The organism is Mucilaginibacter roseus (genome assembly GCF_021215455.1).
Taxonomy (GTDB): domain Bacteria; phylum Bacteroidota; class Bacteroidia; order Sphingobacteriales; family Sphingobacteriaceae; genus Mucilaginibacter; species Mucilaginibacter roseus.
Genome location: NZ_JAJPWV010000002.1, coordinates 749,730 through 975,617, shown reverse-complemented (window position 1 = coordinate 975,617; position 225,888 = coordinate 749,730). Strand labels below are relative to the sequence as shown.

At 44.4% G+C, this 225,888-nt stretch carries 195 protein-coding genes, 2 tRNA genes and 2 riboswitches (1 of these 199 cut by a window edge); of the genes, 129 read left to right on the top strand and 68 right to left on the bottom strand.

Annotation, left to right across the window (positions count from 1 at the left end; genetic code table 11):
- The first annotated feature begins 331 nt into the window (after window positions 1–331).
- The 8 genes from rplM to LT679_RS09135 all read left to right on the top strand — a co-directional run bounded on the left by rplM (window position 332) and on the right by LT679_RS09135 (window position 7,431).
- Window positions 332–769, top strand: coding sequence for a 50S ribosomal protein L13 (gene rplM, locus LT679_RS09170; protein ID WP_194100815.1), 438 nt, complete (start codon window positions 332–334; stop codon window positions 767–769).
- A 27-nt stretch (window positions 770–796) separates the two neighbouring features.
- Window positions 797–1,183, top strand: a complete 387-nt coding sequence (rpsI, locus tag LT679_RS09165; protein WP_194100816.1) for a 30S ribosomal protein S9 — start codon at window positions 797–799, stop codon at window positions 1,181–1,183.
- Between the two features lie 21 nt (window positions 1,184–1,204).
- Window positions 1,205–2,056 carry a 30S ribosomal protein S2 gene (gene rpsB / locus LT679_RS09160; protein WP_232177154.1) on the top strand — a complete coding sequence of 284 codons (852 nt, stop codon included), beginning with the start codon at window positions 1,205–1,207 and terminating at the stop codon, window positions 2,054–2,056.
- Window positions 2,057–2,147: 91 nt separating this feature from the next.
- Complete coding sequence (gene tsf, locus LT679_RS09155) at window positions 2,148–2,999, top strand: translation elongation factor Ts (RefSeq protein ID WP_232177153.1); 852 nt, start codon at window positions 2,148–2,150, stop codon at window positions 2,997–2,999.
- Window positions 3,000–3,094: 95 nt separating this feature from the next.
- On the top strand, window positions 3,095–4,225 hold the full coding sequence (nagA, locus tag LT679_RS09150; RefSeq protein ID WP_232177152.1) for an N-acetylglucosamine-6-phosphate deacetylase: 1,131 nt from the start codon (window positions 3,095–3,097) through the stop codon (window positions 4,223–4,225).
- A gap of 31 nt (window positions 4,226–4,256) precedes the next feature.
- On the top strand, window positions 4,257–4,961 hold the full coding sequence (pyrH, locus tag LT679_RS09145) for a UMP kinase (protein WP_232177151.1): 705 nt from the start codon (window positions 4,257–4,259) through the stop codon (window positions 4,959–4,961).
- Between the two features lie 79 nt (window positions 4,962–5,040).
- On the top strand, window positions 5,041–5,604 hold the full coding sequence (gene frr / locus LT679_RS09140) for a ribosome recycling factor (protein WP_232177150.1): 564 nt from the start codon (window positions 5,041–5,043) through the stop codon (window positions 5,602–5,604).
- A 72-nt stretch (window positions 5,605–5,676) separates the two neighbouring features.
- On the top strand, window positions 5,677–7,431 hold the full coding sequence (locus tag LT679_RS09135; RefSeq protein WP_232177149.1) for an ABC transporter ATP-binding protein: 1,755 nt from the start codon (window positions 5,677–5,679) through the stop codon (window positions 7,429–7,431).
- 150 nt (window positions 7,432–7,581) lie between these two features.
- Here the strand turns inward: LT679_RS09135 and LT679_RS09130 are convergent, their stop codons facing one another.
- Entirely contained in the window at window positions 7,582–8,001 is a 420-nt protein-coding gene (locus LT679_RS09130; protein WP_232177148.1) for a nucleoside-diphosphate kinase, read from the bottom strand.
- 188 nt (window positions 8,002–8,189) lie between these two features.
- Between LT679_RS09130 and LT679_RS09125 the strand changes: the two genes are divergently transcribed.
- Genes LT679_RS09125 through LT679_RS09105 form a run of 5 tightly spaced genes read left to right on the top strand, consistent with a single transcriptional unit; the run spans window position 8,190 to window position 13,074 of the window.
- A complete protein-coding gene (locus LT679_RS09125; protein WP_232177147.1) occupies window positions 8,190–9,200 on the top strand; it encodes a DHH family phosphoesterase in 1,011 nt (336 codons plus the stop codon).
- A gap of 2 nt (window positions 9,201–9,202) precedes the next feature.
- Window positions 9,203–10,159: an FKBP-type peptidyl-prolyl cis-trans isomerase gene (locus LT679_RS09120; RefSeq protein WP_232177146.1), complete on the top strand. Its 957-nt coding sequence runs from the start codon at window positions 9,203–9,205 to the stop codon at window positions 10,157–10,159.
- 60 nt (window positions 10,160–10,219) lie between these two features.
- A complete protein-coding gene (locus tag LT679_RS09115; RefSeq protein WP_232177145.1) occupies window positions 10,220–11,209 on the top strand; it encodes an FKBP-type peptidyl-prolyl cis-trans isomerase in 990 nt (329 codons plus the stop codon).
- A gap of 47 nt (window positions 11,210–11,256) precedes the next feature.
- Complete coding sequence (locus LT679_RS09110; protein WP_232177144.1) at window positions 11,257–12,027, top strand: TatD family hydrolase; 771 nt, start codon at window positions 11,257–11,259, stop codon at window positions 12,025–12,027.
- Between the two features lie 27 nt (window positions 12,028–12,054).
- Window positions 12,055–13,074, top strand: coding sequence for an asparaginase (locus LT679_RS09105; protein ID WP_232177143.1), 1,020 nt, complete (start codon window positions 12,055–12,057; stop codon window positions 13,072–13,074).
- A 4-nt stretch (window positions 13,075–13,078) separates the two neighbouring features.
- Here LT679_RS09105 and LT679_RS09100 read toward each other — a convergent pair whose 3' ends face one another.
- Entirely contained in the window at window positions 13,079–13,804 is a 726-nt protein-coding gene (locus tag LT679_RS09100; protein ID WP_232177142.1) for a glycosyltransferase family 2 protein, read from the bottom strand.
- Between the two features lie 338 nt (window positions 13,805–14,142).
- On the opposite strand from LT679_RS09100, the gene LT679_RS09095 reads away from it, so the two are divergent.
- From LT679_RS09095 to LT679_RS09085, 3 genes are all read left to right on the top strand, one after another.
- On the top strand, window positions 14,143–14,856 hold the full coding sequence (locus LT679_RS09095; protein WP_232177141.1) for a pyridoxine 5'-phosphate synthase: 714 nt from the start codon (window positions 14,143–14,145) through the stop codon (window positions 14,854–14,856).
- Between the two features lie 153 nt (window positions 14,857–15,009).
- Complete coding sequence (gcvP, locus tag LT679_RS09090) at window positions 15,010–17,901, top strand: aminomethyl-transferring glycine dehydrogenase (RefSeq protein WP_232177140.1); 2,892 nt, start codon at window positions 15,010–15,012, stop codon at window positions 17,899–17,901.
- A gap of 333 nt (window positions 17,902–18,234) precedes the next feature.
- The gene (locus tag LT679_RS09085) at window positions 18,235–18,651 is read left to right on the top strand and encodes a response regulator (RefSeq protein WP_232177139.1); all 417 of its coding nucleotides are present in this window, start codon (window positions 18,235–18,237) and stop codon (window positions 18,649–18,651) included.
- On the opposite strand, the gene LT679_RS09080 is transcribed toward LT679_RS09085, so the two are convergent.
- Window positions 18,648–19,418 (bottom strand): MBL fold metallo-hydrolase, encoded by a 771-nt coding sequence (locus LT679_RS09080; protein WP_232177138.1) that lies wholly within the window; start codon window positions 19,416–19,418, stop codon window positions 18,648–18,650. The two genes, LT679_RS09085 and LT679_RS09080, sit on opposite strands and share 4 nt — an antisense overlap.
- 132 nt (window positions 19,419–19,550) lie before the next feature.
- Between LT679_RS09080 and recJ the strand changes: the two genes are divergently transcribed.
- Together recJ and ypfJ are read left to right on the top strand one after the other, a co-directional pair.
- Window positions 19,551–21,251: a single-stranded-DNA-specific exonuclease RecJ gene (recJ, locus tag LT679_RS09075; protein ID WP_232177137.1), complete on the top strand. Its 1,701-nt coding sequence runs from the start codon at window positions 19,551–19,553 to the stop codon at window positions 21,249–21,251.
- Window positions 21,252–21,442: 191 nt separating this feature from the next.
- The gene (ypfJ, locus tag LT679_RS09070) at window positions 21,443–22,294 is read left to right on the top strand and encodes a KPN_02809 family neutral zinc metallopeptidase (protein WP_232177136.1); all 852 of its coding nucleotides are present in this window, start codon (window positions 21,443–21,445) and stop codon (window positions 22,292–22,294) included.
- Here ypfJ and LT679_RS09065 read toward each other — a convergent pair.
- Both LT679_RS09065 and LT679_RS09060 read right to left on the bottom strand, forming a co-directional pair.
- Window positions 22,286–22,447 (bottom strand): hypothetical protein, encoded by a 162-nt coding sequence (locus tag LT679_RS09065; protein WP_232177135.1) that lies wholly within the window; start codon window positions 22,445–22,447, stop codon window positions 22,286–22,288. The genes ypfJ and LT679_RS09065 overlap by 9 nt on opposite strands.
- 5 nt (window positions 22,448–22,452) lie before the next feature.
- Window positions 22,453–24,048, bottom strand: coding sequence for an anti-phage dCTP deaminase (locus LT679_RS09060; protein WP_232177134.1), 1,596 nt, complete (start codon window positions 24,046–24,048; stop codon window positions 22,453–22,455).
- Between the two features lie 86 nt (window positions 24,049–24,134).
- On the opposite strand from LT679_RS09060, the gene LT679_RS09055 reads away from it, so the two are divergent.
- The gene (locus LT679_RS09055; protein WP_232177133.1) at window positions 24,135–24,962 is read left to right on the top strand and encodes an N-acetylmuramoyl-L-alanine amidase; all 828 of its coding nucleotides are present in this window, start codon (window positions 24,135–24,137) and stop codon (window positions 24,960–24,962) included.
- 1 nt (window position 24,963) lies between these two features.
- Here LT679_RS09055 and LT679_RS09050 read toward each other — a convergent pair whose 3' ends face one another.
- The 3 genes from LT679_RS09050 to LT679_RS09040 form a co-directional block, all read right to left on the bottom strand.
- The gene (locus tag LT679_RS09050) at window positions 24,964–25,176 is read right to left on the bottom strand and encodes a hypothetical protein (protein WP_232177132.1); all 213 of its coding nucleotides are present in this window, start codon (window positions 25,174–25,176) and stop codon (window positions 24,964–24,966) included.
- Between the two features lie 128 nt (window positions 25,177–25,304).
- The gene (locus LT679_RS09045) at window positions 25,305–25,598 is read right to left on the bottom strand and encodes a hypothetical protein (protein WP_232177131.1); all 294 of its coding nucleotides are present in this window, start codon (window positions 25,596–25,598) and stop codon (window positions 25,305–25,307) included.
- A gap of 144 nt (window positions 25,599–25,742) precedes the next feature.
- A complete protein-coding gene (locus LT679_RS09040) occupies window positions 25,743–27,398 on the bottom strand; it encodes a glutamine--tRNA ligase/YqeY domain fusion protein (protein ID WP_232177130.1) in 1,656 nt (551 codons plus the stop codon).
- Window positions 27,399–27,546: 148 nt separating this feature from the next.
- Here LT679_RS09040 and LT679_RS09035 point away from each other — a divergent pair, with 148 nt between their 5' ends.
- The 12 genes from LT679_RS09035 to LT679_RS08980 all read left to right on the top strand — a co-directional run bounded on the left by LT679_RS09035 (window position 27,547) and on the right by LT679_RS08980 (window position 34,813).
- Window positions 27,547–28,323 (top strand): enoyl-CoA hydratase/isomerase family protein, encoded by a 777-nt coding sequence (locus tag LT679_RS09035; RefSeq protein ID WP_232177129.1) that lies wholly within the window; start codon window positions 27,547–27,549, stop codon window positions 28,321–28,323.
- Window positions 28,324–28,446: 123 nt separating this feature from the next.
- Entirely contained in the window at window positions 28,447–29,901 is a 1,455-nt protein-coding gene (locus tag LT679_RS09030) for a sigma-54-dependent transcriptional regulator (protein ID WP_232177128.1), read from the top strand.
- A 2-nt stretch (window positions 29,902–29,903) separates the two neighbouring features.
- Window positions 29,904–30,104 (top strand): histidine kinase, encoded by a 201-nt coding sequence (locus LT679_RS09025; protein WP_232177127.1) that lies wholly within the window; start codon window positions 29,904–29,906, stop codon window positions 30,102–30,104.
- Between the two features lie 82 nt (window positions 30,105–30,186).
- Complete coding sequence (locus tag LT679_RS09020) at window positions 30,187–31,230, top strand: AI-2E family transporter (RefSeq protein ID WP_232177126.1); 1,044 nt, start codon at window positions 30,187–30,189, stop codon at window positions 31,228–31,230.
- A 145-nt stretch (window positions 31,231–31,375) separates the two neighbouring features.
- Window positions 31,376–31,642 carry a YtxH domain-containing protein gene (locus LT679_RS09015; protein WP_232177125.1) on the top strand — a complete coding sequence of 89 codons (267 nt, stop codon included), beginning with the start codon at window positions 31,376–31,378 and terminating at the stop codon, window positions 31,640–31,642.
- Window positions 31,643–31,695: 53 nt separating this feature from the next.
- Window positions 31,696–32,040, top strand: a complete 345-nt coding sequence (locus LT679_RS09010; protein WP_232177124.1) for a phage holin family protein — start codon at window positions 31,696–31,698, stop codon at window positions 32,038–32,040.
- 5 nt (window positions 32,041–32,045) lie between these two features.
- Entirely contained in the window at window positions 32,046–32,510 is a 465-nt protein-coding gene (locus LT679_RS09005; RefSeq protein WP_232177123.1) for a hypothetical protein, read from the top strand.
- A 72-nt stretch (window positions 32,511–32,582) separates the two neighbouring features.
- Complete coding sequence (trmB, locus tag LT679_RS09000; protein WP_232177122.1) at window positions 32,583–33,230, top strand: tRNA (guanosine(46)-N7)-methyltransferase TrmB; 648 nt, start codon at window positions 32,583–32,585, stop codon at window positions 33,228–33,230.
- Window positions 33,231–33,235: 5 nt separating this feature from the next.
- Entirely contained in the window at window positions 33,236–33,574 is a 339-nt protein-coding gene (locus tag LT679_RS08995) for an MGMT family protein (RefSeq protein WP_232177121.1), read from the top strand.
- A gap of 65 nt (window positions 33,575–33,639) precedes the next feature.
- On the top strand, window positions 33,640–33,873 hold the full coding sequence (locus LT679_RS08990) for a hypothetical protein (protein ID WP_232177120.1): 234 nt from the start codon (window positions 33,640–33,642) through the stop codon (window positions 33,871–33,873).
- 4 nt (window positions 33,874–33,877) lie between these two features.
- Complete coding sequence (locus tag LT679_RS08985) at window positions 33,878–34,153, top strand: hypothetical protein (protein WP_232177119.1); 276 nt, start codon at window positions 33,878–33,880, stop codon at window positions 34,151–34,153.
- Window positions 34,154–34,339: 186 nt separating this feature from the next.
- Window positions 34,340–34,813: a ribonuclease H-like YkuK family protein gene (locus tag LT679_RS08980; RefSeq protein ID WP_232177118.1), complete on the top strand. Its 474-nt coding sequence runs from the start codon at window positions 34,340–34,342 to the stop codon at window positions 34,811–34,813.
- A gap of 8 nt (window positions 34,814–34,821) precedes the next feature.
- Here LT679_RS08980 and LT679_RS08975 read toward each other — a convergent pair whose 3' ends face one another.
- Entirely contained in the window at window positions 34,822–37,209 is a 2,388-nt protein-coding gene (locus tag LT679_RS08975; RefSeq protein WP_232177117.1) for an ABC transporter permease, read from the bottom strand.
- A gap of 183 nt (window positions 37,210–37,392) precedes the next feature.
- On the opposite strand from LT679_RS08975, the gene LT679_RS08970 reads away from it, so the two are divergent.
- On the top strand, window positions 37,393–37,863 hold the full coding sequence (locus LT679_RS08970; protein WP_232177116.1) for an SRPBCC family protein: 471 nt from the start codon (window positions 37,393–37,395) through the stop codon (window positions 37,861–37,863).
- A 1-nt stretch (window position 37,864) separates the two neighbouring features.
- Here the strand turns inward: LT679_RS08970 and LT679_RS08965 are convergent, their stop codons facing one another.
- Together LT679_RS08965 and LT679_RS08960 are read right to left on the bottom strand one after the other, a co-directional pair.
- Window positions 37,865–39,094, bottom strand: a complete 1,230-nt coding sequence (locus LT679_RS08965) for an acyltransferase family protein (RefSeq protein ID WP_232177115.1) — start codon at window positions 39,092–39,094, stop codon at window positions 37,865–37,867.
- Window positions 39,095–39,200: 106 nt separating this feature from the next.
- Window positions 39,201–40,145: a TIGR01212 family radical SAM protein gene (locus tag LT679_RS08960; RefSeq protein WP_232177114.1), complete on the bottom strand. Its 945-nt coding sequence runs from the start codon at window positions 40,143–40,145 to the stop codon at window positions 39,201–39,203.
- A 118-nt stretch (window positions 40,146–40,263) separates the two neighbouring features.
- Between LT679_RS08960 and LT679_RS08955 the strand changes: the two genes are divergently transcribed.
- The 4 genes from LT679_RS08955 (at window position 40,264) to LT679_RS08940 (ending at window position 44,476) form a co-directional block, all read left to right on the top strand.
- Complete coding sequence (locus LT679_RS08955) at window positions 40,264–40,833, top strand: pentapeptide repeat-containing protein (protein WP_232177113.1); 570 nt, start codon at window positions 40,264–40,266, stop codon at window positions 40,831–40,833.
- Between the two features lie 71 nt (window positions 40,834–40,904).
- Window positions 40,905–41,609 carry a M23 family metallopeptidase gene (locus tag LT679_RS08950; RefSeq protein WP_232177112.1) on the top strand — a complete coding sequence of 235 codons (705 nt, stop codon included), beginning with the start codon at window positions 40,905–40,907 and terminating at the stop codon, window positions 41,607–41,609.
- Window positions 41,606–42,364 carry a DUF4846 domain-containing protein gene (locus LT679_RS08945; protein WP_232177111.1) on the top strand — a complete coding sequence of 253 codons (759 nt, stop codon included), beginning with the start codon at window positions 41,606–41,608 and terminating at the stop codon, window positions 42,362–42,364. Before LT679_RS08950 ends, LT679_RS08945 begins: the two co-directional genes overlap by 4 nt.
- Window positions 42,365–42,433: 69 nt before the next feature.
- On the top strand, window positions 42,434–44,476 hold the full coding sequence (locus LT679_RS08940; protein WP_232177110.1) for a M13 family metallopeptidase: 2,043 nt from the start codon (window positions 42,434–42,436) through the stop codon (window positions 44,474–44,476).
- 544 nt (window positions 44,477–45,020) lie between these two features.
- Here LT679_RS08940 and LT679_RS08935 read toward each other — a convergent pair.
- Complete coding sequence (locus tag LT679_RS08935; RefSeq protein ID WP_232177109.1) at window positions 45,021–46,748, bottom strand: glycoside hydrolase family 3 protein; 1,728 nt, start codon at window positions 46,746–46,748, stop codon at window positions 45,021–45,023.
- A gap of 121 nt (window positions 46,749–46,869) precedes the next feature.
- Between LT679_RS08935 and LT679_RS08930 the strand changes: the two genes are divergently transcribed.
- The 4 genes from LT679_RS08930 to LT679_RS08915 all read left to right on the top strand — a co-directional run bounded on the left by LT679_RS08930 (window position 46,870) and on the right by LT679_RS08915 (window position 50,681).
- Window positions 46,870–47,544 carry a porin family protein gene (locus LT679_RS08930; protein ID WP_232177108.1) on the top strand — a complete coding sequence of 225 codons (675 nt, stop codon included), beginning with the start codon at window positions 46,870–46,872 and terminating at the stop codon, window positions 47,542–47,544.
- A gap of 61 nt (window positions 47,545–47,605) precedes the next feature.
- Window positions 47,606–48,778, top strand: coding sequence for a glycosyltransferase family 2 protein (locus LT679_RS08925; RefSeq protein WP_232177107.1), 1,173 nt, complete (start codon window positions 47,606–47,608; stop codon window positions 48,776–48,778).
- On the top strand, window positions 48,778–49,431 hold the full coding sequence (locus tag LT679_RS08920; protein ID WP_232177106.1) for a glycosyltransferase: 654 nt from the start codon (window positions 48,778–48,780) through the stop codon (window positions 49,429–49,431). The genes LT679_RS08925 and LT679_RS08920 overlap by 1 nt, the downstream gene beginning before the upstream one ends.
- Before the next feature lie 11 nt (window positions 49,432–49,442).
- Entirely contained in the window at window positions 49,443–50,681 is a 1,239-nt protein-coding gene (locus LT679_RS08915) for a glycosyltransferase family 4 protein (RefSeq protein WP_232177105.1), read from the top strand.
- On the opposite strand, the gene LT679_RS08910 is transcribed toward LT679_RS08915, so the two are convergent.
- The 5 genes from LT679_RS08910 to LT679_RS08890 all read right to left on the bottom strand — a co-directional run bounded on the left by LT679_RS08910 (window position 50,668) and on the right by LT679_RS08890 (window position 57,095).
- Window positions 50,668–52,503 (bottom strand): ABC transporter ATP-binding protein, encoded by a 1,836-nt coding sequence (locus tag LT679_RS08910; RefSeq protein WP_232177104.1) that lies wholly within the window; start codon window positions 52,501–52,503, stop codon window positions 50,668–50,670. The two genes, LT679_RS08915 and LT679_RS08910, sit on opposite strands and share 14 nt — an antisense overlap.
- Window positions 52,504–52,575: 72 nt before the next feature.
- Window positions 52,576–53,637, bottom strand: coding sequence for a glycosyltransferase family 4 protein (locus LT679_RS08905; RefSeq protein ID WP_232177103.1), 1,062 nt, complete (start codon window positions 53,635–53,637; stop codon window positions 52,576–52,578).
- On the bottom strand, window positions 53,616–54,623 hold the full coding sequence (locus LT679_RS08900; RefSeq protein ID WP_232177102.1) for a glycosyltransferase family 9 protein: 1,008 nt from the start codon (window positions 54,621–54,623) through the stop codon (window positions 53,616–53,618). Before LT679_RS08900 ends, LT679_RS08905 begins: the two co-directional genes overlap by 22 nt.
- A 114-nt stretch (window positions 54,624–54,737) precedes the next feature.
- The gene (locus LT679_RS08895) at window positions 54,738–55,685 is read right to left on the bottom strand and encodes a hypothetical protein (RefSeq protein WP_232177101.1); all 948 of its coding nucleotides are present in this window, start codon (window positions 55,683–55,685) and stop codon (window positions 54,738–54,740) included.
- Between the two features lie 117 nt (window positions 55,686–55,802).
- Window positions 55,803–57,095, bottom strand: coding sequence for an aminopeptidase P N-terminal domain-containing protein (locus tag LT679_RS08890; protein ID WP_232177100.1), 1,293 nt, complete (start codon window positions 57,093–57,095; stop codon window positions 55,803–55,805).
- Window positions 57,096–57,245: 150 nt separating this feature from the next.
- Between LT679_RS08890 and LT679_RS08885 the strand changes: the two genes are divergently transcribed.
- The 6 genes from LT679_RS08885 (at window position 57,246) to LT679_RS08860 (ending at window position 64,232) form a co-directional block, all read left to right on the top strand.
- On the top strand, window positions 57,246–58,589 hold the full coding sequence (locus LT679_RS08885; protein ID WP_232177099.1) for an OmpA family protein: 1,344 nt from the start codon (window positions 57,246–57,248) through the stop codon (window positions 58,587–58,589).
- Window positions 58,590–58,669: 80 nt separating this feature from the next.
- Window positions 58,670–58,813: a DUF6728 family protein gene (locus tag LT679_RS08880; protein ID WP_232177098.1), complete on the top strand. Its 144-nt coding sequence runs from the start codon at window positions 58,670–58,672 to the stop codon at window positions 58,811–58,813.
- Window positions 58,810–59,190 carry a RidA family protein gene (locus LT679_RS08875; protein ID WP_232177097.1) on the top strand — a complete coding sequence of 127 codons (381 nt, stop codon included), beginning with the start codon at window positions 58,810–58,812 and terminating at the stop codon, window positions 59,188–59,190. The genes LT679_RS08880 and LT679_RS08875 overlap by 4 nt, the downstream gene beginning before the upstream one ends.
- Before the next feature lie 16 nt (window positions 59,191–59,206).
- Window positions 59,207–61,327 (top strand): ATP-dependent DNA helicase RecG, encoded by a 2,121-nt coding sequence (gene recG, locus LT679_RS08870; RefSeq protein WP_232177096.1) that lies wholly within the window; start codon window positions 59,207–59,209, stop codon window positions 61,325–61,327.
- A gap of 147 nt (window positions 61,328–61,474) precedes the next feature.
- Complete coding sequence (locus LT679_RS08865) at window positions 61,475–62,854, top strand: M20/M25/M40 family metallo-hydrolase (RefSeq protein ID WP_232177095.1); 1,380 nt, start codon at window positions 61,475–61,477, stop codon at window positions 62,852–62,854.
- Between the two features lie 88 nt (window positions 62,855–62,942).
- Window positions 62,943–64,232 carry an MFS transporter gene (locus LT679_RS08860; protein WP_232177094.1) on the top strand — a complete coding sequence of 430 codons (1,290 nt, stop codon included), beginning with the start codon at window positions 62,943–62,945 and terminating at the stop codon, window positions 64,230–64,232.
- Here LT679_RS08860 and LT679_RS08855 read toward each other — a convergent pair.
- From LT679_RS08855 to LT679_RS08845, 3 genes are read right to left on the bottom strand one after another with little or no spacing between them, the layout of a single operon-like run.
- Entirely contained in the window at window positions 64,225–65,028 is an 804-nt protein-coding gene (locus tag LT679_RS08855; RefSeq protein WP_232177093.1) for an ABC transporter permease, read from the bottom strand. The genes LT679_RS08860 and LT679_RS08855 overlap by 8 nt on opposite strands.
- Window positions 65,029–65,042: 14 nt before the next feature.
- Window positions 65,043–65,942 (bottom strand): ABC transporter ATP-binding protein, encoded by a 900-nt coding sequence (locus LT679_RS08850; protein WP_232177092.1) that lies wholly within the window; start codon window positions 65,940–65,942, stop codon window positions 65,043–65,045.
- Window positions 65,936–66,151 (bottom strand): hypothetical protein, encoded by a 216-nt coding sequence (locus LT679_RS08845; RefSeq protein WP_232177091.1) that lies wholly within the window; start codon window positions 66,149–66,151, stop codon window positions 65,936–65,938. The genes LT679_RS08850 and LT679_RS08845 overlap by 7 nt, the downstream gene beginning before the upstream one ends.
- A 243-nt stretch (window positions 66,152–66,394) precedes the next feature.
- Between LT679_RS08845 and LT679_RS08840 the strand changes: the two genes are divergently transcribed.
- Window positions 66,395–67,408: a sensor histidine kinase gene (locus LT679_RS08840; RefSeq protein WP_232177090.1), complete on the top strand. Its 1,014-nt coding sequence runs from the start codon at window positions 66,395–66,397 to the stop codon at window positions 67,406–67,408.
- A gap of 39 nt (window positions 67,409–67,447) precedes the next feature.
- Here LT679_RS08840 and LT679_RS08835 read toward each other — a convergent pair whose 3' ends face one another.
- The gene (locus LT679_RS08835) at window positions 67,448–67,726 is read right to left on the bottom strand and encodes a hypothetical protein (RefSeq protein WP_232177089.1); all 279 of its coding nucleotides are present in this window, start codon (window positions 67,724–67,726) and stop codon (window positions 67,448–67,450) included.
- A 157-nt stretch (window positions 67,727–67,883) separates the two neighbouring features.
- Between LT679_RS08835 and LT679_RS08830 the strand changes: the two genes are divergently transcribed.
- Window positions 67,884–68,621 carry a LytR/AlgR family response regulator transcription factor gene (locus LT679_RS08830; RefSeq protein ID WP_232177088.1) on the top strand — a complete coding sequence of 246 codons (738 nt, stop codon included), beginning with the start codon at window positions 67,884–67,886 and terminating at the stop codon, window positions 68,619–68,621.
- Between the two features lie 61 nt (window positions 68,622–68,682).
- Here the strand turns inward: LT679_RS08830 and LT679_RS08825 are convergent, their stop codons facing one another.
- Together LT679_RS08825 and LT679_RS08820 are read right to left on the bottom strand one after the other, a co-directional pair.
- Entirely contained in the window at window positions 68,683–69,414 is a 732-nt protein-coding gene (locus LT679_RS08825; protein WP_232177087.1) for a lysophospholipid acyltransferase family protein, read from the bottom strand.
- A gap of 192 nt (window positions 69,415–69,606) precedes the next feature.
- Window positions 69,607–70,032: an SRPBCC family protein gene (locus LT679_RS08820; protein ID WP_232177086.1), complete on the bottom strand. Its 426-nt coding sequence runs from the start codon at window positions 70,030–70,032 to the stop codon at window positions 69,607–69,609.
- Between the two features lie 267 nt (window positions 70,033–70,299).
- Here LT679_RS08820 and LT679_RS08815 point away from each other — a divergent pair, with 267 nt between their 5' ends.
- The 6 genes from LT679_RS08815 (at window position 70,300) to LT679_RS08790 (ending at window position 81,129) form a co-directional block, all read left to right on the top strand.
- Window positions 70,300–73,554: a SusC/RagA family TonB-linked outer membrane protein gene (locus LT679_RS08815; RefSeq protein WP_232177085.1), complete on the top strand. Its 3,255-nt coding sequence runs from the start codon at window positions 70,300–70,302 to the stop codon at window positions 73,552–73,554.
- 19 nt (window positions 73,555–73,573) lie between these two features.
- Window positions 73,574–75,439, top strand: coding sequence for a RagB/SusD family nutrient uptake outer membrane protein (locus tag LT679_RS08810; RefSeq protein WP_232177084.1), 1,866 nt, complete (start codon window positions 73,574–73,576; stop codon window positions 75,437–75,439).
- A gap of 19 nt (window positions 75,440–75,458) precedes the next feature.
- On the top strand, window positions 75,459–76,157 hold the full coding sequence (locus tag LT679_RS08805) for a DUF3823 domain-containing protein (RefSeq protein ID WP_232177083.1): 699 nt from the start codon (window positions 75,459–75,461) through the stop codon (window positions 76,155–76,157).
- Window positions 76,158–76,243: 86 nt separating this feature from the next.
- Window positions 76,244–78,085, top strand: coding sequence for a glycoside hydrolase family 2 protein (locus LT679_RS08800; RefSeq protein WP_232177082.1), 1,842 nt, complete (start codon window positions 76,244–76,246; stop codon window positions 78,083–78,085).
- Window positions 78,086–78,091: 6 nt separating this feature from the next.
- A complete protein-coding gene (locus tag LT679_RS08795; RefSeq protein ID WP_232177081.1) occupies window positions 78,092–79,108 on the top strand; it encodes a family 43 glycosylhydrolase in 1,017 nt (338 codons plus the stop codon).
- Window positions 79,109–79,119: 11 nt separating this feature from the next.
- The gene (locus LT679_RS08790; RefSeq protein ID WP_232177080.1) at window positions 79,120–81,129 is read left to right on the top strand and encodes a beta-L-arabinofuranosidase domain-containing protein; all 2,010 of its coding nucleotides are present in this window, start codon (window positions 79,120–79,122) and stop codon (window positions 81,127–81,129) included.
- Between the two features lie 47 nt (window positions 81,130–81,176).
- Here the strand turns inward: LT679_RS08790 and LT679_RS08785 are convergent, their stop codons facing one another.
- Entirely contained in the window at window positions 81,177–82,181 is a 1,005-nt protein-coding gene (locus LT679_RS08785; RefSeq protein ID WP_232177079.1) for a LacI family DNA-binding transcriptional regulator, read from the bottom strand.
- A gap of 204 nt (window positions 82,182–82,385) precedes the next feature.
- Between LT679_RS08785 and LT679_RS08780 the strand changes: the two genes are divergently transcribed.
- Both LT679_RS08780 and LT679_RS08775 read left to right on the top strand, forming a co-directional pair.
- A complete protein-coding gene (locus tag LT679_RS08780) occupies window positions 82,386–83,465 on the top strand; it encodes a formylglycine-generating enzyme family protein (RefSeq protein ID WP_232177078.1) in 1,080 nt (359 codons plus the stop codon).
- Between the two features lie 30 nt (window positions 83,466–83,495).
- The gene (locus LT679_RS08775) at window positions 83,496–85,184 is read left to right on the top strand and encodes an arylsulfatase (RefSeq protein ID WP_232177077.1); all 1,689 of its coding nucleotides are present in this window, start codon (window positions 83,496–83,498) and stop codon (window positions 85,182–85,184) included.
- Window positions 85,185–85,259: 75 nt separating this feature from the next.
- On the opposite strand, the gene can is transcribed toward LT679_RS08775, so the two are convergent.
- The 3 genes from can to LT679_RS08760 all read right to left on the bottom strand — a co-directional run bounded on the left by can (window position 85,260) and on the right by LT679_RS08760 (window position 88,197).
- The gene (gene can, locus LT679_RS08770) at window positions 85,260–85,931 is read right to left on the bottom strand and encodes a carbonate dehydratase (RefSeq protein ID WP_232177076.1); all 672 of its coding nucleotides are present in this window, start codon (window positions 85,929–85,931) and stop codon (window positions 85,260–85,262) included.
- Window positions 85,932–86,170: 239 nt separating this feature from the next.
- The gene (locus tag LT679_RS08765; protein ID WP_232177075.1) at window positions 86,171–87,778 is read right to left on the bottom strand and encodes a SulP family inorganic anion transporter; all 1,608 of its coding nucleotides are present in this window, start codon (window positions 87,776–87,778) and stop codon (window positions 86,171–86,173) included.
- Window positions 87,779–87,867: 89 nt separating this feature from the next.
- A complete protein-coding gene (locus LT679_RS08760; protein ID WP_232177074.1) occupies window positions 87,868–88,197 on the bottom strand; it encodes a hypothetical protein in 330 nt (109 codons plus the stop codon).
- Window positions 88,198–88,367: 170 nt separating this feature from the next.
- Here LT679_RS08760 and lpxK point away from each other — a divergent pair, with 170 nt between their 5' ends.
- From lpxK to LT679_RS08745, 3 genes are read left to right on the top strand one after another with little or no spacing between them, the layout of a single operon-like run.
- Complete coding sequence (gene lpxK, locus LT679_RS08755; RefSeq protein ID WP_232177073.1) at window positions 88,368–89,429, top strand: tetraacyldisaccharide 4'-kinase; 1,062 nt, start codon at window positions 88,368–88,370, stop codon at window positions 89,427–89,429.
- Window positions 89,392–90,207, top strand: coding sequence for a purine-nucleoside phosphorylase (locus LT679_RS08750; protein ID WP_232177072.1), 816 nt, complete (start codon window positions 89,392–89,394; stop codon window positions 90,205–90,207). Before lpxK ends, LT679_RS08750 begins: the two co-directional genes overlap by 38 nt.
- Complete coding sequence (locus LT679_RS08745; RefSeq protein WP_232177071.1) at window positions 90,207–92,315, top strand: putative porin; 2,109 nt, start codon at window positions 90,207–90,209, stop codon at window positions 92,313–92,315. The genes LT679_RS08750 and LT679_RS08745 overlap by 1 nt, the downstream gene beginning before the upstream one ends.
- Before the next feature lie 91 nt (window positions 92,316–92,406).
- Here the strand turns inward: LT679_RS08745 and LT679_RS08740 are convergent, their stop codons facing one another.
- Window positions 92,407–93,588, bottom strand: a complete 1,182-nt coding sequence (locus tag LT679_RS08740) for an asparagine synthetase B (protein ID WP_232177170.1) — start codon at window positions 93,586–93,588, stop codon at window positions 92,407–92,409.
- Between the two features lie 326 nt (window positions 93,589–93,914).
- Here LT679_RS08740 and LT679_RS08735 point away from each other — a divergent pair, with 326 nt between their 5' ends.
- From LT679_RS08735 to LT679_RS08725, 3 genes are all read left to right on the top strand, one after another.
- Window positions 93,915–94,376 (top strand): peptidylprolyl isomerase, encoded by a 462-nt coding sequence (locus LT679_RS08735; protein ID WP_232177070.1) that lies wholly within the window; start codon window positions 93,915–93,917, stop codon window positions 94,374–94,376.
- Between the two features lie 94 nt (window positions 94,377–94,470).
- A complete protein-coding gene (locus LT679_RS08730; protein ID WP_232177069.1) occupies window positions 94,471–94,968 on the top strand; it encodes a DUF5606 family protein in 498 nt (165 codons plus the stop codon).
- Between the two features lie 102 nt (window positions 94,969–95,070).
- On the top strand, window positions 95,071–98,181 hold the full coding sequence (locus tag LT679_RS08725; RefSeq protein WP_232177068.1) for a T9SS type B sorting domain-containing protein: 3,111 nt from the start codon (window positions 95,071–95,073) through the stop codon (window positions 98,179–98,181).
- On the opposite strand, the gene LT679_RS08720 is transcribed toward LT679_RS08725, so the two are convergent.
- The gene (locus LT679_RS08720; protein ID WP_232177067.1) at window positions 98,178–99,098 is read right to left on the bottom strand and encodes a cation diffusion facilitator family transporter; all 921 of its coding nucleotides are present in this window, start codon (window positions 99,096–99,098) and stop codon (window positions 98,178–98,180) included. The two genes, LT679_RS08725 and LT679_RS08720, sit on opposite strands and share 4 nt — an antisense overlap.
- A gap of 69 nt (window positions 99,099–99,167) precedes the next feature.
- Window positions 99,168–99,641 carry a 23S rRNA (pseudouridine(1915)-N(3))-methyltransferase RlmH gene (rlmH, locus tag LT679_RS08715; protein WP_232177066.1) on the bottom strand — a complete coding sequence of 158 codons (474 nt, stop codon included), beginning with the start codon at window positions 99,639–99,641 and terminating at the stop codon, window positions 99,168–99,170.
- Window positions 99,642–99,704: 63 nt separating this feature from the next.
- Between rlmH and LT679_RS08710 the strand changes: the two genes are divergently transcribed.
- Window positions 99,705–101,507, top strand: coding sequence for a MutS-related protein (locus tag LT679_RS08710; protein ID WP_232177065.1), 1,803 nt, complete (start codon window positions 99,705–99,707; stop codon window positions 101,505–101,507).
- A gap of 89 nt (window positions 101,508–101,596) precedes the next feature.
- Here LT679_RS08710 and LT679_RS08705 read toward each other — a convergent pair whose 3' ends face one another.
- Window positions 101,597–103,207 (bottom strand): SUMF1/EgtB/PvdO family nonheme iron enzyme, encoded by a 1,611-nt coding sequence (locus LT679_RS08705; protein ID WP_232177064.1) that lies wholly within the window; start codon window positions 103,205–103,207, stop codon window positions 101,597–101,599.
- 213 nt (window positions 103,208–103,420) lie between these two features.
- Between LT679_RS08705 and porV the strand changes: the two genes are divergently transcribed.
- Together porV and ispF are read left to right on the top strand one after the other, a co-directional pair.
- On the top strand, window positions 103,421–104,572 hold the full coding sequence (porV, locus tag LT679_RS08700) for a type IX secretion system outer membrane channel protein PorV (RefSeq protein ID WP_232177063.1): 1,152 nt from the start codon (window positions 103,421–103,423) through the stop codon (window positions 104,570–104,572).
- 3 nt (window positions 104,573–104,575) lie between these two features.
- Window positions 104,576–105,058, top strand: a complete 483-nt coding sequence (gene ispF / locus LT679_RS08695; protein ID WP_232177062.1) for a 2-C-methyl-D-erythritol 2,4-cyclodiphosphate synthase — start codon at window positions 104,576–104,578, stop codon at window positions 105,056–105,058.
- A 73-nt stretch (window positions 105,059–105,131) separates the two neighbouring features.
- On the opposite strand, the gene der is transcribed toward ispF, so the two are convergent.
- Together der and era are read right to left on the bottom strand one after the other, a co-directional pair.
- The gene (gene der / locus LT679_RS08690; RefSeq protein ID WP_232177061.1) at window positions 105,132–106,433 is read right to left on the bottom strand and encodes a ribosome biogenesis GTPase Der; all 1,302 of its coding nucleotides are present in this window, start codon (window positions 106,431–106,433) and stop codon (window positions 105,132–105,134) included.
- Window positions 106,434–106,583: 150 nt separating this feature from the next.
- Window positions 106,584–107,459 (bottom strand): GTPase Era, encoded by an 876-nt coding sequence (era, locus tag LT679_RS08685; protein WP_232177060.1) that lies wholly within the window; start codon window positions 107,457–107,459, stop codon window positions 106,584–106,586.
- 143 nt (window positions 107,460–107,602) lie between these two features.
- On the opposite strand from era, the gene LT679_RS08680 reads away from it, so the two are divergent.
- From LT679_RS08680 to LT679_RS08665, 4 genes are all read left to right on the top strand, one after another.
- Window positions 107,603–107,675 (top strand) — tRNA-Met (locus LT679_RS08680).
- 105 nt (window positions 107,676–107,780) lie between these two features.
- Window positions 107,781–107,853: transfer RNA gene (locus LT679_RS08675), tRNA-Met, on the top strand.
- Window positions 107,854–108,044: 191 nt separating this feature from the next.
- Complete coding sequence (locus LT679_RS08670; protein ID WP_232177059.1) at window positions 108,045–108,392, top strand: DUF1330 domain-containing protein; 348 nt, start codon at window positions 108,045–108,047, stop codon at window positions 108,390–108,392.
- A gap of 45 nt (window positions 108,393–108,437) precedes the next feature.
- Entirely contained in the window at window positions 108,438–108,983 is a 546-nt protein-coding gene (locus tag LT679_RS08665) for a Crp/Fnr family transcriptional regulator (protein ID WP_232177058.1), read from the top strand.
- Here the strand turns inward: LT679_RS08665 and LT679_RS08660 are convergent, their stop codons facing one another.
- Complete coding sequence (locus LT679_RS08660) at window positions 108,984–110,096, bottom strand: acyltransferase family protein (RefSeq protein WP_232177057.1); 1,113 nt, start codon at window positions 110,094–110,096, stop codon at window positions 108,984–108,986.
- Between the two features lie 181 nt (window positions 110,097–110,277).
- Here LT679_RS08660 and LT679_RS08655 point away from each other — a divergent pair, with 181 nt between their 5' ends.
- From LT679_RS08655 to LT679_RS08635, 5 genes are all read left to right on the top strand, one after another.
- Window positions 110,278–110,625 carry a hypothetical protein gene (locus LT679_RS08655; RefSeq protein WP_232177056.1) on the top strand — a complete coding sequence of 116 codons (348 nt, stop codon included), beginning with the start codon at window positions 110,278–110,280 and terminating at the stop codon, window positions 110,623–110,625.
- Between the two features lie 115 nt (window positions 110,626–110,740).
- On the top strand, window positions 110,741–115,093 hold the full coding sequence (locus tag LT679_RS08650; RefSeq protein WP_232177055.1) for a CusA/CzcA family heavy metal efflux RND transporter: 4,353 nt from the start codon (window positions 110,741–110,743) through the stop codon (window positions 115,091–115,093).
- A 13-nt stretch (window positions 115,094–115,106) separates the two neighbouring features.
- Complete coding sequence (locus LT679_RS08645; RefSeq protein ID WP_232177054.1) at window positions 115,107–116,249, top strand: efflux RND transporter periplasmic adaptor subunit; 1,143 nt, start codon at window positions 115,107–115,109, stop codon at window positions 116,247–116,249.
- A gap of 521 nt (window positions 116,250–116,770) precedes the next feature.
- Window positions 116,771–117,055, top strand: coding sequence for a hypothetical protein (locus LT679_RS08640; RefSeq protein WP_232177053.1), 285 nt, complete (start codon window positions 116,771–116,773; stop codon window positions 117,053–117,055).
- Window positions 117,056–117,121: 66 nt separating this feature from the next.
- Window positions 117,122–117,940, top strand: coding sequence for a hypothetical protein (locus LT679_RS08635; protein WP_232177052.1), 819 nt, complete (start codon window positions 117,122–117,124; stop codon window positions 117,938–117,940).
- 64 nt (window positions 117,941–118,004) lie between these two features.
- Here the strand turns inward: LT679_RS08635 and LT679_RS08630 are convergent, their stop codons facing one another.
- Window positions 118,005–119,525, bottom strand: a complete 1,521-nt coding sequence (locus LT679_RS08630) for a family 43 glycosylhydrolase (RefSeq protein WP_232177051.1) — start codon at window positions 119,523–119,525, stop codon at window positions 118,005–118,007.
- A 205-nt stretch (window positions 119,526–119,730) separates the two neighbouring features.
- Between LT679_RS08630 and uvrB the strand changes: the two genes are divergently transcribed.
- From uvrB to LT679_RS08610, 4 genes are all read left to right on the top strand, one after another.
- A complete protein-coding gene (gene uvrB / locus LT679_RS08625; protein WP_232177050.1) occupies window positions 119,731–121,764 on the top strand; it encodes an excinuclease ABC subunit UvrB in 2,034 nt (677 codons plus the stop codon).
- A gap of 167 nt (window positions 121,765–121,931) precedes the next feature.
- The gene (locus tag LT679_RS08620; RefSeq protein WP_232177049.1) at window positions 121,932–122,189 is read left to right on the top strand and encodes a DUF4834 family protein; all 258 of its coding nucleotides are present in this window, start codon (window positions 121,932–121,934) and stop codon (window positions 122,187–122,189) included.
- 3 nt (window positions 122,190–122,192) lie between these two features.
- Window positions 122,193–122,489 carry a hypothetical protein gene (locus LT679_RS08615; protein WP_232177048.1) on the top strand — a complete coding sequence of 99 codons (297 nt, stop codon included), beginning with the start codon at window positions 122,193–122,195 and terminating at the stop codon, window positions 122,487–122,489.
- Window positions 122,490–122,567: 78 nt separating this feature from the next.
- On the top strand, window positions 122,568–125,033 hold the full coding sequence (locus tag LT679_RS08610) for a YfhO family protein (RefSeq protein WP_232177047.1): 2,466 nt from the start codon (window positions 122,568–122,570) through the stop codon (window positions 125,031–125,033).
- 91 nt (window positions 125,034–125,124) lie between these two features.
- On the opposite strand, the gene LT679_RS08605 is transcribed toward LT679_RS08610, so the two are convergent.
- Together LT679_RS08605 and murQ are read right to left on the bottom strand one after the other, a co-directional pair.
- A complete protein-coding gene (locus LT679_RS08605; protein WP_232177046.1) occupies window positions 125,125–125,691 on the bottom strand; it encodes a hypothetical protein in 567 nt (188 codons plus the stop codon).
- Window positions 125,692–125,706: 15 nt separating this feature from the next.
- Window positions 125,707–126,519 (bottom strand): N-acetylmuramic acid 6-phosphate etherase, encoded by an 813-nt coding sequence (murQ, locus tag LT679_RS08600; RefSeq protein ID WP_232177045.1) that lies wholly within the window; start codon window positions 126,517–126,519, stop codon window positions 125,707–125,709.
- 108 nt (window positions 126,520–126,627) lie between these two features.
- Here murQ and LT679_RS08595 point away from each other — a divergent pair, with 108 nt between their 5' ends.
- The 5 genes from LT679_RS08595 to LT679_RS08575 all read left to right on the top strand — a co-directional run bounded on the left by LT679_RS08595 (window position 126,628) and on the right by LT679_RS08575 (window position 135,813).
- Window positions 126,628–128,232 carry a S41 family peptidase gene (locus tag LT679_RS08595; RefSeq protein ID WP_232177044.1) on the top strand — a complete coding sequence of 535 codons (1,605 nt, stop codon included), beginning with the start codon at window positions 126,628–126,630 and terminating at the stop codon, window positions 128,230–128,232.
- Window positions 128,233–128,272: 40 nt separating this feature from the next.
- Window positions 128,273–128,383: riboswitch (SAM riboswitch) on the top strand.
- 148 nt (window positions 128,384–128,531) lie between these two features.
- Complete coding sequence (gene metH, locus LT679_RS08590; protein ID WP_232177043.1) at window positions 128,532–132,206, top strand: methionine synthase; 3,675 nt, start codon at window positions 128,532–128,534, stop codon at window positions 132,204–132,206.
- Between the two features lie 96 nt (window positions 132,207–132,302).
- On the top strand, window positions 132,303–133,259 hold the full coding sequence (gene metF / locus LT679_RS08585) for a methylenetetrahydrofolate reductase [NAD(P)H] (RefSeq protein WP_232177042.1): 957 nt from the start codon (window positions 132,303–132,305) through the stop codon (window positions 133,257–133,259).
- A gap of 45 nt (window positions 133,260–133,304) precedes the next feature.
- The gene (locus tag LT679_RS08580) at window positions 133,305–134,570 is read left to right on the top strand and encodes an outer membrane beta-barrel protein (RefSeq protein ID WP_232177041.1); all 1,266 of its coding nucleotides are present in this window, start codon (window positions 133,305–133,307) and stop codon (window positions 134,568–134,570) included.
- 16 nt (window positions 134,571–134,586) lie between these two features.
- A complete protein-coding gene (locus LT679_RS08575) occupies window positions 134,587–135,813 on the top strand; it encodes a hypothetical protein (RefSeq protein WP_232177040.1) in 1,227 nt (408 codons plus the stop codon).
- Window positions 135,814–135,833: 20 nt separating this feature from the next.
- Here LT679_RS08575 and LT679_RS08570 read toward each other — a convergent pair whose 3' ends face one another.
- Window positions 135,834–136,439 carry an HAD family hydrolase gene (locus LT679_RS08570; protein WP_232177039.1) on the bottom strand — a complete coding sequence of 202 codons (606 nt, stop codon included), beginning with the start codon at window positions 136,437–136,439 and terminating at the stop codon, window positions 135,834–135,836.
- A gap of 124 nt (window positions 136,440–136,563) precedes the next feature.
- Here LT679_RS08570 and LT679_RS08565 point away from each other — a divergent pair, with 124 nt between their 5' ends.
- Window positions 136,564–138,186: an NADP-dependent glyceraldehyde-3-phosphate dehydrogenase gene (locus LT679_RS08565; protein WP_232177038.1), complete on the top strand. Its 1,623-nt coding sequence runs from the start codon at window positions 136,564–136,566 to the stop codon at window positions 138,184–138,186.
- 190 nt (window positions 138,187–138,376) lie between these two features.
- On the top strand, window positions 138,377–140,062 hold the full coding sequence (locus LT679_RS08560) for a sodium:solute symporter family transporter (protein WP_232177037.1): 1,686 nt from the start codon (window positions 138,377–138,379) through the stop codon (window positions 140,060–140,062).
- Window positions 140,063–140,117: 55 nt separating this feature from the next.
- Here the strand turns inward: LT679_RS08560 and LT679_RS08555 are convergent, their stop codons facing one another.
- From LT679_RS08555 to LT679_RS08540, 4 genes are all read right to left on the bottom strand, one after another.
- The gene (locus LT679_RS08555; protein ID WP_232177036.1) at window positions 140,118–141,815 is read right to left on the bottom strand and encodes a sodium:solute symporter; all 1,698 of its coding nucleotides are present in this window, start codon (window positions 141,813–141,815) and stop codon (window positions 140,118–140,120) included.
- Between the two features lie 111 nt (window positions 141,816–141,926).
- Window positions 141,927–142,133 carry a hypothetical protein gene (locus LT679_RS08550; protein ID WP_232177035.1) on the bottom strand — a complete coding sequence of 69 codons (207 nt, stop codon included), beginning with the start codon at window positions 142,131–142,133 and terminating at the stop codon, window positions 141,927–141,929.
- A 109-nt stretch (window positions 142,134–142,242) separates the two neighbouring features.
- Window positions 142,243–144,648: an ABC transporter permease gene (locus tag LT679_RS08545; protein ID WP_232177034.1), complete on the bottom strand. Its 2,406-nt coding sequence runs from the start codon at window positions 144,646–144,648 to the stop codon at window positions 142,243–142,245.
- Window positions 144,649–144,793: 145 nt separating this feature from the next.
- Window positions 144,794–147,283 carry a PIG-L family deacetylase gene (locus LT679_RS08540; protein WP_232177033.1) on the bottom strand — a complete coding sequence of 830 codons (2,490 nt, stop codon included), beginning with the start codon at window positions 147,281–147,283 and terminating at the stop codon, window positions 144,794–144,796.
- A gap of 191 nt (window positions 147,284–147,474) precedes the next feature.
- Between LT679_RS08540 and LT679_RS08535 the strand changes: the two genes are divergently transcribed.
- Genes LT679_RS08535 through LT679_RS08520 form a run of 4 tightly spaced genes read left to right on the top strand, consistent with a single transcriptional unit; the run spans window position 147,475 to window position 152,082 of the window.
- Entirely contained in the window at window positions 147,475–148,107 is a 633-nt protein-coding gene (locus LT679_RS08535; protein WP_232177032.1) for a TetR/AcrR family transcriptional regulator, read from the top strand.
- Entirely contained in the window at window positions 148,104–149,462 is a 1,359-nt protein-coding gene (locus tag LT679_RS08530) for a TolC family protein (protein WP_232177031.1), read from the top strand. Before LT679_RS08535 ends, LT679_RS08530 begins: the two co-directional genes overlap by 4 nt.
- A gap of 19 nt (window positions 149,463–149,481) precedes the next feature.
- Window positions 149,482–150,534, top strand: coding sequence for an HlyD family secretion protein (locus LT679_RS08525; RefSeq protein WP_232177030.1), 1,053 nt, complete (start codon window positions 149,482–149,484; stop codon window positions 150,532–150,534).
- Window positions 150,535–150,540: 6 nt separating this feature from the next.
- The gene (locus LT679_RS08520; RefSeq protein WP_232177029.1) at window positions 150,541–152,082 is read left to right on the top strand and encodes a DHA2 family efflux MFS transporter permease subunit; all 1,542 of its coding nucleotides are present in this window, start codon (window positions 150,541–150,543) and stop codon (window positions 152,080–152,082) included.
- Between the two features lie 262 nt (window positions 152,083–152,344).
- Here LT679_RS08520 and LT679_RS08515 read toward each other — a convergent pair whose 3' ends face one another.
- From LT679_RS08515 to LT679_RS08495, 5 genes are all read right to left on the bottom strand, one after another.
- Window positions 152,345–152,929 carry a carboxymuconolactone decarboxylase family protein gene (locus tag LT679_RS08515; protein ID WP_232177028.1) on the bottom strand — a complete coding sequence of 195 codons (585 nt, stop codon included), beginning with the start codon at window positions 152,927–152,929 and terminating at the stop codon, window positions 152,345–152,347.
- A gap of 81 nt (window positions 152,930–153,010) precedes the next feature.
- Window positions 153,011–153,556, bottom strand: coding sequence for a peroxiredoxin (locus tag LT679_RS08510; protein ID WP_232177027.1), 546 nt, complete (start codon window positions 153,554–153,556; stop codon window positions 153,011–153,013).
- A 116-nt stretch (window positions 153,557–153,672) separates the two neighbouring features.
- Window positions 153,673–154,527: a DUF2911 domain-containing protein gene (locus LT679_RS08505; protein WP_232177026.1), complete on the bottom strand. Its 855-nt coding sequence runs from the start codon at window positions 154,525–154,527 to the stop codon at window positions 153,673–153,675.
- Window positions 154,528–154,852: 325 nt separating this feature from the next.
- Window positions 154,853–155,356 (bottom strand): hypothetical protein, encoded by a 504-nt coding sequence (locus LT679_RS08500; protein ID WP_232177025.1) that lies wholly within the window; start codon window positions 155,354–155,356, stop codon window positions 154,853–154,855.
- On the bottom strand, window positions 155,353–155,934 hold the full coding sequence (locus LT679_RS08495) for an RNA polymerase sigma factor (protein ID WP_232177024.1): 582 nt from the start codon (window positions 155,932–155,934) through the stop codon (window positions 155,353–155,355). Before LT679_RS08495 ends, LT679_RS08500 begins: the two co-directional genes overlap by 4 nt.
- Before the next feature lie 285 nt (window positions 155,935–156,219).
- Here LT679_RS08495 and LT679_RS08490 point away from each other — a divergent pair, with 285 nt between their 5' ends.
- On the top strand, window positions 156,220–156,564 hold the full coding sequence (locus LT679_RS08490; RefSeq protein WP_232177023.1) for a DUF6249 domain-containing protein: 345 nt from the start codon (window positions 156,220–156,222) through the stop codon (window positions 156,562–156,564).
- A 120-nt stretch (window positions 156,565–156,684) separates the two neighbouring features.
- A complete protein-coding gene (locus LT679_RS08485) occupies window positions 156,685–157,368 on the top strand; it encodes a hypothetical protein (RefSeq protein ID WP_232177022.1) in 684 nt (227 codons plus the stop codon).
- Here LT679_RS08485 and LT679_RS08480 read toward each other — a convergent pair.
- Complete coding sequence (locus LT679_RS08480; RefSeq protein ID WP_232177021.1) at window positions 157,365–157,883, bottom strand: DinB family protein; 519 nt, start codon at window positions 157,881–157,883, stop codon at window positions 157,365–157,367. The genes LT679_RS08485 and LT679_RS08480 overlap by 4 nt on opposite strands.
- On the bottom strand, window positions 157,873–159,069 hold the full coding sequence (locus LT679_RS08475; RefSeq protein ID WP_232177020.1) for a sensor histidine kinase: 1,197 nt from the start codon (window positions 159,067–159,069) through the stop codon (window positions 157,873–157,875). The genes LT679_RS08480 and LT679_RS08475 overlap by 11 nt, the downstream gene beginning before the upstream one ends.
- A 131-nt stretch (window positions 159,070–159,200) precedes the next feature.
- On the opposite strand from LT679_RS08475, the gene gltX reads away from it, so the two are divergent.
- From gltX to LT679_RS08450, 5 genes are all read left to right on the top strand, one after another.
- Window positions 159,201–160,721, top strand: a complete 1,521-nt coding sequence (gltX, locus tag LT679_RS08470; protein WP_232177019.1) for a glutamate--tRNA ligase — start codon at window positions 159,201–159,203, stop codon at window positions 160,719–160,721.
- A 153-nt stretch (window positions 160,722–160,874) separates the two neighbouring features.
- Window positions 160,875–161,615: an LPS export ABC transporter ATP-binding protein gene (lptB, locus tag LT679_RS08465; protein ID WP_232177018.1), complete on the top strand. Its 741-nt coding sequence runs from the start codon at window positions 160,875–160,877 to the stop codon at window positions 161,613–161,615.
- A gap of 16 nt (window positions 161,616–161,631) precedes the next feature.
- Window positions 161,632–163,149: a GH3 auxin-responsive promoter family protein gene (locus LT679_RS08460; protein WP_232177017.1), complete on the top strand. Its 1,518-nt coding sequence runs from the start codon at window positions 161,632–161,634 to the stop codon at window positions 163,147–163,149.
- Between the two features lie 525 nt (window positions 163,150–163,674).
- Entirely contained in the window at window positions 163,675–164,529 is an 855-nt protein-coding gene (locus tag LT679_RS08455) for a UDP-2,3-diacylglucosamine diphosphatase (RefSeq protein WP_232177016.1), read from the top strand.
- Window positions 164,530–164,572: 43 nt separating this feature from the next.
- Window positions 164,573–165,559: a glycosyltransferase family protein gene (locus tag LT679_RS08450; protein ID WP_232177015.1), complete on the top strand. Its 987-nt coding sequence runs from the start codon at window positions 164,573–164,575 to the stop codon at window positions 165,557–165,559.
- Window position 165,560: 1 nt separating this feature from the next.
- On the opposite strand, the gene LT679_RS08445 is transcribed toward LT679_RS08450, so the two are convergent.
- The 4 genes from LT679_RS08445 to LT679_RS08430 all read right to left on the bottom strand — a co-directional run bounded on the left by LT679_RS08445 (window position 165,561) and on the right by LT679_RS08430 (window position 168,097).
- Complete coding sequence (locus tag LT679_RS08445) at window positions 165,561–165,938, bottom strand: response regulator (RefSeq protein ID WP_232177014.1); 378 nt, start codon at window positions 165,936–165,938, stop codon at window positions 165,561–165,563.
- Between the two features lie 79 nt (window positions 165,939–166,017).
- Window positions 166,018–166,734 carry an SGNH/GDSL hydrolase family protein gene (locus tag LT679_RS08440; protein ID WP_232177013.1) on the bottom strand — a complete coding sequence of 239 codons (717 nt, stop codon included), beginning with the start codon at window positions 166,732–166,734 and terminating at the stop codon, window positions 166,018–166,020.
- Window positions 166,731–167,453, bottom strand: a complete 723-nt coding sequence (gene lipB / locus LT679_RS08435; protein ID WP_232177012.1) for a lipoyl(octanoyl) transferase LipB — start codon at window positions 167,451–167,453, stop codon at window positions 166,731–166,733. Before lipB ends, LT679_RS08440 begins: the two co-directional genes overlap by 4 nt.
- On the bottom strand, window positions 167,450–168,097 hold the full coding sequence (locus tag LT679_RS08430; RefSeq protein ID WP_232177011.1) for a 4'-phosphopantetheinyl transferase family protein: 648 nt from the start codon (window positions 168,095–168,097) through the stop codon (window positions 167,450–167,452). Before LT679_RS08430 ends, lipB begins: the two co-directional genes overlap by 4 nt.
- A gap of 149 nt (window positions 168,098–168,246) precedes the next feature.
- Here LT679_RS08430 and LT679_RS08425 point away from each other — a divergent pair, with 149 nt between their 5' ends.
- The 4 genes from LT679_RS08425 to LT679_RS08410 all read left to right on the top strand — a co-directional run bounded on the left by LT679_RS08425 (window position 168,247) and on the right by LT679_RS08410 (window position 172,121).
- Window positions 168,247–168,399: a hypothetical protein gene (locus tag LT679_RS08425; protein ID WP_232177010.1), complete on the top strand. Its 153-nt coding sequence runs from the start codon at window positions 168,247–168,249 to the stop codon at window positions 168,397–168,399.
- 69 nt (window positions 168,400–168,468) lie between these two features.
- Entirely contained in the window at window positions 168,469–169,005 is a 537-nt protein-coding gene (gene dcd, locus LT679_RS08420) for a dCTP deaminase (RefSeq protein ID WP_232177009.1), read from the top strand.
- 93 nt (window positions 169,006–169,098) lie between these two features.
- Window positions 169,099–171,798, top strand: a complete 2,700-nt coding sequence (locus tag LT679_RS08415) for a carboxypeptidase-like regulatory domain-containing protein (RefSeq protein WP_232177008.1) — start codon at window positions 169,099–169,101, stop codon at window positions 171,796–171,798.
- 41 nt (window positions 171,799–171,839) lie between these two features.
- Window positions 171,840–172,121, top strand: a complete 282-nt coding sequence (locus LT679_RS08410) for an ATP-dependent Clp protease adaptor ClpS (RefSeq protein ID WP_232177169.1) — start codon at window positions 171,840–171,842, stop codon at window positions 172,119–172,121.
- A gap of 70 nt (window positions 172,122–172,191) precedes the next feature.
- On the opposite strand, the gene LT679_RS08405 is transcribed toward LT679_RS08410, so the two are convergent.
- From LT679_RS08405 to LT679_RS08395, 3 genes are all read right to left on the bottom strand, one after another.
- Entirely contained in the window at window positions 172,192–173,256 is a 1,065-nt protein-coding gene (locus LT679_RS08405) for a branched-chain amino acid aminotransferase (protein WP_232177007.1), read from the bottom strand.
- A 76-nt stretch (window positions 173,257–173,332) separates the two neighbouring features.
- A complete protein-coding gene (locus LT679_RS08400) occupies window positions 173,333–174,298 on the bottom strand; it encodes a tryptophan 2,3-dioxygenase family protein (RefSeq protein WP_232177006.1) in 966 nt (321 codons plus the stop codon).
- Between the two features lie 65 nt (window positions 174,299–174,363).
- Window positions 174,364–174,753 carry a putative quinol monooxygenase gene (locus LT679_RS08395; RefSeq protein ID WP_232177005.1) on the bottom strand — a complete coding sequence of 130 codons (390 nt, stop codon included), beginning with the start codon at window positions 174,751–174,753 and terminating at the stop codon, window positions 174,364–174,366.
- Window positions 174,754–174,885: 132 nt separating this feature from the next.
- Window positions 174,886–174,952: riboswitch (Fluoride riboswitch) on the top strand.
- Between the two features lie 31 nt (window positions 174,953–174,983).
- Between LT679_RS08395 and LT679_RS08390 the strand changes: the two genes are divergently transcribed.
- The gene (locus LT679_RS08390) at window positions 174,984–176,273 is read left to right on the top strand and encodes a voltage-gated chloride channel family protein (protein ID WP_232177004.1); all 1,290 of its coding nucleotides are present in this window, start codon (window positions 174,984–174,986) and stop codon (window positions 176,271–176,273) included.
- A 59-nt stretch (window positions 176,274–176,332) separates the two neighbouring features.
- Complete coding sequence (locus LT679_RS08385; protein ID WP_232177003.1) at window positions 176,333–176,836, top strand: universal stress protein; 504 nt, start codon at window positions 176,333–176,335, stop codon at window positions 176,834–176,836.
- Between the two features lie 76 nt (window positions 176,837–176,912).
- On the opposite strand, the gene LT679_RS08380 is transcribed toward LT679_RS08385, so the two are convergent.
- The 4 genes from LT679_RS08380 to LT679_RS08365 form a co-directional block, all read right to left on the bottom strand.
- Window positions 176,913–178,205: an HAD-IB family phosphatase gene (locus LT679_RS08380; protein ID WP_232177168.1), complete on the bottom strand. Its 1,293-nt coding sequence runs from the start codon at window positions 178,203–178,205 to the stop codon at window positions 176,913–176,915.
- A 158-nt stretch (window positions 178,206–178,363) separates the two neighbouring features.
- Window positions 178,364–179,050 (bottom strand): peptidase associated/transthyretin-like domain-containing protein, encoded by a 687-nt coding sequence (locus LT679_RS08375; RefSeq protein WP_232177002.1) that lies wholly within the window; start codon window positions 179,048–179,050, stop codon window positions 178,364–178,366.
- Window positions 179,051–179,115: 65 nt separating this feature from the next.
- Window positions 179,116–179,445: an STAS-like domain-containing protein gene (locus tag LT679_RS08370; protein ID WP_232177001.1), complete on the bottom strand. Its 330-nt coding sequence runs from the start codon at window positions 179,443–179,445 to the stop codon at window positions 179,116–179,118.
- Between the two features lie 121 nt (window positions 179,446–179,566).
- Complete coding sequence (locus LT679_RS08365; RefSeq protein ID WP_232177000.1) at window positions 179,567–180,409, bottom strand: ATP-binding protein; 843 nt, start codon at window positions 180,407–180,409, stop codon at window positions 179,567–179,569.
- Between the two features lie 151 nt (window positions 180,410–180,560).
- Between LT679_RS08365 and pruA the strand changes: the two genes are divergently transcribed.
- Window positions 180,561–182,189 carry an L-glutamate gamma-semialdehyde dehydrogenase gene (gene pruA / locus LT679_RS08360; RefSeq protein ID WP_232176999.1) on the top strand — a complete coding sequence of 543 codons (1,629 nt, stop codon included), beginning with the start codon at window positions 180,561–180,563 and terminating at the stop codon, window positions 182,187–182,189.
- A 74-nt stretch (window positions 182,190–182,263) separates the two neighbouring features.
- Here the strand turns inward: pruA and LT679_RS08355 are convergent, their stop codons facing one another.
- The 4 genes from LT679_RS08355 to LT679_RS08340 all read right to left on the bottom strand — a co-directional run bounded on the left by LT679_RS08355 (window position 182,264) and on the right by LT679_RS08340 (window position 192,161).
- The gene (locus LT679_RS08355) at window positions 182,264–183,589 is read right to left on the bottom strand and encodes a vanadium-dependent haloperoxidase (RefSeq protein WP_232176998.1); all 1,326 of its coding nucleotides are present in this window, start codon (window positions 183,587–183,589) and stop codon (window positions 182,264–182,266) included.
- A 16-nt stretch (window positions 183,590–183,605) separates the two neighbouring features.
- Window positions 183,606–187,184, bottom strand: coding sequence for a VCBS repeat-containing protein (locus LT679_RS08350; RefSeq protein ID WP_232176997.1), 3,579 nt, complete (start codon window positions 187,182–187,184; stop codon window positions 183,606–183,608).
- 142 nt (window positions 187,185–187,326) lie between these two features.
- Window positions 187,327–188,943 carry a RagB/SusD family nutrient uptake outer membrane protein gene (locus LT679_RS08345; protein ID WP_232176996.1) on the bottom strand — a complete coding sequence of 539 codons (1,617 nt, stop codon included), beginning with the start codon at window positions 188,941–188,943 and terminating at the stop codon, window positions 187,327–187,329.
- A 26-nt stretch (window positions 188,944–188,969) separates the two neighbouring features.
- Window positions 188,970–192,161, bottom strand: a complete 3,192-nt coding sequence (locus LT679_RS08340) for a SusC/RagA family TonB-linked outer membrane protein (RefSeq protein ID WP_232176995.1) — start codon at window positions 192,159–192,161, stop codon at window positions 188,970–188,972.
- A 328-nt stretch (window positions 192,162–192,489) separates the two neighbouring features.
- On the opposite strand from LT679_RS08340, the gene LT679_RS08335 reads away from it, so the two are divergent.
- The 7 genes from LT679_RS08335 to LT679_RS08305 all read left to right on the top strand — a co-directional run bounded on the left by LT679_RS08335 (window position 192,490) and on the right by LT679_RS08305 (window position 197,419).
- Window positions 192,490–193,290: a shikimate dehydrogenase family protein gene (locus LT679_RS08335; RefSeq protein ID WP_232176994.1), complete on the top strand. Its 801-nt coding sequence runs from the start codon at window positions 192,490–192,492 to the stop codon at window positions 193,288–193,290.
- Window positions 193,287–193,865: a gliding motility lipoprotein GldD gene (gldD, locus tag LT679_RS08330; protein ID WP_232176993.1), complete on the top strand. Its 579-nt coding sequence runs from the start codon at window positions 193,287–193,289 to the stop codon at window positions 193,863–193,865. Before LT679_RS08335 ends, gldD begins: the two co-directional genes overlap by 4 nt.
- Window positions 193,866–193,937: 72 nt before the next feature.
- Complete coding sequence (locus LT679_RS08325) at window positions 193,938–194,579, top strand: MBL fold metallo-hydrolase (protein WP_232176992.1); 642 nt, start codon at window positions 193,938–193,940, stop codon at window positions 194,577–194,579.
- A gap of 24 nt (window positions 194,580–194,603) precedes the next feature.
- Window positions 194,604–195,830 carry an ABC transporter permease gene (locus tag LT679_RS08320; protein ID WP_232176991.1) on the top strand — a complete coding sequence of 409 codons (1,227 nt, stop codon included), beginning with the start codon at window positions 194,604–194,606 and terminating at the stop codon, window positions 195,828–195,830.
- Between the two features lie 4 nt (window positions 195,831–195,834).
- Entirely contained in the window at window positions 195,835–196,212 is a 378-nt protein-coding gene (locus LT679_RS08315; protein ID WP_232176990.1) for a hypothetical protein, read from the top strand.
- Window positions 196,213–196,324: 112 nt separating this feature from the next.
- Window positions 196,325–196,696: a 30S ribosome-binding factor RbfA gene (gene rbfA, locus LT679_RS08310; protein ID WP_232176989.1), complete on the top strand. Its 372-nt coding sequence runs from the start codon at window positions 196,325–196,327 to the stop codon at window positions 196,694–196,696.
- A gap of 12 nt (window positions 196,697–196,708) precedes the next feature.
- Window positions 196,709–197,419 (top strand): peptidoglycan DD-metalloendopeptidase family protein, encoded by a 711-nt coding sequence (locus LT679_RS08305; protein ID WP_232176988.1) that lies wholly within the window; start codon window positions 196,709–196,711, stop codon window positions 197,417–197,419.
- Here LT679_RS08305 and LT679_RS08300 read toward each other — a convergent pair.
- Complete coding sequence (locus tag LT679_RS08300) at window positions 197,410–198,561, bottom strand: DUF1624 domain-containing protein (RefSeq protein ID WP_232176987.1); 1,152 nt, start codon at window positions 198,559–198,561, stop codon at window positions 197,410–197,412. The genes LT679_RS08305 and LT679_RS08300 overlap by 10 nt on opposite strands.
- Window positions 198,562–198,653: 92 nt before the next feature.
- On the opposite strand from LT679_RS08300, the gene LT679_RS08295 reads away from it, so the two are divergent.
- The 10 genes from LT679_RS08295 (at window position 198,654) to LT679_RS08250 (ending at window position 208,762) form a co-directional block, all read left to right on the top strand.
- Window positions 198,654–200,081, top strand: a complete 1,428-nt coding sequence (locus LT679_RS08295) for an L-serine ammonia-lyase (RefSeq protein WP_232176986.1) — start codon at window positions 198,654–198,656, stop codon at window positions 200,079–200,081.
- 29 nt (window positions 200,082–200,110) lie between these two features.
- Complete coding sequence (locus LT679_RS08290; protein WP_232176985.1) at window positions 200,111–201,097, top strand: DUF6427 family protein; 987 nt, start codon at window positions 200,111–200,113, stop codon at window positions 201,095–201,097.
- Between the two features lie 45 nt (window positions 201,098–201,142).
- Window positions 201,143–201,835: a phosphoribosylformylglycinamidine synthase subunit PurQ gene (purQ, locus tag LT679_RS08285; protein ID WP_232176984.1), complete on the top strand. Its 693-nt coding sequence runs from the start codon at window positions 201,143–201,145 to the stop codon at window positions 201,833–201,835.
- Entirely contained in the window at window positions 201,835–202,578 is a 744-nt protein-coding gene (locus LT679_RS08280; protein WP_232176983.1) for a type III pantothenate kinase, read from the top strand. Before purQ ends, LT679_RS08280 begins: the two co-directional genes overlap by 1 nt.
- Window positions 202,571–203,911, top strand: coding sequence for a porin family protein (locus LT679_RS08275; RefSeq protein ID WP_232176982.1), 1,341 nt, complete (start codon window positions 202,571–202,573; stop codon window positions 203,909–203,911). The genes LT679_RS08280 and LT679_RS08275 overlap by 8 nt, the downstream gene beginning before the upstream one ends.
- Before the next feature lies 1 nt (window position 203,912).
- Entirely contained in the window at window positions 203,913–204,491 is a 579-nt protein-coding gene (gene lptC, locus LT679_RS08270) for an LPS export ABC transporter periplasmic protein LptC (protein WP_232176981.1), read from the top strand.
- A gap of 103 nt (window positions 204,492–204,594) precedes the next feature.
- Window positions 204,595–206,697, top strand: a complete 2,103-nt coding sequence (locus LT679_RS08265; RefSeq protein WP_232176980.1) for a peptidylprolyl isomerase — start codon at window positions 204,595–204,597, stop codon at window positions 206,695–206,697.
- A gap of 66 nt (window positions 206,698–206,763) precedes the next feature.
- Entirely contained in the window at window positions 206,764–207,279 is a 516-nt protein-coding gene (locus LT679_RS08260) for a DUF2480 family protein (protein ID WP_232176979.1), read from the top strand.
- Between the two features lie 128 nt (window positions 207,280–207,407).
- A complete protein-coding gene (locus LT679_RS08255) occupies window positions 207,408–208,187 on the top strand; it encodes a DUF3108 domain-containing protein (protein ID WP_232176978.1) in 780 nt (259 codons plus the stop codon).
- A gap of 8 nt (window positions 208,188–208,195) precedes the next feature.
- Entirely contained in the window at window positions 208,196–208,762 is a 567-nt protein-coding gene (locus LT679_RS08250; RefSeq protein ID WP_232177167.1) for a DUF3109 family protein, read from the top strand.
- 34 nt (window positions 208,763–208,796) lie between these two features.
- Here LT679_RS08250 and LT679_RS08245 read toward each other — a convergent pair whose 3' ends face one another.
- Window positions 208,797–209,015, bottom strand: a complete 219-nt coding sequence (locus LT679_RS08245) for a PLD nuclease N-terminal domain-containing protein (RefSeq protein ID WP_232176977.1) — start codon at window positions 209,013–209,015, stop codon at window positions 208,797–208,799.
- Window positions 209,016–209,166: 151 nt separating this feature from the next.
- On the opposite strand from LT679_RS08245, the gene gmd reads away from it, so the two are divergent.
- Together gmd and LT679_RS08235 are read left to right on the top strand one after the other, a co-directional pair.
- Window positions 209,167–210,303 carry a GDP-mannose 4,6-dehydratase gene (gmd, locus tag LT679_RS08240; RefSeq protein WP_232176976.1) on the top strand — a complete coding sequence of 379 codons (1,137 nt, stop codon included), beginning with the start codon at window positions 209,167–209,169 and terminating at the stop codon, window positions 210,301–210,303.
- A 21-nt stretch (window positions 210,304–210,324) separates the two neighbouring features.
- Window positions 210,325–211,959 (top strand): gliding motility protein RemB, encoded by a 1,635-nt coding sequence (locus LT679_RS08235; protein WP_232176975.1) that lies wholly within the window; start codon window positions 210,325–210,327, stop codon window positions 211,957–211,959.
- Window positions 211,960–211,962: 3 nt separating this feature from the next.
- Here the strand turns inward: LT679_RS08235 and LT679_RS08230 are convergent, their stop codons facing one another.
- Both LT679_RS08230 and dxs read right to left on the bottom strand, forming a co-directional pair.
- The gene (locus LT679_RS08230; protein ID WP_232176974.1) at window positions 211,963–213,864 is read right to left on the bottom strand and encodes a glycoside hydrolase family 15 protein; all 1,902 of its coding nucleotides are present in this window, start codon (window positions 213,862–213,864) and stop codon (window positions 211,963–211,965) included.
- 39 nt (window positions 213,865–213,903) lie between these two features.
- Window positions 213,904–215,835, bottom strand: coding sequence for a 1-deoxy-D-xylulose-5-phosphate synthase (gene dxs / locus LT679_RS08225; RefSeq protein ID WP_232177166.1), 1,932 nt, complete (start codon window positions 215,833–215,835; stop codon window positions 213,904–213,906).
- 139 nt (window positions 215,836–215,974) lie between these two features.
- On the opposite strand from dxs, the gene LT679_RS08220 reads away from it, so the two are divergent.
- From LT679_RS08220 to rny, 7 genes are all read left to right on the top strand, one after another.
- The gene (locus LT679_RS08220; protein WP_232176973.1) at window positions 215,975–216,733 is read left to right on the top strand and encodes a segregation and condensation protein A; all 759 of its coding nucleotides are present in this window, start codon (window positions 215,975–215,977) and stop codon (window positions 216,731–216,733) included.
- A 93-nt stretch (window positions 216,734–216,826) separates the two neighbouring features.
- A complete protein-coding gene (glyA, locus tag LT679_RS08215) occupies window positions 216,827–218,113 on the top strand; it encodes a serine hydroxymethyltransferase (RefSeq protein ID WP_232176972.1) in 1,287 nt (428 codons plus the stop codon).
- Between the two features lie 8 nt (window positions 218,114–218,121).
- Entirely contained in the window at window positions 218,122–221,250 is a 3,129-nt protein-coding gene (locus LT679_RS08210) for a PAS domain S-box protein (RefSeq protein WP_232176971.1), read from the top strand.
- A 116-nt stretch (window positions 221,251–221,366) separates the two neighbouring features.
- On the top strand, window positions 221,367–223,766 hold the full coding sequence (gene pheT, locus LT679_RS08205) for a phenylalanine--tRNA ligase subunit beta (RefSeq protein ID WP_232176970.1): 2,400 nt from the start codon (window positions 221,367–221,369) through the stop codon (window positions 223,764–223,766).
- Window positions 223,767–223,864: 98 nt separating this feature from the next.
- Window positions 223,865–224,155, top strand: a complete 291-nt coding sequence (locus tag LT679_RS08200) for a hypothetical protein (protein WP_232176969.1) — start codon at window positions 223,865–223,867, stop codon at window positions 224,153–224,155.
- Between the two features lie 22 nt (window positions 224,156–224,177).
- The gene (locus LT679_RS08195; RefSeq protein ID WP_232176968.1) at window positions 224,178–224,468 is read left to right on the top strand and encodes a cell division protein ZapA; all 291 of its coding nucleotides are present in this window, start codon (window positions 224,178–224,180) and stop codon (window positions 224,466–224,468) included.
- 223 nt (window positions 224,469–224,691) lie between these two features.
- On the top strand, window positions 224,692–225,888 hold the 5' portion of the coding sequence (gene rny, locus LT679_RS08190; protein WP_232176967.1) for a ribonuclease Y. The gene runs 366 nt beyond the window's last position; the window shows 1,197 of its 1,563 coding nt (coding positions 1–1,197); the start codon lies at window positions 224,692–224,694; its stop codon lies off the right edge, out of view.

Here is a 225,888-nt window from a genome sequence, read left to right as displayed (position 1 = left end):
ATATAAGTTGTCTATTCAGAATAAAAACAGCCAATATTCGCTGCTATCTGAAACTGAATTAAGAAATGAGCACTTGCCGCCGAGCGCGATACTTATTTATATATGTTATATCCGACCGGATAAAACGCCTATTAATTAACAGAATGATTTGATGAATAAATAGGTGTGATTTTCATGTATATAATGTATTGAAAATCGCCCCGGCGGCTATCGGCTAACAGCCTGAAACAAAATAGTTAAAAAGCATTTGACAGAGTTTAAATAAAACGTATCTTTGCAGTCCCGAATTTTACGGGTAGAATAAACGTTTAATTAATTTAATTTTAAGCAAGTGAATACGTTAAGTTACAAAACTGTCTCAGCCAACAAAAAAACCGTTAACAAGGAGTGGGTTGTTGTTGACGCGGAAGGCGAGATTTTGGGGCGCTTGTCTTCTAAGATCGCCATGATCATCAGAGGAAAAAACAAGCCAAGCTTTACCCCAAACGTAGACTGCGGTGATAACGTTATTGTTATTAATGCAGACAAGGTAAAACTGACCGGAAACAAGTTTGCCGATAAGCAATATGTTTCTTACACTGGTTACCCAGGTGGTCAGCGTTTCATTTCTCCTAAGGAGTTAATGGCAAAGCATCCTGAGCGCGTAATTGAAAAAGCCGTTCGTGGTATGTTACCTAAGAATCGTTTGGGCAAGGCCTTATTTGGTAATCTGCATGTTTATGCCGGTGCCGAACATCCGCACGCCGCTCAAAACCCTAAAACCATTTAACTTTTTAATTTCTAAAGGAGAAAAGAAATGCCAACAACTAACACTTCAGGCAGAAGAAAAACCGCAGTTGCCCGCATTTATTTAAGCGAAGGCAATGGCAACATTACCGTTAACGGTAAAGATTACAAAGAGTACTTCCCAACATTGCCACTGCAATACATCGTTAACCAATCATCAGAGGTTGCGGGTGTAGCTGGCCAGTACGATGTTAAGGTAAACGTAGCAGGTGGTGGTGTTAAAGGACAGGCTGAGGCCGTTCGTTTAGCTATCGCCAAAGCTATTGTTGAGCTTGACGCTGAAAAGAAACCAGCATTACGCGCTAAAGGTTTAATGACACGTGATGACCGTATGGTTGAACGTAAAAAACCAGGTCGCCGTAAAGCGAGAAGAAGATTTCAATTCAGTAAACGTTAATATTTTAAGGAGGACTCAACAATGGCAAGAACAACATATCAGGATTTACTGGATGCAGGTGTACACTTTGGTCACCTTACCCGTAAATGGGATCCGAAAATGGCTCAGTACATTTTCATGGAGCGCAACGGTATCCACATTATCGATTTAAATAAAACTTTGGCAAAAGTTGAAGAAGCAGCTTCAGCCATCAAACAAATAGTAAAATCAGGACGTAAAGTTTTGTTTGTTGCTACCAAGAAACAAGCTAAAGACATCGTTGCTGAACAAGCTAAAACAGTAAACATGCCTTACGTAACCGAGCGTTGGTTAGGTGGTATGTTAACTAACTTCGCTACCGTACGCAAGTCAATCAAAAAAATGTCAAACATTGATAAATTGACTAAAGACGGTACTTACAGCATCCTTTCTAAAAAAGAGCGTTTGATGATCCAGCGTGAGCGTATCAAACTGGAAACTTTATTAGGTGGTATTGCTGACCTGAACCGCTTACCGGCTGCGTTGTTCCTGATCGACGTTAAGAAAGAGCATATCGCTGTTTCTGAAGCGTTGAAACTGAACATCCCAACCTTCGCGATGGTTGATACTAACTCTGATCCTTCAAACATCGACTTCCCGATTCCGGCGAATGATGATGCTACAAAATCAATCTCTTTGATCACTTCTATCATCATCAAAGCTATTGAAGAAGGTTTAGACGAGCGCAAACGCGAGAAAGAAGACGAAGCTGAAAAAGAAGCAGCTGCTGCTAAAGCAAAAGCTGATAGCCCAGAGGCTGCTGCCGAAGGTGGTAAAAGAGCACGTAAAGTAACAGCTGACGCTGAAACTGAGACCGAAGCTCCATCTGCCGAAGCTTCTTCAACTGAAGAATAATATTGAGTAAACAAAATGATAATGAACAACAGGCATAGTCCTGTTGTTCATTATTCGTTACTCACCAAGCAAACAAAAAACTTTAAAAAATATGTCTACAGTACAAATATCTGCCGCCGACGTAAACAGACTGCGCCAGCAAACCGGTGCCGGTATGATGGATTGCAAAAAAGCTTTAACTGAAACCAATGGTGACTTTGAAGCAGCAATTGACTATTTAAGAAAAAAAGGTGCTAAAGTAGCAGCAAGCCGTCAGGACCGCGAGTCAAACGAAGGTGTTGTTATCGCCCGTGCTTCTGCCGATGGTAAAAAAGGTGTTGTGATTGAGCTTAACTGCGAAACTGACTTCGTGGCTAAAAATGCTGAATTCATTGCTTTTGCTAACGCTATCGCTAACGCCGCTGTTGAAAAAACTCCGGCTTCAATTGATGAGCTGTACAAACTTGAAATTGATACTGAAACTTCACGTATCTCTATCGGCGAAGCTATTACCGACAAAACCGGTAAAATTGGCGAGAAGATAGGTGTATCAAAATACGAAATTGTTGAAGGCGAGAAAGTAATTGGTTACATCCACGGTAACTTCCGTTTAGGTGTATTGGTTGCTTTGAGCGCTAACGCAGAAGGTGCTGAAGAAGCTGGTAAAGACGTAGCAATGCAAATTGCTGCCATGAACCCGGTTGCTATTGATAAGGATGGCGTTGACGCTACTACTATTGAGCGTGAATTAGCTATCGCTAAGGAGCAAATCCGTGCCGAAGGCAAACCAGAAGAAATGGTTGAGAAAATTGCTGCCGGTAAACTGAACAAGTTCTACAAAGATTCAACCTTGTTGAACCAGGAGTTTGTTAAAGACCCGTCAAAAAATATTTCACAGTTTTTAGCAACTGTTGAAAAAGGCCTTACCGTAACCGCCTTTAAGCGAGTTGCTTTAGGAGCTTAATTTTATTATCCCCCTCGTTTTAACGAGGGGGATTTTTTTTGCATTTACTTTTTTAACTACCTTGTGCCGAACGCGTTTCGGCAATTTAATGTTTGATGATTACTGCCTTACATAACACGCAATTAATAACCGGCGGAGCAGTAGTTTCGGGCAAGGCTATTTTAATTGAAGGTAAATACATCAAAGCTATTATTGATGCCGGGGACATCCCTGATGACGCAGAGCGCATCGATCTGAAAGGAGCCTATACTGCCCCGGGCCTTATTGACCTGCAAATTTATGGTGCCGGTACCAGTCTGTTTGGCGGTTTGCCATCCGTTGAGGCGTTGGCCGAGATGGAACAGGTGTTGCTAAAACAAGGCACCACCGGCTTCTTTGCAACAATTGCAACTAATAGCGATGAAGTGGTGCTGCAGGGCATTGATGCGGCAAAGCAATATTTACCAAAAGCTAAAGGCAACTTTTTAGGTTTACACCTTGAGGGGCCATACCTTAACCCCAAACGCAAAGGCGCGCATCCCGAAAACTATATCAAGAAAGCAACTTTAAGCGAACTTAAAAACTGGGTTGAGCGTGGCGAAGGTGTTATTAAAATGATGACCATAGCACCGGAGCTACAGGATGATGAAGTGATGGAATACCTTTCATCACAAAATATCATTATCTCTGCCGGGCATTCTGATGCTACTTATTCACAAGCTTCGTCCTTCTTCAATAGCCCTGTAACGGCGGCTACGCACTTGTTCAACGCCATGCCCCAAATGCACCATCGAGAGCCGGGTATTATTCCAGCCATTTTTGAGCAAAGGCCTTATACCAGCATTGTGGCGGATGGCGTTCACGTAAGTTTCCCTATGATTGCTTTAGCCAAACGCGAGTTGGGCGATAAGCTATTTTTTATTACTGATGCAGTTACTGTGGCCAATAAAGGCGCTTACCAGCACCAGCTACAGGGTGACCGTTACGTAATGCCGGACGGCACACTATCGGGGTCGGCTTTAACTATGCTTAAGGCGGTTGAAAATGGGGTAAAAGAGGTCGATATCAGTTTGCCGGAGGCGATAAATATGGCATCGCTTTACCCGGCGCAATTAGCATCACTTACAAAAAAAGGTAAAATTGAAGCAGGCTATTTTGCCGATTTGATAATTTTTAATGATAGTTTTACGGTTGCAACTACCTTTTTGCAGGGTGAAATTGTGTACGCCGTAAACCAACAATACTGAAACTAACTGACAACACTATAACTCATATCTGATGAAATACAAAAGGATCTTACTTAAACTCAGCGGTGAATCGTTAATGGGCGAAAGGCAATATGGTATTGATAACAACCGCGTACAGCAATACGCGCAGGATATTAAAACCGTATTTGATGCCGGTATTGAGGTTGCCATAGTAATTGGCGGCGGCAATATTTTCAGGGGATTAAGCGCTGAGAAATCAGGTATGGAACGTGCCCAGGCTGATTATATGGGTATGCTGGCAACGGTAATTAACTGTATGGCGATGCAAAGCGCGCTTGAAGATCTGGGTATTGAAACCCGTTTGCAATCAGCCATAAAAATGGAGCAGATATGCGAGCCTTACATCCGCCGCCGTGCCATGACGCATTTGCACACCGGTAAGATTGTAATATTTGGCGCTGGTACAGGTAACCCTTATTTTACTACTGATACAGCGGCCTCACTTCGCGCGATTGAAATAAAAGCTGATGTGGTAATGAAAGGTACACGCGTGGATGGTATATACACTGCCGACCCGGAGAAAGATCCATCAGCCACCCGTTACGATGAGATCAGCTTTCAGGAAGTATACGACAAAGGGCTTAACGTAATGGACATGACTGCAATTACGCTTTGTAAAGAGAACAAGTTGCCTATTGTAGTGTTTGATATGAACAAGGAAGGTAACTTTATGAAACTGGCCCAGGGTGAACACGTGGGTACTATTGTAAAATAACATATTCTGCCGGAGGTACCTTTGAATAGCCGTTATACAGAACGGATGATTTTATTATTTTTGTTGAAAATTTATAAAAATGAGCGAACTCATTAAAAAGCAGGTTAACGATGCAAAGGCTTTAATGGAAAAAGCCGTTGACCATACAGATAACGAACTTTTAAAAATCCGTGCAGGTAAGGCAAACCCTGCCATGCTGGATGATATTACCGTTGATTACTATGGTACACCAACGCCATTGAGCCAGGTAGGTAACGTAAATACGCCTGATGCCCGTACCATAGTTGTACAGCCATGGGAGAAATCATTGCTAAACCCTATTGAAAAAGCGATTAAGGATGCCAATCTTGGCGTGAATCCAACGAATGATGGTACCATCATCCGCATAAATGTACCGCCGCTAACTGAAGAGCGCCGTCGTGATTTGGTGAAGAAAGCCAAAGGCGAAGTAGAAAGCGGTAAGATCGCTATCCGTAATATCCGTAAAGATGCTAACGAGAAGATCAAAAAGCTAAAATCTGAAGGAGTATCAGAAGATGAGATCAAAACCGGAGAAGCTGAGATCCAAAAGCTGACCGACAGCTACATAGCTAAATGCGATGTGTTATCAGAAGCTAAAGAAAAAGATATAATGACGGTTTAATAACCAACCTAATGTCAAATTAAAGGGAGTGAGCGGTTTACGCCATTCCCTTTTTTTATTTTTGCGGCCTGTATGAAATTGCTTTTATCTTATTTAACCAAACATAAGTGGGTGGTAGCACTTGCATTGGCCATGGCTGCTATCAACATCGGGTTCTCCCTGCTCGACCCATATATTACCGGGCGCATTGTTGACGAGGTGATCGAAAAACGTGATCACCTGGAATATAGCCAATACCTCAACAACGTAATACGCTTAATTTGTTACGCTATTGGCGTGGCCATGGTATCGCGAATAGCGAAAAACTTTCAGGATTACTTTACCAGCATTATTGTGCAAAAAACTGGTGCGCAAATGTATGCCGATGGCCTGAAGCATTCATTGCAACTACCTTACCAGGTTTTTGAGGATCAGCGCAGCGGTGAAACCCTGGGCATATTGCAAAAGGTACGTACGGATAGCGAAAAGTTCATTACCTCATTCATCAGCATACTATTTGTCAGCATCGTGGGCATGGTGTTCGTTATTGTGTATTCCGCGGCGGTAAACTATCGGGTAACGCTGGTGTATTTTGCCGCTATACCGGTAATTGCTTTGGTTAGTACGCTCATGAGCCGCCGTATCAAAAAGGTGCAAAAGGATATTGTAAGCGAAACGACGGCACTGGCCGGCTCAACAACCGAATCGTTACGTAATATCGAACTGGTAAAAAGTCTTGGTTTGGCCAATCAGGAAATTGAGCGGTTAAATAAAACCACCTACAAAATACTCGATCTGGAATTGAAAAAGGTAAAGTTTGTGCGTAGTATGAGCTTTGTGCAAGGCACTACCGTTAACCTGGTGCGCAGCGCAATGGTGGTGGTTTTACTGATGCTCATATTTAGGCATACCATATCGCCGGGACAATACTTCAGCTTTCTATTTTACTCATTCTTTTTATTCAATCCATTACAGGAGTTAGGTAACGTGATCCTGTCGTGGCGCGAGGCGCAGGTATCATTGGGCAACTTTAGCCGCATATTATCAACCCCTATTGATGTTAAGCCTGAGAAACCGGTATTGCTTGAAAAAGTGAAAAAACTCTCTTTTGAGGACGTGACCTTTAAGCATCTAACAGCTAACCGTAATGCATTGAATCACATCGGCTTTGAAACCAATACCGGCGAAACTATTGCCTTTGTAGGGCCATCAGGATCGGGCAAAACAACATTAGTGAAGTTGCTGGTGGGTTTATACCAGCCTATTGAGGGTGATATTTTATATAACGGCGTGTCAAGCAAGGCTATTGATTTGGATCAGCTGCGCGAGCGTATAGGTTTTGTAACGCAGGATACACAATTGTTTTCAGGCACTATCCGCGAGAACTTGCAGTTCGTTCGCCCCGGCGCTACAGACGCTGAGTGTATGAACGTGCTGCACCGTGCGGCTTGCCAGGGTTTACTGGCCCGTGCCGACAAAGGTTTGGATACCGTAATAGGCGAGGGCGGCGTAAAAGTTTCCGGCGGAGAAAAACAGCGTTTATCTATAGCCCGTGCCTTGCTGCGTAACCCGGATATACTGGTGTTTGACGAGGCTACGTCAGCGTTAGATTCACTGACCGAGGAAGAGATCACCGAAACCATTCGTGATGTGTCTGTTAAGAATGATCATATCACTATTTTGATTGCCCACCGTTTGTCGACCATTATGCATGCCGACAGGATATACGTGTTGGAGAAAGGTAACATTGTAGAATCAGGCAAACACCTCGATCTATTGCTGCAAAAAGGCCTGTACTATGCTATGTGGCGCCAGCAGATAGGCGAGAAGGACGTGATAGACGCGTAACCCCTCCTAAATCCTCCCCGAGGGGGAGAAAGTTTTAAATCACTATGTCCTTTCGATTGGTAACAAGAAAGACAAGTAATAGTATAGAATCCCATAAAAAGTAAAGGGCTTACGGTTACCGTAAGCCCTTTACTTTGCTTGTAAAAGCAATTAAAATTTCTCGAAAGCTGAGAAGAAGAAGCTGCCTTCAATCTGCGCGTTCTCGTCAGAATCTGAACCGTGAACGGCATTAGCCTCAATTGATTTAGCGAATAACTGACGGATGGTACCTTCTTCAGCTTTTGAAGGATCTGTAGCGCCGATCAGTTTACGGAAATCTTCAACCGCGTTGTCCTTTTCAAGGATTGCAGCAACAATAGGACCTGATGACATAAAGTCAACCAGGGCACTGTAAAAAGGGCGCTCTTTGTGAACGGCATAAAATTCGCCCGCTTTAGCAGCAGAAAGAGCGGTATATTTAAGGGCTACAATTTTAAATCCGCTTTTAGTAATCTTATCCAGTATTGCACCAATGTGGCCATTAGCAACCGCATCAGGCTTAATCATGGTAAATGTTTTGTTAGTTTCCATCTTGAGTGTTTAAAGTTGCCGCAAAAATAGCCTTTTGCCGCGTTATTTTTAAAAGTTTTTGCCATAAGGGCAAAAGCAGCAGCGCTTTACCGTTCATCGGCTAAAAATTATGTAATTAAAAATGTTACAGCTTAATATCAATGCGTTGGAAATTTATCTTAGCTTTGCAATCCTTTTAAAAAAGTTTGATGTTAGATATAGCCTCGGTTGCCCGGCTGTTAGAGCAGCCACGAAAAATAGTAATCACCACGCATCATAAGCCCGATGGCGATGCGCTGGGTTCGTCGTTAGGCTTATATAACTATCTGATACAACAGGGGCATCACGCCAAAGTTGTTGTACCGTCAGACTATCCCGACTTTTTAAGCTGGATGCCGGGTAACGAAGAAGTGATCATCTACACGGAAAACGTTACTGCCGCCGATACGCTGATAGCCGAGGCTGAGATGATCTTTTGCCTTGACTTTAATGCCCTTTCGCGCATTAACGCCATGACGGATAGCGTTCGCGCCAGCCAGGCCGTTAAGCTGATGATCGATCATCACTTGGAGCCGGAGGATTTTGATGATTTCCGTTATTGGGACATTAACGCCTGCGCTACTGCGCAACTGGTATACACCTTTATTGCCGATGCGCTTAATAACAAGGCACTGATCAATAAGGATGTGGCTACCTGTCTGTATACCGGTATCCTGACGGATTCAGCATCATTCCGCTTACCAAAAACTACTGCGGAGGTACACCTGATAGCCGCCGAGCTTATCAATGCCGGTGCGGTTAACTGGCGCATACATGAACTGGTTTACAATAGCTCTACCGAAAACCGCCTGCGCTTTTTAGGCCATTGCCTAAGCAATAAGCTGGAGGTGCTTTATGATTATAACACGGCCATCGTAACAGTAACCCAAGCGGAGCTGGAGCAATACGATGTGCAAACGGGCGATACTGAAGGCATAGTAAATTTTGCGCTTTCAATTGTCAATATTAAACTTGCAGCGTTTATTGTTGAACGTACTGACGGTATTAAGCTGTCGCTGCGATCAAAAGGCGAATTTCCGGCTAATGAGATCTGTAAGAAGTATTTTAGCGGCGGGGGGCACCGTAACGCTGCCGGCGGACGATCAGACAAGCCGCTTGACCAGGTTGTACAAGAATTAAAAGATATTTTACCCAACTACAAAAAGTTATTAATACAATAGAAATGAAAAAAGGCTTCATGTTTTTTACGCTTGCCGCGATAGCCTTGGCGAGCTGTAACGGTGGATTTAAGCAAGGCCCGGGTGGTTTGCTTTATAATATACATACCGATAAGGAAGGCACTACCATTAAGGAAGGCGACTTTTTAGCAGTTAACGTTATCGCTAAAAACGATGCTGACTCGGTTCTGTCATCAACTTACGATGCTGGTAACTCTACGCCGGTTTTGATGCAAAAACCACAGTCAAAAGGCGACATCTACGCAGCTATGCAATTGCTTAGCGAAGGTGACAGCGCTACTATTAAAATGAATATCGACTCGGTATTCCCTAAAGGTCAGCGTCCGCCGCAATTAAAAGGTAAATACCTGGTTTACGAAATGAAGGTTGAAAAAGTAATACCAAAAGGTAAACTGAGCGACCAGGTTTTCCAGGGCCGTATTTCTGAGTACTTCAAAAAACAAGGTGAAGAGTTTAAAAAACGTGAGCCTGCATTAATCTCTAAATACATTGCCGAGAAAGATCTGAAAGTAACTAAAACCCCTTCAGGCCTTAGCTATGTTATAACTAAACAAGGTAGTGGCCCTCAGGTTGTTGAAGGTGATACCGCGGTTGTTAACTACACCGGTCGTTTACTGTCAGGTAAAGTATTTGATACCAGCGTTAAGGATATCGCCGAGAAAGAAAAAATTGCTAACCCGATGCGTAAATACGAGCCCATCCGTGTTCCGGTTGGTTCAGCAGGCATCATTAAAGGTTGGGCTGATGCATTGGTATTGCTTAACAAAGGCGCCAAAGGTACATTCATCATCCCTTCAAGTTCAGCTTACGGCGAGCAGGGTTCACCAAACGTTATCCCGCCATACTCTCCATTGGCGTTTGATATCGAGGTGGTTGATATTGTAAAACCAAAAGCAGGTGCTGCACCGCAAGCTCCGGTTGCTGCCCCGGTTAAAAAATAATTTGAAATTCTAAAAATACCGGCCTTTCTGATACCCATCAGGAGGGCCTTTTTATTACTTATGAAAAAAGTTTGTTTATCGTTTGTGCTGGCCGCCATGGCATTGCCGGTATTGGCACAAACGCAGCGTACAGCTAAAGGCGCTGAGTATACCATTGTTACAAAAGGCAACGCACCCCGCATTAAAGAGGGCGATATCATTACTTTTCAGGTTGAGCAGCTTACCGATAAAGATTCGGTATTGTTCAGTACTTACAAGGCAGGTCGGCCGGTGCAAACGCAGGTGCGCGCCTCACAAAGTATGATGGATTTGATGGATGTTTTTACCCTGTTAGGCGCAAAGGACAGCGCAATGGTAAAGCTACCTGTTGATTCCATATTTAAAGGTCACGAGGATGCTATGCCGCCGTTCCTGAAAAAAGGTACAAACATTATTACACGGTTAAAGATTGAGAAAGTACAATCAATGGCTGAAGCGATGGCCGAAAAAGAAGCTGAAATGGCCAGGCTTAAGGATGCGGAAACCGTCGCGGCAAACAAATACATAGCTGATAACAAACTGGCTGTTATGACTACGCCATCCGGCTTAAAATATATTGTTAAAACACAGTCGGCTAAGTTAAAGCCCAAAGCGGGCGATACCATGCTGGTTAACTATGTAGGCCGCACGCTTGACGGTAAGGTGTTTGACTCGAGCATTGAAGCCGAAGCTAAGAAAGCTAACCTGCAGCAACCCGGTCGCACGTATGAGCCCATTGAGGTTGTACAAGGCGAAGGCCGTGTAATTAAGGGTTGGGAAGAAGGTTTGGCGCTTCTGGGCGAGGGTTCAAAGGCTACCCTGATCATTCCATCCGCATTAGGTTATGGAGAGCGTGGCTCGCCGCCGGTTATTATGCCATACAGCACACTGGTGTTTGATGTGGAACTGGTAAAAGTTAAGCCCGGCAAAAAAGTGATACCGCCGCCAGTTAAAAAAGCGCCTGCTAAAAAAGCGCCGGTACGCAAAAAGACAGCGGCTAAAAAATCAGCCACAACTAAAAAAGCGAATTAATTTGAAGCCTTCTGATATTAATCAGGGGGCTTTTTTATTTTTGCCGCATGGTATTAACTGACACGCATACCCATCTGTACTATGAAACCGACCCGGAGAAGCGCCGCGGACTAATAGATCGTTGCCTGCAAAATGATGTAAAGCGGTTGTTTCTGCCGAATGTCGACGCAGATTCGGTTCCCAAGGTTTATGCCCTTACCGACGCCTATCCGGATATGTGTTTCCCGATGCTGGGCCTGCATCCCTGCGATGTTAAACCGGGCTGGGAAGATCATCTGGAAAAGATAAAAGCTTTCCATCAGCCTGAATATAAAATTTACGCTATTGGAGAAATTGGTATCGACCTGTATTGGGATAAAACCTACCTTGATGGGCAAATAGCTGCGTTTAAAGCACAGATCAACTGGGCTAAACAACTTGATTTACCCATAGTGATACATTGCCGCGACGCTTTTGATGAGGTATATAAAGTATTGGCCAGTGAGGCTGATGATAAACTGCGCGGCATATTCCATTGCTTTACCGGCACTGCCGAGTACGGCAAAAAAGTAATTGACCTCGGCTTTTACCTCGGCATAGGTGGCGTGGTTACCTACAAAAACAGCGGACTGGATAAAGTGGTTGAGCAAATTGACTTACAGCATATAGTTTTAGAAACGGATTCTCCGTATCTTACACCCACTCCGTACCGTGGTAAACCTAACGAAAGTTCGTACCTGATATACATCGCGCAAAAGCTTGCCGATATATACAACACTGATGTTGAAACGGTGGCAGATGTAACTACCCTTAATTCAAAGAAGATATTCGGGGTATAAATTGATTTTAAATAAGAATATATATTAATGAACCAGATACTGATCATCTATACCGGGGGGACAATAGGTATGATGAGCGACCCTGTTACCAAAGCGCTTGTACCCATTAACTTTGAGCAGATAATGGACAATGTGCCCGAACTGGAGCGCCTTAATTGCAAAATAAAAGTACATTCGTTTGATACCGTTATCGATTCATCAAACATGAATCCGGAGATATGGAACGAATTGGCTCGCCTGATTAAAAAGAATTACGATTCGGTTGATGGTTTTGTAGTGCTGCACGGATCAGATACCATGGCTTTCAGCGCGTCGGCCTTGAGCTTTATGCTCGAGAATCTGGATAAGCCGGTAATATTCACCGGCTCGCAATTGCCTATTAGCGCGGTACGTACCGATGCCAAGGAAAACTTGATGACGGCCATTGAGCTGGCCAAAGCCAAAAAGAACGATCGTGCCCGCGTGCCCGAAGTGTGTATCTATTTTGATTATAAGCTTTTCCGTGGTAATCGTGCGTTCAAATATAATTCATCAAAGTTCGAGGCTTTCCGCTCGCCTAACTACCCGATACTGGCTGAGTCGGGTGTGCACCTGCGCTTTAGCATAAATGATATCCGCCAGCCCGGAACGGAGCCTATTATTGTGCATAACATGGTCGCTAATGATGTGGCTGTGCTGAAATTATACCCTGGTATTAGCCCTAAAGTGGTAGAAAGTATATTAGCTTCAGATGTTCGTGGTGTAATCATGGAGACCTACGGATCAGGCAATACCACTACCGATGCCTGGTTTATTGATCTGCTTAAAAAAGCTATTGACGGTGGTAAGGTTATCCTGGATATATCGCAATGTAAGGTTGGTACAGTAGAACTTGGCAGGTACGAAACCAGCAAGCAGCTTAAGGATATTGGTGTAACCAATGGTTACGACATGACCTTTGAGGCTGCCGTAACCAAAATGATGTATCTGCTGGGCCAGTCTAACAATCCGCTACAGGTAAAGGAGTGGCTTGAAACCGACCTCCGTGGCGAGCTCACTATCTCCTGACCGGTTATTTAACGCCAAGCATACCATATTTCAGAATGCAATAGATAGCGCGGAAACCATCTTTCCAGCCTATCTTTTTGCCTTCTTCGTAAGTACGGCCGTAGTAGGATATGCCTACCTCGTAAATGCGGATTTTTGGTACGCGTGATATTTTAGCAGTTACTTCCGGCTCAAAACCGAAGCGCTTTTCGCGCAGGGTAAGCGCCTGTATCATCTTGGTATCAAACAGTTTGTAGCATGTTTCCATATCCGTAAGGTTGAGGTTGGTGAACATGTTTGATAAGGTGGTCAAAAATTTATTGCCTATGGTATGCCAAAAGAATAATATACGGTGCGCGTTACCACCCATAAAACGCGAGCCGAACACCACGTCGGCAAAGCCATCAACCACCGGCTTAAGCAGGTCATTAAACTCCTCCGGGTCATATTCCAGGTCGGCATCCTGAATAATCAGGTATTCGCCCGTGGCTTTGCTAATACCGGTATGCAACGCGGCGCCTTTGCCCTTATTAACCTCATGCGCGTAATACTTAATATCCATATCGGTATTGGCATCCATATAGCTTTTAATCGCTTCTTCTGTATTGTCAGTCGAGCGGTCGTTCACTATAATAATCTCTTTAGCAATGTTATTACGCAGTGTAACGCTCTTCACTTTGTTAAGGATGAAATGGATGGTGCGGCCTTCGTTGTAGGCCGGGATAATGATAGAAAGTTTGGTAATCGGCATGATCAATAGTTTGCGGTTAAAGTAAATAATAAGCTTTAAGTGCTATAATTATGCCTACAACACGGCGTTGTGAAGATAAATGATAGAATTGGCGAAGGTTAGTTTAAAAAGTGTATTTTTTACACCAAACCGGAATATTTGCAGATTGTTCTACAATTAAAACTTAAGGGAAAGTTTACCGATGGTGAATTAAAAGTAACGATGTGGGGAATTAAATGCACAAAGCGAGATAGATCGAGCATCGCAAATGATTTGCTTAAAGCAGACAATCTAAAAATACATTTTATTGTTTAAACCTTAATTAGTGATATTTGCCAATTCATAATTGTTAAGAGCTTATGGTACGTTTGTCTGTAAACATCAATAAAATAGCAACGCTGCGCAATTCTCGTGGCGGCAATAATCCCGATGTGTTAAAAGCCGCCATGGATTGCGAACGTTTCGGTGCGCAGGGTATTACCGTACACCCACGGCCGGATGAGCGCCACATTCGCTATGATGATGTACGTGCCATAAAGAATGTTATAACCACGGAGTTTAATATAGAAGGTAACAGCCGCGAGCAAAAGTTTGTTGACCTGGTGCTGGAAACCCGACCCGCGCAGGTTACCCTAGTACCAGATGAGTTGGGGCAAATTACCTCAAACCACGGCTGGGATACTATTGCCAACCAAGAGTACTTGAAGGATACTATCGCTATGTTTCAGGAGGCAGGTATACGCGTATCTATTTTTGTTGACCCGGTACCCCAAATGGTAGAGGCGGCCGCAACTACCGGCACAGACAGGATAGAGCTTTATACCGAGGGTTATGCTACCCATTTTTCGCACGGTCGGGAGCTGGCCATTGCGCCTTACATAGCTGCAGCTAAGGTGGCCAACGAGGTTGGTTTAGGTATCAATGCCGGGCACGATCTTGACCTGCAGAATCTGAAATTTTTTGCCGAACACATACCGGGCTTACTGGAAGTGAGCATTGGGCATGCGCTTATCTGCGATGCGTTATATATGGGGTTAGAGAGTACAATAATGCAATATTTAGAGCAGCTGTAAACAGTTAGATATATCGTTTTATCAGCTTTTCTTTTCTGGTAAGTTCATTGCCGCATAAAACGGTGTAAACACAATGTCAATAACATGTTAGGTGGTTGATAATCGGCGTAATAATTGTACCTTTGCGGCATATATTAACAGGGCCACATTTTCATGCAATTGAACACTGATTACCAGGAGAAATTCCAGTCGCGCCACATCGCACCCAACGAAGCCGACACCGCCGAAATGTTAAAAACCGTAGGCGTAAATTCATTAGATGAGCTTATTGAACAAACCGTTCCGGCGCAAATACGCCTGAAGAACCCTTTAAATTTGCCGCCTGCAAAAAGCGAATTTGATTACCTGAATACGCTTAAGCAAACCGCGTCAAAAAACAAGGTTTTTAAAAGCTACATCGGCCAGGGCTATTATGATGTTATTGTTCCGGGCGTAATTCAGCGTAACATCCTCGAAAATCCGGGATGGTACACGCAATACACCCCTTACCAGGCCGAGATTGCACAGGGCCGTTTACAAGCGTTGCTTAATTTTCAGACGATGGTTATTGACCTTACCGGAATGGAAATAGCCAACGCATCACTGCTTGACGAAGGTACCGCCGCTGCCGAAGCCATGTTTATGCAGTACAGCCTGCGTAAAAACCAAAAGGCCAACAAATTCTTTGTTTCCGAAGAGCTTTTCGCTCAAACTATTGATATACTAAAAACCCGCTCGGAGCCTTATGGCATTGAACTGGTAATGGGCAGCCATGAATCAGTTGAATTGACTGACGATATGTTCGGCGCCATTGTGCAATACCCAGCCAAAAACGGCGAGGTGTATAATTACAGCGATTTCGCGGCAAAAGCACACGAAAAAGGCATCAAGCTAACCGTTGTTGCCGATTTGATGAGCCTGGTGCTGCTCACGCCTCCGGGTGAGTGGGGCGCTGATATTGTTGTAGGCAGCAGCCAGCGCTTCGGTATCCCGATGGGCTTTGGCGGTCCTCACGCGGCGTTCTTTGCAACTAAAGAAGAATACAAGCGTTCAATGCCGGGCCGTATTATTGGTGTAACTATTGATAGCGCCAACAACTACGCCCTGCGTATGGCATTGCAAACTCGCGAGCAGCATATCCGCAGAGATAAAGCGACTTCAAACATTTGTACCGCGCAGGCGCTATTGGCTATTATGGCCGGTATGTATGCCGCATATCACGGTCCGCAAGGGTTGAAGCTGATAGCCGAGCGTATACACGGCTTAAGCGTGTTGCTTTCCAACTCTTTAGAGGAGCTGGGCTACAAGCAGCTAAACAAAGCTTACTTTGATACCCTGCAATTTGATCTGGGTGATCTGGTTGGCCCGTTACACGGTGAAGCTTTAAACAACGAGATGAACCTGAACTACAATGGTTCAACCGTTACCATCACGCTTGACGAAACTACTTCTGTTGAAGATGTTAAAACCATTGTTCGCTTTTTTGCCAAGGTAAAGGGCAAAACCCTGAATGATGTTAATATTGATGAGCTGAAAGGCAACCTGCAAACCACCATTCCGGCGGAGTTGCAACGTACATCAGCTTATCTTACCCACCCGGTATTTAACTCGCACCACTCAGAGCATGAGATGCTGCGTTACATCAAATCGCTTGAGGCAAAAGATCTTTCGCTTTGCCACTCCATGATTGCCCTGGGTTCATGTACCATGAAGCTTAACGCTACTACCGAAATGATACCGGTTACCTGGGCTGAATTCAGTAAGATGCACCCGTTTGCACCGGTTGACCAAGCCGGCGGTTATATGCAGCTGTTTGATGAACTGGATAAATGGCTGAGCGAGATTACCGGCTTCGCCGCCATGAGCTTGCAGCCAAATGCCGGCGCACAGGGTGAGTATGCAGGTTTGATGGTTATCCGCGCTTACCATCTGGATCGGGGAGATACGCAGCGTAACATCGCCCTAATCCCTTCATCGGCACACGGTACCAACCCGGCATCAGCAGCTATGGCCGGTATGAAGATCATCGTTGTAAAATGTGATGAGAATGGCAATATAGACGTTGCCGACCTAAAAGCCAAAGCCGAGCAATACAAAAACGAACTTTCGTGCCTGATGGTAACTTACCCATCAACACACGGTGTGTTTGAGGAAAGCATTATCGAGGTATGCAATATCATCCACGAAAACGGCGGCCAGGTTTATATGGATGGCGCCAATATGAACGCGCAAGTAGGCTTAACCAGTCCGGCTAATATCGGTGCCGACGTTTGCCACCTTAACCTGCACAAAACCTTCTGTATTCCGCACGGCGGCGGTGGCCCTGGTATGGGTCCGATTGGTGTAGCTAAACACCTGGTGCCTTATCTGCCTGGCCATGCAGTAGTTGATATTGATAAAGGTAAGTCAATTCCGGCTGTTTCGGCAGCGCCTTGGGGTTCGGCATCTATTCTGATCATTTCTCACGCCTATATAGCCATGATGGGCGGCCAGGGCTTAACCAGCGCTACCAAGTACGCTATACTGAATGCTAACTATATAAAAACAAGGTTAAAGGAACATTACCCGGTATTATACACCGGCAGCAAAGGCCGTTGTGCGCACGAAATGATATTGGATTGCCGCTCATTTAAAGCACAAGGCGTTGAGGTTACTGACATAGCCAAGCGTTTAATGGACTATGGTTTCCATGCGCCAACTGTATCATTCCCGGTTGCGGGTACAGTGATGATTGAGCCGACAGAGTCAGAGCCGAAGCATGAGCTTGACCGTTTCTGTGATGCCATGATCGCTATCCGTAATGAAATAAAAGATGTTGAAAGCGGTGTTTTAGATAAGCTTGATAACCCGTTAAAAAATGCGCCGCACACGGCTGCCGTAGTTACCGGCAACCAGTGGGAGCACCCATATACCCGCCAAAAGGCAGCGTTCCCGTTGCCGTATGTTGCGGCTTATAAATTCTGGCCTTCAGTGGGCAGGGTGAATGATACATACGGAGATCGTACGCTGATTTGCTCATGTCCGCCGCTTGAAGATTATGCTTTTGAAGAAAGTGTAATTGAATAATTAAGCACAAAATTTAACGCATAAACAATAGGGTTAAGGCCGCTTATTGTTTATGCGTTTTTTTTATAAAAAAACCACATTTTATTGCTTGTTTAAGTAACAACTGCATAACAATTTGCGTATTTGCCTGTATAATATTCTTGAAAACATAAAAACAATAATATTATATATAATTTTGAGCAGTGTTTAGTAAAAGGGCACTCCGCAGAGGCTAACGCTATAAAAATTACTTAGAGATTTTAAAGAAGGATTTATTGTGAGACGTATTTTTTATAGCTTTACAACCTTTGCGAATAGAACCTTTTATTTGAACACACGTATAATACCCCTGATATGAGCATTCTTAGCAAAACAATAAATGTTTTACTTGTTGACGATGATGAGATAAACAATTTTATATCCATCAAGCTGATTAAAAAAGCGTTGTTAAACACAAGTATTACAGCGTGCCTTAACGGAAAGTTTGCTATAGATCAGCTTGTAGAGTTGCAGCAAAAGGACCCCGAAAGCTTACCCGATTACATCCTGCTTGATATTAACATGCCGATAATGAACGGCTGGGATTTTTTGGATGAGTATAACAGGCTGGGTATTGATCCGCTTAAGAAAACAAAGATCTATATTATTTCTTCATCAGTTTTCAGCAACGATATCAGCAAGGCCAAATCCTATCCGCTGGTTCATGATTTTATTTCGAAACCGCTTAATGTTGAGCGTATAAAAGAAATTTTTGGCGTAATCGAAAATTAAGCCGGTTGTATGGCAAAGTGTTCGCCATCATAGGCAACCGTGCCAACCGTTGTGCCTTTTGAGTGGTAGAATAAACAGCGCCAGCCATCATTAGCCGCCTGCCTGCCGTACTCTTCACGTAGTTCCATCGCTTTACGGCCATCATAATCGTATTTTGCAATAAATCTACGTAACAGCTGTTCTGGTTCAGGTAGTTCATCACCGCCAAAAAATACCTTCTGGCCGTTTTCTTCAATCAAAAACACTTGGTGATACTGGCAATGCCCGCTCGATAGCTGGTAGGTAATGCCAGGTTTAAGTGTGCCGTCGCCCTCAGTAAGGGTAAGGTTAACGCTATCCTGCAAGGCTTCAAATATATCGATGTGGTATGATGATGATTTGCCGGCCAGTGCGTATTCCCACTCACCGCGTTGTACTACGTGCTCGGCCTGCGGAAAGCTGGGTTGCAAACTACCGCCACGCTCAACCACTAACCCGCCCGAATGATCGTAATGCAGGTGCGACATCAATACCAGCGTAACATCTTCAGGCTCAAAGCCTGCGTTGCGTATATGTTGATGCAGATACAGTTCGTCCCGCGTATCTTTATAACCCAGGCCGCTGTCTAACAGGATCAGGTCTGTTGCTGTTTTTATCAGGAAAGGATTTACATGGATGAACAAGGAGCCGGGGCGGCTTTTACGGTCGTCAGTTTCAGGATTAAAAGGAATGAACTTTTTAGTTGCGTCTACCGAGTAAGAGCCTTCGCCCAGCGTAAATATTTCCATGATTTGTATATCCCTGCCGATGGTTGTGATAAAGAACTATCAGCCCGATGTTATTTTGTTAACAATAATTTAATTGGCTTTTATGTTTAATAGCCAATGTTATATATTTAGGGTTTTATCCCCTGCAAAGATATGAATAAACGGTGGGCCGTAAGGCAAAAAGCGGATCATGATGAAGTAAAAAGCCTTGCTGAGGCCTTAAACATCAACCCCGTTTTAAGTCATTTGCTGGTGAGCCGTGGTATTCATGACTATGATGAAGCCCGGTATTTTTTCCGTCCGGATATACGCCACCTGCATGATCCATTCCTGATGGCGGATATGGAACAGGCCGTTGAGCGTATTGAGCTTGCCATCGCCCGGAATGAAAAGATATTGATCTACGGCGACTACGATGTAGACGGCACCACGGCGGTATCATTAGTATATGGTTTTTTTAAGGACAGGTACGCGCATCTCGATTATTATATACCCGACCGTTATACTGAAGGTTACGGCATATCAACACAGGGAATTGACTATGCGGCAGCCAATGGGTTTTCGTTAATTATAGCGCTGGATTGTGGCATTAAATCCATTGATAAGGTTGATTACGCCAATACGCTCAATATCGATTTTATTATTTGTGATCACCACACCTGCGGTGATACCATACCCGCAGCCGTAGCCGTGTTAGACCCCAAGCGCCCCGATTGTGCTTACCCTTATAAAGAGCTATCGGGCTGTGGCGTGGGCTTTAAGCTGTTGCAGGCTTATGCCGAAAAAAATGATATTCCGTTTGACGAGCTATTGCGGTTTGTTGATTTAGTTGCCATAAGCATAGCCTGCGACATTGTACAAATAACCGGCGAAAACCGTGTACTGGCATATTTTGGTTTGCAAAAACTTAATGCCGAGCCGTGTACAGGTATTAAGATATTGATGGAAGTTGCGGGCCGCTCGGCCAATTATTCTATAGCCGATATTGTGTTCCTGTTAGGGCCACGTATTAACGCTGCCGGGCGTATTGATGATGCCAAGCACGCGGTACAGCTCCTAATATCATGCGATGAAGTGGATGCCCGCGAAAAGGGCGCACTTATCAATGTAAAAAATACAGAACGCAAGGGGCACGACCTGCAAATAACCGACGAAGCGTTGAGCATGATCGGCGCCAGCGAGGTAATGATCAACCGCAAATCAACCGTGGTGTTTAACGAGAACTGGCATAAGGGCGTAATCGGCATTGTGGCGTCGCGCCTTACCGAAAAATATTACCGCCCAACTGTAGTGCTCACCCGCTCCAACGGGCATGTGGCAGGCTCGGCCCGCTCTGTTTTGGGGTATGATCTGTATGAGGCCCTATGTGGTTGTAGTGATTTGCTATTACAATTTGGCGGGCACAAATATGCTGCAGGCTTAACCATGAAGCTCGAAAACGTGAATGCATTTATGCATAAGTTTGAGGAAGTAGTAAGCGCCTCTATCACCGACGAACAGTTAATCCAGCAAATAGAAATTGACGCTGAACTCGACCTGAAGGATATTGATGGAAAATTCTTCCGTGTGCTAAGCCAGTTTGCACCATTTGGGCCGGGCAATATGTCGCCGGTGTTTTTGTCGAAAAATGTATATGTGAACGGTACTCCGGGACTGGTAGGCAGTAATCATATCAAGATGAGCATCAGTCAGCCCGGCTCAGCCTGGTTTGATTGTATCGCTTTTAACCACGGCGAATGCTTGCAGCAGATACGCCCTGGTGTGCCGTTTGACGTATGTTACAGTATCGAAGAAAATGTATGGCGCGACAAGCGCTCGCTGCAATTAAATATAAAGGGCATCAGGTGTTATTAGTCTGACTCACCCTGTCATCGCTATCGCTCGACATCCCTCTCTACTTAATGTATAGAGGGATTATTGTTTTATTTCGCTCTGGGTTTAATGAGAGGGCCAGGGGGGCGAGTAGATTAAAACGGCACTATTTAAACAGTCAAACAAACCGCCGCTTCTCCACGTTAACGAATAAACCTTTTAATCAGCATAACATGAAATGGCTTGGCAGGCGCGAAAGTAGTAATACCGAACAAGGCAGTGGCGGTGGTCGTGGTTTGGCATTGGGTGGTGGCGTGGTAGGTATTATTGCCGCCGCTATCTACTTCTTTACAGGGATTGACCCATCCGCATTGCTTGGCGGAATGCAGCAGCAGCAAGGCGGGCAAACCAATACAACACCGGGCATTGATCCCAACAACCAGCAGCAAAAGTTTGTAAGCGTGGTACTTGCCGATACCGAGGATATCTGGGGCCAGTTGTTTAAGCAAATGGGCAAAACCTATGAGGAACCCACCTTGCACTTTTTTGAAAACGGCGTACAAACCGAAGGTTGCGGCTTTGCCCAATCGGCAACCGGGCCTTTTTACTGCCCCGGCGATCGCAAGGTATATATTGATGTTACTTTTTTTGATGAATTGGAGCAACGCTTTGCCGCTGCAGGCGACTTTGCCCGCGCTTATGTGGTTGCGCACGAGGTCGGACACCATGTACAGCAACTGCTGGGTACCAGCGCCAAGCTGGAGCGTGCCCGCGGCAACGTGAGCGAGACAGAATACAACAAACTATCGGTAGCGCTGGAGCTACAAGCTGACTTTTATGCAGGCGTATTTGCCCACTATGAAGAAAGCACCAAGAACGTTTTAGAACCCGGTGATATTGACGAAGCTCTGAACGCCGCTAATCAAATAGGCGACGACCGCCTGCAAAAACAAAGCACCGGCCGCGTAGAACCCGACAGCTTTACCCACGGCACCAGCGCCCAACGCCAATACTGGTTTAAAAAAGGCTACGAAACAGGTGATGTTAAGCAAGGCGATACTTTTGCGGAGATGGGGTTAAAATGATTTCGAATTTTTAACAATAAATGAAACGAATGCTTTGTTTGCATGTGTAGCCATGTTCACAACTTTAGCATTGTTTTGTGGAGTGCTTGCACTTTTTTTGCTTGAAAGATCCAAAGCTAGTTGTGCTGATTTTGACTGATCGTTTTTTTTCATAACAATTAATTATCCAATAATCCAGATTCAGATAGTGAATGAATAGATTGCATTTCTAGTGTTGGTAACGATTGCAAAGTTAATCTTGTTTTAGGAGAAATCTTAGTTTTTTCAATTTTTATAATTTTGCCTTCATTGTCTTTCCTTGGACTTTTTAATGAAAAAAATTCTAAATATCTTCTGGGGGCGACTCCGTCGAACATTAATATTTTCGTTTTATTTGGCGAGTTTTCGTCCTCTGTTAAAGCATCTTCGTGTAATATAGTTCCTAAGCTTTTTTTATAAGGTTCAATATAATAAATTTCCTTTATTCCTGCTACGATTATATGTCTGGCACAGTTATGACAAGGATATGTTGTGCAGAATAATTTGCCATCAATCATCCTTCTACCTCCTAGTTGGCTGCCAATTATTATCGCATGCATTTCCGCGTGTACGGATCTTGAAAATTCAATTAAGTCTTTCACTTTTGAATTCTTCCTTATGATTGACTGAATACTCTTAAATAAGGATGTTTCAGGCGTAATGTCTATATCATTAAATAGAGAGTGTTTTAATTCTTTATCAGAAACAAGTGCTTTGACAATGTCTTCTGTTAAATCGTCTTTTTTTAAATCATTACTGCATAATCCAGAAGTAATACATCTATTATCTTCCGAATCACCATCTTTATATAAGTTGCCTCCAAACTTAGGTACATCATTCCAACCTCGAGATATTATTTCTCCTTTTTCATTAGTAATAGCCGCGCCAACTTGTCGTGATAAACATGCAGAATTTCCTGCTGCGGATTTGGCTTCATACATGGCAATCTCATTGGGAGTAGGAGTAATTATCTCACTTTCAAATATTATATTTAAATATCTTGATATTTTTTGTGGTACATAGTCCTTGTTGTCATCAGAAACTCTTATGAAAAAGTCTCCTTCAATAAACGTATTTCTTACATTTTGGCCGTGGGTATTATTTTCAAATTCATCAGTGGAGATTAGCTTTTCAACTTCTGAGTTTGAGAGATCTTTTTGATTTAATATTTTTTTTCTTACAGAATCAGGGGAGAAAATACTAAAGCAATAGAAAATGCTACCATAAACCGATCTTAATAACTCTAGTTCTTCTTTATTTTTTAAAGAATCTATTATATAGCACTTTCTTTCGCTTTTGATTTGGTTTACTATGGTGTTGATGTCTTTATTTTCAGGGATTTCAGCACCTCCTAAACGTTTTTTTAAGATTTGCATGATAGCCAACTCGACTAAGCAAGAACTACTACCTGTTTTTATTCGTAACTGATCACCACCATGAATTTTATATATTAATTCAGTAAATGGTGCTGTTTGCCCTGCTTTTTGTTGTATTTCTTCTTTGTAATATAAACTGATAAAATCACTTAATTTAATTACCTCTACACTATATTCATAGTTAGTTTCTAAATTATTCTTAATTTCTTCAATTACAATTTCACGCATCGATCCAATTGGAGCACATATCCCTATAATCAATTCAGATGTAAGCGTATTTTCTACTTTTTGACGTGTCGTTTGACCTTTTGTGTCAGATAAGGAACTTGAATGTTCTACTAATTGAAGAGCTGAAGACATTTTGTAAAAGTTTAGATTTACACGAATATAATAATACCTAAAACATTTACAATTTGGAAAAAGAATTTACTAATAGATTTGTACTCATGAAACAACTCCACCTCTACATAATCCTTACTTTATTCATCCTTACCACCGCCTGTTCCCCAAAAAAAGGGCCGTATGCGGCAACCAACAAGGTGTACAACGAGCAGGCCGAGGCGTTTGCGCAAACGTTGCTGCAAACCGAGCCGGTGGTGTTGACGGATAGCCTGGGGCGTAAGCTGGCCAGCGAGTGGGTGGGTACGGTGAATTTTAATCTGCGCAAGCCTAATTACGTGGTAATCCACTATACCGCGCAGGATTCGGTAGCGCAAACGCTTAAAACGTTTACCATCGCCAAAACGCAGGTGAGCGCCCACTATGTTATCGGCGGGGATGGTCGCATTTATCACATGCTGAACGATTATCTGCGTGCCTGGCATGGTGGCTCGGGCAAGTGGGGTAACGGTACGGACGTTAACAGTTCATCCATTGGTATCGAGTTGGACAACAATGGCCGGTCGCCGTTCAGTGATGCACAGATCAACAGCCTGATTATACTGTTAGCTCATCTTAAAAAAACTTACAACATACCAACAGCCAATTTCATCGGTCACCAGGATTTGGCACCTACCCGCAAGGTTGACCCCGGCAAACACTTCCCCTGGAAAAAGCTGGCTGAAAAAGGCTTTGGCTATTGGAGTAATGATGTGCTCGAACTTGCGCCCGAGGGCTTTGATGTAGCCACCGCCCTGCGCCTGATCGGCTATGACACCAGCAACCTCAACGCCGCCATATCAGCTTTTAAAAATCACTTTATTCAGGCCGACAGTTCACCGGTATTATCACAACTCGACCTGAATGTGCTGTATAATGTTTACCAAAAATACTGATTTACAAAGGTGTAGGTACAGCTGTTTTTGAGCCAAGAGGTATAAAGCCTTCGTCCATCGCTGTGAGTTTGCCATCTTTGAAATAATAGAATTTATAACCAAAGTTGCTCCCACCAATATGGTAAGGCACTTTATACACTGTGCGATTTGAATTCATCTCGGCAATTTCATCTTTAGAGTCTATGTTCTCTACAATGAATTGTCTTTCGCCCATACCTAAATAAACAGGCGATGGTATTGAGCAGCTTGTTATTAGAAACAAGCCGAGTATTATAATTGTGTTTTTCATGATATAATTGGAAAGGGTGTCGGGATGTAAAAGAACCGGTTAAATGACCGCTTTTACCTCGGTGTTGGTACGCGGACTGTAGCGCCAATAGGCAAAAAACCCTCATCCATCAATACAAGTTTACTTTTAATGAAGTAATAAAATTTTACAACATAGTCTTCAGGTATAGAGCTGCGATCCCAATCTTTATAAACAGTTCGATCGGTTGACATTTCTACTATTTTACTTTTGCTATGTTCAATTTTAAATTGTTCTTCAGACATGCCAATGGTCACAGGATGTAATCGTTGTACAGTGCAGCCTACGATAAAAAATATCGAAGCTGCTATGGTAAGTACTTTCTTCATTTGTGATATGTTTTGCAGGTATGATCGAGAAACCACTTATGGGTTTAAAGCGGATAAATAACAAAACTGATACATGCTGATTGCCAGCCACAAAAAAAGCGGACTATCAAAAATAGCCCGCTTTGTATTTAATTAAAAGGAAGTTTATTTCTTCACCCAACCGTCTTTAAGCGTAACCGTACGGTTAAACACCAGTTTATCGGCAGTGGAGTATTTATCAAGCGTAAAGTAACCTTTACGGATGAATTGGTAACCCTTGCCGGGGATGGCCGTGGTCAGGTCTTCCTCAATAAAGCCGGTTATTATTTTCAGGCTATCCGGGTTAATGTATTCTTTGAAATCACCATCTTCGTTTGATGGGTCTTCCACGCGGAATAAACGGTCGTATAACCTTATTTCTGCGGTTCGGGCATGCGGAACGCTTACCCAGTGTATAGTGCCTTTTACGTTGATGCCGCTTGTATCGCTGCCCGATTTTGATTCGGGGATGTAAGTACAATGTATCTCGGTGATGTTGCCCTCAGCGTCCTTAACCACACTTTCGCCGGTTATAATGTAGGCATTTTTCAGCCTTACGCTCAGGCCAACACCCAGGCGGAAGAATTTTTTAGGCGGAACTTCCATAAAGTCCTCACGCTCTATCCAAAGTTCGCGGCTAAAAGGTATATCACGGCCACCTTCACCGCCTTCAACCTCGGGGTTGTTTTCACCATGCAGGGTTTCGGTTTGCCCTTCCGGATAGTTGGTGATTACCAGTTTTACCGGGTCGAGCACGGCCATACGACGCCAGGCGGTTTTATTTAAATCCTCGCGGATACAGAACTCAAGCAAGCTAACATCAATCATGTTTTCGCGTTTGGCTACGCCAATGCGTTCGCAAAACTCCCGAACGCTGGCCGGAGTATAACCACGGCGACGTAAACCGCTGATCGTTGGCATACGCGGGTCGTCCCATCCCTCAACAAACCCTTCGTTAACCAGTTGCAGCAGCTTGCGCTTGCTCATAACGGTATAGTTCAGGTTAAGGCGGGCAAACTCGTACTGGCGCGATGGGAAGAGTTCCAGCTTATCAATAAACCACTCATAAAGCGGGCGGTGCGGCACAAATTCCAGCGTACAAATGGAGTGGGTGATCTCCTCAATAGCGTCCGACTGGCCATGGGCAAAGTCATACATTGGGTAAATACACCATTTATCGCCGGTACGGTGATGCTTGGCATGTTTTATACGGTACATGATCGGGTCGCGCATGTGCATGTTGGGCGATGCCAGGTCAACTTTTGCACGCAGCACCTTAGCGCCATCCGGATATTTGCCGGCTTTCATATCCTCAAACAATTGTACGTTCTCCTCAATACTACGGCTGCGGTATTGGTTAGGCGTACCCGGTTCGGTAGGTGTACCCTTTTGGGTAGCTATTTCTTCGGGTGTACTGTCATCAACATAAGCTAACCCCTGGCGAACCAGGTTTAACGCAAAGGCGTACAGCAGGTCAAAGTAGTCAGATGCGTAAAGCTCATTAGCCCATTCAAAGCCCAGCCAGCGCACATCTTCCTTAATGCTTTCTACGTATTCGGTATCTTCGGTAACCGGGTTGGTGTCATCAAAACGCAGATTGGTTTTGCCGCCATACTTTTTGGCAAGTCCAAAGTTCAGGCATATGGATTTGGCGTGGCCGATATGCAGGTAGCCGTTCGGCTCAGGCGGGAAACGGGTGTGCACCCTGCCGCCGTGCTTACCGGCACTTATATCATCTTCAACAATTTCTTCAATAAAATTTAACGATCTTTCTTCGCTCATGGTTAAGTATTAACAAAGGGCAAATCTACGTAAAAAATGGTGCTTGCCCGGTGCATGTGGTTGTTTCTTTATTGATTTATGAACATCGGCAATGTTAAATTACCCTACATATTTGTTATTTTTATAGTTTAAGCCCTAAATTAGCAGCATGCCCCTAAAAAATATACTCGTTGAGATACGATCGCGTATTTGTTATATTACAATTAATCGTGAAAGTAAACTCAACGCGCTTAATGCAGCTACACTTGCCGAACTTGGCGAGGCGCTCACACAATCTTTTGCTAACGCTGATGTTGGCGGCATCATTATAACCGGTAGCGGACCAAAAGCGTTTGTAGCCGGTGCGGATATAGCAGAGTTTGCCCCGCTTAATGCCGAAGGCGGCCGGCAAATGGCACAAGTTGCGCAACACCAGGTTTTTAACGTTATTGAGCAGGGCAGCAAGCCTGTTATTGCCGCTATAAACGGCTTTGCCTTAGGCGGTGGGCTTGAGTTAGCGCTGGCTTGCCATATCCGTGTAGCCTCAACCAACGCAAAAATGGGTTTGCCTGAAGTTACTTTAGGTTTGATACCCGGCTACGGCGGCACGCAACGCCTTACGCAACTTATTGGCCGCGGCCGTGCGCTGGAAATGATCCTGACCGCTGATATGATAACCGCCACGCAGGCACTTGATTTTGGTTTGGTTAATCATGTTACGGAGCAGGAGTTACTGCTGAACAAGGCGGAAGAAATATTGGAGAAGATATTGAGCCGTGCCCCGCTTGCCGTTGCTGCCGCTATAAAGGCAGTGAATGCGGCCGGTACACCTGATGGTTTTGAAACCGAAATTGACCAGTTTGCTGATTGCTTTAACACCGCCGATACACGCGAAGGTATAAGCGCCTTTATAGATAAAAGAAAGCCCGATTTTAAGGGTGAATAATCGTAATTGCCCGGTGGTTATATTTTTTTGTAACCTAAATTAATTATTTGAAGTATAAAACATAAAACTTGCAGATTGCATTTGCGGCTTGCATTTTTTATTGTTTAAACACTATTTTGCTGTATGAAAAGAATTCTCATCATTGATGATGAAGTGAATGTTGCCTTGTTGTTGTCGAAATTTCTAACACGAAATGGCTTTGATGTGGTTACCGCTTCAAACGGGGCCAATGGCCTTGAGAGTTTAAAGAACGGAGAATACAACCTCGTATTGTGCGATTATAGGTTAGATGATACCGACGGCCGCGAAATGCTCCGTCATATAAAAACCAACTATCCTAAAACGGGTGTAATTATTATTACCGGTTATTCAGATATTAAAATGGCTGTGGAGCTCATTAAAATGGGCGCGTACGATTACATCACCAAACCATTATATCCCGATGAGATATTAAATACCATCAATAAGGCTATTGAAACCCAATACGCGCTTGCCCAGGCTGAAGAAGAGGAATTGCCGGTAGTAGTGCCCGAAAAATCTGCGGCGGCAGCAGCGCAGAAAAACGGCAAAAAGCATTTAATGGGTGGCGAGTTTGTGGTAGGTACAAGCCGCGCCTCAAAGGAGCTTGCCCGCCAGATTGACCTGGTTGCCCCAACCGGTTACAGCGTTATTATATTGGGTGAAAGCGGTACCGGTAAAGAAGCCGTTGCCAAAAGCATACACGTGGCTAGCCCACGGGCCAACAAACCGTTTATTGCTATGGACTGCGGGTCGCTTACGAAGGAACTGGCCGCAAGCGAATTCTTTGGCCACGAAAAAGGATCGTTCACCGGGGCATTATATACCAAAATCGGTCACTTTGAAATGGCTAACGGCGGCACGCTTTTTTTAGATGAGGTGGGTAATCTTTCATATGATATACAGGCTGCCTTACTGCGTACCGTACAGGAGCGTAAGGTAAAACGTATTGGCAGTACTAAAGAGATCGACCTGGATGTACGTATTATTGTGGCTACTAACGAAAACCTGCAGGACGGCATCAACAAAGGCCGTTTCCGTGAGGATTTATACCATCGCTTTAACGAGTTTGCCATCTACATGCCACCCCTGCGCGATCGCGGGCATGATATTATTGCACTTGCCGAGCACTTTTTACACATCGCCAATGAAGAATTGGGGCGTAACGTGACGGCCTTTTCAGAGGAAGTTACGGAATGTTTTATGAACTACCGCTGGCCGGGCAACATCCGCGAGCTGAAAAATATTGTACGCCGGGCTACACTGCTTACCGAGGGTGGTGAAGTGCCGTTAAAGGCCCTGCCGCTTGAGCTGTCTAACTATAAAATGCCGGTGCTCGATACCGTGCCGGCTGCCAGCGGATCAGCACAGCAGGCAGCACCGGTTGAGGTTAAAGAGGTTAAGCATAACCTGAAGAACGCCGCGCTTGAGGCAGAATACGAAACTATTTTGCGTGTACTACGCGAGGTGAATTTTAATAAAACCCGTGCCGCCGAAATTCTTAAGATTGACCGGAAAACGCTCTATAATAAAATGAAGGCTATTAACGCAGGTAAATAATCATGGCCGAAGGTACCGAACAGCACGACGAAGCCCTGAGTTTGCTCAGGCACGATGTGAACAACCAGCTCTCCAATATCAACCTGTGCCTTGAGCAGTTGAAATATGAGGTGATTGACCCTACAGAAGATTACCGCTTTTACCTGGAAGCGATAGCCATAAGCTGTAAAAAAATACAGGAGCTTATGGCCGTAAAGCAATAGCAGGTAAACTTATACAACTTCTATAAAACATTTTGCCTTGTTTGTTTATTAGGATAGCGTTCGCTTTCACCTTTTTTTTCGCATGTCCGTTTTTAGTTATAAGCAGCGCAACAATATCATATTGGTCAGCATTATTGTGCTTGGCTGTTTTTTGCTATACGCCTTAAGCGGACTGTTTAGTTCCATACTCGGCGCAGTGGTGCTATATACCATATTCCGCTCCACGTATATTTACCTGGTTGAAAAGCGCGGGCTTAATGGTCCGGTTGTGGCAGTAGGCGTTATCGTAACATCGCTTATTGTTATTGTTATCCCTTTTCTGCTGCTCAGCTTTATGGTGATCAATAAAATTGCCGAGCTTAACGCCGATACGCTGTTGCTGCAACGGTGGTTCAGAAAGATTGATGCTTTTACCGGCGCTAATTTGAACCGGCCGCATTTTGCTGAAGAAGCCGTGCAAAAACTAAGCGATTACGCTACCGAGCTATTCCCCTCCATTATAGGTGGTGCGGCCAACATAGTGGTTATCTTGCTGTTCATGTACTTCATCCTATATTTTATGTTTGTACAGATGCGCAGTTTTGAGGCCGGTATGCTGCGCTACGCGCCGGTACGCGAGCAACATGCTTTAAAATTCGCGCAGGAATTGCGTAACTCCACTTACTCTAACGTTTTAGGGCAGGGTATTATATCAATAGTACAGGGCGTGCTGCTGGCCAACGGTTTTTGGATATTCGGTATACCCGACCCGATCTTTTGGGGCGTTATAGGCACGTTTATTTCGTTTTTACCGGTTGTGGGCGCTCCAACTCTAACCATACCTGCCGGGCTTTTATTAATGGCCGATGGGCATGCCATAAAGGGCGTGGTATTGATAGCTTACGGTGTGCTGTTTATTGGTAATGTAGATAATGTTTTGCGCATGGCGATCAACAAACGTATTGCCAATACTCACCCGCTTATATCGTTGGTAGGGGTATTTATAGGCCTGCCGCTATTCGGAATTCTGGGTTTGGTTTTTGGCCCGCTGCTGCTATCGTACTTCCTGCTGCTGGTTGAAATTTACCAGACCAACCGTATGGCGGCCGAGCGCCTGGAGCGCATTCGTACCGGGCCCGATCTTTAAATTATTTTCAAGTACTGTAAACTATAAAGGGCAAAAAACGGTTAAATAATTACATATTTAGTCGTCAAAAATGATGTATTGCCTTATTGGTAAAGTATTTAATTAATTTTTAAAACAAAATCGTCAACTTGAAAATTTATAGGATATGAACGACAACACAAAAACAGTAGTTGCCTTGCTGGCAGGATTAGCGGCAGGCGCGGCATTAGGGTTATTATTTGCCCCTGATAAAGGCTCTGAAACCCGTGACAAACTCAGCGATTCATTAAAAAATCTTGGTGATTCAATTAAGGACACAGCTGCTGCCGAAATTGATAACCTGGTAGGTTTTAAAGACAGGGTTGTTCAAAATATCAAAACAAAAATTAAAGGTGCTGAAGAAGAGTACCAGGACGACCTGGAGCACGCATAAACATACATTTACCGGCCCCGTTTAGCGGGGCCCTTAAATACTACCTCTAACCTATGGAAGAAAAAAAAGACACTGCAACAGCCCAGCCGATCATTGATCAGCTGAAGGAATATGCCGAAACCCGCTTTACCCTTGCCAAGTACAAGGCTATTGAAAAGGGATCGTCAATTATTGCCAGCATCATCATTGATCTTATTGTTGTTATTATAGCAGCGGTAACCTTTTTGTTCGCAAGCTTTACGCTGGCATTGTTCCTGGCAGATGTTTTTGCTTCTTACTGGAAGGGTTTTGGTGCGGTAGCCGGCTTCTACTTGCTTATCGTCATCGTCATTCTGGCGGCAAAGGGTAGCTTTGAAAAGCCGATAATAAATGGTTTCATCAAAAAAATCTTCAAATAAAAGCAATGGCTGGCATTCCAATTAAAAATATCGACGATCTGAGAAGTGAAATTGCGAGGCTTACAATTGCTGAAGATGTACAATCAACGGCTTTAAAACTCCGCTTTAGCAGTCCGTCTGCATTATTCGCTACTGCCCTTTCTATTTTCCCAAAATCAGCAACGCTTGACGGGGTTAAAGGCGCAGGCTTTTTTAAGCAGGATTTTTTAGGCCTGATCTCACGTTTCCTTTTACCACTAACACTCAATAAAACCCTGTTTAAAAGCTCAAACTTTTTAGTTAAGGCACTGGTGAGCGTTATCTCGCAAAAGGCATCAACCTATATCAGCGAAGATTCTGTTACAGGTGTTTGGGGCAAAGTAAAAGGCTTGTTCAACAATCTGGTTAAAAAGAAAAAGCCTGATGTTGTTGCCGAAACGGTTGTTGTTCCTCCAAGTCCTACTGCTCCGCCATATTCCGAAACATACTAACCATTATTATTGCGTTAACCGCATTTGCTAATGGCTGCGGCGAAAGTTATTTTTGCACTTTAATATTTTTAAGTGGGTAAAGATAAATTACGGAGGTTTGCCGAAGTGGCAACCTTTAGCAACGTTTTGCAGTTAGACGAAGGCAAGGTAATGCAAGGCCAATGGGCTACCGCCTTTTTCAAGAACAACAATCCCGTGGTGCTTGAGCTGGCTTGCGGTAAAGGCGAGTATACTGTTAACCTGGCTACCATATTTCCGGAAAAAAACTTTATAGGCGTTGATTACAAGGGGAACCGCATTTGGCGCGGAGCTAAAACCGCTATTGAAGAGGGTGTTGCTAACGTAGGGTTTTTGCGCATACAAATTGAAACTATACTTGATTATTTTGCACCCGGCGAGGTTGATGAGATTTGGATTACCTTTCCTGATCCGCAGCCACAGTTGAGCCGCGAAAAGAAGCGTTTAACTTCACCACGCTTTCTCGAAAAATACAAACAGATACTTAAGCCAGGCGGGTTCATCAATCTTAAAACGGATAATGATGACTTACACGCCTATACTGCCGAAAAGATTGAGGAGTTAGGTTTAAAGCTACATGTGCGTACGGAGGACCTATACAAATCTGATTATGCGGATAATGTACTTTCCATCAAAACTTATTACGAGCGTAAATACCTGCAGGATAACAAAAACATCAATTACCTGAAATTCTCCTTTTAACAAAAATGGCCGAAGAGAACTTTTTTGACCGGGTGTATGAAGTAGTGCGGCAGATACCGGCCGGGCGGGTAACTTCGTATGGCGCTATCGCCAATTACCTGGGTACAAAACGTTCGGCCAGGGTGGTAGGTTATGCCATGGGTGCTTCAGGCGCGGCATATCCGCCGGTACCCGCACATCGGGTGGTAAATAGCCAGGGCCTACTAACCGGCAAATTTCATTTCGCTTCTTTCGACCTCATGGAGCAGATGCTGGCCAGCGAAGGCATTAGGGTTGAGGATAATAAAATACGGAATTTTAAAGAAGCTTTTTGGGATCCGTCTATAGAACTTTCGCGCGATTGATTTATATAATTAGAAATTATTTAAACTATTGGTAAATAGTTGTGTTTTTAAATAAACATCTATTTATGAAAAAGTTGATAATGATAGTTTGCATGGGCGTAGCAGTAGCTGCATCCTCGTGCGGCGGTACAAATACCAATCAGGCTGGCGGTGATACTTCAGTTTCAGATACCTTACAGAATGATTCGGTAATTCGTGGAGGTATGGATACCAGCAGCACCGGGGTTGACCACTCAAGCAACGGTGGCGTTGATCATTTACCAAGTACAAATGCCGATTCGGCTCAAACCCAACAATAAGCTCATGAAGAAGTATATTTTAATTGCAGGGCTTGCTATGAGCGTAGCGTTCACGGCGTGCGGTGGAGGTGAACAAAAGGAAGAGGGGGCAACCGACACAACAGCGGTAACCGAAACCGACTCAACCGGAATACCGGATGACACATTAACTGACCAAGGAGCAGGAACTGATCCTGACGTAGGCCGGAGCGGGCCTGATGCTATAAAACCTGATGGTGGAGAGCCGGCAGGTAATGGCGATGGCGAAAAAACCGGTACCGACGGCGGTGATAAACAATAATCACAAAAAGCCCTTTGCAATAATGCAAAGGGCTTTTCGCTCTTGGTGATTTACCCGTATCGTGTTGATAATCACGTTAATGTTAACAAATAAATAACTGCTTATTGATATAAATATGAAATGTTATGGCTTATTTTTATTGACCTACAAAGGGTCACTATAAATTATACCTAAAAACATTTTTATATGACCTGGAGAAAATTCAGCGGAGAAGTGATCCAAACGCCTATCCTCGAAGAAGTTGAGCACGCCATAGAACGTGAAACACAACTGGGCAACAAACTTAAAGTATGCATCGGCACCGACTCGCAGGTAAAAGGCGCTATTACTGATTTTGCTACCGTTATCGTTTTTATTCGTGAGCAGCGCGGCGGATTTATGTTCATCCACCAGGAGCGTACATCGCAAAAAATGAGTATTAAGGAGCGTATGCTGACCGAGGTGCAAAAATCAATTGACACAGCCTACCGCCTTTGTGATCTGTTGGACCTTTATGATGTTGACCTGGAGGTACATGCTGATATTAACACCAACCCGATGTTTAAAAGCAACCAGGCCCTGCACGAAGCTATGGGTTACATCTTGAGCATGGGCTTTGTGTTCAAAGCAAAACCTGAGGCATTTGCAAGCTCGTATTGTGCCAATAAAATGGTGCAGTAACCCGCAGCTTATACTTTAAGCTTTGATGCCGGATTAAACCGGATTGCCCGTACAATTTGCAGGCAAACGGTTATGGCTATAATCGCTATGGAAATGAATAGCGCCATGGCAAACGGCGTAAAGGAGATATGAATGCGATAGGCAAACGTTTCCAGCCAGCGGTTAGTTACCAGGAGTGACACAGGCCAGGCAATAATGTTGGCTATTATAACGATGTAAAAGAACGGCTTGCTTAAAGTTACCAGCAACTGGCTGCTGTTAGCGCCCAAAACCTTTCGGATGGTGATCTCCTTCATCCGCAAACGTATGGCCTGTGCTGCCGAAGCAAAGAAACCTAATGAGGCTATAAACACAGCCAATGCAGAAAAGTAACTGAGAACAGATCGTAACTGCTCCTGTTTGATAAACAGCTTGCCATAAGTTTCATCTAAAAAGTGGTAATTAAAATTATCGCCATCCAGTTTATTAATGTCGCTCCATTGCCGGTTTAGCGTGGCCAGCATGGCTGGTATAGCTTTACTCTCCGCGCTAATCATAATTTGCGTTTTCAGCAAATTGCAGCCGGCGTTCATCAGGTAAATGGTGGGCTGTATGTTGCTTTCAAAGCCGTTTTCTTTAACATCCTTTACAACGCCTATAACTTTGTAGTTACCACCGCATCCTTGTACCAAGGCACCAAGCGGGTTGGTGAGCCCCATCGCCTTTGCTGCTGTTTCGTTAATTACCGCGTTAGTGGAATCAGCCTTAAAGGTTGAAGAGAAGAATTGCCCCTCTTTTAACCCGATATTCAACGTTTCAAAGTAATCATAACCTACGCCTATGGTTTGCAGAGAGTACGCTTTGTTTCTCACATTGTACTCGTAAGATGCCGGTACATAACCGCCCGGCACGGTTGATGCCACGCTAACACTTTTTACGCCTGTAATAGCTTTAATGCGGTTGCCTACCGTTTCGAACTTGTCCGGATGGTTATAGATGGCGAGATTTTCGACATATACTACCTGCTTAGCGGTGAAGCCGGTATCTTCAGTCCTCATGTAATTTACCTGCTGATTAATGACTATCAGCGTAATTACAAAGCCTATGGCAAAGGTGAACTGCAAAGCTGTTATTCCATTTCTCATCCACATAAAAGTATCCCTGCCAACAAACTGGTTTCCTCTTAACACCTCTATCGGTTTAAAACCAGCCATAATAGTTGCCGGGTAGATGCCTGCTATTAGTGTGAGTATTAGTAAAGCTGCAAGAAGTTGGATAATGACATTTACACCCATGTTGCTAATCAACAAGTTTACGCCGAGTAGCTGGTTTAAGTAAGGCAAACCCAAGGTAACTACCGCCAAAGCAAAGGCTAACGCAACCAGGCATTGCAAAAATATCTCCAGCAAAAACTGGATAATGATCTGGCGTTTTACTATGCCGTTCACTTTTTTAATACCGATCTCCTTTGAGCGTTTATTAGCCCGCGAAACATAAAGATTGGTAAAGTTAACACCGGTTACAATCAGTATGATAATAGCCAGTATAACCAGGCTTTTTACAATTTGCGCATTAACCTGTGAGCCGTAATGTGGCTTTAAGTGCAGGTTTTTTAAAGGATCCAAGTAAATAGCCGGTTTGGTTGATGACAAGGTGATGGATTGTTTAGCCACCAGGCTTGTATCGGCTTGTACGGCCTGTTTATACACCTTGTCGATTTTTGAGGAAAGTAGTTGAATGTTTGTACCCGGTTTCACCAGAATATAAGTTTGATATATCTGGTTAGCATAGCTTTGGTCTTTACCCTGCGTGATATCCGCGTCAAAGCCTATGCAGTCGAAATTAAGATTTGTTTTTCCGGGTGCTTCTTCGGCCACGCCTGCAACTATCATCGGCATACCGTTTTTCGCCATCATGTTCACCGTTTTATTCTGCACCACGCGGTCATGCGGGAAAAGCGCTGCAGCCGTTTGTTTAGAAAGCAACACCGTAGTGGTCGGGCTGGCTGCATCCAAATTGAAACCTTTGGGTTTTATACCTAATATTTTGGCGATGGAATAATCAGCACCTACCCATTTTCTGATCATAAAACGACCGTTTGGCGTATGGAAAGGCAGTTGGTACAAAGCGGTGTTCATGCGGCCCGTTTCCTCTACCTCGGGGCATTGCGCTTTTATTTCAGCCGCCAGTTTGCCCGGGGTATAAGCTGACGGACCGTTAAGCATTTCGCGTTCAACTAAGAATATACGGTCGGCATTTTTGTTCCAGGTATCATAGCTGGTTTCATTATCAACATACAGGGTAACTGCAATAAAGGCTGCGAGCCCTAACGCCAGCCCGGTAATGTTTAAAAAGTTGTACCATTTGCCTCTTAAAAAAGTGCGCAGCGCTATTTTTACGTCAATACCGGTCATCATGAACAAATAAAGGTTAGCTAACGCTCAATTTGCACATAATTTAAGCCAATGTATAATAAATTGTATTTCAGGTAGATGTAAGCAGTCTAAGTGTACGATATTGAACGGTGCGTTCGCTTTTGACGTACGGTTTGTTTTACTTATCGGGCACAACCATTCTTAAACTTACGTGTTATTAGCAGTGTGAAAACGTACACTTTTATATGGGAGCAGGCGATCCCGATTTCACATGCCGAGGCATGGGATTTCTTTTCGTCACCGCTTAATTTGGCCAAGATCACGCCGCCTGGCATGGGTTTCGTTATTACGTCCGACTATACGGAGCGTACTAAGATGTACGAGGGGATGCTGATCTCCTACAATATATCGCCCTTGTTCGGCATAAAAATGCGCTGGACCACCGAGATAACCCACATTGCGGCAGATAAGAGCTATTTTATTGATGAGCAGCGCTTCGGGCCGTACGCCATGTGGCACCACGAGCACCACTTCAGGGAGATTGAAGGCGGCATCCACATGACTGACAAGCTCACCTACGCCATACCTTACGGCGCGGTAGGCACTATTGCCAACAAAGTATTGGTACGCAAAAAAGTTAATGACATTTTCAGCCACCGCGAAAAGGCAATTGAAAAAATGTTCGGCAAGCTTTAATTTATTGAATTAATACGGACTTATTCTCCGGGTTCTTCTTTGGGTTTTTGATCAGGAAGTCTGACTTGCGAATGTAATGGTTCAGCGGCTCCTCAACCAGTTTGTACAGGATGATGGAGATGATGTTCAATATCACAAAAGCATACAACAGGTTGATCGGGTCATTCTCGAAAGGTGAATACCAGTCTTTACCCCATTTGTCGTATAGCTCAAACGCATAATCGTTGGCGTGGTTAAACCAACCGTGCAGCAGGTTATACATCCAGCCCAGGTGTATCAAATAAAATATGTATGAGCTTTTGCCGAGCAGTTCAACAAATTTATTAGCCAGTAATTTTTTAAGGATGGTAGTTTCGGTAAGTAATCCATAAAAAAACAAGGCTATACAAACAGGTAACAGGTAGTTATTGGTAAAAACGCCTATCGGGCTTTGCAGGCCGGTAGGCCAGCCTTTAGCCGGGGTTTGCAGGGCCATTATAAAAACGCAACCAAACATCAGGAATAAACCCAGGTACGAATATTTTACCTTATTGGTGCGCACAAAGCCTTTGCCCAAAACATAAAGTGCTAACTGCATCCCCACAAAAAACTCAAAGCAACGACCCAAAAAGGTGAACAACATCATAAAGGTGAAGTTGCCAAAGAAGCCGTACCAATCTACCCGGCTGAATATTACCACCAGCATCGCCCCAAAGCCTGTTATAAGGGCCGGTTGTAGCCAAAACTTACGGTAACGCTGCATGATAAAAAAGGCGAAGGGAGCCGAAAAATAGAAGCACTCCTCAACCGTGAGCGACCAGCCCTGCGCTATGCCCGTATCCCAAAAGCTATAAAAAAAGCCGCGTACAAAGGTGATGTTCATGGCCAGCATAGCGTATGGGTTGTAGCCTTTAGTGATGCTTTGATCGCCGGTGGCGAAAAAATAAATAAAGGCACCAAGGGTAAGCAAGGCATACATTGGGTATATGCGTGCTACCCTGTTTTTCAGGTATTGCTTAAACCAGTCCTTAGTTAAATGGAAGTTGTTATAATACCGGTAAGTGATTAAAAAACCTGATAAAACAAAGAAGATAGTTACGCCGATGTGGAATTCACCAAAGAAGCGTTGCCCAATTTGGGAAAAATTTTCACCAAAAACGTAGAAATAATGGGATACAAATACAAGGTATGCGGCCAGCGCGCGTACGCCGGTTAACGCCGGAAAGTAATTTTGCAAGCGGTTTTGTGACAAAGCAGTACTTTATTTAGGGTTTACGTCAATAGTTTAAACAATTAATGTCGCAAACGGAGTACCATAAAATAAGCTGGCATTGTTTTACTTGCGCGCGTGTGGGGATTTACAAGGCCGAGCCCTGTATCACTCCTCTATCCAAAATCTTCTTATCGATATAATACTGTATTTCTGATTTTTTGAGCTGCCAGTTAGGGGCTATCAGTAGTTCACGATCGCTCAGGCCAAACAGGCGCTGTATTACCACATCCGGGCGAACGATTGGTAACAGCTCGCACAAAAATTCGGCATAATCATCCAACGTAAAAAGTTTAAATGGGTCGCGTTTATATTTAACCCCCATTACCGAGCCTTCAACAATATGCAGGTGATGGAACTTAACGAACTTGATCTGCGGGTGGCGGTTGATTTCGTCGGCATAGCGCAGCATCATCTCACGTGTTTCCCAGGGGAAGCCGAAGATGGTATGGACGCAAATATCCAGCTTGCTGTTCTCCACCAGTTTCAGGGCATTCAGTAAATCATCGTGTGTACAGCCACGGTTTATCTGGTTCAGGGTGTCGTTATAGATAGATTCCATACCCATCTCCAGGTCAACATCAAAACGGTCGGTATAACTTTCAAGTAAGGCTATCTTTTCAGCGTCAATACAATCGGGGCGGGTACCTACTGACAGGCCTACAATATTTTCGGTGTTGATGCTCAGCGCCTCATCATACATCATTTTTAAATAATGCGTAGGGGCGTAGGTGTTGGTGTTGGGCTGAAAGTAAATGATGAATTTATCGGCCTTATTGCCTTTTATGGCGCGCTCCATACCTTGCTCAACCTGTTCGCGCAAATTAGGTGTGCTTCGTGACACCGAGGGCGTAAACGAATCAACATTGCAATAAGTGCAGCCACCGTAGCCTTTTGAGCCATCGCGGTTGGGGCAGGTAAAACCACCGTCAACAATTACTTTGAATACGCGCTGCCCTGCATATTTTTCGCGCAACCACGCACCGTAGTTATTGTATCCTTTAAATCCCTGTTTTACTTCTGCTGTTTCCACTTATCTATTATTGCAATGTAAACTAATGTAAGCTACAAAGATACTAATAATGCTTTGATGATGCAGCTGGGTAAAATAATGGCAATGTCTGTAAAAGAAAAATAATTAATTTTCCACCATGCTTAACCACATCGAAGAGGATAAAACTTTTACCGCTATCACAAGCCTTGCCGGTATTGCGCAAACTTTCGATAACTGTAAGTTTATTGATTGCGAACTGCCCGATGCAGATATGTCGAGCATCACTTTTATTAACTGCCAGTTTGAGCGGTGTAATCTTGAACGGGCCGTTATTTTTAAAACCGGCTTTCAGGATGCTTTCTTTAAAGATTGTAATGTTACCGGTTTGGATTTTAGCAAGGCGCTCGATTTTTTATTCGGGGTAAATTTTGAGGGATGCAAGCTCAATAATGCTATCTTCTATAAAAAGAAGAATAAAGGCGCGCGCTTTACTGATTGCTCATTAAAGGAAGCCGACCTTACCGAATGTGACTTAACCGATGCCCTATTTGCCAACTGCGATCTGCATCGTGCTGTTTTTAGCTATACTTTGCTCAAAAATGCTGATTTGAGGACTTCCTACAATTATATTATCGATCCGGATGAGAACACTTTGAAAAAGGCGCGTTTCTCGATACATGGCTTGCCGGGATTGTTAGCTAAGTATGATCTCAGGATAGAGGGATAAGCAGAAAAATATATTTATCCTTGCACAACTAACCGGTTAGTTTGAGCGTTAATGTGGCATATATAAACCTTATGCTCAAAACGCTGCTACTTGCATTAGCCGTTACCCTTGGCTTTCTACAAACAGATAGGCAAAGTATCTGCAACAAAATAAACACGCTTAATACCAAGGTGCTTAATGGTACAATTGATCGTAAGGCAGCGTTAGCTCAATTTGGGGTATTGATAAAACAGCTGAATGCCGTGCCTGTGGCCGGTAAACATGCGCAATGGGTATTTCCGCTAAAGGGCTATCGCGCTAATGCCATAGGCGGGGTAAATGGCAACGGTTACATCAGTAAAGGATATAATTACCTGGATGGTAATAAACATAAGGCACATCCGGCGCATGATATTTTTATAACAGATCGTGACCAAAATGATCTGGACGACCGCACAAACAAGCTCATTGATGTATTGAGTGTTGATGATGGCGTAGTAATAGCTTGCAGCAATGTTTGGGATGCGGGCAGCAACCTGCGTGGCGGAAAGTACATTTGGGTATATCATCCGCGATATAATTATGTTACCTACTATGCGCACAACAGGCAGTTATTTGTAAAGCCGGGCGACGAGGTAAAGCAAGGCCAAAAAATAGCCGAGGTCGGTCGTACCGGTTTCAGTGCTTATAAGAAGCGTTCGCCTACACATTTGCACTTTTCGGCATTCTCACTGGCTGATAATATTCCGGTTCCATTTAATCCATATAATAAACTGGTAAACGCTGCACACTTATGAAACACCTTATCGCCATTGCCTTAATTCTTAGTTCGGTATTTGCATTCAAAGCCGGAATTACGGAACGTTTTAAATTAAATAATGGCTTTAAACGAGTGCAACCTGCCGCCGGCTCATTTGGCGCCTGGTTGCAACAACTACCGTTAAAACCTGCAGGTGCGCATACAGTAACCTACCAAGGCAATATTGCCCGTACCGATGCATACACCGCCGCCGTGGTTGATATGAGCATTGGCAAGCAGGACCTGCAACAATGTGCTGACGCGGTTATGCGCTTACGCGGCGAGTACCTGTATCAGCAGAAAAAGTATAAGGAAATCAGCTTCAACTTTACCAGCGGTTTTAAATGTGATTATCTTCACTTTGCTAATGGCTATCGATACAGCAACGGTAAATGGGTTAAAAAAGCCGCTAATGATTACAGCTACACAGGTTTTATGAATTACATGAATTTGGTGTTCTCATACGCTGGCACCTTATCTTTAGAGAAGGAGCTTAAACCGGTAACCAACGCGGCTGATATTAAAGCCGGGGATGTTTTTATTAGGGGCGGTTCACCGGGCCATTGTTTTATTGTGATGGATGTAGCCGCCAACGCAGCAGGCAAAAAACAATTTGTGCTCGCACAGAGCTTTATGCCCGCACAAAGCATACAGGTGTTACGTGATTATAGAGGGCCCTGGTTTAGTTTAGATCAGGTAACCGCAATACCTTATGGCGAACTGATCGACAAAACATGTTTAAAACGATTTTGATGTGCATGGTAACATTTTGCAAAATAATACGTCAATTAGTGATATATTAATAACTGAACCTATTTTATTATGAAGTTAACCCATTGGGCAATGCTTGCCTCGGTTGCTGTTTCGGCGGCGGCCTGTAATTCAAACAAAAAGGACGCTACCAGCGAACCACCCGCGCGTACCGTTTTCTTTGACAAAACCGCCATGGATACCACCGTTAAGCCGGGCGACGACTTTTTTTCATATGCCAGTGGCAGTTGGATGAAGAAAACCAAGATACCACCATCTGAAACCGGTTGGGGATCATTTTACACCCTGTATGATGATAACCAGAAAAACCTGCACCAAATACTCGAAGCTATTGCCAAGCAAGGGAACGAGCAGGGCAGCACCGAGCAAAAAGTTGGCGATTTGTACACCAGCGGTATGGATACCGTGGCAATGGAAAAACTGGGTTACGACCCTGTAAAGCCGCTGCTTGCCAAAGTAAAGGCGGTTAAAGACCATAAAGAATTGATAGCCCTCGCTGCTGATGGTTATAAAGATGGCGACGGCTTCTTATTAGGCTTTTATGTATCGCCTGATGACAAGGAAAGCTCGAAGAACAAGGCGCACTTTGACCAGGCCGGACTTAACCTGCCTAACCGCGATTACTACTTTGATAAGGATAAAGAGGCTATCCGAAAGGCCTATGTAAAATACATTGCCAAACTATTTGAATATACCGGCGAAACGCCAGCAAACGCAGCTAAAAAAGCTAATGGTATTTTAGCTTTGGAAACGGCCATAGCCAAATCGCACCGTACCCCGGTTGAGCTGCGCGACCCGAACGCCAACTATAACAAGTTCGCGGTGGCTGATCTGCAAAAGATGGTTCCGGATATTGATCTGAAAGATGTATTTACTCGCATGCAGTTGAGTACAGATACGGTATTGGTTGGTCAGCCTGGGTATTATAAAGCGCTTAACGGTTTGCTTAAATCGCAACCGATAGACGTTTGGAAGGACAAGCTTGCCTTTAACGTGCTAAATGGCGCAGCAGGCGATCTGAGCAAAAAATTCAGGGATGCAAGGTTTGATTTTTATGGTAGAACCCTGTACGGGCAAAAGGAGCAAAAAGAGCGTTGGAAAGATATGGCATCGCAGGTTGATGGCGGCTTAGGCGAATTACTGGGTCAGCTATATGTAGAAAAATATTTTACGCCTGAAGCTAAAGAACGTATGCTTACACTTGTAAACAACTTGCAGGCGGTTTACAAGGACCGTATTGAAAAGCTGGACTGGATGAGCCCTGAAACTAAGAAGAAGGCGCTCGAAAAACTTAACGCTTTCATTAAAAAAATCGGCTATCCTGATAAGTGGAAGAATTATGATGATGTAGAGATCAGCAAGGGTGCTTATTACAAAAACCTGCAATCAATTGCCAAGCACGACTATAAGGAAATGATTGCCAAGGTGAACAAGCCGGTTGATAAAACGGAGTGGGGGATGACACCGCCAACAGTAAATGCTTATTATAACCCATCGTTCAACGAGATCGTTTTCCCGGCAGGTATCCTGCAGTTTCCGTTCTTTGATAAGAATGCTGATGATGCCATTAACTACGGCGCGATCGGTGCTGTTATCGGCCATGAAATGACCCACGGTTTTGATGACCAGGGCCGCCAGTATGATGCACAAGGCAATCTGAAGGATTGGTGGACTGCCGCCGACGCTGCCAAATTTAAAAGCAAGGTACAGGTGATGATTGACCAGTATAATGGCTACACGGTGCTTAACGGCTTACATGTAAACGGCAGCCTTACGCAAGGCGAAAACCTGGCCGATATTGGCGGTGTAGCCATAGCTTACCAGGCATTCAAAAATACGGAGCAGGGCAAAGGCGACAAAAAGGTTGACGGCTTTACGCCCGATCAGCGTTTCTTCCTGTCGTACGCCCAGGTATGGCGCATAAAAAGCAGTGATGAAACCATGCGTGTACGCATCAGCTCTGACCCGCACTCGCCTGAAATGTTCCGTGTAAACGGCGTGTTGTCAAACACCCCGGCATTTTACAAGGCCTTTAACGTGAAACCCGGCGACAAAATGTACCGCGCCGAAAAGGATCAGGTTAAAGTTTGGTAAAACTCACATAGTATTATTAAAAAAGAGCTGCTCAAAACTGAGTAGCTCTTTTTGTATAGTTTTATCTATGTAAGAAAGCTCGTCTTTATAACTTGTCCTAAACTTCTTTTGAGCGATCAAAAGAAACAAAAATCGCCGGCTACGTCCTGCCCGGTGAAAGGTTATGCTTTGGCAGGGCTTGTGCTGCTCCGGGCATTCCTGATGCCGGTATTATAGGTTATTTACGGTTTGTGCGCGTAACTATAGAACGATAAATTATACAAAGAGCGTTGTACTGCCGGAAAACCGGGCCAGGGAGTATGGCCTGTGGGTGGAAGGTTTTTTCCGGCTTGACGTTATTCACATTAATTATTTGTTTTTTTAAGGTGTTCATGAGATCGCTACGCTTAGTATGGTTACTTTGTGTCTAAGACAAAGTAACTGGCGCCTGCGGCCAAGAGCAGACTAACGATAAAAAAGCACAATCATTAATTAGAGCGTTCTACAAAAATTTATTTCAGCGTTAATAACAAACTAAATTGTGCCGATCAAAAGTAAACTCAAACTACGGCAACAACACCCCTGTCCCCGTAGGAAAAAAGCTGTTTACACTTACCGGTAACTTGCCCACCGGCTTTATTTGGCCCGTGATGATCTTTACTGCGGAGCGTTGTAGCTCCTCGGTATTTTGGTAGCAAACCATTAACGCACCGCTACGCTCGATGCCCGGTAAACCGGCAAGGGTATAAGCGTTTGCAAAAACGGTAGTTACCACGCGAGGCTGCGCTGCCAGTTGCGCTATCAGGAATTTAATATCGCTGTTATAATCCAGTTTGCTTTGCGGACGACTGCGGGTATCATATATAGAGATAAATATCTGGTCGTACTTCTTCAGGTTAACCAGCATGGCATTTAAATCGCGCACGGCGGTAGTTTTTCCTACCACAAACAACATGCTGTTCGGGTACCAGCGCGAAAGTTCCTGCTGAAAGGTAGTCATACGGTCGATACCGATATTAACAATCGCCGTTTTAACTAATGGGTTTAACCGCAGGGAAGTATTGTTACCCTTCAACAATGTTACTGACGCATCGCTCAATTGTTGTATAAGCGCCTTTGATTCGGCACGGTTAATAAACGGCAGTACATCACGTGTGGGTACGGCTTTATAAGTACTCAGGCCAGCCCAGTATTTGGCGGCAAGCACTTTTTTAACCTTCGCGGCAAATTCTTCTTCGCTTACCAGTTTTTTACGAAGCGCTTTTTTAATGAGTTTGATGGCGCGTTCAGAGTTTTCGGAGAGCTCAAGTATATCGTTTCCGGCTAAAAAAGCCTGTACATCGGCCTCTCCATTGGGGAAGAACTTGGTTACGCCTTTCATCTCCATCGCGTCGGACACCACCAGCCCTTTAAATTTTAGTGAGTCCTTAAGTATTCCGGTTATAATGGGTCGCGATAGGGTTGAGGGGCGGTTCCTGGCCGAGTCGAGCGCGGGTATGTTCATGTGCGCAACCATTACACCAGACAGGCCTGCGTTTATCGCTTCACGGAAGGGGTACATCTCCAACGAGTCTAACCGTTGGCGGGTAAAGGGCAGTATCGGCAAATCGGCATGTGAGTCTACATTGGTATCGCCATGCCCGGGGAAGTGCTTGGCGGTGGTCAAAATACCCTCATTCTGCATGCCCTGAAAATAGGCTATACCTTTACGCGCTACGTTAAAGCGATTATCGCCAAATGAGCGGTAATTAATAACCGGATTGCTCGGGTTATTATTAATATCCATTACCGGGGCAAAATTCATTTGCAGGCCGAGGCGCTTAAAATCGCGGCCAATCATCTGCCCCATTTTATAGATCAGCGTGTTATCTTGTATGGCGCCAAGCGTCATCTGATAAGGGTAATTGATCACCGAATCAAGCCGCATACCCACGCCCCATTCGCCATCCATTGATACCAGCAGGGGTACTTCTGATGCGCGCTGATACCTGTTGGTTAATGCCGCCTGCCTGCCGGGCCCGCCCTGAAAAAATACCAGGCCGCCAACTTTCTGTTCCTTGATCAGGTTTTCAACCGAATCCTCATAAGCCCGGCCTTTATTGGTATGGGCGCGAACAAAAAATAATTGGGCAATGCGCTCTTTGGTGCTCAACTCATCGTAAACCGAATCAACCCAGCGGTTTTGCTGCGAAAGTGATTGTACAAAGCCGGTTTTTTGAGCAAACGTAGAATGATATGTAAAAAATATTAGTGTTAGCAGTAAGTATTTTATACGCGGAATATATCCTTTCATAGCTCAAATGTAATTAATCTGCTAATCCTATCAATTGTTTTGCCACTGTTCAATTTTTTAGTTACGAATAAACCTTCGCGCGCGGTTTTACTCTATGTTGTAAAACCAACAAGTTTTAAAGATGAAAAAATTTTTATTTATTGCCATATGCTTGCTGATAGCAGGCGATGTTAGCGCCCAATATTACCGCCGTAAACCGGTTCGCCGCCCGCCGCCAGGTTATTATAACAACCAGCGCCGCCACAACGACTTTTACCAGGTAACCGCAGGTTTTAAAGGTGGCCTGAATATTGCCAACACGGTGGATGCCTATAACTCTGACTGGACAACCAACACCATTGCCGGCGCCAACCTGGGTTTCACGCTTGACGTGCCGATTGCCTATCCGCTATCATTCGCGCCTGAGGTGCTGTGGTCGCAAAAAGGGTTCAGCGCACAAACTATTGACGGCGATTTTAAGCAGCGTAATAATTTTATTGATGTACCCTTGCTGGCTAAGCTAAAACTTACACCGGGGCTAAACTTTGTGATTGGTCCGCAACTGTCGTTCCTGGTATCATCAAAAAATATTTACCGTAATGATTTTGCCACCGTTGTTGAAGAAAGGTATGATTACGAAGGTAACAAAACGCTTGTAGGTGGCGTGGTTGGCCTAAGTATTGACCTTAACCGCACGGTTGATTTGCATGCCCGTTACACTATTGACCTGCAGGACAGCAACACCGAACGTTACTCAAACATCCCCGACTACCGTAACCAGGTTTGGCAGATTGGCCTGGGCTTTAAGTTCAGGTAAAAAGGTGTACTTTTGGTTTATAAGCAGCGCTGAACAAGCGCTGCTTATAAACCCTTTTTGCATGAAAAATAATATCTCGCTGCTTGTAGGTTTAAAAAACAATCTGGATTATAGTAAGAACTTTTATCACACTACACGGGCCATTTATCCTGAAGTTGAAATAGTTTTTGTTAGCTATGGCAGTACTGATGGTACACATGAATGGCTTGACGGATTGAACGACCCATACCTTGTATATCATTATTCAGCAGAGCAAAAAACGTTTTCAGACACGTTTAATAAGTGTACTGAATTAGCAACTAAGGATTATGTAGCTTATGCACATAATGATATGATACTTGCTCCGGGGTTTATTGAAAGTCTTGAACAATTAATCGCAGAAGATACAGTAATAACCTATACTACAATAGAGCCACCTATATTTGCCGGGCATGAGCGGCCTGGAAAAATTATAAAAGATTTTGGCGACAATATAGAAAATCAGAACATTGCATACTTGTATAGCTTTGTTAGAGAACTACAGCAAACCAATAATGTAAATGGAGAACCATCTGATTTAACATTTTTTTTATGTGTATTTCGAAAAGTGTTGTTAGAAATAGGTGGCTTAGATCCTCTATACAACCCCATGTTCTGTGAGGATGATGATCTAATACTGAGGCTAAAATTACTTGGTTTAAAAACAATAGTATCGCATAATGCTATATGCTACCATTTTGTAAGTAAAACATCCAGATCATCTGATGAGTACAAGGATCGTACAAAACTAATCGAGGAAAACTCTAATAGAAACTTCACAAGGAAATGGGGTTTTTTAAATTCATCACCAATTAAACATAAATATAATTTGGGCTTCATATTAAAAAATGGAACTGACGATTTATTGCGAAAGATTGAGCCCTTTTGTACAAGCGTTTATACCGATCATGATGCCAATGGTTATATATTAAGCGAACAGCCCAATACAGCTTTTGACCTGAACACCCGTATAAAGCCTTTACAAGCCGAGAAAAATAACGATATGTTGGTAAATATTGACGGTAGCCGCTTTACTGATGATAGCTATAATGCAATTCGTTATTTAAACGAAATAATAACACGCCGCGCTAATAAAAAGCTGGGTTTCTTTGAGAAACTTATCGGAAAAAGTAATTTTAAGTTTAAACGGGCTAACTTAACAATCGAAATAAAACAACTTCGAAATTTAGAACATACGCTTATAAACCGCCGCTAATGCTATTCAATATTCATAAACTTTTTGTAAGCATCAGTTACGGTATAACTGTGCATAACGAACATCAGGAACTTGATAAATTGCTTGGTTTTTTGACGTCCAATATTGATAATAACGATGAGATAATCGTTCTGCAGGATGTGACCCAAAAAGATGAAGCGACTACAAAGGTTATAAATCGATACAAAGATCGTATAAAGCATATCGAGGCTCGTTTAAATAGCGATTTCGCTACTTTTAAAAACAATTTGATAGAGTATGCCAAATGCAAATATCTGTTTCAGATAGATGCAGATGAGTTGCCGCAGCAACATTTAGTTGAATCAATAAAGAAAATAATTTTCAGAAAGTGTAAATACGATTGCTTTTTAGTGCCAAGGATAAATATAGTAGATGGATTGACTCCAGATCACATACAAAAATGGAACTGGAAGCTAAATGAAAAAGGATACGTTAACTTTCCCGACCATCAGTTACGTGTATTTAAATTAAATGGGGCCATTAAGTGGATAAACAGGGTTCATGAAGGATTGACCGGTTTTAAACGCGCATACTATATACCTGCTGATGAAAATAATTGCCTTTGGCATGTTAAAAGTATTGATCGGCAGGAAAAGCAAAACGATCTGTATGATACCATACCACATAGCTGATAGTTATTGCGATGAAAAATAAGGTCGTATTCGTTATACAGCGCTATGGTGCAGAGGTTAATGGTGGTGCCGAAGTACATTGCCGCATGCTCGCTGAACGGTTAGCCGAATTGTATGATGTGCAAATACTTACCTCATGTGCCAAAGATTATGTTACATGGGCCAACGAGTATCCGGCGGGAGAGAGCTATTTAAATGGGGTTAAAATAACCCGGTTTGCTGTACCCCGCACGCCTGATTACAGCCGTATTGCCTGGCTCAACAAAAAACTTAACAAGCGGAACAAAAAGCTGAAATGGCTTAAATTAACCGGATTGCTGCCAGTTTACGATATGCTTTTTCAACGGTATTATGAAACTGAATGGATAAAGGAGCAAGGGCCTTACCTGCCAAATTTAGTTAATTACATAAAAGGTAATATAGCAACTGCCGATGCCTTTATTTTTTTTACCTATCTGTATTATCCTACCGCAAAAGGGATGGCTGCTGTAAAGGATAAAGCGATATTTATACCTACAGCACATGACGAACCGCCGATATATATGCATTTATACAGGCTACTGTTTAAACAGCCTAAAGCCATTTTGTATAATACATTAAGCGAGCAAAAGTTTGTTAACAAGCTTTTTAACAATAGTGATATATACGCTGATATTGTTGGTGTAGGCATTACTGAAAAGAAACTATCACTATTTACAGACGACCATGAGCAATTAGTTAAAGGCAATTACTTCGTCTATATAGGCCGTATCGAAACAGCAAAGCAATGTAATGAGCTTGCTCAGTATTTTATAAATTATAAAACTCATAACCAGAATGATGTAAAACTGGTATTTGTTGGCCGTGCTTTTATGGAGCTTATTCAACACCCGGATATTATTTACACCGGCTTTGTAAGTGAGGAGTTGAAGCTGCGTTTGCTTTGTGATGCACAGGCGCTTATTATACCATCTATTTACGAAAGCCTTTCGCTGGTGACGCTTGAAAGCATGGCGCAGGGTATCCCGGTGATAGCTAATGAGCACAGCGAGGTGTTAAAGGATCATATAAATAATAGCAAGGCCGGATTTTTATACCACGATCAGCAAAGCTTCAACGAGGCCCTTGATGCGGCAATTGATCCGGCTTTAGATAGAGAAAAACTCGCTTTAAACGCAAAACGATATGTTGCTGAAAATTACACCTGGCATGTAGTAATCAACAAAATTATTAAGGCAGTTGATTATGTTGTACAGTCTAATCAGCGTTAAAAGTTTGCATATCGATCAGCTTGCGGTAAAGTCCGTTGTGCTCAATCAGTTCGGCATGGCTGCCTTGTTCAACAATACGGCCTTCTTCAAGCACCACAATTATATCGGCATTTTGTATGGTGCTTAAGCGGTGCGCTATAATTAGTGATGTGCGGTTTTTCATCAGGTTGTTCAACGCATCCTGTACCAGTTTTTCTGATTCGGTATCCAGCGCCGAGGTAGCCTCGTCAAGCAGCATGATCGGTGGATTGTTCAATACCGCGCGGGCGATACTAATGCGCTGCCTTTGCCCGCCTGAAAGTTTTACGCCCCTGTCGCCAATATTGGTTTGATAACCATTTTCGGTATCCATTATAAAGTTATGGGCATTGGCAATACGTGCCGCTGCTTCTACCTCTTGCTGCGAAACGCCGGTTTTGCCGAAGGCGATATTATTAAATATGGTATCGTTAAACAATATAGATTCCTGATTAACAATCCCCATTAACGCGCGGAGCGAATCGGTTTTAACTTGTTTGATGTTGTTATCGTCAATCAAAATATCACCCTCTTTCGGCTCAATAAAACGTGGCAATAAATCCATCATGGTTGATTTACCACCACCCGATGGGCCAACCAGCGCAACTGTTTTGCCTTTTGGAACTGTTAGGTTTATGTTCTTTAAAACAGTCCGTTCATTATAGGCAAAGCTTACATTGTTAAGGTGTATACCTTCGTTAAATTCGGTTACGGCAACTGCATCGGGGGCATCGGTTATCTGTGGCTTTTCATCTATCAGTGCAAGTACCCGCTCGCCGGCAACCAGCCCTGTATGAATATTGCTAAATGAGTCGCCCAAAGCTTTGGCCGGACGCATTAGTTGTGAAAATAAGGCAATATAGGCGATGAATTGGCCCGGAGTAAGCTCAGACTCATTATTGAAAAGCAGGTAGCCACCGTATAACACAATAAACGAGATCATGATAATAGAAAGCGCTTCAGATACCGGCGAGGCGAGCTGTTGCCTGCGAGACATGGCCTTGCCTATTTTTGAATAGCGAATATTTTCGTCGTCGAAGCGCTTAATTATAAAGTTTGTTGCATTGAAAGCTTTAATGATCTTGATGCCCGATAATGCTTCATCAAGATAGCTAACCATGTTGGCGTAAGAGCTTTGAGCCTCGACAGCCTGAGACCTGAGTTTTTTTACAATTCGCGATATGATAAACCCGGCAATAGGTATCACCAGTAATGATATTAATGTTAGTTTTACTGATGTGGAGAACAGTACAACTAAGTACGCAATCAGCAGCAAAGGTTCTTTAAAAATAACCTGTAGCGTGCCGGTAACCGTAAATTGCACGGTTTGAACTTCTGATGCTATCTTTGAAATGATATCACCTTTACGCTCATTGCTGAAGTAGCCAAGGTGCAGGTTAATCACGTTGTCAAACACCGCCTTACGTATTTTAAGCAGCGTATGAATGCGCATATTTTCCATGGTGCGCTGCGACAGGTAGCGGAAAAGATTACCTAATATAACCGCCGCCATTATAACCGCGCAAACAAATTGCAAGGCGCCAAACTGACCATGTTTCTCAACAAAATCATTTAGATAGAATTTAAACCATCCGGCTACGTCAAACGTAGAAATATCCTTACTTACTTTGGCAACCTTTTCGGGGGCGCAATCATTAACGTTAAAAAGTGTATTTAACAGCGGGCCAAGCAGCGCCAATACCGACGTGCTGAATATTACGTATAATAAGGTGTATAGTATGTAAGGTATAGCAAACTTCTCGATGGGTTTAGCAAATGAGAGCAGCCTGAAATATGTTTTCATTAAAAAATTTAAGGGTGCAAAATTAACAGTATTTAGTTAAATGTCTGTTAGTTTTAATAACTAAGCACTGTGTTATTTATTGTTGAGGCATCTATCGTATAATTCAAGGTATTGTCTGGCCGTGTCATCCCAATTGTAGCGTGCGGCGTGTTGCATGGCTTTTTGTGCCATGTTGGTTGATGCAAAATTTTCCATGCCTTGATCGAAAGTTTGCTGCATATCTTCAGGTTCAAAACTTTTGAAATAGTAGGCGGCATCCCCAGCTACTTCAGGCAACGAGGTGCTGGTGGATACAAACACAGGCTTCCCAAAATGCATGGCCTCAATAACCGGCAAGCCAAAGCCTTCGGCTATTGATGGAAATACAAAAGCTGTACAATGCTGATAATACCATGACCGGTCATCATCATTAATAGTTCCTATAATTTTTACACGGTCAGCACAATTAAATTTTTTTGCCTGTTCCATTACTACATCCTTATAGGGCGTTTCAATACCGGCAATAACGAGTTCCATGTCGTTATTTTGCAACAAGGCGGGTAAAACATGGGCGTTCTTTTTGGCTGATACTATACCTATTGTAAACAGAAAAGGTTTTGGTGGTTGATACGCCGGCAGATGCCCAGGCTTTACAAGTAGCTTGTCTGCACCGTTATATATCACGCTAAGCTTATCTTTCACATGAGGATAAAATCTCAAAACATCATCTGCCGCAAATTGCGATATGGTGACTATCTTATCGCACGAATCGATACGCTCGCCCAATTTATCAAGGTAAATTTTAAGTTTTTCCGGGCTCAGGTCTTTTTCATGCACCTGATTAATATCGTGTATAGTTAATATTTTTTTTCTCGAAACACGCTTCGGTTTTACCCGCGAAAACTGATCTGTAAAGTGGAAAAGGTCAATGTTGCGGTAGTTGAAGAATATTGCCTTATGATACTTTCTGAGGTACATGGTGCTCGCTTCGGTATCATCAAAAACTTTAGTGTGTTTGTCTAAAAAGTAGGTGAGTTTAAACCGTTGTTGATTTTGCCTGAGCAGTGCCTCGCCAAGGCTTTTACCAAAGTAATACAAGCCCGTATTAGGATAACGCATCGAGTCGAGTGTAACTAATATGTTTGATCTGCCCATTTTTGCCAGTTGATAATAACATCAGCTACCGCCTGCGGCGTTATGCTGCTTAAGTTTTCTGAGTTGCTTTCCAGGTAGCCGGCCCTTTTACCTAATGGGGCCCAACGTTCCGGGTGTATAGGCCTAACGCATGGGAATAAACCCAACGTGTTGATGCCTGACGCCGCTGCAATATGCAATGGCCCCGTACCGGAGGCTACCAGCCCATCAGCATTACGTATAAAACTGACGAATTGATACAAATCCATTTTGCCGGTAAGATTTGTTACGTGGTCGGGCAGTTTTTCAATCCAATCAGCTAATATGTTTTTTTCTTTTTCGGAGCCGCTGATGAAGATGTTGAATTTCTCGGCAGGAAGTAGCTCAATTAATTGTTCAAAACTTTCAAGCGGCCATTCAACCCCGCTGCCGTGCGATTTAGGGTGAAGGATCAAGTTAAATTTATCAGTTGATAGCAGGGGGCTGATTTTTTCTGGCACCGTAACTGTCGGTTCAAACTGGTAGTACTGGTGTATTTGTTCAAGCGGTAATACTGGTAAGCCAAGCGGCTTAAGCAAAACCATGTTCAGCTGCGCTTCATGCAAATCCGACTTTTTTCGGCTCAGCTTAACCAGCTTGTTACAGGTAAACCAATGGAATATACGGTTAGTGGTGCCGATACGGGTTGATATACCTGCTGCTTTAATAAACTTAGCTACCTTTTTGTTAGGAAAAACATGAATAGCGCAATTGATATTCAACGTTTGCAAACTTTTAGCCCGGTCACTAAAAGACAGCTTTAAAAGGTCGTCGTAATTAATAAATGCATTAACCGCCCGGCACGCTTCAATTACTGGTTTGGTATAGGTGCGCCCTAAAAATGAAATCTTGACATCAGGATAAACGGACCGTATGTAACCGCACATAGGCAGCGTTAGCACCACATCGCCAATGGCATCCGTGCGGCATATGAGTATGTGTTTGTATGGTGTCTGTTCTTTCGGCAATTGTAAAATGAATAAACCGTTCAAATATAGGCAATATAAAAATTGGCCAATAGTAATAATAAGAAAGGAGACCCACTGGATCTCCTTTTTTAAATAAATAGCGTTTAACTAAAATTACCATGCAGAATTTACAGTATAAATCCCAGCTGAATGTTGGGGCGCCAGTACTTTCGCATAATATTGACCATTGACTGTAGCGTTCACCGTTTTGTTAGTTGACTGAAATGTGCAAAGTACGTAGTCGAGATTAATACCGTCGATTTGAGTACCAGTATTAATATTCGATCCGGTAGCATGAGCAGTCGCGCCGGTTCCGGTACCTGCAAAGGCGATATCAAAACTTAAGTTAGAAATTCTTTTTTCCATAGTTTCACTTGCCGGTTTCCAGTTGCCGGGTTTATTTCCGCCAAGATACTCGAGTTTTATAAGTGTATGTATATAATGGATATTGTAAATGCCCTGCTCTACATAGTTATAAATTTCAAAAACAATTTTTCGCTTACTATTAGGGTCACCATCCTTTATAAATTCAAGCTGATAACGTGCGTCTTTTTTCCCCCCACCAAGTTGGGTACTTTGCGTCGTCAATTTACCAGAAGAGTTGATAGGTTGATCGCCAGCGGCAAATTTTAAGTTGTAGGCGTCTGGATTGGTTTTGGTTTTAGCCAGCAATGCTTCGTCTTTGTTAGGGATCAAATATTTGTAACCGTTGTTAAACCAAACAATAGTATCGCCCACCATATACTCACCTTTTGGGTTGATTATAGTTTTGTAAAAAGATGGAAAAACAAATGATTCAAATTTTTCGGAAGCAAGAGAATCATTTCTGAGGGATTTAAACTTTAAATCCCTTTCCCAATTATTCCAATAATCTGTGCCTTTATTAATTAGCTTCGAAATAACATTATTCAAAGTCTTTGAATCTTTAAACTGTAATCTTCCGTTGGTTAGCACAACTTCATCCTGGATGGTTTTCGTTGGTTGAGTTGAAGAAGCATCCTTTTTGCAGGAAGAAAAAGCTAAAAAGCCAACTGCGAGTGCTGATAGAAATAATTTTTTCATGTTAGGTTTGTTTTATTTCCGCTAATAAAACAAACCTAACTTTAAGATCAAAATAAAAACGAATAATTAATTTTTATTTAAAAAATAATTAATTATATCCTATTGCTTAATAAGGCATTATTTACCATTCATAATTTCCTCGATATGTTCAGTCTCAACCGGTATATCGGCCATCAGGTCAATGTTCCCATCTGCTGTTATCAATATATCGTTTTCGATACGTATGCCCAGGCCTTCTTCAGGTATGTAAATTCCGGGTTCGCAAGTTAGGATATTGCCTGACTCAAAAGGCTTATAACGGCTGGCGTAATCATGCACGTCGATACCCAGGTGATGTGAGGTACCGTGCATAAAATACTTTTTATACAAAGGCATCTTAGGGTCTTGCCGGTCTACTTCATGCTTCTTTAATAAGCCTAGGCCAATAAGTTCGCTGGTCATGATCCTGCCCACTTCCTCATGATACTCTGGTGAAACCGTACCTACAACAATTAGCTTGGTTGCCTCGCGCATAACGCGCAATACCGCATTATATACATCGCGCTGGCGAGGGGTAAAGCGGCCGTTAACCGGTATTGAGCGGCTCAGGTCGGCGTTGTAGTTGGCGTACTCGGCACCAAAATCAAATAGAATTACATCGCCGTCATGGCATAACTGGTTGTTATCATTATAATGTAATACTATAGCGTTTTTGCCCGACGCGATAATAGGATTATAACCGTGCCCGGTAGCGCGCTGGCGTAAAAACTCGTGGGTAACCTCGGCTTCTATTTCATATTCGGTAACACCGGGCTTTACAAATTTAAGTACGCGTATAAAGGCGTCGCGGGTAATTTCACAGGCTTTTTTGGTAAGCTGCACCTCGATGTCTGATTTTACCGGGCGCAGATCGCGCAGGATGGGTGCCGAACGCTGATATTGGTGTAAAGGGTACTTCGCCTTCAGTTCATTGATCATGCGGAGATCGCGGTAAGGTACCGTATGCAAATAGCGGTCGTTCTCGTTAGTATTAAGGTAAATGTTGTCGGCATAGTTTATTATGCTATGCAGTATGCTGTCATAATCATGCAGCCAGTAGATATTTTCTATGCCTGATGCAGCGCGTGCTTCTTCAATAGTATACTTATGCCCCTCCCATATGGCAATAAGTTCGCTGGTTTGTCTTAAAAAAAGTACTTCTCTGTATAGGATATTAGGACAGTCAGGAAACAAAATGAGTATACTTTGCTCCTGATCTATGCCTGATAAATAAAAAAAATCGGGATTTTGCTTAAAAATGAACGTTTGATCGCCATTTCGCGGATATTCGTCATTGGAGTGAAAAATAGCTATTGATGATGGTTTTAATCGCGAAACGAAATTTTTTCTATTATTTATAAATAGTTCATTATCAATGGGTAGGTATTTCATACTGGGATTATTAAAATTTGAAAATCCAAAAACAATTACAGTGCAGGCAGTGTTATAGCTTTAATTTTTGGAACAAAATTTGGTATTGATTTCAAACATAATTAGTATTTTTGAAAAAAATCACAATTAAAATCGTTTAATCTTAAAACTATGAATTATTCTACATTGAAGAAAACAGTCGCGTTATCGTTCGCTTCTTTGATGGCTGTGAGTGTGGCTTTCGCACAAACAGATTCAACCTCAACAGCAACAACTTCTACGTCGACAGAGCCTACTACCGCCAAGGTATTTGGTGGCTTAGGTCAGTACAGAACTTTTAGCATCGGTATCAACGGTGGTGTAACTTCACCATTCAGCGCTTTAGGCGGTACCAATGATTACCTAAAAGCAGATCTTAACTTAGGTTACGGCCTATCATTCCGTCAGCAACTTTCACACAGCTTCGGTTTAATTTTAGACTTGCACGGTGGTAAAGTTGGCGGTAACAATAACGACGTTGAAAACGTTGATCCGGCTACTTACACTGAGAAAGAATTTGAAACCCGTTTCTGGTCTGCTACCTTAGGTGGTCAGTGGAACTTTGGTAGCATCGATTTCTTACACCGCAAAAATTCAGTTAACTTCTTCCTGAATGCTGGTGCAGGTTTAGCAATGTACAAACCAAAAACTACTCAAACCGCTGGTGGCGAATTGCAACCATACAACAATGATGACAAATACATCAAAGAATTGGTTATCCCTGTAGGTGCTGGTGTTAAATTCCGTTTAAGCGATGGTGTTGCCCTGAACTTAGGTTACACTGTAAACTTTGTTGACGGTGATAACTTTGACGGTTACAAAAGAGGATTCCCAACTCGCGACAAATGGTCTTACGGTTATGCAGGTTTAGAGTTTACCCTGGGTTCAAGCTCAAAACCGAACCTGGATTGGGTAAACCCAGTTGCTATGATGTATGACGAACTTTATGACGAAACTTTACGTCAGGAAGTTGAAGCTCTTAAAGGCCGTGTATCATCAGTTGAAACTGCAGTTAGCGACCTGAAAAAAGATTCAGACGGTGACGGTGTATCTGATCAATTCGACAAATGCCCTAACACTCCTGCTGGTACAGTGGTTGATGGTGCTGGTTGCGCTATCGTATTCCCTAAAGCTGACTCTACTGAAGCTGGTGCTGCTTACTCAAACATCCAGTTTGAATTTGATAGTTCAGTATTAAGAACTTCTGCTTACCCAGCTCTTGACGCTACTTCAGCTGATTTGCGTTCATCAGGTGCTACTGTAACTGTTAAAGGTTATGCTTCATCAGAAGGTACTGCTGCTCACAACATGCAACTTTCTAAAGACCGCGCTAATTCAGTAAAAACTTACTTAGTTAACTCTGGTGTTGACGCTAAAAAAGTTAAAGTAAAAGGTTACGGCGAAACTAACCCGGTTGCTGACAACTCAACTGAAGAAGGACGTGTATTAAACCGTCGTGTTGAATTCAGCAAATAATTTTTGATCGATTCTTTTTAAAGATCATATCGAAGGCTCCGGATAACCCGGAGCCTTCTTTTTTTTACTAAATTTGTGCTATGTACTTTTTCCGGAAAAAAGACCCGAACAGGCCAACTAACTTTAATTTAAAGGTGATGCATACCATTAATGCCATAGCCATAATTATGTTTTTGGCAGGCATAATCTGGAAACTGATTGACCTTTTTATCCTCAAAAAATGAAAACTATAATAAACACTACCAATGCCCCGGCGCCGATTGGGCCATACAGCCAGGCAGTAAAAGCTAATGGCTTTTTATTTGTTTCAGGCCAGATTGCGCTTAATCCTGCCACTGGCGAATTAGTGCTTGACGACGTGAAAACCGAGACCAAGCAGGTAATGGAAAACCTGAAAGCCATATTGACCGAAGCCGGTGCCGATTTTAGCAGTGTTATAAAAACGGGTATTTTTTTAAAAGATATGAATGACTTCGCTACAGTGAATGAAGTTTATGGTTCATATTTTACCGATAATTTTCCGGCACGCGAAACTGTACAGGTAGCCGCATTGCCTAAAAATGTGAATGTTGAAATATCGGTGGTTGCGTTGGTTGAATAATCAATATTTAATCTGATTGGAACTTAGTAGGAGCGCATCCCCTTTTGAAACGCCCATTGAATATTTAAAGGGTGTAGGCCCGGCTCGAGCCGAAGTGCTTAAGAAGGAGCTCGCTATTTTTACTTATGCCGACCTGCTGCGGCATTTTCCTTATAAATACATTGACCGCACACGGTTTTATAAGGTTAAGGATATACATCCCGAAATGCCTTATGTGCAAGTTATCGTTAGGCTTCTGCGTAAAGAGATAATCGGCGAAAAGCGCGCCAAACGCCTTGTGGTACAGGCGCAGGATGATACCGGCCAGATAGAATTGGTATGGTTCCAGGGCGTTACCTGGGTCGAGAAAAGTCTGCGTGTAGGCAAAGCTTATATCATTTTCGGTAAGCCGGGCATGTTTAACGGGCGGCCCCAAATGTCGCACCCGGAAATGGAGCAATACTCGCCACAGGCCATCAAGCGGCAGGGAAACCTAACCCTGCAGCCTGCCTATAACTCTACCGAAAAGTTAAAGCAATTCAGTTTAGATAGTAAGGGCATACAAAAGCTTACCACTATATTGATTGAAGAGTACGCGCGCTATCTGCAAGAGAATTTACCGCAATACATCATCAACAAATACCGCCTAATGGACAGGCGCGAGGCTTACCGGCAAATGCACTTTCCGGATGATGCCAATAAATTGAATGAAGCTCAGCACCGCCTCAAATTTGAAGAACTTTTCTTTTTACAATATAAACTGCTTAAAAACAAGCTATACCGTACACAAAAATTTAAGGGTAATATTTTTGATAAGGTAGGCCATTACTTTAATGGCTTTTATAATGATAAGTTGCCCTTTCCGTTAACCAACGCGCAAAAGCGGGTGCTAAAGGAGATTAGGATAGATACTCAGCGTGGTGTGCAAATGAACCGTTTGCTACAGGGTGATGTAGGCAGCGGTAAAACCGTTGTGGCGTTGATGAGCATCCTTATCGCCATTGATAACGGCTTTCAGGCTTGTATGATGGCGCCTACCGAGATATTGGCCAGTCAGCATTACCAAACTGTGAAAAGTCTGGTGGGCGATGATTTTGTGGAGGTGGCCTTGCTTACCGGTTCTACCCCTAAAAAACAACGCAAGATAATTCACGAACGCCTGCTTAGCGGCGAGCTTAAAATATTGATAGGTACCCATGCTTTGATAGAGGATGCCGTGCAATATAAAAATCTGGGTTTTGTGGTTATTGATGAGCAACATCGTTTTGGTGTGGAGCAACGCTCAAAACTATGGCGTAAAAATGTGGTGCCCCCGCATGTACTGGTAATGACGGCCACCCCCATACCGCGCACCCTGGCCATGACCATGTATGGCGACCTGGATGTATCAGTAATTGATGAGCTGCCCGCCGGGCGTAAACCTATTGAAACGGTACACTTTTACGAGAGCCAGCGCCTGCGCATGTTTGGTATGATGCGTGAGGAAATAGCCAAGGGCAGGCAAATATATGTAGTGTACCCGCTGATAAAGGAAAGCGAAAAACTCGACCTCAAAAACCTGGAAGAAGGCATTGAAACCATGCGCCGTGAATTCCCCTTGCCCAAGTACCAGATCAGCATTGTGCATGGCAAAATACCCGCCGCTGTTAAGGAAGAAGAAATGCAGCGGTTTATCAACGCTCAAACACAAATAATGGTTGCAACTACGGTGATCGAAGTGGGCGTAAATGTGCCCAACGCCTCGGTGATGATCATTGAAAATGCCGAACGTTTCGGGCTGTCGCAGTTGCACCAGTTGCGGGGCCGGGTAGGGCGTGGTGCCGAGCAATCGTATTGTATATTGATGAGCAGCAACAAGCTGAGCAACGATGGCCGTATCCGCCTGGATACCATGGTAAAAACGAATAATGGGTTCGAAATATCAGAGATAGACCTGCAACTGCGGGGGCCTGGCAACATTGAAGGCACTCAACAAAGCGGTGTACTCGACCTCAAGGTTGCTAATCTGGCCACAGATCAGGAGTTACTGATGCAGGTGCGCAAGTGTGTGGAAGATATTTTTGAAAAAGATCCGCAACTTACTCATCCTGAAAACCAGATACTGCACCAGGCAAGCCAGTCGAAAAATGCAGGCTTATCGTGGGATAAAATATCGTAGAGATATCCTGAATCCTCCCAAAGGGGAGGACTTAACAAAAAAGCATATTAACTTTTTTAGGGAACAAGCATTTCCAATACTTAATCTTCACGCCATCTGCCTAAAATCTCCGTTAAAATTTATCTTTGTTGAAACTGACTTCAATACATGAAAAAACTTTTACTCTCTGCCGCTATACTTTTCGGTACACTCTCGCTACAAGCGCAGGACTCGCTAATGATGCGTAAAATTTACGACGAAGCCCTGGTTAACGGCCAGGGGTATGAAAACCTGCGTTATCTGTGCAAAAAAATAGGTCCACGTTTAAGTGGTTCACCTAATGCGCAAAAAGCGGTTGAGTGGGGTAAAAAACTGATGGAAGATTACGGTTTTGACCGTGTTTACCTGCAGGAAGTTATGGTGCCGCATTGGGTACGTGGTGCCAAAGAACAAGGTGCTATTATTGATGGTAATAAAAAAATATCCGTACCTATCTGCGCGCTGGGTATGTCGATAGCAACGCCGGCGGCAGGTATTACAGCCAACGTTATCGAGGTAAAGAGCATTAAAGAAATGCAGGATCTGGGCGAGAGCGTGATTAAAGGCAAGATCGTTTTTTTTAACCGCCCTTTTGACCCGCGTTATATCGAGACAGGTCAGGGTTACGGTGCGGCTGGCGATCAGCGTTTTGTTGGTCCGGCGGAGGCTGCCAAGCTGGGCGCGGTTGGCGCTATTGTTCGCTCGTTAAGTCCGGCGTTGGATAACTATCCGCATACCGGCGGTACGCTAAGTGAACCAGGTACCAAGATGATCCCCGCCGCGGCCATATCAACCATGGCTGCTGATAAACTGAGCGGAATGTTAAGGCTGCGTAAGTTGCCGTTGATCAAATTTTGGTTCAAGCAAAGCTGCCAAACCCTGCCCGAGGTAAAATCATACAACGTTATTGGTGAACTTACCGGAACAGACTATCCTAAAAAAGTGATTACCGTAGGCGGTCACCTGGATTCATGGGACTTGGCCGAGGGCGCGCATGATGATGGTACGGGCATCGTACAATCAGCCGAGGCGCTACGTATTTTGAAAGCGCTAAATTATAAACCTAAAAACTCGGTACGTGCGGTTTTTTTTATGAATGAGGAGAACGGCACTCGTGGTGGTTTAAAATATGCCGAGCTTGCCGCCAAGAACAAGGAAGACCATATTGCCGCTATTGAAACAGACGAGGGGGGCTTTGTGCCACGTGGTTTCGGTTTTGATGCCTCGCCGGAGGTGGTAGCTAAAATCAACAAGAATTGGAAGAAATTATTTGAGCCATACGAGGCCGACAGGCTGGTAAAAGGCGAAGGCGGTACGGACATAGAACCGTTGAAAGAAACCGTGCCGAATATTACCCTGATCAGCTTTTTGCCCGATTCACAACGTTATTTCGACCTGCACCATACAGCCGCAGATGTGTTTGAAAAAGTACATAAGCGCGAGTTGGAATTGGGTGCAGCCGCTATGGCTTCATTGATCTATTTAATAGATCAGCATGGGTTAAAATAGGTTATACCATAACAATATTACAAAGGCAGAACATTTTACAGGTTCTGCCTTTTTCATTTATACCTATTTTTGCACAAAACAAAAACAAGTGCCCGAAGCCGACAGTACCACATCTACAAAAACCGATTCGTTTGCCGCCCTGCGGTTCAAAGATTTCCGCTCGTATATAACCATGCGTTTCTTTTTTACGTTCGCTTACCAAATGCAGAACGTAGTATTAGGTATCTACATTTATGATGTTACGCATGATAAGTTTGCCCTTGGGCTGATAGGGTTGTATGAAGCCATACCTGCTATAGGCTTATCGCTTTACGGCGGTTACATTGCCGACAAGCTGGAGAAGCGCAAAATGTTGCTGCTCATATTCGGTACCATATTCTTCTCATCGCTGGTGATGATGGTGGCTACGCATAAAGGTACAGGCGATTATTTGCATATGCACACGGTAGTGCCTATAATTTACGGTATGCTTTTCGTTAATGGGTTGGCCAGAGCCTTTTACGCCCCGGCGGCATTTTCGGTGCTGGCTAATAGTGTACCGCGAGAAGTTTACCCTAATTCCAGCACCTGGAACAGTTCGAGCTGGCAGATAGCCTCTATAATTGCGCCGGTTGTGGGTAGTTTTATTTATGCTTACATGGGTATTACAGGTGCTTTTATAGCGATTGTGATTTTTTTAGCTATAGCTTTTATATCCGTATGCCTGTTAAAAAAGGTGCCGCCCGTATTTGCTCCTAAAGAGGGAATATGGAAAAGCCTTTCAGAAGGGATACGCTTTGTGTTTAATACCAAGATGCTGGTTGGCGCGCTTAGTCTGGATATGTTCTCGGTGTTTTTTGGCGGCGCGGTAGCCTTGCTGCCGGTTTTTGCAAAGGATATTCTGCATGTGGGCCCGGAGGGTGTTGGGGTAATGCGTGGCGCAACCTCATTGGGCGCGGTGCTGACCATGCTAAGCATGACCCGCTTTTCGCCCATGGGTAAACCCTGGCGAAACCTGCTTATCGCGGTGGCAGGCTTTGGTTTGTCTATCATTTGCTTTGGCCTGTCGCGCAATTTCTATTTATCGCTGGTATTCCTGTTTATTGAGGGTGGGTTTGATAGTGTCAGTGTTTTAATTCGCGGTACCATTATGCAGATGCTTACACCTGATGAAATGCGTGGTAGGGTATCGGCCGTGAACCAGATGTTTATCGGATCATCAAACGAGATAGGCGAGTTTGAATCGGGCGTGGCTGCTAAGTTGTTGGATACGGTACCAGCGGTAATATTCGGCGGCACCATGACGCTGATCGTAGTAACCATTACTTATCTCAAAACCAAGAAACTGGTGCCTTTAACCTTACAGGATATTAACAAAAAGCCCGAAGTAGCTACTTAATACTCCGCTTTAGTAAGATAAAGTAACCGGCGAAAAACACCACCACCGCTACAGCAAGGCTCACGTAAACATCATCGGTAAGTATATTTATAACCAGTTGCCGTGATTGTGTAGGAGTTTTAGTGCGTGGCAACATGTTGGTTAGTGCCAGCATAGGGTGCGAGTAAGGGAAAAGGTAAGCATACTTCCATCCCGCCGATGCCATGATAATGCCCGATATGGTGCCTACAAAGCCAATGCCCATAGGTTTTAGAAAATCCTTCCACAAAAGGCTGAACAAAAATTGTAGTGAAAGGATGCCTAAAGCTGAAAGGAATAATTTAAAATATATCTGCATCAAAGTAAATTCCATGTGGTATTCGTTAAACCTTAAGCCGGGTTTAATTACCGATAGGAGGTTGGCAAAACCAATGGTGAACAGTACAAACAAAGCCAGGCTGATAAATATCAATAGTAAAGCATAAACATACTTTGCGCTATATACCGTAAACTTTGGCAGCGGCAGGGTGAACAGCATTTTCCATGTATCGGCCCTGTGTTCAATATTATTTATTGAGTAAGCAGTAAATACGGTGAACATAGGCAATAGTAAAACGCCCATAACATTCAAAACATTACCAACAAATCTTATCCAAAGCAATTCGCCCGGCCAACTGGCCATTTTTTCGGCATTGGTTAAAAAGCCAATGGTCATTAACATGCAAATAAGCAGGGGCAGCAATATAGCGCACCAAAAAGCCAGGGTTTTGCGGGTCTTAAAAAATTCGGAGCGTAAGGATAATAAAAATGCTTTCATAGATGTGTAAGGCTTCAGGCTTGTTTGGTGATGGATAAGAAGAGCGTTTCAAGGTCTTGCTGTTGCTTGCCGATGCTGTAAACCCTAAAGCCATTGTTTACCAGTAAGGTATTGACTTCGCCACTTTGTTGTTTTGAATGGTAAGGCAAGCCAACCAACGTTTCCGTTACCTGCGCAACCTCATATTGATGTCGCTTTAATAGGTTGGCAGCATCAACCGTATTATCAACTTCAATAAGCAGCAGTGCCTGGTTAAGTGCTTCCAGCTCGGCAATGCTACCCTGAAAAAGCATGGTGCCATTATTGATAATGCCCACATGGGTGGCCATCCGCTCAATTTCTGAAAGAAGGTGACTGCTGATAAAAACCGTTTTGCCATGCTGGCGGGTTAGGTTAATGAGCAGCTCGCGTATCTCAATAATGCCGTTCGGGTCGAGCCCGTTGGTTGGTTCATCCAGTATCAGTAATTCAGGATCGCTTAACAAGGCCAGCGCAATACCCAGCCGTTGTTTCATCCCCAGTGAATATTGACCGGCTTTTTTATTGGCCGCTTGTTTAAGCTGTACCAGCTCAAGCATTTCATCAACCCGGCGGATGGATAATTGCAGCAAGCCCGCGCGGTTAACCAGGTTTTCGCGCCCGGTTAGGTGCAGGTAAATGGCAGGTTGCTCTATCAGCGAGCCAATTTTTGAGAGTATCTCAATACGATTGCTTTTCAGGTCCTTCTCAAAAACAGAAATGCTGCCTTCATCCGTTTTTAACAGATTAAGCAGCAATTTAATAGTAGTGGTTTTACCGGCGCCGTTGGGCCCTAAAAAACCATATATGCTTCCTTGCGGAACTTGCAACGATAAGGAGTTGACAACCTTTTGGTTGCCAAAGTTAAAGGTTAGGTTTTGAGTACTGATTACCATACGTTTTCCTGGCTGATTCCGCACACTGTTTTCACAAGGCTTACGCCTTTTACAAATAGTGAAGTGGCTTGTTTAGCTTTAACGCCGGCATCTTTTATATTTAAATTTTGTTGTTGGTTAAACTGGTAAGCAACACCCATCACCAGGGCAAACATTACTGGTACCAGTAGCATTACAAAAGGGTTTGAGTATTTGATTAACTTTTTCATTGCGATTGATTTGATGAAACAAAGAAATAGCAAAAAATCAAGCCCATAAAATGTATTAGACCAACGGGTTTTATTTATAGATAAACGCCCGCAACGGGCTATTAACCCGTTCGTCGAAGAAAATGGGCAGTTCATCGAAAAAACCCAGCTCTATATATAATACATCGCGCGATAAGGCGCTAAAACACTACTTTAGATGGCGGAACAAATAAGTAAACATGACGGTTAACACGGCGTAAAAGGATGAAGAAGCAGTGGCAGTTTTTTTGGCATGTGTTTGTGTGGGTATGCCTGATATCCTTCTTCTTTTTTATTGGCAAAACCAACAGCAGGCTTTCAATTGAGGCTTTGCTGGTGCTGTTTGTTTTATTTGGCATGGTAAACATCAGCTTGTTCTATATCAATTACCTGCTGCTTATTCCTAAACTGCTTGACCGCAAGCGGTATGGCACATACATACTTATTGCTTTAGGCGTAATACTGGCCTATGGTTTTTTTAAATACGGATTGGCGCTTGTTTACAAAGAGTATGCGCTTGTAAAGCAAAAAGGGCAAATGATAGGTTTTACATCCTACTATCTTAGCGCATTTTTTACCAGCCTGATTTTCGTGTTTTTGAGCATTGTACTCAAATTCTCTACCGATTGGTTTTTGAACGAGCGCATTCAGCGCGACCTGGAAAATCAGCGTTTAACAGCCGAGCTATCCTTCCTGAAATCGCAGGTTAACCCACACTTTTTGTTCAACTCGCTAAACAGTATTTACTCGCTGGCTTACCAGCGGTCGGAAACTACGCCTGAGGCTATTCTGAAGCTGTCAGAAATTATGCGGTACATGCTGTATGAGAGTAATGATAACAAGGTAGACCTGGAGAAGGAGATCCATTACCTGCAAAATTATATCGACCTGCAAAAAATACGGTTTGGCTACAAAGCCTTTGTTGAGTTTGAAGTAAAAGGTGATGTAACTACGCAGCGTATAGCTCCGCTGTTGTTAATATCATTCATTGAAAACGCCTTTAAGCATGGTGTTGCCAATGATCCGGAAACGCCCATACGGATGAACCTGATGGTAGATAACGGTACGCTCGACTTTCATATCGAAAATAAAAAACATAATAATAACCGCGATGCTTCAGGCGGTATTGGTTTAAGTAATGTTAAACGCAGGCTGAATCTGCTTTATCCTAAAAAATATGCCCTGGATATTGACGATACAGAAACCTTTTATGTTTGTAATCTGAAGCTTGTTCTTTAATAAAAAAAAGCCATTCTGGTTTGAACGGCTTTTATAGTGCTATTTCCTTTTCTGCTTTGACTTGGTAGTACCGCTTTTGTTACTATCAGGAGTAGGTGATGTTAAAAAGGTAGAGTTATCTTTCTTTTTATCCGCATCGCTTTTCAACCAGTCGGGCGTAGAGGCAGGCTGCACCGGGTTAGCCGGTGACGACTGCGTGGTAGCACCCGGCTGACCTTTACTAACGGTATCTTTTTTTACCGGGCTTGTTTGGGCATTGGCGTTTTGCAAAACGCAGGCAAATATAATGGCAACAATAGCTGCACTAAGTTTTTTCATGGGTAGCTAAGTGTTATGGTTAATATTATTTAGTTAACGTTGAATTTGCTTAACTTGTTTTGCTTTAAAATTGCTTTTTTGGAAATGTGTGCAGGTTGATAAGTAGCGTTGCGGATGTTAAATTGTTTATTTTAGCTTTTAAAACTGATTATAGAAAATGATACGGTGCCTGGTTGTTGATGATGAGCCTTTGGCTTTAAACATACTTGAGGATTACATTGCCAAAATGCCTTTTTTGCAATTGGTTAAGGCTACTACCAATCCTATTGAAGCGCTTACGCTGGTACAAAGCGGCGAAGCCGACCTGGTGTTTCTGGACGTGCAAATGCCCGAACTCACCGGTATTCAATTTTTAAAGATTGCCAATGGCAAGGCTAAAGTTATACTAACTACTGCCTATCCGCAATATGCGCTTGAGGGGTATGAGCTTGACGTGGTTGACTACTTGTTAAAGCCTATCGCGTTTGATCGTTTTTATAAAGCCGTACAAAAGGCGCAAGGCATTATAAACCCTGCTGCAGCAGTAAGTACACCTGTGCCCGCGGCAGCACCCGTACAGCAGCAACCAGACTTTTTAAGTGATTTCATTTTTGTAAAAACTGAGCATAAAATACAGAAACTATACCTGCACGATATTTTGTTTATCGAAGGTTTGAAGGATTATATATCCATTTTCACCACCAACGAGCGCATTATCACCCTGCAGAATATGAAAAAGATGGAGGATGCCTTGCCAGAGAAGCATTTTATACGTGTGCATCGCTCATACATCGTATCGTTAGATAAGATAGACAGTATTGAGCGTAGCCGTATCTTCATCGGCGATAAGATCATCCCGGTAGGGGATACTTACCGTGACGATTTTTTCAGGATAATTGACGGGAAGAACGTTTAGTTGTCCCCTAACCCCTAAAGGGGAGCTCTCTATTATAAATCCCATTTAGCGGCTGGGGTGCTTAGCCCACCTTCTGTCTTATTCGTTCCTCGGCAAGCTTTACCAGCTCATCGACGGGTGCGGTGCCGGGTTCAATGGGTTCAAGTACTTCCCACGTCATGGCGGTGAATGTATTTAAGGGGAACAGGCCGTAACGCACCATCTCCCATGATTTATCAATAGCCACCGGTACCAATAAAGCATTCGGACATTTTTTTAATAAGGTAGCTATACCTGCCGATTGAAAGGTTTTTACATGGCCGTCCTTTGAGCGGGTGCCTTCAGGAAATATCATAGCCGACCAGCCGTTTTCTTTCATGCGCGTGCCCAGCTTCACCAATTCGGTGATGGATTGGCGCGGGTCTTTACGATCAATATTAGCGCCGCCGCCAACACGCAGGTTGTATGATATGGATGGTATACCTTTAGCCAACTCAATTTTGGAGATGAACTTAGCATGATACTTTCTGAAAAAGTAGATCATCGGCGGTATATCAATCAGGCTTTGGTGGTTAGCCATAATAATCATCGGCCGGCCTTGTGGCAGGTTCTGTTTATTAATGAATTTTACCGAATTAAAAAGAATGTAATAGGTGCTCAGCAAACAAAAGTTAAGCGCGTCAACAGATTTTTTGTGCGCCGAATAGCCAAAGGCCTTGTAGCTTATCCATTGTATAGGCTGAAAAATAACCAATACCAGGAAAAATGCTGAAATAGCAAAGGGCGAAAGGATGTATCCTAAAAACTTTCTCATAACGGGATGACAAAGTTAATAAAAGCCTGTAAATGTTAGCGGTGATGATGGCTGGTTTATACTAACACTCAATACTCCACAGTATGAATACAATACTTGTTATTACGAACGATAGGGAGAAATCTGCTGGTGTGCATTTGCTTAGCGATAGATTTGTGCTCGTACCTCGTTCGAAATGACAAATGGAAAAATTCAATTCTCTTCAGTGTATTGCTTAAAGCTGTTTAAAATAGCCTGCCAACCGCCACGCTGCATTTCAATTGGATTGGTGTTTTCAGGGTCAAAGGTTTCAGTAACTGTGGTGATATTATCGTTTCCTTCAAATTCAATAGTCACCATTCTCCCGTCGGCCATGGTATAGCTGATGGTCTTCTGAGGTTCCACTTCCGTATATACGCCCTCAAAATCGAAACTGACACTACCATCCTTTGCGGCCATAGTCGTTTTGAATTTACCATCAGGGCGCAAGTCGTTCTCCGCGTACGGCGCATGCCAGTCAGCCGATGCCTGGCACCATTGGGTTATATGTTCCGGGGCGTTCCAGTACGTCCAAACTTTTTCTACGGGTGCGTTGATGGTTGCCTGTACGGTAATCGCGTCGCTATTTGTGTTTTTCATGTTGATAATTATGACTGATTTAACGTAAATGTAATACCATCATTGCCAAATAAAAACTCAAAGCTGGACATATAAGAGGGGGAATCAGGACATTTACTTCAGCGCTAATGCTGTGTTTTTTTGAGCGTGCACAGTTGTGATTGATACGATTTAGCGAAGTATTGATACAAAAAAGCGAATAGGCTGAACAAAAAAACTCCGTCATTTACCTCTCGATAATAAACGTCTTAATGACGCTTAAAAAACCAATTAAATAACTACCATTTTATGAGAAAAACTCTACTCTTGAAACAGGGTACATCATCCGTTTCGAACTACCCGCCGGGTAGCTTGCGGCTTCTCAAAGCCATGTTCGTTTTTTTTCTTGTAGCTTTTTTTGTTAACACATCAACTGTTTTTGCGCAAACGCAAATTACCGGCACCGTGGTTGACGAAACCAATTTACCCTTGCCAGGCGTGGCCGTCAGAGTTAAAGGCACCACTATTGGTACAGCTACTGACGGGCAGGGAAAATTTACGCTTACCGTGCCGGCTAACGCCGTAATTGAGGCAACCTTTGTAGGCTACGCCGCGCAGCAGGTAACGGTTGGTACGCAAACAAACATTAAAATCTCCCTCAAATCAGCTAACGAAAGCTTACAGGAAGTGGTAGTAACCGGTTACGGAACTCAAAAGAGGGAATCCATAACAGGTTCAATCGCTTCGGTAACGGCTAAAGATATTGACCGGGTGCATGGCGGTGCTACGGTTAGTACCACACTGGCCGGTAAAATTCCGGGTGTAACCTTCCGTATGGCCGACGGACGCCCCGGCGCGAGCGCCAACATCCAGATCCGTAATATGGGTGCACCTTTGTATGTAATTGACGGTGTGCAGCAGGATGCAGGGCAATTTAACAACCTCGCACCAAATGACATTGAAAGTATCTCTGTGCTGAAAGACGCATCGGCGGCTATATACGGTGTACGTGCTGCTAACGGCGTTGTGGTGGTAACCACAAAAAAAGGATCAGGCGAGAGCCGTATCAACGTAGATGCTTATATGGGCTTTCAAAACTGGTTTCGTTTTCCGGATGTGGTTCGCAACTCGTATGATTATGCGCGCTACAAAGCTGATGCGCAAATGAATACCTCGGGTACAACATCTTTTACTAAAGAAGAGGTTGAGAAATACCGCATCGGCACCGAGCGTGGCTATCAGAGCTTTGACTGGCGCGATTATGTATTAAACAGCAATCGCAATGCGCCGCAAAATTCAGTAAACGTAAACTTTACCGGCGGAACCGACAAAGTAAACTACTATGTGTCGGCAACCAACTTCTACCAAAACTCAAACATTGGTAAAGAGTATGAGTTTGGCCGTACCAACATCCAGTCAAACATCAGCGCTAAGGTAGCTAATGGCTTACGTGTTGGCGTAAATATAAACGGACGCGTAGAAAGCCGTGAAAACCCGGGCGTACCGGGTGGCGATGACTATTTTCTGGCCCGCTTTGCCGTATTGCGTAACACGCCTATTGAAAGGCCTTACGCTAACGACAATCCTAATTACCTGAATGCTATCAACAATATTGAGTCAAACTATGCTTTCCTCAATAAGAAAATTTCAGGCACTTACCGTAGCGACTGGAGAGTATTGCAAACCAACTTTAATGCTGAATACCAAATACCTGGCGTAAAAGGCTTAACGCTTAAAGGTGTATACTCTTACTATATAGCCGACAACGTTTTAAATAACCACGAATATACGTATGACGTTTACAGGTACAAACCGGAAACGGATACTTACGAAAGGGCTGGTGGAGCTACTAACCCATGGCGAGAGCGCGATCAGCGTAAGGAGTTCAACACCAACATGCAGGCGCAGTTGAATTACAGCAACACCTTTGGCAAGCACAACATTTCGGGTACTTTGGTTGCTGAACGTATTAAAACCCGTAGCCTGCGTAACTGGTTGCATGCCATACCAAAATCAAATAGCCTACCGCTAATCGAGTTCTCCACTATGGACCGTTATGATGATTACGATCTGGCCACTGCGCGGGTAGGGTACATCGGCCGTTTTAACTACAACTATGCTAATAAGTATTATTTAGAGGTTTCAGCCAGGCGTGATGCGTCATCATTATTTATCACTAATAAACGTGTAGGCTATTTCCCGGCTGTATCAGCCGGCTGGCGTATCACCGAAGAATCATTCATGAAGAATTTGCTCGGTGACAACAGCATACTCAATGATTTAAAATTTAGAGGTTCATATGGTTTAATGGGTGATGACAGGTATCCTACCGATGCAGGTCGTCCAATTGTGCCATATTTCGCTTACCTGACTGGTTATAATTACGCTATACGTGACGGTGATAATCCTATTCTGGCTATCCTTGACGATTATGACACAGGTAATGATCAAACTCTTAGCGTCTCTCGGGATAAAGGAATACCAGTTACAACTATTACCTGGTCAAAAAGTAAAACTTTAAACCTTGCCGCTGATTTTAGCTTACTAAATAGCAAGTTAAACGGTTCCGTAGAGTATTTCCGCCGCGTTCGCAGCGGGCTTCTGATAGCACAGGAAGATGTGCTTTTGCCATCAGAACTGGGATATAATTTGCCCGAGGCGAACTTGGAAAGTGACCTGCAATATGGCCAGGAATTATCGCTTAATTACAGCAATAAAATTGGTAAGGTAAATTATACTGTTGGTGGTAACATTGCCTACACTCGTGCAAAATGGAAAGATACCTATAAAGAACGTTTCTTTAACTCATGGGATCAGTATCGCAACCAGCGTGAGGGGCGGTATAAAAGTTTAGATTGGGGGCATGAAGCTATTGGCCAATTTGAATCGTTTGATCAAATCAATAATTACCCTGTGAACATTGATGGCAAGGGTAATAAAACACTTATTCCTGGCGATATCATCTACAAAGATCAAAATGGCGATGGCAGGATCGATCAATATGATGAGAGACCGATTGGTTTTGGTTATGGTACACAACCTAATATTAACTTCGGTTTCAACATTGCTTTAGGCTACAAGGAGTTTGATTTTCATGCTGATTTTTCAGGCGCATCAGGCTATACCTGGTTCCAGAACTGGGAAACCCGTTGGGCATTTCAAAATAACGGCAACCTGAACACCATATTTGAGGATAGATGGCACAGGGCTGATCCCTACGATCTGAACAGCCAATGGATTCCGGGTAAATATCCCGCTAACCGTGATAACCCGGGTCATTCGGGTAGTAGCAACTACGAAGTTTCCGGTCAGCGTAACTCAACATTTTGGCTGCATAACGTAAAGCAATTGCGTATGCGTACCCTTGAATTAGGATATAGCCTGCCGGCGGCGGTACTTACAAAAATAAAAATTAAAAGAGCAAGGTTTTACGTGAACGCTTACAATTTGTTCTCGTTTGACAATTTAAAAGAGTTTGGTATTGACCCGGAAGTTGTGGATGACAATGGTTTGCAATTTCCTCAAAGTAAAGTATTCAACTTTGGTGTTAACCTGACCTTTTAACTGAATTAACTTATACAAGATGAAAAAGATATTGATAATGAGTATAAGTGCTGTACTCTTGATTACGGCATCGTGTAAAGACAATAACTACCTGGACATTGAACCCAGGGATGTTGTTCCGACAGATAAAATGTTTTCCGACCCCGCGTTAGTATTGTCGGTGGTTGCGGATCTTTATCAGCGACAGCTTGATTTTTCAAGCTTAGATAATGGTTGGGCAAGTTTTGCTGATTTTAGTGAGGCATTCCCGTCAGAGAACGGAAGCTCATTTTTTGTGCAGCGTACCAGCTGGGGCTGGGGTGAGTGGGGTACGTGGGATTACGGATATATACGTGATATAAACTTGTTTATAGAGCGTGCTACGGCCTCAACACTTAAGGAAGAAGATAAAAAGATATTTATAGCTGAGGGGCGGTTTTTACGGGCCGCTTATTACTTTGAATTGGTTAAACGAATGGGCGGCGTACCACTTATAACCCAATCATTAACTTATGAAGGCGATGCACTTAGTCTGCAAACTCCGAGATCAAAGGAATCTGAAGTTTATGATTTTATAATAAGTGAACTGGAAGCAATAAAAAGCGATCTGCCGGCACTGGTTAACATTAAATCCAGGGCTACCAGAGCAGCAGCTCTTGCAATGGAGTCGAGAGCCGCACTATATGCAGCCTCTATTGCAAAGTATGGAGCACAAAGAACACCTAATGTTACCTTGCCGGGCGATGAGGTTGGCATACCTGCAACGATGGCTAACGCGTATTATCAAAAAGCGTTAGCCGCTGCTGAAGCCATTATTAATGGAGAAGCTGGAGCTTATTCGCTATACAGAGCTAATTCCATTGATTTATCAGATAATTTCGCTGCGATTTTTACTGATAAAAGTGATGCTAACAAGGAAAGTATTTTTATTGAGGATTTTAAAGTAGGTACAAATAAGGTGCACAGCTTTACGGTAAACAATCAGCCGTATTCACGTTCGGAAGAAGGCGCTGATGCGGGCCGTTTAAATCCGTCACTTAACTTGGTACAGGCCTTCGAAAAACTGGATAACACCTATGCTCCGATACCTACAGTTAACGCGAGCGGTGACCCTATCTACTACACCAATCAGCAGGATATATTTGCCGGCCGCGACGCTCGTTTAGCAGGCACGGTTATGTTACCTGGTTCGGTATTTAAAGGAGCCGCTATTGATGTGAGAGCCGGTTACCAAAATGCTTCCGGCGATTTTATCTCAACCGGAACCCTTCCGGGCACTTCTACGCCTGCGGTTGGTTTAGACGGTCCTGCAGATGGTTTGGAGTTCCGTACACAAACCGGTTTTTATATTCGGAAATATCTTGATCCGGTTACTGGTTCTGGTCGTCGTGGTCGTAGAAGCGATGTGCCTTTTATACGATACCGTTATGCGGAAGTATTATTAAATGCAAGTGAGGCCGCTTTTGAGCTTGGAGATAAGGGAAAAGCGCTTGGTTACATTAATCAGGTACGCAACCGTGCCGGTTTAACAACTCCGCTCAATGATCTTACTTTTGACCGTATAGTGCATGAACGCCGGGTTGAACTGGTGTTTGAAGGCCACACTTTGTTTGATATGAAACGCTGGAGGCTGGCACACATTGTATGGGATGGCGCTAACATGACGGTTGCTGATTTGAAAAGCGACATAGGTTCAGCAACCAAGCACAACACCCAGCCGTTTAGCTTATGGCCTTACCTGTACCAAAATCCGGGTAATGCAAATCATAATAAATGGATTTTCAGAGAAGTTAAGCTGGGCAGGATAACGGGTGCCAACAGGTTTCAATCGGGTAATTATTATTCGCAGATAAATGATGATATATTATCACGAAACCCTAAGATTGTTAAACAGCCGAATCAATAAGTTTTTAAGCTATATAGTTATGAGATTTAATTTCAAATATATCATATTGGTGGCACTCACTGTGGTGGTTGCATCATGTAAAAAGGATACTAAAGAGGCGCCTAAGGCCAGCTTTAAAGGCAGGCTTGTTTATAACGGCACGCCGATAAATGTTGAGCAAAACCAAGTACCGGTAGAACTGTATCAAAGTGGTTTTGGTAAACGTGGCGCTATTGTAGGTAATGTTACGCAGGATGGCGCGTTTTCATTCCTGCTATTTAATGGTGATTACAAGCTGATAATCCCGGGGGTACAAGGCCCTTTTAGGTGGAACCAAACTGGCGCCACGCGCGATTCGCTGAGCGTTAACATAAGCGGCGATAAAACCATAGATCTGGAGGTAACACCTTACTACCTGATAAACGACGTTAAATATTCAGTTAGTGGCAGGGCGGTTACCGCGGCTTTCTCGGTTAACAAAATAATAACTGATGCCAATGCCCGCGATATAGAAAGGGTTACGTTATACGTAAATAAAACCCAGTTTGTATCAAGCAACGGCGATGAGAACGTAGCGAATAACGGAATAGCCGGCAGCGCCGTTACAGGCACCGTAAATTTAACGGCTACAGTGCCTGCCCTTACGCCATCACAGGGATATGTGTTTGCCCGCGTTGGGTTGAAGATTGCCGGCGTAGATGATATGATTTACTCGCCATTACAAAAAATATCACTTTAAATTTACAAGGTAGGGGTTTCTGCTGCAAGAGCAGTGCCCCTTTAACTGTTTAGCACAGCACAAATTCTTAATTCAATACATACTAAATGAGAAAGTTTTTATCCGCAGCAGTACTTACCCTTACAGCCTGCGTAACGGCCAACGCACAGCAGGGGCAATGGCATCTGATTAAAGATCGCATTGTTACCCCCTGGGCCGAAAAGGTTGACCCTAAAAATCCGCTGCCTGAGTACCCGCGCCCAATGCTGGTACGCAGCAATAATTGGAAAAACCTTAACGGCCTGTGGAGCTATGCCATTACGCCTAAAAACGCATCTACACCGGCAAAATATGAGGGCAGCATTCTGGTGCCTTTCGCCGCTGAGTCGGCATTATCAGGCGTTGGCCGTACCGTGGGTAAGGATAGCCTGCTGTGGTATAAAAACACGATCAATATACCATCATCAATGAAAGGTAAAGAGGTACTGCTGCACTTTGGCGCGGTTGACTGGCAAACCGAAGTGTTTGTGAACGGCAAAAGCGCCGGCAAGCACGAGGGTGGTTTCGATCCGTTCTCATTCAACATCACACCATTCCTTAAAGGTGGCTCGAAACAGGACATCGTGGTACGCGTGTGGGACCCAACCAATGACGGCCCGCAGCCAACCGGCAAACAAATGAAAAAGCCGGAGGGCATTTGGTACACCCCGGTAACCGGTATCTGGCAAACGGTTTGGTTAGAGGCTGTGCCAAAATCGTACATCGTATCAACCAAACAAACACCTGATATTGATGCGCACACCATTACCATATCCGCCGATATTGCCGGTAAGCAAGCTGGTGATAACCTGAAGATAGAAGTATTGGATGGTAAAACCGTTATTGCTCAAAAGCAGCAAAACGCGGGCGAAGCAGCCGTTATTACACTGAAGAACGAAAAGCTTTGGTCGCCGGAGAGTCCTAACCTCTACAGCTTGAAGATCACCCTGTTGCGAAATAATAAAGCGGTTGACGCGATTACCAGCTATTTTGCCATGCGTAAAATATCAATGGCGCCTGATGCTAATGGTATTCAACGTATGATGCTGAACAACAAGTTCGTTTTCCAGTATGGTCCGCTTGACCAGGGCTGGTGGCCTGATGGCTTGTACACGCCGCCAACTTACGAGGCGATGATATACGACATTGATCAGCTTAAAAAAATGGGCTTTAACATGATACGTAAGCACATTAAGGTTGAGCCTGCTACTTATTATACTTACTGCGATAAGGTAGGCATGTTGTTATGGCAGGATATGCCAAGCGGCGACCTGGGTAACGGCTGGGAAAACCGCCCGGGTGTACTGGACCATGGTACCGACCAAAAACGTACGCCTGAATCTGAAGGTTACTACCGCAAGGAGTGGAACGCCATAATGGACGTGCTGCACAATTACCCGAGCATCGTAGTTTGGACACCGTTTAACGAGGCCTGGGGCCAGTTTAAAACCGTTGAAATTACGGAGTGGACAATGAAGAAAGACCCATCTCGCCTGGTTAACAGTGCCAGTGGTGGTAATTTCTATTTAACCGGCCATATTATCGATTTACATAACTACCCGCACCCGGCTATGCCTGCGCCTGATGTTTTCGGGCAAAAACGCATTTTGGTATTGGGCGAGTTTGGTGGCCTGGGTTTACCGCTTGATGGCCATACCTGGCAGAAAAAGAACTGGGGTTATCAAACCTTTAAAACATCTGATGAAATGTTTGAGAAGTATGCCTCGTTCACTAAGCGTATAGCGGAGTTGATTCCGCTGGGCCTTTCAGCGGCGGTATATACCCAAACTACCGATGTTGAGGGCGAAACCAACGGCTTTATGACCTATGACCGCGCGGTTGATAAAATGCCGGTTAACAAGCTGCACGAAGTAAATACCAAGTTGTACGACCCCTCATTGGTTAAATAAACATTGATGGTGTTTAATAAAATAGTTTACTGTTTAGCAAGCCTGTTCGCACTATGCGGACAGGCTTTTGCGCAAAATAGCGGCGGTATGCACAAAGCGCCGTCGCCACTGTACCGCGACCCGATGTATGATGGCGCGGCCGACCCGATCGTGGTTTACAATCAGGCTGAAAAAAGCTGGATGATGCTGTACACCCAGCGCCGGGCAAATACCCAAACGCAGGATGTAGCTTACTGTTACGGCACTGCTATCGGTGTGGCTACCTCAACAGATCATGGGCAGACCTGGGCCTATCGCGGTACGCTTAATTTGGATTTTGAGCGAGGTACCAATACCTTTTGGGCGCCCGAGGTAATTTATGATAAAGGCACTTACCACATGTTTGTCACCTACATTCAGGGAGTGTATAACCACTGGGGCGGCAAAGCGCGGCTGGTGCATTACACCAGCAAAAACCTGTGGGACTGGAAATTTTTGGGTGATCTGAAACTCGACGGCAGTATCATCGACCCAACACTGATGAAACTGCCCGATGGTAAATGGCATATCTGGTACAAAGGGCCTAATGCCAATACCTATGCTGCCGAAAGTGCTGACCTGATAAGCTGGAAAGCCGACCCAAAAGTGATCATTGGTGGCCCGGAGCACGAAGGGCCTAAAATTTTCAGGTTTAAGGATTATTACTGGATGATAACCGACGAGTGGCATGGCCAACGTGTGTACCGCTCAAAAGATGCCAAAAGCTGGGAACGCCAGGGCATGGTATTGGACAGGCCCGGTCATCGGCCGGAGGATACGCCTACCGGCGCGCATGCGGATGTGGTGGTTACAGGTGATCATGCCTATATTGTTTATTTTACGCATCCCGGCCGTAAATCGCACCAGAATGATGGCGGGCACGATGCCGACGATGCCTTTACCTATTCAACCAAGCGCACATCAATACACGTAGCCGAACTGGAATACAAGGATGGCACTTTGGTGTGCGACCGTGATAAACCATTTGATTTTTATTTGCCCTAAATATTATTGATATGAAATTTAAGTTACTGCTCGTTTTGGTATCAGGGTTAGCAATTACTACCCTGGCAAACGCACAAACGGCTAACTACACCACCAGCCGTGCGCCACTGCGCCAAAATCCATACATCGAACTACCGCTTGGCGCCATAAAGCCGCAGGGCTGGCTGCGCGAAATGCTTATCCGCCAAAAAAATGGCGCTACCGGTAAATTGGATGAGCTTTACCCATTAGTGATGAACCGGCGTAACGGTTGGCTGGGTGGCGATGGCGACCAATGGGAGCGTGGCCCATATTGGATAGACGGCTTGCTGCCGCTGGCGTATATTTTGCAGGATAAGGCACTCATAGCCAAGGTAAAACCTTGGGTGGAGTGGTCTATTAAAAGTCAGCAGCCTGACGGATACTTCGGCCCCTCTAAAGATTACCCTTACGAGGCAGGCATACAGCGCGACAATAGCCGCGACTGGTGGCCAAAAATGGTGATGCTAAAAGTGTTGAAACAATACTACATGGCCACCGGCGATAAGCGGGTAATTGGTTTGCTAACCAATTACTTTAAATACCAGCTAAAGGAATTGCCAACAAAACCGCTTGACCATTGGACGTTTTGGGCACGTTTGCGCGGCGGCGATAACCTGATGGTGGTATACTGGCTGTACAACATTACGGGCGATAAATTCCTGCTTGATCTGGCAGATTTGCTGCACAAACAGACCTATAACTTTACCGGCGAGTTTTTAGATACCGACATGCTTACCCGCATGGGCAGCATCCATGGTGTAAACCTGGCGCAGGGTATGAAGGAGCCGTTGATCTATTACCAGCATCACCCCGAAAAAAAATATGTGGATGCCATGAAGAAGGGTTTTCATGATCTGACCAAATATAACGGTATGGCGCATGGCCTGTATGGTGGCGATGAATCCTTACATGGCAATAATCCGACACAGGGTTCGGAGCTATGCTCGGCAGTGGAGATGATGTTTACGCTTGAAAGCTCGCTTGAAATTACAGGTGATGTTGATTACGCCGACCGCTTGGAAAAAATAGCCTTTAACGCGCTGCCAACCCAAACCACGGAGGATTACCTGAACCGCCAGTATTTTCAGCAGGCTAACCAGGTAATGCTTACCCGCCACGTGCATAACTTTGATGTTAACCACGCTGGTACCGATGTGGTTTATGGCTTACTATCAGGCTTTCCATGCTGTACCTCAAACATGCATCAGGGCTGGCCTAAGTTTACGCAAAACCTGTGGTATGCTACTGATGACAGGGGTATAGCCGCGTTGGTATATTCGGCGAGCGAGGTAACGTCAAAAGTAGCTGATGGCAAGGAAATAACCTTTAAGGAGGAAACCAATTATCCGTTTGATGAAAATATAAAGTTTACGCTAACCAGCAAAAAGGCCAAGCAGTTATCGTTCCCGTTTCACCTGCGCATACCGGCCTGGTGCAAAAACGCGGTAATAAAAGTAAACGGACAGGAGCTGCAACAAGCTAAAGGTAACCAGATAGTTAAAATAGACCGCCAATGGAAGAACGGCGACGTGGTGGAACTACAGCTGCCCATGCACATCTATAAAAACTTTTGGTACGAAAACTCAGTATCGGTTGAGCGTGGGCCACTGGTGTACGCGCTTAAAATTGGCGAAGAAACCAGGCTGGTGAAAAATGATAGAGATCCTATCGCTTATGGTAAGGAATATTATGAAATGCGCCCGACCACTCCATGGAATTATGGTTTAGTGGCTTTGGATGACAATAAGTTCCAGCAAAGTATCTCAATAGATAAAAAGGCGATACCACTTTACCCCTGGACACCGGACAATGCCCCCTTAATATTAAAGGCCAAAGCCAAACGCATACCCGACTGGAAATTATATAACGACATGACGGGCCCGATTCCGTTCAGCGTGATCTATAACGAAGGTATGCCAAATCAACCTGAAGAAGTGATTACGCTGATACCTTACGGTTGCAGCAGGTTGCGTATATCACAATTTCCTCAAGTTAGATAAGCCCTCAGTATTGATATTATAAAGGCAGGCTGTAATGGCCTGCTTTTTTATTGCCAGATGATCTCGGCATCCAGCAAGCGAGTTTCAAACTTGTAAACCGGGTATTTACTTTCAATAAGTTTGATGAGCATTTGTGTAGCTATCTGGCCCATCTCAAAGGCAGGTTGCCTGATGTAGGAGATGCGCGGCGTTAACAGATCAATAACATCAGCGTTTGAATAGCCAACTATAGCCAGATTCTCCGGGTAGCTGATGCGGTTAAGGGCGCGTATGCTGGCAGTGCTTACCAGATCGCTCGCTATAAAGAGCGCATCCGGTTTGTTTTCAGTATTAAAAAGAGCCAGTAATGCCTTGCTTATTTCATCCTCATCGCGGCCGCCGCGGTAGCAATGCCTGATCAGGCTTTCATCTATGCTGATGCCGTTGTCTGTAAGTGCCTGCTTATAGCCGTTAACCCTTTCGGTTGTAATAGATATTTGCGGCGTGCTGGCCAATATGGCAATGCGCCTGTATCCTTTACCTAAAAGTTGTTTAATGGCGTTGTACGATGTTTTGAAATTGTCGCTGCTCACGAGGTGTGTTTCTATGTCATCAAGTATGCGGTCGAAGAACACGATGGGCAGGCCGTGTTGGTGCAACTCGCGGATGTGCGCATAATCGGTAGTCTGCGCCGCTATGGACATCAGCAGGCCATCAACCGAGCGATTGGCCAGGTGTTGCATATTTGCCTTTTCGCGCTCATACTCTTCATGGCTTTGTGATATAATGATGTTGTACCCGCTCTCATAAGCCACCGACTCAATGCCGTTAATTACCTGGGCAAAAAAGCTGTTGGCTACATCGGCCACCAAAACGCCAATCGAGTTGCTGCGCTTGTTACGCAGGCTTTGCGCTACCGGGTTGCCATGGTAATTAATTTGCCGGGCATAATCGAGTACCTTTTTTTTGGTTTCGGAGCTGATCTCATAACTATCACTCAAAGCCCGCGACACCGTTGATGGCGATATACCGAGTGCCTTTGCAATATCTTTTATAGTAGCTGCCCTGAACATGCGAATCTAAAACTACAAATAAAAGCAGAAGTAACAGTATAAATACAATCTGTTAAGGCGGTAAACGCTCGTTGTTTTATATATTAGTATTGCAGCTATAATTGCTGTTAACCATTTAAAAAGAAACTATACAAATTGAATAAAGCAAAAAAAATATTTTTTGCAGGTACTGTTGCTACGTGTTGTTTTTTGTTAGGCGCCTGTATGTCTGACACAGAAAGTAAGCAGGCTTATAAAAAAACATCTCCGTTAAAAAAGGCGCTATGCTGCGAATCAAATATGCCTTCCCGCTTTGGCATGGCAGGTGTGGTTAGCCAAAAAATTGCGGATACCGGTGTGTTGAAAAGCCATACGGGTATGGTGTTCATTAAAGGCGGAACCTTTAGTATGGGGGGCGATAACGCCCAGGCTGCCGATGATGAGTTCCCCAAACACAAGGTAACCGTTAACGGTTTTTGGATGGATGCTACGGAAGTAACCAATGCGCAGTTTGCCCGCTTTGTAAAGGCTACCGGTTACGTTACTACCGCCGAACGCAAACCCGACTGGAACGAACTGGAAAAACAATTACCTCCCGGTACGCCGATGCCCGATGAAAGTATGCTGGTGGCTGCTTCGCTGGTATTTGTTCCGCCCGGTCATCCCGTAAAGCTCGACAACTACACCCAATGGTGGGCCTGGGTTCCGGGCGCCGATTGGCAGCATCCGCAAGGGCCTGAAAGTAATATCAACCGAAAGGATAATTACCCGGTAGTGCATGTTAGCTATTACGACGCGCTGGCTTATTGCAAATGGGCAGGCAAACGTTTGCCTACCGAGGCAGAGTGGGAGTGGGCCGCACGCGGTGGCCGGCAAAACAATATCTATCCCTGGGGTAACGAGTCGGTTGATAGAGGCAACCCCAAGGCTAATAGCTGGCAGGGCGAATTTCCGTGGAAGAACACCGTGGCCGATAATTTTGAGCGACTGGCACCGGTAGGAAGTTTTGCGCCAAACCCCTATAAACTGTTTGATATGGCGGGGAACGTATGGGAGTGGTGTGCCGATTTATATAACAATACCTACTATCAAACCATAAATAAACCAGCGGGTGTAAGTAACCCGAAAGGACCCGCCAAAAGCTACGACCCGGATGAACCTTACGCTGTTAAGCGGGTTATTCGCGGTGGATCATTTTTATGTAACGATAGTTATTGCTCGGGCTATCGCGTGGCGCGGCGGATGAAAAACTCCGAGGACAGCAGTACCGAGCATGTAGGCTTTAGATGTGTGCGTGATAAATAACAGAATATTGTTCAACTCTAACACTATACTATGAAATGGTTTTTTGGATCGGCCTTGCTGATAGGGCTCGCATCAACTCTCATTTTTTTTAAACCGGCGCCTTCGTCGGTAAGTACCGCCGCTGATGACCGGCCAAATATTGTGGTGATCCTGGCTGATGATTTGGGTTACTCAGATATTGGCTGTTACGGTTCCGAGATCAGCACGCCTTATATTGATTTTCTGGCAAAGAATGGCATCCGGTATACAAGGTTTTACAATACTTCCAGGTGCTGCCCTACGCGTGCCTCGTTGCTTACAGGTTTGTATAATCAGCGCGCGGGTATTGGCAACATGACGGATGCTGAGGATGAGCCGGGTTATCTCGGCCATTTGTCAGACAACGCCGTAACCATTGCCGAGGTACTAAAGCAGGCAGGCTATCAAACGGCCATGGCAGGTAAGTGGCATGTATCAAATACGCCGGGATTAAAAGACGCAAAAGAGCAGATGAAGTGGCTGAACCACCAAACCTACCAGCCTACTTTTTCGCCTATTGAGCAGTACCCAACCAGCAGGGGGTTTGACAGGTTTTATGGAACAATATGGGGTGTGGTTGATTTTTTTGACCCTTTCAGCCTGGTAAATGGTACCGAGCCGGTTAAGGAAGTGCCCAAAAACTATTACCATACCGATGCCATTAACGATACGGCGGCGTCATACGTAAGGCAGATGGCTAAAAATAAAAAGCCGTTCTTTTTATACCTTGCCGAGAACGCGCCGCACTGGCCGCTGATGGCATTGCCCGAAGATATTGCCAAATACAAGAATACCTACAAAGTAGGCTGGGATGCCATACGTAAAGCCCGTTATAACAAAATGGTAAAGGCGGGTTTGATAGACCCGAAAACCACACCGCTTTCACCTCGCTGGGGTGCTAATTTAGATTGGGAGAATAACCCCGACAAGGAGTGGGATGCCGCTGCAATGGCTGTGCATGCTGCCATGATCGACAGGATGGATCAGGGTATTGGCCGGGTAATACAGGCCTTAAAGGAAACCGGACAGTTAGAGAATACGCTCATTGTTTTCCTAAGTGATAACGGTGCGAGTAATGAAAATTGTACGGCTTATGGTCCTGGATTTGACCGCCCCGACCAAACACGTACCGGCGAGCCCATAGTTTACGACATGAAAAAGACCATCATCCCGGGAAAGCAAACCTCTTACGCTTCAATAGGGCAGCGCTGGGCTAACGTAGCCAATACGCCATACCAATTTTGGAAAGCCCAGTCATACGAAGGCGGGGTACGTACACCAATGGTGGCCTACTGGCCAAAAGGAATAAAAATGAAAGGCGGCAGCATATCGGCACAAATGGGGCACGTAAAGGATTTTATGGCTACGTTTATGGCCTTGGCTAAGGCAAAATATCCTAAAAAATATAAGGGCCATGATATTATGCCAATACAAAGCCACAGCTTCGCCGCTTCTTTTAAGGGTAAGCCAACTGACGATGAGCCGCTGTTTAATGAGCATTTTGGAGCACGGTATGTACGATATAAAGATTGGAAACTCGTATCGCACAGCGGGAATGACACTGCCTGGCATTTATACGCAATTAATAAGGATGAGGCAGAGCTGAATGATCTTGCTGCATCACACCCGGCAGAAGTAGCCCGGCTAAGCAGCCAATGGCATAAATGGGCTAAAGATAATTACGTGTATCCGAAACCCTGAAATAAAAAAAACGACATCGCGAGAATTGAATTTGTTTTGTTTCTCGCGATTTCGTTATGCTAAGAAGATTCTTTTTTACAACACAAACTTGAATACCTCTTCAAGGCCCGAGTTTGAGTTTTGGCTCACTTTCAAATCGGTAATTAAACCGGTGTTCAAAGCGTAAACCCATCCATGCACGCTCAGGTCCTGGCCGTTTTTCCAGGCGTTTTGTACAATTGAGGTTTTGCAAAGGTTACTTACGTTTTCAATTACGTTTAATTCAACCAGTCTGTCGCCGCGTTTTTTCTCGTCTTCAATAGCGTTAAGTTCTGAAGCGTGTAAGCGGTAAACATCCTTAATGTGGCGCAGCCAGTTATCAATAATACCTACCGAGTTGTTGCCCATAGCGGCTAAAACGCCACCGCAGCCGTAATGGCCGGTAACAATTACATGTTTAATTTTAAGTACGTTAACAGCGTAATCGAGCACGCTAAGCATGTTCATATCCGTGTGGATCACCATATTGGCAATATTACGGTGAACAAATATTTCGCCCGGCTGGGTATGGGTTATCTGGTTTGCCGGTACGCGGCTATCGGCGCACCCTATCCAAAGTACAGGTGGCTTTTGGCCGTTGGCCAGCTTATCAAAATATTCCGGATCAAGTTTAAGCGTATCGGCTACAAATTGCTTGTTACCGTCAAGCAAACCTTCATAGGTTATATGGCTTGTGTCATGTAGTTCTGATGATTTGTGTGCACACATGGTTTTTTTATTAATTAGTTTAAGATGTTGCTTTGTTAATTTTCAATCACGGTAAAAGTATAAAATTGAAATCTGTTGCGGATTCATCGCCCGTTATACTTGTTAACGCTGATAACGGCGACATCAGCGATTGTTGTATAAATATTTGCACTTTGTTTAAGAAGCATCTGCATAAAATGGTAAGTGTTGAACACGTAACTGCCTTAAAATGTTTATTGTTTAAATCTGTTTATTGTTATTTAGGGTTTGTAAATCAGCTCTTTTAGTTTGGGCACATCATACCTGTCCTTAATATCCTGTAGCTGTACCACAATACCTTTTGTAAAGGCGTTATGCTTAAAATTATGTATGGTTTCAAGCACATCCGGATCAATATACCTTGAGTTTGATCCATCTATCAATACGTCACTTCCTTCGGGTAAACTGGTAAGGGTAATTTGTATAGCGGCCTTGTTTAAAAACGAAACCTCTTCGGCCAGGCGGATGTGAATGGTTTTTTTGCCGTCGTTGTTTTTAATGATGCGGTAAAAGTAAGGGTTACGCATGTTGGTTCGCAATATGTAAAATATACCCACCAGCATACCTATACCAACGCCCTTAAGCAGGTCGGTAAATACCACGGCAATAATAGTAACTACAAAGGGAATAAATTGCGAAAGCCCCTTGCGCCACACATGTTTGAACAACTCAACGCGGGTTAGCTTATAACCCGTCATGAGCAGGATTGCCGCCAGGCACGACAGGGGAATCATGTTAATAAGCCTCGGGATAAATAATAACGATAACAACAGGAAAACACCATGTACTATGGCACTCACTTTAGTACGCGCCCCTGAATTAACGTTGGCCGACGAACGCACGATCACCGCCGTCATGGGCATTCCGCCCAGCATACCGCTCACTACGTTGCCAAGCCCCTGGGCTACCAGTTCCCGGTTAGTGGGTGATATACGCTTTATAGGGTCTATCTTGTCAACCGCTTCCAGGCTCAGCAGGCTTTCCAGGCTGGCAACAATGGCAATGGTGGCCGCCACTATCCAAACATTTTTATTGGCCAGATCGCTAAAGTTGGGCGATTTAAAAAGCTTAAAGAACTCGTCACCGCTTTTTACTATCGGGATGTTAACAAATTGCTTATCGAGCAGGGCAAAATCGGTTTCCGCAAAGGCCGCAGCGAAAGCAATCCCCAAAATCACTACAAGTAGCGGTGCAGGTACAATGGCCAGCTTTTTAAATTTGGGCCAGTAGATGAGTACCAGCAATGATACCACGCTGATGATAACCGCGCCGTAATTGATTTTTGATACCGCCAGCATGATCTCTGAAAAAGTGTTATGCTGATCGGCCTGAGAGAAACTTTCATCACCCTCGTAATCTGCATCGTAACCAACCGCATGCGGAAACTGTTTCATGATGAGGATGATGCCAATGGCTGCCAGCATTCCCTCAATTACGGTTGACGGAAAATAGTTGCCTATGGTGCCGGCTTTTATCAGTCCGAGAATGATCTGCATGCATCCGGCGATAACGATGCTCAGCAAAAAGGTTTCGTACGAGCCAAGTGTGGCGATGGCATTAAGCACAATAACGGTGAGCCCGGCGGCAGGCCCGGCAACACTAAGCTGTGAGCCGCTGGCTATGCCTACTACTATACCGCCGATAATGCCGGTTAGCAAACCCGCGAAAAGCGGCGCACCCGATGCCAGCGCAATGCCCAGGCATAGGGGCAGGGCCACTAAAAATACTACGATACTGGCAGGCAGGTCACGCTTTAGGTTTTTAGCTAAAAAATACTTATGCAGATCAAAAAAGCCTGCAGTGCCAGCGGTGTGGTCATGCTGATTCATAATTGGTAAAACTGGTTTGTGGTGTGTTATAGAATAAAGGTTTGCCATGCCCGGGCAGAGCACAGTTAACCCGGAGAAATTTAGGCGGCTTAAGCGTTTGGCGGCGGGGTAAGTATTACAGGCGCGTAAGCGTAATGGTATATCAGTGTCTCCTGGTTGTGCAGGATGTTGAGCTCAATAACATGCAGGTTTAAGCGAACCAGTTGGGTATAATATTCGTCGAACGATTTTTTTTCTTTGCATATGTCCTTCTCGGCCGTGTCCTTCTCCTTGCTCTCGTTCTCCAGCTGCATAATCACCGCTTTTACAACCTTATTGTCAAGATGGAAAATAACCGGCGCTACTGATATCACCATCTTTGAGAAAAAGATAGCGATGAAAAGCATTGCGGTTAAAACCTTAAACTCCTTGACTTTCATGCTGTAAAAAATATAAACAACGGAGGGCTTTACTCAATTGGTTAGGTATTGCAAACGCAATTATACATTAAAAAATTATTAAAATAACAGGCTTTAGCAGGATAAATCTTTAGCGCATAATCAGCTCACTTACATTAAGCAATGCCTTTTAATTATCTTTACGGCTTGTTATGAAATATCTGCGCTGGTTATTATTTCCGTTATCGCTTATTTACGGGCTGGTGGTAAGCATACGTAACTGGTTTTATGATGCCGGCTTGTTTAAAAGCACGTTGTTTAACTTCCCCGTTATCTGTGTAGGCAATTTGGATGTGGGGGGCGCAGGTAAAAGCCCTATGACGGAATATTTGATTCGTTTACTAAAGCATGAATACAAAGTAGCCACCCTTAGCCGGGGCTATGGCCGTTTAACCAGGGGCTATCTTGAGGCCGGCCTGAATGCAACGGCGACGGAAGTTGGAGATGAGCCTGCCCAGTTTAAAAACAAATTTGCTGATATAACAGTTGCGGTTTGTGCCGACAGGGTAGCCGGTATTAAAAAGCTGATGCCTGAGCATGACGTGGTTATACTGGATGATGCCTACCAGCACCGCGCTGTGAAGCCGGGTTTTAGCGTTTTGTTGTTTGATTATACCCGCATAAACGAGCCTCGCCTGATGTTGCCCGCCGGTAATCTGCGCGAACCATTTGTTGGCCGCTGGCGTGCCGATGTATTGATGGTTAGTAAATGCCCATCGAACCTTACCGTTCAGGAGCAGGAGCAACTAACCGCACGCTTAAAACCGTTCCCATTTCAAAAAGTATACTTTACTACCATCGCTTACCAAACGTTGCAAAGGCTGGATGGTGGAGGATTTGCTGATAATATCGATGCCGATACTACTGTGTTTTTACTGAGTGGCATTGCCAACACCACTCCGCTTTTACAACATCTGCAAGGTATCACACCGAAAATTATTCATTACAAATATCCTGACCATCATCAGTTCAGCTTAAAAAATATAAGTAAACTTGCTGATGAGTTCGGGGCTTGCACGGCAGAAAAAAAACTGCTTATCACAACAGAAAAGGATGCGCAACGTTTAGGTGAACAGCAACTGCTGCCGCTGGTTAACAAACTGCCCTTTTTAGTGTTGCCCATAGGTATTAAATTTATTGATGGCGAACAGGAGTTTGCCGGCCTTATAAAAAATTATGTTAGAGAATATTCATCGCACAACAGCATACATTAAAAGCCGTATTGGCGATTTTGTGCCCGAGGTAGGTATTATTTTAGGTACCGGCCTGGGTGGTTTAGTAAACGAGATTGAGGTTGAAAAGCAACTGATGTATGCTAATATTCCCGACTTCCCGATATCAACCGTGGAGTTTCACTCCGGCAAGCTGATATTTGGCAAACTGGGTGGCGTTAACGTGGTGGCTATGCAGGGCAGGCTGCATTATTACGAAGGTTATAACATGCAGCAGATCACCTTTCCGGTGAGGGTGATGAAAATGCTGGGTATTAAAACCCTGTACGTATCAAACGCCAGCGGCTCGTTAAACCCGGGCTTTAAAAAAGGCGACCTGATGGTGATCGAAGATCACATTAACCTGCAGCCGCAAAATCCGCTGATCGGGCGTAATGATTCTGATCTTGGTCCGCGTTTTCCGGATATGAGCCAGCCTTACCGTATCGATCTGATCGAAAAGGCGCTTAACATTGCATCGGCCAACAATATTATTTGCCATAAGGGAGTTTATGTTGCGGTTACGGGCCCTAACCTGGAAACGCGTGCCGAGTATCGTTACCTGCGCATTATTGGTGGCGATGCCGTGGGCATGAGTACCGTGCCCGAAGTTATTGTGGCCCGCCACATGGATCTGCCGGTGTTTGCCATATCGGTATTAACTGATGAGGGCTTTCCGGAAGTGCTTACACCGGTATCATTAGAGGAGATAATTGCTGTGGCACAAGAGGCCGAACCGAAACTTACGCTGATATTAAAAGAACTGATAGCACGGAACTGATGCTTGCAAAGCTGAGATATATACTGATTTTACTGTTCAGCCTGAGTGTTCAGGCCGTGTTTGCACAGTTTCCCACTAACGGTAACGGCAATACCCAATACCCCGGCCAGAGCACGCCCAATTACATGCGCGATACCAGCAATCGCGCCCCGCAAAAACAGCTTAGCGGAGATGCATTGCTTGATACCCTGCGCAAACGCGAGGAAGAAAAGGAAGACTCGATAGTATTTGATGCCTCATGGATACGCGTTAGCGCTGAGCGTTTCATGGGTGATAGCACGCAGGATTTTGCGCTGGATACCAGCCTGCGTAATTTTGAAAACTATGGCCCGCTAAACCAGCCGCGCAATCCGCGCATCAGTTTGGGTGGTTATACCGGTATTCAGCAACGCCCTTTGTTGTTTGAACCTGCCAAAACCATAGGCTTTGATGTGGGTTTACACTCGCTCGATCCGTATATGATTAAACCCGAGGATATCAATTATTACCGGGCAAGGGTGCAGTACACCAATCTGTTTTATGTAAGCGGCGGCTCTAAAGAGCAGTTTGTAAAAATAACGCATGCGCAAAACGTGAATCCGCGTCTTAATGTGGGCTTCAACCTCAATTTTAACGGCTCCAAGGGTTTTTATAGCAGCAATAGTGTGCTTCGGCAAAACGTAAGCGATGTTAACGCCGCATTTTTTACCTGGTACGAATCAAAGAGCAAGCGGTATAACATGCTCGCTAATATTATTTATAACAACCTCAAAGCACCGGAAAGCGGCGCTATCATCAAGAACGATATCATATTCACAGATCCTAACGCTACGTTTGATAAAACCCTGGAGCAGGTACGCCTGCCGCAAAGTTTTACGCAATGGAAAACAGCCGGATTTCATCTGAAGCAATCATATTTTATAGGCCGTATTGATAGCGTAAAAACCAAGGGTAAAGCAACCGTGCTGCCTACGCAGCGTGTAACGCATACGTTTAGCTACACCCGCAGTAAGTACCAGTTTGTACAGAATGACATTGACACCTACAACGTATTCCCGGATTATTATTTCAGCTCACGCCGCTCAAATGATTCGCTCACAGTTAACCGCATGCATAACGATTTTGCCTATAGCTTTTACCTTCGCGGCAAATCTGCAAAGAATGAGGCGAAGTTGGATTTAGGCTTGGAGCACGATCTGTATAATTACACCCAGCATGTGCTGGATACCGGTACCAATGAGTTTGGTAACCTGTACATTCGTAACAATAAAATGCAGAATGAGCTTTTCCAGAACATTACGGTTAAAGGCCGTATTGGCTACAGCTTAAGCGACCGTATTTTGCTGGAAGGTAACGTGAGGCAGATAGTAGCCGGTAGAGATTTTGGTAACTTTTTATATGATGCCAAGCTGATGATTGGCGGCAGCAATAAAGTAGGCCGCATAATTTTAGGCGCTTACCAACAAAATGCTTCGCCGCCGCTTATGGCTACGCGATGGGTATCTAACCATTATATTTTTAACAACAGCTTCAATAATGTTAAAACCACTAACCTGTCGTTCAACTACGTAAATACGCCGCTACAGCTTGATTTGAAAGCAGAATACTTCCTGATTAACGATTATATTTATTTCACAGCGCCATCCGGGGGTAATGATGTGCAACCGGCACAGTTGAGTACGCCTATTAACATGATTAAGGTAAGCCTGGGTAAAAACCTCAGCTGGCGCAAATGGCATTTGGATGCTTATGGCGTATACCAGAAAACCGATTACCAGGACTTATTGCGTACGCCTGAAATTTATGCCTATGGTAGCCTGTATTTTACATCAACCTGGTTTAAAGTGCTATATAACAACCTGGGTGTGAGTGTGCGATACAATACGCGCTACGTAGCGCCATCATACGCGGTAGGTTTAGGCCAGTTTTACAACGGGCCTGACGTAACCTTTAGCTCGTACCCAGTAGCCACCGCCTTTTTCAAGGGCACTATTGACCATGTGAACATATTTGTACAGTACGATTACGTAAACCAGGGACTTTTCAGCAAAGGTTTTTATACGGTTAACCGTTACCCGATGCAAGACGCATTGCTGAAGTTAGGGGTTAGCTGGACGTTCTTTCAGTAACCCCCCAGCCCCCTAAAGGGGGAGTTTTTGTAAGTATGTGTAGTACGTTAATAACTCCCCCTTTAGGGGGCTGGGGGGCCTGGCCTGTTTCCTACGTTTTCTGCTTTTTCTTATTAGCCGCCGGAAACAATACATTATTTAATATAAGCCTGTAACCCGGTGAGTTTGGGTGAAGTTTCAGATCTGTTGGCGGGTCACCTACGGCGTGTTGATAGTCTTCCGGGTCGTGGCCGCCGTAAAACGTCCATTGGCCTTTGCCATATTCGCCATGTATGTAGCGGGCTTCGTTGGCGGTTTTCATTTCGCCCATAATCGTAACGCCGGGCTTGAGCACGCTTTTGTTGTAGGCGGTGGTCAACCCCATAAAGCCTTTAATCACCTTGTCATGATTTTGGGTAAGCATACTGGGTACTACATCGTACTTGGCCGAAAAATCAAACAGCGTAAAAAAATCCTTACTGCGCTCAACAGCCCGTGTCTGGCTTACATCAATATTGCTGAATTGGTGCGAGATCGGGTTCATATCCAGCCTGAAATTCTGAAAAGCGAATGTCTTACTAAAATCAAGCTTGCTTTGCGCGGCGCGGTCGGCACCATCACCATCAAACATGGCCTCGCAAATGTCAGTATTGGCGGCAGACAGTGCTATGTCGAAAGTATCGGTACCAGCGCACATGGCGAACAAAAATCCGCCACCTGCACAAAAACCCTGTATGTTTTGTGCCACGGCCAGCTTCATTTTGGATACCTTGTTAAAGCCAAGTTTTTTGGCCGTGGCCTGTTGGATGTTGACATCATTAACATACCATTGTTCGTACCGATAAGCGCCGTAAAATTTACTGAACTGGCCGGTAAAATCCTCGTGGTGCAGGTGCAGCCAGTCGTATTTGGGTAGCTCGCCCTTTATTACCTCTTCGTCGTAAATAACGGTATAGGGTATCTCGGCATATTTTAGCACCATGGTAACTGCATCATCCCAGGGCAACTTACTTTTAGGCGAATACACCGCTATTTTTGGCGGCTTTTGCAGCTTTACCACATCCATATTTACGGATGGATTGCTCACCTCGCTCAGTATACCCGTGGCAGCCGCATCGGCAATAACCTGGTAGCTTACGCCGCGTATTTTGCATTCGGCCTCGGTTTTCTGGCTGTAGGCCATCATAAAGCTGCCGCCACGGTAATTAAGCAGCCAGTTTACCTCGCCGCCGTTCTGCAATATCCAAAAAGCTATTCCGTACGATTTCAGGTGATCCTTCTGCTCCTCATCCATCGGTATAAGTAGTGATGAGGCCTTGGCTATGTTTAAGCTGAAAGCGAAAAGAAAAAAGATGATTATAGGCGAAAGTTTAAAGATGAAAGCTGAAAGGCGAAAGCGGAAAGGTGAAAGCTTTTTTTGGCGTGCGTTCATATTCAAATGTAACGAATAATTTGATTGCCAATTGTTGGTGGTCATTAGTCATTGGGCAATAGTAATTGTATCTGCTTTGGTCTTTCAGCTTTCGCCTTTCAGCTTTCACCCGCAATAACCACCTTTCCGCTTTCACCTCTTTACCCTTCATCCTTTTTTACTACCTTTGCAAACTATTTAATAAAGAGATGAGTAAAGCGATTATAAAAACAGAAAAGGGCAACATGACCGTAGAGTTTTACGATAATGACGCACCTAATACGGTAGCTAATTTTAAAAAACTGGCTAAAGAGGGCTTTTATGATGGTATAGCCTTTCACCGTGTTATCCCTAATTTCGTGGTACAGGGTGGCTGTCCGTTTTCAAAAGATGCGGCAACGGCTAACCGGGCAGGTACCGGCGGTGCTGGCTACCACATTGATTGCGAACTAACCGGCGAAAACCAATACCACGATCGTGGTGTACTTTCAATGGCTCACGCGGGCCGTAACACCGGCAGCTCACAATTTTTTATCTGCCACAGCCGCACCAACACCGCGCACCTTGACCGTAACCACACTTGCTTTGGTAAGGTTATCGAAAACGTTGACGTGGTTGACGACATCCGTCAGGGTGATAAAATAACAACTATCGAAGTAATAGAGGAATAATTTTGGTGAATAGTGAATTGTTAGTAGTGAATTAGACGATTAATTGACTGTTCACTAATAACCACTCACTATTAACCACTCACAACTCACAATAATGAATTTATACGGAATAGTAGCAGTATCAGGCAAGCCGGGTTTATGGAAAGCCCTGGCGCAAAATAAAACCGGTTTTATACTGGAAAGCCTTGATGCGCAAAAAACCAAACTGGTAGCCAACCTGTCAACCGCTAAACTGGCGGCCTTAGAGGAAATTACCGTTTTTGGTTTGGATGATGATATTAAGCTTAAAGATATTTTTGAGCGCATGAAAACCTCAACGCCACCGGATGCAAAAGCCGATGGTAAGAAGTTACGTGAGTACTTCAGAGAAGTAGCGCCGGATCATGATGAAGATAAAGTATACGCTTCGGACATGAAGAAGATCGTTTCATGGTTCAGCATCCTGAAAGATCTGCCGCAATTCAACGAGGCTGAACCAACATCGGCAGAGCCGGTTGCTGAAGAAGTGCCCGTAGCTGAAGCCGAAGTTGTAGAGGCTGCCGCAGAAGAAAAACCAAAGGCCAAAAAAGCGAAAGCAAAAAAGGCTGAGTAATTGATAGACTTATTAAAGAGCCGCTGCTGATATTTCAGTAGCGGCTCTTTTTTGTACTATTTGTTAAAATGTGAAATAGCTATATTTAGCTGTTGAATTATAATGATACCTGAACTTCACAAAAGTAACCTCATCCGCTTTTTCCTGTTAATGCTTTTTTGCTTTATAACATTGTTAGCTCATGCACAGCAGGATGTTGAGTTTCATCTTGCAAAAAGGTTTTTAGAAGATCAGAATATCATAAAGATCAAAAGAAATTATGGTGACGCTTTTTTATGGATATTAACAGATAATAATAAGGTTTATCGTATTAATGAAGATCATAATAGCGCTGAAGATTTCACAGAAAAGTTTAATTTATATAAAGCTGAAAAGTTCATTGATATAGTCGGTATAGCAAAAGATACGGTGTTTTTAGCCACGCCATCAAAAGTACTGGAATTAAAGGGAACTGATTTGTCAGTTATATTCGAGCAAAAGGATATCGGACAAATCAATTCGTTAGGCAGGAGATATGATAATAATGGTATCAATGAGAATAAAGTATATAACGGCAGGGTAATTATAGCAACTGATAAATACACTGTATACTATAACTATCTTGACGGCACGTACTCCGGAGCCGAAGGCTTACCCTATACCGGGCAAATTTATGAAAGCACTCGCAGAGCTTTAATGTGCCGGGCGATAATTTCAACTTCATATTTTAACATACCTTATATACCGGCTTCAATTACATCGTATGATTTTAGCCAAATACATTTAGGGTATTTATGGACTGATAATTATTTCGGCGATACGGTGAAAACAGCATCATATATGGTTCAGCTTGGATATGATGGATTATATGCCTCGAACCAGTTTTGGGCGACCCCTAACGGACTTTTTCAAACAAGTTGGAAGTTTTTTACAGCCGATCCTTATATAAATAACAATAAATATCTTAGCGGCGTAAATATTAATAAGGTAACTAATATCTATGGATTTGCAAATTTCAGGCAGGCCCAAACAAGTGAAGGCTTGGTGCGCAGTAACCTTTTAGTTGGTGCGGACGATGGCTTATATTTTAGTAATTCCAAGTATTCAGAACTATATCTCAGGCCAAAGTTTACTTTTTATGAATGCCCCGAGCTTAAGAATATTAAAGTAAATGACATTTGTGTAAATGATGCTTCAAATGCAGAAATAAATTTTTGCGAAGACGGCGTATGGGTAGCTACAACTAAAGGTATTTATTTGCTTAAACCTGATTGGGGTAAGTTTTTAAATAGCCAACAGCTTAACGCAATCAGGTTTGAAAACCAAGCGGCAGATGTTACTTCAATCACTTTATGTGGGCAAACTCAAAAAGTAATTATTGAAGGCTATACCGGACTACAATATGAATGGTACAAAAATGGTGTAAAGTTAGCTGGACAAACAGGCAATGAACTTGATGTAAAATCTCCAGGCGATTTTTATGTTGAACTTTACGATCCATGTTCGGGTGTACACATTAAATCGAATACGCTCAAGGCTATTCAGGGTATAGCGCCGGTTTTAACTTTCAATTATCCCGACCAGATAAACATTTGCAATAAACAGCCTTATAGATTATCCATAAATAATAATGCAGCTTATAAGTATCGTTGGTATAAGGATAACGAGTTAACCGATAAAACAACCAGCTCAATCTCTGTTACGGAAACCGGCAAATACAAGGTGGAGGTAAGCTCATGCCCGGATAGCTGGGTGGCTTCAAAAGAAGTGCAGGTTAATTTTATTGGCCTCCCCGTTGCTACATTAGCTGCCGACAAAGCCATTTACTGCCAGGGCGAACTGGCCAGATTAACTATTAATATACCGTTAAACCCTAAATACAATATTTATTGGCTTCGCGATGGAGTGGTGGTTAACGAACTTACAAATGAAAAAGAAGCCAGAACCAATATAGCGGGCACTTATACAGTTAACGTTAAAAGTACAGCCGACGCTGCATGTGGGCAATCATCACAGCCGCTGCAACTTCAATTTACTTCAGCGCCAACCTTCAGTTTCAATTACCCTGACGTAGTCCGAACCTGTGCCGGCCGTGCATTTGAGTTAAAGGCTGATGGTAACGCAGTCTATAATTATCGCTGGTTTAAAAATAACATCCAGCTCAATATAACTACTAACACACTACCCATTACCGAAAGTGGCAGTTATCGAGTGGAGGCGAGTGCCTGTTCAGGCAGTTGGGTGCCATCAAAAACGGTACAAGTAAATGTAATTACAGTGCCGGTAATCAGGTTATCAGCAAATAAGGCAGCTTATTGCGACGGAGATAATGCTACACTGTTCATCAACACATCTGCAAGCAATGATTACCTCATCCGCTGGTGGCGGGATGGTGATCCGCTGGTTGAAGCGACTGACAAAATAAGTATTGTAACCAACAAAGCCGGAAACTATAATGTAACCATTGAGGGGCGCGGTGTTACTACATGTACACAGGTTTCAAATATGCTTGCGCTGGCCTTTAGTCCGCAACCAACTTTAAGTATACAACAGGTTGCAAGCGCTACACTATGTGAAGGGTCAACGGTTGAATTAAGGGCGTTACACCCGGCTAATACAAACGGTGTGGTTACCTGGTCATCTGGCCAGACGGGAGATGTGCTCAGAGTAAACAGATCAGGCACTTACACTGCGGAGCTAAGAACGCCTGCGGGTTGCACTGTAAGCGAGAGTATAAATGTTAACCTTTTACCCAACCCGATACTGAGTATTGCTAATGCGGAATTATGCCCTTACGATAATGAATCTGTTACGCTTAACGCGCCGACAGGTTATGTTAAATATATATGGAACGGGCAGCCGGGAGGAGCATCGTACACAGCGAACAGGATTGGAAACGTTAGTTTAACGGTTACCGACTTTAATGGCTGTACAGCCACACAAATTATTAAGGTAAGCAACAAGTGTGATGATATAAAAATACCCAATACCTTTACACCTAACGGAGACGGCATTAATGATAACTGGAACATTAGCGGTATACAAGGCAATAATGCAATAGTTGTAAAAGTATATAATCGTAATGGCGCACTGGTTTTTGAAAGCGCCGGTTACCCAATACCGTGGAATGGTACATCAAGGGGGCAACAACTACCTGTTGGCAGCTATTACTATATCATCAGCGTAAAAAATAGCACACAGGTATTAAGCGGTTCAGTTGCGATATTACGCTAACAGCATTGCGGTTCGTCGCATTTTTTTTCACTGAACTCCGGCTCAAAGGTGCTATGGTTAATATCCAGATGTTCCAGCCGGTGGCGCAGGTCGTGTTTGATCTGGTCAAAACGGTCAACAGCTTCGGGAGCAATAACGAGGTGAGCGGTTAAAGCGTTTTCTGTTGTGCTCAACGCCCATACATGCACGTGGTGAATGTCTACCACACCGTCGGCTTTTAACAGTTCGGCTTTGATCGCGGCAAGGTCCATATCCTTAGGTACGCCGTCCATCTCTAATCGCAGGCTGTCTTTAAATAGCCCCCAGGTACCAATTAATATTACAATAGCAATAATAATGCTTACCGCGCTATCCAACCAAAACCAACCGGTATAAGCAATTACAACCCCAGATAAAACCACGCCTAATGATACCAATGCATCAACCGCCATATGCATATAGGCGCCTTTAACGTTGAGGTCTTTCTCCTTGTCTTTCATAAATAGCCAGGCCGTAAAGCCGTTTATGGCTATGCCGGTAAGTGCTACCCAAATAATGGTATCGCCGGCTATAGCCTGCGGCTGGGTAAAGCGCTCAATAGCTTCGTAAACTATAACCCCAATGGCCGCAAATAATATCACCGCGTTAAAAAAGGAAACCAGTATGGTTGATCGCTTGTAACCATAGGTGTAAACTTTGTTGCTATTTACTTTGGTAAGTTTGTATGCCAGCAATGCTAACGCTAAACTGGCTACGTCGCTCAGGTTATGGCCGGCATCGGTCAATAAAGCTAAAGAGCCGCTGTACAAACCCGCTATTGCCTCAACCACAACAAAAGTTATGTTAAGGCCGATGCCCCAAATAAAGGCTTTATTTAAGTGATCGAGCTTTACGCTATGATCGTGGTGGTGATGAGAATGATCGTGCCCTGCGCCCATGTTAATGTAAGTTAATGGTTCCGGATCTACTTATTAATATTTAAACGGCTCCAAATGTTTCAGTTGTACTTATTCATGATGATATGGCTCTCCCTTGATAATGGTAAAGGCACGGTATAGTTGCTCTATAAAAAACAGGCGTACCATTTGGTGCGAAAACGTCATGTGCGAAAGGGAGAGCTTATTATTAGCGCGCTGGTAAACTGAGCTGTCAAACCCGTACGGCCCGCCTACAATGAATACTACGTGACTTGCCGCGCCTACCATGTGTTTGTTTATGGTGTTGGCAAATTGAGTTGAAGACAGCTCACTGCCCTTTTCGTCCAGCAATATCACATAATCAAGCGGAGTTATCTTTTTCAAGATCATCTCGGCTTCCCGTGCCTTTTGCTGATCTTGCGACAAGGCTTTGGTGTTTTTTAACTCCGCCAGGTCAAGCAGTTCCAGCTTAATGTAATGCTTAAGGCGCTTTACATATTTTTCGATGCCCTCTCTTAGGTAAGAGTCTTCAGTTTTGCCGACAGTTAAAAGCGTTATCTTCATAAAACAGCACAAATAACGTTATTTTTAAAACAAAGCCTTTACTTTACCGCTTTGTTTTCAACCATGACGCAGGATATACTGAACACCTATCGCAAAAATGCCGCTAACGCCCAGGCGGAGGCCAACCGTTTTAAAAAGCTGGCTAACAAATATTCGCTTATGCGGCTGGGGGTATTTGCCTTATTTATTGCGGGAGTTAGTGTTGGCGTAGCCATTGATAACTTTGCGGTGATAGCCATAACATCCATCCTGCTGATATCGGTTTTTGTAGCGTTGGTAAAACGGCAAAGTGAATTTGAGCGCGAGCGCGATTACTTTACCGACCTGGTGCGCATCAACGAAAATGAGATAGCGAACATAGAGCAGTATGATAATCTTTACGACGATGGCGACCGCTTCGGTAACGATAAGCACTTCTACACATCTGATCTGGATATATTTGGTAAAGCATCCTTATTTAATTTGATCAACCGCACGGCTACAGTGCCGGGTAATAATAAGCTCGCGGTCTGGCTGAGTGCACCGGCTGATAAGCAAGCCATTTTACAACGGCAGGAAGCCCTGCGCGAACTATCGCGCAAAAGCAACTGGAAGCTGGAACTACAAGCCCTGCTATTGTTTGCCAAAACGGCTGATGTGGCCCAGTTAAGCAACCTGGTAAAGTATTTGGGTATGCCGCTTGATATGCCGGGCGAAAGCTGGATAAAAAAGTACTGCCGCGTTGCGCCATTTATTACAGTTGTGGCCATTATTCTGTCTGCTTATTTCGGTGTTAAGCTGGTTTGGCTTGTGGCGGTGTTCGGGCACCTGGGGTTGGTGGCATCAAGGGGAGCGCAAATAAAAAAGGCGGACTTGGTGATCGGTAAAATAGGGGCTACCCTGGGCAAATACGCTCAGGCTTTCAAAAAGGCTGAGGATGAGCAATGGCAGTCGCCTTATTGTGCAGGCTTATCCAATCAACTAAAGGAAAAGCAAACTTCGGCAGAGATAAAGGAGCTTTCTGTACTGATAAACAAATTTAACAGCAGGCTGAACATGCTGGTAGGGGCGGTGCTGAACATATTTTTTCTTTGGGATTTAAAACAGATCATCGCCATTGAGGAATGGAAGCGTGCCAACAAGCAAAACCTTGCTGATGCCTTTGAGGTACTGGCTGAATACGAGGCGCTCATTAGCTTGGCAAGCCTGCATATTAACTACAGCCATTGGGCCATGCCGCAAATTGCCGATGGTGAGGCATATACATTAGCGGCTAAAAATATTGGTCATCCGCTTATTCAACCAAATAAAAGGGTGGTGAACAGCTATGAGTTGCGCGATGCATTTAAGGTTGATATTATTACTGGCTCGAACATGGCGGGCAAGAGTACTTTTCTACGTACCATAGGTATTAATACCGTGCTGGCTTTATGCGGCGCACCGGTATGTGCCGATGCAATGGAAGTATCGGTAGTCAATATCATCAGCTACATGCGCATCAAGGATTCGCTTAACGAGAGCACCTCAACCTTTAAAGCCGAGCTGGATAGGTTGCAAATGTTGCTTAAAGCGGTGGGCACTATACCAAAAGTTTTCTTTTTGGTAGATGAAATGTTGCGGGGTACAAACTCGGTTGATAAATACCTCGGCTCAAAAGCGGTGATTGAGCAGCTGATAGCCAAAAACGCGGTCGGCATGGTAGCTACGCACGATTTGCAAATAGCCCGGCTTGAGGATAAATACCCCGCCTACGTAAGCAATTACTATTTTGATATACAAGTAATAAACGGCGAAATGCTGTTTGACTATAAGCTTAAACACGGCGAATGCAAAACCTTCAACGCATCGTTATTACTCAAACAAATAGGCATCAATGTAGCGGGTTGAGCAAATAGTTTCATTTTTTTAGAGCCATCACATAAAAAGAGAAAGCCGCAAGTTACTTGCGGCTTTCTCTTTTTATAATCTATAAGATATTATCTTGAATTCTTAGGTTTTTTAACCCTGATGTGTGGTTTGCCTTGCGGATTGATCTCAGGTGCACCAACCATCGTCATGGCGCAACGGAAACCAACTTCCGCACTTGAGTTATCCTGATCCATAAAACGTCGGGTAGCTGGGTTTAACCAGTAGGCCATATCATTCCACGAGCCGCCTTTATAAACTTTCGAGCGATTGCTTACCAGGGTAGTGGTGCCGTATAACGCCGCATCAACGGTATCTATATAATCGCGATAATCGTTAGTGTATGGTTTGCCGGCGATAGCGCTTGGCGTAGCGGTGGCTGTAACACCGGTACTATCCGTTGCGGCCGGAGCCTGTGCATCACCGGTGCTGTTTTGCGCGTTACCACCTTGTTGCAAGGCAATAAACTCGCTGTACTTCATTTTACGGTTTGATTTCGCCGGATCCTTTATCGGTCTGCCGTATTTATCCTTAGCGTAAACGCCTTTTGTAGGGTCGGCCATACGTTTATTGGTAAACTCGTTACCACGGAAAGGATTAAAATCCTCAACATCTTCAAACGACATTTGTCGATAGGTATCCGCAACCCATTCGTTTACGTTACCGGCCATGTTGTATAAGCCAAAATCATTTGGTTCGTACGAGCGTACCGGCGCGGTAATGTCGGCCTTATCGTTCAGGTAGCCACCAACACCGGCGTTATCGCCGTTGCCCCGCTTAAAGTTAGCCAGCATTAAGCCACGCGTGGCTTTTTTAGGCGAACGGACGCCAAGGCCATTCCACGGGTATACCTTACCATCGTTTATGTTTTCAAACTCGGTGTTACCGGCAAGCGAAAGCGCAGCATACTCCCACTCCGCTTCAGACGGTAAGCGATAACCTTGTTTCAATATACCGTCTTCCATACGTACCGGGCGAACAGCTTTAGTACCCTGAGCGTTAGGATTAAGGTCGGGCATCATTTTCTTACCATCAATGCCCGGGCCGCGGTATTGATTGTTTGTATAAATCTCGGTATTAAAAGGCTCTTTGCCTTTACGGGCAGCATTATCCTTCCAGTTAGCCAGGTAACCGCGTTCACGTAAAATATTTTCGTTTGTACGGTCCGTACGCCATGCACAGTAATCCTGCGCCTGCTCCCAGGTAACACCTACAACCGGGTAGTCCTGAAAAGCAGGGTGCCTCAGATAATTATCAACATAAGGCTCATTGTATGATAATGGCCTGCGCCAAACCAATGTATCAGGTGTAGCATTGTAGTAAAGCTCGCGGTCATCAGGAAAGGTTATGTTTATCCAGTGCAGGTAATCCAGCCAATCCTGGTTGGATACCTCTGTTTCGTCCATATAAAAAGATGGTACGGTAACACGGCGCCTGGTGTTATTATTATCAAACATCACATCCTGATCGGCGCTGCCACCCATTACAAATGTGCCGCCTTCAATAGGCACAAGCCCCGGGCCCGGACTCGGGTGTGTTTGCCTGAAACGCATATAACCGCCGTTGGATCTGTCGTTATAAACAAGGCCTGTTTTTTGCGACCGCTGTTTTTTTGAGCAGCCTGCCACGGCCACACCCAGCATCAGTAACGCCAAAGCAGTTCTTGTAAATGTTATCTTCATATTATTCTAAGCAATTATCAATGGTAAAAGTAACAACTTCAACATCTAATACAATAATGGAGTTGGTTTTGTTTACCGCTTTTTTAACGTAAATAAGGCTAATTTAGTTACAACCTATTTAATGCTATTACGTATTATCAATTATTGTTTTTTGGTGATACCCCGGCATCAAAATTTATATATTTGACAATTAACAATCACTCACCCAGCTAAATGAAGCTCAGTTTATTTAAGGCATCAGTTTACGCAGCAGTTTTGTTGCCCGGTATGGCCTATGCACAAACCAATTTAAATGGTAGCACAGGTTCGGCTATCCGCACGGAGGTGCCGTTTCTGAACATTACGCCCGATTCACGTTCAGGTGCTATGGGTGATGCCGGCGTTGCTTTATCGCCAGATGCTAATGCAACCTACTGGAATCCGTCAAAACTCGCTTTTTTAGAGGACAATCATACCGTATCGCTATCATACAGCCCATGGTTGCGCCGCTTGGTGCCTGATGTAAGCCTGTCGTACTTAAGCTATGCGCATAAGCTGGACGACCGGAACAGCATCGGCGCCTCATTACGCTATTTCAACCTCGGCTCAATATCTCTTGCCGATGAAAGTGGTACCAGCCAGGGATCGTACACGCCTAATGAGTTTGCGATTGATGGATCATTTGCCCGTAAGTTCGGCGATAACCTGTCATTAGGTTTAACGCTGAGCTACATTCGCTCAAACCTTTCAAATATATCTTTCGTGTCGGGCTCGGCGCAAACTTCACGCGCGGCTAACGCGGTGGCTGCGGGTGTTTCCATGTATTACAAAAACCCTACGCAGCAATTCGGTAAGGACGCCTTGTTTGCCTTTGGAGCTAACATATCCAATATCGGTACAAAAATAGGGTACACGGATAACGGCCCGCGTTATTTTTTACCAACCAACATGAAACTGGGTATAGCCAATACCTGGTTTTTAGACGAAACCAACCAGCTTACCTTCGCATTTGACGTTAATAAGTTACTGGTGCCCACCACAACGGTTAACCCGGATGGCAGCGTTAACAATGGCGACGATGTATCGGTACCGGCCGGTATCTTTCAGTCGTTTACAGATGCGCCGGGCGGCTTTAGTGAAGAAATAAAAGAGATAACGGTATCACCGGCATTGGAGTATTGGTATAATAAACAGTTTGCGTTGCGCACAGGATACTTTTATGAAGCCGCCTCAAAAGGCGGACGCAAATACCTGTCAATGGGTGTAGGTTTCAATTACCAGGATTTTACTTTCGATTTCTCATACCTGGCGGCAAATCAGCAAAACAGCGCGCTGGCCAATACGCTGCGTTTCACATTATCTGCTAACTTTGGCGGCAAAAAATAAATTGTGGCTAAAATAAAAGTAGGTTTCGGGTTTGATGTTCACCAGTTGCGTGAGCAGCATCCATTTGTTTTGGGTGGAGTTAAGTTAGATCATCATTCAGGCGCATACGGTCACTCAGATGCTGATGTTATGTTGCACGCCATTTGCGACGCATTATTAGGCGCGGCCAACTTGCGCGATATAGGTTACCATTTCTCTAACAAAGATGAGCGCTGGAAGGGCATCAGCAGCTTAATACTACTCCAGCATGTGGTTAAACTGCTAGCTGACAAAGGCTGGGCGATAGGAAATATAGATGCAATGGTATGTTTAGAGGCGCCAAAAATAAATCCGCATATACCGGCCATGCAAAAAAATATAGCCGAAGCAGCGGGCATCAGCGAAGAAGACATCTCTATAAAAGCGACTACTAACGAACAGCTGGGCTTTATCGGCCGCGAAGAAGGTGTGGTAGCTTACGCTGTCTGTTTGATAGAGAAGATATAATAAACGAAAATGATAAAAACAGTAAAGGCGCTCATTGAGCGCCTTTACTGTTTTATAAGATAATAATGTAATACTATTTTTGCCTGAACCAGACTTGAACCGGCGCGCCTGAAAAATCAAAGTTCTCACGTAGTTTGTTTTCAATAAAACGGTAGTATGGCTCTTTAACATACTGCGGCAGGTTGCAAAAGAACGCGAACATGGGCGATACCCCGTTTATCTGCGTAGCATATTTTATTTTTACGTACTTACCCTTAATTGATGGTGGCGGGAAGTTCTCGATAATTGGCAGCATAACATCATTTAGCTTTGATGTAGATATTTTGCGCGCCCTGTTCTCGTAAACTTTATTGGCTACATCAATTACCTTAAGTACACGCTGTTTTTCGGTAACAGAGGTGAATATGATAGGAACATCAGTAAATGGTGCTATTTTTTGCTTGATCTGCTCCTCAAATACCTTAACGGTTTTGCTGTTCTTTTCAATCAAATCCCACTTGTTTACCACAATGACAATGCCCTTCTTATTCTTCTCGGCCAGGTGGAATATGTTGATGTCCTGTGCTTCCAGGCCTTCCACCGCGTCAACCATTAATATCACCACATCGGCTTCCTCAAGTGCCTTAATGGTGCGCATTACCGAGTAAAATTCGATATTTTCCTTGACCTTGGTTTTTTTACGCAAACCAGCGGTATCAATCAACATAAAATCGTGCCCGTACTGGTTATAGCGAATGTGGATTGAATCGCGGGTGGTACCGGCAATCGGGGTAACTATATTGCGTTGCTGGCCAAGTAAAGCGTTAATAATAGATGACTTACCCACATTAGGACGGCCAACTATAGCGTATCTTGGTAGGCTGTTCTCCTCGGGCAGTTCGTCGTCAAAATGCTTAATTACTTCATCAAGCAATTCACCGGTGCCGGAGCCGGTCATAGATGAAATGTTGAATATCTCACCCAGGCCGAGGCTATAGAATATCGTTGCGTCCGACTGTAGCATGGTGTTATCTACCTTGTTAACCACTACAAAAACCGGTTTGCTGCTTTTGCGCAACAGGGCAGCAATCTCATCATCAAGGTCGGTTATACCGGTAGTAACATCAACCATAAAAATTATCACGGTAGCCTCTTCAATGGCTATTACCACCTGCTCGCGTATGGCGGCCTCAAATACATCCTCTGACCGGGCTACGTAACCTCCTGTATCAATTACGGTGAACGTACGGTCGGTCCACTCAGCTACGCCGTAGTGCCTGTCGCGCGTAACGCCGCTAAAATCGTCAACAATGGCCTTACGGGTTTCTGTTAAACGGTTGTAAAGGGTTGATTTGCCTACGTTGGGGCGTCCTACTATAGCTACTATATTACTCATTTGCTTATCAATCAAGAATCGGGCTGCAAAAATCAAGATGCTATCATTGATTTTACAGCCAAATTCAATTACTATTTATTAGAAAGCGGAAATTTTAGGCAAAGATACCTTTTAGCGCTTACTTCCTGCTTCTTAAATCTTATCTCCTAACTATTCGTATCCAAACTTCTTTAAATAGTTCTTTTTGCTGCGCCAGTCGGGTATTACCTTTACAAACATCTCCAGGAATACTTTACGCTGGAAGAATTCCTCCATATCCAGGCGGGCATATTTGCCAACTATCTTCAGCATCTCGCCGTTTTTGCCGATCAGGATGTTCTTCTGCGAATCGCGCTCTACTATAATTTCAGCGCTGATGCGGTGGAGTGTTTCGCCCTCAACAAATGCCGTTACAATAACTTCGGTGCTGTACGGAATTTCTTTTTTATATTGTTTAAACACCTGGGCGCGTATCATTTCGGACGCGAAGAAACGATCGTTACGATCAGTCAATGCATCTTTTTCATAATAGGGCGGATGCTCGGGCAGGTGCTCCAATATAAAATCCATAATAGCCTTAAGGTTATGCTCATGCAGTGCTGAAATGGCAAATATCGCTTTCGGGTTAAGCTTTTGCTGCCAGTATTCAACCTTTTGCTTCACAACTTCCGCGTCGGACTGATCGATCTTGTTAATAAGTATGGCAAGCGGAGCTAACGAACCTTGGAGTTTCCTGATAACATCATCCTCATCATGTTTTTCGTTGATATCTGTAACGAGGAGTATCAGGTCGGCATCAACTATGGAGCCTTCTACCTGGTGCATCATACTTTCGTGCAGGGCGTAGTGTGGCTTGATGATGCCCGGCGTATCAGAAAATACAATCTGGTAATCATCCGTATTAACGATGCCTAAAATGCGATGGCGTGTAGTTTGCGCCTTGGGCGTGATGATAGACATTTTTTCGCCAACGAGGTGGTTCATCAGCGTTGATTTACCTGCGTTGGGTTTACCTATAATGCTAACAAAACCTGCCCTGTGACTCATAAAAACTTTTTTAAAATATTTTTGGACTGCAAAGAAACGAATTATATCTTTGCAGTCCAATTCAAAACAAATCTTAATTTTGATTTAGTATTTGAAAAGGCTTTTTCGAGGTTATGGCGGAAAAGAAATTATAAGCACAATAGTGCGGGATGGAGCAGTTGGTAGCTCGTCGGGCTCATAACCCGAAGGTCATAGGTTCGAGTCCTGTTCCCGCTACCGAAAAATTACAGGCCTTAAGTATTAACAACTTAAGGCCTTAATTTTCAAATCAGAAAACATTACGGAGTTATGCCCGTTATGTATAGTACCAAAACACAATAGTGCGGGATGGAGCAGTTGGTAGCTCGTCGGGCTCATAACCCGAAGGTCATAGGTTCGAGTCCTGTTCCCGCTACCTGTTAAAGGGGAAAAGTTATAATTAACTTTTCCCCTTTTCTTTTTATCATCCGCTCTTGATCATTCTATATTAACTATTTCAAAATCTTCAACCAGTTAAACTTTTTTGCGGTGCCGACTGCAGATTTTTGTGGTATACAAAAAGATACCGCTTTGCCGAATCTTTTATTTATCATAAAAATATACGTTATGAAACTACCTGATTTTGAAAATGTACAGGGACCTGTGCTAATGCTGAATATGCTAAAGTTTAAGGACAGGGCACATTATTTTGACGTTTATCTTCCGGCTTTCCAAAAAGTTACGGAACAGTTGGGCATTGCAGGTGTAAAACCCAGGCTGGTAAGCAATGTGGTAGCTAATATACTGGCACCGGAAAATGAAACGTGGGATGCTATTTTACTGGTAGAATACCCCAGCGCGCAGGCATTTAAAACAATCGCCGAAAGCGAAGTTTACCAGGAACTCGCTAATCCGCATCGTTTGGATGCCACGGCGGAGTTGCATTTGTATATGACCACGCCGTTTGAGCTTTAATGCTTAACTTGGGCTATGCATCAATTGATATTATCAAATTTTGCTATGCACATAGCACTCTCTCTTGATGAACAGGAGCGGGTGCTTGCACTTTTTCAGCAAAAGAATGTTGCCAAGCGTACTTTGCTTTTGCAGCCCGGTGAAATTGACCGCTATCTGTATTTTGTTAAAAAAGGTTGCCTGCGCATGTATTATGCCGATAAGGACGGAGTGGAGCATAACATTGGCTTTTATCCTGAAAACTGGTGGGCTTGCGATAATGTGAGCTTTTTTAAGCAAAAACCTGCTGCTAATGCCATCCAAGCATTGGAAGATAGCGAGGTATACTCTATATCGTTATCTCAATTGGAAAAACTGTTTGCCGAGGTGCCCAAGTTTGAGCGTTTTATTCGTATACTTATTCAAAACGGGTTTGACCTTTATCAACAGCGCATTACTTCCAACTTGTCTAAAACGGCCGAGGAACGCTATCTGGAGTTCCGGAAGCGCTATCCCGGGCTGGAAAGCCGCATTGCGCAAAAGCACATAGCCACTTACCTGGGCATTACACCGGCTTTTTTGAGTATGATGCGAAAAGAAAAGCAGCTATAGCTAATTGCTCAGGCGTTTATTACGCAGCCATTTCCGCACCGGTTCATCATACCATTTTAAAGCGATGTAAGCCAGTATAATGGCGCATATCAATATAGCCAAGGCATAAGGCCAGGCCTGTGCAATGGTTACGCCTTTGTTGTTACTTATCCACGCCACATAAAAATATACCAGCGGGTAATGCACCAGGTATAATGGGTAAGATATATCGCCTAAAAAACGGCATACTTTGCGCTCGGTTTGTGTTTGCACAACACCACTGGCGCCAAGGTAAACAATCAGCGGGAAAAGTATGATGATACAAAACGATTCATAAAGCCCGTTCATCCACAGATGTTCGGCGCCGCCAATGCGCGGCATATAAAGCGCAGCTGCCACCAAAATACTGCATAATAAAAAAGCGTGTTTGATGTGTGTTGGCTTAGCCACGCGCGAAAGCAGCAGTCCCGCAAAAAAAGGGTACATGGTACGGGTAAGGCCAATGCGTACCTGCTCTACATTCAATGTCCAACCGCCGCTAACGTCGCCGTAGGATATTGCAAGATGGGCAAGGGCAATGGCAGATATAGCCACCAAAATGCTTAATGCCGTATTGGAAAACTTTCTGATCCATAAGCCATATAAAATATTGGCGATGTATTCAAAAAACAGCGACCAGCCAACGCTGTTCAAGGGGTGCATTTCCTCCCAGCCGCGTATGTCCATTGATAGTGGAATGGGGAGAATGGTATAACCAATCAGCATAACCAGTAGCATCTTCCATAACGGCACCGTATGGATTAGCGGCCAAAGCGTTGAATCGGTAAAATAAAAGCCGATGGCACCTAACGTCATACCCAATATTACAAGGGGCTGGAGGCGCTCTACCCGGCGTTTGAAAAAGCTGCCGAACGTCATTTTAGGCCACCGGTCGTCATAAGCATAGCCGATCACGAAACCTGATAACAGAAAAAAGAAATCAACAGCCAGGTAGCCGTGGTTCACAATAATATCCAGGTGACCTGTACCCAGCGGTTCGGCCAGGTGAAAGGTAACTACAATAATGGCTGCTACGCCGCGTAAGCCGTCAAGTATGGGGTAATGTGGTTTGGTACTCGAAGTATCATTGCTCATGTATGAGATCGGGATAAAAATATAACAGTCGGTAAAAATAGATAATTACCCAAGCGCAGCGTCCTCGTATTGTATCAATGTTACTGCATTTTGTCTCAATTCAGTATTTAAGGCATTGACCCGGTGAACATAATTTGTATTTTTACTCCCGTTGAAAAAGGCCTGTGTATACATATTGCTTATGTTGCTGGCAACTGATGTGACCGAATTACACCAGTTGTTCAAATTGCCTATTCTCTTCCAGCATTACGCTGAGCATAAAGAGCGTAACACCCGGGTAAGCTTTGTTGATTTCCTGTCTATGCACTACTGGGGCGATGATATGGACGATAATGATGATGACCGCGATATGCAGCTTCCCTTCAAAAAGATTGATGCGCATATAACGCAAACCATTTTTTTGCCCGCAGTAAAATTGCTTAACGTAAAAGCACCCGAATTACCGGTAGTAACCGCTTACCCCGACTATACCCATCAATACTGTCCGGATAGGGCACTTGCTTCTCCTTTCAGGCCGCCTTGCGCCTAATTGCAATCTGCTTAATATTTCTTTCTTATTAACAGCGCATACGCTGCAGGATTAAATCCGTGCAGGTAATTTATGCTTTGTGTATGCGCTCAATTGCAATTTATTTAATAGCGTTATGCTTAATAAAATCATTCAGTTTTCTGTACAGAATAAACTGGTTATCGGTTTGTTTATGGGGCTGTGGATCATTTACGGAATTTACCAGGTAACACGCCTGCCCATTGATGCCGTGCCCGATATTACCAACAACCAGGTTCAAATTATAACCACTGCACCCGCCTTGGGGGCGCAAGACGTTGAACGTTTAATTACCTTCCCGATAGAGCAGGCGATAAGTAACATCCCCGGTATCAAGGAGAGCCGGAGCATGTCGCGCTTTGGTTTGTCGCTGATTAGTGTTGTTGTTGACGATGATGCCGACATTTACTGGGCACGGCAGCAGGTAACCGAAAGGTTATCACAGGTGGAGATAGATGAAAATGCCAGCAAGCCCGAACTGGCGCCGGTTACCACCGGGCTTGGTGAAATATATCAATATGTATTGCGGCCAAAGCCGGGCTATGAAAACAAATATTCGTTGGCCGATTTACGCACGACACAGGATTGGCTGGTACGCCGACAGTTGCTGGGTACAAAAGGCGTGGCCGATGTATCAACCTTTGGTGGAGAGCTTAAGCAATACGAAGTAGCGGTAAATCCATCGCAGCTTAAAGCCATGAACCTGAGCATTGCCGATGTATTTAACGCGTTGCAAAACAATAACCAGAACACGGGGGGCGCTTATATTGAAAAAGGGCCGACTGTGCTATACATCCGCAGCGAAGGTTTGGCCGGCAATATCGACGATATTGAAAATATCGTGGTCAGAAACTTGCCGGGCGGCGTGCCGGTACTTATAAAAAACATTGCCGAGGTAAAGCTTGGATCAGCCATACGTTACGGCGCGCTTAATTACCACCCGGTGGGCGAGGTAAGCGGCGCCATAGTAATGATGCTTAAAGGCGAAAATTCATCGGAGGTAGTAAAAAACGTGAAAGAGCGCGTTGCCGAAATTCAAAAAACGTTACCCGATGGCCTGGTGATCGACCCCTTTCTTGATCGTACCAAAATGGTTAATAACGCCATTGGTACAGTGGAGCGTAACCTTTTAGAGGGTGCGCTCATTGTAATACTGGTGCTGGTTATATTTCTGGGAAATTTACGGGCGGGGCTTATTGTTGCTTCGGTAATTCCACTGTCCATGCTGTTTGCCATCGTGATGATGAACACCTTTGGCGTAAGTGGTAACCTGATGAGTTTGGGCGCGCTTGATTTTGGTTTAATTGTAGATGGGGCGGTTATCATTGTGGAAGCAATACTGCACCATATGCATTTCTCAAAAAAATATGCGCAAATAAATCGGATATCTCAGGATGAACTTAACCAGGAGGTTACCGGCTCGGCTTCGCGAATGATGAACGCTGCGGTTTTCGGGCAAATCATTATACTCATCGTGTACCTGCCAATCTTGTCTCTTTCGGGCATTGAGGGTAAAATGTTTAAGCCAATGGCACAAACCGTAGCCTTTGCAATTTTAGGTGCCTTTATCCTTTCGCTTACTTATGTGCCGATGATCAGTTCAGTATTTATCAGCAAAAAAGTTGCGCATAAGCCAAATTTTTCTGACCGGGTGATGGATAAGATAGAACGTGTTTACCATCGCTGGCTGGAGAGAGCTTTGAAAATTCGCAAGGCTTTGGTCGCAATAGCGTTCAGCTTGTTTGCGATGGCGGTGCTGGTTTTTAGTCGTATGGGCGGCGAGTTTATACCACAACTGGAAGAGGGGGATTTCGCAGTTGAAACCCGTTTGCTTGTAGGTACTAACTTGAGTACTACAATAGGTACATTCCAGCAAATATCAAAGCTACTGCAGGACAAATTCCCTGAGGTTGAAAAAATAGTATCGCGCATTGGCAGTGCAGAAATTCCCACTGACCCGATGCCGATAGAGGGCGGTGACATGATCATTGTTTTAAAGGATAAAAGTGAATGGACGAGTGCTGCGTCGTTCCAGGAGATGGCATCAAAAATGTCGGCGGTGGTGCAGGAGGCGGTACCCGGTGTGACTATGGGTTTTCAGTATCCGGTGCAGATGCGTTTTAATGAATTGATGACCGGCGCAAAGCAGGATGTAGTGTGCAAGGTTTTTGGTGAGGATTTAAACCAGCTTTCGCGCTATGCTAACCAAATAGGCAACATCAGCAAAACTGTTGATGGCACGGCAGACCTATATGTAGAAAAGGTTACCGGTATGCCACAGGTGGTTATTAAGTATAACCGCGCCGAAATTGCCAAATATGGGCTCAATATAGTCGATATTAACCGCACGGTAAACGCCGCTTTTGCCGGTGCCGCGGCGGGCAAGGTTTACGAAGGTGAAAAGCGTTTTGACCTGGTGGTGCGTGTAGGTAACGAGGGCAGGCGCAGCTTAAGTGACGTGCAAAATTTATTAATTGCCACACCGGCAAGCAACCAGATACCGCTTTACCAGGTAGCCAGCGTTGCCGAAGTGGAAGGCCCTAATCAGATACAGCGCGAAAACGCACGCCGACGCATAACCGTTGGGTTTAACGTGCGTGGCCGCGATGTGCAGTCGATAGTAGAAGAGCTGCAACAAAAGATCAATAGTAAAATAAAACTCGCACCGGGTTACACCATTACTTACGGTGGCGCGTTCGAGAATTTACAACAGGCTAAAAAGCGTTTGAGTATTGCCGTCCCGGTGGCCTTATTACTTATTTTTGTGATGTTATATTTCGCTTTCTCGTCGGTTAAAGAGGGAGCGCTTATCTATACGGCTATTCCACTATCGGCCATAGGCGGTGTATTTGCATTGGCCATGCGCGGTATGCCGTTCAGTATATCGGCAGGTGTTGGCTTTATTGCCTTGTTCGGGGTGGCGGTGCTTAACGGTATTGTGCTTATATCTGAATTTAATCGGATAAAAAAAGAAGGCAAAATTACCGATACGCTCCAGCTGGTGATGCAGGGTACACGCAACCGGTTACGCCCTGTGCTGATGACGGCGGCTGTAGCCTCATTGGGCTTTTTGCCGATGGCGTTGAGCAATGGCGCCGGGGCAGAGGTGCAGCGGCCATTGGCAACCGTAGTTATTGGCGGGCTGATTACCGCTACCTTTTTAACCCTGTTTGTGCTGCCCGCGCTTTATTTGCTGTTTGATATAAAACCGAAAATCAAGCCTAACGCTGCAGTTGTTATAGTGGGCTTGATGTTGGCAGGCGGTTTCAGCGCACGTGCGCAAACCGTACCTGTAAACGCAGAGAAAGCGGTTGAAATCGCACTTCAAAACAACCTATTGGTTAAAGGCGCGCAATTCAGCGAGCAGGCAGAAAAGTTAAGGCAGAAAACCTACCTGGATATCCCGAAAGCGGAGATCAGCGCTGATTACGGGCAGATCAACACCGCTTTAAATGATACCCGTATTGGCATCACACAATCCATAAGCTTTCCAACAGTTTACAGTAACCAGAAAAAGGCGCTCAAAGCGGGTTTTAAGGCATCGCAGATGCAAACGCAACTGGTGCAGCAAGATATAAGGGCCGAGGTCCGCAGGTTATACTATCAATTAGTATGGCTCAACGAAAAGAAAAAGCTTCTACGTTATGCCGATAGCATCTATACGCTGTTTGAAGGTAAAACGAACCTGCGCTTTAAAGTAGGCGAAGCTAATATCCTTGAAAAAACCACTGCGCAAACGCATCGCCAGCAAATTGCCAATCAGCTTGAAATGGCTTTGGTCGATGAACAGATTGCCCTTAAACAATTTAACACCCTACTACAAGATTCGGTACAATACGCACCGGTTCCGGATAGCTTAAAAATCGTTTATAAACCTGTGGCTATTGACAGTGCCGGCCGCTTACCGCAGGTGCAACTCTACACCCATCAGGCCGAGGCTGCCCGTTACCGCTGGAAAACGGAGAAGTCAAAGTTGTTACCCGACTTTTTTGTGGGCTACAATAACCAGAGCCTGGTAGGTACACAAATATTGAACGGACAGGAAACTTATGTAGGTGCAGACCGGCGGTTTAATTACGTGGCGGCAGGCATCAGTATACCATTGTTTGCCGGTGCACAATCCGCAAAGGCTACGGCAGCACGCGCGGAGTGGCAGGTAGCCCAAACACGTATTAGCCAGGCCAGGTTGCAGTTAGAAAGTCAGCTTAGTAATGCACGCCAGTCTGTACAAAAATACGATAACAGCCTGCGTTACTATGAAAAGGATGGCTTGAAAAACGCCGGTTTTATCATCAGCACGGCCAACAAGCAGTTTAGCGGCGGCGATATTGATTACCTGCAATGGGTAATATTGGTTGACCAGGCCGTTAACATCCGTAGCCAGTACCTTGATCTGGTAAGCCAATATAACCAAGCGGTTATCGATCTCCAAAAACTAAATAATCAGTAAAACGAAACACATCATGACGAAAATATATAGCATGCTTTTAAGTGCCGCCCTGCTTTTAACCGCGTGCACAGGAAAAAAGGCGCAGCAAAATACGGCGAATGAGGAGCCTGAGGCCGACACCACCATAGTAAAACTTACACCGGCCCAAATAAAAAATGCAGGTATAGAAACCGGCAGGCCCATAATGGGCAAGGTTACGGGCGTGCTTAAATTGCAGGGGGCTATTGATGTGCCACCGCAAAGCACTGTCAGCGTAAGTTTTCCGTTGGGCGGTTACCTCAAACGCACGGACCTGTTGCCAGGAGTACACGTTAGGAAGGGGCAGGTATTAGGCGTACTGGAAGATATGCAGTTTATACAGTTGCAGCAGGATTACCTATCCGCGCGCGAAAAGTTCAGGTATGCCGATTCGGAATTTAAACGCCAGCGTGAGCTTAATGCCAGCAAGGCCAGCAGCGATAAGGTTTTTCAGCAAGCACGCGCCGAAATGGAAACTGAGCTGGTGCTGATGCGGGCTTTATCACAAAAACTGGAGCTTATTGGCATTAACCCGCGTACGCTTACTGCCGCTAACATCTCCAAAAGTGTGAACATACTTTCGCCTATTGATGGTTTTGTATCAAAAGTTAATGTGAATATTGGTAAATATACATCGCCAACTGATGTGCTTTTTGAGCTGGTTAACCCTAAGGATATTCACCTCGCGCTTGATGTTTTTGAGAAAGATGTAGACCAGCTGTCTATCGGCCAAAAGGTGGTCACTTATACCAATGCGCATCCTGAAAAGAAGCATGATGCGGAGATCATTCTGATCAGTAAAAACCTTAACGAGGACCGTATGGCCAACGTGCACTGTCATTTTGAGGATTTTGACGCAAGCTTGCTGCCCGGCATGTTTATGAATGCGGAGGTAGAGGTGAACGATGCCACCGCGCTTACCGTGCCCGAGGATGCCGTTGTTCGCTGGCAAAACCAGTTTTACGTTTATGTAAAAACAGGGGCCGATACATTCAGGATGACGCCGGTTAGCCCTGGCAACCAAAGCAACGGCCGCCAACAGATAAGCGGCGGGGCAGTTACCAATAAAACAGAACTCGTCACAAAAAATGCTTATGCGCTGTTAATGAAAATGAAAAACAGTGCCGACGAAGATTAATTAAAAACACAAAAGCCGCTTTATGCGGCTCTTTGTGTTTAATAGGGGTTTTCGTATCGTTAACTACCGCGCTTCAAAATATCTGATAATGTTCCAAACGGTAAATAGTATCAATAGTATTAAAATAAGTTCCATAATAAATTAAAAAGCAGGTAGGTAAGTAACCTACCTGCTGGCCCACCTCACAAACCAACTTCTAAATCTCTTTTCCGGGTACAAGTTTCTTTGAAACAAATACCAGCACATTTGCAACTACCAAAACTGAAATTAAAGCTACCATACCAACTTTTATTTATTGTGATTAAGCTAATGCAACACCTGTACCAAACGCATTTCAAGTTCGGGATGGAGTGTAATACGGGGAAATTGAGGTTAAAACAGTGGGGTTGTAACAAATTGTAGTGTATTTGCTTCCCCACTTTGAGCAAAAGTGCCGGTTTACTTTACTTATGGTATTGATATTTCGCTTTAAGCAATATTGGCAAGGTTTTGGGATATGTGTCTATAAATAACATTACCCAATGAGAGTACAATGGAGCAATAAGAAGGAAGAGTACAATCTGCCCGACTTTATACCGAATGAATTACTAAACGAAGAGCGCGCCATTAACAGCTATGGCCAATGCCTTAAAACGATTGATGAGCGCGGCGGAATGCGTATAGATGAAATTGTATGCAACATTCTCGGCCTGTCATTAGAAGTGCGCCTGGTGATGACCGAAAATACATTTGCCGATTTGTTAAAAAACTACCTGCGCCTAAAGGGAATGCTTGCAACGGATGCAAGGTTAAAAGTAATTAATTAGTATGCGGAGACTTTTACTTTTTATTCATTAGCTAATTAGTTATCTTGCTCATATTAACCTAAACTTATGAACAAGGGTACTTTGCTGATCATATGTATATTAACGATAAACTTTTGCAAGGGGCAACCCATACCTGTGACGGCATTTAAGATTGCTACACCCCCAAAAGTTAATTCCAAAGAATGGTATAAGTTATGCAGTTCCGCTGATAATTTATTTTCAGTGTCTATTAAGGGTGGCGATTTAACAATTGAAAGAGGAATACAAAAGCCCCAGAGAGAATTTGCTTTTTCTAACGGTAAATTGATAGCGGTGAATAATGGCGAATTTGGTGGTGGTCTTTATTTCAAGCCAAACGCTTCCTTTAAAAAGGATTTTTTGATCAATGGTAAAGAAAAGTTATTGGCTGACACAACCGTTGATACCAGACGTAAACAAATGTTTTCTATTGATAAAAAAGCAGATTCAGTAACCGGTTCTGTTTTACTTGTTGAATTTGGAAGAATAAGGGCAATTTTGCCTTTTAAAGATCATTGGTTGTATACGGAAGGTATGGCACATATGGGTGCTAACTATGGGACCCTTCACAAATTACATGTTGATGGAAATAACTTTAACACCCAAAAGCTTTTTGATCTTAACGGATGTCCTTCAGCAATGGCCATTCACAATGGTATAATTTACATTGCCACTTTTCAAGGTTTTTATAGAATACGTAATAATAAAGCGGAGTTAATTTTAGATGAGCTTTTTTGGCAGGGATTAGGTGTTACCTCAATTGCTGTAAAAAACGATAAGGAAGTATACGTTGGTATTTCGGGTGGCTATGTACAGATAGATCCAGACAAACGGAAAGCTGAATTTCATAAATACGATAAGCTTTAACAGTAAACATATTCAAGGCCTTTCCGCTTAAGCGGAAAGGCCTTGAATATTATCAGGCAACTCTTTACGGTATTATCTGCCACAACTCCGCATCGTATTGGTTTTCAAACCATTGTTCCAGCTTGGTGCCGGGCGTTTGGTTGCTTTGGGGTACGTTAAGGGCGAACAGACTGCGGCGATTGATCAGTTTAAAGTAGCCGTTGCCCATATCCTGCACACGCCATTGCTGGGCTATGTTGTTATTATCCGTCCATTGTATCAGGATATTACCTGCCGAAAGCGAACCGCCGGCATTGTCGAGGCACAGGTTTGAGGCTGCTGACTTGATCTTATAGTAGCCATTCCCCAAACTGGTAAATACCCATTTCTGTGCAATGTTGCCATTATCCGTATATTGCTGTATTTGCAGGCCTGCCGTATTGCTGCCGCTGGGTACATCTACACATTGCGAAGTTACTTTTGATTTAATGCGATAAGTACCGTTGGCAATGGGCATGGCGTAAGATGAACCTATGGATGGGGACGGAATAGGTATGCCTTTTTCTATCGGAATGCCAAAGTAAGGAATGTCGCCATCCCACGAGAATTGCTGCGCCATAACCCGCCTGTCCCAACCAGAGCCATCTGAGTTGGCCGAGTGATAAACTATCCACCACTGTATGTTATCCGGCGATTTTACGAAAGAGGCATGTCCCGGCCCGTAAACATTGCCAAAACGGGAAAATGCCGCGGTTGACTGTTTTACCCATGACGATTTCGCCATCAGGTTGCCATTGGTACAAGTAATGCGGCCCAGGCAATAATCGTTTGTCCAACTGCCGCTGGCCGAGTAGATGATATTTACCGTGCTGCCGCTGATGAGGGAAGTTGGCCCTTCGTTCACGGTTGGCGTGCCCACCTTTTCCCAAGCGTAATCCGGGCGCGATATTTCAACCCGCTCGCCGCTAATAGTATAGGGGTTACTCATTTTGGCAATGTACAGGTACTGCGAAACATTGGTTGTGCCTTCCCAGCCCGACCATACAAAGTACTGCTCGCCATTATAATCAAACGGGTGGCCGTCAATAGCCCAGCGATCGGTGGTAGGGGTGAGTTTGGCCTTGTAAGCATAACCACCGGCCAGCGGATCGCTGGCATTGGTGCCGCCTTCCAGCACATACATGCGGTGATTGTCGTTATTGCCGTTATCGGCAGCAAAGTAAACATACCAGCGGCCACCGCGGTAGTGCAGCTCGGGCGCCCACAGGTTTGATGAGTATCCTGTACCTGCCGGTGGCGTAAAAATATACGTTTTGGTTTGCTGCAGCAGGCTTTGCAGCGTGGCCGATTTGGTAATGTACAGTCGGCCGCCATCGGATCCACAGTAATAATAAAATCCACCGATATGAATAACCCATGGATCGTAATAGCTGCCGTTATCAATTGATGGCAGCGCGTTAGTAAAAATGGGCGACGCGGCATGTGTAGTTTTGCCGTTGTCTGAGGAGGATTGATTAGTTACCGGCGCTTCCTGTTTTTTACATCCGGTAAGCACAATGGCGGCGCTTGCCCACAGCGTGAGCATGAGGTTTAAAGCTTTTTTCATAAGATAAATAGGTATATTTTGTAAATTGGTTATTGGTTAAACGGTGTGATTGCTTATTGGGTTTCGGTTGTTGCAGATTCGATGAGGGTTGATTTACCAACAACTGTTTGTTAATGTGTAGCCAATGTAAGTTTTCAGGTTGTTGTATCCCGGCACAACATCCCCAGCTTTTTGCTGTTATAAGTTATTCGTATTTTTGTTATAGATGGATTTTAAACTTACCTCTGAATATAAACCCACCGGCGATCAGCCTACAGCTATAAAACAACTGGTTGAGGGCGTAAACAATGGCGATCAGTATCAAACCCTGCTGGGTGTTACCGGCTCGGGCAAAACATTTACTGTAGCCAACGTTATCGCACAAACGCAACGCCCTACGCTGATATTGAGCCACAATAAAACCCTTGCCGCTCAGTTATACGGCGAGTTTAAGCAGTTCTTTCCCGAAAATGCGGTGAACTACTTTGTGTCTTATTACGATTACTATCAGCCTGAGGCTTTCATCCCCACCACAAATACTTATATAGAAAAAGATTTGCAGATAAACGACGAGATCGAGAAGCTGCGCCTGCGCACTACCTCGGCCTTAATGTCGGGCAGGAGGGATGTGATCGTGGTATCCTCCATCTCATGCATCTACGGTATGGGTAACCCGGAGGATTTTGCCAATTCGGTATTTAAGTTTGCGGTGGGCACGCGCATAAGTCGTAATGCGTTTTTGCATCGTTTGGTAGAGATATTGTACGCCCGTACCACTGCCGATTTTAAGCGGGGTACCTTCAGGGTAAAGGGCGATGTGGTAGATATTTTCCCGGCTTATATGGATCATGCTTACCGCGTATCCTTTTTCGGGGATGATATTGAGGAGCTAAGTACTTTCGACATTACCACCGGTAAAACCATCGAGAAGATGACGCACATGGTGTTATACCCGGCCAACTTGTACGTTGCCCCGCGCGAGCGCTTCCAGCAATCGGTATGGGCCATACAGGAGGAACTGGAAACCCGTAAGAAACAGTTTATAGATGATGGTCGCTTTTTAGAGGCCAAGCGCCTGGAAGAAAGGGTGAACTATGATCTTGAAATGATACGCGAACTGGGCTATTGCTCGGGCATCGAGAACTACTCAAGGTTTTTTGATGGCCGACAGCCCGGTGCAAGGCCTTTCTGCTTGCTGGACTATTTTCCGGATGATTACCTGATGGTGATCGATGAGAGCCACGTTACCGTGCCGCAGATACGTGCCATGTATGGTGGTGACCGTTCGCGTAAAGTATCGCTTGTTGATTATGGTTTCCGCCTGCCTGCGGCGATGGATAACCGTCCGCTAAACTTCCAGGAGTTTGAAAGGCTTGCCCCACAAACGGTGTACGTAAGCGCTACGCCGGGCGATTACGAGCTCGAAAAATCAGAAGGTGTGGTGGTTGAGCAGGTGATACGCCCAACCGGGTTGCTTGATCCGGTGATTGATATCCGCCCGATAATTAATCAGGTAGATGATCTGCTGGAAGAGGTAGATCAAACAATAAAAAAAGGCGACCGTGTACTGGTAACCACTTTAACCAAACGCATGGCCGAGGAACTGGCTAAGTACATGGATAAGCTGGGCATCAAATGCCGCTACATACACTCCGAAGTTAAGACGCTGGAACGGGTAGAAATACTGCGCGGCTTGCGCCTGGGTGAGTTTGATGTGCTGATCGGTATTAACTTATTGCGTGAGGGTTTGGATTTACCCGAAGTATCGCTGGTGGCCATTCTGGACGCGGATAAGGAAGGCTTCCTGCGCTCGGAACGCTCGCTGATACAAACCATTGGCCGCGCCGCCCGTAACGACCGTGGCCGGGTAATTATGTATGCCGATACCATTACCGACTCCATGCAGATCACGATTGATGAAACCAACCGCCGCCGCGAAAAGCAGATAGCCTACAATACCGAGCATGGCATTACGCCTCGCACGGTAGGTAAATCAAAAGAAGCCATTATAGAGCAAACTTCGGTGGTCGACTTTAAGGGTGGGGTGCAGAAAGCTTATGTGGAGCAGGACACCGTTAGCCTGGCTGCCGACCCGATTGTGCAATACATGAGCAAGCCTGATCTTAAAAAATCAATCGACAATACCCGCAAGGATATGCTCGCCGCAGCCAAGAACATGGATTTCCTGTTAGCCGCCAAGCTCCGCGACGAAATGTTCGCCCTGGAGAAAATGATGGAAGAAAGGTTTGGGGGGAAGTAATCACCTGGCATTGGTCATTAGTCATTATTGAGGTATGTTAGATAGTGTCTCGTCCTCAATGACTAATGACCATTGACTAATGACCAGGCAGTAAAAACCGGCCTTCAATCATAAGCAAACATTTTTAGCGTTATTAAATTATATTTGTACGCACAATATTAATTCTCATGGGATTATTACGTTTCTTATTCATAGCCATAGCTGTACTATATGCCGTTCGCCTCATTGCGCGTTTGCTGTTACCTATGTTTTTTAAAAGTATACTTAACAAAGCACAGCAGCAGGCAAATACCCAATACCAGCAGCAACAGCAACCTCCGCGTAAGCCAGAGGGCAGCATCCGTGTTGACTACGTTCCGCATGAAAAACGTTCATCTGTGCCCGACAGCGAAGGCGAGTACGTTAGCTACGAGGAAGTTAAATAGCCTATGGTACCTGAGCAGCTTTTTAAGCGTCGCCCCCAGCATAACAATACGCCCGAAATGCTTATGCTCATCATTGTAAACTTTATAGTGTTTGCAGTATCTGTGCAGGTATTCGCCATGTGCAGCAAAATAAATTCGTTTTTTTGGGTAGTGCTTGGCTTTCTCGCCTTGTATAACTTCTACACTATTCGCCGTAACCGCGAGGAGCTTGACCGGGTGCGCATCATAGCTTACGTAGTAAGCTTAGTGGTGATGGTGGCATTGTTTTTTCTTTTCCGCAGCAGGGCAACCCCTTGTTAAACATTCGTTTCTAACTTTAATTTACAATCCGGGTCAAATTTTTATTTTTGAGCTTTAATACTCATTTAAACTATATTGATGAACAACTGGTTTAAGCGCAATGGTGTGCATTTGGCTGTAATAGCAGCTTTCTTAGTTATCTCGTTTGCCTATTTCTTTAGTCCGCTGGTACAAGGCAAAATGCTTTATCAGGGCGACGTATCGCAGGCGCAGGCCATGCAGCGCGAAATAATGCAGGTTAAAGAAAAAACCGGCCACGCCCCGTTGTGGACCAACCAGATGTTTGGCGGTATGCCATCATACCAGATATGGGCGCCTTACGCATCAAATATTACTACGCATGTAATTAACGTGCTTAAAACGGTATTCCCCAACCCAGTTGATACCGTTTTACTCTATCTGTTGGGCGGTTATCTACTGTTCAGCGTATTGCGCTTTAAGCCAATTATGGCCGCCGCCGGTGCCATAGCTTTCGCGTTTTCATCATACAACTTTATTTATATTATGGCGGGGCACGCCAACCAGGCGTATGCCATAGCTTTTTTTGCGCCATTGCTGGCGGGTATACTGCTGGTTTTGCGCGGTAAATATTTGTGGGGAGGCGTTATCACGGCATTTTTTATGGCGATGGAAGTACGCTCAAACCACGTACAGATGACGTACTACCTCATGCTATCGCTTGTAATACTGGTAGCTATCGAGGCTTACCATGCTATTAAAGCAAAACAAACCAAGCCGTTCCTGAAATCGATAGGTGTATTAGCGGCATCTTTCGTACTGGCAATACTAATTAACGCCGGTACGTTGTGGACAACTTATGAGTATAGCCAGTATACTATACGTGGCAAGGCCAACCTTACAGCCAAAAGCGATGGCAGCGAGGCTGACCATGGTTTAGATAAAAGTTACGCCTACAACTGGAGTGAGGGCGTGAGCGAGATCATCACCTTCCTGATACCAAACGCATACGGCGGCGGCGATCATACTCCGCTTGCAGAGAATTCAAAATCCGTAAGTTTACTTACCGAAAAAAATATTGATCCCGGGCAGGCGCAAGGTTTTTTGCAACAATTTGTTTATTGGGGCGATAAGCCGGGTACAGCAGGCCCATGGTATTTCGGCGCCATCGTATGCTTCCTGTTTGTATTTGGTTTGCTGGTTGTTAAAAACCGCATTAAATGGTGGATAGTAGGCGCTACGCTGTTAAGTATCCTGCTGTCGTACGGTAAAAACCTTATCGGTTTCTCTGATATCTTTTTTGATTACTTCCCGCTGTATAATAAGTTCCGTGCGGTAGAGTCGATACTGGTTATTGCCAGCTTGTGTTTCCCGATACTGGCATTTCTGGCTATTAACGAACTGGTTACCGCCCAAGATAAAAAACGGTTATTTAATAAACTCAAAATAGCCCTGTATATCACCGGCGGTATTTCGCTAATTATGGCCGTTGCCCCGGATATTTTCTTCAGCTTCAAATCAAGCAATCACGAGGCGCTAATCAACACCCTTGCGCAAGCGTTTGGCGGCGATAACGGCATGGCCAACACCGTGGCGTCAGCCCTGGTGCAGGACAGGATATCGCTTGCTAAAACCGATGCTATCCGTTCGCTCATTTTTATACTGATCACTTTTGGTATTCTGTGGGCATATATCAAAGGTAAATTGAATACAACTGTACTGGCCTTTGTTTTTGTAGCGGTTATAATGGCCGATATGTGGACAGTAGATAAACGTTACTTGAAAGACAGCAACTTTGTAGATAAAGCTGATTATCAAAACATCTATAAAGCCCGCGAAGTAGATAATATCATCTCCCGCGATACAACTTACTACCGGGTGATGGATTTAAGTTTGGCCGATCCCTTCCGCGATTCATATGCATCGTATTTCCATAAAACTGTAGGTGGTTTCCACTCGGCACGCTTACGCCGCTTTGATGAGCTGATGAATAACCAGTTCAGCAAGAGCATTAACTCTGACGTGCTGGATATGCTGAACACTAAGTACATTATTACCGCTGACCCTAAAACCGGCCAAACCGGTATGCGCACTAATGCCGATGCGTGTGGTAATGCCTGGTTTGTAAAAAGCATCAAATACGCTGATAACGCCGACCAGGAAATGCAGGCCATCAGCAGCTTTAACCCGAAAGAGGAAGCCATAGTTGATAAACAATACAAATCGTTCATCAATGAAAAGGAAGTAGGTATTGATCCTAACGCTACCATTAAACTGGTAAGCTACGCACCGGAGCACCTGGTTTACGAGAGCGGTTCAACATCAGGACAGATCGCTGTTTTCTCGGAGATATATTATGATAAAGGCTGGAAAATGCTGATCGACGGTGAAGAAAAGCCATACTTCCGTGCCGATTATCTGTTGCGTGCCGCGCAGATACCTATCGGTAATCATAAAATCGAATTCATCTTCCACCCAACATCATACTACACCGGTGAAACTATTTCGCTTGCCGGTTCGATACTGTTGGTGCTGGCTGTAGGCGGTGCAGTATTTGCCGAAACTCGTAAAAAGAAAACAGCCTGATTATAGTATATGAGGCGATAAAAATCACAAAGGGCGGCAATAAACATTGCCGCCCTTTGTGATTTTTGGTTTTGACAACTAACGTGTCGATTTAATTTAATCGTTTAGTCAGTTGCTCTTCTACCTTTTTAAATACCTGTATGGGCTTTAATCCGCGCCAGACGAACTCGTCCAGTTCACCGCCGAAGTTAATGTAATAATCGATGTTATTGCGTTTGAATTCCTCAATAACGTGTTCCCTGAAGTTTATGCCCGCTATCCAGCCGTCTTCTACATCCTGAAACCACTCTTCGTAATAACAATCGTCGGATGAATGATAGTTCAATATGTTTTCGCCGATCAGGATAAATTTGTTCACGCCCTCGTCCATCATTAATTCCAGTAACTCGCGTTTCAGCATCATGATATCGTTGCCTATGGCGTCATTCCATTCACCTATAAATTCTATGATGGCATAATTCCTTTCGTAATCCACAAAAAGCACCTTCAGGTATAAGGTGTTTGAGCCAAAGGTGTCCCACTGCGGGTGCAGCAGGTAATTGTATATCTGTTTATCAAATTCAAATTCGCTGTACTGGGTAGCGTAAAAAGGCGAATGTTCATCCTCCGCTGCCACATAATCATCGCGCCATTTATAATATGGTTCTATCTCGTGCATTTGCCTGTTTTGTTTTTATTGTTTTATGCCGGCTGCCTCAACTGCCTTGCGTACGCTGCCCTGCTGCTTTAACAGATCGGCTGCGGTAGCCTCATCAAGCCCGGTTTCAGCCATCACCATGCGGGTACCGCGGTCAATCAGCTTATTGTTTGATAACTGCATATCCACCATCTTATTACCCTTAACGTGGCCTAATTGTATCATAACGCTGGTGGTAAGCATGTTTAAAACCAGCTTTTGGGCGGTGCCCGCTTTCATCCGGGTCGAGCCTGTAACAAACTCAGGCCCGGTAACCACCTCTACCGGGTATTGCGCTTCGGCAGCTACCGGGCTGCCGCTGTTACAAACCACACAACCGGTAAGGCAACCATTAGCATTAGCCGTTTTTAGGCCACCTATAACGTAAGGTGTTTTGCCCGATGCAGCTATGCCTACCACCACATCCCTTTCTGTAATATTATAGGCCAGCATATCCTGCCAGGCCTGTTCGGCATCATCCTCGGCAAACTCAACGGCTTTACGGATGGCGCCGTCGCCCCCGGCAATAATACCGATCACCATATCAAAAGGTACGCCGTAGGTAGGCGGGCACTCAGATGCGTCAACCACGCCCAGCCGGCCGCTGGTACCAGCGCCTATGTAAAATAAGCGGCCCCCGTTGCGCATACGTTCCGCAACGGCGGTAACCAGCGCCTCAATTTGTGGTAAGGACTTTTCAACGGCTAAGGGTACGGTTTGGTCTTCGCGGTTTATATTTTGCAGCAGTTCGCCCACACTCATCTTTTCCAGATCATTATAGTATGAGCTTTGCTCGGTAGTAGCTTCCATTTATTGCAGATTTTAGATTAACAAAATTCGGTAAAATTCATCAAATACAGTAATACGCAAATTATACGCAGAACTTAATTTAATTATCTTTGTGTTAATATAATACTAATGAAACAAACCGCTTCCATAATATTCCGTTCTGCCTTTTTACTCATATTAGGGGTGGTTTTGGGTATTTACCTGGGCAGGGGCGGTGCCGGTTCTGAGCCTTTCGGGTTGTCGTTACAACATAACGATAAAATGTCGAAAGTATTGGAGCTGGTGCAGTATAATTATGTCGACTCGGTAAATGTAGATAGTATTGAGGGGGCTACGGTTAATGAGCTGCTGCAAAAGCTTGACCCTCATTCGCTGTACCTGCCGCCTAAGCAAGCCAGCGCCGTTAACGAACGTTTGGAAGGTGGTTTTAACGGGTTGGGTATTGAATACACTTTGCTGCGCGATACCCTTGTTATTACACAAGTATATACGGGCGGCCCGGCGGCTAAAGCCGGAATTACCGGCGGTACACGGGTAATAGCCGTTAACGGTAAAAAATTTGCCGGAACAGGTATAACCGACAGCGCTGCATCCGCCATTTTGCTGAAGAAAGGCAAACAGGCGCAAACTGTAATTATAAGTGCCCTGCTGCCTGATAATACATCCGCAGAAAAAAGCTTCACCATAAAACCCGGCCGCGTGCCTTTAAGCAGCCTGGATGCGGCTTATATTGAAGGGAACGATGTAGGTTACATCAAGATCAGTAAGTTTGCAGCTACTACCAACGCCGACTTTAAAAAAGCGATTGCCAGGCTTAAAGTGCAGGGCATGAAAAAACTGGTGCTTGACCTGCGTGGCAATGGTGGCGGTTACCTTACCGCGGCAACCGAAATGGCCGATGAGTTTTTGCCAAAGGATGACCTCATAGTATATACAAAAGGTGTGCATGAGCCACGTACCGACTACTTCGCTACCGATTCCGGTAGTTTTCAGGAAGGAAGCATGGCTGTGTTGATCGATGAATATTCGGCTTCGGCCAGCGAGATATTATCCGGTGCCCTGCAGGATCTGGATCGTGCGGTAATTGTAGGCCGTCGTTCATTCGGCAAAGGCCTGGTGCAGCAACAATTCCCGTTTGATGATGGTTCGGCGGTAAATTTAACGGTAGCCAGGTACTATACCCCGTCAGGCAGGTCGATACAGAAATCATATAGTCGTGGCGTAGCGAGTTACCGTAACGAGTTGGCTGAACGTATGCGTAAGGGGGAGCTTTTTTCGGCAGAAATGAGCTTTAACGATAGCGCCATCAATAAAAAATCGCCATACCGTACCAGCAGCGGCAAGCCCGTGTTTAGTGGTGGCGGTATAATGCCAGATATTTTTGTACCGGCCGATACAGCTCAATCTACACCGGTAATAATTGCCCTTACGGATGCGCAGCTATTTACCTCTTACGTCCTCGATAGGATGCAACCTCTGTTGCGCGCTTACCCTTTAGCTGATAAATTTGTAAATACCTATTTGCCGACCGATGCTGAATTGAATGATTTTATGCAGTATGCATCAGGCATAACCAGGCGTTTCCCAAAAGAAGAGCTTAAGGCCAGCGCCCCGGCCATAAAGACGCTGCTAAAGGCCTATGCCGCACGTTTTAAATGGGGAGACAGCGCTTATTTTCAGGCGGTGAACAAGGATGATAATACTTTCAACAAGGCTTTCACGGCCATCCGCTAAAAACAGTTGCACATTATAAACTTATTGTGCAATTTTGCATCGCTTATGGAGAAAGACGGAGGGATTAGACCCTGCGATGTCTTAGCAACCTGTACTTACAAGGTGCTACATTCTACTTAACCGCAAACTAAGTGGTTAGGAAAGATAAGCGAAAGTCATATAGTACACCCGACTTTTCGAGATAAGCTTTAGTATAGTATGCAGTTAGCAGTTGGCAATACGCAGTTATGTGTATCAAAACTTTACTTGTATGCTTATTGCTGGTGGTTAACTGTCCACCGCAAACTGTAAACTTAGCAATGGATATTAGAGAAGAACTTAAAAAACGCATACTGGTTATTGACGGGGCAATGGGTACCATGATACAGCGGTACCAGCTTACCGAGGCCGATTTTCGCGGTGAGCGTTTTGCCGCGCATCCGTCGGACTTAAAAGGTAATAATGACCTGCTTAACCTTACGCGCCCCGATATTATTAAGGCTATACATGCCGAGTATCTGGATGCGGGTGCTGATATTATTGAAACCAACACCTTCAGCACGCAGCGCATATCCTTGGCTGACTACCACATGGAGGAGCTGGGTTACGAAATGAGCTATGAAGGCGCCCGAATTGCCCGCGAGGTTGCTGACGAGTATACTAAAAAAACACCTGAGAAGCCCCGCTTTGTAGCAGGTGCTGTTGGGCCAACAAACCGTACGGCTTCCATATCGCCTGATGTGAACGATCCGGGTTACCGTGCCGTAAGCTTTGACGACTTGGCTGAGGCTTACTATGAGCAGGTACGTGGTTTGGTTGACGGTGGCTCGGATCTGTTGCTGGTTGAAACCATATTTGATACCCTGAACGCCAAGGCGGCCCTGTTTGCCATCCAGCGTTATGCGGACGAAAGCGGGAAGCATCTGCCTATCATGATATCGGGTACCATAACAGATGCATCCGGCCGTACACTTTCGGGGCAAACGGTTGAGGCGTTCTGGAATTCTATCCGTCATGCCAATTTGCTGTCGGTAGGGCTGAATTGTGCTTTGGGTGCTAAAGAAATGCGCCCATACCTCGAAGAATTATCTAACAAGGCTGATGTATTTATTTCGGCATACCCTAACGCGGGTTTGCCCAATGAGTTTGGCGCGTATGACGAAACCCCGCACGAAACCGCGCATCAGGTTGACGATTTTATAAAAGCCGGACTGGTAAACATAGTTGGCGGTTGCTGCGGCACCACGCCCGATCACATCGGCTGCATTGCGGAGCGTGCTGCAAGATTTGCACCGCGCCAATTACCGCAAATTGAGCCTCACCTGCGCCTGAGCGGTTTGGAGGCGGTTACACTGACACCCGAAACCAATTTTGTGAACGTAGGTGAGCGTACCAACATTACCGGTTCGCCAAAATTTTCCAAGTTGATTTTAGCCGAGGATTACGAAGCTGCACTGACCGTTGCCCGTCAGCAGGTAGAAGGCGGGGCCCAAGTGATCGACATTAACATGGACGAGGGCATGATCGACTCGGAAGCGGTGATGGTGAAATTCCTGAACCTTGTAGCCTCTGAACCCGATATTGCCAAGCTGCCTATCATGATCGATTCGTCTAAGTGGACGGTGATTGAGGCGGGTTTAAAATGCTTGCAGGGCAAAGGCATTGTAAACTCCATCTCATTGAAAGAAGGAGAGGAAAAGTTTAAAGAATATGCCCGTAAAATTTTAAGCTATGGCGCGGCCGTAGTAGTGATGGCGTTTGATGAAACCGGTCAGGCCGATTCATTGGAGCGCCGTATCGAGATATGCCAGCGTTCATACAATATACTGGTTAACGAGGTTGGTTTCCCTCCGCAGGATATCATCTTCGATCCGAACATCCTTACCGTAGCTACCGGTTTAGAGGAGCATAACAACTACGCGGTTGATTTTATTGAAGCTACCCGCTGGATAAAACAAAACCTGCCGCACGCCAAGGTGAGCGGTGGGGTAAGTAATATATCGTTCTCGTTCCGTGGTAATAACGTAGTACGCGAGGCTATGCACTCCGCGTTTTTATACCATGCCATAAAGGCCGGTATGGATATGGGCATCGTTAACGCCGGTATGCTGGAGGTTTATGAGGAAATACCAAAAGACCTGCTGGTATTAGTTGAAGACGTGCTGCTTAACCGCCGCCCTGATGCTACCGAGCGCCTGGTTGAATTTGCCGATACGGTAAAAAGCAAAGGCAAGGAGATTGTTAAGGATGAAGAGTGGCGTAAGGAATCGGTTGAAAAGCGCCTTTCGCACGCGTTAGTAAAAGGTATTGTTGAATACCTGGATGCCGATGTTGAGGAAGCGCGCCAGCAATACGCTCGTCCGCTGGAGGTAATTGAAGGGCCGCTAATGGATGGTATGAACATCGTTGGTGACTTGTTCGGCTCGGGCAAAATGTTTTTGCCGCAGGTAGTAAAATCGGCACGTGTAATGAAAAAGGCGGTGGCGTACTTGCTGCCGTTCATCGAGGCCGAAAAAGCGAAGAATGCTACGGGCAACGAACGCAGTAGCGCCGGTAAAGTGCTGATGGCGACCGTAAAAGGCGACGTGCACGATATTGGCAAAAATATAGTAGGCGTAGTTTTGGCCTGTAACAACTTCGAGGTGGTTGATCTTGGTGTTATGGTGCCCGCCCAAAAAATAATTGAAGAAGCTAAAAAGCAACAGGTAGATATTATCGGCCTCAGTGGCCTGATCACGCCGTCGCTGGATGAAATGGTGCATTTTGCCAAGGAGATGGAACGTGAAGGTTTTACCATGCCGCTGCTGCTTGGCGGGGCAACCACATCGCGCATACATGCCGCAGTAAAGGTGGCGCCCAATTATTCGGGTCCCGCCATACACGTGCTGGATGCATCGCGTAGCGTAACAGTGTGTAGTAACCTGATGAATCCCGCCTTGCGCGATAATTATGTTAACGGTATCAAAGAGGAATACGCTAAAGCCCGTGAGGCGCACCTGAACAAGCGCAGCGATAAACGCTTTGTAAGCATTGAGGATGCCCGCCGCATGAAGTGTAACATTAACCTGAACGGCGCCATACCTAACAAACCATCATTCACAGGTGTAAAGGTTATTGAATCATTCCCGCTGGAGCAGTTGCTGCCTTATATAGACTGGACACCGTTTTTCCATACCTGGGAGTTGCGCGGCAGCTATCCAAAGATATTTAACGACCAATACGTAGGGCAGGAAGCCAAAAAACTATTTGACGATGCACAGGTATTGCTTAAGCGCATTGTTGACGAAAAGCTGCTGCATGCAAACGGGGTAATCGGTTTTTGGCCGGCCAACAGCGTGGGCGATGATATTGAACTATATACCGATGAAACCCGCCAGCACGTCATCACTAAAATACACACACTACGCCAGCAGGCGGAAAAGGCTAAGGACGAACCGTATTATGCCCTCGCCGATTTCATCGCGCCAAAGGAAAGCGGTGTGCCCGACTATTGGGGTGGCTTCGCGGTAACCGCGGGTTTAGGCTGCGATGAGTTGGTTGCCGAGTTTGAAAATGACCATGACGATTATAACAGCATTATGGCTAAAGCCCTGGCCGACCGTTTGGCCGAGGCCTTTGCCGAAAAAATGCACGAACTGGTACGTAAAGATTACTGGGGCTATGCTAAGGATGAGGATCTGGATAACAGCGCTTTGATCAAGGAGGCATACCAAGGCATTCGCCCGGCACCGGGTTACCCGGCCTGCCCTGATCATACCGAGAAAACTACTTTGTTTGAACTGTTAAAGGCCGAAGACAATGCCCACATGCACCTTACCGAGAGCCTGGCCATGATGCCTGCCGCGTCGGTAAGCGGCTTCTATTTTGCGCATCCGCAGGCAAGGTACTTTGGTTTGGGCAAAATAAGCAAGGATCAGGTAACCGACTACGCTTACCGCAAAGGCATGACCATTGAAGATGCCGAAAAATGGCTGGGGCCGAATTTGAACTATTGATCCCCCCCGGGCCCCCTGAAGGGGGAGCTTTATATTATATTTAACAACTAACAGAATCTATATCCAAAAAATCCCCCTTTAGGGGTTAGGGGCTCCATGAAAATCACCGAACATATCAAAAACGCCAACGGCAAAACACTTTTTTCATTTGAGTTGATACCGCCTTTAAAAGGGCAAAGCATACAAGGCATATATAACGCCATCGACCCATTGATGGAGTTTAATCCCCCTTTTATTGATGTAACCTCGCTCCGCGAAGATTATATTTATAAACAACACAACAACGGCCTGCTCGAAAAGCTGAGTTACCGTAAACGCCCGGGTACCATAGCCATTTGCGCGGCTATCATGAATAAATATAAGGTTGATACCGTGCCACACATGCTTTGCGGTGGCTTTACTAAGGATGAAACCGAGAACGCGCTGGTTGATCTGCAATTTTTGGGTATTGATAACGTGCTGGTTCTACGTGGCGATGCTCGCCGTGGAGATGCCACCTTTATACCTACACCCAATGGGCATTGTTACGCCACTGAACTGTTACAGCAGGTGGTTGACATGAACAACGGCAAATACCTGCACGAAGATTATGGCGACATGATGCGTACCGATTTTTGCATCGGTGTGGCGGGTTATCCCGAAAAGCATTTTGAGGCACCCAACCTGAAATCTGATTTTCAATACCTCAAGCAAAAGGTTGATATGGGTGCGGAGTTCATTGTGACGCAAATGTTTTTTGATAACCAGAAATATTTTGAATTTGTGAATAAATGCCGTGAGCATGGTATCAATGTACCGATCATTCCCGGCTTGAAACCAATCACCGCGTCAAAGCAATTGGTAAGTCTTTCAAAAACGTTCTTTATTGATATGCCTGAGGATTTGGTGGATGCCATACAAGGCTGTAAGGACGAAAAGCAAGTAAAAGATGTGGGTATTGAATGGATGATAAATCAATGCAAGGAATTGGTTAACTTCGGCGCGCCGGTACTTCACTTTTACACCATGGGTAACCCTGGTCCTACAAAGCGCATTGCCGAGGCGATATTTTAACTGAATTATTATTACAACTATTTGATCTGAACCTTACACAATTTAATGAAAATTTACACCTTATTACTCGGCATGTTAATGCCCTTTAGTTTGCTTGCGCAGTCAAATTTTAAAGATGGATATATCGTCAAGAATACTGGCGATACCATCCGCGGAAAAATTGATCTTAGGGAATGGAATATCAACCCGGAATATATTGACTTCAAAGCTGCTGACGATACATCGCAACGCTACAAACCTGCCAACGTAAGCAGTTTTTATGTGCAGCCCGATTTTACTTATGTCAGTTATTCGGGCCGAGTGAGTAATAATCACAATCAGTTTCCAAATGTTGACAAGGAAAGAGATACAACCACCCTGCCGGCCACTGTTTTTTTAAAAGAGCTTGAAAGCGGCGACAGGTTATCATTATATGCACTTACAGACAATGTAAAACCGCGCTTTTTCTACAAAGAAAACGGGAAGCAACCGGTTGAACTTAATTATTACCGGTACTATTACCTCGATAGAAATCAAGAAATGGTATCGCAGGGCAGTGCTATATTACGTGAAGAAAAATTTTACGTCCAACAGCTGCTTAACCTTACAAGGGTACATCCGGATTGGGGAAATTACAGTTTGCAGGACTTTGAAAAAACAGCCTTTAACGAGCGCGACCTGTTGCGCCTGGTGCGCAAAATAAACGGCCAGAAAGAAATTAAAGGAGCACACGGGCAACCGGCAGCTCAATTTTATGTAGGGGCCGGAGTGGTGCTGGCGCGTACTACATTCCGTACTGTATCTTCATCAATAGCGTTTGATGATGTTTCGTCCAAGCCGGGTTTTAAGGTTGCTGCGGGTTTGAATTTCTTTAATAACCCGGTTACCCGGAAAGTGATATTCCGGGCTGAGCTTGCCGCTGAGTTTTTACAGGGCGAAGCTTTTCGTAGCGCACTTAATGCAGCCAATCAGCCTGAAACGCAGGTCTATCAAATCAAGCGCAATTTTATAAGCTTATCGCCCCAAGTAATTTATAATTTCTATAACGCCAACAATTTAAAAATTAACATAGGTGGCGGGGTGGCTTTTAGCTATAATAATTATACTAAGAACGGTATAAGTGATGACGCTATATTAAACGGCTCAGCTTATTATGCAACTTATGAGCTATCAAAGTTTATAGTTATGTTGCCTTTGCAGTTGGGCGTAATTGTTAACAAAAAAGTTGAGGCAGCGGTAAGTTACACGCTACCTCACCGTATTAATGCCGAACAATTAACCGGCGTTAAAATGTCAACCACTGCTCTCACTTTAAGATACGCATTCAATTAGCCTAATCCTTATTTAAATGAAAACCTTAATTACAATTTTAGCAACCCTGTTATGCCCGATACTCTGTGTTGCGCAGTCAAATTACCGCGAGGGCTACGTTATTCAAAATAACGGTGACACGGTTAAAGGATATATCAACGTAAAAGAATGGGATACTAACCCGCAATCTATCAGCTTTAAAAAGAGCGTAGCAGATAAAGGGGAAACCAAGTATACGCCACTAACCGTCAAAAGTTTTACGGCCGGCGACTATTCGTACCTGGCGTATATTGGCCACGTTAGCAATAACAAAAATGTTTTCCCTGATCTGGATACATACCGGGATACCACAACGCGCGTTGATACGGTTTTTTTGCATGAACTGATCAGCGGCTCAAAGGTTTCTTTGTATGATAAATTTCAGGATAACAAGCGCAGCTTCTTTTATAAAGAGGGCAATCAGCTGCCTGTAGAACTGATCTATTATAATTATTATGAGGATGGCTCTACTATCCGTACACTACCGGTTTACATATCGCAGGTTTTTGAACTACAAAAGAAATATAGCGGCGGCGATGTACGCCTTACTGATTTCGACAGGCTTAACTACCGTAAAGACGATTTGCTCAAAGTTTTTGAAAAAATTAACGGCGATGGCAAGCGCGTTCATAAATCTACAGGCGGGCACCAGTTTTTTGCAGGATTGGGTGGTGTGGTATCGCAAAACCGTTTTGTGGGCGATAACCAATTTATTACCGCCGGTACGGTAAACAGCTTTTCGCCAAGGATACATGCAGGTGTAGATATCTTTAATAACGTGGTTACCAAAAAACTGGTACTGCGCACTGAGGTTTCATTCTATTACAATAAACCTACTTTCGCAGGCGCAGACCCAATATATACCGGGGCTAAAAACAGGCAGTTTTACCAGTTTGAGCAATATAACGCTTCAATAACTCCACAGGTGGTTTTTAGTTTCTACAGTACTGCCGCTGCAAGAATATTTGCATCGGCAGGTATTGGCCTGAATTTCTCGTTTTATAAAAACAACCGTTTTTATGGTGATAACAATACCACTTCGTACTTAAATGTTCCGTATAAATTAGAGCGCTATTGGGCAAATTTCCCGTTGCAGCTCGGGGCTGTAATTGCCAAACGGTATGAGGTGGCTTTTACTTATATACCACGTGCCGCATATACCAATTATGTATTGTTCGGTGTAACATCAAGGGTGCTGGGGGTTAATTTGCGCTATCATTTGTAGAATAATAAAAGAGCCATACTTTAAAGTATGGCTCTTTTTTGTAAGGCTGTTTTTAAATCATCCGCCGAGGTAAAATGTATGCCGTCTATCCCAAGGTCAATTGCCGCTTTAACATTGCGCAGGTTATCGTCAATAAATACGGTTTCTTCGGCCTTTAAATTATACCTGTTTAATAAGATGTTGTAAAATTCCGCATGCGGTTTTCGTGTTTTCTCTACGCCAGACACTACCACACCGTTAAACTGTTTTAAAAACGGATATTCCTGCTCGGCAATCACGAAAGTTTCGGCACTCCAGTTAGTTAGTGCGTAAAGCTTAAACCGGTCGTCATTTTTTAGTTGATTAAAAATTTCAACGGTTCCTTTTATTTCGCCACCAAGCATTTCGGTCCACCGGCTATAAAACGCCCTAATGTTGTCTTCATGCTCCGGGTGTAGTTTTACCAGCAGCTCGGTACCATCTGCCAGGCTGCGGCCTGCATCCTGTTCCTCGTTCCAGTCAGGCGTGCAAACATTATCTAAAAAGTGAGTGATCTGCTCTTCACTATTGAATATCTTACGGTATAAAAGGCGTGGGTTCCAGTCTATCAAAACACCACCCAAATCAAAAATTATGGCTTTTATCATATCAATATAAAGTTATATGTACCGGGTAAATGTAAGCTTATTAATTTTTAACTTGCGTTAAGTGAAAGCGATGCTGTGCGGTTGGATGTCTCACTACAATGAAAAAACAACTAAACTATACACCATGAGTTTTCAAGATCAGCTCCGTTCACTTTTTGTTGATGAAAGCCAGATACCTGACGAGTTCAGGATTGAGGAAGTTCATCAGCGGGAATACCTCAGCAACGGCGAAATGAAACCCTGGGATGGCGACGTTACGGAAGTTTACTCGCCCGTTTGCCTCCCAACCCCCGACGGACTTAGACGCAAATTAATTGGCACCTATCCGGTTTGTACAGAAAAGGAAGCTATGGAAGCCCTTGATGCCGCTATTGCCGCATATGACAACGGTCGTGGCGAATGGCCTACCATGAGCCTTGACCAGCGCATTAAGTGCATGGAAAAGTTCGTGTACAAAATGATTGAGCAGCGCACGCTGGTGGTTAAACTGCTGATGTGGGAGATAGGCAAATCATACGCCGACTCGGCCAAGGAGTTTGACCGTACGGTGGAGTACATCAACGCTACCATCGACGGGTTAAAGGACATTGACCGCCAATCATCCCGCTTTGAAATGGCCGAGGGCATCATCGCCCAGATACGCCGCTCTCCTATAGGTGTGGTGCTGTGCATGGGGCCTTTCAATTATCCGCTTAACGAAACCTTTACCACGCTGATACCCGCGTTAATCATGGGTAATACTCTGTTGTTTAAACCACCTAAACATGGTACGCTGTTGCACTACCCTTTGTTAAGGGCTTTTCAGGAAGCTTTCCCGAAAGGGGTTGTAAATACCATCTACGGTCGTGGTGCCGATGTTACCCCCGGACTGATGCAAACCGGAAAGATCAACGTGCTGGCCTTTATTGGTTCGAGCAAGGTAGCGAATGGTTTAAAAAAGAGCCATCCTAAAATTAACCGGCTGCGTGCTGTTCTAAGTCTGGATGCTAAAAATGCTGCCATCGTTACCAAACATGCCGACCTGAAGTTGGCGGTAAGCGAATGTATATTGGGTTCGCTGTCATTTAACGGGCAGCGCTGTACGGCTATTAAAATGATATTTGTACACAAAGAGGTAGCCGATGACTTTTTGCGTTTGCTCAGCGAAAGTGTATCTAACCTGAAAATAGGCCTGCCCTGGGAAAAGGATGTAAAAATAACCCCGTTGCCCGAGCCGCATAAGCCTGATTATTTGAAAGAGTGTATTGAAGATGCATCAGCAAACGGTGCCAGGGTGGTGAATGAGAACGGCGGCGTAACGGCGGAGTCGTTTGTGTTCCCGGCGGTGGTTTACCCGGTTAATGATAAAATGAAGCTTTACCGCGAGGAGCAGTTTGGCCCGGTAATACCGGTAGTGCCGTACGAGTCGATAGAAGAACCGATACAGTATCAGATAGATTCGCCGCATGGTATGCAGGTGAGCATTTTCAGTAATGATGCCAAGGAGATATCATCACTGATTGATCCATTTGTGAACCTGGTGAGCCGTGTTAACATTAACGCACAATGCCAGCGCGGACCGGACGTTTTCCCGTTCACCGGTCGTAAAGACAGCGCCGAAGGCACCCTATCCGTGCATGATGCTTTGCGTTCATTCTCTATCCGCTCGCTGGTAGCTACCAAGCTCAATGATGCCAACAAGCAGATCATCAATGAAATTGTGCACGATAACGACTCGAATTTTTTGAGCACTAAGTTTATTCTCTAAAATTTTACAGGCTACGAAGAGCCGAAGCCTCCGCTCCGCGGGGGCTTTTTTTGTAATTACTTCGTTATAAGTGGTTTTGTTAACATTGCAATATTATATTTAGAGGTCGAAAAATTTGACACAACTATTGCTAAACCAACAATTAAAAACTATAATTGTCAAACAGACATATTAAACCTAAAAACAAATAATGAAAACACTTTCTACCGGTGACTACACCGTGTTTTTTGTGTACCTGATTATCGTATCGTTATACGGATTTTGGGTATACAAGCGCAAGCATAACGCTGATGCGACTTCAAAAGACTACTTTTTGGCCGAAGGATCACTTACATGGTGGGCAATTGGCGCTTCGTTGATCGCTTCTAATATTTCGGCCGAGCAGTTTATCGGTATGAGTGGTTCGGGCTTTAAAATGGGTTTAGCTATTTCAACTTACGAGTGGATGGCAGCCGCAACGCTTGTTATTGTGGCTATATTCTTTATCCCGGTTTACCTGCGTAATAAAATATTTACTATGCCGCAGTTTTTGCATCAGCGGTATAACGGTACGGTAGCCATGATTATGGCTGTGTTTTGGCTGTTGCTGTACATTGTAGTAAACCTGATGTCCATCCTTTACTTAGGTGCGCTTGCGGTAAGCGGTATTTCTGGCTTAAATCTCGAGCTTTGTATTGGTTTGCTGGCGGTATTCTCTATTATCATCACCCTGGGTGGTATGAAGGTAATTGGTTATACCGACGTTATACAAGTGTTTGTATTGATTTTAGGTGGTTTAGTGGCTACTTACCTGGCTATCGGGCAAATTAACGCAATATCAGGCTCTGCCGGCATAATGGGCGGTTTAAGCGTTTTACATACTGAAGTGAACGATCACTTTCACATGATATTTAATAAGGAAAACTCAAACTATATGGATTTGCCGGGCCTTTCTGTATTGATCGGCGGTATGTGGATTGTGAACCTTAACTATTGGGGCTGTAACCAATACATCACGCAACGCGCGCTGGGGGCTAACCTAAACACTGCACGCGGCGGTTTGCTATTCGCGGCTTTCCTAAAGCTGTTAATGCCGGTTATTGTGGTATTGCCGGGTATTGCGGCTTACTACCTGTATCAAAAAGGTATGTTCCAGCAGGAGATGCTGAGCGCTAAGGGAGTAGTTGATGTAAACAAAGCGTATCCATCGTTATTGAACTTGTTGCCTTCGGGATTGAAAGGTCTTTCATTTGCTGCATTAACCGCGGCCATTGTGGCCTCATTAGCGGGCAAGGCAAATAGTATCGCTACCATTTTTACGCTGGATATTTACAAAAAAGCCATCAAGCCTGATGCTACAGATAAGCAACTGGTATCATTAGGTAAATGGTCGGTAGTAGTATCAATGGTGTTAGGTGTGATATTATCACTCCTTATTGGCGATGCGTTGATGGGTGAAGGCAAGCAGGGCTTCCAGTACATACAGGAATACACCGGCTTTGTATCTCCGGGTATCTTTGCCATGTTCATCCTCGGTTTTTTCTGGAAAAAAGCTACGTCTAACGCGGCTTTATTCTCTACCATCGGGGGCTTTGTATTTTCAGTGATATTTAAGTTTTTACCGCAATGGACAGATCTTTCATTTATGGCGCCTTACGGTTTTGCTAAAGATAATGGCGCAGGCATTTATGAAATCCCTTTCCTTGACCGTATGGGTTTTGTGTTCCTGATCTGTATCATCGGTATGTACATCATCTCCAAAATTGATGCATCCAAAGGTATTAAGACTAACGGGTTAGAAATCGAATCATCGATGTTCCGTACTTCAAGGGCATTTACGGCCGGTGCATTGCTGATTGGCGGTATACTGGTAGCCTTGTACAGTATTTTCTGGTAGTAAAGTAAATTATGAAATAAAATAAGCGCCTGCATTAGCAATGCAGGCGCTTATTTTATTTTAAAGGAACGAGCGGTTTGTTAAACATGTGAAATAGGCTTGCAATAACAACCACCGCTATACACCCTATAGCATTCAGCCATAAATAGGCTACCACCTGGTAATAACCCATCACGCAGATGATGATTTCGGTAATAATTGCCGCCCAAAACACCGCCGGGCCTTTAATATGCTTTAAATAGAAGGCGACTACAAACACGCCTAATATGGTGCCGTACAGGTAGGAGCCCAGCTGGTTTACAGCCTCCAGTAAGTTACCCAGTTTGCTTGCATATAGTGCCATGACAATACTGGCCACCCCCCAGATTACGGTTGCTAAACGAGATGCATTTAAATAATTGCGGTCGCTGGCAGCAGGATTGATCACCCGCTTATAAATATCAACCACGCTGGTTGATGCCAGAGAATTTAGCGCGCTGGCGGTTGAGCCCATCGAGGCCAAAAACACAATGGCAATTAGCAGCCCTATTAATCCATGCGGCAGGTATCGGGTAACAAAGCTCAAAAAAACATAGTTGGTATCGTTAGTATCGGCTTTGGTATTGTTCTCCTTCATCAACGCAACGGCTTGCTTGCGTAGTTGAAGTGCCTGAGTATCGGCTTTTTTTAGTTCGGTTTTTGCTGCGGATACTTTGGCGGCATCATCACTTTCAAAAGCAGATACAAGGTTTTGAGCCGCTGCTTTGCGCTGTTCAAATACTTGCGTATGCTTTTGCTCAATAGCTTTATATTGCGGAGCATAAGCACTGTTTTTTATCTGGTCAACCTCGTAACTATTAAAAAATACCGGTGGCTTGTTAAACTGGTAGAACGCGAAAACCAGCACACCTATCAGTAGTATCAAAAACTGCATAGGTATTTTAATCAGTCCGTTCATAATTAACCCCAGGCGGCTTTGCGCTACCGAGCTGCCGGTTAAATACCTGCCTACCTGGCTTTGATCGGTACCGAAATAGGAGAGCTGCAGAAAGAAACCGCCGATGAGTCCGCTCCAAACGTTGTAGCTGTTGTCCGGATCAAACTTCCAGTCGATCACGTTCATGCGGCCAAGTTTGCCGCTTAGTTTCAGCGCGTCAACAAAGCCCACATTTTCAGGCAGTAGTTTTACTACCATTACTCCGGCAAAAAACATCCCTAAAAATATAATGCTCATTTGCAGCATTTGGGTGTATGATACCGCTTTGGTTCCGCCATAAACGGTATAGAAAATTACCAGTCCACCTATGGCCAAGGTGGTGTAGGTGGTATCGATATGTAAAATGGTTGACAGGATAATGGATGGCGCATATATGGTGATACCTGTTGAAAGCCCGCGCTGCACCAGGAAAAGGAATGAGGTGAGCACCCGCGTTTTCAGGTCAAAACGTTGCTCCAGATACTCGTAAGCGGTATAAACTTTTAACCGGTGAAATATGGGTACAAAGGTGATGCATAGCACAATCATGGCCAGCGGCAGCCCGAAGTAGAATTGCACAAAGCGCATCCCATCGCTATAAGCCTGCCCGGGAGCTGAAAGAAAGGTGATAGCGCTGGCCTGCGTAGCCATAACCGAGAGGCCTACCGTATACCAGGGCAGCGAGCGGCTGCCTACTAAAAACTGGTCGGTATTTTTATTACTGCCACTTTTCCATAGGCCATAACCAATAATGGCAAGCAGGGTAACGGCAAGTACTATCCAGTCGGTAAGCGTCATTCAAATATTTTGGTGGTGAGCCAAAATACAGAAATAAGAAGAACCAGCCAAACACCTACCAAGATGTAAAACTGGTTCCAGTTACGTATAAATGAGGGTAGTCCGTTATTATCAGACGTTTTCACGACCCCTTACCAGGAATTTTATAAATAAGGCAGCAGTTAACAAGCCGAAAACACCACCTACTGGTATGTAGATCAAGCCCCTGTCAACAATAGCGCCAACAAACATGCCGCTGATCAGTGCTACTACGTAATAAATGTAGTCGTATTTTTTTGCTTCCTCTTCTTGTTTATGTGAGTGGTGATGATGTGACATAATAAATCTCCGTTTCTTTACCCGCAAAAATATTGATTATATTTTCATTGGCAACATTAATTAAGTATTACTATGCGTTTAACCCGCAATAGCTTACAATGTTTTACACCTACTCGGTACGTAAACTTTTTATGGGGTTGGCAATAGCCGCTTTTATCGACTGGAAGCTGATGGTAAACAGCGCTATAATAACCGACAACAACGCCACTACAGCAAATACATACCATTCGATATTGATGCGGAATGCAAAATTATCGAGCCAGTTATGCATAGTGTACCAAGCTAACGGCCATGCTATCAGGTTGGCTAAAAGCACCAGTTTAAGGAAGTGCGCTGATAATAGCAATACAATATTTTGAACCGATGCGCCAAGCACTTTGCGCACACCAATTTCTTTAATGCGCTTTTCGGCAGAGTAGGAGGCGAGGCCAAGCAACCCAAGGCAGGATATAAAGATGGCCAGCCCGGTTAATATGCTTACTACCTGGCTTACCTGCGTGTCGGCACGGTAAACTTCTCTAAAATGTTCATCTACAAATTGATACTCAAAAGGCTGATCGGGGAAGAGTTTTGCCCATTTAGTCTTGATCAAAGTAAGTGCTTCGGCGGTTTTACCGGGATTGATCTTAACCGACATCTGGCTGTAGCCCCACTCCTTAACATTGAACATAAACATCGTCTCGATCTTGTGGTGCATCGAATTAAAATTGAAATCTTTAGCGATGCCGGTAATTACACCCAGCGAGTCAAAACCGAATTGTTGGCCCAGCAGCGTGCTCATTTTGGCCTTTGGTGTATCTTTTAACAGTTCTTTAGCCAGTGCCTCGTTAATGATATACTCCCTGCCATTGCCGGCGGTAGTAAAGTTTTTCCCGGCAACCAGTTTAATGTTATAAAGGCTCAGGAAGTTGTTATCGACAATCAGCCGTGTGGTAGCCAGGTCACGCCGCGGGCCGTTGTTCGGCACAAATTGCACGCCCGACTGATCGAGGTGGCTACCCAGCACATCCTGCGCGGCGGTTACGCCTGCAATGGCTGTGTTGCCGGAAAGCTCCTGTTTCAGAAAGTCATATTTTTCGTCTGTTTTATTATCAAGCGGGATGGTTACCATCTGCGCACGGTTAAAACCCGGATCGCGCTGCTGCATATAACGCAATTGTTTCACCACAAAAATAGTAGCGATCATTAAAAATACCGCGCTGCAAAACTGCCCTACCACCAAGGCATTGCGTAGTCCGGCTTTGCTTTGGCCTGTTGAGATTATAACACCCTTGAGCACCTTAACCGGTTGAAAAGAGGAAAGAAATAAGGCCGGGTATAATCCTGACAATAATCCTACTAAAATGGCCAATCCGGTTATTGATAATAACAAGGCCGGATTAGTAAACAACGATAATTCCAGATTGCGCTGGCTAAGCTGATTGATAAATGGCAGGGCAAGCTTGGCCATAATAAGGGCAAGCACCAATGCCAGCAAAGCCAGCATCACGGTTTCGCCCAAAAACTGCGCAGCAAGCTGGTTGCGCTGCGCACCTATAGACTTGCGGATGCCTACTTCCTTTGAACGCTCCGCCGAGCGGGCGGTAGTAAGATTCATGAAATTAACGCAGGCTATAACCAGCACCACAATAGCTATAAGGCCGAACAGGTTAGTTGATTTGCCATCGAACTTTTGATAGTTAATATGGTCAAGCCCCACATCGGTTGTACCTGCATGTACGTCTTTTAAGGGGGTGTAAAAAAGCTCATAATATTTCCAGTTTCCGCTTTCGCTCAGATATTTTTTAAGGAAGGCCGGCATTTTGCTTTGCAGATTGGCAATGCTCGCACCGGGAGTAAGTTCAACATAGGTAGTTAACCAGTTACCACCCCAACTATTAAATCGCTGTTGCCAGCGCTGGTACATGGTACTTAAAGTAAAAAGCCCTTCAAATTGTAAGTGCGAGTTTTGCGGTACATCAGCCAAAACTCCGGTTACGGCATAGCTTGTAGTGTCAGTTCCGTAATGGGTTATGGTTTTGCCTATCGGATCTTCATCTCCGAAAAGCTTTTCAGCAGTTTGCTGCGTAAGCAACACACTGTTTGGTTTTTGCAAAGCGGTGTGAATATCTCCCTTAACCAGCGGAAAGTTGAACATCTCTAAAAAAGTAGAATCAACCATCAGGCCCTGCTGAATAAACAGCTTTTTTGATTGATTGGTAAGCTGATATTTTTCAATCTTTCTAACCCTCGTAAAGTTTTTTACCTCGGGATAGTCGTTTTTTAAACTTTGCCCCATGGGCGCCATGGAGAGCGCCACTTTTTGAGATGCCGCCATACCCGGAGGCGCCTGTACCTCGCTTAAACGGTAAATGTTTTTGGTATGAAAGCTATCAAAGCTCTTTTCATAAAAAACAAAAAGCATGATAACGATACACGCTGCCATGCCAATTGATAAGCCAATGATGTTTATAGCCGAAAAGAACTTGCTTTTCCAGAGGTTGCGCCAGGCAGTTTTAAAATAGCTTTTTATCATGGTAAGGATGATTGATTTTGTGAGCTATTTTAAAACTGCACATGGCGTGCCTTTTGATTATATTGTTGATTTACAATATTTTAATTGTGCGTTGCGCTTTTGCGTCGTTCGTATCTGATACAATAAATGTGCGGTTTTGATACACCTACTGCGCTGCCGGTGGTTTACTTAACAGGTTGATAAACAACCTGTACGCACCCGGTACGCCTGCAGGTAACTCCCTGAAGAATGATAGCGAAGTATATACAAACCTGCCCTTGCCATAATCAGCACTAAGGAGTGAACCTTTGTTAGGCGACATTTTGGTGTCATTCATTGATATTGGCGTGCTGTAACGCTTATCAATACCTGCAGCAAAATATAAACCGCGCTCCTGTATCCAGCCGTCAAAGTCGGCCGTGGTTATTTTATTAGGGTAATTTAGTAACGGACTGGCTTGGTCGGTAATCGTAATCTTGGCGTCCTCTTCGGTAACGCGTTGGTTTACCACATCAAAAGGGTAAGGGCCAATGCTGTCCGTAACCATACGGCCTGCGGTATTGTATTGTACCACCAGGTTGCCGCCATTTTTTACATAATCGAGCAGGCGGGGCTGCTCAAATACCAGGCGCGGGTTTACGTTGAATGAGCGCACGCCGGTGATGATGGCGTCATACACAGCCAGATCGGTATTCATTACATCATCCTCGCTTAAAATATGCACATCGTAGCCCAGTTGCTTTAACGCTTCGGGTATTTTATCACCGGCACCGGGCAGGTAGCCAATATTTTTGCCCGCTGTTTTTATATCCAGATTAACCAGTCGGGCTTCAGCTTTAGGGAATAACGTAATGTTGGGTATGTGCTCATATTTTATGCGGTGTAAGCCTAACGACCACTCTTTACCTTCGGTATTAACCACGGCCTGTAGCTTGCTTACCACAGGATCGGCACTGGTTGGCGTTATGGTGAATGTTACCGTCCACTCATCGTTAACTTTTTTATCTACAAAATCAAATTTCTCCGGGCTGATGGTCCAGCCCGTAACAGGTTTGATGCTTATGGAACCCTCACCGTCCGGCGTAAAGTTTTTTAGTTTGAGACGCACCTGTTGGGGTTGCTGCCCGCTAAACAGGTAGACGGGATTTTCAATATTCGCGGTAACCGGCGGCACAACCTCAACCGGCTGATAAACCTCGCCGCGCACCGGGTCAGTGTATTTATAGATAACCGGTGAATCATACCTGATTTTTTTATTATTAATAGTGAACTCAAAGCTAACGGATGGGGCGGTCGGGTTTTCAGGATTACCCGCAAGTGTATCGTTGGGTAAGGTATACAAGCCGATGCCATGATCTGCCCCGAGCCAGTAAGGCTGCGATGTTGATTTAAATGGAATACGGTTCTTTACCGCGTCAAATGCTACGGTGCGTAGCTCGTTAACAGGCAAATTGGGCGTGCGTATGCCGGTGCTCACGCTGCGCATACGCCCATTATCAATAGCTACTGATGTTACCTGTACCGGGTTGCGGATGATGAATTGGTTGATAACGCCCATACTGTCTCCCACGGCGAAGGTTGGGTCGGTAGCATAGCTTTCAAACCAAAGGCCCGAGCAGGCAGCTATCAGTTGCTTTACCTGCTTTATTTTCTCGTTACGCCAATATACATCGCTAATACCTTCAACCTTGCTGAGCAAGTCAACCAAAGCATTTACCGACGCTTCCGGATGTACCGGGTTAAAGCCTTTTTGTATGCCCACTATGGCTGTATTTATTTCTGCCGGCGCTTTTACGCGCGCCCAGGTGGTATCAACACCGTCAAGTAATGTGCGTTTTGGCGCTTCGCCTGCAATAGTCTTAAAATATTCAAACGACTCGCCACGCTGGCTGGCTGCACCAAAACCCTGCGATTTATGGTTTGAGCGGCTTTGAGCGGCAATTTCACCATAGCTTTTACCCATAAATACATTATAGGCGCCTACATCTACCTTAAACTGATTTGAGTTAATGGTGTTGGTGTTACCGAAGTTGAATGTGTTCCAAAGCAGGCGTTTGGCTTGCCACACCTGTACGTATTTCAACTGTTCCGGAAAACGCTTAGGGTCGGCAGCAGCTGCGAATGCTTCCTGCGCCAGTATTGCGGAGGTAGTATGGTGCCCGTGCCCGCCCTCGCCTGTGGTCGGGAAGCGGCATATCATCACATCAGGCCTGAATTTGCGGATCACCCAAACTACATCACCCAATACCTTTTCCTTGTCCCAAATCTTCAATGTCTCTTCAGGCGTTTTTGAAAAGCCGAAATCGTTAGCGCGGGTAAAAAATTGTTCGGCGCCATCATAACGGCGTGCCGCCAGCAGTTCCTGCGTGCGGACCAGACCGAGTAATTCGCCCTGCTCAGTTCCGATCAGGTTCTGGCCGCCATCGCCACGTGTAAGCGAAAGGTAGCCGGTACGGTAATGCTTTTCGCGCGCAAGCCAGGCTAAAAGGCGGGTGTTCTCGTCATCAGGGTGAGCAGCAACGTATAGTACGCTGCCCAGCGTATTCAGGCCCTGCAGGTTTTGCTCAATGCTGGCAACGTCAGTAGCCGGCGACGATTGTGAATAGCTATATATGGATAATAATAGTAATGAGGCAGATAAAAGAATTCTCTTCATGGCGGTAAAAATATAGAAAGATGTACAGCTTTTATATTGATAAGCATAACAATCATGTTAAAATTGATGTCAAATTTTAGTTAATTAATCGATTGATTAAATTTATAACATTGATTTTCAACTATTTAATAATAGTTTACAATTTGATTACACTGTTTAATCAATCGCTTGATTAATTTTGTATCATCAAAATGGAAAAGGAAAAGACAGATAAGAAAGATCATATACTCGACGTAGCCGAAAGGGTTTTCGCTGACGTAGGGTATGATGCCGCTTCTACCCGGATGATCTCCGGTGAAGCAGGTGTTAATATGGCCATGCTTAACTATTATTTCGGATCGAAGGAAGGCTTGTTCCTGGCCGTGTTCGAGCGTAAGATAGAGCACTTTCGTACCCTAATCAATAACATAGGGAACGATGAGAGCATGAACGCGCTGGACAAGCTGGAAAAATGTATTGATAGCTTTATTGATAAGGTAGTGATAAATAGCTGCTTTTCAAGGCTGATGAACCGTGAGATGTGGCTGGGCCGCCGTGGCGAGCTTACCTATAAGCTGAGCGATATTATCATGAACAATGTAAACGAGTTCAAGCGCATTTTTGAAGAGGGCATATCTACCGGCCTCTTCCATCAGGGTACGGATATCGAGCTGGCTATCGCCACCATATTCGGCACAAAAAATTATATCACCAACAGTCCGCATGTAGCATCAAAATTGCTTAAGCACGATGTTAACGATGCCGAGTACATGGAAAATGAACTTAAGCCTCGCATAAAAAAATACCTCAAACAACTACTTAATGCCTACTTACTCATAAAATGACAACACATAACAACACCACCAACCCGCACTTTTTACACCGGCAGCTCTTTGTTTATGCCATCTTCGCGGCACTGCTGGCCATGCTTATATCAACAGCAGCCAACGCGCAGGAAAAGGTGCTAACCCTCAATGAGGCTATAGACCTTGGCGTAGCCAACAGTAAACAATTAAAATTATCAAAATCAAAAATCGATCAGGCGGTTGAGCAATACAACCAGGCCAAAGATCGGTCATTGCCTACCGGTAACGTTAGTTTTGGTTATAACCGCGCGCAAATACCGGCCAACCGCCTGCAATTTGGCGAGGAAAGCCTATCGCTGCCAAAACATGCCGATGCATGGTTGGGCATCGCTTCGCTTAATCAAACTATATTTTCGGGCAATAAGCTGAAATACGCCCGTGAATCTACAGAGTTATTAAGCCAGATAGCCCGCTTAGATGAAGTAAATGATAAGGATCAGATTGTTTACAACATCATCAACTCCTACTATAACCTGTACAAGGTATTACAAAGTAAAAAAGTGGTGGATCAAAACTTAGCCACTGTTGATCAGCAAATTAAACAGTCGCAACGCTTTTTTGAACAAGGTTTGGTTACTAAGAATGATGTATTGCAATTTCAACTGCAACGCTCAAACATCGAGCTGAACGGTATCGACCTGGAAAACAACCGTAAGATTGTTAATTATAACCTCGATATTTTGTTAGGCCTGCCTGAAACTACCGAGATTAAAATAGACCAGATAGATACTACCCAGCGCGCGGTGAATATGCTGGCCAGTTATATTGACACAGCTATCACCAATCGCCCGGAATTAAAACAAGCAGATTTGCAGGCACAGGTAGCAGATAAAAACATAGGTAGTATAAAAGGTAACTTATTGCCAAACCTTAATGCAGCGGCAAGCGCCTATTATGTTGATGCGGCAGCTAACCCGCTACCAAAGTCAGGCAATTACATTACGCCAATATCTGTAGGGCTAACTGCTTCCTGGAATTTTGGTGCGCTGTGGACCAACAAGCATAAAGTAGCCGAAGCCAAAATTCAACGTACGCAGGTTGACATTAATAAAGGTATTGAAATTGACCGTATCAAAAATGAGGTTAACCAAAGCTACCAAGGCTACATAGCAGCGCTATCGAAAATTAAGCTGCTGCAAACATCCATCGCTCAGGCGGGCGAAAACAACAAAATCCTGCAATCAAAATACCGCAGCAACATTGCTTCGGCTGTTGACCGTGCCGACGCGCAAACCTTGCTTTATCAGGCACAAATTAACCTGGAGCTGGCCAAAGCGGATGCAGGCCTGGCTTACTACACGCTATTAAAATCAACCGGAACACTAAACAAATAATATAACACCACCCAAGAAAATGGAACAGAATACAGACACTCAGGAACCTAAAAAGAAATCGAAAGTAGTACCTATTATATTAGGCATTGTACTGCTTGGCGGTATCATCTTCGGTATCAAAGAATATATCTACTTCAGCGCGCATGAGGACACCGACGACGCGCAGATTGATGCCGACATAAGCCCGGTTGTGGCCCGCGTTGGCGGATATGTTGACAGTATTTTATTTGAGGAAAATACCCACGTTAACAAAGGCCAGCTGCTGGTTAAAATAGACGACCGTGACCTTAAGGTGCGTTTAGAGCAAGCGCAAGCAGCTCAAAAGGGGGCAAGCGCAGGCATCGGCGTAAGCGAATCACAAATTTATTCAACTGCTGCAAACTCAGCCAGTGCTAAGGCCGAAGTAACATCAGCCGCTGCAAGGTTGGAGAAGGTGCAAAAGGATTACCAGCGTTATGCCAACCTGGTAAAAGACGGATCAGTAACACAACAACAATTTGATCAGGCGAAATCAGACCTTGAAGTTGCCCGTGCGTCTTATCGTGCGGCTCAGGAGCAATACAAAGCCGCATCGCAACAGGTAGGTACTACCCGTAACCAGTTAAAGGTTACCAGCAGCGGTGTTGACCAGCGCCAGGTTGATATTGATTATGCTAAGCTCCAATTAAGCTACGCGCAAATAAAATCACCTGCAAGCGGTACTGCTGCTAAAAAGAATGTACAGGTAGGCCAGCTGGTTCAGCCCGGTCAAACCCTATTCGCTATTGTTAATGATAACAGCTTGTATGTTACCGCTAACTTTAAAGAAACCCAGTTGAACGAGATCCGCAACGGTCAAAAAGTAAACATTGAGGTTGATGCTTACCCGGATATGGAACTGGAAGGTACTGTGTATAATTTTTCACCAGCAACAGGTGCTAAATTCTCATTGCTGCCGCCGGATAACGCTACCGGTAACTTTGTGAAAGTAGTGCAACGCGTACCTGTAAAAATCAAAATTAACGCAACTCCTGAACAATTAGCCAAACTGCGCCCTGGCATGAGCGTGAACGCTTCGGTTAACATAAAATAATAAACCATGGCTGAAACAGGCTTTAAAAAATGGATAATTACCATTACGGTAATTATGGCCTCGCTGCTTGAGCTGATAGATACCACGATTGTGAATGTGGCTATCCCGCACATACAGGGTAACCTGGGTGCTACGCTCGAGGATATAGCCTGGGTAGTAACCGGCTATGCGGTGGCCAACGTAATTGTGCTGCCCATGTCGGGCTGGCTGGGCGACAGGTTTGGCCGAAAAAATTACTTTTTAACATCGATCATTGTATTTACCATTGCCTCTTTTTTATGCGGTAATGCCACTACGCTTGAGGAATTGGTACTCTTCCGTATACTGCAGGGTATTGCCGGTGGTGGCTTGATATCAACAGCCCAGGCCATACTGCTTGAAACCTGGCCGCGCGAGCAGATTGGTACCGCAACTGCCCTTTTTGGCTTAGGCGCGGTAGTAGGCCCAACTGTAGGTCCTACAATAGGCGGTTGGATTACCGAGAACTATTCATGGCCGTGGATATTTTATGTAAATATTCCGGTAGGTGCATTGGCCGCCTTTCTTACTATCACTTACATTAAGGAGACGCCAAAAGTTATTGGTAAGCCGGTTGACTGGTGGGGAATTTTGTTACTCGCTATTTCAGTAGGCAGCCTGCAAACTATATTGGAGAAAGGAGAGAGCGAGGATTGGTTTGCTACAAGCTATATAACCGTGCTGACCGTAACCGCCATATTAGGCGCGATACTATTTGTATGGCGCGAATTAAGTACCGATCACCCGGTGGTGAACTTTAACATTATGCGGCATCGAAGTTTTGCCGTGGGGATGTTCACATCCTTTATCTTAGGGTTCGGTTTATATGGGTCGGTATTCGTATTCCCGGTATTTTGCCAGAATTTACTGGGATTTAATGCGCAGCAGACGGGTGAGCTGTTATTCCCCGGAGGTTTGTGTACCATTGTGATGATGCCGTTTATAGGTAAAATGCTTAATAAAGGGGTGCCTGCACAATTTATGGCCACCGCGGGCATGTTCCTGTTCTTTGTATTTACCTGGATGCTTAGCAACTCTACCCTTGCTACCGGCGAAAAAGATGTAATGATACCTTTGCTGATACGTGGTGTGGGTATGGCTTTATTATTCGTACCGCTTACCACACTTGCCATGGCCGACCTTAAAGGCCCGGAAATTGGCCAGGGTTCAGGTTTGAACAATATGATGCGCCAGTTAGGTGGTTCATTTGGTATTGCAGCGCTGACTACTATTATACACATCAGGCAAGGTTTTCACCGCAGTACACTGCTTGAAAATGTTAATCAGTATAACCCACAGTTTAACGAGCGTTTGCAAATGCTTACTCAAGGCTTTATGGCTAAGGGAAAATCAATGCTTGATGCTACCGAGATGGCCTACAGGGCTATTGAAGGCACCGTTATAAGGCAAACTATGTTGCTAACTTATGATGACGCTTACTGGATATCCGGTTTGATCATGCTGTTCTCCATACCGTTGCTATACTTACAGCCGTTTAAAAAGCTGAAGGCTGCAACGGATGCGCACTAAACAAGTTGAATTAAAAAACAAAAGCCGTTCCTGTACTTGAATACGGAACGGCTTCCCCAAAAAATTAACAATTAAATTAATTTCACCCCAGCAGCACAGTCGCAAGTATATAATGAAACCGAGGTTAGTTTAATCTTGCCATAAAATTAGTTTTTTTTGCCTGAAACACAAATTTATTTTATGCACATCGGGCTTTGTAAAATAAAAATGCCGCGAACCTAAAATTCGCGGCATTTTGTTTGATTAACTTTAGCTTAAAAGCTTAGAAAATAATTTTACCAGTTGCCGTAACTAATGAAGCAATACGTACGGCGTCAAAGATACGCTCTTCGGTAGTGCCGAGTTTTATTAATGAATCCTCGTGCGCGTTAACACACATTTCGCAACCGTTTACTGCTGATACGGCAAGGCTCAACAACTCAAAAAATTCTTTACCAGTTACAGGTTTCATCATCAGCTGCATGCGTATGCGTGCGGGTATCTGGGTGTATTTTTCCTTTTGCGTAAAGTGCCTGAAACGGTAAAATACGTTGTTTGAGGCAAGTAATGACGCACAGCCAATAGCCTCGGCAATTTCGGCAGCCGTAGCGCCTTGTTGCTCGCTGTATTGGGTGTAGTATTTTATAAGTGGCGTGTTGTTATTATTCGCAGCAATGCTCAAGCCTACCAAGCCGCACTCTTTAGCGCTTAAATGCTCGCTGGTTAGTGTGCTGGTAAAGTTAAGTTTAAAATCGCGCAGGTAGCGTGATTCGCCCTTTTCAAGTAAGGTAAGGCTTTCGGTACGGTAATCTGCATCCAGGCCTACTGTCTGCAATAATTCGTTGATTATTTCGGTGCTTTCGCTCATGGTATAATGAATTTATAGGGTCAAAAAAATCCCCGCATTATTCCTAACGATAGTGCGGGGACGATATGTAGTGTCAGTGTGTTACGCTGTAAGGGTTTCCTGACCTTTTTCCCAGTTGCAAGGGCAAAGCTCGTCAGTTTGTAAACCGTCAAGTACACGCAGTACTTCTTTTACGTTACGGCCTACGCTTAGGTCGTTAACGCAAACCCAACGTACAATACCGGTAGGGTCAATGATGAAAGTAGCGCGGTAAGCTATTTTTTCGTTAGGCTCTAAAATACCCAGGTCTTCAGCTAATGATTTTGAAGTATCGGCCAGCATCGGGAATTTCAGATCACGCAGATCATCGTGATTGTTTCTCCAAGCCAGGTGAACAAACTCAGAGTCAGTTGAAGCACCGATCAAACGGGTTTCGCGGTCACGGAATTCGCCGTAGTTTTTGTTGAACTCAGCAATCTCGGTAGGGCAAACAAAAGTAAAGTCTTTTGGCCACCAGAAGATCACGGTCCATACGTTATCATCATTAACAAGGAAGTCAGAAGTTATGGTTTCAAACTCTTTACCTTTTTCAAGGCTAACTACCGCTGTTTTAGAAAATGTAGGGAATTTCTGTCCTATGGTTATCATATTTGATGTTTTTATTTTGATGCAAATGTAGCCTTATTAGCACCCTAATCAAAATATCAAAAATTTATAGGATATAGATTTTCTTTATGGCCTTAGAGTAATTAAATAAATGATGTTTATTGTTTAGTTGCCTGATCTAAAACACCCTGATTTAGCCTTACATATTCATCATCATTCGCACTCTCTGCGTAAGCAATGCCTTGTTTTGCGGCTTTAATAGCAGCATCTTTTTTGCCTTGTTTTAGTAATATACGTGCTTCCCAAAGTTTAAACCAGGGTGCTTTTGGCTCTGCTTTCTGGGCTTCATAAACCCATTTAAGCGCCTTGTTCAAATCCTGATCGTTCTCGTAATAATATTGTATAGCATTGAAGTAAGGCTTCTTAGCACTTTTCATCAACTGATCAATGTTGGCAAGAATCTGGGCGTTATCATTAGTTTGCAGTTTGATAGCTATGGCTGTATAATCCCACAATAAATAAAGGTCGGCGTTTTTAGTATTTACATTGGCAAATGCTACGGTAAAGGTTTCGCGTTTTTCTTTCAGTGCGATCATCGGTACTTTAAAGCGCACCAGGTCATCTTCCTGCTTATAATCATAGGCGCCCCATTGTTTAACAGTTTTGTTTAAGATAACGGTCCATTCCTTCTCACCGGGGATGGTAAACAGTGAATAGGTACCAGCTGGCACCTTATTGCCTTCAACCAATACGTCTTCAGTAAAATTAATAGTTGTAGCCCAGTTAGCGCCCGTGCGCCACACCTGGCCATAAGGCTGTATGCCACCAAAAATTTTACGATCCTTAACATTAGGGCGGGAGTAGGTGAGCGTAATTTTACCAAGGCCAAAATCCTGAATAATGGTTTGGGTAGAACTTGCTTCGGGTATGCGGGGTTGCTGTTGGGCTTTTAAACTGATGTTAAAACACGTAATTAATACAAACGTAGCTATACAAGCTGATATAAATTTCATGGTGGTGAGTTAATAAATACTTTGTGATTAACGTAAAGTTGCCAACTAAGGTATGTATTAGAAATGAAAAGTAGATGAAGGTTTAATTAGAACGCTGTCCATTTAAAAATAAAAAGCCCCCCAGACTTGCTCCGGGGGACTTTCAACCTAAACCTTATCACAATTAAACCGGTAAGTTTACCAGTTCGTATATGTTATAACAATTACTGTACCAAAATTATTATAAGCGATTTTGCTTGTTAGTGCGCTTTATTTTTTTGTAATGGATACCCCAGTGTGTATTGCTTTGCACAATGTGTCAGCATTTTTGTACAGTTGTGCCACCTTATGCGGTTTTTGCCGTGCGTTTACGGCGCAAAAAGTAATCAAATAGGTACAAGCAGAGTATGGCGTCAAAAAATAAAAATGCCTTCATAACTCCGCTGTTTAGCAAGCCTGAAATTTGTATTTGAGGAATTTTGAATTCAGGCATTTTCCAGTCGATACCGCCTGCGCTCCAATTAACACTGAATAGCACATAAAGCATAATCGCCGAAATAGTTAATATGAAGAATGCGGCAATTCCTTTTATCACCCGCTGGTCAATAGTGGCCTTTAATGGTTTTAAAGCCTGCTCCGCGCGTATTTGTTCCATCACGTTAAATGTGAAGGCCATTGGTGGTTCATCCAGCTCAATATTATTACTAAACTCAGCATTCAGTGCCAAAAGCTCATTATACTTATGCCGATAAACTTCGTCCTGCTCAATGAGGCGGTTGATAGCCTCATGCTCTTGCGGTGTGCAGGTGCCATCAATATAGTTCCAAAGTTTTTCATCCATACTGTTCATATCAACTCCTTTGCTTCGTGCTTTAGCAGGCGCTCCAGCTTTTCTTTTAAACGCTGCCTCGCCCTGAATAGTTTAACCTTCACTGCGTTAGCTTCCATATTTAAAGCTAAGGCAATTTCTTCTAATGATTGCTCGCCTTTATAAAATAAAGTTATAACTGCGGCATCGTCAGGTAAAAGCTGCTCAATGGCCATGTTCAAATAAAACGAGCGCGACCGGTTCTCCGCATTATTACTGTCATAGCCTGACGGTTTTTGCTCTATCTGGATAAAGGTATCCTCATCATCAATTGAGTCGGTCGCTATCCTTTTTTTACGCAAATGCGTCATGGCTGTGGTATACACAATGCTATAAAGCCAGGTACTAAACTTTGATTGTCCCTGGAAACTCTGCAGGTTGCGGTAAGCTTTAACAAAGCAATCCTGCGCAATTTCCTCTGCGTCTTCACGGTTTTTTGCAAAGCGCAGGGCAAGGGTAAACACAAAGCGTTGATGCCGCCTGATCAGTTCAGCGTAAGCGGCCTGATCACCAGCAAGGCTTTGTTGTATAAGTTCAATATCGGTTGGCTTGTGTTGCATGTATAACAACTACTCTGACGCTGGTTTACAAAGCCAGGTTACAGCTTTTTTAAATTTAATATATAGCGGTCAATAAATAGCACAACTACTGTTGACAGCATATATGTATATATGCTAATTAAGCGAGGGCTAATTATGATTACGATTCATGTTTTCAGAATATAAGATTTAATTTTTTTTTAAACCCCTGTAACCTGTTTTAAAACGATGTGGTCATAGTTTGCAAATGCACCATTACGGTGTGATTAATAAACAAAATATTATCAACTTTATAAAAACTTAGTTATGGACGGAAGAATTTTAATCCCGATTTTAATTACACTGGGATTGTTTGCTTTAATTTTTGGTATTTACTATTTCCGCAACCGCGAACGTATGGCTATGATTGAGCGCGGCATGAACCCGCACATCAAACCACAATCAGCGCCTTATCAAAACTTAAAATGGGGCTTGCTGTTTATCGGCGCCGGTTTGGGTTTATTTTTAGCAAATATATTAACCCGCACCGTTTTAACCGGAGACGAGGATGAAAACGTAGCGATATATTTCGGTTTGATATTCCTTTTTGGCGGTTTAGGCTTGTTTCAATCATACCGTATGGAGAAAAAAGAAGTGTTGGATAAAGAGTAATCCCCGCGATATTTTAAGCGGTGCACCTGGCAAATCCGTGTGTGCCGCTTTTATTAATTAAACTTTTAGTTGTTTTTTAATTAAGCTGTTTGTTAACTTTATATGCTAATTTAAAAATCAATGAAAAATCTAATCTTATCGGCCCTATTACTCAGTGCTTGCACTGCCTTTGCTCAAAAGGAAAAAAAGCACCAAATAACTGAAAATACGCAAGCTGTTTACGCTGTTGCCGATGATGGCAAAACCAAAGACGGATTATACGCGGTGCGCAACACAAAGGATGATGGCGCCATAGTGCAGGGGTATTACAAAAACAATTCTCGTGCGGGCACCTGGTATTTTTTTGATAATCAAAAAAAACTATCGCTCCGTTATAATTACGATACCAAAAAAATGCTGTACTATGATAAAAAGCAGCTTGACAATGTTGAGGTTAAAATATTAAAAGGCAGCGACGAAGAAAAGAAGAATGCTTCAGCCCCTTTGCCGCTTTGCTCAACTGATTATCTTGCTGCTTTGCTGTTAAGCAGAATGCCCCAGATAACAAATGCGCCGGGCGGTGAATTAGACGTGGTTATTGACGCCCGCGTGGGTGCAGATGGTAACGCACGTTATACCGTAGGTTACAAAACTGAAAAAGGCGATTATGAGAAGCAGGTAATTAAACTGGATGACAATAGCGAGCAGTTATTGAGCTGGATACCAGCAAATTATAACGGTAAAAACCTCGATGCTGATTTTATTATGGTGGCAAAATTTAACAACGATCCAAATACTCAACGCCGTACCCGTTGGTATAACTAACCGATACTATACCGCTCATTGAGCAAATTTAAATGATACCTTACGTGCCCTGCTGTTGCATAAACCAGGGCACGTACTGTTATCAGGTTCCCGCTCGCAATACCACGCCTGGTTTGCTGTTTACCAGTAATTGAGCGGAAGAAAAAAAGGTTGGCATTTCGCACAGCTATAAATTCCTCAGCCAATTCCTGAATGTTGCGTGCGTTAAAGTCAGCATTTTCTACATACTCATCCTGCTCAAAGCCTGGCAGTTCGCGCTGGCCTCTTGCAAAACAAAACGCCCTAAAGCCAAATACCCTTTCAGTATCAATCATGTGGCCAAGCACTTGTTTTAACGTCCATTTTCCGTCGGCATAAGCAAACATGGCTTTATCGTTATCAAGGTTATAAAACAGTTGATAAACGATGTCTTTTTGAGCTTCGAGTATATCTAAAACATTCTCATTGTCCCTAATAAGATTGATATATCCGCCCGGTTGCGGCGCATACTCTTCGGGCTGTGGTTTACTGATCATTTTTTATGGCTTTTAAAACTATCCTGAAGGTAGTGCCTTTGCCCACTTCCGAATCTTTTACATAAATATGCCCGTTATGATAGTTCTCTACCATCCGTTTGGTCAGCGATAGGCCCAGACCCCAGCCACGTTTACGCGTAGTGTATCCGGGCTGAAAAACGGTATCGAACTTTGAGCGGGGAATGCCCTTGCCGGTGTCGGTAACATCAATGAACACCTGCTTTTTGCTTTCGCTGATCTCAATGCTGATCGTTCCTTTTTCGGCAATGGCGTTTACTGCGTTCTTTAACAGGTTTTCCAGCACCCAGTCAAACAACGGGATGTTGAGGCCGGCCTTTACTTCGGTATTGCCATTCATCTTAAAGGTGATACGATCACTCACCCGCACGCGGAAGTAATCCATAAAATCCTTTACAACATCGAAAACCACATGTTGTTCCAGTATTGGGCGGGAGCCGATCTTCGAGAACCTGTCTGCCACAATCTCCAGTCGTTTAACATCGTTTTCCATTTCGGCTATCAGCGGATCCTCTTCGGCATTAAATTTATCTTTGATCAGCTCAATCCAAGCCATGAGGGATGATATCGGTGTGCCCAGCTGGTGTGCCGTCTCCTTGGCCAAACCTACCCAAACCTGATTCTGTTCCGACTTTCGCGACGAGCTGAATGCCGTGTACGCCGTAAGTAGGAATATAGCAATAACCGACAGCTGTATGTATGGAAAGAATTTGAGCTGTGTAAGTAAGGCGGAATCCTTGTAATAAACCAGCCATTGTGAACCAAACACCTCGAGCCTGATGGGGTCGTGCTGCTCCTTCATATAATTAAGTTCCTGCCTGAAGTATGCCGTATCGTACTGGATGTTTTTATTTTCTTCAGCTTCGAGCTTGATGAAGGTCTTGGTGCTGTCCAGCCCCTTCTTGTATTTAAATTCGCCTTTATCGTCAACCACAAGGGCAGGTACGGTAAGGCTGTCGCGCACGGCAAAAACGTAGTTCAAAAAATCATTATCGTCACTCAAAAAAATCTGACGCATGCTTAAAGCCCATACCTGCGCGCGTGTACGCTCGCTTTGGGCAATGTTTTTAACCAGGTAGTTGGTATATAATAATGATCCGCTGGCTATCACCACGGCAAAGGCAAGTAACAGGTATTTCCAGCGGCGTTTTTGTTGGTACGGATTCATATTAAGGTGCACAAAGTACACAATTGGGTTGAAACGTAAAAGGGCGTATTGTATCAGCCTATAGCCATATTAAACGTGGCTATGCGCCAACTGTTCGCTTAATCGCGCATTAAAATTATCTTTGCGGCATCATGGCTGACAATAAAGTAAGAGTAAGATTCGCGCCCAGCCCAACGGGCGGTTTGCATTTAGGCGGTGTACGTACCGTATTGTTCAATTATTTGTTCGCCAAAAAACACGGCGGCGAATTTGTTTTACGTATCGAGGATACCGACCAAACACGCTATGTTGAAGGCGCGGAGCAATATATAATGGATTGCCTGCAATGGTGCGGCCTTACCCCTGATGAAAGCCCGGTAGTAGGCGGTCCGTATGCGCCATACCGCCAAAGCGAGCGCAAGCCGCTGTACCGTGAGTACGCCGAAAAGCTGGTGGCCGAAGGCCATGCTTACTATGCCTTTGATACGCCTGAAGAACTGACTAAAAAGCGTGAGGATGTACCCAACTTTCAATATGGCCATGGTCACCGTTATGATATGCGTAACTCGCTTACTTTACCTTTACATGAGGTAGAGAAGTTATTACATGATGGTACGCCGCACGTTATCCGCATAAAAATGCCCGAGGATGACAGCATCAGCTTTAAAGATATGATACGCGGCTACGTAAGTTTTGAAACCAACCAGGTTGATGATAAGGTATTGCTGAAAGCCGACGGTATGCCAACATACCACCTGGCTGTAGTGGTTGACGACTACCTGATGAAAATAACCCATGCCCTGCGCGGCGAGGAGTGGCTACCATCGGCACCGGTACACCTGTTACTATGGGAGTACCTGGGCTGGAAAGATAGTATGCCGCAATGGGCGCATTTGCCATTAATATTAAAACCCGATGGCAACGGCAAGCTAAGCAAGCGTGATGGCGCGCGTTTAGGCTTCCCGGTATATGCCATGAACTGGACTGACCCCAAATCAGGGGAGTTAACACCGGGTTTCCGTGAGCTGGGCTTTTTGCCTGAGGCTTTCATTAACCTGCTGGTTATGCTTGGCTGGAATGATGGCACCGATCAGGAAGTGTTCTCGCTGGATGAACTGGTTGAAAAATTCAGCATGGAGCGAGTAAGCAAAGGCGGCGCTAAATTCGATTTTGAGAAAGCCAAGTGGTTCAACGCCGAGTGGATTAAAAAGTTGACTGCTGAACAATTAAAGCCATACGTAATGCAGGTGTTTGCCGCTAAAGGAATTACTATTAGTGATGATGCCAAATTGCTGAAAGTAATAGAGCTGGTTAAAGATCGTTGTGTACTATTAACCGACTTTTATGCTCAAGGTGCTTACTTTTTTGAACAACCCAAGGAGTATGATCTCAATGCGGTTAAACCAAAATGGACTGAGGCTAAAACAGACTTTTTTAACGAATTAAAAGCTAAATATATTGCTTCCAGTACATGGCAGGCCGCCGACCTGGAAACGGAATTCAAAGAATTCACTACTGAAAAAGGTTTTAAGATAGGTGATGTGATGCTGCCTTTCCGCATTATGCTGGTTGGCGGTAAGTTTGGTCCGCATGTTTTTGATATAGCTGAGATGCTGGGTAGGGATGAAACGGTGGTAAGGATAGAGAAAGCTTTGGATGCGTTTACGGCGTAACCCCTCCCAACCCTCCCCGGAGGGGAGGGTTGGGAAAAGCATCAATAAAACAAATTGCAATAAATTAATCTTGTTTAGAGTTAGGTATTAGCATTTGTATAAAGTCGTTAGAATTTAGATTTTAGCGTTTAGAATTTAGAGCTTCATTCCATTATGATCCTGCAGGCAGAGCATTTAATTAAGAAATACAAGCAGCGCACAGTTGTTAATGATGTATCGTTCAATGTAGCGCAGGGCGAGATTGTGGGGTTACTGGGGCCAAATGGTGCCGGTAAAACCACATCTTTTTATATGATAGTGGGGTTGATAAAGCCTAACGAAGGCCGTATTATCCTTGACGATCAGGAAATAACCGGCGACCCGATGTATCGCCGTGCGCAAAAAGGCATAGGCTACCTGGCGCAGGAAGCATCGGTTTTTCGTAAGCTTTCTGTAGAGGACAACATCAAGGCCGTGCTCGAAATGGGTAAAACGACCAAGGAACAGCAACGCGATAAGCTGGAAGAATTGATTGACGAGTTCAGCTTACACAAAGTGCGCAAAAACCGTGGCGACCTGCTATCCGGTGGTGAACGCCGCCGTACCGAAATTGCCCGCGCGCTGGCTGCGGAACCTAATTTTATTTTGCTTGATGAGCCCTTTGCCGGCGTTGACCCTATAGCGGTTGAAGAAATTCAGGCGATGGTATATAAACTGAAACACCGCAATATCGGTATCCTGATTACTGACCACAACGTGCAGGAAACGTTGTCAATTACAGACAGGGCCTATTTGCTGTTTGAAGGAAAAATATTAGAGTCGGGCGTGCCCGAAGTATTGGCAGAAAATGAAATGGTAAGAAAAGTGTATCTTGGTGCGAACTTTGTGCTTAAGCGCAAGAGTTTTGCTATTTAACCAAAGATAGACACCTATGTCCATTTTTAATTCTGTTATATCCTGGTTCATGAAAAAGCGTATCCACCAGATAGAGCTTTTTATGAAGTATCCCAATGAAGTACAGGAAGAGTGGTTTGAGAGCCTGATAATGGGCGCTGAAAATACCGAGTGGGGTAAAAAGCACCATTACAAATCCATTGAAAACCTTAACGATTACCGCGAGCGCGTACCCATACAAACTTACGACAGCCTGAAGCCATACATAGAGCGTATGCTCAAGGGTGAGCAGAATGTTTTATGGCAGTCGGAAGTGCGGTGGTTTGCAAAATCATCGGGTACCACCAGCGACAGGAGCAAGTTCATCCCCGTAAGTGAGGAAGCTTTGGAAGAATGCCACTTTAAAGGTGGTAAGGATGCATTAACTATATATTATAATAACCGGCCCGATGCTAAGCTTTTCAGTGGTAAATCACTCACCATCGGTGGTAGCCAGCAGGTAAGCCAGTTTAGCCCCGAGACATCTTTTGGTGATCTTTCGGCGGTTATCATGAAAAATCTGCCTTTTTGGGCAGAGTTTGGCCGCACACCTGATCTGGACATTGCGCTACTGGATAACTTTGAAGAAAAGATAGAAAAAATAGCCAAAACCACGCTCGATGTAAACGTTACCGGTATCGGCGGCGTACCTACCTGGAATATCGTGCTGTTTAATCGCATCCTCGAACTTACCGGTAAGGATAACATGCTGGAGATTTGGCCTAACCTGGAATTTTGTTTCCACGGCGGTGTTAGCTTTACCCCTTATCGAGAGCAGTTTAAAAAGCTGATTCCTACGGATAAAATGTATTACCTGGAAAGCTATAATGCTTCTGAAGGTTATTTTGGTATACAGGATCAGGTACAGCATGGCGATATGCTGCTGATGCTGGACTACGGTATTTTTTATGAGTTTTTGCCCGTTGAGCACATGCATGACGACGACCCGAAAACCCTCACACTTGACGAGGTGGAATTGGGTAAGAACTATGCGCTGATTATCACGACCAATGCAGGGTTATGGCGCTATATGATAGGGGATACCGTAAAATTCACCAGCCTGTCGCCTTATCGCATACAAATATCAGGGCGTACCAAGCATTACATTAATACCTTCGGCGAGGAAGTGATTATTGACAATGCTGAACGCGCGCTTGAGGAGGCTTGCAAAAACACCGGTGCCATTATTCGTGATTATACTGCAGCGCCGGTTTATTTTGATGGCAGGCAATGCGGCGCGCACGAGTGGCTGATTGAGTTTGTTAAAGCTCCTGCTGAGTTTGAACGCTTTGTAGATATATTAGACGAAACCCTGCGGCAGATCAACTCCGATTATGACGCCAAGCGCTTTAAGGACATGGCTCTGCGCCGCCCGATAGTACGCCGAGTGGCCGAAGGTACCTTCTTTAACTGGCTTAAAGAGCGTGGCAAGCTTGGCGGCCAAAACAAAGTACCCCGCCTGGCTAATGACCGTGAATACGTTGATGCTATTTTACGGATGCTGGAATTGGCGTGACACCTTTCCTAAATTCTTCCAGAGGGGAAAACCTTTAAATTAAATGTTATTTCGAACGAGGTGCGAGAAGAATTTGCCGTCTTTTTGTAAATGTGGGCATATTTCTCCTTCGTTGAATGACACGGATTTTAATATGCTGGGATTAAACCAAGCTATCAACAATGTGCTGGGTAGTGCAATATACTGCTTTCTGCCGCCGATTATCACATTAATCAAATTGTTAACAACCCCAAAATGTGGAGAAAATAATTGCTAAATCAGGTTTAACTTTTTTGCTTTAACGCAGTCTTAATAATCAGATAATATTGATTTGCTGATATTTGTAAAAATTTATACACCATGAATTTTGAATTTGCTTACCTGATTGTGATAGCGCTACTGGGCTTAACCGGTATATATTATCTCAGTCCGTATGAGTTAAATGTTACCGAAGAAGAGGATAACGAATAGTAGTTCCTTTAAATTTTTTTCTGTCCGGGCGCGGTGTACCCGGCATAAAACTGTATTCTCTGCTGAGTTTAATTAATGGCAAAACGCGAAGTTGATATAGCTGTAATATCTGATGTGCATTTGGGCACGTATGGCTGCCACGCCAAAGAACTTTTGAAATACCTCAAGAGTATTAAACCTAAAGCGCTTGTGCTCAACGGTGATATTATTGATATATGGCAGTTCAGTAAATCATACTGGCCTGAGGCACACATGAAAGTAGTACGCCGTATACTAAAGTTTGTAACCGAGGGCGTGCCGGTGTATTACCTTACCGGCAACCACGACGAAATGCTACGCAAATTTGCCGATTTTAACCTGGGGGCCTTTCAACTGCTTAACAAAATGGTGCTGGATGTGGATGGCAAAAAAGCCTGGATATTTCACGGCGATGTTTTCGACGTTACCATGCAGCATTCCAAATGGCTGGCCAAGCTGGGCGCAATAGGTTATGATTCGCTTATACTGCTCAATAGCTTTACCAATTGGTGCCTTAAACTAATGGGCCGGCCAAAAATGAGTTTCTCACAAAAAGTTAAGGCTAAGTTTAAAGATGCGGTAAAATTCATCAACCACTTTGAACAAACCGCGGCTGATTTGGCTGTAGACAAGCAATATGACTACGTGATCTGCGGGCACATCCATCATGCTGAGATCAGGCGTGTGAATTCTACAGAAGGTACCGGCTCTGTTTTGTACCTCAACTCGGGCGATTGGGTGGAAAGCCTAACCGCGCTGGAGTACTACAACGGCGAATGGAAAATATTCAGATATAAAGCTGAAGATTTTACAGAGGAAGTAACCGCCGATGATGATGCTGATAACGAGGATCTTTCAGAAAGGTTGAACGTTAATGTACTGCTGGAAAAATTCAGGCAGGAGCAACACTAATTGCTAAGCACCAATTTGTTTGTTACCTTAACCCCGCATTACTATGAAAATACTTTATGCAATACAGGGAACAGGTAACGGGCACATCAGCAGGGCGCGCGAAATTGTCCCGCTTTTGCAGCAGCATGGCGAGGTTGATCTGCTGGTGAGCGGCACCGAGGCTGAGGTAAGCCTGTCGCAACCCTTAAAATACCGTTTTCACGGCTTCAGCTTTATATTCGGCAAAAAGGGCGGGGTCGATAAATGGGCCACATTCAAAACCATGAACCTGAAGCAGCTATGGAAAGATATTCATCAGCTGCCGCTTAATGATTATAACCTTATTGTAAATGATTTTGAACCGGTGAGTGCTTGGGCATGTAAGGTGCAAAAACTGCCATCGGTGTCATTAAGCCATCAATGTTCATTTATTTCAAAAAATACACCGAGGCCACCTAAATGGAACTATGCCGAGTGGTTGTTTAAATACTATTCGCCAACCACGCATCATATCGGTTTTCACTTTGAGCGTTATGCTGATTTTATACATACCCCTGTTATCCGCAGCGAGATAAGGGCTATGCAAACCAGCAACCTTGGGCATTATGCCGTGTATTTACCCGCTTACCAGGATAAAACATTAATAAAATACCTCAGCCAGGTAAAAGAGGTAGAGTGGCAGGTGTTCTCTAAACGGCAAAAAACGCCTATGCGTGAGGGTAACGTGCAAATATTCCCGGTGAACAACGAGGCATTCAATACAAGTTTAGCCTCATGCGAGGGGTTGCTTACAGGCGGCGGTTTTGAAGGTCCTGCCGAAGCTTTATTTCTACAAAAAAAAGTAATGATGATACCTATGCGCGGGCAGTTTGAGCAGCAATGCAATGCCTTGGCCGCTTCAAAGATGGGGGTACCGGTAGTAAACGCCATTGGCCCGCAATTTAGCGGGGCACTGAGTGAATGGGTTAACCACGGCAAAGTGGTGCCGGTTAACTTTCCCGACGAAACGGCGCAGATAGTAGCCAATATGGTTAAACAATACGGCCGGTAACTCAGGCAGATATATTGGTCACCTTACCTAATAGGCTACCAACTATAAACGTTACGTGGTCAATGTCAAATGGCTTTCTGATATAAGCATCCGCTCCGCAGCTTTGTGCAATGTTTTCAATGTTGGTTGCGGCGGACATCAGCACAACGGGAATGTGTCTTAACGCAATGGTTGATTTAAGCGTTTTGCAGCAATAGCTGCCTTTATCGGCGCCCAGCCATTCGTCAATCAATATAATATCCGGATTGAGTTGATCAATGTAAGCCAGCATGGAGCTGTCCTTGGCTGTTATAACCTCATATCCTGCATCGTCCAAAACATATTTTAATATGTCCAGAATATCCTTGTCATCTTCGATGACCACTACTTTTGCTGCCATAATTAGGGACTGCAAAGGTAGTGTTAATTTATTTATAATTAAAAATATTTTATATATAGAAATAAATTGAACTGATTGGCTATTTTAAGCCGTTTGCAACTGCCGGAGCAAGCAAGGTTACCCATTCGGCATACATCTTGGCGGAAGGATGCAAACCGTCGCTCGCTACAAGTTCAGGATCATTAGCTGCTTTGCGCGATATTGGCGTAATATCGATATACTTTACACCAAATTTTTCTGCTTCCTGCTTGTTAATGGCATTATAGGAGTCTATCTCGCGGGCTATTTTTTCTTTGTCGGAATTTTGGGCGTAAGGGGTAACGCCGTAATCAGGTATCGAAAGTACAAATACATGCGCCTTGTTATTGTTAGCGTAGCCGATGGCGGTGTTCAATAACGTTATAAACTCCGTGCGGTAAGTATCAATATTATAACCCCGGTATTGATTGTTAACTCCGATAAGCAACGTAACAATATCAAACTTTCCTGCAGGCGATTGCTCTTTTATAGCACTGATTAACTCATCCGTCGTCCAGCCGGTACGGGCAATAATCTGTGGTTCTTTCAGGTTCAATCCGCTACTTTTCAGCGCTGATACCAGTTGATGCGGAAAGTTTTTATCGGCATCAACCGCCTCGCCTATGGTGTATGAGTCGCCAAGGGCAAGGTAGCTCAAGCTTTTACCTGCGGTATCAGTTGGGTTATTCTTCACGGGATTGGTCACTTCTGTATTGGGCTGACTTTTGCTACATCCGGCAATGCTCAGCAGTGTTATAATTATTGCGAGTATCTTCATATAATCTCCATACCAAAAAGTACGGAAATATGCTTTTGAAGGATTTGTTTAACCTGATTTAAATCAACCTGCTCGCCCAGTTCCTGCTGCATGGAGGTAACGGCCTTATCGTCAATGCCGCAGGGTACAATGTTTTTAAAATAATCAAGCTGCGCGTTAACATTAAAAGCCAGGCCATGCATAGTTACCCAGCGGCTGCAGCGTACACCCATAGCGCAAATTTTTCTTGCTTTGTCATTATCGGCATCAAGCCAAACGCCGGTGTACCCGGGGTAGCGTTCGCCTTTGAGGCCAAATTCAGCCATGGTGAGTATAACCGCCTCTTCAAGGGTACGCAAGTAAAGGTGTATGTCGGTAAAAAAGTTGTCCAGGTCAAGTATCGGGTAGCAAACTATCTGCCCGGGGCCGTGATAAGTTATATCGCCACCGCGGTTAATAGGGTAGTATGATGCCTGCTTTTCTTTAAGCTGCTCGTCGTTCAGCAGCAAATGCTCGGGTTTGCCGCTTTTACCAAGCGTGTAAACGTGGGGGTGTTCGCAAAAAACAAGATAGTTGTTGGTTAATGTTTCATCCTGATAATTGTCACCGGCTACCGCCATGCGGTTGCGCAGTTCCATTTTAAGGTTTACGGTTTCGGCAAAAAGCGTTTCCTGTCTGTCCCACGCTTTCTTATAGTCAATCAAGCCCCAATCCTGTAAAATAACTTTTTTATTCTTCATTGCCTGTCCTGTATAACATAACCTACCATGTAATCCTCATATTGCTGATAGCCCACCTGGTAATCAATATTTACGTCGCCTTTGTTTAGTTGCGCGTTAACCACGCCGTGCCCTTCAAAATTGAACGGCTCCAGCAAAATATTATCTAAAAACGAAACGGTTTTTTGTCCGTAGCATTTGTACACAGCCTCTTTAACGCACCAGCAAACGTATAGCTCTTCTATCTTGCGGTTGTCGCTTATAAAATCAAGCTCTTCGGGGCGCATAAACTTATGTGCAATGCGCTCCACCTTTTGCTTTACCTGTTCAATATCAATACCCACCTGGTATTTGCGGCTTATCATTACGGCAGCGTAATCAAACGAGTGGCTGAACGATATGTAGTAAGGATGGTTTACCAGGTAAGGTTTTCCGTGTACATCAACCTTGCAATCTATATACTCATCGGTGCTAAGCATGGTTCGCAGCAGCACGCGTGTACCCAGCCAGTGCAGGTGCCGCTTACTGTTACCAAGGCTATCAAAAACAGCCTTTTCATCATCTTTTAATTGCAGCTTAACGTACAGGTCATCGGCCGCTTCCTCAATTTTCCAGAGGGCGAATTCAGTATCATCATCAATACGTTGCCGGTAAGCTATGGCCATAAATGTAAAGGTGCAATTTGCAAGGCAAAATTATATCAAATAATTATCATTTAACAGCCTAAAAACTTTCATAAAAATGGTAAACCGGTGTAACATTCCCGTTCAGGATTCCGTCATAGCTTACAAACACTATCACAATTTTTAATACAATGAAAAAGTTATATACAGCCGTATCATGCCTGCTGATGCTTGCCGCGACAGAGGCCTGCTGCAAACAGCAACTGGGCGACAAGGTAGCCATAGGCAAAAAAGCAATTCATCAATCGCCGCATGCCAACGCGCACATTAGCAAACCGCAATAAGTTTGTTGATATTATGCCGTTTGCTGTTTGGTTAATTAATTTTATTTTAGCCGGGTAACACACCCTGTCATGATATTATCAGATAAACGCATTCTCCAAGAAATTGATAATGGCAACATTATTATTGAGCCCTTTAAACGCGAATGCCTGGGTACAAACTCGTATGATGTGCATTTGGGTAAGCATTTAGCAACTTATAAGGATAGGGTGCTTGACGCCAGGGTGCATAATGAAATTGTACATTTTGAAATACCAAAAGAGGGTTTTGTGTTACAGCCCAATACGCTTTACCTTGGCGTAACTGTGGAATATACCGAAACGCATCGCCATGTGCCTTTCCTCGAGGGCAAATCAAGCACTGGCCGTTTAGGCATTGATATACATGCCACTGCCGGTAAAGGAGATGTTGGCTTTTGCAATACCTGGACGCTTGAGATTTCGTGCGCACAGCCGGTGCGTATCTATGCCGGTATGCCTATCGGCCAGCTCATATATTTTGTGGTTGAAGGTGAAATTGAAACCTTGTACAACTCAAAAGGTAATGCCAAATACAACAACCCAACCACCCGCCCGGTTGAAAGCATGATGTGGAAGAATAAGTTCTGACGAGCATCAGCGTAAACGCCTGCATTGCAACATTTTCAATGTAACTGGTACTTCATATTGTTTTTGTGTATTTTAAGCGCACAATTTAAACCTATGAAAATTAAACCGGTTATCCTTTCACTGCTTATTACGTGTTCAATTTGTTTTGCATTTACTTCAGACGATGATCCGATAGCGAAAATTGTACAAAACCTGGAAGAGTGGCTGGAAAAGCGTCCGCAGGAAAAAGTATATCTCCATTTAGATAAACCTTATTATGCCGTTGGCGACACCTTGTGGTACAAAGCCTACGTAACCGTTGGTGAGGAACATCGTTTGTCGGCACTAAGCGGCATACTAAATGTTGAGCTGATCAATGATCAGGATAGTGTTCGCCGCCGCGAAAGAATATCATTGAACAGTGGCCTGGGATGGGGCGAGTTTGTTTTGTCAGACAGCTTGCTGGAGAGCGGCAGCTACCGTATACGCGCCTATACCAATTGGATGCGCAACGCCGGCGAAGCTTATTTCTTTGATAAAACGATAACTATTGGCAATGCCATGTCAAACAAAGTGTTCACCAATACCACGTACTCCTATAGTACTGTTGGTGGACAGCAGCGTGTGGATGCCGTCATCAATTACCGGGAATTTGATGGCAGCCCCTATGCAAACCGGGAAGTAATTTACCGCGCGGAAGCGGGCGGGCGCGTAATGGCCAAGGGCAAAGGCAATACCGATGGCGAGGGTAACTTAAAAATAAGCTTTGAGCCCAAACTTACCGGCCCCCTAAAAGTAGGCAACCTGGTAACAACCATAACCATTGATAATAAAGAAAAAATCACAAAAAAAATCCCGCTGAAGGCTGTTTCGGGCTTAGTTGACGTACAGTTTTTCCCGGAGAGTGGTTACCTGGTTAGCGGGCTTACTTCAAAGGTAGCTTTCAAAGCTACAGGAGCCGACGGTTTGGGCAAAGATATAAAAGGTGTTGTAAAGGATGCGCAAGGCAATACGGTAGCTAATTTTGCAGCTGAACATCTTGGGATGGGCGCCTTCACCTTTACACCCGCTGCCGGCAAAACTTATAAAGCAACTATCACTTTTGCTGATGGGTCAACCAAAGATGTACCGCTGCCCGATGCGCGCCCATCTGGTTATGTAATGAGTATTAACAACAGCAACCCGGCGGTACTGATATTTAAAATAACATCGGCCAGGGTTACCGAGCAAAACCTGATTTTTATTGCACAGTCGGGCGGTAAAGTGCGCTATGCTGCCAAGCCCAAAGGGGCTGATACCGCCTTTACGGCGGTAATACCTAAAACCCGCCTTACATCGGGCATTACGCAATTTACACTGTTTTCGGGAACGGGCCAGCCACTTAACGAGCGACTGGCATTCATCCAAAAGGCGGATGACCTTAAAATAAAAGTCACCTCGTCAAAAGAAGCTTACGCCACCCGCGAGAAAATAACTTTAAATATCGACGGGCGTTTTTCAGCAGACAGCGCCGGGGTGAGCAACCTGTCTATGTCGGTGATAGATGAATCTAAGGTTAAGGTTGACGAGGATGAAGAAAATTCTATTTTCGCCAGTATGCTGCTCACCAGCGATTTAAAAGGTTATGTAGAAAAGCCTAACTACTATTTTCATGATTTGAGTGATAAAACCCGAGCCGACCTTGACCTGCTGATGCTTACCCAGGGATACAGCCGCTTTGAGTGGAAGCAAATTCTGGCCGGCAATTACGGGCCAATGATCTATAAACCTGAGCAAACCATTGATGTTGCCGGAACGGTTACCCAAAGTAAAAAGCCGGTTGCCGGGGCAAAGGTAATGTTGTTTAACAATACCGGCGGGCGGGCTTTTATGATAGATACCGTTGCCGACGCCAATGGCAGGTTTATTTTTAAGGGATTGGTGTTTACCGATAGCCTTAAGTTTATGGTGCAGGCGCGCACGCCTAAAGGCAAAAAGTATGTTGATGTGGCGCTTGACGAAAATGCCACCCGTCAGGGCGTTACCATCAATAAAAACAAGGGCGATGTCTCCATAAATAACGATGGCGATATGATGGGATACCTGCGCCAAAGCACCGCTTATTTTAATGAGAAGGTAAAGTATGGCATGGCAACGCGTAACAATATGCTGGCCGAGGTAAAGATCACCTCGCGTAAAGAGCCTGTAGTTAAACACTCATCAAACCTGAATGGCGCCGGCAATGCCGACCAGGTGTTAACCGCCAAAGATCTGCAGGCCTGCTCAACGCTTGAACAATGCCTGCAGGGTAGGCTGGTAGGTGTAATGTTTAGGAATGGTATACCCTACAGCACGCGCGGCGATGGACAGATGACGGTGCTTGTTGATGGTATGGAACAGGGCGAGGACGCACTGCGCAACGTTACGCCTTTTGATGTAGAGACGATTGAAGTGCTGCGGTCAGGCGGTAAAACAGCAATCTATGGTTTTAGGGGCGGTAATGGCCTTATATTGATTACCACAAAACGCGGGGATGGCGGAATAAAATCATCTTATGTTGGTAACCCGCCGGGGGTAATTATGTATACGCCGCTGGGTTATTACGTTGCCCGTGATTTTTATTCGCCACGGTATGATGTGCCATCAAAGACTAGCGGCATGGCTGATATGCGCAGCACCGTTTATTGGAACCCCAATATTTACTGCGACGGTAAAAAGGCTACCGAAGTAAATTATTTTAATGCCGATGGTAAAGGAACTTACCGTGTAGTGGTTGAGGGTATTGACGACGCCGGGCATATAGGCAGGCAGGTATATCGCTATAAAGTGCAATAACATACAGCGTTTACCATTTTTTGAGTAAATTTGCGGCCATTATGCCAACAGAAGTACAGGAAGAAACGTTCACACTCGAGGAGTTACTGGCCGGACTTAAAGAGGTACACCGCCTTATTTTGTGGAACGATGATGTGAACACGTTTGACCATGTGATCCATTGCATGATGAAATACCTCGACTACTCAGAAGCGCAGGCCGAAAAGATAGCCTGGAAAGTGCACAACGAAGGTAAGTGCGCCGTGTTGGAAGGCTCTTTTACCGAGATGGAGATATATCGTAAAATATTACAGCAGGAAGGCCTTTCCGTTACTGTTGAATAATAAAGATGATAAAAAGCGAAAGCCCTGAATATTGTTCAGGGCTTTCGCTTTTATATAGGCAGCTGTAGGGTTATACAACGTAGTTCCAGCCGTAAGTATCTTCGGTTCGGCCGTAGCGAATGTCGTCCAGTGTTTTTAATACTTTTTGAGAAAATTCACGGGTTAACGGATCGCTCAGCGTAAATTCTTCACCATTGTAATTGATAGAGCCAACCGGAGCAATGGTAGCGGCCGTGCCGGCACCAAAAGCATCAGTAAGTGAGCCATTTTTAGCGCCTTCAATAATTTCGGCAACGGCTACTTTACGCTCTTCAACCGGTATGCCCCAGGCTTGTGCCAGTTTGATAACCGTATCGCGGGTAACACCTTTTAAAATGGTATCTCCGGTGCTTGGCGTTACCAGTTTACCATCCAGGATAAACATCGCATTGGCCGCGCCCATTTCTTCAATAAACTCGTGGTTGCTGCCATCCGTCCAGATGATTTGGTCAAAGCCTTCTTCAACGGCTTTTTTAGCAGGCATCATCGAGCTGGCGTAATTACCGGCAGCCTTGGCAAAGCCCATGCCGCCTTGTGCGGCGCGTGTGTAGTGCGATTCAATTTTAACCCTTAACGGTTTTGAAAAGTACGGGCCAACCGGACCGGTCAGTACCATGTATTTATAGGTAGTTGATGCTTGCACGCCCAGGTAAGGGTCTGTAGCGAACATAAACGGGCGAATATAAAGCGCGTGGTTGGCTTTGGTCGGGATCCAGCCGCGGTCAATATCAACCAGGGCGGCAATGCTTTGTACAAAAACATCCTCAGGGATGGTTGGCATGCAAAGGCGCTCGGCCGAGCGGTTAAAGCGCTCCGCGTTTTTATCCGGGCGGAAGATAACCACTTTGCCATCCTCATGCTTGTAAGCCTTAATACCTTCAAAAAAAGCCTGGCCGTAATGTAAAGCTGAAATTGCCGGACTCAACGAAATATCACCGTAAGGAAGTATCTGAAAGTTCTTCCACTCGCCATCGGCATAATCCACCATCAGCATGTGGTCAGAAAATGTTTTGCCGAAGGGCAGGTTGTCAAAGTCAGTTTCCTGCAAACGCGGCTGCGTTGTTTTGGTGATCTGTATATCCAAAGTCTCAATCATGGCTCTAAAAAATTATTCCGGTATGCAAGTTAGGAATTTTATTCCTTTTTAAGCGGAAGCGATGGTCAAATCATTGTCAGGGTAATAGTAACTCGCCCCTCAAGGCGTGCTCTACCCAGGCTTTGCCCCAGTTGTCCATCTCCTCATTCGTCCACATATTTGGGAAGAAAATACGTTTTTGAAAACGCGGCGGCAGGTATTTTTGCCAGTTGGTGCCGCCTGTGGCGCTGATCTCCTCCGGCTCGCGGTGCAGGTAGCGCACGGCTGATTTATAGTGTGATAGCGGCCAGTTGATATTCACATTCACATCAAAGCGGCGCAGTTCGTGCTTCAATGCATCAGTTAATTGGCCTTGCTGCTGTAATTGCAGGGCGAGGGTGTAAAAGTTAGTAGTAGCGGTGTTTTGCGCCAGTTCGATGAAAGTTTTAGCGTACTTTTTTTCAAACTGTTTTAACGTGAGCGTTTTTTTGCCGGTGGCCAGCTCAGTAGCGCCGAACTTCCAATATATGTGCTCAAACTGCTCTTCAAAAGGGGCGTGTGCCAGCTCGTCGCGCTTGTCCTTCGCTACAAGGTTAATGAAGTTGGTGGCATAGATTTCGATCATGCGGTACTGGCCTGATTGAAAGCCACTGGCAGGTAACAATGACATCCGGAATTTCAGAAACTGTTCCTTCTCCATGCCATCAACCATTATCACAAATGAGTGGGTAAGCGCCTCAAAGTAATTGTTGATTCGCCTAAGCCGCGCGGTAAAAAACTCGGCGGTTATTTCAGCACCCTTTTCGCTGATCTGCTTGCATTCATGTAACGAGAGTTTAAAATACAACTCCGTTATCTGGTGGTACATGATGAAGATCTCCTCATCCGGAAAAGGCGTTTTAGGGCTTTGCAGGCTAAGCAGCGTATCCAGGTGAATGTAATCCCAATAGGTTAAAAAGTCGGCATACAGCAAGCCGTCAAGGTAAGAGGTCATGTCCTGGCCCATGGCTTCATATTTTTCCTGAAGCAGGGCAAGCCGCTTTTCTATTTCGGGAGAGATCATGCCTCAAAATTATAAAAAGTATGCGGGTTACCTATAATCCAGGTATCGATAACCGTTTCTAATGATTATAATCCCGGTTTTTTGGCCATGCCAATAACATTTACGTCTACCAGCTCCAGCGATTGAACCATGTGTTCAACCGTTTTTTTGTACTTTTTAAAATGCGGCGTTTCAATATGCAATTTGTAGGCGGTGGTGTCGGCATACACTTCAAGTATTGTAATGTTTGATGCAGACTTCTTATCCGCAACAGCATAATAAGTAAGTACGCCCGGCTCTAACTTAACAGCAGTGATCATTTGCTCCTTTAACGCGGCATTGTATTTTTCTAACTGCTTTGGCTCTACCTTTATTTTGGCAAGCCTAACCATTTGTTGTGCGGATGCCATCGTATTAACTAAAAACGATAGCGCAACCATAATGATAATGATGTGAATACTGCGATTTACGTGCATGTGCTGATGAATTAAATAATGGATATTTGTATAACGTTAGTAATGTTAAATGTTAATAGCCCGGCTAATAAATAAAAAGTAGCTAATTGATGGCTTTTGCAGATTAATAAAATTAACGCCATATTTGTAGTGTACGACAAAGGCAATGGTGTTCTGCCTATTTGAACCGCTTTAAAAAGCTGATGACGCCTACCACAAATAAGTTATATTCATTTATTTGCAAGTAGGCTATGTTAAAAAATCTTTTCTCCGGGCACCTTTCAACGCTTAAATATGTATTACGCTGGTCGCTGATCACCATACCGGTTTCGGTGGCGACAGGTTCTATGGTCGCATTGTTTTTATGGCTGTTAAACTGGGCTATACATTACCGCTTTGCGCATACATGGCTTTTATATCTGTTGCCCGTTGCGGGTGTGGCTATACATTTTTTATATAAGATGTATGGCGCATCGGCCGAGCGCGGCAATAACCTGGTGATTGATGAGATACATGAGCCGGGCGCGGGGGTGCCAAAGCGTATGGCGCCGCTTATTTTGATTACTACCGTAATAACCCACCTGTTTGGTGGCTCGGCCGGGCGTGAGGGTACAGCCGTGCAGATAGGGGGCAGCATTGCTAACCTGTTTGCCGGGTGGTTTAAGTTAAACAACGCCGATAAACAGGTAATACTAACCACCGGCATTGCCGCTGGTTTCGGTGCGGTTTTCGGTACGCCGTTAACGGGCGCGGTTTTCGCGCTGGAGGTTTTAACTATCGGCCGCATCAGGTACAACTCACTATTGCCCTGCCTGATAGCCGGTATGTTTGGCGATCTCACCGTATCAGCGTGGGGCTTACACCATACGCAATATCATATTGATGTTGTAGCTACAAGTCAGCAAATTTACGGGCATAATATCCACTTGAATTTGCTGCTTTTGTTCAAGGTTTTGGTGGCCGCGGTTTGTTTTGGCTTGGTGGCCTATTTATTTTCATTCACCGTACATCAGGTTAAAATCATCGCAATAAAAGGCATAAAAAAAAGCTGGCTGATACCGGTTTGCGGCGGAGTGATTATTATAGCGCTCACGCTACTTTTAGGCAAGCCCGATTACCTGAGTCTTGGTGTCGACGCCGAATACCCGGGAGCGGTTACCATCGTATCTGCATTCCATCAGGGCGGGGCAGAAGCCTTTAGCTGGCTTTGGAAGCTGGTTTATACCTGTATTACGCTTGGCACCGGCTTTAAAGGAGGAGAGGTTACACCTTTATTTTATATAGGCGCTACGCTGGGTAATACGCTGGCATCAGTACTTGATGCCCCGGTAAGTTTATTTGCAGCTTTAGGTTTTATAGCCGTTTTTGCCGGGGCTACCAATACGCCGCTGGCCTGTACTATAATGGGTATCGAACTGTTTGGCAGTGAGCATGCCCTGTTATTTGCAGTCGCTTGTTTTGTGGCTTATTACTTTAGTGGCCCGTCGGGAATTTACAGCGCTCAACAACAGCGTGGTTCTAAAATAGGGGCGAATAGTTAGCACGCCGCAAACACTTTTACCGGTATTGGTTGTTATATGAAAATACAACCCAGAGCGCTATGCAGATCAAAAAAATCATCATCGGAATTGACGACAGCAAATATGCCGAACACGCGGCTAAATATGGTTTTGATTTGGCACGTAAGTTTGATGCTGTCGTTGGCGTGGTAAATATTATTGAGCCTGTTGTTACGCCGATGGATACATCAGATAATTTACTGGGGGTGCCGCTGGCCAACGTGGGCGGACCGGAAGAGATTGATCTAATCAGATCGCAGGCGGATAGTTCAGAAAATTTGATCCGCCGCACGGTTGATGCTATGGCTGAGGGGGTACAGGTTACTTACTTTAGCGAGTACGGCTCAACTGCGGATGGTATACTGCAATGTGCCAAAGAGTTTCATGCCGACCTCATTGTTGTAGGAACCCACAAACGCTCTGGCCTCGACAGATTGTTAATGGGCGATGTAACCGAAGGCATAGTGCGCCGGGCTACTATACCTGTGTTGGTAGTACCGTTTGAGGAAGGGAATTTGTCAATTCGCTGCGCTGTCATTGGTTAGTTCCCTTCGCTGTCATTGGGCATTTGTAATTGGTTTGGATATTCAATAATTGCCCAATGCCTAATGACCAATGCCCTTAATAAAGCAACCTGAATTTTATCGTCTGCTCAATCGCTTTCAACTCGTTTAGTACCTGCGGATCATAGCCGGTATTTACGTCGGTGATAACATAGCCTATCTGCGCGTTGGTTACCAGGAATTCACCTACTATGTTGATGTTGTGGCGGGCAAATACATCATTAATTTTGGCCAGTATGCCCGGTACGTTTTTGTGGATGTGTATCAGCCTGTGTGCATTGCTTACCCGCGGCGGTTGTAGATCGGGAAAGTTGCAACTGGTATGCGTTTTTCCCTCGTTCATAAAAGCAATCACCCGTTTCGGGATGAAATCATCGTTGCGAGGGTTGTGCTTAGGGTCGTCAAATATGATGATGCCGTTATCGCAGGCTACTTCAGCCAGCTTGCGGCTTTGTACTTTACCAAAAATACCGATCACTTTTAACCGCCCGGCATTCTGTAATTGTTCAGGCGTAGGTTGGGTATCTTCGCTACAAAGCAGTACGCCGGCCTCGTGCAAGTAAGTGTCCTCAATAGTATCCTTGTGCCGAATATTGTAACCTTCCTTTTTTAATTGAGCTAATGCCTCTTCATCAACATTACCTACCACAAGGCACTTTATACGATTTTTAGGGTACGATATTGCGCGCGGCAGCTTGTTGATATACAAAAACTCGTCAAAGCTTGGGGTAATATGGTCGGCTTTTTCGGCTACCGATTTACGCTCGATGTTCTCCGTGAAGGCGAAGAATTTTTTGATTAAGCCCGACTCCTTTAGTTGGAAATCAGAATAACCATCACCTATGCCGTAAATATCACCGGGTAAATTAAGCTCCTTAAGCAGAATTACTTTACCGCCTTCTTTCGACAGCGGGTTTTCACGATCATACCCTATGATGTTGCCCTCATCATCAAACACAAAGGTATTGGCGTAGATATTTTCCTTTTTGATATGATACTCGGTAACCACCGGTGTAATAAACTCCTTAAAACCACCGGACACGATGAGTACGCCGTCCGAATGGTTTTTGAAGAAAACCGTATTGCGTGAAAAGGAGCGCGATACCTTCTTTTTAAGATGGCTTACCAATAGTTTAAGATGATCGCGATTTGCTTGCAGCAACTGCACACGGCGCTGTAAGCTCTCGCTGAAGGATAGCTTGCCTTCCATGGCCAGGTTGGTTAACCCTTCAATCTGCTCATAAATGCTCTCCCTGTCCGGGTGCGATTTAAGCGATATGCGGGCAAGTTCATCAAGGGCTTCCACCTGGGTAAAGGTGCTGTCAAAATCTATTATAAAGTAATCCATCAGTTACAAAAGGCAAAGCGCAAATGTGCAACTTTTAGGGTTTACTTCATAGTGTTAAGGCTACAATAAGCATATTTAAATGCTTAAGTATGACATTGAATTTCAGGTAAAACGTTATACCAATCGGCTTATTTTATGATTGCGGCAATGCTTCTCTGCTGTTACTCGTTTAACCGTTGCGGGCGGCGTTTTTCGGGGGGCAGGGCCTGGTACTTTTTGTACGAATCGTTAATGTAGATAGTTAATGATTGCTGATCATTATTTTTAATATCATCATATTTGGGGCGATACAGTGTCATGAAGTTTTCGAGATCTTCACCTTTTAACGGAACTACGGAACTTACAAATTTAGGATTGAAGGCGCGGTCAATTTCCCGCTCCTGTACCTCGCGTTTAAAGTATTTTTTTAACCGGCGCGCGTTGCGGCCCTCGCGACTAAACCAGCTTGATGGCGAAAGCGGGTATACCTTACTTTTTTCATACACTTCGGGGTATTCGGCTTCCGGGTCAAATGCCTTGCGGGTGCCGGATATATTCACCGTGTTCAGGCGGATACCTTGTGGTGTTAATCGTATTTTCTTGGGCGAAAGATCGGTAATGTAAACAGTGTCGGCCGCATAAGTAGGCGCGCTAAACACCACCAGATGGCCTGACGCTGCCGTTATTTCAAAGTTACCGTTCTTGTCGGTAAGCGTCATTTGTTTGTTGGTCAGGTCGTGTACAAAAACTTCAGGTAAGCGTGTGTTGCCGCTGCCCTCGTAAACGGTGCCTTTTATTTTGTTTTGGGCACTTACGGTAATGGTAGCAAAAATAAGTAGTAGCGTAGCGGCAATAGGTTGCAGTTTCATAGTTATTAGTAGTTACCTTGTAAATATAACCTGTTTGCCACGTATTGGTTTGTTATTTAACGTTTTTAACAGTTTGACGACGGTTGATTGTTGTCATCATTGTCAAAAATTCCGTCTTGGACATATTCCACAACAATCTCAATTATTTTTTGAACCCTTGAGTTACAATTTTCAAAATGAATATTATCTAAGATTTGAATACCATAGGTTCTTATTACTTCACTTATTAATGCATGAACAAAAGATTGTGTTGCAGAACCTACTTTATCAAAATCAATTTTGATTCTACCATTTTTGTCAAGTTCTGGTTGGATTTTATTAATTCTTAAATCTCTTGCAATATCTTTATTCTCTGCAAAGTCATTGGTATATTTATAGATGAAAATGGTTTTCATACAAATTTTGGCTTTTTGTATTTGCTCTTGTTTTTTTGTTTAATATTCAAATGGTAAGCGCTTCTAATCATTTCTAATAACTTCTCGAAATCTTGGTTCATGTCGAGTGATATATCAATTCCTACTGCTGTTCCATTCCATTGAGCAACATTTGATCTAAAAGTGGCTCTATCAAAGGCTGGATCAGGAAATAAATTAACATACTCGTTAGGCGGTGTTTTATATAACTTGAAAAGGAGTTTCCACTGTATAGTAAAAACAAATCTCTACTTACCTTTGCGATACTTTTAGTGAAGAAAAGGCCGGCACCAGCATTAAACTCAGTGCCTCCTACTTTATTTGTAGTTCCGGTTATTCCGGGTCTTAATGCTAAATCTACTGCCTCCTTATCATTTTTCGTTGCGTAGGATTTATTCATAGATGCCTTGATGCCGATTCCTCTGTCCGCAACGCCAATAGAAATGCGATTTGATTTTTTAAAATATTGAGCTGAAACAATAGCCCCAATTTCTGATTCTGAATGTTCAAGTACATTTCGAACTAATTCACTTATAACATACTTGATTGGAAAAGCTTGCTCTGGGGTTGTATGTAAAAGAGGAACCATATCAATTATAAACTGATTCAATTCATCAGATGTTTTTATTTGCCTTGCTGGAATAAACCTTCCTGAAGATTCATGCTCATTAATTTGTAAACCATGATGTGGTTTAAGATGATTTATCAATCCCATCCTTAACAAGTAAGGTCTTGATTTGGCTGAGAAATCTTCACAATTAATAAATCCACCAGTAATTTCCATCTCTTTAGCTAAAGCTACGATCATGGAAATAACCAAAGGGTGAATTGATATCCATTTTTGATTGGAGGTGACATTCAACACCGAAGTGTTTAAAGGATTGAACTTACTTGTAAAAGATTCAATGTTTCCTAAAAATGCACTATTAGGTACGTGGATGTCCAAGATTAAGATTCTAATTAAGTCATTTACAAGATATAAAAATATAATAGGAATCACTTGTATAATTATTTACATCTCGTCAACATCCGCCGTTACCACATCTGCACATTTACCCGTATCTTTGCAGCTATATTAATTTGACTCACATAAAATTATGCTTAAAGGATTTTTCAACGTCCCTAAGCCGCAGAACGAGCCTGTATTAAATTACGCTCCGGGCAGTGCCGAGCGTGCTTCGTTAGAAGCCGCGCTTAAAGAGGCGCGCGCTGTTGTGGCCGACATACCTATGTACATTGGTGCCCAAGAAGTGCGCACCGGCAAAACCCTTGAACTGCGCCCGCCGCATGATCATCAGCACCTGCTGGCTACCTTTCACGAAGGTGACGCGAGCCACGTAACCGCAGCCATTGATGCTGCCTTGGCCGCCAAAGCTGATTGGGAAAACCTGGCCTGGGAACAGCGTGCCGCCATATTTTTAAAAGCCGCCGATCTAATCTCTGGTCCGTACCGTGCTAAAATAAACGCCGCTACCATGTTGGGCCAGTCAAAGAACGCCTACCAGGCCGAAATTGATGCCGCCTGCGAGTTTGCGGACTTTTTGCGCTTTAACGTGGAGTACATGACGGAGATTTACGGTCAGCAGCCCCCGGTATCGCCAAAAGGTATCTGGAACAGGGTTGAACAACGCCCGCTTGAGGGTTTTGTGTTCGCCTTAACGCCATTTAACTTTACCGCCATTGCCGGTAACCTGCCTGCGAGTGCCGCCATGATGGGTAACGTAGTGGTTTGGAAACCTGCCTACCCGCAAATTTTCGCCGCTAACGTTATCATGCAGATTTTTATCGAGGCTGGCCTGCCTGCCGGCGTTATCAACCTTATTTATGTTGATGGCCCTGTGGCGGGTGATGTTATCTTTAACCACCCGGATTTCGCGGGCATACACTTTACCGGTTCAACCGCGGTATTCCAGCATATATGGCAAATAATTGGTACCAACATCCATAAATACAAAACCTACCCGCGCATAGTTGGCGAAACCGGCGGTAAGGATTTTGTGCTTGCCCATGCGAGCGCTAACCCCGAAGTAGTGAGCACTGCTTTAGTTCGTGGCGCGTTTGAGTATCAGGGACAAAAATGTTCAGCCGCTTCTCGCGCCTACATCCCGGCTTCGCTGTGGCCTGCTGTTAAAGAAAACGTGCAACGTGACCTGGCCTCAATTAAAGTTGGCCCGGTTGAGGATTTCAGCAACTTTGTGAATGCCGTTATTACCGAAGCATCATTTGATAAGCTGGCCAAATACATTGATGCCGCCAAAGCTGATGATAATGTTGAGCTGATTGCCGGTGGTGGTTATGATAAATCAAAAGGTTGGTTTGTTGAGCCTACTGTACTGCGTGTTAACGATCCGCATTATGTTACCATGTGCGAGGAATTATTTGGCCCGGTATTAACTGTTTATGTATATGAGGACGATAAGTTTGAGGAGATATTGGATGTAGTTGATACTACTTCAATATATGCCCTTACCGGTTCTATCATATCTCAAGACAGGTATGCTGTAGCACAGGCTACACAACGCCTGCGTAACGCCGCCGGTAACTTCTATATTAATGATAAACCAACCGGTGCCGTAGTTGGCCAGCAGCCATTTGGCGGTGCCCGTGGTTCAGGTACTAATGACAAGGCCGGTTCAATGATCAACCTGCTGCGTTGGGTATCTCCACGCACTATTAAGGAAACGTTTGATCCACCGAAGGATTACCGTTATCCTTTCTTAGGATAATAGTTATTCTGATAAAAATAAAAACGCCCTTGCCATATCGGCAAGGGCGTTTTTTATGCTAGGTTACGAGTTGATTATTTTTTCAGCTTTAATCTCGAGATAATATACTCGCTCACCTTTTTCCCCTGAATAGCTCCCTGGTCAACACTGTTCCTGTAATGTATCCCGCCGTAAAAACGACTGATCGAAGCCTCATCTGCCGCCTGTACAAATGATTTAAAATTGCGTTTCATGCCGATATAGCGCAAGTCGCTGGTATCTTGAAAGGCAAAGCTATTGCCAAACAGGTGCGTAAGCATCACCGCCGCAGCCCGGGTAATGGTACTGTGCCCGCTCGGATATTCCGGGAAGGGCGGGGTTTGCAGACGCGGAGTCCACTCGGCATCAATCTTATCGTTGATAACCGTTACCGGGCGCACGTAGTTGGTTTCGTACTTGGTATTCCAGCAGCAAATAAAAGCATCATACATACCTATAGAAGTCAGGGCGTATGCTTGCGCTGTTTTTACGGCATCAGCTTTATTTTTTTTGCAGGCAATGGCGGTAATACCTATCCAATGGCCGCCGGGCGTTATCTTTTTGTTAGCAAAGGTCATGTGCCCGGCATGTTCCAACACAAAGGGGTTATCATCCCAGTAGCGGGCAATATCCTTTTGCTCGTCAGTCAGCTTTTTGCTGGTTTCGTATACCTCCAAATTCTGTTTAAAATAAGCACTGTTCTTATCCTCGCTATACGATGGTGGCGGGGGAATGCTCACCCGGTCAGACGAATCCAGCACAAAAGTCTTCATAGTTCCCCAGCAATATTCTACGCCGTCCAGGTAATCGGGTGGGGTAGGGTGCCATTTACCCGGTGCCTGGCTGCCCAAAAACTTAGGCTTGCCGCGCGTTTGCAGGTAATTATCTTTCATCAACCGCTTGATGATCACCTTAGCCACCGTATCGCCAAACGCAATGGAGCGGGCATAAGTCGAGTCGTCCATTACGCCTTTAAAACGGCTATGCAAGCCCTCTTCATAAGCCTTTAATGAATCGACAGAGAATGTAACCTTACGGGCTACGCTAAAAAATGCCTGAGTAGCAGCAAGGGTAAAGTTATAGGTCTTGCCCTTGTCGGGCTGGGGCATGGTGCCAAAGCCCTGTAACTGTTCTGTTAACGATAAATAATCAGGCTGCTCAAAGCGTATAGCCTCATACGAAGCAAGGGAAGCATAAGCATAAATACGGCTGGCTACGGGCGGCGTAAACACATCGTAAATAATCAGCTGCGTTAGTTTATCTTCGTTTTGATGTATAACATTGGCATCATCCAATTTTGCAGCGTTTTTCTTTTCGTTCTGACAAGCATACAGGCAGGTTGCGGCTAACACTACGGCTATAATTATTCTACGGATCGTCATTCTATATTAATGTTATTTAGTTGATAGCTACATTGCGGCTTTGCCCTTTATTATTGGTGATGCTAATGGCAGATACTTTCGGACCAACGGTTAAAAAGCGCCCGGACTGTGACAAAAACGATGAGCCGTAATAAAACTCCTGCTTTTGCTGTTTGCCATCTCGGTAACTGATCTTCGCGCTCCTGTCATCAGCTTTTATAGCAACGTTTTTAGTTGGTTTATTTAATTGTAACACCTGCAATTTACCGCGGTGCTGGCTGGCTGCCAGCAGATATCCGCCTTTAGCATTTTGCAGCTTGGCCAAGGCCTTGCCGTTGCCGGGCAGATAGATGCCGCTCTCCAAGATGGATAATGGTTTGAAATTGCCTTTGCCATCTCCTTTTAAAAGTAAGCCGTTAAGCGCATCATAACGCCCTGTTGACACTTCGGTACCATAGTCATTGCCGTTTATAACTACATCAAGGTTACCATCGCCATCAAAATCATCGGCCACCATTCCGTTAAGTACCGATATTTGTGCCATTTGCGGCAGCGGGATAATGGTGAACTTGCCATTACCATCATTACGCAAATAGCACGACTGCATGGTGTTGGCACTTAGTTTAATGGCACCTTCAAGCTGTTCGGGTGTAATCAGCTCGTCCATAGTCGCGGTGGCGAAAGAGCGGTAATTGGTATACCGTTTTTTAAAGCTGATATTTTGTTTGAGCAGGTCATCACGCCCAACAGCAGGATATTCCCGCTTTACACCATTCGAGTCGGGAAAATAGATAGATGGTATTACGCCGAAACTGCCGTTCTTATCAAAATCCTTGGCGATCACCGATACCGGGTACTTTTCGCTCGCCTGGTAAATGGTGTTGGTGCCGCCGTTGCCCACAATGTAATCCATACGGCCGGTGTGCCTGAAATCGCCGGCTACAATGGTATTCCACCAGCCGGTTTTGTTTTCGATACCCGATGATGCGGTTACATTTTCAAACTTGCCGCCTTTGTTAGCTAAAAAGGTTACGGGCATAAACTCACCGGCCAATATCAGGTCGGGTTTGTTATCGTTGTTAAAATCGCTGAACAGCGCATCGCAAACCATGCCAATGTTGAGCAGGGCAGGAGCTACCTCTTTGGTAACATCCGTAAATTTAACCTGCCCGTTTTGGCTGTCGTTACGTAAAATAAAGCTCGATACCGGTTTAGGATAATTCCATGGCGATACACGGCCGGATACGAACAGGTCGGGCTTGCCATCCTGGTTGTAATCGCATGCGCGAACGCATAGCTTGCTGGTAGTATTTGCTGGCAGGGCATTAGTAGCAAGGGTGAAATTGCCCTCGCCATCGTTTACGTAAAACCTGTCCTGATAGGCGGCGCTTTCGGGGCCTTCGTGGTAACCGCCGCTGCTGGCGTAAAGGTCAAGATCGCCATCGCCATCAGCATCAAACAAAAGCAGCCCCTCATCTTTATAATTGCTTTTTAGATCAACTGCCGGTTTGGCGAATGCCCGCTGTATGAATTTGCCATCAGCCTGTTGTAAAAGTACCTGCGCCGGGTTGTATAAGCTGCCGCCGATAACCATATCATCAATGCCGTTACCATCTACATCGCCTACCGCCAGCGCGGGACTATACTCCGAAAATTTGTGCGGCAATAGCTTTTGTATGTTGAAGTCAATAAAATCAATATCCTGATTGGTGTATTTGATGCCCAATGAATCGGTTACATCATTAAAAAGTGGGGATGAAGTTTGCCTGTAACCCCAGGCAAAGCTTTGTTTAGCATCAGCCTGTTTTACGGTAAGCTTTGAATCAGCCTTTACATTTGTGATTTTTTGATATTGGTCGACACCCGGCCACTTAATAAGCACCGAATCAATCTTGTTTATTTTACCCAAGCCAAAATGAGCGCCACTTTCCAGGCTCGATATATAGCCACGGTAAGGCGTATTTTCACAAACCTGCGTTTTGCCGTTATCGTAGTAAATTTCTGCAACAGCGCCTAAGCCATTCCTGTTGAATTTATCCCCTTTAAAGCTGATTTTCAGGAAGTGCTGATCGCTTAACTTATCCTTGTTATCGCGCGATTTGTTGCGGTAAACCGATGCTTCATCATTTATATTATTGATCACTACGTCAATGTCACCATCATTATCCAGATCGGCATATATTCCGCCGCTCGAAAAATTTTTCACCTCAAAGCCCCAATCCTTTCTTACATCCTGAAAGGTTAGATCGCCGTTGTTGAGGTAGGCGTAGTTATGAAGTTTGATCTGTGGTATTTGCGCCAATATCTCTTTTTTTGATGCCACGGAATAAGCGCGTTGGCGATAAGCCATAAAATCATGGTCGGACACGTCCTTCGGGAAGCCGTTGGTGATGATGAGGTCGCGGAATCCGTCGTTATTATAATCAGCAACCAGCGGCGTCCAGCTCCAGTCGGTTTGCGCAATGCCGCTTAAAAAACCAATTTCGGCGAATGCCGGCGCACCAGGCTTGCCTTTTTCTATTCTTGGGCCAAGATTTAATTGTAATGTATTGCGCACGTATTGGTATTGCGTGGTATAGCTGTCGAAATTCTGATAGGTTTGGTACATATTAGCTCCAAGCATCATCTTTTTGCGATAGTTATCCTCGGGGTTCATGTCCAACTCAATTACATCAGGTAGGCCATCATTGTTTATATCAATCACATCCTGCCCCATGGCATTGTAAGCTGTATGCTTAAAATATTCCATGGAACGGTCGGTAAAGGTGCCATCATGATTATTGATGAACAGAATGTTGCTCGAGATAAAATCGTTAGAAATATAGATGTCCTTCCAGCCGTCGTTGTTGATATCTACCGTTGACGCGCCATGCCCGTAACCATCGCGTGTAACACCGGCCTTAACCGTTACATCAGTGTACACGGGGTGATTAAACTTCGCATTCCAATCATTGCGATATAAGCGTCCCGACTTACGGTCGGGTTGATAAAAAGCCTTACCGAATATGCTGGGATTATAAGTAGCAGTGGCGTTGTTCACAGTGAGGTACATATCCAGGTCGCCATCGTTATCATAATCAAAAAAGCTGGCCATGGCCGACTGCTCACTCATGTTCAAGCCATATTCAGCCGCCATTTCTTTAAAGCGCGGAACGCCGTCGGCGCTTTTGCCTTGATTGATGTACAGCAAATTGGTGCGCAGCTTAGGGTTAGCTAAAATGGCGCTGCATACATATAAGTCAAGCCATCCGTCGTTATTGATGTCAATAACCGCGACGCCACGCCCCCAGTGGCCCATGCCATCTACATTGGAAGTTTTGGTTACGTCATCAAACTTCAGGTCGCCACGGTTGAGGTATAGTTTATTGGGCACCATGTTGCCGGTAAAATACAGATCGGGCAAGCCATCGTTATTGAAATCTCCCACACCTACACCGCCGCCATTATACACGTTCACCACGTCCATTGGGTTAATGGAGTCGGTCTCGGCGATATCATTGCGAAAGTGTATGCCGGTATGGCTAGATGACATATCCTCAAATAGCGTATCCGGCTTTTGGCAGGCACAAAACAGGAGCAGCAATACCGCTAAAAGCGAGTTGTAAAATTTAATCATGTACGTTTATAATTAGGGTGATATGCCAGGCGGCTACCTCTCCAAAATTAAAAGGTATTTTTAAATAAGCAAGTGATTATTAAGCCAAAAGAGGCCCCTCTTTTGTGGAGAGCGGCCTCTTTTGTATCAAGGTTTTAGTTTGTTAATAACCCGGGTTTTGTGTCAGGTTAGGGTTGAGGCCGATCTCATATTGAGGGATCGGGTATAACTCACGACCTGTTGGTATAGTAACATTGTATACTTCTTGTATAAAAGAGGTTGCAACGCCTGCCCTGCGCAGGTTGTAAAAGGTTGAGTACTCGCCTGAAAGCTCGTGACGGTATTCATGATAAACCATCTTCAGCGGATCGGTAACTACCTTGCCTTCACTGATGAACGTAGCTGGCGCGCTGCCGCCAAAAGCACGGTCGCGAACGCGTTTCATAGTGGCTAAACCGCCTGATACATCACCCGTACGAATCTGGCACTCAGCCTTACTCAGCAATACCTCGGCATAGCGCAGCAATATTTGATTTTGTGCGCCGAAGATTGTACCATCGCCGGAGTTGCCGTTAAGCGTAGGGTCACGCCACATTTTTTCGTTGTAATAACCGCTGCGCAGCTGTGTAGCGTCAGAGCCTACCCACGGGCGTGCAACTGTACCGCAGGTGTTGATAATCTTGCCGTCGGTACCAGTGTATTTAGCTTTTGTTGCAGCATCGGTGCTTGCAAAACCGGCAATAACCAGCGGATACGATTTTATACCGCCACGGCCTTTAATGCCAGGGCTTGGGTTTTCGTCGCCAGGGCCAATTACGGTTGCCACTTTACGCAAATCGCCTGCCTGAAATCCATCGTACAATCCTTTATTAGCATAATCATAACCGAAGTTTGATACCTCTTCAGGCATGCCGAATGAACCTATCCACGCAACCTCGTTACTACCGCCCCAGCTTTGGGTACCTGCTACAATAAACTGAACCTCGAAAAGTGATTCGGCGTTGTTTTCCTTATCATATTCGTGCACGTCAATAAAGTTTGGCAGCAGTGATGACTTTCCTTCAATCTGGTTAAAAGTTGCCAGTGCTTCGCTATACTTTTTAAGCCACATTTGTGCGCCCCCCAAATAGCCCAATGCAGCAGCTTTTGTTGCACGGCCTAAGTCGCTGGCCTCATAGCCTTCGCGCCATGGCAGCAGATTTACCGCTTGTTGTAAGTCGCTTTCAACCTGTGCAAAGACTTCATCCTGACTGCTGCGCGGGCGCAAGCCATCATTAGCGCCGGTGGTAAGTTCCAGCGGTACACCACCGAAACTTGCTGCTAGGTAATAGTAGGTCATGCCGCGTAAAAAGTAAATTTCACCGGTTAAACGATTGGCAAGCGCTTCGGTTAAAACACCGCGATCTTTCATTTTGGCAATAATTGGCAATGCCGAGTTAGCACGTGCGATACCTATGTAAGCGCGTTGCCAGAATACCTGAATAGCGCCAAATGTAGCTGGTATGGCGTAGGTGTTATAAAAACGGTCGTTACCCCAGTTGAAAAAATCGTGTGTTTGAAAATTGGCATAATACCAGAGTGATTTTTTTAACAAATCAGCATTCTGATAGGTGTCATAAATGCCATTAACCAATGCTATGCCGTCTTCGGGCTTATCAAAATATGCTTGTTCAGTTCCAAAGGATGTGTCTTTTTGATCAAGAAAACCTTTTTGGCAACTTAACGGAAGTAGTACCACCAGTCCGACTGTGAGTACATATAAATATTGTTTGATCTTCATTCTTTCAATTCTTTTAATGCCTTCACTTAAAATGTTACACTAATACCCAGTGTATAAAATCTTGATAGGGGGTAAGTGCCAACATCAATGCCTGCTGCTGTTGGGCCGGCTGCTGCTACGGTTGCCGTTGGATCACTGGCATCAGTACCGGTTGGCTGACCGATTTCAGGATCCAAGCCTGAGTATTTAGTAATGGTGAACAGGTTTTGTGCTGAAAGCGATATCCTCACCCTGTTTACAGTTAATTTCTTAGCTATATCACCAGGTAAGGTATAACCCAGGGTTACGTTTCTCAGGCGCAGATAGCTACCGTTTTCTACATAAACACTTGAAGGAACGTTGCTTGCGCTGATGTCGTCATTGTAATTAACACGTGCATAACGGTTTGACGGGTTAGTAGGTGTCCAGCGGTTTTCGTAATATTTTACGCCAACGTTTTGAACGCCGACAAAAGGTGATGCCTGAAAGCTTTCAAGATTACGTGCAGCGTAGTTGAAAATTTTGTTACCATAGCTGCCGTAAAAGAAAGCATTAAAATCAAACGCTTTGTAAGTCATATCAAGATTGAAGCCCCCATAAAATTTAGGGATCGGGCTGCCCAAGCTTGTACGGTCGTCAGCGGTGATCTGGCCGTCGCCATTAATGTCTTTGAATTTACGGTCACCCGGAACAGTTGGTTGCGCTGCTGCACCCTGGTAATGTCCGTCCGGAGCTTTAGCGTTTAACGCATCAATTTCAGCCTGAGTTTGGAAGATGCCAAGGCTCTCATAGCCGTAAAATTCACCCACAGGCTGTCCGATGTAAGTGCGGCTAAACTGGTTCCAGCCGTTACCGGATGCACTGCTTAATACTACAAGGTTCATCAAAGAGTTAACGCCTTTGTTGATGCTCAAAAGTTTGTTGTTAACAGTTGTAATATTTAAGCCCAATCCGTAATTAAAATCCTGTGATACTTTTTTGCGATAGTTCAGGGCAACCTCAAAGCCTTGGTTACGTATGCTGCCGGCATTTTGGGCTTGTGTGGTAACACCTGACTGCGAGGCTATCGGTACTTTCAGCAAAAAGTCTTTTGAATCTTTACGATACCAGTCAACTGTAACGGTCAAATCGTTGTTGAGCATGGCGAAATCTACACCGATGTTGGTTTGGCGTGAGGTTTCCCAGGTCAAACCTAAGTTATCAAGATTTTGATAAGCCAAACCAGTTTGATAAGTGCCGCCAAATGGATAGCCTACGTTAGATGCCGAAGTAGCGGGACCGCCTGAACCATAGCGTGCCAGGTATTGAAACAGCGGTATATTTGCCTGGCTGCCTACCTCACCATAACCAACCCTGAATTTCAGATCGGAAAGGAAGTTTACATCTTTCAGGAAATCTTCCTGTTTTGCGCGCCAAGCAAACGATGCGGATGGGAAAACACCGTATTGATTGCCTTGATAAAATCTGGATGAACCGTCTCTCCTGACTGTAGCGGTCAATAAATATTTGTCATCATATTTATAAGTTAAACGGCCAAATTGTGAAGCTAATGTGTAAACCGTTTGGCTGCCAAAAGCCACCAGGTTTTGTACCTGGCTTAAGTCGCGTATGCCGTTGCTCGGTAATTGATTACCATTACCGCCAATGGTTCTGAAGTTGTTTTTCTGCTCAGAAACACCCGCCAATAAATCTAATGAGTGCTTTCCGAACATTTTACTATATGATATAGTATTCTCCCACAGCCACTCGTAAGTGTTGTTTGCACTTTGTGAGTAAGTGTTGTATTGGTTATTACTGGCAACGCCATATTGATCGCGCGTGCGAACATCAGAAGGGGTGAAATAATAACCAGAATAATCGGATGTATTGATACCCAGGTTAGTTTTTACTTTTAAACCGTCAATTATAGTAGCTTCGAGCGATGTGGTGCTCAAAAAATAATTGGTTTGATTTTTAGTGTCAAGTGTTTCAATAAAGTAAACCGGGTTATTCCAGCTTTTGGTATAAATATTTATTGGGTTATAAAAAGCATAATTGCCATTGCCGTCAGTAGCTTCTTTGGTAAATTTGTTGGCGCCGGCTGTAGGTATCAATGCCGCTAATTGCAGCAAGCTTCCTGTACCAAACGGGTTAGCGTTGTTTTGCCTAGAGTATTTCGCGCTGGCATTAGCCTTTAACCACTTATTTACATTGTAGTCTACATTTAAACCTAAGTTTATGCGTTTAAAGAATGAGCCGAGTACGATGCCTTTCTGATCAAAATAACCGGCTGAAAATGCAGTTTGTACCTTTTCGTTACCGCCGCGAATTGCCAGGTTGTAATTTTGCCTTGAACCTGTGCGATAAACGGCATCCTGCCAGTTTATATTGGTTAAAGCAGCCGGGTCGCTCCATTCGGGCAACTTATCTATCGGTGTTTCATTGGCCAGGGTTGCCCATTGTTGTGCGTTAAGCACCTGATATTTTCTTGGCTGAGCCTGTATTGAACCGTTCAGATCGAGGCTAACCTGTACACCATCTTTACGTCCGCGTTTGGTAGTGATGATTACTACACCGTTAGCAGCACGCACACCGTAGATAGCCGTTGCTGATGCATCTTTCAAGATGTCCATAGAGGCTATGTCATTCGGGTTAATGTTGTTCAAACCACCGGTGATCGGGTATCCGTCAACTACGTACAAGGGGTCATTACTACCCAAGCTACCTACACCACGTATTTGTACGCTTACCCCCGCGCCTGGGGCGCCATCGTTATTGGTTACCTGCACACCTGCCGCGCGGCCCTGCAAGGCTTGGTCAAGCTGGGTAACAGGCACTTTGGCAACCTGATCCGCACTAACGGAGCTTACCGAGCCGGTAAGGTCCTTACGCTGGGTGGTGCCGTAACCTACAACCACAATTTCCTGCAGCGACTGGCTGTTTGATAGCAGGGTTACATTTATGGTGCTGCGGCCGTTAACCGGAATTTCCTGTGTGGCATAACCTACATAGGTTACCACCAGTACCGCATCATCAGGCACGTTCAGGCTGTAGGTACCGGTTGGTGTGGTGGTTGTACCTGCGGTGCTGCCCTTTACGCGCACGCTTGCACCGGGAATTGGTCCTGCATTGTCAGAAACGGTACCCGTAACACGTTTGCCCTGAGCATGTGCGCTTAAAAAGGCGAAAGCAGTAAGTAACACAGACAGGTAAAGCCTGAGGCACTTACTGTTCCTGAAAAACAGTAAATTTCTTTTCATGTGATTGTAATTTGATTAGAGGACTGGTTTATAATAATTGTATAAAACAAATTTAACCTACGGCGATAAAGGGGTATAGTATTAAATTACCATTTTTCGATGCTTTTTAATCGCTTTCTGGGCAAAATGTACGGATTTTAGAAATTTCTGCAATCGATGCCAAAAACTGCTTGATAATTGTCTGTTCAACAAATAATAATGATTACGGCCTGTTAAGGCATGTTTTATAGGTATAAACTTATAAGTATAGGCTAATATTAAATAGCATTACATCAACCAATACTTATTTATCAATTGTTTATATTCGCCATTCCAAATATCTGTCTGCATGAAAAAATATGGGCTTATAGGATACCCGCTTTCCCATTCGTTTTCAAAAAAATATTTTACCGAAAAGTTTGAGCGCGAAGGCATAGCCGATTGCGTTTACGAATTGTACCCAATCGAGGCAATCAGCAACTTTAACGAGTTTTTACACCAGCATCCCGACTTATGCGGCCTTAATGTTACCATACCTTATAAGGTTGACGTGATGCAGTATATTGACTGGCTGAATGCTGAAGCCAAGCATGTAGGTGCGGTGAACACTATTCGTATTGATAAGGAGTCGCCGATATCTGTAGCCTTTCAGGGAGAGGTGGGGTTTGGCGGTGACGATTTCAGGCTTGAAGGTTTTAATACAGATATATACGGGTTTGAGGAGTCACTTAAGCCGTTGTTAAAGTCACGCCATAAAAGCGCTTTAGTGCTGGGTAATGGTGGCGCGGCAAAGGCGGTATTTTATGTGCTCGATAAATTAGAGATTCCATATAAAATAATAACCCGCCGCGAGCAAGCCGGAACAATACTTTTTGACCAGCTCACGCCGGAAATGGTAGCCGAAAATAAGCTCATTATTAATACAACACCTTTAGGCACATCGCCCAATGTGGATGAGTGCCCGCCTATACCTTACGAGGCTATAACGGATGACCATTTACTATACGACTTGATCTATAATCCTGAACAAACGCTTTTTATGCAAAAGGGTGCCGAAGCGGGTGCTGACGTAAAAAACGGCCACGAGATGCTGATACTACAGGCAGAACGGGCGTGGGAAATATGGAATTCAACCGAACGCTACCCATGAGGATCATCGCAATAATAAGTGTATTGTTACTCCTGCTTTCTGCTTGCAGCAACGAGGCTGATTACTCGCCGAAGCCGCGGGGATACTTTCGTATATATTATCCGGAGAAAGTGTACCGCCAATACAACGAGAGCTGCCCCTACAGTTTTCAATACCCGGTTTATGCCGATATAAGTGCTGACCCCAAAGCCGTTAACAAGAGCTGCTGGATCAACATGAACTTTAAACAGTTTAACGGTATACTACATTTGAGTTATCAGCCCGTAACCTCAAAAAAGATATTTAATGAGTTGGTAGAAGACGCGCATACCTTCGCTTTTAAGCACACAGTTAAGGCAACATCTATTGATGAAGGGTACATTAATTACCCCGACCGCAAGGTGTACGGCCTTTATTATACCATTGATGGTAACGCGGCTTCATCAATCCAGTTCTTTTTAACCGATAGCACCAAACACTACCTGCGTGGCGCATTGTATTTTAGCAGTGAGCCCCGGCTCGACTCGATACAACCTGTGCTCGATTTTGTAAAGAAGGATGTTGACGTAATGATAAAGAGTTTTAAGTGGAAATGATTGGCGCTGCCATTCCATCAAAATTTATATTAACCGCAACCTTTTCAGGCTAATTTAAATACTTTTGCTGGCATGGCTAAAGTTCAGGTTTTTGTAAACAACCCGTTTCAGGAAAATACTTATCTGTTATATGATGATAGCGGCGAGTGTGTTATTATCGATCCGGGTATGTATACCGGTGCCGAGCAAAATGCAGTGGTAAATTTTATTGCCGAAAATAATCTTAAGCCTGTACTGCTATTAAATACCCATTGCCACATTGACCATGTGCTGGGCAATAAATTTGTTTTCGATCAGTACGGCCTCAAACCAAAGTTTCATATTGGCGAAAGCGTGGTACTTAACCATGCCCCGGTGAGCGCCCAGCAAATGGGCTTCCGTTACGATAATTCGCCTTTGCCTGATGAATACCTGCCTGAAAGCGGCGTTATCAATTTTGGTAATACGGTGCTTGAATTAATATTTGCACCCGGGCATTCGCCTGCGCATCTGTGCTTTTTTGATAAGCACGACAATATACTGATAGGGGGAGATGTGCTTTTCAGGGGCAGCATTGGCCGTACCGATTTGCCGGGCGGTAACCATGCGCAGCTATTAAAAAATATTCGCGAAAAACTTTTTACCCTGCCTGATGATTGTACGGTATACCCGGGTCACGGACCGGAAACTACCATTGGGTTTGAAAAACATTACAATCCCTTTTTTAACGATTAATTAGTTTAACACTGCTGTAATAAATTGAATACCTCGGTATACATAGCCAAACGCTACCTTTTTTCGCGGAAAAAGGTGCATGCCATTAATATCATATCAGGCATATCCATGCTTGGGGTATTTGTGGGCAGCGCGGCGCTGATCATCATCATGTCGGTATTCAACGGGTTTGAAAAAGTGATCCTGAACCTGTACAGCAATTTTAGTCCGGAATTAAAGATTGAGGCCAAGCTGGGCAAAACGTTTAATCCCGATACAATTCATTTTAACGAGTTGCAGAAAGATCAGCGTGTGTTTTCCTACACGCGTGTATTGCAGGAGAAAGCCTTATTGCGATACGGCACTAAGCAGTTCATCGGTACTTTAAAAGGAGTGAGTACCGATTTCCTGAAAAATACCGATCTGGACAGCACTATCTTATCCGGATCATTCACCCTGCGGATGGATGGACGGGATTATGCCGTTATAGGCACAACCATACAGGCAAGCCTTGGTGTAAATGTTTATGACCCTAACGCTAATTTGCAGATATACTCGCCCAGGCGTAATGCAAGTGCATCGGCCAATCCGCTTAACGAGTTTGTGGTACGCAATATAACACCGGTGGGTGTATTTGGCATACAGCAGGATTTTGATGACATTGTAGTTGTTCCGCTCGATTTTGCCCGCGATCTGCTGGATGAGCCAAAGCAGGTATCATCATTAGAGATAAATTTTAAAAAAGGAACAAACATCAATGCCGTTCAGCAGGAGCTGCAGGAAAAAATCGGGCGCAACTTTTATATAAAAAACCGCGCCCAGCAAAATACCGAATTATATAAAACGTTAAACTACGAGCGATGGTCGGTGTTCATGATATTGACCTTTGTTTTGGTTATCGCGTTGTTTAATATTGTAGGCTCGTTAACCATGCTGGTTATTGACAAGAAAAAGGATATTGCCATACTTACCAGCCTGGGTGCCGGCAAAAGGCTTATACAGGGCATATTCTTTTTTGAGGGTATGATGATCTCGGTAGCAGGCTGCATAGCGGGGCTTGTTATAGGGCTCATTTTTTGTATATTACAGCAGCAGTACGGTTTAGTGCGCATCAATGGCTCGTTAATGGTTATTGATGCTTACCCGGTAGATATAAAGGTTATGGATTTTGGCCTGGTGTTTTTAACTGTTATAGCCATAGCGGTAATAGCGTCAGGCATAAGTGCCAGGTTAAGTGTTAAAGGATTAAGTGAAATAAAACAGGATCTATAAATAAATGATGCAATCATCATCTGTTAAATATGTGTTTTTGGCTTGTGCCATTTTACTAACGGCGCTGGCATCATGCAGCGGCGATAAGCATGACGGTAAACCGCATATGTATAAAGGGCTTTACAGTTTCGGGCCCGAGATAAAATCGTTCAGCGAATGTGGGCGCGAAAAGGAGTTTTGGGTTACCGATAGTTCGTCCCAACTGGAGCTACAGTATTCGCAGCTTAATTTTGAAAAGCCTTACGAGCCGGTTTATGTAGAGGTTGAAGGCATTAAAATGCCGTCAGACAAGGATGGGCTGGGTGCCGAATACGACAGCACGCTGGTGGTACGCAAGCTGATCAAGATAACCAAGGTAATACCACAGGATATTTGTCATTAAGCATCGCAAGCAATCATCTTTATTTAAACGTTAAAACAAATTAGCAGCTTGTAGCTTTTTACTATAGCTTTGAGCTTTAACCATGCGGCTTCAGCCCTACAAACTTCTTATCATGGAATCAAAACGTCAGCAAAAATTTGCAGGAGTAATACAACAGGATCTTGCCGCGATATTTCAGCGTGAAGGCGCAGCTTACCTGCCCGATACGCTGGTAACCATAACTAAAGTACGTGTAACGCCGGATTTGGCCATTGCACGTGTGTTTTTGAGCTTTTTTAACAATAATAACACCCAGCAGGCACTGCAACAGGTAAAGTCGCATGCTTCAGAAATACGCTATAAACTGGGTGCACGTATAAAAGACCAGGTGCGAATAATACCGCAGCTGGAGTTTTTTGTAGATGATACCAACGAGTATGTGGAGCGTATGGATAAGCTTTTTGATAAGATAAGCAAAGAGCCCCGCCAGCCCGACACAGAGTAAACTTTTTTAGCCATGGGAAAAGCATCGGTTACATTGGCAGCACACTTGGCAATGGCTGAGGTGCCGGTTTCGGTTGTGGTTGATTTTGATAGCGGAACAGACAAACTTTTTAAGCTTGATCTGACCGCGGCGAATACGAAGCTCACGCCGGAAACGGTTGATAACACAGATGCTTTTAACGATTGGATAATTACGCAGCTCGCCAACGCAGAGTGCCGCTACGCAATTGGCGGCTACCTGGAAAACCGTACCGTTTACAGCCGGAAACAATTGTTTGGCGCAAACGATGATGAGCCGCGAAGTATTCACCTTGGGGTGGATATATGGGCTGCCGCCGGCACCGTTGTGCGTGCAGTGCTTGATGGTACAGTACATAGTTTTGGCGATAATGCCGGTAACGGCGATTATGGCCCAACCATTATTTTACAGCACATTGTAAATGGCCTCACACTGTATAGTTTGTATGGCCATTTAAACCGGAAGGCCCTGCAAAAATTACAGGTAGGGCAGCAGGTACACGCAGGGCAAAAAATAGCAGAGTTTGGCGTTGCGGATGAAAACGGCTATTGGCCGCCGCATCTGCACTTTCAGTTAATGCTGGATATGCAGGGCATGCATGGCGATTTCCCCGGCGTGTGCAAGCCGTCAGAAAAGTCATCATATCTGGATATCATACCTGACCCCAATTTGCTGCTTAACTTTTTGCCAGAGGATTACAGATAGCTCAACCACCATTGTTTATGCGTCATTTTATACCTCATGTACCAGCGGCATGGAAAGTATAGGATGATTATAGCCAGTAACCACATCAAATAAACAAAATACAGAGGTGCTCCCTCTTTGGGCGGAGCACCATTGGTAGCGGCTTTTACTGCCAGGTAAGCAATAAAGGCCATAAGGCGCAATAGGTACAAATGCAGTATGTAGTAAAACATCGGCACGCGGCCAAACACCACCATAATTTTGGTAAAGCCATTTTCAGCATACTCAAATGCGGCTAACAGCAGGTTGCATACACCAAGGGTAATCAGCAGGTAATCTAACGATGGCGGGTATTTTTGTACGTTGATGAACGAGAGTATGGTTCGGTGCCATACGCCCTGATCGGTCCACAGGTTTGGATCGCCATAAATATTGAAAAACCTTAACACCACAAAAACAACCAGTGACGAAAGGCCGATAGTTACCAGGAGTGATCGCCTTTTTGCCGGGTCAAGCTTAAAAATAGGGCCGAATACATAACCCAAAGCCATAACACCAATCCAGGGTATCAGCGGGTAAAGTATAAACGCTTTGATATACCCGGTGATCTGTAAAATGCCCTGCACATGCAAAATGCCCCAAATTGTTCCCCATGGGGTAGGTAACTGCGATACCTTGATGCCATCGAGCGCGTTATGCCCGAATATCATGATCAGGGCAAAGGCGGCTATCACACTGCGCGGTAGGTAGATCAGTCCGGCCAGTACAATCATGCTGACGCCCAGTGCCCATATCACTTGCACAAAAACAAAATCGAACGCGATGTTGAGCGCCCAGCCAAAACGTATAATAGTAAACTCTAAAAAAATAAGCCACAGGCCACGAGTGATCAGAAATTTAGCGGCTTCCCCTTTTGTTTTGCCCCGGCTAAAGGACAGAAATGCTCCGGTACCCGCCAAAAACACAAACGTTGGCGCGCAAAAGTGGGTAATAAACCGGGTAAGGAACAGTGAAGTTGAAGCTTTGGTAAGATCGGTAGGATCAAATTGCTGCGGCATAAAAAAATCGCGTGCATGATCGAGCGCCATGATCACCATAATTAAGCCGCGAACAATATCAATAGAGTCGATCCTCTTTTTAGGCTGAACAACAAAATCGGTCATTGTAATAAAGTTTATGCAACTTACATAAAACTATCTATATACGGGGCGTAAATTTAATTAATAGCGGTACGATATGTAACTTCGCGGTTCAGATGCAAAGAGAGCAGATTTCGGTATTCGATATATTCAAGATAGGCATAGGTCCGTCAAGTTCGCACACATTGGGGCCGTGGCGCGCGGCACAGCAATTTGTACAGCTGCTCACTGATGCTGGCGTGTTGCCGCAAGTAGTGCAGGTTAAGGTGCTGTTATATGGCTCGCTGGCTAAAACCGGTAAGGGCCATGGTACCGATATTGCCATACTGCTCGGCTTGAGCGGTGATGACCCGGTTACTTTTGAGGTTGACCAGGTAGAGCCAAAGGTAAATGAGATCATTGAATCGCGTCAGCTGGTGTTGGGTGATGTAAGGCCGATCAGTTTTTATAAGGAGGATGACCTGCTTTTTCTGTTCAGCGAAAGCCTGCCGTTTCATCCTAACGCGGTAACCTTTCAGGCGTTTTTGAGCAATGGCAAGGCCATGTCGGCCACCTACTATTCAATAGGCGGTGGTTTTGTGGTTAAGGAGGGTGAAGACAATAATGCAAGGTCTGAAGTTGACCTGCCCTTCCCGATAGATACTGCCCGCGACCTGATGGTTTGGTGCATGAAAACCGGCCTTAAAATTTCTGAGGTGGTGATGGAGAATGAATTAGCCTGGCGTACCGAGGCAGAAACGCGTACAGGTGTGCTCAATATCTTCAGGATAATAAAAGAATGTATTTACCGGGGTTGCCATACCGGCGGATCGTTACCCGGTGGCCTTAATGTAGCGCGCCGTGCAGCCAGCCTAAATAAGCGCCTTACCAAAGGCTTGCCTTACAATAATTATGAAGAATGGGTGGAGGTGATCAGGCAGAGTGGCAACAGCTTCCAAAATATACTGGACTGGGTAAGTTGCTTCGCGTTGGCGGTAAACGAGGAGAATGCCTCGTTCGGCAGAGTAGTGACGGCGCCAACCAATGGCGCGGCAGGCGTGATACCCGCGGTGCTGCAATATTACATTGCTTTTTGTGATGGTTTTAGTGAAGAAAAGATTATCCGCTTCATGCTGACGGCATCAGAAATCGGTAGCATTTTCAAAAAGGGTGCCACCATATCAGCCGCTATGGGTGGTTGCCAGGCCGAGATCGGCGTATCATCAGCTATGGCTGCGGCGGCGCTAACTGAATGTTTAGGCGGATCGCAAAGGCAGGTGTTAATGGCCGCCGAAATAGCAATGGAGCATCACCTCGGCCTAACCTGCGACCCTATTGCCGGGCTTGTTCAGGTACCTTGCATTGAGCGTAATACCATGGGCGCTATCAAGGCCATCACGGCATCGCAACTGGCCTTGCAAACCAATCCGGACAATGCCAAAGTAAGCCTTGACGCGGTGGTGAAAACCATGTGGCAAACCGCGCAGGATATGAATTCTAAATACAAAGAAACCTCAGACGGCGGACTGGCAGTAAATATACCCATCAGTTTGCCTGAATGTTAAGCATCAACATAAACAAGTAAAGCACCGCCATGATCAATATATTCCGATCGTACAACCCGATAGTGATAGCGTGGCTGGCCGTGCTTGTTTTTGTTTTGCGCATAGGTTACCTGATTAACACACCCGACAAACTGGAATTTATCTTTGTTGAGTCGTTCTCAAGGCTACTGGTGCCCGTATCATATGAGTACGCTTTATCGCCCTTTTTTAACGTATTGCTGGCCACGTTGCTGGTGTTTATACAGGCTTTGTTGCTCAATACTATGGTTAACTACTTCAACCTGCTCAACAAGCCATCCTACATGCCTGCGCTCATGTACATCACGGTATCAGCGCTGTTTACGCCCTTTTTAAGACTAAGTGCGCCATTGATCTGTAACTTCCTGGTGATATGGTTAATGTATAAGCTATTCAGTTTATATAAGGGCAGCGAGGTTAAATCAACCTGCTATGATCTGGGGTTGATTGTGGCGTTAGGCTCGTTGATCTACCTGCCTTTCAGTTGGTTGTTCCTGGTGGTATTTATCGCGCTCATTATTTTCAGGCCATTTAACTGGCGCGAGTGGGCTGCGGTAATTATAGGCTATGTTACGGTTTTCTTCTTTTTAGCTGTAGTTTATTTTTACAACGACAGGTTGAGCCGTTTTTCGAGTATATGGCTGCCGCTTGGCGGCAAATTCCCTACCAGCATCAGCATAACCAATTATACATATGTGTTGCTGGTGCCTGTGGCGGTGATACTGGTACTTTCAGCTTACAAGTTGCAGCAGGGCTTTTTTAAAAGCTACGTGCACATCCGCAAGTCGTTCCAGTTACTGGTTGCATTTTTTTTAGTTGCAGGTTTGGCTTTTTATGTAAAAACCGAGTTTCAGCTTAATCATTTTTTGCTTTGTGTTGTGCCTGTGGCCATTACTTTTGCCTATTATTTTTTGCACGCAACCAGTCGCTGGTTTTACGAAACGCTGTATTTTTTGTTGGTTGCAGGTATAATTTACTTCCAGTTTAACACTTTTTAACTATAATATTCGTCCTAATTTCAGTGGTTATGTTAGCTTTGTAACATGAAATTTGGAGTTGTTATATTTCCCGGGTCTAATTGCGACGAAGACATCATCTACGTATTAAACCAAATACTGGGTCAGGAGGTAGTTCGCCTTTGGCATAAAGACCACGACCTGCAAGGTTGCGATTTTATAGTACTGCCGGGTGGTTTCTCTTTTGGCGATTATTTGCGTTCAGGCGCTATTGCCCGTTTTTCACCAATTATGCAGGAAGTTATCCAGTTTGCCGCTAAAGGTGGTTATGTAATGGGTATATGCAACGGTTTCCAGATACTGACCGAATCAGGCCTGCTTGAAGGTGCTTTGCTGCATAACAAAAACCGTAAGTTTATTTGCCACAATACTTTTGTATTGCCTCAAACCCAAAACTCACTGCTTACCGCGCAGATAGACGCACAGCGCGTACTTAAAATTCCGGTAGCGCATGGCGAGGGTAATTACTTTGCCGATGCCGATACACTTAAATCAATTAATGATAACGACCAGGTATTGTTCAGGTATTGTGACGAAGCCGGTAACATAACCGATGATGCCAACCCTAACGGTACGCTTGAAAATATTGCAGGTATTACTAATAAAAACCGCAACGTGTTTGGCTTTATGCCACACCCTGAGCGCGCTGCCGATACGGTGCTTGCCAATGAGGATGGCCTGGCTATTTTTGAATCAATACTTTCAATGGTGAAGGCCTGATGGCTAACCTGGTTATTGATATCGGGAATACGCTTACCAAGGTTGCCGTTTTTGAGCAGCAACAACTGCTTGAAACCGGCCACTATGCCGATGCTGATACCGCTTTATTTGATGAGCTCCTTAGCAAATATAATGTTGACAAGGCCATTATATCATCAGTAAAAAAAGATACACCTTACTGGCTGGCTGTATTAAGCACAAGGGTAACGGTTGTACACTTTACGGCAAGTATGGCCAAGCATATCACTAACCATTATCTTACGCCGCACACATTAGGGCTTGACAGGGTTGCCGCAGTTAACGGCGCTGTAAATTTATTCCCCCGCAGAAACAGCCTGGTTATTGATGGCGGAACCACCATCACTTATGATTGGGTTGATGGCGGCGGAAATTATTTTGGCGGCAGTATATCGCCGGGGCTAAATACCCGTTATAAGGCTTTAAACCATTACACATCGGGCTTGCCGCTGGTGGAGGCCGACGGTAGTTTTGAGATGGATTACGGAAACAGCACGCAAACCGCCATACAATCGGGCGTGCAAAATGGCTTAAAATACGAGCTTGCGGGTTTTATTGAAACCTACAGCAAAAAGGATAAACAACTGAACATTATACTAACCGGTGGCGATAGCGATTTTTTTGATACTCTGCTGAAAAATAGCATCTTTGCCCCCCAAATTAATATTGAACCTAATTTGGTTTTAATAGGATTGAATGCCGCATTACTACAACATAATGATTAGATATACCAGGTTATTTGCTACGCTTGTTTTGGTTATAAGCGCACTTGGCGCAAGCGCACAAAACGGATCGACCACGAGTTCACCTTACTCAAAATACGGCATTGGCGATATTGACCCGAACTGGACGCCGCAAATGGCCGGTATGGGTGGTATTGCCACCGCAACCAATTCCATAAGCGGATACTCCACTATAAATACTATCAATCCAGCTTCTTACGCAGCCATAGGCTTGACAACTATTGATGTGGGCGTTTTTGGCAGCAGCCTAAAGCTTACGAGAGATGGACAAGGATCCCAAAAGAGCAGCAATTTCAGGCTTAATCACCTGTTGTTTGCCTTTCCGGTAACCAAGCGTTCGGCCATAAGCTTTGGTTTACAGCCATACAGCCAACGTGGTTATGAGTATACCCAAACCCAGTCAAACTTTGGCACCGGCGACCCTGCCGACACCAACGCAGTTAATTTTAAATACAGCGGCGAGGGCGGTTTAACCAAAGCTCATTTTGGTTACGGTTTCGGCATCGGCAAGCATATTATGCTGGGTGCTAACGTATCGTACATTTTTGGCAGCATGAAAGATTATGGTGTAACATCAATACCGGATCTTTACGGTGCATTTAATACCCGTGTTGAACAAAACAGCAGTGTGCAGGGCTTCAATTACGATTACGGCGCGCAATTTATGTTCAACCTGAGCGAGCGTAATATTATAACATTCGGCTATTCAGGTTCGGCGCCAACAAAGCTTAATATCGAGAACAGCACTTATGTGTCGCATTTTACTACCGGTACCGATGGCAGCGAAAACCTGCCGTTGGATAGCGTAGTAAAAGAAGTAAGCCCTAAATCAAAACTTAAACTACCTTCAATAAACAGGTTCGGCGTATCATTCAAAGCGGGCGACAAGTTGCTTTTAGGCGCTGATTATACTATGGGTAAATGGTCAGAACTATCGGCTACAGGCGATGCTTATCAAACCATCAACCAGGGCATGAAGGATAGCAAAACTTATAACTTTGGCGCGCAATTTACACCTAATGTTAATAAGTTAAATAACTACTGGGCTTTGGTTGATTATCGTGTAGGTTTTATGTATAATCAAACCAACCTGCGTGTAAACAATACCGACATTAACCAATATGCCGCAACGTTTGGTTTAGGCCTGCCTTTGCGCCCAAGCCAAACCAGCAGCAGTTACTATAAGATCAATATTTCGGCAGAAGTAGGTAAGCGCGGCGCGCTTACTAATAGTCTGGTAAAAGAAAACTACATCAATATACGTTTAGGGTTTACACTTAACGATAAGTGGTTTACCCGTTACAAGTTTGATTAATATGTTTTTTAGTCCGCGGAAAAAAACAGCTGCTTTACTATGGTTTGCAATTATTTGCGGCAGTTTGTTTTTTGCTTCGTGCGAAAACGATCTGAAAAAGATAAAAGAGCTTTCGCAGCAGGATATTAAGCCGCAGGAACTAACTACTAATGCCGAAATTACTTATAGTGATTCCGCTCACGTTAAAGCCGTAGTATTTGCCCCTGTACTAATCAATCATAAAATTGATACACCTTACTACGAGATGCCCAAAGGGGTTAAAATCGTATTTTACGATAAGGAATTGAAAGTGATCAACACCCTTACCTCCAATTACGCTATCAGTAAGGATGATAACAATCGTTTTGAGCTTTACAAAAATGTGGTATCAAAAAACGCGCAGGGCGATGTGTTCAAATCAGAGGAATTGATATGGAATGCTAAAACGCAGCTCATCACATCAAGCCAGCCGGTACAAATACTATTTGCGAACGGTAATATCTCCAACGGAACCAATTTTGAGAGTAATCAGGATTTCAGCCATTACACCATGAACCAGACAACCGGTATCTGGAATGTCGACCAAAAGGCAATAGAGTAATAAATAATTTCAACGTCAATTTTGTTTGATAGAATTTTACTAAAAATTGTATCTTGCGCCCTCTTTTTAAATAGTTAATAATTATAGAGTTTATATGGGAATTATGAGTTTTTTGCGTGAGAAGATGGGGGTGATACTCGTCATCGTTATCGGTCTTGCGCTTTTTGCTTTTGTTGCAGGTGAGGTTATTCACTTTGGCGGCTCTTTTTTTAGGGGCGATGCCAATACTATAGGTGTAGTAGCCGACGAAAAAATATCTGTGCAGGAATTTAATCAAAGAGTTGAGCAAAACACGGAGCAGTATAAACAGCAGTCAGGCCAAACCAGCGTTAGCCCGCAAATTTTGGGCTACGTTCAGGAAAATACCTGGAACCAGATGATTAGCCGTTCTATCATCACCAGCCAGATAGCTAAGCTTAACATTACTGTTGGCGAAAGCGAAACAAAATCACTCATTAGCGGCAATAACCCAAGCCCGCAAATTGTGCAGATGTTTGGCAACCCGCAAACCGGCCAGCTTGATCGTGCTCAACTAAACAACGTGCTCAGCAGCGTTAACGCCGCTAAAGATGGCGACCCGATGAAAAAACAATGGCAGGAATTTGTTGCCCAGATCATCGAATCAAAAAAAGCCGAGAAATATGTATCGCTTGTAACCAACGGTCTGTATGTAAACTCACTTGAGGCTACTGATGACTATGAGGCTAAAAACAAGCTTGCTAATTTTCAATACGTGGCGCTTGATTATGCATCAATACCTGATAACAAGGTTACCGTTACTGATGCCGATTATCAGGAATACTATGACGCGCATAAAAAACTTTTTGTAAACAAACAGGAATTGCGCAGCTTTAAATATGTAGCTGTAAACGGCGCTGCCTCTAAAGAGGATAGCACGGCTATTAAAGCCCAAACTGAAAAACTGGCGCAGGATTTTAAAACCAGCAATAACGATTCATTATTTGTTCAGTTAAACTCTGATACCAAAACACCTATCGTTTACCGTAAAAAAGGCCAGCTTGATCCGGCGCTTGATTCGGTAATGTTTAGCGCGGCAAAAGGTTATGTTTATGGCCCATACCTGTCAAACGGTAGCTACAACATCGCTAAGCTTATTGATTCACGCGTTGGCCCGGACTCGGTTAAAGCCAGCCATATCCTTATCTCAGCTCAATCAGCAGGTGGTGAAGAAAAAGCTGCTGCTAAAATCGACTCATTAAAAAAACTTATTCAGGGTGGCCGTTCATTCGATGAGTTGGCTAAACTTTTCTCTGACGATAAGCAGTCGGGCGAAAAAGGTGGCAGCCTGGGCACATTTGGCCGTGGCGCTATGGTGCCTGCTTTTGATGAAGCCGTATTTAATGGCAGCAAAGGCGACCTGAAAGTAGTTACCACTCAGTTTGGTGTTCACCTTATCCGTATCGAAGATCAAAAAGGCAGTGCCAAAGTGGTTAAGGTAGCTATTGTGAACAAGCCAATACAGCCAAGCGAAAAAACCCGTTCAACCGCGTACAGCAAAGCTCAGGCCTTTTTGGCAAGCGTTAACAACGGCGATTTCGATGCAGAAGCGAAAAAAGAAAAACTTACCGTACAGCAAGGTACTGATGTTACCGGTGTAGCAGCAGGTATACCAGGCTTAGATAACGCCCGCGATCTGGTTCGTTGGGTATTTAAATCAGAAGTTGGTGATGTGTCTGAGCAGGTTTTCACCGCCGGCGATCAGTATGTTGTTGCCCAGCTGTCGCAAATTAAACCTGAAGGCCAGTTACCGCTTGAGGCTGTGAAAACTTCAATACTACCTGTAGTACGTAACAAGGTAAAGGCAAAGCAACTGATTGAGAAAATGCAGGGCGCTGTTAACGGTGCATCAAGCATTAACCAGGTAGCGCAAAAAGTTGGTGGTAAGGTTACCCCGGCTCAAAACATAGTAATGGCTAACCCGGTAATACCTGGTGTTGGTGTTGAATACAGCGTTATCGGTTCAGTATTTGGCTCGCAGCCTAAAAAGGTATCAAAACCGGTAGAAGGTAAAAGCGGGATATACGCTTTTGTAGTTGATGGTTTTGTTAAGCCTGCTCCGTTGAGCAACCTGGTTAAGCAAAAACAACAGCTTGCTCAAATGGCGCTACAGCGTTCGCAAGGGCAGTTATTTGAAGCCCTGCAAGATAAGGCGAATGTAAAAGATTACAGAGCCAAGTTCTTATAATCGTATTTTAAAGTAATTTTGTATCCGGGAATGATTATCGTTCCCGGATTTTTTATTTTAAGACAAATGGAAATTCAGGAAAACATTATAAATAAAGTAGCCCAAAGCGGGCTGGTAACGCTTGATCCAGCAGAGTTTTACCAGCAGGGCGAACGTGTGGTTTACGATATCAAAGACAATCTTTTTCACGGGCTTATCCTGAAAGAGAAAGACTTTCGTGACTTCGTAAAAACGCACGACTGGAGCCAGTATCAGGACAAGTTTGTGGCAATAACCTGCACTGCCGACGCCATAGTGCCGGCCTGGGCTTATATGCTGCTGGCCAACCGTATGGCACCTTACGCGCGTGAGGTTGTATTCGGCAATGCTGAAGTACTGGAAACGGTTTTGTTTGTAAAAGCAACCGCCAATCTCGACGTAGAAAAATATCGCGATCAGCGTTTGGTTATTAAAGGTTGCGGTGATGTGCCTGTTCCTGTTGCGGCATATGTTGAATTGGCAAAAAAGCTTACCCCGGTAGCCAAAAGCCTGATGTTTGGTGAGCCTTGTTCAACAGTGCCTATCTACAAACGTAAGGACTGATTTTTAAAGGACGGCAGGTGCTTTGTGCTAAGCCCAAAAACAGGTATGTTAAACTATTGTTATCAGTTTCTGTCAAACCGGTAACGGAATGGCCTAACATAAGCCATCCATTACACAAAAACACGCTGATGAAGAAATTGATCATGATATGTTACCTGCTGCTTATAGCCGGTACCCCAATTTACGCCCAAACGCTCGATAATCTGGACAAGGCGGTATTTGGTGTTGGCGAGCAGCTGGATTATAAACTAAAATACGGCATTTTTACGGCCGCTGAGGCAAATCTTAAAGTTGAAGAAAGCCCGCAGAAGTATGACGGAAAGCCGGCTTATCACATCATAGCCGAGGGCAAAACCGCTGGTACATTCAACGTATTTTACAAGGTGCGTAACCGCTACGAAAGCTTTGTTGACAAAAATACGCTGATGCCCTACTTTTATACCGAGAACCGGAAAGAAGGGAGCTATAAGCATACCGATAAGGTAACCTTTAACCACAAGGACGGTAAAATAAAGGCGGATAAGGGCGAGTTTGAGTTCAAAGGCCAGATGTTTGATTTTGTATCGGCCTATTATTTTGCCCGCTCGCTGGATATATCAAAGATTAAGGTAGGGCAAACGATTGATATGCCTTATTTTTTGGAAGACGGTATTCATAAGCTCAGCATAACTTATATGGGTAAAGAGCAGGTGAAATGTTCAATGGGTACCTTTAACTGTTTAAAGTTTAACCCAACCATTATACCGGGCAAAATATTTAAAAAGAATAGTAAACTGTATCTTTGGATAACCGACGACGCCAACCGCATACCGGTACGTGCGCACGTTGAAGTAATTGTGGGTAGCCTTACCATGGATTTGACCGGGGCTAAAGGGCTTAAATACCCGCTAAATCCTGTTAAAAAGTAATAGTAATGATGATTGAAGTTGGCAATGTGCTGGTGCATGAGGATGTGATTAAGGAGAATTTTGTTTGCAACCTTAATAAATGTAAAGGGGCATGTTGCATAGAAGGCGACTCAGGCGCGCCGCTGCTAAATGAAGAACGCGCTATTCTGGATGAGATTTACCCGAAGGTGAAGCCTTATATGACAGCGAAAGGTATTGCTACCATAGAGCAGGAAGGTACGTATGTTACCGACTTTGAAGGTGATTACACCACTCCATGTGTTGATACTAATAAAGAGTGTGCCTATGTGATTATGGAAAATGGCATCACCAAGTGCGCTATTGAAAAAGCTTACGAAGCCGGGGATATCGACTGGAAAAAACCCATATCATGCCACTTGTACCCTATACGCATAACCGCTTATCCTGAGTTTGATGTTTTGCACTATGATCGCTGGAATATTTGCAGCGATGCCTGCACATTTGGCGATCAGCTAAAGGTACACGTGCACGAGTTTTTGAAAGGGCCGCTTATCCGCAAGTACGGCGAAGAATGGTACAAGGAACTGGAAGAAGCTGTAGCAGCAGAGATATAATAAAAAAGCGATGGTAAATGCCATCGCTTTTTTATTACATATATCGGCTCACCTTTTGGCTTCGGCCTATTAAAAAGTAGAGCAAGCATCCTAAAATTGGTGCAAGCAATACAATTACTATCCAAAGTAGCTTGGTGAACTGATCTTTAAAGTCAGATTTTATAATATCTATCAGCGTAATCAGCGGGATAATCACGATAAATGAAATCAGTATAATCTCCGGAGTGCCTAAATTTAAAAATGCGAGTGCCATAGGTTTATTGATTTTAATGTGATGTATATTATTAAGATACAATCAGGTACGTATTGTTACAATGGTTTAACTAAATAATAGCGAGTAGGCAAAGTGTACCATGATTTACAATTAAATTAAATATTATTGTAAACGCATAAGCTACATCGCAATGAAAAAAGCTCTGATAACAGGTATAACCGGGCAGGACGGCGCATACTTAGCCGAATTTTTGCTCAAGAAGGGTTACGCTGTACATGGGCTTAAACGCAGGTCGTCTTTATTTAACACTGCACGTATCGATCATTTGTACGCCGATCCGCATGAGCCGGATGTGAAGTTCAGGCTGCACTACGGTGATCTTACTGACTCTACAAATTTAATCCGCATCATTCAGGAAGTTCAGCCCGATGAGATATACAACCTGGCCGCGCAAAGCCACGTAAAGGTGAGCTTTGATACGCCGGAGTATACAGCAAATGCCGATGGCATAGGCGTGCTACGCATTTTGGAGGCGGTGCGTTTGTTAGGCCTAACACAAAAAACCAGGATCTACCAAGCCTCAACATCTGAGCTTTACGGCATGGTACAGGCTGTACCGCAAAGCGAAACAACGCCGTTTTATCCACGGTCACCTTATGCTGTAGCCAAATTATACGGTTACTGGATAACCGTTAACTATCGCGAAGCTTATGATATGTACGCTTGCAATGGTGTTTTGTTTAATCACGAAAGCCCGGTGCGTGGCGAAACCTTTGTTACCCGCAAAATAACCCGCGCCGCAGCTCGGATAGCAATGGGGCTGCAAAGTCATCTGTATATGGGTAACTTGTCGGCACAACGTGATTGGGGCCACGCTAAGGATTATGTTGAGGCTATGTGGCTAATGTTGCAGCAGCCCCAGCCGCTTGATTTTGTAATTGCTACCGGCGTTACTACTACCGTGCGCGATTTTATACGGCTTGCATTTGCCGAGTTGGGTATTGACGTAGAGTTTAGCGGAAGAAACGAGAATGAGAAGGGGGTGATAATTGATTTGGATGAGGATCGGCTTGCAGAATTAAATATTGATCAGGCCAAACTTAAGTTCGGCCAAACGGTTGTAAAGGTTGATCCGAAATATTGCCGCCCAACCGAGGTGGAGTTGCTGATAGGGGATGCCACAAAAGCCCGCGAAATATTAGGCTGGATACCAAAGTACGATTTGAATGCGCTGGTTGCTGATATGGTACAGGCCGATCTACTTGAGGTTAAAAAGGATGAACATTTGCAAAAAGGTGGATTTAAGACATTGAATTATTTTGAATAGCTATAACAACATAAGGCTCAAATGAAAAAAATATTTACGCTTGTATTCTTCATTATATCATCAGTTGCCCTAACAAAAGCGCAGTCGGTTTACCAACCGTACTCATACCAGTTCTATCAAAAATTGAATGCCGATGTATATTCAACTAAAACAATGGTACACAGTGCACTTAAGCCTTTTTTAGTTGATGATAGCCTGCTGCGCCGCAGTTACGATTCGATAATGAACTACGGCAGTGACGGCGAACATGGAGCCGGATACCGTAAATTATTTACCGAGCATCAGATAGACGTTAAAAACGATAACAGCACTTTTTACGCTGATCTGTTGCCCGACCTGGTTGTTGGCCGTGATTTCAGGCAATTTAAGCGTACTACCCGTATCACATCGGTAGGCTTACAGGTTGGCGGCACCTTTGGCGACAAGGTATCATACAACGTAAGCGGATTTTTAAACCGGGCATTATTTCCGGAGTATTTAACCACCTACATCAACCAGGTAGGTATTGTACCCGGCCAGGCGTATGACCGCAGCCCAAACAGTGATACAAAGGACTGGTCTTTTATCACGGCAAATATATCTTATACGCCGGTTAAGTACCTGAATATATCTGCCGGCCGCGACCGTACCTTTATAGGCGATGGTTACCGTTCGTTATTGTTATCTGATTATGCATCGCCGGCTGCTTATTTCAGGCTGACGGGCACTTTGGGCAACGTGCGTTATATGGCCATGTGGTCAAACTTTAGCGACCCGATGAACCCCAACCTGAACGATTACACCCATAACCGACGTAAATGGGGAACTTTCCACTTTTTAGACTGGAATGTGAGTAACCGTTTATCATTAGGATTTTTTGATGCCATAGTATGGGCGAATGAGGACGAGGCAGGCCATACACGTGGTTTCGACTTCTCGTATATCAACCCGATCATATTTTTACGCCCGATTGAGGCATCAAGCGGCTCACCGGACAACGCCGTTATAGGCTTTACAAGTAAATATAAGTTTACTGATAAGCTGACTGCTTACGGCCAGTTTATGCTGGATGAGTTTGAAGCGGATAATTTCTTCTCCGGAGATGGCAGCTCGCGTAATAAATTTGGCTGGCAATTAGGTATACGCGGAGCGAACTTGTTTAATGTTCAAGGGCTTAACTACTTGCTCGAAACCAATACCATTACGCCGTATACCTTTTCTGAGCGTTTTGCCGCCATCAACTACACCGGTAATAGCGAGTCGCTTGCGCATCCGTGGGGCGCTAACTTTAAGGAAGTGGTTGGTCTGTTAAACTACTCATACAAAAGGTTTGACTTCTCCGGCGAATTTGACTTTGGCCGATATGGTTTGGATGTTAACGGCCTTAACTACGGTAAAAACCTTTTTGACAATTACCGCGAGCCAGCGCGACTTACCGGCAACTGGACAGGCCAGGGTTTAACAACCAACATGTACCTGCTTGAGGGTAGGGTTGCTTACCTTCTCAATCCTAAATATAACCTGCGTATTGAATTGGGCGGCTTGGTACGTGATGATGTGAACGATCAGTTTAAAAGCCGAACCGGCATGATCACCATTGGCCTACGTAGCTCGTTCCGCAGCTTTTATAATGACCTTGCCAGCTTTAAAACCCGTAATCCTATAATGGCTAACTAAAACTTATAAGTTAAAGCCGTGTATGCGGCTTAATTGTTTGTCCAACTCAACTGCTGCGCTTATCAATGCCAGATGGGTAAACGCTTGTGGGAAGTTACCCAGATGTTCGCCGCGTTTACCCAACTCCTCGCTAAATAAGCCGAGGTGATTGGCGTAGCCCATCATTTTTTCAAAGTTTTCTACAGCACGGTCAACCTCGCCGCTTTTGGCCAGTGCCTCAATAAACCAAAAGGAGCACATATTAAACGTTCCTTCCTCACCATCCAGCCCGTCAATTTTTTCGAGATGGTTGCGGTAGCGGTATATCAACACATCCAGGCGAAGGTCGCGATCTATTACCTTCATGGTTGATAGCCACCGCGGCTCCATAGGCGATATAAAGTGCGTAAGCGGCATCAGCAGTGCGCTGGCATCTACATTATTAGCACCCTTATACTGCACCCAGGCTTGCAGGTCGTCATTCCAAAAGTTGTGGTAGATGTCGTTATAGATTTCGTCGCGTACGGCTTTCCATTCACTTTCCGGATAAGGAAACGAACGGTGCTCGGCTATCTTGATCGCCCTGTCCATAGCTACCCAACACATCAACCGCGTGTGTAAAAATTCACGTTTCATGTTGCGTATTTCCCAAATGCCATGGTCTGGCTCCTGCCAGCGTTCAATAACATGTTCCACCTGTTTTTGGATCACGCTCCAAAATTCAAACGTTATAGGTTTGTATGATTTGTTGTAGATGTAAATGGTATCAATCAGCTCACCATAAATATCCAACTGCGTTTGTTCGGCTGCTTCATTACCTATGCGTACGGGCTTTGAGCTTTTGTACCCATCCAAATGGTCAAGTTCCTTTTCTGATAACGTTCGGGCGCCGTCAATACCATATAGCAATTGCAGGTTATTGTCCTTGCACAGTTCATATATCCATTCTAAAAACTTGGTGGCTTCGTCATTCATGCCTAAACGTAAAAAAGCATACATGGTAAACGCCGCGTCGCGTATCCAGGTAAAACGGTAATCCCAGTTACGGTTGCCGCCAATGGTTTCAGGTAAGCCAAACGTCGGCGCTGCCACTACTGAGCCGAATTCGGCAGAAGTAAGCAGTTTTAAAGTTATTGCCGAGCGGTAGATCACCTCGCTGTAACGGCCTTTGTACGCTGCCTTATTGAGCCATTTGCGCCATTGATTAATAGTATCGCCGTAAGTATTTTCAATGTAATGGCTAATGTCCCTCAGTTGTTCCTCGTCGCCTGATTTTATTGACTCGAGTACTATAACCGCGCTGTTTGATTCGCTGATGGTGATATCGGCACAGCCACTTTGTTGATCAATGGTCAGATCAAAGTCAGCGATAAGGCGCAACTTGGCGTTGCCGTCATTAATGCTGGTAAATATCAGTTCGTTATTGCTTTTGGCTTCAATTTCATGGTCGGCCTTTGCATAATCAAACCGGGGGACGCAATTTATCCTGAAGCTGATATTACCCCTAACCGTTTTTATTCGCCTTACTATAGCACATACCGAACCCTTCGCAGCATCGGTAATCGGCATGTAATCGGTAACCTCGGCAATACCGTCTTCAGAGAAAAATCGGGTGAGTAAAACAGCGGTGCCGGGAATATATAACTGGCGGGTGGTGTAGTCTTCCAGTTGTGGTTCGATGGAAAAATAGCCCCCTTTGTTCTCATCCAGCATGGCCGCGAATATGGTAGGCGAGTCAAATCTCGGGAACGACATAAAGTCTATCGATCCGTTGCGGGATACCAGTGCAACGGTTTTCATGTTGCCAATAATCCCGTAATTTTCTATCGGCTGGTAAGGGCGCTTGTTATGCTCCATGCGGTTCTGCTTGTTTATAAGGATAACCGCATAGCGCGTTAAAGGTTTAGTGTTACAACCTTTATGCATGTTTAACAACAAAGGGGCGGTTGTTACCGCCCCTTTGCTTTATGATGCTATAGTATGTGTAGTATCTTTTTTAATACCCATCAGCCTTACCTGGGTTGAAATTGCGGCGGCATCGTAACCGCATTCGGCCCATAGCTCGGGTTGCTCGCCGTGTTCAATTACGTTATCAGGCATGCCCAGGCGTTTTACTTTGGCGCTGTAGCCGTTATCGGCCATAAACTCCAGCACCGCGCTGCCCATACCACCTTCAAGGCAACCATCTTCAACAGTTATTACCTTATCAAACTTTTGGAAAACGCTGTGCAGCAGGCTTTCGTCCAGCGGCTTAACAAAGCGCAGGTCATAATGTGCAGGAAAGTAACCTTCGTTATTCAGATCATTAATTGCCTTTGTGGCTTCGTTGCCAATGGTGCCGATAGTCAAAATAGCTACATCTTCACCTTCGTTAACTAAACGCCCTTTACCAACCGGAATGGCTTTCATGGGGCGCTGCCAGTCAACCATAACACCGTTGCCGCGCGGGTAACGTATGGTGAAAGGGCCCATGTTTTCCTGCTGGGCAGTGTACATCAGGTTCCGCAACTCTTCCTCGTTCATGGGCGCAGATACGGTCATGTTCGGTATACAGCGCATATACGCCAGGTCATAAGCGCCATGGTGGGTAGGCCCGTCGGCACCGGCAATGCCGGCACGGTCAAGACAGAACACTACGTTAAGTTTCTGTATGGCTACGTCATGCACTACCTGGTCAAACGCCCGTTGCATAAAGCTTGAGTAGATATTACAGAACGGCGTTAAGCCCTGCGTTGCCAAACCTGCCGAAAAAGTAACGGCATGCTGCTCGGCAATGCCCACGTCAAAAGCACGTTCAGGCATAGCCTTCATCATCAGGTTGAGCGAACAGCCTGATGGCATAGCCGGAGTGATACCCATTATCTTAGGGTTTTGCTCAGCTAATTCAATTATAGTATGGCCAAACACATCCTGATATTTAGGCGGTTGTGGCTTTTCGTAATATGTTTTTTTGATCTCGCCGGTAATCTTGTCAAACAAGCCGGGGGCGTGCCATTTGGTTTGATCTTTCTCGGCCAGTGCATAGCCTTTACCTTTTACGGTAACGCAATGCAGGAGCTTAGGGCCCGGTATATCGCGCAGATCGCGTAATACCTTTGCCAGATGCTTAACATCATGCCCGTCAATAGGGCCAAAATACCTGAACTTAAGTGCCTCAAAAAAGTTGCTCTTTTTGAGTAGGGTGCCTTTAATGCTCTTCTCCAGTTTTTTAGCCAGCTTAAAAGCATCCGGCCCAACTGATGATAGCTTGGAAAGTACGCTCGCCACATCATCCCTGAAACGGTTATAAGGCTTTGAGGTAGTTATATCGGTCAGATATTCTTTCAAGGCACCCACGTTAGGGTCAATAGACATGTTGTTGTCATTCAGGATCACCAACAGGTTTGAGTTTTCAATACCTGCATGGTTCAGCGCCTCAAATGCCAGGCCGGCGGTCATGGCGCCATCGCCAATTACGGCAACGTGCTGGCGGTCGGTTTCACCTTTATAGTGAGATGCCACGGCCATACCCAAAGCGGCGGATATGGAAGTAGAGGAGTGGCCCACGCCAAAAGTATCATATTCGCTTTCACCGCGTTTGGGGAAACCGCTTATACCTTTATACACGCGGTTGGTATGAAAAATGTCTCGGCGGCCGGTTAATATTTTGTGGCCGTAAGCCTGGTGGCCAACGTCCCAAACCAACTGATCGTAAGGGGTGTTCATGATGTAATGAAGGGCAACGGTAAGCTCAACTACACCCAAACTGGCAGCAAAATGCCCGCCGTTTACTGATACTACATCAATAATATATTGGCGAAGTTCCTGGCATACCTGCTCAAGCTCATCTTCGCTAAACTGCTTTAAATCAGAAGGATTGTTGATTTTTTCCAACAAATTACCTGCCGGTACCTGCATCGACATCAATTACAATATTTAACCTGCAAATTACGTGAAATAATATGATAAAAACAGGACAAGCCGCAACATATAATTGTTTTAAATAATTCGGCGCATATTGAGCAAACGCATCAATTTAATTAATTTTGAGCAGGTTATGACCGAAGAATATTTTGAAATTAAGTTACCTCAGTTTGAAGGGCCGTTTGATTTGCTGCTGTTCTTTATTGAGCGCGACGAACTCAATATTCACGATATACCCATTGCCCGCATAACCAACGATTTTTTACAATACATACATCACCTCACCAGCCTGAACATGGAGGTGGCCAGCGAGTTTATTTTTGTGGCCGCTACACTGATGCGGATCAAGGCTAAAATGCTGCTGCCCCGTTACGAAACCGACGAGCAGGGCAATGAAATTGATACCAAGGAAGAGCTGATACGCAAGCTGATAGAGTATAAGCGCTTTAAGGACTTATGCGAGCAATTGCGCCCGCTCGAAGATGAGCGTTTTAAGCAGGAAAAGCGGGGTAATATAAAGGCCGATGTTGAGCGCATGGAGAAAGCTGCTTTACCCGGCGAAGAACTTACCGAGCTTACCTTGTACCGCCTGATGGTAGTTTATGAGCGGGTTATTAAAAACTTTATGAGCTGCAGCGAAGAGGTTAAACATACCGTAGTGCAATATCCTTACTCTATTGAGCGGCAAAAAAAAGCGATTGATGACCTGCTCCGGATCAACCAGCGGCTGGATTTCAGGGCGATGGCGGCAAGCTCAGAAAATAAGGTGCATTTTGTTTATAATTTTTTGGCCATGCTGGAAATGTTGCAGCAGGAGCTGATTGATATACAGATTGGCCTCGGATATAATAATTTTTGGATATCGCCCAAAAGCGGCGCAGACGCGGTATAGCTTAAAGGTTTAAGCCGTAAGCGGCTTATATCAAATCTAAAAGCTCATATCTAACATCTTATACCTAACTTAGGGGCGTTTTTTAGCTAACACATGAAAAGAGATAAAGTAATTTTTAAACTGCTGGATGAAGAACAGCAACGCCAGGAAGAAGGCATTGAACTCATAGCGTCAGAAAATTTTGTGAGCCGCCAGGTTATGGAAGCCGCCGGTTCGGTAGCAACCAACAAATATGCCGAAGGCCTGCCGGGCAAACGCTATTACGGCGGTTGCCAGATAGTTGATGAAATTGAAACCATTGCTATTGAACGTGCCAAGCAATTATTTAATGCCGAGTGGGTTAACGTTCAGCCGCACTCAGGTGCGCAGGCTAACGCAGCGGTAATGCTGGCCTGCCTTCAGCCGGGCGATAAAATATTAGGTTTTGATCTTTCGCATGGTGGCCACCTTACACACGGTTCGCCGGTAAATTTCTCGGGCAAGTTATACGAGCCCCATTTTTACGGTGTTGATAAAGAAACCGGTTTAATTGACTATGCGCAGCTTGAAAGGGTAGCGCTTGAGCAAAAACCAAAACTGATTGTTTGCGGTGCTTCGGCTTACTCGCGCGATTGGGATTATGAATTTATCCGCAGTGTGGCTGATAAGGTTGGTGCTTTGGTACTGGCTGATATTTCGCACCCATCAGGTTTAATTGCACGTGGATTACTGACCGACCCGCTGCCGCATTGCCATATCGTTACTACTACTACCCACAAAACGTTACGCGGCCCTCGCGGCGGCCTGATCATGCTGGGGAAGGATTTTGAAAACCCATGGGGCCATAAAACTCCAAAAGGCGAAGTGCGCATGATGTCGTCATTGCTGGATATGGCTGTTTTCCCGGGTACGCAAGGCGGTCCGCTTGAGCATATAATCGCTGCTAAAGCCGTTGCTTTTGGCGAGGCGCTGAGCGATAGCTATATGAAATACATTGTGCAGGTTAAAAAGAATGCCCAGGCTATGGCCAAAGCTCTTGTTGACCGCGGTTACCAGATCATTTCGGGCGGTACTGATAACCATCTGATGCTGATCGATCTGCGTAACAAAAACATCACTGGTAAAGCTGCCGAAAATGCTTTAGTGGCTGCGGATATCACCGTGAATAAAAACATGGTTCCGTTTGATGATAAATCGCCGTTTGTAACCTCAGGTATACGTGTTGGTACTGCTGCCATTACCACCCGTGGGCTCAAAGAAAAACAAATGGAAGAAATTGTAGAACTTATAGACGCGGTAATTGTTGATCCTGAAAACGAACATTCTTTAAAGAAAGTACGTAAAAAAGTACATAAATTAATGGCGGATTACCCTTTATACCGCGAAAAGGGAATAGAATAAACCAATAAGTGACAAATATTAAACTATTGCCAGACAACGAAGAGGAACGTTTATCAGCCTTAGCGTCATATCAAATTCTGGATACATTGCCAGAAAAAGAGTTTGATGCTATTACACGCCTTGCATCATATATATGCAACGCGCCTATAGCGCTGATAACACTGCTTGACGAGCAACGGCAATGGTTTAAATCAAAGGTTGGTATTGATGGTACTGAAACCCTTCGTTCTGAAGCGTTTTGCAGCCATACCATTATGCGCGATGATATACTTGAGATCAACGACGCAACAACCGATGATCGCTTTAAAGACAATATTTATGTAACCGGTGTGCCCAACGTAAAATTTTACGCAGGCGCACCGCTTATTGATCCAAACGGTTATCGTTTAGGGGCACTTTGTGTTATTGACAGCGTTCCGCATCAGCTAACCGATGAACAAAAGGAAGCGCTTAAAACACTGGCAGATGAGGTAATGTCTCATCTTATCCTTCGCAAGCAAAAAAAAGAGCTCGAACAAAGCCTTAAATCTCACCAGGAATTTTACATCCTTTTTGATACCTCATCTGAGATGCACTGCATCATGGATAAGGATTTTAACCTGCAACTGGTTAATAAAGCCATTGAGCCGGTTTTGGGTTATAAACCCGACGAAGCCGTAGGCAGGCCGATATGGGATTTTTATGTAGAGGAAAGTAAGGAACAATCACTTGCCGTGCTGCGTAATGCCTTGAACCGGCAAAAACGTTCGGTTGAGGTGGAAACGCAGGTTAACACTAAATCAGGTCAAAAAAAATGGATAAGCTGGTCGCTTACCTTTAACGATGATAAATGGTATGCCAGCGGCCGCGATGTTACACACCATAAGCAGGTGAGCCGTGAATTGCAGGAGCTATCGCTTGTAGCCAGCAAAATAAGCAACGGCGTTGTAATCAGTGATGCTGATGATCGTGTGGTTTGGGTTAACAGCGCATTTGAAACCATAACCGGCTTTAACCAGGCCGATGTGGAAGGCGAACGGTTGCGGAGTGTGATATTAAAACAGGGTGAAGAACATCAGCTCATTCCGCAGTTGGATGATCTGATAGAGAAAAAGCAATCTTACGAGATTGACCTGTTAATGACCAAAAAGGATGGCGAAGACCTGTGGATAAAGGTAGCCAACTCCATAATATATGATGCTGATGGCAATGTGGAGAAATACATTCGCGTAATTATCAACATCAATACCCGCAAACGTGCCGAGCATGATCTGGAAATACTTTCATTTGCTGCGCGTAAATCGCCTGGTGGCATCCTGATACGCGACGATAATGGCCGTGTAATGTGGATGAACGAAACCATGGAAAACCTAACGGGCTACACCTTTGCCGAAATGGAAGGTAAGCAGTTTGGAACCATGCTGATGGGTGAGGAGAGCGACATGTCGGTTTTCATGGCGGCAAAAAAAGCTATTGACGAAAACAGGCCGTACGAAGTAGAAATCAAAATATACCGTAAGGATGGTACGCCGGTTTGGGTTTGGATATCAAACAACCCGCTGTTTGACGAAAACGGAGCTGTGCACAGGCATGTGGGCGTAATGGTTGATATAAGCGAGCGTAAAAAAACCGAGCAGCAGTTAAAGCTGCTATCGCTTGTAGCAAGCAGTATTACCAGCGGTGTTGTAATAAATGATAACACCGGCAACGTAGAGTGGGTAAATACAGGGTTTGAAAAAATAACGGGTTACGCGATAGATGATGTTCGCGGGCGCCACCTGGGCGACCTGGTTAAGGGCGAGCTGACCGACATTGGCATTATTGAACGCAGCCGTGAACTATCTAAAAACAAGCAGTCTTTCGAGGTCGACCTGCTTATTTACCGTAAGGATGGCCAGCCGTTATGGATCTCAGTAATCAACTCCGTAATACTTGATGACCTTGGCCGGGTTGATAAATACATTGAGGTAATTATTGACATTACCTTGAAAAAGAAGGTAGAGCTGGAGCTTATTGCCGCAAAGGAAGAGGCCATACAGCTTAACCGGGCTAAGGATATGTTCATATCTGTACTAACCCATGAAATGCGCACGCCACTAAACGCGGTTATCGGCATGTCGCATTTACTGATTGAGGATAGTCCGTCAGAATCGCAGAAAGAGAACCTGAACATCCTGAAATTCTCCGCAGAAAACCTGCTGAGGCTGATTAATGATGTACTCGACTTTACCAAGATAGAGACCGGTAACGTAGAACTTGAAAAGGCTAACGTGAACATGCGTGAGTTGTTGAAAAGCGTTACCAGCTCCGTGCAATACAAAGCGCACGAAAAAAATATTTACATAGAGTACCGGGTTGACGACGCTGTACCTAATTTTATACTGGGTGATGCCACGCGCTTGAGCCAGATACTGCTTAACCTGGCCGGCAATTCAGTTAAATTTACCTCAACCGGTGGGGTAACTATTGATTTAAAGGTAATTGAGCAAAACAGTAAAACCGTACGCATCCGTTTTGCCGTAATTGATACCGGTATCGGTATTGCCAACGATAAAATTAGCACTATTTTTGAATCGTTTAAGCAAGCCGAGGCTGATACCACCCGTAAATACGGTGGCACCGGCTTAGGTTTACCAATAACAAAACGGTTGATTGAACTGCATGATTCGCGTATAAATGTAGATAGTACGCCGGGGCAGGGATCAACATTTTGGTTTACAATAACGTTTGATAAAGCGGAGAGCGAAAGAAATAACATGGATAACGCAGCGGAAGCAGGATTGAATATAAATGTGTTGGTGGTTGACGACAACCAGATAAACCGTTTGTTAGTTAACAAAGTGCTGAAGAAGTGGGGCGCCACTGCTGACTTTGCCGAGAACGGCCAGGAAGCGGTTGAAAAGATCGAATCTTCAGCCCAATACGATGCTGTTTTAATGGATATCCACATGCCGGTTATGGGTGGTTTGGAGGCTACGCAGGTTATACGCTCAAAAAGCGAAGCTTACTTTCAGCAGCTGCCTATTATAGCCTTAACCGCATCCATGCTTAACTCCGAAATTGAACGTATTAGCCTGGCGGGTATGAATGATTATATATTAAAGCCTTTTGAGCCCAAAACACTTTATACCAAGCTGAGCCGTTACCAAAAGCAATAGCGGCAGTGTGCTTTGTTATGTGATTTATTCCGCATCATTTATTTGTTAAGCCGTAAGGTAACCCTCGCCCGCTACCGAAATCTTTATATCTTTGCCGATTATCACTTTCTGGCATAATGAAGATATCATATAACTGGCTCAAAAATTTCATAGATACAGATAAAACTCCCGAAGAAATATCGCGGATACTGACCGGCATTGGTCTTGAGGTAGAAAGCCTGGAGAAGGTGCAGGCGGTTCCGGGCGGTTTAGAGGGGTTGGTAATAGGCCATGTGAAAACCTGTGCTGACCATACCAACTCAGATCACCTGCACGTAACTACTGTTGATGTTGGCGGCGCCGAAGACCTGCATATTGTTTGCGGCGCAACAAATGTTGCTGCCGGTCAAAAAGTGGTGGTTGCAACTGTTGGTACTACTGTATACCCATCATCAGGCGAGCCTTTTACCATAAAAAAATCAAAAATACGCGGCGAACTTTCTGAGGGCATGATCTGTGCTGAAGACGAGATCGGTTTGGGTGCGTCGCACGAAGGAATCATGATTTTAGCCGATGACGCCGTTGTTGGCACTCCGGCTAAGGAATATTTTAAGCTGAATGACGATTACCTGTACGAAATAGGTTTAACTCCTAACCGTGCGGATGCGGCATCGCACCTGGGTACTGCCCGTGATATAGCAGCTTTTTTAAAGATCAGCCTGCAAAAACCGGACGTATCAGCCTTTAAGGTGGATGATAACAGCCGTATTATTAGTGTAAGCGTTGAAAACAGCGAGGCCGCGCCACGCTATAGTGGTGTAAGCATTAGCGGTGTTGAGATGAAGGAGTCGCCAAAGTGGTTAAAGGAAAAACTTGCCGTTATTGGCATTCGCTCAATCAATAATATAGTTGACGTTACCAATTACGTATTGCATGATCTGGGCCAGCCTTTACACGCCTTTGATGCGGATAAGATAGCCGGTGGCAAAGTGATCTTAAAAACCACAGCCGAAGGTACTGTGTTTAAAACGCTTGATGGTATTGAGCGCAAACTCTCTGCCGATGACTTGATGATTTGCAGCGAGACCGAGCCTATGTGCGTCGCCGGGGTTTTCGGTGGCATCGACTCGGGCGTTACCGAGGGAACTACCAACGTATTTTTAGAGAGCGCTTACTTTAACCCGGTATGGGTACGTAAAACAGCCAAACGGCACGGGTTGAAAACCGACTCATCATTCCGTTTTGAGCGTGGTACCGATCCGGATAATACCGTTTACGCGCTTAAGCGTGCCGCGTTGCTGATACAGGAAGTAGCCGGCGGTAAAATATCGTCAGACGTAGTGGATATCTACCCTGCGCCTGTTGAACCTTTCGCTGTTGAGTTATCATATAAAAATACCACCCGTTTAATAGGTAAGGACATTCCGCATAGCGAGATAAAAAGTATTATTGAGGCGCTGGATATTGAAGTGGTTGCCGAAACCGAAGAAGGGCTTTCATTAAAAGTACCGCCTTACCGCGTTGATGTTACCCGCGAGGTTGACGTGATAGAGGAAGTGCTGCGTATTTACGGTTACAACAATATCTGGATACCAACGCAGATCAGGGCATCGCTTAACACATCGCAACGCCCCGATCGCGATACGGTACAAAACCTGCTATCGGATTTATTGACCGCTAACGGTTTTAACGAGATATTATCAAACTCACTAACCAAATCGGCTTACTCTGACGATCTGGACAGCGCGGTTAAAATATTGAATCCATTGAGCAGTGACCTGGACGTGATGCGTCAAACTTTGCTGTATTCAGGCCTGGAAGCTATTGCTTACAATCAAAACCGTAGAAATGCCGATCTAAAGTTATATGAGTTCGGCAAAGTTTACAGCATAACAGAAGATAAATACAACGAAGTGCAGCGTTTTTCGGTGTTCATCACCGGAGCCAAAACCGGCGAGCAATGGAACAGCAAAGTAACCGCAGTATCATTCTATAACCTGAAAGCCGTTGTTGACGGCATAGTTGAAAAACTGAATGTTAAGGATCTGGCAGTAGCTGATGTAGATAGTAATGAATTTACTTATGGCCTACAATATAACCGTGGTAACAAAACGCTGGTTAAATTTGGCGCGGTAGCGGTTTCGGCGCTAAAAAAGGCAGATGTGGATAAGGAAGTTTTCTATGCTGATTTCAATTTCGATATGATTTTAACGTTGGCACGTAAAAACACCATCGTTTACCAGGAGGTATCTAAATTCCCGGCAGTAAGGCGCGACCTTTCTATGTTGGTTGATAAGGCCGTTACCTTTGAACAGATCAGGCAGGTAGCACAAAAAACCGAGCGTAAGCTGCTGAAAGAAGTTAACGTGTTCGATGTATATGAGGGTGATAAACTACCGGCAGGCAAAAAATCGTACGCGGTAAGCTTTATTTTGCAGGACGCCGAAAAAACGCTTACCGATAAAGCTATTGATGCCATAATGCAAAAATTAATTCTTAATTTAGGTAAAGAGGCCGGAGCGGAGATTAGGAAATAATGTTGGGGAAATATTGAATTAAGGAATTATAGAATTATTGATTCGATGTATCCGGTAATTCAATCCCTCAATAATTCATTAAATCAATAATTAAAAAGATGCCACAATTAGGCGAACAATTAAATTCGATTATTGAAAAAACCGAAAGGTTAATGGAACTTTGCGCTGCACTGCAAGAGGAAAATGACCTGATGCGGCTTGAAAATCAGTCGTTAAGTGTGGCGCTTACAACCAGCAAAAACAAGACCGCGGAGTTGGAAGAGAAGCTTCGTGTATTGAAAGTGGCCAAGTCGTTTTCAGATACAAATGAAAAAAGCCTTGACATTAAGCAAAAAATTAACGACTTTGTGCAGGAAATTGACAAGTGTATTGTATTGCTGAAAAAGTAATGCAAAAATGTGAATAGCTCAAATGGGAGAAATCTCCATAAAAATAAATATTGCTGACAGAGTTTACCCTTTAAAGGTAAACATGGAGGAAGAGGAAATTATAAGGCGGGCAGCGAAATTGATTAACGACCGTATAAAAGAATACCAGGAAAATTATGCGGTAAGAGATAAGCAAGATCTGCTGTCGATGTGTGTATTGCATTATGCAACATCATCATTAAAAGCAGAGAAAAAAGTCACGGCGGAAGATACCGAAGTGGCCGATAAAGTTTATCAGCTTGATCAGTTACTGACTGACTTTTTCTCAAAGTAGTAATAACGTTCTTTACATAATCATGAGCGAATTAAGATTTAGCCGCGGTTAAATCTTGAGTTTCACTATTAAAAACTTAACGCTTCAATATCAGCGTGCCAATGGAAGCATACGTTACTTCGTGTATTTAACGATAGCACCGGCCCAATTATCTGATAAGAGGTTTTTCAATACATGACACTTAAGATTTAGTTGCGGTTTTTTTATTTTATAAACTTAAAGAATGGATTTTTTATATGTTATTATCGGGCTGCTGATTGGTGTCGGGGTTGGCATCGTCATCGGCCGTTTTTTATTACGCAAACTGTTTAAAGATCAGGAAGTATCTGCTCAAAATAAGGTTAAAAAGATATTAAAGGATGCGGAGAACAATGCGGAGATATTAAAAAAGAACAAGCTGCTTGAAGCCAAAGAGAAATTTTTGGTAATGAAAGCCGAGCATGAGCAGGAAGTAAATCAAAAAAATAATGCCCTTTCTCAACGTGAAAACGGTATCCGCCAAAAAGAGCAATCGCTTAATTCAAAACTTGAGAATGCTAACCGTAAGGAGCAGGAGTTAGACAATACGCGTAAAAACCTGGAGAAGCAAACCGAGATTGCTGTTAAGAAGCAAGAGGAAGTTGATTTGCTGAAACAGGAGCATGTTAAGCAACTCGAATCTATTGCGGGCTTGTCTGCCGAAGAAGCCAAGAACCAGTTAGTAGATAACCTGCGCGAAGAAGCACGTAGCAAGGCCATGGCGCAAATTAAGGATATTGTTGACGAGGCCAAACTCACCGCTACCAAAGAGGCTAAAAAGATTGTTATCCAAACCATACAGCGTACTGCTACTGAGGCTGCAATTGAGAATACGGTATCTATCTTCAACATAGAGAACGATGAGATCAAGGGCCGTATCATTGGTCGCGAAGGACGTAACATACGTGCGCTTGAGGCGGCTACCGGTATTGAGATTATTGTTGATGATACTCCGGAGGCGATCATATTGTCAGGCTTTGACCCGGTAAGGCGTGAGATAGCCCGTTTGGCTATGCACCGTTTGGTTACCGACGGCCGTATTCACCCTGCACGTATTGAGGAGGTGGTTGCCAAAACCAAAAAGCAAATTGAGGAAGAAATCGTAGAGATAGGTGAGCGTACCGTAATTGATTTGGGTATCAACGGCCTGCACCCGGAGCTGATCCGTATGGTTGGCCGTATGCGTTACCGTTCATCGTACGGGCAAAACCTGCTGCAGCACTCGCGCGAGGTAGCTAACTTCTGCGCTACCATGGCGGCTGAATTAGGCTTGAATGTAAAGCTGGCCAAACGTGCAGGCTTACTGCACGATATTGGTAAAGTACCTGATGATAACCCGGAACTGCCGCACGCTATTTTGGGTATGCAATTGGCTGAAAAATATAAAGAGCATCCTGAAGTT

What these genes read in the sequence shown, in the direction of transcription:
- LT679_RS08880 (WP_232177098.1), top strand. Translation starts at nt 58,670, where the DNA reads ATGTACTTTTTCCGGAAAAAAGACCCGAACAGGCCAACTAACTTTAAT.
- LT679_RS08395 (WP_232177005.1), bottom strand. Translation starts at nt 174,753, where the DNA reads ATGCACGTAAATCGCAGTATTCACATCATTATCATTATGGTTGCGCTA.
- LT679_RS08745 (WP_232177071.1), top strand. Translation starts at nt 90,207, where the DNA reads ATGCTTGCAAAGCTGAGATATATACTGATTTTACTGTTCAGCCTGAGT.
- LT679_RS09125 (WP_232177147.1), top strand. Translation starts at nt 8,190, where the DNA reads ATGTTAGATATAGCCTCGGTTGCCCGGCTGTTAGAGCAGCCACGAAAA.
- LT679_RS08950 (WP_232177112.1), top strand. Translation starts at nt 40,905, where the DNA reads ATGCTCAAAACGCTGCTACTTGCATTAGCCGTTACCCTTGGCTTTCTA.
- tsf (WP_232177153.1), top strand. Translation starts at nt 2,148, where the DNA reads ATGTCTACAGTACAAATATCTGCCGCCGACGTAAACAGACTGCGCCAG.
- LT679_RS08830 (WP_232177088.1), top strand. Translation starts at nt 67,884, where the DNA reads ATGATACGGTGCCTGGTTGTTGATGATGAGCCTTTGGCTTTAAACATA.
- LT679_RS08935 (WP_232177109.1), bottom strand. Translation starts at nt 46,748, where the DNA reads ATGAAAGGATATATTCCGCGTATAAAATACTTACTGCTAACACTAATA.
- LT679_RS08825 (WP_232177087.1), bottom strand. Translation starts at nt 69,414, where the DNA reads ATGAGAAAGTTTTTAGGATACATCCTTTCGCCCTTTGCTATTTCAGCA.
- LT679_RS09055 (WP_232177133.1), top strand. Translation starts at nt 24,135, where the DNA reads ATGAAACAACTCCACCTCTACATAATCCTTACTTTATTCATCCTTACC.
- LT679_RS08905 (WP_232177103.1), bottom strand. Translation starts at nt 53,637, where the DNA reads ATGGGCAGATCAAACATATTAGTTACACTCGACTCGATGCGTTATCCT.
- LT679_RS08975 (WP_232177117.1), bottom strand. Translation starts at nt 37,209, where the DNA reads ATGATGACCGGTATTGACGTAAAAATAGCGCTGCGCACTTTTTTAAGA.
- LT679_RS09015 (WP_232177125.1), top strand. Translation starts at nt 31,376, where the DNA reads ATGAACGACAACACAAAAACAGTAGTTGCCTTGCTGGCAGGATTAGCG.
- LT679_RS09010 (WP_232177124.1), top strand. Translation starts at nt 31,696, where the DNA reads ATGGAAGAAAAAAAAGACACTGCAACAGCCCAGCCGATCATTGATCAG.
- LT679_RS08335 (WP_232176994.1), top strand. Translation starts at nt 192,490, where the DNA reads ATGAAAAAATATGGGCTTATAGGATACCCGCTTTCCCATTCGTTTTCA.
- LT679_RS08255 (WP_232176978.1), top strand. Translation starts at nt 207,408, where the DNA reads ATGAAGAAATTGATCATGATATGTTACCTGCTGCTTATAGCCGGTACC.
- LT679_RS08895 (WP_232177101.1), bottom strand. Translation starts at nt 55,685, where the DNA reads ATGAAAAAATTATTTCTATCAGCACTCGCAGTTGGCTTTTTAGCTTTT.
- LT679_RS08325 (WP_232176992.1), top strand. Translation starts at nt 193,938, where the DNA reads ATGGCTAAAGTTCAGGTTTTTGTAAACAACCCGTTTCAGGAAAATACT.
- rbfA (WP_232176989.1), top strand. Translation starts at nt 196,325, where the DNA reads ATGGAATCAAAACGTCAGCAAAAATTTGCAGGAGTAATACAACAGGAT.
- LT679_RS08200 (WP_232176969.1), top strand. Translation starts at nt 223,865, where the DNA reads ATGCCACAATTAGGCGAACAATTAAATTCGATTATTGAAAAAACCGAA.
- LT679_RS08925 (WP_232177107.1), top strand. Translation starts at nt 47,606, where the DNA reads ATGAAAAATAATATCTCGCTGCTTGTAGGTTTAAAAAACAATCTGGAT.
- LT679_RS08635 (WP_232177052.1), top strand. Translation starts at nt 117,122, where the DNA reads ATGAACAAGGGTACTTTGCTGATCATATGTATATTAACGATAAACTTT.
- LT679_RS08295 (WP_232176986.1), top strand. Translation starts at nt 198,654, where the DNA reads ATGCAAAGAGAGCAGATTTCGGTATTCGATATATTCAAGATAGGCATA.
- lipB (WP_232177012.1), bottom strand. Translation starts at nt 167,453, where the DNA reads ATGAAGAATAAAAAAGTTATTTTACAGGATTGGGGCTTGATTGACTAT.
- LT679_RS08305 (WP_232176988.1), top strand. Translation starts at nt 196,709, where the DNA reads ATGGGAAAAGCATCGGTTACATTGGCAGCACACTTGGCAATGGCTGAG.
- LT679_RS09020 (WP_232177126.1), top strand. Translation starts at nt 30,187, where the DNA reads ATGTCCGTTTTTAGTTATAAGCAGCGCAACAATATCATATTGGTCAGC.
- murQ (WP_232177045.1), bottom strand. Translation starts at nt 126,519, where the DNA reads ATGGAAGCTACTACCGAGCAAAGCTCATACTATAATGATCTGGAAAAG.
- rpsB (WP_232177154.1), top strand. Translation starts at nt 1,205, where the DNA reads ATGGCAAGAACAACATATCAGGATTTACTGGATGCAGGTGTACACTTT.
- LT679_RS08195 (WP_232176968.1), top strand. Translation starts at nt 224,178, where the DNA reads ATGGGAGAAATCTCCATAAAAATAAATATTGCTGACAGAGTTTACCCT.
- LT679_RS08475 (WP_232177020.1), bottom strand. Translation starts at nt 159,069, where the DNA reads ATGAATCCGTACCAACAAAAACGCCGCTGGAAATACCTGTTACTTGCC.
- LT679_RS08505 (WP_232177026.1), bottom strand. Translation starts at nt 154,527, where the DNA reads ATGAAATTTATATCAGCTTGTATAGCTACGTTTGTATTAATTACGTGT.
- LT679_RS08535 (WP_232177032.1), top strand. Translation starts at nt 147,475, where the DNA reads ATGGAAAAGGAAAAGACAGATAAGAAAGATCATATACTCGACGTAGCC.
- LT679_RS08290 (WP_232176985.1), top strand. Translation starts at nt 200,111, where the DNA reads ATGATCAATATATTCCGATCGTACAACCCGATAGTGATAGCGTGGCTG.
- LT679_RS08430 (WP_232177011.1), bottom strand. Translation starts at nt 168,097, where the DNA reads ATGGCCATAGCTTACCGGCAACGTATTGATGATGATACTGAATTCGCC.
- LT679_RS08595 (WP_232177044.1), top strand. Translation starts at nt 126,628, where the DNA reads ATGAAACAAACCGCTTCCATAATATTCCGTTCTGCCTTTTTACTCATA.
- pheT (WP_232176970.1), top strand. Translation starts at nt 221,367, where the DNA reads ATGAAGATATCATATAACTGGCTCAAAAATTTCATAGATACAGATAAA.
- LT679_RS08425 (WP_232177010.1), top strand. Translation starts at nt 168,247, where the DNA reads ATGAAAAAGTTATATACAGCCGTATCATGCCTGCTGATGCTTGCCGCG.
- LT679_RS08485 (WP_232177022.1), top strand. Translation starts at nt 156,685, where the DNA reads ATGAAAAATCTAATCTTATCGGCCCTATTACTCAGTGCTTGCACTGCC.
- nagA (WP_232177152.1), top strand. Translation starts at nt 3,095, where the DNA reads ATGATTACTGCCTTACATAACACGCAATTAATAACCGGCGGAGCAGTA.
- LT679_RS08655 (WP_232177056.1), top strand. Translation starts at nt 110,278, where the DNA reads ATGTTGCTGGCAACTGATGTGACCGAATTACACCAGTTGTTCAAATTG.
- LT679_RS08665 (WP_232177058.1), top strand. Translation starts at nt 108,438, where the DNA reads ATGCACATAGCACTCTCTCTTGATGAACAGGAGCGGGTGCTTGCACTT.
- glyA (WP_232176972.1), top strand. Translation starts at nt 216,827, where the DNA reads ATGAAAAGAGATAAAGTAATTTTTAAACTGCTGGATGAAGAACAGCAA.
- LT679_RS08375 (WP_232177002.1), bottom strand. Translation starts at nt 179,050, where the DNA reads ATGAAACTGCAACCTATTGCCGCTACGCTACTACTTATTTTTGCTACC.
- LT679_RS09080 (WP_232177138.1), bottom strand. Translation starts at nt 19,418, where the DNA reads ATGGAAATATTTACGCTGGGCGAAGGCTCTTACTCGGTAGACGCAACT.
- gmd (WP_232176976.1), top strand. Translation starts at nt 209,167, where the DNA reads ATGAAAAAAGCTCTGATAACAGGTATAACCGGGCAGGACGGCGCATAC.
- LT679_RS08805 (WP_232177083.1), top strand. Translation starts at nt 75,459, where the DNA reads ATGAGATTTAATTTCAAATATATCATATTGGTGGCACTCACTGTGGTG.
- LT679_RS08945 (WP_232177111.1), top strand. Translation starts at nt 41,606, where the DNA reads ATGAAACACCTTATCGCCATTGCCTTAATTCTTAGTTCGGTATTTGCA.
- LT679_RS09040 (WP_232177130.1), bottom strand. Translation starts at nt 27,398, where the DNA reads ATGAGCGAAGAAAGATCGTTAAATTTTATTGAAGAAATTGTTGAAGAT.
- LT679_RS08410 (WP_232177169.1), top strand. Translation starts at nt 171,840, where the DNA reads ATGCCAACAGAAGTACAGGAAGAAACGTTCACACTCGAGGAGTTACTG.
- pruA (WP_232176999.1), top strand. Translation starts at nt 180,561, where the DNA reads ATGCTTAAAGGATTTTTCAACGTCCCTAAGCCGCAGAACGAGCCTGTA.
- LT679_RS08790 (WP_232177080.1), top strand. Translation starts at nt 79,120, where the DNA reads ATGAAATTTAAGTTACTGCTCGTTTTGGTATCAGGGTTAGCAATTACT.
- LT679_RS08230 (WP_232176974.1), bottom strand. Translation starts at nt 213,864, where the DNA reads ATGCATAAAGGTTGTAACACTAAACCTTTAACGCGCTATGCGGTTATC.
- LT679_RS08855 (WP_232177093.1), bottom strand. Translation starts at nt 65,028, where the DNA reads ATGAAAGCATTTTTATTATCCTTACGCTCCGAATTTTTTAAGACCCGC.
- LT679_RS08920 (WP_232177106.1), top strand. Translation starts at nt 48,778, where the DNA reads ATGCTATTCAATATTCATAAACTTTTTGTAAGCATCAGTTACGGTATA.
- LT679_RS08910 (WP_232177104.1), bottom strand. Translation starts at nt 52,503, where the DNA reads ATGAAAACATATTTCAGGCTGCTCTCATTTGCTAAACCCATCGAGAAG.
- LT679_RS08530 (WP_232177031.1), top strand. Translation starts at nt 148,104, where the DNA reads ATGACAACACATAACAACACCACCAACCCGCACTTTTTACACCGGCAG.
- LT679_RS09110 (WP_232177144.1), top strand. Translation starts at nt 11,257, where the DNA reads ATGGTATTAACTGACACGCATACCCATCTGTACTATGAAACCGACCCG.
- LT679_RS09120 (WP_232177146.1), top strand. Translation starts at nt 9,203, where the DNA reads ATGAAAAAAGGCTTCATGTTTTTTACGCTTGCCGCGATAGCCTTGGCG.
- LT679_RS08460 (WP_232177017.1), top strand. Translation starts at nt 161,632, where the DNA reads ATGTCCATTTTTAATTCTGTTATATCCTGGTTCATGAAAAAGCGTATC.
- LT679_RS08955 (WP_232177113.1), top strand. Translation starts at nt 40,264, where the DNA reads ATGCTTAACCACATCGAAGAGGATAAAACTTTTACCGCTATCACAAGC.
- LT679_RS08415 (WP_232177008.1), top strand. Translation starts at nt 169,099, where the DNA reads ATGAAAATTAAACCGGTTATCCTTTCACTGCTTATTACGTGTTCAATT.
- LT679_RS08545 (WP_232177034.1), bottom strand. Translation starts at nt 144,648, where the DNA reads ATGATAAAAAGCTATTTTAAAACTGCCTGGCGCAACCTCTGGAAAAGC.
- LT679_RS08355 (WP_232176998.1), bottom strand. Translation starts at nt 183,589, where the DNA reads ATGACGATCCGTAGAATAATTATAGCCGTAGTGTTAGCCGCAACCTGC.
- metH (WP_232177043.1), top strand. Translation starts at nt 128,532, where the DNA reads ATGGATATTAGAGAAGAACTTAAAAAACGCATACTGGTTATTGACGGG.
- LT679_RS08610 (WP_232177047.1), top strand. Translation starts at nt 122,568, where the DNA reads ATGAACAACTGGTTTAAGCGCAATGGTGTGCATTTGGCTGTAATAGCA.
- LT679_RS08815 (WP_232177085.1), top strand. Translation starts at nt 70,300, where the DNA reads ATGAGAAAAACTCTACTCTTGAAACAGGGTACATCATCCGTTTCGAAC.
- LT679_RS08250 (WP_232177167.1), top strand. Translation starts at nt 208,196, where the DNA reads ATGATTGAAGTTGGCAATGTGCTGGTGCATGAGGATGTGATTAAGGAG.
- ypfJ (WP_232177136.1), top strand. Translation starts at nt 21,443, where the DNA reads ATGAAATGGCTTGGCAGGCGCGAAAGTAGTAATACCGAACAAGGCAGT.
- LT679_RS08345 (WP_232176996.1), bottom strand. Translation starts at nt 188,943, where the DNA reads ATGAAGATCAAACAATATTTATATGTACTCACAGTCGGACTGGTGGTA.
- LT679_RS08890 (WP_232177100.1), bottom strand. Translation starts at nt 57,095, where the DNA reads ATGAAATACCTACCCATTGATAATGAACTATTTATAAATAATAGAAAA.
- LT679_RS08565 (WP_232177038.1), top strand. Translation starts at nt 136,564, where the DNA reads ATGAGTTTTCAAGATCAGCTCCGTTCACTTTTTGTTGATGAAAGCCAG.
- LT679_RS08245 (WP_232176977.1), bottom strand. Translation starts at nt 209,015, where the DNA reads ATGGCACTCGCATTTTTAAATTTAGGCACTCCGGAGATTATACTGATT.
- LT679_RS08385 (WP_232177003.1), top strand. Translation starts at nt 176,333, where the DNA reads ATGCAGATCAAAAAAATCATCATCGGAATTGACGACAGCAAATATGCC.
- LT679_RS08440 (WP_232177013.1), bottom strand. Translation starts at nt 166,734, where the DNA reads ATGAAGATACTCGCAATAATTATAACACTGCTGAGCATTGCCGGATGT.
- LT679_RS08990 (WP_232177120.1), top strand. Translation starts at nt 33,640, where the DNA reads ATGAAAAAGTTGATAATGATAGTTTGCATGGGCGTAGCAGTAGCTGCA.
- LT679_RS08750 (WP_232177072.1), top strand. Translation starts at nt 89,392, where the DNA reads ATGTTAGAGAATATTCATCGCACAACAGCATACATTAAAAGCCGTATT.
- recJ (WP_232177137.1), top strand. Translation starts at nt 19,551, where the DNA reads ATGAATAAACGGTGGGCCGTAAGGCAAAAAGCGGATCATGATGAAGTA.
- LT679_RS09060 (WP_232177134.1), bottom strand. Translation starts at nt 24,048, where the DNA reads ATGTCTTCAGCTCTTCAATTAGTAGAACATTCAAGTTCCTTATCTGAC.
- LT679_RS08620 (WP_232177049.1), top strand. Translation starts at nt 121,932, where the DNA reads ATGGGATTATTACGTTTCTTATTCATAGCCATAGCTGTACTATATGCC.
- uvrB (WP_232177050.1), top strand. Translation starts at nt 119,731, where the DNA reads ATGGATTTTAAACTTACCTCTGAATATAAACCCACCGGCGATCAGCCT.
- LT679_RS08480 (WP_232177021.1), bottom strand. Translation starts at nt 157,883, where the DNA reads ATGATCAGTAAACCACAGCCCGAAGAGTATGCGCCGCAACCGGGCGGA.
- LT679_RS08560 (WP_232177037.1), top strand. Translation starts at nt 138,377, where the DNA reads ATGAAAACACTTTCTACCGGTGACTACACCGTGTTTTTTGTGTACCTG.
- LT679_RS09030 (WP_232177128.1), top strand. Translation starts at nt 28,447, where the DNA reads ATGAAAAGAATTCTCATCATTGATGATGAAGTGAATGTTGCCTTGTTG.
- LT679_RS08820 (WP_232177086.1), bottom strand. Translation starts at nt 70,032, where the DNA reads ATGAAAAACACAAATAGCGACGCGATTACCGTACAGGCAACCATCAAC.
- LT679_RS08885 (WP_232177099.1), top strand. Translation starts at nt 57,246, where the DNA reads ATGAATTATTCTACATTGAAGAAAACAGTCGCGTTATCGTTCGCTTCT.
- LT679_RS08615 (WP_232177048.1), top strand. Translation starts at nt 122,193, where the DNA reads ATGGTACCTGAGCAGCTTTTTAAGCGTCGCCCCCAGCATAACAATACG.
- LT679_RS08940 (WP_232177110.1), top strand. Translation starts at nt 42,434, where the DNA reads ATGAAGTTAACCCATTGGGCAATGCTTGCCTCGGTTGCTGTTTCGGCG.
- LT679_RS08875 (WP_232177097.1), top strand. Translation starts at nt 58,810, where the DNA reads ATGAAAACTATAATAAACACTACCAATGCCCCGGCGCCGATTGGGCCA.
- LT679_RS09100 (WP_232177142.1), bottom strand. Translation starts at nt 13,804, where the DNA reads ATGCCGATTACCAAACTTTCTATCATTATCCCGGCCTACAACGAAGGC.
- porV (WP_232177063.1), top strand. Translation starts at nt 103,421, where the DNA reads ATGAAGCTCAGTTTATTTAAGGCATCAGTTTACGCAGCAGTTTTGTTG.
- lpxK (WP_232177073.1), top strand. Translation starts at nt 88,368, where the DNA reads ATGAAATATCTGCGCTGGTTATTATTTCCGTTATCGCTTATTTACGGG.
- LT679_RS08995 (WP_232177121.1), top strand. Translation starts at nt 33,236, where the DNA reads ATGGCCGAAGAGAACTTTTTTGACCGGGTGTATGAAGTAGTGCGGCAG.
- der (WP_232177061.1), bottom strand. Translation starts at nt 106,433, where the DNA reads ATGAGTAATATAGTAGCTATAGTAGGACGCCCCAACGTAGGCAAATCA.
- gldD (WP_232176993.1), top strand. Translation starts at nt 193,287, where the DNA reads ATGAGGATCATCGCAATAATAAGTGTATTGTTACTCCTGCTTTCTGCT.
- lptB (WP_232177018.1), top strand. Translation starts at nt 160,875, where the DNA reads ATGATCCTGCAGGCAGAGCATTTAATTAAGAAATACAAGCAGCGCACA.
- LT679_RS08640 (WP_232177053.1), top strand. Translation starts at nt 116,771, where the DNA reads ATGAGAGTACAATGGAGCAATAAGAAGGAAGAGTACAATCTGCCCGAC.
- LT679_RS09035 (WP_232177129.1), top strand. Translation starts at nt 27,547, where the DNA reads ATGCCCCTAAAAAATATACTCGTTGAGATACGATCGCGTATTTGTTAT.
- LT679_RS09105 (WP_232177143.1), top strand. Translation starts at nt 12,055, where the DNA reads ATGAACCAGATACTGATCATCTATACCGGGGGGACAATAGGTATGATG.
- frr (WP_232177150.1), top strand. Translation starts at nt 5,041, where the DNA reads ATGAGCGAACTCATTAAAAAGCAGGTTAACGATGCAAAGGCTTTAATG.
- LT679_RS08235 (WP_232176975.1), top strand. Translation starts at nt 210,325, where the DNA reads ATGAAAAAAATATTTACGCTTGTATTCTTCATTATATCATCAGTTGCC.
- LT679_RS08705 (WP_232177064.1), bottom strand. Translation starts at nt 103,207, where the DNA reads ATGAAGATAACATTTACAAGAACTGCTTTGGCGTTACTGATGCTGGGT.
- LT679_RS08550 (WP_232177035.1), bottom strand. Translation starts at nt 142,133, where the DNA reads ATGTCACATCATCACCACTCACATAAACAAGAAGAGGAAGCAAAAAAA.
- LT679_RS09050 (WP_232177132.1), bottom strand. Translation starts at nt 25,176, where the DNA reads ATGGGCGAAAGACAATTCATTGTAGAGAACATAGACTCTAAAGATGAA.
- LT679_RS08540 (WP_232177033.1), bottom strand. Translation starts at nt 147,283, where the DNA reads ATGAAGAGAATTCTTTTATCTGCCTCATTACTATTATTATCCATATAT.
- LT679_RS08740 (WP_232177170.1), bottom strand. Translation starts at nt 93,588, where the DNA reads ATGGATGAGGAGCAGAAGGATCACCTGAAATCGTACGGAATAGCTTTT.
- LT679_RS08930 (WP_232177108.1), top strand. Translation starts at nt 46,870, where the DNA reads ATGAAAAAATTTTTATTTATTGCCATATGCTTGCTGATAGCAGGCGAT.
- LT679_RS08835 (WP_232177089.1), bottom strand. Translation starts at nt 67,726, where the DNA reads ATGAAAAAACTTAGTGCAGCTATTGTTGCCATTATATTTGCCTGCGTT.
- LT679_RS08580 (WP_232177041.1), top strand. Translation starts at nt 133,305, where the DNA reads ATGAAAATTTACACCTTATTACTCGGCATGTTAATGCCCTTTAGTTTG.
- era (WP_232177060.1), bottom strand. Translation starts at nt 107,459, where the DNA reads ATGAGTCACAGGGCAGGTTTTGTTAGCATTATAGGTAAACCCAACGCA.
- pyrH (WP_232177151.1), top strand. Translation starts at nt 4,257, where the DNA reads ATGAAATACAAAAGGATCTTACTTAAACTCAGCGGTGAATCGTTAATG.
- LT679_RS08455 (WP_232177016.1), top strand. Translation starts at nt 163,675, where the DNA reads ATGGCAAAACGCGAAGTTGATATAGCTGTAATATCTGATGTGCATTTG.
- LT679_RS08370 (WP_232177001.1), bottom strand. Translation starts at nt 179,445, where the DNA reads ATGAAAACCATTTTCATCTATAAATATACCAATGACTTTGCAGAGAAT.
- LT679_RS09115 (WP_232177145.1), top strand. Translation starts at nt 10,220, where the DNA reads ATGAAAAAAGTTTGTTTATCGTTTGTGCTGGCCGCCATGGCATTGCCG.
- LT679_RS08730 (WP_232177069.1), top strand. Translation starts at nt 94,471, where the DNA reads ATGAATTTATACGGAATAGTAGCAGTATCAGGCAAGCCGGGTTTATGG.
- LT679_RS08735 (WP_232177070.1), top strand. Translation starts at nt 93,915, where the DNA reads ATGAGTAAAGCGATTATAAAAACAGAAAAGGGCAACATGACCGTAGAG.
- LT679_RS08220 (WP_232176973.1), top strand. Translation starts at nt 215,975, where the DNA reads ATGACCGAAGAATATTTTGAAATTAAGTTACCTCAGTTTGAAGGGCCG.
- LT679_RS08670 (WP_232177059.1), top strand. Translation starts at nt 108,045, where the DNA reads ATGAAACTACCTGATTTTGAAAATGTACAGGGACCTGTGCTAATGCTG.
- LT679_RS08985 (WP_232177119.1), top strand. Translation starts at nt 33,878, where the DNA reads ATGAAGAAGTATATTTTAATTGCAGGGCTTGCTATGAGCGTAGCGTTC.
- LT679_RS08785 (WP_232177079.1), bottom strand. Translation starts at nt 82,181, where the DNA reads ATGTTCAGGGCAGCTACTATAAAAGATATTGCAAAGGCACTCGGTATA.
- LT679_RS08660 (WP_232177057.1), bottom strand. Translation starts at nt 110,096, where the DNA reads ATGAGCAATGATACTTCGAGTACCAAACCACATTACCCCATACTTGAC.
- LT679_RS08605 (WP_232177046.1), bottom strand. Translation starts at nt 125,691, where the DNA reads ATGCACGAGATAGAACCATATTATAAATGGCGCGATGATTATGTGGCA.
- LT679_RS08630 (WP_232177051.1), bottom strand. Translation starts at nt 119,525, where the DNA reads ATGAAAAAAGCTTTAAACCTCATGCTCACGCTGTGGGCAAGCGCCGCC.
- LT679_RS09025 (WP_232177127.1), top strand. Translation starts at nt 29,904, where the DNA reads ATGGCCGAAGGTACCGAACAGCACGACGAAGCCCTGAGTTTGCTCAGG.
- rlmH (WP_232177066.1), bottom strand. Translation starts at nt 99,641, where the DNA reads ATGAAGATAACGCTTTTAACTGTCGGCAAAACTGAAGACTCTTACCTA.
- LT679_RS08510 (WP_232177027.1), bottom strand. Translation starts at nt 153,556, where the DNA reads ATGATAACCATAGGACAGAAATTCCCTACATTTTCTAAAACAGCGGTA.
- LT679_RS08490 (WP_232177023.1), top strand. Translation starts at nt 156,220, where the DNA reads ATGGACGGAAGAATTTTAATCCCGATTTTAATTACACTGGGATTGTTT.
- LT679_RS09135 (WP_232177149.1), top strand. Translation starts at nt 5,677, where the DNA reads ATGAAATTGCTTTTATCTTATTTAACCAAACATAAGTGGGTGGTAGCA.
- LT679_RS08405 (WP_232177007.1), bottom strand. Translation starts at nt 173,256, where the DNA reads ATGATTGAGACTTTGGATATACAGATCACCAAAACAACGCAGCCGCGT.
- can (WP_232177076.1), bottom strand. Translation starts at nt 85,931, where the DNA reads ATGTGTGCACACAAATCATCAGAACTACATGACACAAGCCATATAACC.
- LT679_RS08275 (WP_232176982.1), top strand. Translation starts at nt 202,571, where the DNA reads ATGATTAGATATACCAGGTTATTTGCTACGCTTGTTTTGGTTATAAGC.
- LT679_RS08390 (WP_232177004.1), top strand. Translation starts at nt 174,984, where the DNA reads ATGTTAAAAAATCTTTTCTCCGGGCACCTTTCAACGCTTAAATATGTA.
- LT679_RS08800 (WP_232177082.1), top strand. Translation starts at nt 76,244, where the DNA reads ATGAGAAAGTTTTTATCCGCAGCAGTACTTACCCTTACAGCCTGCGTA.
- LT679_RS09085 (WP_232177139.1), top strand. Translation starts at nt 18,235, where the DNA reads ATGAGCATTCTTAGCAAAACAATAAATGTTTTACTTGTTGACGATGAT.
- LT679_RS08645 (WP_232177054.1), top strand. Translation starts at nt 115,107, where the DNA reads ATGACGAAAATATATAGCATGCTTTTAAGTGCCGCCCTGCTTTTAACC.
- purQ (WP_232176984.1), top strand. Translation starts at nt 201,143, where the DNA reads ATGAAATTTGGAGTTGTTATATTTCCCGGGTCTAATTGCGACGAAGAC.
- LT679_RS08810 (WP_232177084.1), top strand. Translation starts at nt 73,574, where the DNA reads ATGAAAAAGATATTGATAATGAGTATAAGTGCTGTACTCTTGATTACG.
- LT679_RS08840 (WP_232177090.1), top strand. Translation starts at nt 66,395, where the DNA reads ATGAAGAAGCAGTGGCAGTTTTTTTGGCATGTGTTTGTGTGGGTATGC.
- LT679_RS08720 (WP_232177067.1), bottom strand. Translation starts at nt 99,098, where the DNA reads ATGGGCGCAGGGCACGATCATTCTCATCACCACCACGATCATAGCGTA.
- rpsI (WP_194100816.1), top strand. Translation starts at nt 797, where the DNA reads ATGCCAACAACTAACACTTCAGGCAGAAGAAAAACCGCAGTTGCCCGC.
- LT679_RS08710 (WP_232177065.1), top strand. Translation starts at nt 99,705, where the DNA reads ATGACGCAGGATATACTGAACACCTATCGCAAAAATGCCGCTAACGCC.
- LT679_RS08575 (WP_232177040.1), top strand. Translation starts at nt 134,587, where the DNA reads ATGAAAACCTTAATTACAATTTTAGCAACCCTGTTATGCCCGATACTC.
- LT679_RS08725 (WP_232177068.1), top strand. Translation starts at nt 95,071, where the DNA reads ATGATACCTGAACTTCACAAAAGTAACCTCATCCGCTTTTTCCTGTTA.
- LT679_RS09095 (WP_232177141.1), top strand. Translation starts at nt 14,143, where the DNA reads ATGGTACGTTTGTCTGTAAACATCAATAAAATAGCAACGCTGCGCAAT.
- LT679_RS08850 (WP_232177092.1), bottom strand. Translation starts at nt 65,942, where the DNA reads ATGGTAATCAGTACTCAAAACCTAACCTTTAACTTTGGCAACCAAAAG.
- LT679_RS08765 (WP_232177075.1), bottom strand. Translation starts at nt 87,778, where the DNA reads ATGAATCAGCATGACCACACCGCTGGCACTGCAGGCTTTTTTGATCTG.
- LT679_RS08265 (WP_232176980.1), top strand. Translation starts at nt 204,595, where the DNA reads ATGAGTTTTTTGCGTGAGAAGATGGGGGTGATACTCGTCATCGTTATC.
- LT679_RS09065 (WP_232177135.1), bottom strand. Translation starts at nt 22,447, where the DNA reads ATGAAAAAAAACGATCAGTCAAAATCAGCACAACTAGCTTTGGATCTT.
- LT679_RS08555 (WP_232177036.1), bottom strand. Translation starts at nt 141,815, where the DNA reads ATGACGCTTACCGACTGGATAGTACTTGCCGTTACCCTGCTTGCCATT.
- gltX (WP_232177019.1), top strand. Translation starts at nt 159,201, where the DNA reads ATGGCTGACAATAAAGTAAGAGTAAGATTCGCGCCCAGCCCAACGGGC.
- LT679_RS08350 (WP_232176997.1), bottom strand. Translation starts at nt 187,184, where the DNA reads ATGATTAAATTTTACAACTCGCTTTTAGCGGTATTGCTGCTCCTGTTT.
- metF (WP_232177042.1), top strand. Translation starts at nt 132,303, where the DNA reads ATGAAAATCACCGAACATATCAAAAACGCCAACGGCAAAACACTTTTT.
- LT679_RS08515 (WP_232177028.1), bottom strand. Translation starts at nt 152,929, where the DNA reads ATGAGCGAAAGCACCGAAATAATCAACGAATTATTGCAGACAGTAGGC.
- LT679_RS08280 (WP_232176983.1), top strand. Translation starts at nt 201,835, where the DNA reads ATGGCTAACCTGGTTATTGATATCGGGAATACGCTTACCAAGGTTGCC.
- LT679_RS08570 (WP_232177039.1), bottom strand. Translation starts at nt 136,439, where the DNA reads ATGATAAAAGCCATAATTTTTGATTTGGGTGGTGTTTTGATAGACTGG.
- LT679_RS08780 (WP_232177078.1), top strand. Translation starts at nt 82,386, where the DNA reads ATGTCTGACACAGAAAGTAAGCAGGCTTATAAAAAAACATCTCCGTTA.
- LT679_RS09045 (WP_232177131.1), bottom strand. Translation starts at nt 25,598, where the DNA reads ATGAAGAAAGTACTTACCATAGCAGCTTCGATATTTTTTATCGTAGGC.
- LT679_RS08795 (WP_232177081.1), top strand. Translation starts at nt 78,092, where the DNA reads ATGGTGTTTAATAAAATAGTTTACTGTTTAGCAAGCCTGTTCGCACTA.
- LT679_RS08450 (WP_232177015.1), top strand. Translation starts at nt 164,573, where the DNA reads ATGAAAATACTTTATGCAATACAGGGAACAGGTAACGGGCACATCAGC.
- LT679_RS08915 (WP_232177105.1), top strand. Translation starts at nt 49,443, where the DNA reads ATGAAAAATAAGGTCGTATTCGTTATACAGCGCTATGGTGCAGAGGTT.
- LT679_RS08500 (WP_232177025.1), bottom strand. Translation starts at nt 155,356, where the DNA reads ATGAACAGTATGGATGAAAAACTTTGGAACTATATTGATGGCACCTGC.
- LT679_RS08300 (WP_232176987.1), bottom strand. Translation starts at nt 198,561, where the DNA reads ATGACCGATTTTGTTGTTCAGCCTAAAAAGAGGATCGACTCTATTGAT.
- LT679_RS08775 (WP_232177077.1), top strand. Translation starts at nt 83,496, where the DNA reads ATGAAATGGTTTTTTGGATCGGCCTTGCTGATAGGGCTCGCATCAACT.
- LT679_RS08845 (WP_232177091.1), bottom strand. Translation starts at nt 66,151, where the DNA reads ATGAAAAAGTTAATCAAATACTCAAACCCTTTTGTAATGCTACTGGTA.
- dcd (WP_232177009.1), top strand. Translation starts at nt 168,469, where the DNA reads ATGATATTATCAGATAAACGCATTCTCCAAGAAATTGATAATGGCAAC.
- lptC (WP_232176981.1), top strand. Translation starts at nt 203,913, where the DNA reads ATGTTTTTTAGTCCGCGGAAAAAAACAGCTGCTTTACTATGGTTTGCA.
- LT679_RS08760 (WP_232177074.1), bottom strand. Translation starts at nt 88,197, where the DNA reads ATGAAAGTCAAGGAGTTTAAGGTTTTAACCGCAATGCTTTTCATCGCT.
- LT679_RS09130 (WP_232177148.1), bottom strand. Translation starts at nt 8,001, where the DNA reads ATGGAAACTAACAAAACATTTACCATGATTAAGCCTGATGCGGTTGCT.
- gcvP (WP_232177140.1), top strand. Translation starts at nt 15,010, where the DNA reads ATGCAATTGAACACTGATTACCAGGAGAAATTCCAGTCGCGCCACATC.
- LT679_RS08520 (WP_232177029.1), top strand. Translation starts at nt 150,541, where the DNA reads ATGGCTGAAACAGGCTTTAAAAAATGGATAATTACCATTACGGTAATT.
- LT679_RS08340 (WP_232176995.1), bottom strand. Translation starts at nt 192,161, where the DNA reads ATGAAAAGAAATTTACTGTTTTTCAGGAACAGTAAGTGCCTCAGGCTT.
- LT679_RS08980 (WP_232177118.1), top strand. Translation starts at nt 34,340, where the DNA reads ATGACCTGGAGAAAATTCAGCGGAGAAGTGATCCAAACGCCTATCCTC.
- LT679_RS08865 (WP_232177095.1), top strand. Translation starts at nt 61,475, where the DNA reads ATGAAAAAACTTTTACTCTCTGCCGCTATACTTTTCGGTACACTCTCG.
- dxs (WP_232177166.1), bottom strand. Translation starts at nt 215,835, where the DNA reads ATGCAGGTACCGGCAGGTAATTTGTTGGAAAAAATCAACAATCCTTCT.
- LT679_RS08525 (WP_232177030.1), top strand. Translation starts at nt 149,482, where the DNA reads ATGGAACAGAATACAGACACTCAGGAACCTAAAAAGAAATCGAAAGTA.
- LT679_RS08400 (WP_232177006.1), bottom strand. Translation starts at nt 174,298, where the DNA reads ATGATCTCTCCCGAAATAGAAAAGCGGCTTGCCCTGCTTCAGGAAAAA.
- LT679_RS08650 (WP_232177055.1), top strand. Translation starts at nt 110,741, where the DNA reads ATGCTTAATAAAATCATTCAGTTTTCTGTACAGAATAAACTGGTTATC.
- LT679_RS08445 (WP_232177014.1), bottom strand. Translation starts at nt 165,938, where the DNA reads ATGGCAGCAAAAGTAGTGGTCATCGAAGATGACAAGGATATTCTGGAC.
- LT679_RS09005 (WP_232177123.1), top strand. Translation starts at nt 32,046, where the DNA reads ATGGCTGGCATTCCAATTAAAAATATCGACGATCTGAGAAGTGAAATT.
- LT679_RS08495 (WP_232177024.1), bottom strand. Translation starts at nt 155,934, where the DNA reads ATGCAACACAAGCCAACCGATATTGAACTTATACAACAAAGCCTTGCT.
- LT679_RS08315 (WP_232176990.1), top strand. Translation starts at nt 195,835, where the DNA reads ATGATGCAATCATCATCTGTTAAATATGTGTTTTTGGCTTGTGCCATT.
- LT679_RS08260 (WP_232176979.1), top strand. Translation starts at nt 206,764, where the DNA reads ATGGAAATTCAGGAAAACATTATAAATAAAGTAGCCCAAAGCGGGCTG.